The 230,686-nt window shown below is 40.1% G+C and carries 127 protein-coding genes and 2 pseudogenes (2 of these 129 only partly in view); 85 read left to right on the forward strand and 44 right to left on the reverse strand.

What is annotated here, in order from left to right; translation table 11 throughout:
• The 12 genes from GGR21_RS00385 to GGR21_RS00440 all read left to right on the forward strand — a co-directional run.
• A protein-coding gene (locus GGR21_RS00385) for a glycoside hydrolase family 97 protein (RefSeq protein ID WP_183305166.1) crosses the window boundary here: on the forward strand, window positions 1-1,334 show its 3' portion. 667 nt of this gene lie to the left of the window's left edge; the window shows 1,334 of its 2,001 coding nt (coding positions 668-2,001); its start codon lies beyond the left edge, outside the window; it ends in the stop codon at window positions 1,332-1,334.
• A 2-nt stretch (window positions 1,335-1,336) separates the two neighbouring features.
• Complete coding sequence (locus tag GGR21_RS00390) at window positions 1,337-3,271, forward strand: glycoside hydrolase family 127 protein (RefSeq protein WP_183305167.1); 1,935 nt, start codon at window positions 1,337-1,339, stop codon at window positions 3,269-3,271.
• Window positions 3,272-3,274: 3 nt separating this feature from the next.
• Window positions 3,275-4,678 carry a glycosyl hydrolase family 28 protein gene (locus tag GGR21_RS00395; protein ID WP_183305168.1) on the forward strand — a complete coding sequence of 468 codons (1,404 nt, stop codon included), beginning with the start codon at window positions 3,275-3,277 and terminating at the stop codon, window positions 4,676-4,678.
• Window positions 4,679-4,691: 13 nt separating this feature from the next.
• Window positions 4,692-7,430 (forward strand): hypothetical protein, encoded by a 2,739-nt coding sequence (locus GGR21_RS00400; RefSeq protein ID WP_183305169.1) that lies wholly within the window; start codon window positions 4,692-4,694, stop codon window positions 7,428-7,430.
• Window positions 7,427-9,091: a glycoside hydrolase family 43 protein gene (locus GGR21_RS00405; protein WP_183305170.1), complete on the forward strand. Its 1,665-nt coding sequence runs from the start codon at window positions 7,427-7,429 to the stop codon at window positions 9,089-9,091. The genes GGR21_RS00400 and GGR21_RS00405 overlap by 4 nt, the downstream gene beginning before the upstream one ends.
• A 20-nt stretch (window positions 9,092-9,111) precedes the next feature.
• On the forward strand, window positions 9,112-10,320 hold the full coding sequence (locus GGR21_RS00410) for a glycoside hydrolase family 88 protein (protein WP_183305171.1): 1,209 nt from the start codon (window positions 9,112-9,114) through the stop codon (window positions 10,318-10,320).
• A gap of 668 nt (window positions 10,321-10,988) precedes the next feature.
• The gene (locus GGR21_RS00415) at window positions 10,989-12,386 is read left to right on the forward strand and encodes an RtcB family protein (RefSeq protein WP_183305172.1); all 1,398 of its coding nucleotides are present in this window, start codon (window positions 10,989-10,991) and stop codon (window positions 12,384-12,386) included.
• 4 nt (window positions 12,387-12,390) lie between these two features.
• Window positions 12,391-12,765 carry a VOC family protein gene (locus GGR21_RS00420; RefSeq protein ID WP_183305173.1) on the forward strand — a complete coding sequence of 125 codons (375 nt, stop codon included), beginning with the start codon at window positions 12,391-12,393 and terminating at the stop codon, window positions 12,763-12,765.
• 10 nt (window positions 12,766-12,775) lie between these two features.
• Entirely contained in the window at window positions 12,776-13,369 is a 594-nt protein-coding gene (locus GGR21_RS00425) for a hypothetical protein (RefSeq protein ID WP_183305174.1), read from the forward strand.
• A gap of 15 nt (window positions 13,370-13,384) precedes the next feature.
• Window positions 13,385-15,418, forward strand: a complete 2,034-nt coding sequence (locus GGR21_RS00430; protein ID WP_183305175.1) for a hypothetical protein — start codon at window positions 13,385-13,387, stop codon at window positions 15,416-15,418.
• 2 nt (window positions 15,419-15,420) lie between these two features.
• Entirely contained in the window at window positions 15,421-15,963 is a 543-nt protein-coding gene (locus tag GGR21_RS00435) for an RNA 2'-phosphotransferase (RefSeq protein ID WP_183305176.1), read from the forward strand.
• A 233-nt stretch (window positions 15,964-16,196) separates the two neighbouring features.
• Window positions 16,197-16,982, forward strand: a complete 786-nt coding sequence (locus GGR21_RS00440; RefSeq protein WP_183305177.1) for a TatD family hydrolase — start codon at window positions 16,197-16,199, stop codon at window positions 16,980-16,982.
• 155 nt (window positions 16,983-17,137) lie between these two features.
• Here GGR21_RS00440 and GGR21_RS00445 read toward each other — a convergent pair whose 3' ends face one another.
• The gene (locus tag GGR21_RS00445) at window positions 17,138-21,196 is read right to left on the reverse strand and encodes a hybrid sensor histidine kinase/response regulator transcription factor (RefSeq protein ID WP_183305178.1); all 4,059 of its coding nucleotides are present in this window, start codon (window positions 21,194-21,196) and stop codon (window positions 17,138-17,140) included.
• 372 nt (window positions 21,197-21,568) lie between these two features.
• Here GGR21_RS00445 and GGR21_RS00450 point away from each other — a divergent pair, with 372 nt between their 5' ends.
• The 13 genes from GGR21_RS00450 (at window position 21,569) to GGR21_RS00510 (ending at window position 47,922) form a co-directional block, all read left to right on the forward strand.
• The gene (locus GGR21_RS00450) at window positions 21,569-23,695 is read left to right on the forward strand and encodes a polysaccharide lyase 8 family protein (protein WP_183305179.1); all 2,127 of its coding nucleotides are present in this window, start codon (window positions 21,569-21,571) and stop codon (window positions 23,693-23,695) included.
• Between the two features lie 323 nt (window positions 23,696-24,018).
• On the forward strand, window positions 24,019-25,257 hold the full coding sequence (locus GGR21_RS00455) for a glycoside hydrolase family protein (protein WP_246347946.1): 1,239 nt from the start codon (window positions 24,019-24,021) through the stop codon (window positions 25,255-25,257).
• 58 nt (window positions 25,258-25,315) lie between these two features.
• The gene (locus GGR21_RS00460; protein WP_183305180.1) at window positions 25,316-28,729 is read left to right on the forward strand and encodes a glycoside hydrolase family 2 TIM barrel-domain containing protein; all 3,414 of its coding nucleotides are present in this window, start codon (window positions 25,316-25,318) and stop codon (window positions 28,727-28,729) included.
• A gap of 93 nt (window positions 28,730-28,822) precedes the next feature.
• Complete coding sequence (locus tag GGR21_RS00465; protein WP_221232865.1) at window positions 28,823-32,221, forward strand: SusC/RagA family TonB-linked outer membrane protein; 3,399 nt, start codon at window positions 28,823-28,825, stop codon at window positions 32,219-32,221.
• 11 nt (window positions 32,222-32,232) lie between these two features.
• Window positions 32,233-34,140, forward strand: coding sequence for a RagB/SusD family nutrient uptake outer membrane protein (locus GGR21_RS00470; RefSeq protein WP_183305182.1), 1,908 nt, complete (start codon window positions 32,233-32,235; stop codon window positions 34,138-34,140).
• Between the two features lie 18 nt (window positions 34,141-34,158).
• Window positions 34,159-35,568 carry a BACON domain-containing protein gene (locus tag GGR21_RS00475; protein ID WP_183305183.1) on the forward strand — a complete coding sequence of 470 codons (1,410 nt, stop codon included), beginning with the start codon at window positions 34,159-34,161 and terminating at the stop codon, window positions 35,566-35,568.
• Between the two features lie 55 nt (window positions 35,569-35,623).
• Window positions 35,624-36,553: a glycoside hydrolase family 16 protein gene (locus GGR21_RS00480; protein ID WP_183305184.1), complete on the forward strand. Its 930-nt coding sequence runs from the start codon at window positions 35,624-35,626 to the stop codon at window positions 36,551-36,553.
• A gap of 366 nt (window positions 36,554-36,919) precedes the next feature.
• Window positions 36,920-38,239 carry an MATE family efflux transporter gene (locus tag GGR21_RS00485; protein ID WP_183305185.1) on the forward strand — a complete coding sequence of 440 codons (1,320 nt, stop codon included), beginning with the start codon at window positions 36,920-36,922 and terminating at the stop codon, window positions 38,237-38,239.
• Between the two features lie 414 nt (window positions 38,240-38,653).
• Window positions 38,654-41,632, forward strand: a complete 2,979-nt coding sequence (locus tag GGR21_RS00490; RefSeq protein ID WP_183305186.1) for a BACON domain-containing protein — start codon at window positions 38,654-38,656, stop codon at window positions 41,630-41,632.
• A 68-nt stretch (window positions 41,633-41,700) separates the two neighbouring features.
• On the forward strand, window positions 41,701-42,885 hold the full coding sequence (locus tag GGR21_RS00495; protein ID WP_183305187.1) for a DNA/RNA non-specific endonuclease: 1,185 nt from the start codon (window positions 41,701-41,703) through the stop codon (window positions 42,883-42,885).
• A 15-nt stretch (window positions 42,886-42,900) separates the two neighbouring features.
• Window positions 42,901-43,932 carry an endonuclease/exonuclease/phosphatase family protein gene (locus GGR21_RS00500; protein WP_183305188.1) on the forward strand — a complete coding sequence of 344 codons (1,032 nt, stop codon included), beginning with the start codon at window positions 42,901-42,903 and terminating at the stop codon, window positions 43,930-43,932.
• A 50-nt stretch (window positions 43,933-43,982) separates the two neighbouring features.
• A complete protein-coding gene (locus GGR21_RS00505; protein ID WP_183305189.1) occupies window positions 43,983-46,793 on the forward strand; it encodes a TonB-dependent receptor domain-containing protein in 2,811 nt (936 codons plus the stop codon).
• Window positions 46,794-46,815: 22 nt separating this feature from the next.
• Window positions 46,816-47,922 (forward strand): DUF5689 domain-containing protein, encoded by a 1,107-nt coding sequence (locus GGR21_RS00510; RefSeq protein WP_183305190.1) that lies wholly within the window; start codon window positions 46,816-46,818, stop codon window positions 47,920-47,922.
• 167 nt (window positions 47,923-48,089) lie between these two features.
• Here the strand turns inward: GGR21_RS00510 and GGR21_RS00515 are convergent, their stop codons facing one another.
• Complete coding sequence (locus tag GGR21_RS00515; protein ID WP_183305191.1) at window positions 48,090-49,718, reverse strand: glycoside hydrolase family 43 protein; 1,629 nt, start codon at window positions 49,716-49,718, stop codon at window positions 48,090-48,092.
• A gap of 532 nt (window positions 49,719-50,250) precedes the next feature.
• Here GGR21_RS00515 and GGR21_RS00520 point away from each other — a divergent pair.
• The 25 genes from GGR21_RS00520 to GGR21_RS00640 all read left to right on the forward strand — a co-directional run bounded on the left by GGR21_RS00520 (window position 50,251) and on the right by GGR21_RS00640 (window position 103,723).
• On the forward strand, window positions 50,251-54,627 hold the full coding sequence (locus GGR21_RS00520; RefSeq protein ID WP_183305192.1) for a hybrid sensor histidine kinase/response regulator transcription factor: 4,377 nt from the start codon (window positions 50,251-50,253) through the stop codon (window positions 54,625-54,627).
• Window positions 54,628-54,862: 235 nt separating this feature from the next.
• A complete protein-coding gene (locus GGR21_RS00525; RefSeq protein ID WP_394353449.1) occupies window positions 54,863-56,461 on the forward strand; it encodes a glycoside hydrolase family 28 protein in 1,599 nt (532 codons plus the stop codon).
• A gap of 26 nt (window positions 56,462-56,487) precedes the next feature.
• Window positions 56,488-59,091 (forward strand): xylan 1,4-beta-xylosidase, encoded by a 2,604-nt coding sequence (gene xyl3A, locus GGR21_RS00530; protein WP_183305193.1) that lies wholly within the window; start codon window positions 56,488-56,490, stop codon window positions 59,089-59,091.
• 322 nt (window positions 59,092-59,413) lie between these two features.
• On the forward strand, window positions 59,414-60,292 hold the full coding sequence (locus GGR21_RS00535) for a hypothetical protein (protein WP_183305194.1): 879 nt from the start codon (window positions 59,414-59,416) through the stop codon (window positions 60,290-60,292).
• 15 nt (window positions 60,293-60,307) lie between these two features.
• On the forward strand, window positions 60,308-62,125 hold the full coding sequence (locus GGR21_RS00540; RefSeq protein WP_183305195.1) for a DUF5123 domain-containing protein: 1,818 nt from the start codon (window positions 60,308-60,310) through the stop codon (window positions 62,123-62,125).
• 63 nt (window positions 62,126-62,188) lie between these two features.
• The gene (locus tag GGR21_RS00545) at window positions 62,189-64,534 is read left to right on the forward strand and encodes a BACON domain-containing protein (protein WP_183305196.1); all 2,346 of its coding nucleotides are present in this window, start codon (window positions 62,189-62,191) and stop codon (window positions 64,532-64,534) included.
• Between the two features lie 59 nt (window positions 64,535-64,593).
• A complete protein-coding gene (locus tag GGR21_RS00550; RefSeq protein ID WP_183305197.1) occupies window positions 64,594-67,809 on the forward strand; it encodes a SusC/RagA family TonB-linked outer membrane protein in 3,216 nt (1,071 codons plus the stop codon).
• A 23-nt stretch (window positions 67,810-67,832) separates the two neighbouring features.
• On the forward strand, window positions 67,833-69,728 hold the full coding sequence (locus GGR21_RS00555) for a RagB/SusD family nutrient uptake outer membrane protein (protein ID WP_183305198.1): 1,896 nt from the start codon (window positions 67,833-67,835) through the stop codon (window positions 69,726-69,728).
• Between the two features lie 23 nt (window positions 69,729-69,751).
• Complete coding sequence (locus GGR21_RS00560; protein ID WP_183305199.1) at window positions 69,752-71,386, forward strand: DUF5123 domain-containing protein; 1,635 nt, start codon at window positions 69,752-69,754, stop codon at window positions 71,384-71,386.
• A 191-nt stretch (window positions 71,387-71,577) separates the two neighbouring features.
• A complete protein-coding gene (locus GGR21_RS00565; RefSeq protein ID WP_183305200.1) occupies window positions 71,578-72,543 on the forward strand; it encodes a pectinesterase family protein in 966 nt (321 codons plus the stop codon).
• Between the two features lie 19 nt (window positions 72,544-72,562).
• On the forward strand, window positions 72,563-74,113 hold the full coding sequence (locus GGR21_RS00570; protein ID WP_183305201.1) for a glycoside hydrolase family 28 protein: 1,551 nt from the start codon (window positions 72,563-72,565) through the stop codon (window positions 74,111-74,113).
• 1 nt (window position 74,114) lies between these two features.
• Window positions 74,115-75,287 carry a glycoside hydrolase family 88/105 protein gene (locus GGR21_RS00575; RefSeq protein WP_183305202.1) on the forward strand — a complete coding sequence of 391 codons (1,173 nt, stop codon included), beginning with the start codon at window positions 74,115-74,117 and terminating at the stop codon, window positions 75,285-75,287.
• Between the two features lie 6 nt (window positions 75,288-75,293).
• Window positions 75,294-76,766 carry a pectate lyase family protein gene (locus tag GGR21_RS00580; protein ID WP_246347947.1) on the forward strand — a complete coding sequence of 491 codons (1,473 nt, stop codon included), beginning with the start codon at window positions 75,294-75,296 and terminating at the stop codon, window positions 76,764-76,766.
• A 139-nt stretch (window positions 76,767-76,905) separates the two neighbouring features.
• Entirely contained in the window at window positions 76,906-78,492 is a 1,587-nt protein-coding gene (locus GGR21_RS00585; RefSeq protein WP_183305203.1) for a M60 family metallopeptidase, read from the forward strand.
• Window positions 78,493-78,820: 328 nt separating this feature from the next.
• Entirely contained in the window at window positions 78,821-80,944 is a 2,124-nt protein-coding gene (locus GGR21_RS00590; RefSeq protein WP_183305204.1) for a discoidin domain-containing protein, read from the forward strand.
• 202 nt (window positions 80,945-81,146) lie between these two features.
• On the forward strand, window positions 81,147-85,205 hold the full coding sequence (locus tag GGR21_RS00595) for a hybrid sensor histidine kinase/response regulator transcription factor (protein ID WP_183305205.1): 4,059 nt from the start codon (window positions 81,147-81,149) through the stop codon (window positions 85,203-85,205).
• Between the two features lie 125 nt (window positions 85,206-85,330).
• Window positions 85,331-86,476: a glycoside hydrolase family 88/105 protein gene (locus GGR21_RS00600; RefSeq protein WP_183305206.1), complete on the forward strand. Its 1,146-nt coding sequence runs from the start codon at window positions 85,331-85,333 to the stop codon at window positions 86,474-86,476.
• A gap of 20 nt (window positions 86,477-86,496) precedes the next feature.
• A complete protein-coding gene (locus GGR21_RS00605) occupies window positions 86,497-88,656 on the forward strand; it encodes a glycoside hydrolase family 2 protein (RefSeq protein WP_183305207.1) in 2,160 nt (719 codons plus the stop codon).
• A gap of 20 nt (window positions 88,657-88,676) precedes the next feature.
• On the forward strand, window positions 88,677-90,206 hold the full coding sequence (locus GGR21_RS00610) for an alpha-L-fucosidase (RefSeq protein ID WP_183305208.1): 1,530 nt from the start codon (window positions 88,677-88,679) through the stop codon (window positions 90,204-90,206).
• A 25-nt stretch (window positions 90,207-90,231) separates the two neighbouring features.
• On the forward strand, window positions 90,232-91,647 hold the full coding sequence (locus tag GGR21_RS00615) for a Gfo/Idh/MocA family protein (protein ID WP_183305136.1): 1,416 nt from the start codon (window positions 90,232-90,234) through the stop codon (window positions 91,645-91,647).
• A gap of 788 nt (window positions 91,648-92,435) precedes the next feature.
• Window positions 92,436-95,309: a SusC/RagA family TonB-linked outer membrane protein gene (locus GGR21_RS00620; RefSeq protein WP_183305209.1), complete on the forward strand. Its 2,874-nt coding sequence runs from the start codon at window positions 92,436-92,438 to the stop codon at window positions 95,307-95,309.
• A 12-nt stretch (window positions 95,310-95,321) separates the two neighbouring features.
• Entirely contained in the window at window positions 95,322-97,112 is a 1,791-nt protein-coding gene (locus GGR21_RS00625) for a RagB/SusD family nutrient uptake outer membrane protein (protein ID WP_183305210.1), read from the forward strand.
• 26 nt (window positions 97,113-97,138) lie between these two features.
• Complete coding sequence (locus GGR21_RS00630) at window positions 97,139-100,360, forward strand: SusC/RagA family TonB-linked outer membrane protein (RefSeq protein ID WP_183305211.1); 3,222 nt, start codon at window positions 97,139-97,141, stop codon at window positions 100,358-100,360.
• A gap of 12 nt (window positions 100,361-100,372) precedes the next feature.
• Window positions 100,373-102,223 carry a RagB/SusD family nutrient uptake outer membrane protein gene (locus tag GGR21_RS00635; protein ID WP_183305212.1) on the forward strand — a complete coding sequence of 617 codons (1,851 nt, stop codon included), beginning with the start codon at window positions 100,373-100,375 and terminating at the stop codon, window positions 102,221-102,223.
• 39 nt (window positions 102,224-102,262) lie between these two features.
• Window positions 102,263-103,723, forward strand: a complete 1,461-nt coding sequence (locus tag GGR21_RS00640; protein WP_183305213.1) for a discoidin domain-containing protein — start codon at window positions 102,263-102,265, stop codon at window positions 103,721-103,723.
• 186 nt (window positions 103,724-103,909) lie between these two features.
• Here GGR21_RS00640 and GGR21_RS00645 read toward each other — a convergent pair whose 3' ends face one another.
• The 10 genes from GGR21_RS00645 to GGR21_RS00690 form a co-directional block, all read right to left on the reverse strand.
• Window positions 103,910-104,599, reverse strand: coding sequence for a DNA alkylation repair protein (locus tag GGR21_RS00645; protein WP_183305214.1), 690 nt, complete (start codon window positions 104,597-104,599; stop codon window positions 103,910-103,912).
• Between the two features lie 21 nt (window positions 104,600-104,620).
• Window positions 104,621-105,223, reverse strand: a complete 603-nt coding sequence (locus tag GGR21_RS00650) for a flavodoxin (protein ID WP_183305215.1) — start codon at window positions 105,221-105,223, stop codon at window positions 104,621-104,623.
• A gap of 364 nt (window positions 105,224-105,587) precedes the next feature.
• Entirely contained in the window at window positions 105,588-106,652 is a 1,065-nt protein-coding gene (locus GGR21_RS00655; protein WP_183305216.1) for an NAD(P)-dependent alcohol dehydrogenase, read from the reverse strand.
• A 19-nt stretch (window positions 106,653-106,671) separates the two neighbouring features.
• Window positions 106,672-108,561, reverse strand: a complete 1,890-nt coding sequence (locus tag GGR21_RS00660) for a TonB-dependent receptor plug domain-containing protein (RefSeq protein ID WP_183305217.1) — start codon at window positions 108,559-108,561, stop codon at window positions 106,672-106,674.
• 84 nt (window positions 108,562-108,645) lie between these two features.
• Window positions 108,646-110,037 (reverse strand): aldo/keto reductase, encoded by a 1,392-nt coding sequence (locus GGR21_RS00665; RefSeq protein ID WP_183305218.1) that lies wholly within the window; start codon window positions 110,035-110,037, stop codon window positions 108,646-108,648.
• A gap of 14 nt (window positions 110,038-110,051) precedes the next feature.
• Window positions 110,052-111,563 (reverse strand): 4Fe-4S binding protein, encoded by a 1,512-nt coding sequence (locus tag GGR21_RS00670; protein WP_183305219.1) that lies wholly within the window; start codon window positions 111,561-111,563, stop codon window positions 110,052-110,054.
• A 343-nt stretch (window positions 111,564-111,906) separates the two neighbouring features.
• Complete coding sequence (locus GGR21_RS00675; protein ID WP_183305220.1) at window positions 111,907-113,655, reverse strand: SusE domain-containing protein; 1,749 nt, start codon at window positions 113,653-113,655, stop codon at window positions 111,907-111,909.
• A gap of 24 nt (window positions 113,656-113,679) precedes the next feature.
• On the reverse strand, window positions 113,680-115,575 hold the full coding sequence (locus GGR21_RS00680) for a RagB/SusD family nutrient uptake outer membrane protein (RefSeq protein WP_183305221.1): 1,896 nt from the start codon (window positions 115,573-115,575) through the stop codon (window positions 113,680-113,682).
• Window positions 115,576-115,593: 18 nt separating this feature from the next.
• Entirely contained in the window at window positions 115,594-118,689 is a 3,096-nt protein-coding gene (locus tag GGR21_RS00685; RefSeq protein ID WP_183305222.1) for a SusC/RagA family TonB-linked outer membrane protein, read from the reverse strand.
• A gap of 55 nt (window positions 118,690-118,744) precedes the next feature.
• Window positions 118,745-119,758, reverse strand: coding sequence for a family 43 glycosylhydrolase (locus tag GGR21_RS00690; protein ID WP_183305223.1), 1,014 nt, complete (start codon window positions 119,756-119,758; stop codon window positions 118,745-118,747).
• Window positions 119,759-120,196: 438 nt separating this feature from the next.
• On the opposite strand from GGR21_RS00690, the gene GGR21_RS00695 reads away from it, so the two are divergent.
• From GGR21_RS00695 to xylE, 8 genes are all read left to right on the forward strand, one after another.
• Window positions 120,197-124,180, forward strand: a complete 3,984-nt coding sequence (locus GGR21_RS00695; protein ID WP_221232866.1) for a two-component regulator propeller domain-containing protein — start codon at window positions 120,197-120,199, stop codon at window positions 124,178-124,180.
• A 310-nt stretch (window positions 124,181-124,490) separates the two neighbouring features.
• Window positions 124,491-125,591 carry a glycoside hydrolase family 43 protein gene (locus GGR21_RS00700; protein ID WP_183305225.1) on the forward strand — a complete coding sequence of 367 codons (1,101 nt, stop codon included), beginning with the start codon at window positions 124,491-124,493 and terminating at the stop codon, window positions 125,589-125,591.
• Window positions 125,592-125,931: 340 nt separating this feature from the next.
• Complete coding sequence (locus GGR21_RS00705; RefSeq protein WP_183305226.1) at window positions 125,932-129,996, forward strand: TIM-barrel domain-containing protein; 4,065 nt, start codon at window positions 125,932-125,934, stop codon at window positions 129,994-129,996.
• A 34-nt stretch (window positions 129,997-130,030) separates the two neighbouring features.
• Entirely contained in the window at window positions 130,031-130,888 is an 858-nt protein-coding gene (locus GGR21_RS00710; protein ID WP_183305227.1) for a porin family protein, read from the forward strand.
• A gap of 561 nt (window positions 130,889-131,449) precedes the next feature.
• Complete coding sequence (locus GGR21_RS00715; RefSeq protein WP_183305228.1) at window positions 131,450-132,157, forward strand: NUDIX hydrolase; 708 nt, start codon at window positions 131,450-131,452, stop codon at window positions 132,155-132,157.
• Window positions 132,158-132,161: 4 nt separating this feature from the next.
• Window positions 132,162-133,640 (forward strand): xylulokinase, encoded by a 1,479-nt coding sequence (locus tag GGR21_RS00720; RefSeq protein ID WP_183305229.1) that lies wholly within the window; start codon window positions 132,162-132,164, stop codon window positions 133,638-133,640.
• A 516-nt stretch (window positions 133,641-134,156) separates the two neighbouring features.
• Window positions 134,157-135,485 (forward strand): xylose isomerase, encoded by a 1,329-nt coding sequence (gene xylA, locus GGR21_RS00725; RefSeq protein WP_183305230.1) that lies wholly within the window; start codon window positions 134,157-134,159, stop codon window positions 135,483-135,485.
• Window positions 135,486-135,569: 84 nt separating this feature from the next.
• Window positions 135,570-137,126 (forward strand): D-xylose transporter XylE, encoded by a 1,557-nt coding sequence (gene xylE / locus GGR21_RS00730; protein WP_183305231.1) that lies wholly within the window; start codon window positions 135,570-135,572, stop codon window positions 137,124-137,126.
• A gap of 109 nt (window positions 137,127-137,235) precedes the next feature.
• Here xylE and GGR21_RS00735 read toward each other — a convergent pair whose 3' ends face one another.
• From GGR21_RS00735 to GGR21_RS00750, 4 genes are all read right to left on the reverse strand, one after another.
• A complete protein-coding gene (locus GGR21_RS00735; protein WP_183305232.1) occupies window positions 137,236-138,828 on the reverse strand; it encodes a glycoside hydrolase family 43 protein in 1,593 nt (530 codons plus the stop codon).
• An 85-nt stretch (window positions 138,829-138,913) separates the two neighbouring features.
• Entirely contained in the window at window positions 138,914-141,115 is a 2,202-nt protein-coding gene (locus tag GGR21_RS00740; protein WP_183305233.1) for a beta-glucosidase family protein, read from the reverse strand.
• Between the two features lie 10 nt (window positions 141,116-141,125).
• The gene (locus GGR21_RS00745; RefSeq protein WP_183305234.1) at window positions 141,126-143,486 is read right to left on the reverse strand and encodes a glycoside hydrolase family 95 protein; all 2,361 of its coding nucleotides are present in this window, start codon (window positions 143,484-143,486) and stop codon (window positions 141,126-141,128) included.
• Between the two features lie 96 nt (window positions 143,487-143,582).
• The gene (locus GGR21_RS00750) at window positions 143,583-147,701 is read right to left on the reverse strand and encodes a hybrid sensor histidine kinase/response regulator (protein ID WP_183305235.1); all 4,119 of its coding nucleotides are present in this window, start codon (window positions 147,699-147,701) and stop codon (window positions 143,583-143,585) included.
• 203 nt (window positions 147,702-147,904) lie between these two features.
• Here GGR21_RS00750 and GGR21_RS00755 point away from each other — a divergent pair, with 203 nt between their 5' ends.
• The 7 genes from GGR21_RS00755 (at window position 147,905) to GGR21_RS00780 (ending at window position 161,894) form a co-directional block, all read left to right on the forward strand.
• A complete protein-coding gene (locus GGR21_RS00755) occupies window positions 147,905-150,736 on the forward strand; it encodes a TIM-barrel domain-containing protein (protein ID WP_183305236.1) in 2,832 nt (943 codons plus the stop codon).
• A 60-nt stretch (window positions 150,737-150,796) separates the two neighbouring features.
• Entirely contained in the window at window positions 150,797-153,994 is a 3,198-nt protein-coding gene (locus GGR21_RS00760) for a SusC/RagA family TonB-linked outer membrane protein (protein ID WP_183305237.1), read from the forward strand.
• A gap of 20 nt (window positions 153,995-154,014) precedes the next feature.
• Window positions 154,015-155,637 (forward strand): RagB/SusD family nutrient uptake outer membrane protein, encoded by a 1,623-nt coding sequence (locus GGR21_RS00765; RefSeq protein WP_183305238.1) that lies wholly within the window; start codon window positions 154,015-154,017, stop codon window positions 155,635-155,637.
• An 18-nt stretch (window positions 155,638-155,655) separates the two neighbouring features.
• Window positions 155,656-157,509 carry a hypothetical protein gene (locus GGR21_RS00770; RefSeq protein ID WP_183305239.1) on the forward strand — a complete coding sequence of 618 codons (1,854 nt, stop codon included), beginning with the start codon at window positions 155,656-155,658 and terminating at the stop codon, window positions 157,507-157,509.
• 62 nt (window positions 157,510-157,571) lie between these two features.
• A complete protein-coding gene (locus GGR21_RS20845) occupies window positions 157,572-158,042 on the forward strand; it encodes a BACON domain-containing protein (RefSeq protein WP_246347948.1) in 471 nt (156 codons plus the stop codon).
• A 30-nt stretch (window positions 158,043-158,072) separates the two neighbouring features.
• Window positions 158,073-159,275 carry a cellulase family glycosylhydrolase gene (locus tag GGR21_RS00775; protein WP_317169856.1) on the forward strand — a complete coding sequence of 401 codons (1,203 nt, stop codon included), beginning with the start codon at window positions 158,073-158,075 and terminating at the stop codon, window positions 159,273-159,275.
• A 120-nt stretch (window positions 159,276-159,395) separates the two neighbouring features.
• The gene (locus tag GGR21_RS00780) at window positions 159,396-161,894 is read left to right on the forward strand and encodes a sugar-binding domain-containing protein (RefSeq protein ID WP_183305240.1); all 2,499 of its coding nucleotides are present in this window, start codon (window positions 159,396-159,398) and stop codon (window positions 161,892-161,894) included.
• A gap of 168 nt (window positions 161,895-162,062) precedes the next feature.
• Here GGR21_RS00780 and GGR21_RS00785 read toward each other — a convergent pair whose 3' ends face one another.
• From GGR21_RS00785 to GGR21_RS00870, 18 genes and pseudogenes are all read right to left on the reverse strand, one after another.
• Entirely contained in the window at window positions 162,063-163,286 is a 1,224-nt protein-coding gene (locus tag GGR21_RS00785) for a DUF5009 domain-containing protein (protein WP_183305241.1), read from the reverse strand.
• Between the two features lie 41 nt (window positions 163,287-163,327).
• Window positions 163,328-164,146 (reverse strand): ThuA domain-containing protein, encoded by an 819-nt coding sequence (locus GGR21_RS00790; protein WP_183305242.1) that lies wholly within the window; start codon window positions 164,144-164,146, stop codon window positions 163,328-163,330.
• Between the two features lie 236 nt (window positions 164,147-164,382).
• A pseudogene (locus GGR21_RS00795) lies at window positions 164,383-165,069 on the reverse strand (ThuA domain-containing protein); the annotation flags it as partial.
• 281 nt (window positions 165,070-165,350) lie between these two features.
• On the reverse strand, window positions 165,351-165,770 hold the full coding sequence (locus GGR21_RS00800) for a hypothetical protein (RefSeq protein WP_183305244.1): 420 nt from the start codon (window positions 165,768-165,770) through the stop codon (window positions 165,351-165,353).
• Window positions 165,771-165,936: 166 nt separating this feature from the next.
• Entirely contained in the window at window positions 165,937-168,384 is a 2,448-nt protein-coding gene (locus GGR21_RS00805) for a glycoside hydrolase family 9 protein (protein ID WP_183305245.1), read from the reverse strand.
• 41 nt (window positions 168,385-168,425) lie between these two features.
• Window positions 168,426-169,454 carry a glycoside hydrolase family 18 protein gene (locus GGR21_RS00810; RefSeq protein WP_183305246.1) on the reverse strand — a complete coding sequence of 343 codons (1,029 nt, stop codon included), beginning with the start codon at window positions 169,452-169,454 and terminating at the stop codon, window positions 168,426-168,428.
• Window positions 169,455-169,472: 18 nt separating this feature from the next.
• The gene (locus GGR21_RS00815) at window positions 169,473-170,792 is read right to left on the reverse strand and encodes an MFS transporter (protein WP_183305247.1); all 1,320 of its coding nucleotides are present in this window, start codon (window positions 170,790-170,792) and stop codon (window positions 169,473-169,475) included.
• 12 nt (window positions 170,793-170,804) lie between these two features.
• Window positions 170,805-171,539, reverse strand: a complete 735-nt coding sequence (locus GGR21_RS00820; protein WP_183305248.1) for a 6-phosphogluconolactonase — start codon at window positions 171,537-171,539, stop codon at window positions 170,805-170,807.
• 7 nt (window positions 171,540-171,546) lie between these two features.
• On the reverse strand, window positions 171,547-172,539 hold the full coding sequence (locus GGR21_RS00825; RefSeq protein ID WP_183305249.1) for an ROK family protein: 993 nt from the start codon (window positions 172,537-172,539) through the stop codon (window positions 171,547-171,549).
• A gap of 33 nt (window positions 172,540-172,572) precedes the next feature.
• A complete protein-coding gene (locus tag GGR21_RS00830; RefSeq protein ID WP_221232867.1) occupies window positions 172,573-174,786 on the reverse strand; it encodes a glycoside hydrolase family 3 C-terminal domain-containing protein in 2,214 nt (737 codons plus the stop codon).
• 21 nt (window positions 174,787-174,807) lie between these two features.
• Window positions 174,808-176,055 (reverse strand): glycoside hydrolase family 5 protein, encoded by a 1,248-nt coding sequence (locus GGR21_RS00835; RefSeq protein ID WP_183305250.1) that lies wholly within the window; start codon window positions 176,053-176,055, stop codon window positions 174,808-174,810.
• Window positions 176,056-176,070: 15 nt separating this feature from the next.
• Entirely contained in the window at window positions 176,071-178,395 is a 2,325-nt protein-coding gene (locus tag GGR21_RS00840) for an alginate lyase family protein (RefSeq protein WP_183305251.1), read from the reverse strand.
• 20 nt (window positions 178,396-178,415) lie between these two features.
• Window positions 178,416-181,049: a glycoside hydrolase family 2 TIM barrel-domain containing protein gene (locus GGR21_RS00845; protein ID WP_246347950.1), complete on the reverse strand. Its 2,634-nt coding sequence runs from the start codon at window positions 181,047-181,049 to the stop codon at window positions 178,416-178,418.
• A gap of 102 nt (window positions 181,050-181,151) precedes the next feature.
• The gene (locus GGR21_RS00850; RefSeq protein WP_183305252.1) at window positions 181,152-183,113 is read right to left on the reverse strand and encodes a RagB/SusD family nutrient uptake outer membrane protein; all 1,962 of its coding nucleotides are present in this window, start codon (window positions 183,111-183,113) and stop codon (window positions 181,152-181,154) included.
• A gap of 12 nt (window positions 183,114-183,125) precedes the next feature.
• Window positions 183,126-186,386, reverse strand: a complete 3,261-nt coding sequence (locus GGR21_RS00855) for a SusC/RagA family TonB-linked outer membrane protein (RefSeq protein ID WP_246347951.1) — start codon at window positions 186,384-186,386, stop codon at window positions 183,126-183,128.
• Window positions 186,387-186,424: 38 nt separating this feature from the next.
• Window positions 186,425-187,747: a DUF5125 domain-containing protein gene (locus tag GGR21_RS00860; RefSeq protein ID WP_262890035.1), complete on the reverse strand. Its 1,323-nt coding sequence runs from the start codon at window positions 187,745-187,747 to the stop codon at window positions 186,425-186,427.
• Between the two features lie 41 nt (window positions 187,748-187,788).
• Window positions 187,789-189,240 (reverse strand): glycoside hydrolase family 30 protein, encoded by a 1,452-nt coding sequence (locus tag GGR21_RS00865; protein ID WP_183305465.1) that lies wholly within the window; start codon window positions 189,238-189,240, stop codon window positions 187,789-187,791.
• 402 nt (window positions 189,241-189,642) lie between these two features.
• Window positions 189,643-191,298 carry a DUF6377 domain-containing protein gene (locus tag GGR21_RS00870; RefSeq protein ID WP_183305254.1) on the reverse strand — a complete coding sequence of 552 codons (1,656 nt, stop codon included), beginning with the start codon at window positions 191,296-191,298 and terminating at the stop codon, window positions 189,643-189,645.
• Window positions 191,299-191,600: 302 nt separating this feature from the next.
• Between GGR21_RS00870 and GGR21_RS00875 the strand changes: the two are divergent.
• The 15 genes and pseudogenes from GGR21_RS00875 to GGR21_RS00945 form a co-directional block, all read left to right on the forward strand.
• A pseudogene (locus GGR21_RS00875) lies at window positions 191,601-191,876 on the forward strand (AraC family transcriptional regulator); the annotation flags it as partial.
• 5 nt (window positions 191,877-191,881) lie between these two features.
• Window positions 191,882-192,763: a RagB/SusD family nutrient uptake outer membrane protein gene (locus GGR21_RS00880; protein WP_246347952.1), complete on the forward strand. Its 882-nt coding sequence runs from the start codon at window positions 191,882-191,884 to the stop codon at window positions 192,761-192,763.
• Between the two features lie 20 nt (window positions 192,764-192,783).
• The gene (locus tag GGR21_RS00885) at window positions 192,784-194,058 is read left to right on the forward strand and encodes a glycan-binding surface protein (RefSeq protein WP_183305255.1); all 1,275 of its coding nucleotides are present in this window, start codon (window positions 192,784-192,786) and stop codon (window positions 194,056-194,058) included.
• A 17-nt stretch (window positions 194,059-194,075) separates the two neighbouring features.
• A complete protein-coding gene (locus GGR21_RS00890) occupies window positions 194,076-196,040 on the forward strand; it encodes an IPT/TIG domain-containing protein (RefSeq protein ID WP_183305256.1) in 1,965 nt (654 codons plus the stop codon).
• Between the two features lie 74 nt (window positions 196,041-196,114).
• A complete protein-coding gene (locus GGR21_RS00895) occupies window positions 196,115-197,785 on the forward strand; it encodes a glycosyl hydrolase (protein ID WP_183305257.1) in 1,671 nt (556 codons plus the stop codon).
• Between the two features lie 39 nt (window positions 197,786-197,824).
• Window positions 197,825-198,841 (forward strand): glycoside hydrolase family 5 protein, encoded by a 1,017-nt coding sequence (locus GGR21_RS00900; RefSeq protein ID WP_183305258.1) that lies wholly within the window; start codon window positions 197,825-197,827, stop codon window positions 198,839-198,841.
• On the forward strand, window positions 198,838-200,610 hold the full coding sequence (locus GGR21_RS00905; RefSeq protein ID WP_183305259.1) for an acetylxylan esterase: 1,773 nt from the start codon (window positions 198,838-198,840) through the stop codon (window positions 200,608-200,610). The genes GGR21_RS00900 and GGR21_RS00905 overlap by 4 nt, the downstream gene beginning before the upstream one ends.
• 25 nt (window positions 200,611-200,635) lie before the next feature.
• The gene (locus GGR21_RS00910; RefSeq protein WP_183305260.1) at window positions 200,636-203,506 is read left to right on the forward strand and encodes a sugar-binding domain-containing protein; all 2,871 of its coding nucleotides are present in this window, start codon (window positions 200,636-200,638) and stop codon (window positions 203,504-203,506) included.
• A 12-nt stretch (window positions 203,507-203,518) separates the two neighbouring features.
• On the forward strand, window positions 203,519-204,817 hold the full coding sequence (locus GGR21_RS00915) for a glycoside hydrolase 5 family protein (protein WP_183305261.1): 1,299 nt from the start codon (window positions 203,519-203,521) through the stop codon (window positions 204,815-204,817).
• A 32-nt stretch (window positions 204,818-204,849) separates the two neighbouring features.
• Entirely contained in the window at window positions 204,850-206,019 is a 1,170-nt protein-coding gene (locus GGR21_RS00920; protein WP_183305262.1) for a glycoside hydrolase family 130 protein, read from the forward strand.
• A 75-nt stretch (window positions 206,020-206,094) separates the two neighbouring features.
• Window positions 206,095-207,522, forward strand: a complete 1,428-nt coding sequence (locus GGR21_RS00925; RefSeq protein WP_183305263.1) for an MFS transporter — start codon at window positions 206,095-206,097, stop codon at window positions 207,520-207,522.
• A 105-nt stretch (window positions 207,523-207,627) separates the two neighbouring features.
• Window positions 207,628-208,794 (forward strand): AGE family epimerase/isomerase, encoded by a 1,167-nt coding sequence (locus tag GGR21_RS00930; protein WP_183305264.1) that lies wholly within the window; start codon window positions 207,628-207,630, stop codon window positions 208,792-208,794.
• 276 nt (window positions 208,795-209,070) lie between these two features.
• Window positions 209,071-211,389, forward strand: coding sequence for a glycoside hydrolase family 3 N-terminal domain-containing protein (locus tag GGR21_RS00935; protein ID WP_183305265.1), 2,319 nt, complete (start codon window positions 209,071-209,073; stop codon window positions 211,387-211,389).
• A gap of 3 nt (window positions 211,390-211,392) precedes the next feature.
• Entirely contained in the window at window positions 211,393-212,505 is a 1,113-nt protein-coding gene (locus tag GGR21_RS00940; RefSeq protein WP_317169853.1) for a glycoside hydrolase family 26 protein, read from the forward strand.
• A 1-nt stretch (window position 212,506) separates the two neighbouring features.
• Window positions 212,507-213,631, forward strand: a complete 1,125-nt coding sequence (locus GGR21_RS00945; protein ID WP_183305266.1) for a glycoside hydrolase family 26 protein — start codon at window positions 212,507-212,509, stop codon at window positions 213,629-213,631.
• 77 nt (window positions 213,632-213,708) lie between these two features.
• Here the strand turns inward: GGR21_RS00945 and tatC are convergent, their stop codons facing one another.
• The 10 genes from tatC to GGR21_RS00995 all read right to left on the reverse strand — a co-directional run bounded on the left by tatC (window position 213,709) and on the right by GGR21_RS00995 (window position 224,101).
• Complete coding sequence (tatC, locus tag GGR21_RS00950) at window positions 213,709-214,554, reverse strand: twin-arginine translocase subunit TatC (protein ID WP_183305267.1); 846 nt, start codon at window positions 214,552-214,554, stop codon at window positions 213,709-213,711.
• A 14-nt stretch (window positions 214,555-214,568) separates the two neighbouring features.
• Window positions 214,569-214,769 carry a twin-arginine translocase TatA/TatE family subunit gene (gene tatA / locus GGR21_RS00955; RefSeq protein ID WP_183305268.1) on the reverse strand — a complete coding sequence of 67 codons (201 nt, stop codon included), beginning with the start codon at window positions 214,767-214,769 and terminating at the stop codon, window positions 214,569-214,571.
• Between the two features lie 700 nt (window positions 214,770-215,469).
• Window positions 215,470-216,432 (reverse strand): FAD:protein FMN transferase, encoded by a 963-nt coding sequence (locus GGR21_RS00960; RefSeq protein ID WP_183305269.1) that lies wholly within the window; start codon window positions 216,430-216,432, stop codon window positions 215,470-215,472.
• Window positions 216,429-217,091: a hypothetical protein gene (locus GGR21_RS00965; RefSeq protein WP_183305270.1), complete on the reverse strand. Its 663-nt coding sequence runs from the start codon at window positions 217,089-217,091 to the stop codon at window positions 216,429-216,431. Before GGR21_RS00965 ends, GGR21_RS00960 begins: the two co-directional genes overlap by 4 nt.
• 15 nt (window positions 217,092-217,106) lie before the next feature.
• Complete coding sequence (locus GGR21_RS00970; protein ID WP_183305271.1) at window positions 217,107-217,991, reverse strand: sugar phosphate isomerase/epimerase family protein; 885 nt, start codon at window positions 217,989-217,991, stop codon at window positions 217,107-217,109.
• An 88-nt stretch (window positions 217,992-218,079) separates the two neighbouring features.
• Entirely contained in the window at window positions 218,080-218,952 is an 873-nt protein-coding gene (locus GGR21_RS00975) for a 3-keto-disaccharide hydrolase (RefSeq protein ID WP_183305272.1), read from the reverse strand.
• A gap of 27 nt (window positions 218,953-218,979) precedes the next feature.
• Window positions 218,980-220,461 carry a Gfo/Idh/MocA family protein gene (locus GGR21_RS00980; RefSeq protein ID WP_183305273.1) on the reverse strand — a complete coding sequence of 494 codons (1,482 nt, stop codon included), beginning with the start codon at window positions 220,459-220,461 and terminating at the stop codon, window positions 218,980-218,982.
• Window positions 220,462-220,513: 52 nt separating this feature from the next.
• Window positions 220,514-222,196, reverse strand: coding sequence for a Gfo/Idh/MocA family protein (locus GGR21_RS00985; protein WP_183305274.1), 1,683 nt, complete (start codon window positions 222,194-222,196; stop codon window positions 220,514-220,516).
• 14 nt (window positions 222,197-222,210) lie between these two features.
• Complete coding sequence (locus GGR21_RS00990) at window positions 222,211-222,699, reverse strand: DoxX family membrane protein (protein WP_183305275.1); 489 nt, start codon at window positions 222,697-222,699, stop codon at window positions 222,211-222,213.
• Between the two features lie 376 nt (window positions 222,700-223,075).
• Entirely contained in the window at window positions 223,076-224,101 is a 1,026-nt protein-coding gene (locus GGR21_RS00995) for a Gfo/Idh/MocA family protein (RefSeq protein WP_246347953.1), read from the reverse strand.
• 109 nt (window positions 224,102-224,210) lie between these two features.
• Here GGR21_RS00995 and GGR21_RS01000 point away from each other — a divergent pair, with 109 nt between their 5' ends.
• The 5 genes from GGR21_RS01000 to GGR21_RS01020 all read left to right on the forward strand — a co-directional run.
• Window positions 224,211-225,812, forward strand: coding sequence for a DUF6377 domain-containing protein (locus tag GGR21_RS01000; protein ID WP_183305276.1), 1,602 nt, complete (start codon window positions 224,211-224,213; stop codon window positions 225,810-225,812).
• Between the two features lie 338 nt (window positions 225,813-226,150).
• Window positions 226,151-226,672: an RNA polymerase sigma-70 factor gene (locus GGR21_RS01005; protein ID WP_183305468.1), complete on the forward strand. Its 522-nt coding sequence runs from the start codon at window positions 226,151-226,153 to the stop codon at window positions 226,670-226,672.
• A 78-nt stretch (window positions 226,673-226,750) separates the two neighbouring features.
• On the forward strand, window positions 226,751-226,978 hold the full coding sequence (locus tag GGR21_RS01010) for an anti-sigma factor (protein ID WP_183305277.1): 228 nt from the start codon (window positions 226,751-226,753) through the stop codon (window positions 226,976-226,978).
• A gap of 72 nt (window positions 226,979-227,050) precedes the next feature.
• Window positions 227,051-228,439, forward strand: coding sequence for an SGNH/GDSL hydrolase family protein (locus GGR21_RS01015; RefSeq protein ID WP_183305278.1), 1,389 nt, complete (start codon window positions 227,051-227,053; stop codon window positions 228,437-228,439).
• A 19-nt stretch (window positions 228,440-228,458) separates the two neighbouring features.
• On the forward strand, window positions 228,459-230,686 hold the 5' portion of the coding sequence (locus GGR21_RS01020) for a glycoside hydrolase family 38 C-terminal domain-containing protein (RefSeq protein ID WP_183305469.1). Its footprint extends 325 nt past the window's final position; only the first 2,228 of its 2,553 coding nucleotides appear in the window; the start codon lies at window positions 228,459-228,461; its stop codon lies off the right edge, out of view.

Raw genomic sequence — 230,686 nt, forward strand, 5'->3', positions numbered from 1 at the left:
AGTGTGAGCGTCCATTAACAATGAAACTGCAAAATGGGCTTACTGTAGCCCTTGCCGAAGCTGGGATGATTGACTATGCCCGTATGAAATTCCGTTTGAGTGATAAAAAAGCTAATACATTGCAAGCTTCATTATATAGTTCAGTTGATATAATTACTCCGTACAATACTCCTTGGCGTGTAATCATGGCGGCTGAAAAGGCAATTGATTTAATTGCAAACAATGATATAATATTAAACCTTAATCCTGAAAACAAGATAAAAGATACTTCATGGATTAAGCCGGGGAAAGTCATTCGTGTCGCTAAAATGACTCAGGAAGATGCTAAAAAATGTGTCGACTTTGCTGCCGAACGCGGACTTCAATATATTCATATAGATGCCGGTTGGTATGGCCCTGAAATAAGTATGAGTTCGGATGCTACAAAGGTGGCAGAGAACAGGGATTTTGATATTCCTGCATTGACTGCATATGCAGCATCAAAAGGAATCGGGCTGATGGTATATGTAAATCAGCGCGCACTTGTTCAGCAATTGGATGAAATATTACCGCTCTATAAAAAATGGGGAATAAAAGGTATAAAATTTGGTTTTGTTCAGATCGGTAACCAGCATTGGAGTACATGGCTTCACGATGCCGTAAAGAAATGTGCGGAATATGAGATGTTGGTCGATATCCATGACGAGTACCGTCCGACAGGTTTCAGCCGTACTTATCCTAACCTGATGACACAGGAAGGTATTCGGGGCAATGAAGAATTTCCGGATGCTACAAGTAATACGATATTGCCGTTTACACGTTTTCTTGCAGGTGCAGGAGATTATACAATTTGTTACTATGATAACAGGATAAAAACAACGCATGCACATCAATTGGCTATGGCGGCAGTATATTACAGCCCGTTGCAGTTCATGTACTGGTACGATCAGCCATCGGCATATACAGGAGAACCTGAAATAGAATTTTTCGATAAGGTAAAAACAGTATGGGATGACACGAAAGTTATAGCAGGAGATATAGGGGAGTCTGTAACGATTGCCCGTCGCAGTGCTCAGGATTGGTTTTTAGGCACCATAGGTAATAATGATGCACACAGTATTGTGACTCCCCTGTCTTTTCTGGATGCAGGAAAGAAATATGTAGCTAATATCTATACTGATGATGATAAAATAGAAACTAAAACCAAAGTAAGGATAACCCGGCTGATAGTAGATAATGCAACCAACCTGCAATTCCAACTGAAAGCAAGCGGCGGGTGTGCTATCCATTTCACTCCTGCGACAAGAGAGGATTTGAAGAAGTATAAAGCATATAAGACAAATCAGATACTATAAGCATGAAAATAATTTATATAACATTGTTATCCCTTTTTTGCTGTTCTACATTAACTGCTCAATCCGTCTATCCCGGTCAGCATAAAGGAAAGATCAAACAGCCACTGAACGGCGAGGTCAAAGCCTATAGTTTCGACCTGAAAGACGTTCGCCTACTTGATTCTCCTTTTCGTCAAAATATGGAACGCGAATCCAAATGGATATTATCACTCGGTGTAGACAGGCTTCTTCACAGTTTCCGCAATACGGCAGGGGCTTATGCCGGACGCGAAGGCGGTTATATGACTGTAAAAAAACTAGGAGGATGGGAATCTCTCGACTGCGAACTTCGCGGACACTCCACAGGACACATATTATCCGGATTAGCCTACCTCTTTGCCTCTACCGGAGATGAAAGGTATAAAATAAAGTCAGACAGTATTGTGAAAGGACTGGCAGAAGTACAAGAAGTCCTGATAGAAAATGGGCAGAAAGGGTATATAAGTGCTTACCCTGAAAACCTTATCAATCGTAATATAGCAGGAAAAAGCGTTTGGGCGCCGTGGTATACACTGCATAAAGTTTATGCAGGGCTTATCGACCAGTATCTTTATTGTGACAACAAAGATGCACTCGAAATTATGCAAAAAGCCGCTTCATGGGCATATCAGAAACTAATGCCGCTTAGTGAAGAACAACATACAATAATGCTCCGCAACGAATTTGGAGGCATTAATGAGGCTTTCTATAATCTGTATGCAATAACCGGAAATTCAGAACATAAAAAATTAGCCGAATTCTTTTATCATGCTGCTGTTATCGATCCATTAGCAGAACATAAAGCCGACCTTTATTTCAAACATGCCAATACATTCATACCAAAAGTAATAGGTGAAGCCCGAAATTACGAACTGCATAGTAGCGAACGGTCTAAAGACATAGCTAACTTTTTCTGGAATACAGTTATAGACCATCAAACTTATTGCACAGGAGGAAACAGCCATAAAGAAAAGTTCATTCACTCCGACAGCATTTCCAAAAACCTGACGGGCTATACACAGGAAACATGCAATACAAACAATATGCTAAAACTTACTCGACATTTGTTCTGCTGGGATGCTGATCCGAAATATGCAGATTATTATGAAAGGGCATTATATAATCATATTCTCGGTCAACAAGACCCTCAGTCGGGAATGGTCGCTTACTTCCTGCCATTGCTTCCCGGAGCGCATAAGGTATACAGCACACCTGAAAACTCTTTCTGGTGCTGTGTCGGTACAGGTTTTGAAAATCATGCAAAATATGGAGAAGCTATTTACTACCACGACAACAATGGATTGTATGTAAACCTCTTTATTCCATCAGAACTGACCTGGAACGAAAAAGGTGTAAAAGTAAAACAGGAAACAGATTTTCCTGAAAATGGAAATGTAAGGCTTACTATATCAACAGATAAGAATATCAAAATGCCAGTTTACCTACGCTATCCCGAGTGGGCAAAGAATGTGGCGGTAAAAGTCAACGGGAAGAAAATAAACATAAAACAAACCCAATCGAGTTATATCTCAATTGACAGAACTTGGAAGGATGGGGATCAAATAGAGGTAAATTATCCAATGAATCTGTATCTGGCAGAAACTAACGACAACCCTGATAAAGCTGCTGTGATGTACGGGCCTCTTGTCCTTGCAGGCACAATGGGTACGGAAGGAATGAAAGCCCCTGCGCCATTCTCAAATCCTATGTTGTATAATGATTACTATACTTACGACTATAATGTTCCTGTAAGTATAAAAACAGAATTAAGTCTTAATAAAAAGAATCTGGAACAATATATCAAACCGCTTGCAGGGAGTCCTTTAGCCTTTTCTGTAGAAAAAGAAAATGTTCGTTTAGAACCTATCTATAAGATTCATCACCAGCGTTATGTAGTTTATTGGGATTTATTAAAATAAAATATGAAAAAGACATCATCATTTGTACTATTACTCTTAATTATATTTGTAAACAACCACGTTTGCACGCAGATTGTTACTCATTCTGTACCAAAAGAATTGTATTACGGAATGCATAACGACGATTATACCGTGCAGGTGCGTGTGCCCGGAGACCGTGAGTGGACAGACCTGTATGAGTACAATGTAAAAGTGGATATGGATACGAAATCCAATGCATCGATGGTTTATTTTGACTTTAACGGTGTTGTTGAGGTCAAAGTGCAAAAGAATAACGGAGATATTAATAAAGCCGTCATTCGTCCGCTATCGAAAGGTGTAATACCACAAATAAATGATAATGTCATAATTTTTACACTTGACACCCCTCAAAACCTGTCGGTAGAATTTAATGGAGACCGTCTCAGTAATCTGCATATTTTCACAAACCCCCTTGAAACAAATAAGCCTAAAGAAGATGCGGAAGGAGTCATGTATTTTAAGGCTGGATTACATACACCGGCCGAAGAAGATAAAGGGGTTTTCAAAATACCATCGAATACCACTCTATATATGGAAAGTGGTGCAGTGCTGAAAGGAAAACTACTCTGTGAGAATGTAGAAAACGTGCAGATATGTGGACGAGGTTTTCTTCTGGAACCTACACAAGGGATTGCTATCAACTTCTCCAAAAACGTGGAAGTTCATGATATAATAGCTATCAATCCTCGCCACTATTCGATTGCAGGCGGACAATCATCGGGAATAACTATTCGTAATTTCAGATCGTTTAGCAATCAGGGATGGAGCGACGGTATCGATATGATGTGTTGTCGGGATGTATTGATCGATAATGTTTTTATGCGTAATAGCGATGATTGTATAGCCTTGTATAATCACAGATGGGATTTTTATGGGGGGAGCAGTAACATTACATTACAGAATTCCACCTTATGGGCAGATATAGCCCACCCTATAAATATGGGAGGTCATGGAGATCCTGACAATGATCCCGGCGAGGTTATGGAGAATATAACGATCCGCAATGTGGATATTTTAGAGCATGATGAAGACGATCCTCCTTATCAGGGTTGTATTTCTATCGATGCCGGCGATCGTAATCTGGTACGAAATATATTGTGTGAAGACATCAGGGTGGAAAATATACAGGAAGGACGGTTGTTGTATATAAAAGTCCGTTTCAATGAGAAATATGACAAACAACCCGGACGGGGAATAGAAAACGTTACATTCCGCAATATATCCTACAATGGTACGAATGAAAGCTTATGTGTACTTGAAGGATTAACTAAAGATCAGATAATAAAAGATGTGACATTTGAGAATGTAACTATAAATGGAAAGAAGATTACTAATCTGGATTATTTCCGTCACAATGAGTTTATCAGGAATATTCGCTTTAAATAAAAAAAACGAAAAAATGAAATATCTAATTCTAGTCATTTTCATCTTATTTGTTTATCCGGGTTTATCGGCACAGCAAATACCATTACCTGAGAATCTGCCTCAGTCTCATCCCCGCTTGATGACTACACCGGACTATAAGACTGTTTTACAAAAGCAGCTAAAAGAAGAAGCATGGGCAAAAGAGGTAATGCAAGGGATTTTAGACAGGATAAATCCCTATGTAGAGAAAACACAAAAAGAACCCGACTGGCTTTATTCACGACTGATGATGTACTGGAAAAGCCATGCTACACAGGTATATATCAATGGTGGAGCTTATTCCCATGCCGAGGGCAAAGCGCCTGTTCCTACTGTCCGTTTCGGTAGCACACGTGGGATAAGTTCATCTTTCAGCCGGCCAAAGATAGAAGATGTCATTCCTTATATGGACGATACCAAAGGTGTCTATTTTCGTAATACATCAAAAGAGGGTAATCCATTGGAATGGGTTGATCAATCGAATGTATCGGGTGGAAGTATCGAAAGCGTTAATGAAGAAATTATGCGAATCGGTAAGGATGCGGCTTTTATATATTGGATTACTGATGATGAAAAATACGCCAAATTTGCTTTCGATCTGTTTGATACCTATATGACAGGTATGTTCTATCGCACAGAACCCATCGATCTGGGTAACGGTCATGCCAATACTTTAGCAGGACTTTCCACATTCGAAGTAATACAGGAACGTATTCTCAATGAACTAGCTTATCTCTATGATTTTATTCATCCTTATGTAAAAACAAAACATAGTGATAAGATGGGCATGTATGACTCTACATTAAAAAAATGGATAGACCTGAGTATAAAAAATGGCGTACCCCATAACAATTGGAACCTTCATAAATCAAAGTTTATACTTAAAGTGGCAATGGTTTTAGAAGATAATAAGAACTATACAGACGGCAAAGGACGCGAATATTATATCGACTATATATTGAATAAGACATCCGCCCGTCAATGGTCACTGACCGACTTTATGAAATACGGCTACGACTACAATACAGGCATATGGAACGAATGTCCCGGATATGCACAGGGAGTAACCAAAGACCTGACTAATTTTATCCGTGATTATGATAATACTTTCAATCAGAATTTATTACCATATATGCCTGTAATGGAAAAAGCGGTGGAAATGCTTCCTCAATACTTGTTCCCCAATAAGCAGATAACAGCCTTTGGTGATACATATTATGGAGGTATTAATACAGAAGCGATGAGCGATATGGTCCGTATGGCACAAAAGCATGGCAATAAGGATAAAGAGGTATTGTTTACCAGAATGTACAAGTTGTTTGAGCCAAATGCAGAACAACAAAACACCGGTGCACAGAAGCTAGCCCCACAGGTTGCATCGTTCTTTACCAGCAAGCCGCTTGTGTTGGATAAGAATATAGAAAAAGGCAAACCTGGTGATTATATCACACAAACATTTTATGCTCCGAATGTAAGCTGGTTTGTACAACGTAATAAATACGATGACAAGCAAAACGGTATGATGATATCGCAATATGCCTCCTATGGCAACCATGCCCATAGTAACGGCGTAGCGATGGAACTATACGGTAAAGGTTATATACTAGGTGCAGAATCGGGCATTGGCTCATCTTATTTCGAAAAACCCTATCTGGAATATTACTCGCAATTCCCTGCCCATAATACGGTAATGGTAGACGGTATCTCGAAATATCCGGAAATGCTAAGTAATCATCCATTTGATTTACTTAGCTGTTATCCCGAATCGAACCAAAAGGAAGGTTATTATCCTGATATAACATATTCGGATGTCTATTTCTTAGAACCCGAAAGCCGCAGCGATCAGAACCGTTTGTTAAGCATTATCAGCACAGGTGAAACGACAGGCTATTATGTGGATATTTTCCGTTCGAAGAAACAACGCAGTGGAGATAAGTTTCACGACTATTTCTACCATAATTTAGGACAGGAACTTTTTATCCAAAATATGAAAGGTGAAAATCTTAATTTGCAGCCTAGTGATGAAATGGCTTTTGCCGGAGGACATCTGTTTGCCCTCGACTATATGTGGGATAAGAAGTCTGCAAAAACAAACGAGGACTATCAGGCAATTTGGAAAATGAGCTTTCCTGATGGTAATAATATTTATATGAACCTATGGATGAAAGGACAGGAAGGGCGCGAGGTATTTTCCATTAAAGCTCCACCATGCAAAGCTTTTCGCAATAATAATGATTTTCCGTATGAGGTAAATAAATCGCCTTATCTGACTATTGCTGCCCGTCAACATGGCGAGGCATGGAACCATCAGTTTGTTTCCATATTCGAACCAACTACGGAAAAAGAAGGAAAATCTATCCAGTCGATAGAATCGTTTGATGTCGCTGGTGTTTCTCCTGACTTTGTAGGATTAATAGTAAAAAGTAAATCAGGAAGGACGGATTATATATTCTCTTCAATAAAGGATGAGGATGTGTCTTACAACAACATGGCTGCTAATGGAACTTATGCCGTGATAAGTGAGAATAATAAGGATTTTACGCTATTCTTGGGTAATGGCACACTTATTCAGGGGAAAGGCTTTACCATCGAAGCGAATGAAAAATCAAATGTAATACTCGAATATAAAAATGGAGAATACTATTTCACGTGTAACAAACCTGTCACTATAATAAGAGCGGGAGGAAAGGAAATCAAAAAGGATAAGACAACATATCAAAAGATCAAGCTATGAGAGAACTGACCATCATATTGGGGTTGATTATCAGCCTTACTACTCACGCTCAATATAAATCACAGGTTTGGGTTTCCGACCAAGGCGATGGGACATATAAAAATCCGGTTCTTTATGCCGACTATTCCGATCCGGATATAATACGCGTGGGTGATGACTATTATATGACTGCGTCCAGTTTCAACTGTGTACCAGGATTACCTATCCTTCACTCAAAGGATTTGGTTAACTGGAAAATAGTCAACTATGCCCTGCACGATTTATATCTTGGAGGAGTAGAACCACAAAATTTCTTTGACAAAGCACAACATGGCAAAGGCGTCTGGGCTCCCTGTATCCGCTATCATAAAGGTGAATATATAATTTATTGGGGCGATCCCGATTTCGGTATTTACGTAGTCAAGACAAAAGATATACTGGGCAAATGGGATAAACCAATCCTTGTACTTCCGGGTAAAGGCAGGATAGACCCGAGTCCACTATTCGATGATGATGGAAAAGTGTACCTGACTCATGCGTGGGCGGGCAGTCGTGCCAATATGAACAGTGTAATGACTCTTTGCGAACTGAATGGAGACGGCACAAAAACGATAAGTGGAGAAAGCCTTATTTATGACGGGCTGTTACAGGGAAATCATACAACCGAAGGCGGTAAGTTCTATAAGAAAGATGGTTATTATTATCTGCTGGCTCCAGCCGGAGGAGTGGAAATGGGCTGGCAAATAGCTCTTCGCTCAAAAAATGTATATGGCCCATATGAAATGAAGAAAGTGCTACATCAAGGAAGTACTAATATCAACGGACCACATCAGGGAGGGTTGGTTGAAACACAAACGGGCGAATGGTGGTTTATGCATTTTCAGGATAAGGGAGCATATGGACGTATTATCCATCTGCAACCAGTTACATGGAAAGACGGCTGGCCTGTAATGGGTATTAATGATAAAGGTTACTGCGGTGAGCCTGTACTAACATATAAGAAGCCGAATGTAGGAAAAACCTATCCGATAGAAACTCCACAGGAGAGCGATGAGTTTAATAGCCCGAAACTAAGCTTACAATGGTCGTGGCATGCTAATCCCAAACAGACATGGGGCTATGCTTCCAATCTCGGATATTACCGGATGTATGGCCAATATTATCCTGAAAACTATACTAACTTCTGGGATATACCGAACCTGTTGATGCAGAAACCGACTGCACCTGAACTTACAGCCACAATGAAAGTAACGGCAGTATTACAGAATGAGGGAGACAAAGCCGGATTGATAATGATGGGATGGGATTATTCCTATATAGCACTAGTAAAAGCAACAACAGGCTATGAAGTGGAACAGATTGTCTGTAAGGATGTCGAACAGAAAACACCCGAAAAAGAAATAGCCAGAGTTCCTCTGAAAAACCTGAAAACAGAGATAAAATATAATTACCAGACTAAACTTGAAAATACAGAATTCTATTTCCGCGTACAGGTAAGAGACGGAGCAATATGCACTTTCTCATATAGTACGGACGGAAAGAAGTATCAAAACATAGGTGAACAATTTACTGCACGTCAGGGCAAATGGATAGGAGCTAAAACAGGTATGTTTATTATGAATAAAACACCAAACACGCAGCGTTCCTGGATAGATGTAGACTGGTTCAGAGTTGAAAAATGAAAAAATAAAATATAAGATATATGAAATTAAGAAATGTCATTTTAGGGATCAGTTCTTCAATATTACTGTTATCCTGTTCTCAGAACGATACATCAAACAATTTTGATGTTGATAAAAACCTAACCTATTGTAATACACAAATAGAAAGGACGTTATCCGAAATATCCGGTAAGCAGATGATGCCGCGTAATATTATGGATAGCCTTACTCAATGGAAGCTTGTACCAATTGAGATTAGTGAATGGACAGTCGGGTTCTGGCCAGGTATACTCTGGTATAATTACGAGAACACAGGAAATACGGCAGATGCAGATGTGGCCACATATTACACCGATTTGCTGGAACCTTTGACCAAGCTTCCCGTTTATGACCATGATCTCGGATTCCAGATATTTTGCAGTTATGGGAATGCTTATCGTCTGACCGGAAACGAAAAATATAAACAGATTATTCTTAATGCAGCTGATACACTTGCGATCCTGTTCAATCCAAAGGTGGGAACAATATTGTCATGGCCTCGTGAAGTAGAACCCAATAATTGGCCACACAATACCATTATGGATAACATGATCAATCTGGAAATGTTGTATTGGGCAGCCAAAAACGGAGGCAGCAAGAGGCTTTACGATATTGCTACAAAACACGCCGAAACAACGATGAAATATAATTTCCGTGAGGATGGAGGAAATTACCATGTGGCTGTTTATGATACTATCTCAGGGAATTTTATTAAGGGTGTAACTCATCAGGGTTATGCTGATAGCACATTATGGGCAAGGGGACAAGCCTGGGCTATATACGGCTACGCAATGGTATATCGTGAAACACAGGATAAGAAATTCCTGCGCTTTGCAGAAAAAGTGACTGACTTATATCTAAGCCGTCTTCCAAAAGACGAATTTGTACCATATTGGGATTTCGACGCTCCTAATATACCGAATGAACCGCGGGATGCTTCAGCGGCGGCTATAGTCGCTTCGGGATTACTTGAGTTATCACAACTGGAAGATGATTCACAAAAAGCAAAAGAATATAAAGATGCAGCAGTAAATATGCTTATAGAGCTTTCTTCTGACAAATTCCAAAGCAGAGAATCAAAACCTTCATTCCTTCTACATTCGGTAGGACATTGGCCAAACAAATCAGAGGTGGATGCTGCCATTAATTATGCAGACTATTATTATATTGAGGCTTTAATAAGATATAAAAAGTTGATAGAGGAGGTTTAATAAGTAGTCCTCCGGTCAGACGATAAGCATTCCCATAACTGCAAATTAGCTGTATATTTGACATGCTACAGGAATATTCATATTCTAGGATAACTGTGTTTTCTTATTATTTACAATAACAGATAGTATATCCGGTTTGCAGGAATAAATTTTAGCTAATTCTAATTGAGCATTTGTATAATACTGATATAAGATTAAATTATTATCTTTTTATTCTAAAAATTTGTTAATATAAAAATACTTCATATATTTGCATCCGTAAAAATGAATGTTTTGAGTAGCGAGCGTGGAAGCCAAGTTTATTTGGATTATGCCGAGTCACGAAAAACATCTAATTAAAAGAATACTAACCCTTAAAAGTTTAGAGAAAGGGTATAATTATGTTGGTCAAAAAATAGAACACAAAAACACTAAGAAACTAATTTGGTTTATCGGGATGGTGAACCGGGCAATATTTGAATATATCTATCACAATTTATGGCTGCAAAGTTGATAGTTATTGGTTAGTTTCAAGCTCATCATTAAATTTTATTATTAATTGCTGATATATCGGCTTGCAGGGATCATTATATCCGTTTAGCTGCACTGTATCGCAATCAAAGAATATCTGGTCTTAAATAAGATTAGTTTAATACCTCTGTATATTCTTATATACCAATCAAACCATTATGGGCATAAAACCAAAAGAATTAAGTAAACTGGGATATACCGACAATATAGCTCGCAGTCTGGCATTAAATATAATAAGCAAGTACTGTAAGCACAATACAAAAGAAGTAATTAAAACAACTCTGACCGATTTGTTGGATAACCCTGAAAAATATAAAGGAGACGGGATATGGGGTAAACTGGCAGAACATTTCGCCCCAACTATCATTGACAAGCAATTTTCAGTTTATGACCTGTCAGATACACCTTTATCATACAAAACTTACGGTGGTAAGTTTATCGAAAGCCTGGCAAAGCAACAAATGGAACTGGCTATGCGTCTGCCTGTGACTGTTGGCGGAGCTTTGATGCCGGACGCACATGCAGGTTACGGACTACCTATCGGGGGTGTACTGGCTGTAGAAAATGCAGTAATCCCTTATGCTGTGGGAGTAGATATCGGTTGTAGAATGAGCCTGACAATATTCGATGCGAAGGCCGATTATCTGAAGCGCTATCCGCATCAGATAAAAGAAGCGCTAAAAGAATTTACGCATTTCGGTATGGATGGATGTTTAGGCTTTCCTCAAGAGCATGAGATACTGGACAGGAAAGAATTTCAGCTGACACCATTACTCAGGATGCTGCATGGAAAAGTTGTTCGTCAATTAGGTTCTTCCGGAGGGGGAAATCATTTTGTGGAATTCGGCGAAATTGAATTGATTGAAAACAATATCCTGAACCTTCCGTCAGGAAATTACATGGCGTTACTTTCCCATTCAGGTTCACGGGGAATGGGCGCGGCTATTGCAAGGCATTATAGTGATATAGCCCGTGAAGTATGCAAATTGCCAAGAGAGGCACAGCACTTTGCATGGCTTGGGCTTGATACCGATGCCGGACAGGAATACTGGATGAGTATGAATCTTGCAGGTGATTTTGCGCAGGCCTGCCACGAGCGGATTCATATCAATCTGTCGAAAGCACTTGGACTGAAAGTAATAGCTAATGTGAATAACCATCACAACTTTGCATGGCGGGAAGAAATTGCCCCTGGCAGGTATGCTATTGTGCATCGCAAAGGTGCTACTCCGGCAGGCAAAGGCATTGCGGGGTTTATTCCGGGTAGTATGGCAACAGCCGGTTATCTGGTGTGTGGAAAAGGAAATGCCGATTCTCTCAATTCTGCTTCACATGGTGCCGGCAGGGCAATGTCGCGTCAAAAGGCAAAAGAGCAGTTTACACAGTCGGCGTTGAAGAAATTGCTTTCGCAACAACAGGTAACGCTGATAGGTGGCAGTGTGGAGGAGATGCCATTGGCTTACAAAGATATTGATCGTATAATGCCGGCACAGGAATCATTGGTAGAAATTCACGGCAGGTTTATGCCGCGGATAGTGAGGATGAATAAGGAATAACGATATGTGTAAAATTAGATTAGATAACGATCCACCGCTGGCTACAGAACATTGGGGCTGGAAATATCACCATATGGGAATACCGACGGCAGAGGAGAGGGAAGGTGAGAAATATATTTCTCATCTGAAATTTTATGTATCGGGATTTTCGACAAGTCCTTTCGGTGTAGAATGGATGCGCTTTGACGATGATTCGCCTATACATCCATTGGTAAAATCAGTTCCACATATCGCTTTTGAGGTGGAAGACCTGGATTATGAATTATCCAGACATGAATTTAAGATTATTACAGCCCTGAATCCGCCATCGGAAGGTGTACGGGTGGCAATGATCGAGCACAATGGGGCTCCGATAGAATTAATAGAATTTAAAATTTAAACTTACGATTATGTTTGCAAGACGAACAGCAACTAAAATAAAAGATGGGAGAGTAAGCAATAAAAACAGGAATACAAAAACTCCCAACTACTGGAATACAAGGCAGAATGAGCTTCAAATAGACATTCAGAAACCGGGAAAAGGATATAAACATTTTTTGAAAAAAAGAGATATAAAACAGTTTTGGGAACTTCTGCCGGATAAAGATAAAATAGAAATTGAGTTGGATGCAATAGTTTTGGCAGAAGGCAATACTATATGTGATGGTTGGTATCAAAACGGGGTTATCTGTATATGTGCATGGGAAAAAGAGATGACTAGAGAAATGGGATATAAATATTTTGAAGACCATAAAGACCTATTCGACAGATTAGGAATAAAATATACCCTTAAAAAAAACTATGTGATCTGCGACTTTAGTGAGAATCAGATTAAAGCATTTCAGTTGCTAAGGGTAATGACCCATGAAATAGGACATCATATCGACAGGATAAGAACGCGAAGCAGGAGAAATTGCCCTCAAGGGGAAATCTTTGCCTTTAAGTTGGAAAAAGCATATGAAAAGAAACTTTGGAACAAGTATTTCGAATACTTTCCATTCTAATTGAAAATATAAATAATGGAACAAATAAAAACAGAACAATATAAAAGACATTTGTCCGGAAAGAAAGAGATATTAAATAATGCGATCGCCCAATTGAAAAAAGAGTTCATAGGTATCGACAGCGTTATCGATCAGATAGCGAATACCCTTACTTCATGGTTCTTTTTTCCGGAAATGCAGGACCGGCCTGTTATTATTAACCTTTGGGGACTGACAGGCATAGGAAAAACGTCGGTCATCAAACGTTTGGCAGAACTGATCGGTTTTACCGAATATTACTTCCGCTTCGACCTTGGAGAATGCACCGCACGCTATTTTGATATTCAGGATTCGTTTAAAGATATTTATAATAATTGCGACGGTACGCCTTTTATTGTCGGCTTGGATGAATTTCAGTTGGCAAGGACAATAAATGAGGATCAGGAAGAAATAGACCGTGCTTCGATACGTGCGGTATGGGATCTGCTCGATTGCGGTAAATTCGATATTGTTGACTTCGAATACTGTATGGACTGGTTCAATAAATATATCAAGAAACTCGATCTGGCTCTATACAAAGGTGTTACCGTTAAGAGCGGTTTGGTTACTGATAACGACAGTATATATTGGGAAACTGTAAACCCAAATAATAAACCCGAAGGAAAGAAAAGTAGGAAAGCTCCGTTTGTATCGGATAGCGATCTTGATACCATATTCGATATGGTCGATCATTTATTTCTGGTAAAAAGTGAGTTGCGGGAGAAACTAAATAAGATGGACGGGGATCAGACGGTAGACTACCTGATATATCTCTATAAAGCATCGTTGAAGCCAAAGACAGTAGACTGTACCAAATCGTTGATATTTGTTATGGGAAATCTGGATGAAGTATATACAATGAGCCACGATTTCAACCCCGATATGAATGCGAATGAATTTCACCGCCAATCGGCAGAAATAACCGTGACCGAAGTGAAACAGGCTTTGCAGAACCGTTTCCGTAGCGAACAGATAGCCCGTTTGGGAAATAACCATATTATCTATCCGGCTTTCGATGAGAAGTCATTTTACGGTATTATCCGTCTGGAACTGGATAAAGTGAAAAAGAAAGTCGCCGGTACTTATGGCTTAAATATGTTGTTCGATGAAAAGGTAGAGCGGTTGATATATGAAGAAGGGGTATATCCTACACAGGGAACCCGCCCTCTGTTTACCACTGTTCATCAGATTGTGAATACCCGCTTGGGAAAGATACTGAATGAAATCTACCTGAACGGATATGAAGCCGATTCGCTTCGGTTTACGATAAACGAAAAGGCATCGGATAAGGATAATACAGCATTACAGATTGATTTTCTGAAAAAAGAGGTTGTTATTCATCATATTATCGACCAACAACCATTGGTATTGGGAAAACTCCGTCAGGAAAAACAGAATGATGAACAGGCTATTGTTGCTGTCCACGAAAGCGGTCATGCGATCCTGTCATCCATATTGATGAAGACGATCCCGGATGTTGTATTTTCGGTGACTGCTGATAGCAATAGTGACGGTTTTGTTCTTTCCCGTCCGGAATGGAATTATATCTCCAAAAAGGAGATTATTAACCGTCTGGCAGTATTACTTGGAGGATTTGTGGCTGAGCGTATCATCTTCGGGGAAGAAAATGTAACTATCGGATCGAGTTCCGATCTGGGTAAGGCTACCCGTTTGGCTACTTATGTGCTGTATGTATGCGGAATGGGGGATACAAGGGCTTGTTTCGGTAATGAAAATATGAGTAATACTCCATCTGTAATTTTCGACAACAGTAGTGAAACCGTAAATAAAGATGCGAAGGAATTACTTGCAAAAGCTGAGCAATTAGCTGAACAAACTTTAAAAGAACAAGAAAAATTATTAATCAAAATGGCCGATTATTTAAGTGATAAGCGTACCTTGACAAAGGAACAGGTGAAAGAATTCGTCAGGCAATATGCCGTTGATTTCAATATAAGTGAAATTATTGGAGATGCCGAACATCTGTTTTATCGCGGTCACTTGAAAAAACTGGCAGAAAAGTATAACTAAAAATGACAGAACAAGATAAAAAGCGGATCGGTAAATTCCTGAGCCTTGTGCTCAGGCACGATCCCGATAAAATAGGGTTAGAACTTGACGAAAACGGGTGGACTAACGTAAAAGAACTTATTGAGAAATGTAAAAAGCACCGTTATCATTTTTCGATGGAGGATCTTATTGAGATTGTTGAAACCAATGACAAACAACGATATTCGTTTAATGAGAAGCGGAATAAGATCAGGGCTAACCAAGGACATTCGATCCATATAGATCTGGCTTTATTGCCTGTTGAACCGCCTGAGTTTCTATATCATGGAACGGCAACCCGTTTCCTCTCCTCGATTATGGAACAAGGCATTGTAAAAGGTAGCCGTCAGCATGTCCATCTGAGTAGGGATAAGGAAACAGCGACAAAAGTGGGTTCAAGGCACGGAAAGCCTGCGATTCTGACTATTATGTCGGGTAAGATGTATCAGGCTGGAATCCTGTTTTATCAATCGGATAACGGTGTGTGGCTGACTGATTTTGTAGATGTGAAATACATTTCGGAATAAAACTTGAATAAGTTTATCTATACTATTTTAATGTGCCGATTAGCAAATATGCCGATATGCCAATGAATTAACTTGAAATGAGAAAATTTGAGAATAAAAATAAAGATAGTAAAATCTGTTACCTTTATTACTTTTTAGTTAAAATGGATATAACAAGAGAAAGCCAGATTTTTCATTTTTCATTCTTCATTTTTCGTTACATTCATTACTTTTTAGTTAAAATATAAAGAACAATGAAAATAATCGATATAGGTATTAATCTGATGCACCGGTCATTCAATGAAGACCGTGAGCGGGTTGTACAATCTGCAATTGAAGCAGGAGTAAGTCCGTTGATAATAACGGGAACCAGTGAACGGAGTAGTGTGTATGCCGCAAAATATGCATCACAATATCCGGGTAAATTATATAGTACGGCTGGGGTACACCCCCATGATGCAAAATCGTGCACGTCAGAAACGATTAAGAATCTGGAAAAACTGACTAAGCAGGATTGTGTTGTTGCTATCGGTGAATGCGGGTTGGATTATAACCGCGATTTTTCGCCTCGCGATGTGCAGCGCCAATATTTTGAAGCACAAATAGAACTGGCGTGTAAAACCGGGCTGCCTCTGTTTTTACATGAAAGAGATGCTTTTGAGGATTTTTACAAGATACTTGAAAAGTACAGGAGTGATATCCCAAATATGGTCGTACACTGTTTTACAGGACGGAAAGAAGAGTTACTGGCATATCTTGAACTGGGATGTTATATCGGTATAACAGGGTGGATATGTGACGAACGCAGGGGTAAACATCTGATAGATTTGGTAAAGCTGATCCCGCAAGATAAGCTTATGATAGAAACTGATGCTCCATTCCTTACTCCGCGTAATCTGGCTGAAAAGCCAAAAAATGGACGGAATGAACCTAAATTTCTGGAACATATTCTGGACGAACTGGCTTATCATCTGGATGAGGATGTACAAGATTTGGCTGATAAGACATATCGAAACACAAAGAGCTTCTTTAATATATAGTTAGTCACAATGCATTTAAAGTTTGAAATCATTTGTTTAATTGACAGTGGATAAGTTCCCTATTTTAGAAATTCTGGCGGAATATTTCTGTTGGATGAGAAACTCATATATTTATAAACGAAACAATTACAATTATGCTATCACAAAAATATAGCCTACTCTGTTTTGTTCTTATCTCCATCTCTACGCCAATGCATAGGAGATACACCAAAGAAAGTCCTAAAACATTTACTGAAGTACTTGGCAGATGAGAATCCTAATTGAACTGAAATGTCAGATACATTCAGGTGCGGAGAATTAACCAACAAGTGCTGTGCTTCGTTCAGCTTAATATTCAGGGCGAATTCATTCGGGGTTAAGCCTGTTATATCTTTAATTCTTGTATACAGTCTATTTCTGCCAAGACCTAATTCCGATGCCAGTATATCCATATTAAACTCGGGGGTATCGAAGTTCTCTTTCACAATAGCCGTTGCCTTGTCGATTAGACTTTGGTCGTGTTCTGATAGGACATTGAATGTAACAACAGAGTTTTCTTGTCTGGCCAAACTTTGGTACAACAACTTGCGGTTTACAACAAGACTGTTGCAGCGCGAAATCAGGATATCCATATTGAATGGCTTGGTTACGTAAGCATCAGCGCCATACATATATCCTTCGATAGTTTGCGCTATCGAATCTTGTGCCGTCAGCAATATTACGGGGATATGCGAGATATTCATATTGTTCTTTATCTTATAGCACATTTCTTTTCCAGACATCTCGGGCATCATAACATCACTCAGTACAATGTCGGGCTGCAATTCCTGCACCATATTCAATCCTATCCTGCCATTAACAGCCTCATATACTGTATATCTTTCCGAGAAAGACTCTGCCAGCATTGCCCTTAATTCTTCATTGTCTTCTACTATCAAAATAGAGTTCTTCGATTTATCTTCATTATTTTCAGCAGCAGATGTATTTATAGTGTTCTGTGTTAGAACTATCTCGGAGCCTTTGCTCTTCCCGATACTTGTATCTATCTCTTCCTGAAGTAGAAAATCGTCTAAAACATCTGCACTAAAATGAGCTTTTCCCAATTGTAGCATTACCTCAAAAATGCTGCCTTCATTAATTGTGCTTCTTACTTGTATGTCACCATGGTGGCTCTTTACAATTTCTTTAGCGAGGGCTAGTCCAATGCCCGATCCTAAGCTAAAGCCAGAGGAGCGATATTCGACCTGATAAAAACGATCAAATATTTTGGATATAGATTCAGCGGGTATACCAATCCCATTATCTTCGATCTGGATAATGACACTATTGGACTGTAGTACGATTCGTATAATAATTTTTTCCCCCGAGGAAGTATATTTGAATGCATTAGACAATAGGTTATACACAACCTTTTGCATCTGATCTGGGTCAATATACACTATTATATCTTCATCCAGAGGTTCATAAAGATAGACTATATTGTGTTTTAATGCATATTCTTTAAAAAAGTCATAAATGTTATTCAGATAATCAACAAGTTTAACCGGCCGGATTTTCAACTTGGAAAAACCTTGTTCTTGTTTCCTGAAATCGATCAACTCAGTAATGAGGTTGCGCATATGGCCGGCATTTCTATAGACACTCGATATTTTATTATGTAGCTCTGTGTTTATCTTTTCATTTTGGAGAATGATATCTAACTGGCCTAAAATCAAAGTCAAAGGTGTTCTTAGTTCATGAGATACATTGGTAAAGAAGCGCAGTTTAGTCTGATTTAATATTTCATTCTGTTCTTTCTCTCTGCGTTCCATCTCTAATGCCATGCTTAACTTCGATCTCCAGAGGAAGAAACGTATGATGCCAACCAAAAGCAAGACAAACAATACAAAATACAATAGATATGCGATTGTGCTTTTATAAAATGGAGGGTCTATTATTATAGTAATTTCACAAGAAGGTCTGCCATTCTGGCTTCCGTCCTGACTTATTTCTTTCAGTAGTAGCTTGTAGTTTCCTACAGGTATGTTCGTATATGTTATTATATTAGAACTGGTCTTGTTCCAGTTTTCGTCAAAGCCGACAAGCTTATATTCGTAATCTTGAACGGTTGTCATCAAATAGTTTGATGTGGCAAACTTTATCATAACATTATTCTGATTATGTTTAAGACGAATTTCCTTGCTTGCAGATAATGTTCGATTTAGTATTTGAGTTTCATCGTTAGGTGTTATTTGTTTATTATTGACGAATAGTTTATCGAAATAAAGGTTGTATCTTTTCGTATCCAAGTCACTCATTTGAGATTCAAATATAGAGACCAGCCCATTTACCCCTCCAATAAATATTTCATCGTTGTGCGTAACATAAGCGCTGGAACCATGGAAGAAATTAGTCAGTGGAAAATTAGACGATGATTGGAACACTACCTTTTCTGTGTTCTTGGCATCAAAAATCGAAACTCCGGCATTGCTTAATATAATTAAATTCCCTGATGGAGCTTCTGCAATGTGGTAGCAGAAATTACTCATCAGCCCGTTTTGTTCCTGTGTATAGTTTTTAAAATTATCAGTTTCGGGCTGATACTTGAATAATCCGGAGCCTGATGTGCCAAAATAAAGTTGATGATCACCCGTTTCTAAAACTGTTGACACCCGGAATTTTCCTAATGAATATGGATCAGCAGGGTCGTTCCTGTAATCCTGGATTTTCTTAGTTCGCAGGTTTATGCATCGCATACCATCTAATAAAGATAACCACATTCGCTCTTGGCTATCGATGTAGAATGAATAGACAAAACTCTGTTTCAAGGCTCTTTCTATAATACTGTCTGTACTGAAATCGTACACTTTGTCATCATTGAGGTCAAGCCTGCTAATGCCTGTTGCTGTCAGCAAAATAAGGTTGTTATTGTAATATTGCATATCCCTTATAATGTTATCAGGTATCGAGTATTTATCCAGGTTGTTATGAGTTTTGACTTTATAGGTTTTGGTCTTCAGGTCAAAAATGCGAAGTCCCCCATTGTGTACACCTATATAGAGTTGTTGCTTGTCTTCTCTATACCATATCGATTTAAGATTATATCCTAGAGCCGATATTTGTTTGTTATTTTCATGAAAGAAGTGAGAAAACTGCCTGGTTTTTAGATCCAAGCAATTCAACCCTCCTCCCTCTGTACATATCCATAAATTGCCATATCCATCCTCCGTCATTTTGCCTACAAACGGATAACTCAGATGGGTTTTACTAAGAGGATTAGATGTATAGAGGCGAAATGTATTAATCGAGGGATTAAAATAATTGACCCCTCCGAAATAGGTGCCAACCCATATTGTACCTTGTGTGTCTTCATAAAGTGAAAATATGGAAGTGTGGCTGATGCTATGGGGGATATTGTCTACATGAACATAGCTTTCCCAACGTTGGGTAGCAGTATCAAAACTATTTAGCCCATAAAAAGTACCTATCCATATTTTGCCGGCACTATCTTCCAGTATAGTACGGATCTGATTGTTTGATATAGAGTTTTGATCTGTTTTATGCTCAAAATGTGATATAATCTTCTCATCTTTATTCAGCAGGTATACTCCATTGTTTGAACTCCCAACCCATATATTATCTTTCTTGTCTTTGTATAAAGTATATATGCTAATATCTCTCAGCACAGGCCGTTCGTTTGTCACATTACTTTGAGGGATTATGGTCAGCCCTTTGTCAGAACCTATCCATAAATCATTGTTTTCCGAAACCAGAAAAGAGGAAACCTTACCTATTGTAGCTCCTATAAGACAATATTCTTTTATTTCATTATTGTCATACTGAAATATTCCCGAATTTCCGGCAAACCAAAGGACGCCGTTTTGATAGGAGATAGCCCTTACATCCCCCTCTTTTATCAGATGGAATTTTTCTTCTTTTATGTCATAACGTATAAGGTCAAAATCCGCCTTTATGTATATACTACCTTTGTTATCTCCACAAATTGCGTAAATATTATTTTGAGTAAGGCCAGCTTCATTCTTTAACGAACTGAACGCTTCGGTTTCCTTTCCGTTGTATCTGCAAATACCCTCAGCAGTTCCAAACCACATTGCTCCTGTTTCATCCTGATAAATAGACATTACATTTATTTGAGACAATCCATCCTTGCTCCCAAGGTGATTGAAATATATTCCATTAGCTTGGGCGACTAAAGAGCATGTCAAAAAAACGAAAGAAATTATTTGCCGCATCATGTCATTGAGCATATCCTAATATTAGTAAAGGCCAGGGTTTATTATTTTATTAAAAAAATAAATTGTCCAGTCTGGTATAAATCGATGTATCTGATTGTCTGCTAAAATCTAATAGCAAGATTAATTTTACTGCAAATTACATAATAATTCTAAATATAACTTGTGAAAGGTAGAAAATTAATAATGATATATCCATTCTAGTACAAAACTACCCCATAACAAAAACAAAAAGAGGAAAAGTATCTCTTTACAATGTGTACTTTTAGATAACTTTTTTAACATCATATTATTTTGTGAAACATGAAAACCTTTACCTCCATCACTAAATACCTTTATTATTATACTTCTTGTTGGCAATCAATAGTGATTTTCATGTTTTTGTTACTTTGCTTCTTCTCTATTGAGGCTAAATCAATCAATAATATTGAACTGATTATAGAAAGAATTCAAGCTACCCAGAAGGTTGTAAATATTGAGTCTGTGGAACGGGAAACAAAAGACTGCATGGCGCAACTACAAGACGATGGGGCACTTCTCTCTGTGAATTACAAGGATAGACATCAGACAAACTGGAAACCTTTGGAACATCTGGATGAATTGAAGAGCATTGTGCTGGCTTATACCGTGGATGGCAGTAAATACTTTGGAGATGCAAAGGTCTATAAAGCAATTGAAAAAATGCTTCAATACTGGTACGATACAGCTCCTACAAGCACAAACTGGTATATGCAACAAATTGCGGTTCCTCAACGTATGGGCATTATACTGATTCTCATGCGGTCGGGAGTACAGGCCCTGCCTGCCCGGTTAGAGAACCAGTTAATTGAACGCATGGAAAAAACAGGAGGAAGGCCCGATCAGTCAGGCTCACTTGGAACAGCGGCCAACAAACTGGATATAGCTACCCATTGGATATATAGAGGCTGTTTATTAAATGATGATACTATCTTATCTTTTGGGGTACAACAAGCATTCGCCCCTTTGGTGCTGACAACAGACGAAGGATTGCAGCATGATTTTTCATACCAGCAACACGGAACACAATTATATATAGGAGGGTATGGTGATGTTCTTGCCGGTGGTATTGCCAATCTGGCTTTATATATGGCAGGTACACCTTATGCATTGTCCGAAGAGAAGTTAGAACTCCTTAGTGACTTTGTTCGCAAATCTTATATTCCTGTTACAAGAGGGCAATATTTTTTGTACAATGTAATAGGACGAGGGCTGAGCCGGAAAAATGCATTGAATAATATTTCTTCGGCTGCCTTGATGCAACAAATGATGATCCTTGATCCTGCTAACAAACAGTATTATGAAGATGCAGTATTCAGGTTAAAGGGAGAAAGAAGTCCGGGCTATGGTATCTTGGCAGAGAATGCTCATTTTTGGCGTTCCGATTATACTCTCCATCAGCGACCGGCATATACGTTCGATGTAAGGCTGGCTTCAATATATACATCCAGAAGCGAGAATGGGAATGGCGAAAACATGAAAGGATACTTCCTGACCGATGGTGCCACCAGCCTGACATTGCAAGGAGATGAGTATAATAATATTTTTCCTGTGTGGGATTGGGCCAGGATACCCGGAGTAACAAATCCTATTGTCGAAGATATTCCACAGCCTAGGGCTTGGCAGACTCCGGGAACAAGTAAATTTGCGGGAGGTGTATCCAATGGCAAATATGGAGTCTCGGCCTATTTTCTGGACGATAAAAACTTTGGAGTAAACACATCTGCTAAAAAAGCATGGTTCTTTTTTGATGAGGAGATCGTTTGTCTTGGCGCAGGTATCACCTCAACGTCTCCTCAATCTATAAATACAACAGTAAATCAGTGTTTACTCAAGAGTGATGTTGTTGCATGTATTGATGGGCATGAGATTAAGGTAGACGGAGTTTTACAGTCACAGAACAACTTGTCATGGGTGTTACACGATGGAATTTGGTACTATTTCCCCGAAAAAGGAAATATATTTATTAGCAATCAGATACAAAAAGGTACATGGAAATCTATAAACACATCTTTATCGGACGACACGGTACAAAAAGAGGTGTTTAAATTATGGTTCGATCATGGATCTTCCCCCAAAAACGAAAAATATTCTTACATCATTGTGCCCAATAAAGGGACTATCGCTGAACCGAAGAAATACACTCCGGATGATGTCGTAATATTATCTAATACTGATTCTATTCAAGCGGTAGCCCATCGCAAATTAAATATTTACGGGATTGTTTTCTACAAAGCAAGTACGTTTTCGGACGACAAATATTCAATAACGACGGATAAGCCGTGTACTATTCTTCTTGATTATAATTCTGAGCCAAAGACAAGAATTTATCTGGCAGATCCGTCACGTATCGAGTCGAATATTAGGGTAAAACTAGAAATACTATCTTCAGGCTATTCGCAAGAAATAGAATGTAAATTACCTGTTGTTCCCGATCCTTATGCGGGAGCATCTGCTCTGTACACCATTCACGAATTGCCATAACAGAGTGAACTTTTGCCGATAGGAAAAGGGTTAATTAGGAAAATATAAACAAAATTCCCCCATTTAAAGTATAAAAATGTCCTGTCTCATGTGGGTGTTTAATCTACATTTGTAATGATAATTTAATGATTTAAACAAAAAGAAGTAATATCGGAAAATCTTGAATAACCCTAAACCCAATAAAATGAATTTCTCTAAAATATGCTTCTTGTGACCTAATATATTAGCTGCATGATTGGATATCTACCTACAATATATGTTATAAGAAAATTAAGACAGAGAAAAGAAATCTATAATAAGGAACCATAAATTTAATCTTGAAGATGAATAAATTGAAATGTATCTGTATTTCTATATTAGTTGGTATTATGTCCATATCTTGTGAGAAGAAGGGCAATGAAAAAGAAGCATTTATAAGCGACAATATAAATTTTTCTGTTCTCCAAACAACTTTGATGTTGAAAAACCTGGGAGAACCTACAGGGAAGAATTATCCGCGAACAATGGATGATGAAGGCAAATTAGTGACAACTCAGATGAAAGACTGGACACCAGGCTTCTTTCCTGGTTCGCTTTGGTATCTTTATGAACTGACAGGTGATACCCTGTGGCGTCGTCATGCTGAAGAATGGACACATAGTCTGGAACCTCTCAAAACATTTACAGGACATCATGATTTGGGTTTTATGATGTATTGCAGCTATGGCAATGCAAATCGATTGGCTCCTAAACCAGAATATAGAGACATTTTGATTCAAAGTTCAAAATCTTTATCATCACGTTTCAGTGAAAATACAAAAGCCATTAAATCATGGAATTACCGTAAAGCCTGGAACGATACCGTCGAGTGGTTTTATCCTGTTATCATAGACAATATGATGAATTTGGAGATGTTGTTTAACGGAACTAGATTGTCAGGAAATGAAAGGTTCAAGGATGTTGCGATTGCACATGCTAATACAACGCTCAAAAATCACTTTAGAGAAGACTATAGTAGCTATCATGTTGTTGACTACGATACAATAACAGGAGTCGTGAAGGATCAGGCAACTTGCCAGGGGTATAGTGATAATTCTACATGGGCACGAGGACAGGCTTGGGCAATATATGGATATACAATGATGTATCGCGAAACAAAAGATAAAACTTATCTGGATGCAGCTATAAAAATGACAGACTGGTATCTGGCCCACCTTCCGGAAGATCTTATTCCTCTTTGGGATTTTAATGTCAATACTGAAGGTTATATGGCTGAAGGTAAATCGTATGCAGTAGAATTTAAGGGGGAGAACCTAAAAGATGCATCAGCGGCTGCAATTACATGTTCTGCCCTATTTGAGCTGGGGGAAATTACTCAAGACAAAAAATATTTGGATAGCGCAGTCAAAATGCTTCACACTTTGGCCTCTCCTGAATATAGAGCAGAACTTGGCACTAACGCCAACTTTCTTTTGAAGCATAGTGTGGGGAGCATTCCCCATATCAATGAAATAGACAAACCACTTGTATATGCCGACTATTATTTCTTAGAAGCATTAGTCAGATATAGAAATATGAAATGAATGCGTTTCATGTGACTATTGAAGCCGGAAATTATTAACAGATAGAATAGTAATTATTATGAAAAAACTACTTATTGGCTGCTTATTGTTTTTGACAGGTATAAATCTGGCAGCACAAGATAAGTTACCTTACTGGAAAGATATCAATGTATATTCTGTCAATAAAGAAGCTCCACGCTCGGCATTTATGTCATACAGTAATAAGGCACAGGCTTTGACAGGGGTGTATGAAAACAGTAATTATTATCAATTGCTAAATGGTAATTGGAAGTTTTATTTTGTCGATAGCTACATACAATTGCCCGATAATATTACGGACCCTAATATCAGCACCGATTTATGGCATGACATCAAAGTGCCGGGTAATTGGGAAATCCAAGGTTTTGGAATACCTATATATACCAATCATGGATATGAATTTAAACCACGCAATCCAACCCCTCCACTTTTGCCTGAGGAGAATCCGGTGGGTATCTATCGCCGCAATATAGAGATCCCTTCAGATTGGACAGGCAGGGATATCTATCTTCATCTTGGAGGAGTTAAGTCGGGAGTATATGTATATGTTAATGGACAAGAAGTTGGTTATAGCGAAGATTCAAAGAATCCGGCGGAGTTTAATATCAATAAATACATAAAGGCAGGAAAGAATATCCTCACGCTCAAAGTATTCAGATGGACTACAGGCTCCTATCTTGAATGTCAGGACTTCCTGCGTATAAGTGGTATAGAACGCGATGTCTATCTGTGGGCGCAACCTAAAGTGGCACTGAAAGACTTTTGGGTAATATCTACATTAGATGATAGTTACAAAAACGGGATTTTCAAACTGGCATTGGATATCGAAAACCATGAGAAAGTAACTAAAAGCACAAGTGTATCGTATGAATTATTGGACGCAAAAGGACACATTGTAATTACTGGATCAGATAATATCGAGATAGAAGCTGATGGAAGGCATACCGTAAAATTTGCCGCCACATTAGAGAATGTCGCTACTTGGACTTCTGAGAATCCGAGCCTTTTCAAATTGGTGATGACAATAACCAGCGATACCGGTCAGGAAATAATTCCATTCAATGTCGGTTTCCGCAAAATAGAAATTAAAGAAAGCGAATTTGAAAAAGGGGATGGAGAAAAACTCAGACTATTTTATGTCAATGGGCAGCCTATCAAAATAAAAGGAGTAAATGTACATGAAGTGAGCCAGATTGGAGGACATTATGTAACACCGGAAGAAATGCGTCGCGATTTTGAACTAATGAAATTACACAATATAAACTCTGTCCGTTTGTCTCATTATCCGCAAGATAGAAAATTCTACGAAATGTGTGACGAGTTTGGTTTTTATGTATATGACGAAGCAAATATCGAATCGCATGGCATGTATTATACCCGGTATCTGGACGATGTACGTAAAGGCTCTGATGGACACAAAGATGGTACTAAGCTAGGTACTTTAGGGCATAATCCGGACTGGCTCGATAACCATTTGTACAGGATCAATAATATGTTTCAACGCAATAAGAATTACCCGTCACTAACCATCTGGTCGTTAGGAAACGAGGCGGGTAATGGCTACAACTTCTACACAGCCTATATGGTGTTGAAAGATTTAGATAAGGATTTGATGAATCGGCCTGTCAACTATGAACGTGCCCTTTGGGAGTGGAACACAGATATGTTTGTACCTCAGTATCCGAGTGCTGCATGGCTCGAAGAGATAGGAGCCAAAGGAGCAGACCGCCCGATTGTGCTTTCCGAATATGCTCATGCAATGGGCAATTCTACCGGAGACCTGCATGGACAATGGCAGGCTATTTACAAATATCCTCAATTACAGGGCGGTTATATCTGGGAATGGAAAGATCATGGAGTTTTGATGAAAGATGAAAAAACAGGCAGGCCTTATTGGGGTTATGGTGGAGATTGGGGTGTAGACCAGCCTTCAGACGGGAATTTTATGTGCGATGGATTGCTCCGTAGCGATCAGGTACCACAACCGGGACTTACTGAGGTAAAATATAATTATCAGGACATTGGATTTGAAGCGGTAGATCTGGGACAAGGATTGTTTAAGGTTATAAATAGGTTCTACTTCACCAATTTATCTGACTATCTGGTAAAGTATAAGATTTATAATAATGGAAAACTATTGAAGGAGGCTGTATTGAATCTGAATACAGCTCCGCAAACTTCTTCCGAAATCGAAATACCTTATTCATCCTTCAAGCATATTGCACCCGGAGAGTATTTTGTAAACTTTGAGGCATTTACCAAGCATGCAACGCAACTTGTTTCTGAGGGATATATGCTGGCTCATGACCAATTTCAACTACCATTGACACAGGAGGAAAAGGCATATGATAGAACCTTTAACAACCCGGGTTTGGAGTATACTGAGGATGGGGATAATGTACGCATACATTCTTCGAAAGTAAACTTCGTGTTCGATAAGAAACAAGGTATAGTCACCTCTTATAAAGTTGATGGCACAGAATATTTTAATGATGGATTTGGTATACAGCCTAACTTTTGGAGAGGTCCTACTGATAATGACTATGGAAACGGAGCACCGATGCGTTTGCAAACATGGAAGCAGGCAAGCAAGAACTTTAATGTTATCAATGTAGAGCGAATGCCGACCTCCGACTATACCGTAGCCATGCAGGTTGATTACTTACTACCGACGGGAAATCACTATCTATTACAATATTCGTTAGACCGATCGGGAACTCTTCATGTTTCTGCAAAATTTACAGCGCTTGAAATAGAAGCTGACGATGTAGCTAAAACTCTGGAGGCCGAAACTGCAACTCATTCGCCACAGGCTATTGCTGATTTGCAGGCAAAAGCTAAAAATAAGATTCTCGAAATACCTCGTGTCGGCGTCCGGTTTAGGCTCCCTGTGGAGATGGATAATATTAAATACTTTGGCCGAGGGCCGGAGGAAAACTATATAGACCGCAACAAAGGAACGCTTGTCGGGCTATATAGCGCAAAGGTGGAAGAGCTTTATTTCGGTTATGCACGTCCACAAGAAAACGGGCATCATACCGATTCCCGTTGGTTTACTGCAACGACAAATAAAGGCAAAGGCTTGCTAGTGAAAGCCACAGAAACAATCGGGTTCAACGCATTAAGAAATACAGTTGAAGATTTTGATGCTCAGGAAGCAGATGCGCCCTATCAGTGGTACAACTTTACACCGGAAGAAATAGCGAACCGTGATGACGCTAAAGCTGAAAATAGACGCCCTAAACAGACACACATAAGTGACATTGAACCTCGCGATTTTGTGGAAGTTTGTGTAGACATGAAGCAACAAGGTGTTGGTGGATATGACAGCTGGGGCTCCAGACCAATACCGGCTGCTACGATCTATTCGAATGTAGACTATGACTGGTCGTTCACCCTTGTTCCAATTAATAGTACCAGAGATGCGGAGAGTAAGATATTATTAAAATATTAAGATGAAAAGATGATATTGAAAAATAGTCAGTTTTGAAGAAAACGGCACTAAGACCTTTTATATTAATAACAACTTAATAAAAATGAAAAACAAATGAGATTTAAAATGAAAAACAAGTGGCTTTTATGGTGGAAACCATTATGCCTGATACTTCTTTTGGTCACAATATTACCATTAAGAGTAGATGCAAAAGAAGATATAGAACAACAATCTGATATAACAGTCAGAGGAATTGTATCTAGTGAAAGCGGAGAGACTCTCGTTGGAGTCAGTGTAGCTGTCAAAGGAACTACTATTGGTACATTTACAGGGGTTGATGGAGATTATATGATTAAAATTCCTTCACAAGGAGGAACGCTTGTCTTTTCTTACATAGGCTTCACTACTAAAGAAGTAAAAGTGACTAGTGAGACAATCCTGAATGTGACACTAACTGAGGAGTCAGAACTTTTGTCCGAAGTTGTAGTAGTCGGTTATGGAGTGCAAAAGAAAGTAAATCTTACAGGATCAGTTTCAGCAGTTGGTTCCGAAAGACTTACGAATAGAGCTAATGCAAGTTTGTCAACTTCTTTGTCCGGTTTATCTACAGGTTTGAGTGTATCGCAAGCTAGTGGTAATCCGGGATCGGAGGATGTTAGTTTTACAATTCGTGGTGCGGGATCTTTTAATAACAGTAGCCCGATGGTAATAATAGACGGAGCTCAGGCTTCGATGAGTGATATTAATCCGGACGATGTGGAAAATATATCTATTTTGAAAGACGGGGCATCAGCAGCAATCTATGGCGCCCGGGCAGCAAATGGAGTTATATTGATTACTACGAAAAAAGGAACAAAAGAAACAGCGCCTAAAATAACATATAGTAACTTATTTGCTTCTCAAAAACCGGTGACAAGCTTAAAGCTTATGTCTGACATGCCTTCATGGATGGAATGGCATAATACGGCACAGCGCAATAATGATGTAAATGCCAGTGTATGGTATAGCGACTATCTGATAGACACATGGAGAGCTGCAAACTCTAATCCGTACGGGGTTGACAACGGATATGGCATACCAAACTGGATGGCTTATCCAAATACAGACTGGTCTGAAGAAATGTTCAAATCGAGCTTTTTCCAAAGGCACAGCCTGTCTGTCTCGGGAGGTTCCGAAAACAGCACTTATTTAGTGTCGGTAGGGTATCAGGACAATCCCGGAACTCTTACAAACACCAGTCAGGAAAGATTCAACGTTCGCGTCAATACAGAATCTACAATTGCTAAGATTCTGAAATTCGGGACTCAAACGTATTTAACCAAAACCAAAAAAGATCCGGGGAATGCATCCATGTCCTTCTTGCTGCAAGCATATCCGGGCATGATTCCTGAATACAATGGATACTATGGGGCAGGCGAAGACCCTACTCAGTACGACAGGCAGAATGTACTGAGGAATGTTGCTGCGGCAGGAGGTAAGAATGAGAATACCACTATCAATACTACTTGGTATCTAAAAGGTGATATTTGGAACGGTATTAGCGGAGAGGTGAAATTTAATTATCAGGAAATAACTGAAGATTCGGAAGGCTATAATAAAAACCTGCCTATGTACAGCTTCCGTTTGGGAACCGAAAACCCGGTGAATGTAATGAACACATTGGATAATACTCCTATAACAAGGAGCCATGCAAAAACGTCGAGCTACTTGTTAAACTTCTTCTTATACTACGATAAGAAAATTGGAGATCATAATATAAACGCGTTATTGGGATACGAACAAATGTTTTGGGAAAAATCCGGCTTCAGAGGTCGGAGCGAAGGCATGATAGACTGGAATATAACCGATCTTCCTGCTTCAGCAGGAGAAAACGATCAATTCTATGCCAGTCCCGCAAAAGGTGATTATGCTATGATTTCATATTTCGGGCGGGTAAATTACAATTATAAAGGCAGATACCTATTCGAAGCCAATCTTCGCGCCGATGCTTCATCGAGGTATGCACCGGGACACAGATGGGGTTACTTTCCTTCATTCTCGGCCGGATGGCGTATTTCGGATGAAGAATTCTTCGCCCCATTGAAAGAAAGCATCAACGACCTGAAAATTAGAGGTTCGTGGGGAAAACTGGGAAATATAATATCTGACTATTATCCTTGGCAAGCGCTTTATGGTGAAACGAATGGAGTTCTCGGCGGGGCAATTTCAAACGGTTTGGCTCAGAGCCAGCCATCCAATTATAACCTTACCTGGGAAAAAGTATCCACTTTCGACCTTGGGTTCGATGTTTTTGTACTCAACAACAGGATGAACCTATCAATGGACTACTACGAACGGCATTCTACAGACATTCTGGACAAGCCTGCAATGTCTTTGACACTGGGCGTTATACCGAATAATCAATGGCTCAACACTTCCGATATGGTCAATAAAGGGATAGAAGTATCAATAGGTTGGAATGATAGAATAAAAGATTTCAAATACGGCGCTATGCTAAATGTGTCATACAATACCAATAAAATAACCCAATTTAGGGGGGCTTTAGATTACGGGGCTGTTGGTGGACAGTACGACATCTGGGGACGTCCTGTGTATGGATACACTAACCTGGGAGATGCATCAACCGTGAATGGCAATACGAGAAGAGTAGAAGGACATATGATAGACGAATACTATATGAATGTCCCATACCAAGGGTCCGGTAGTTATTACACCTCTAATGGACAAGTAGATCCGAAAGGAGGGCCAAAAGATGGGATGATCAGGACAAAGGCCGATTTGGAATGGGTAAAGAGCATGATTGCCGCCGGATATGATTTTGGGTATCAGGTCGGATCTCCTACAGTAGATGCTAACGGGAATGTAACCGGTGGGTCTGGAGGTACATTGTGGTATGGAGATCAAATTATGGCCGACCTGAATGGAGACGGCATATACGGAGATAGCAACGATCAAAAATTCACAGGCAAATCGGCTACCCCGAAGTGGAACCTGGGAGCAGTTTTCACGGCTGAGTGGAAAGGATTCGATTTCAGTATGTCATGGGAAGCCAGACTGGGATCATATGGTTATGTGGACAGCAAAGGTGTGAACGGAAATATTTCATTGTCATACGATGCTATTCCTGCAGACGCGGCATCTGTATACTATACATATGATGCCTACCAGTCTGTTTACAACTACGATAACTATGATCCTGCGACAGACCCTAATGCGAATATAAATGGGAAGTATCCACGTCTGTTGGCTGCAAGTAGCAAATCTCCGGCAAACACACTTTATTTGCAAAATACGTCATTCCTGAAACTCAGAACGTTGCAAATAGGATATACACTTCCCAAAAAATGGATTAAATCGGCCCGGTTGAGTAATGTCAGGATTTTTGCAACAGGAGAAAACCTGTTAACAATCAAAAGTAAAAACTTCAGAGGGGTTGATCCGGAACTGGGAAGCAGCGTAATCGTATATCCTTTGTCAAGAATGTTCTCAGGGGGAGTAAATATTACATTTTAAATAATACACTTATGAAAAAATATATATATTCAGTAATAATTATAATTTGCATATCACTTTTTTCTTGCACCGATATTCTGGATAGGAATTCGTCCGGGGAAATTGACTCCGGCTCTATATGGTCTTCCGAGAATCTGGCCGCGCAAGGAGTTAATGGAATGTATCAGGCTTTACGTATGCCTGTGTGGTCCGGTAGTTTTGTCGGGGCAACTACCAATCTGGGATATTATGCATGGGAAGCATTTGGGATGACAGGACAAACAAATAAATCGGCATACGGTTTATTTAGTGACGGAAATGCCGGAAATACGCAGTTTTCATCCGTTTGGAAATGGTGCTTTACAGGTATCAACAGAGCGAATGATGCCATCAATGGATTACCGGATACACCTATGGATGAAGCGAAAAAAGAACAATGGATAGCTGAAGCTAAAACACTCAGGGCTTTTTTCTATATGCGGTTGACAGAACTTTATGGCAGAGGCATCGGAGTGCCTATTTACGATGAGGTGGTTACTGGTAGTACTTCTACTAAAGGACAAAGTTCCGAAAGTGAGGCTTGGGATTTCATTATCCAGAGCTTAACAGATGCTATCAACTCCCCGAATTTTCCGGATAATACGATCGGAAGTAGCGGAAGGGTCTCTAAAGGTACGGCGTATGCTCTCAGAGGAAAAGCTTACCTTATGCGTAGCATGAGCCTGAATGAAAACCATTACGCTGCCGCGGTAGCTGATTTCGAGGATGTGGAAGCTATGGGCTATGGGCTATTCGGCGACTATGCCGGGATTTTTAAGGAAAGCAATGAAGGCAATAATGAAATGTTACTGGTAGTTCAGAATATTGCCACGCAGGTTTGGGCTGACGCAAGTGGTATAGAACCTATGTATGGCTCATCTGTCCAAAAATATTGTGCGCCATATCAAGCCGGCTCCAAAGACTCCAGAGGATGTTGGAATGATATTCAGATTACACCTGCTGCTGTAGATAATTTTGAGGTTTTAGTAGATGCCAATACAGTAAAAACATTCAATTGGAATGACTTTATTCCCGGATATAATGAAACCGGCTACGCAGACAGGATGGTTTATTTCTTACGTAATACTCAAAATAGCGCAGGTGTGGATATTCATGCTAATATAACGAGAGAGGTTAACTTAAAATTGAGTGGCATTTCCGCAGCAAATATATCTAAATATCTACCTTCGGGAAACGAAGATCGGATAAGTGCTGCATATGCCAATAGAGATCCAAGATTGGAAGCAAGTATTATAACTCCATACAGTTCATTTATAGGTGTCAATAGCAGTTCAAGTGCAGTCGGTGAATATATTTACAGATGGCCGGCGCTAGGGGCAATATATTTTGATGGAGCCAATGCGGAAAGTTCTTTAGTGTCAGGTATGAAAAGTACTCTTACATCAAATAATACCGCTGTATTAGTGTATATGTTCCGCAAATTTGTATCTGAGGGTGTAGAACTAGAGTATAGAAACACTAGCCCTGTCGACGAACCTATATTACGCTATGCTGATGTATTACTGATGAAGGCTGAAGCATTGGTAGAACTAAATGATTTGTCGGGAGCGAAAGCCGCGGTAGAACGAATAAGAAATAGAGTGGGAATGCCTACAATGGCTCAGTCTTTTGCAAGCCAGACTATTGCCCGCGATTATGTGAGAGACGAAAGAAGACGTGAATTTGTAGGAGAAGGGGTTAACTTCTTTGACGAAATGCGTTGGGAAACATTGAAGGAAACGAAATTTGAGTATGCCTCGAAATCTGCTTTGCAAGTTACAGGAGCCAGTGCACCTGGTCCGACTTATGTTTGGAGAGATTCATGGTATACATGGCCTGTGCCAAAAGATGAAGTGGAAATGAATTCGAACTTAAAAAGAACACCAGGCTGGACATATTAATACTCTAAATTTTTTATTATGAAAACAAATAAATATTCAATCATATTAATTCTGATCTTAGGGTCGCTATTTAGTTGCAATAGTTACGATGATCCAACACTTGATCAAAATGAATTTATCGGTAACCCGGTATTTGAAGTGTCAGAGGAGAAATTAGATCTGGATCTAAATGCTACGACAACTCAAATAGATGTAACTACCAATACAGTATGGTGGACAATACAATCCAGCCAGAGTTGGGTGACGGTAACTTCTGATACATTATATGGAAATGCAAATGTCAAAATTGAAATTTTGGAGAATACTACAGCAGATACCAGAGTTGCAGACCTGACACTGAAATCAGGGACTAACGGTCCTGAAAAAACAATAGTTGTGACACAAAAAGGACTTCCTTCTCATATTGATATATCTACTTCCAATATAACAACAACAGGATACGGAGGTACTTATGAAGTGGACATTACAAGTAATGCAACATGGACTGTGAATGTGAATAAACTGGCAGAGCCAAATACCGATTGGATTACGGTATCGCCTATGTCGGGACAAGGAGACGGCAAAATAGTGATAACAATTATCAAAAATGTTAGCAATGTCGATAATCTGAATGCCATTGTAACTGTTAGTGTTGCCGATGAAATGAAGGAAATATCAGTAGAGCAAAATGGCAGTGCTTCGTGCGATGCTCCGGACAACACAACAACACTTTACTTCAACGAGTTCTTCCCTTGCGAAGATGCTCCTGTGGGATCTACCTGGACACTGACAGACCCTCGTGATGACAAAGAATATAGAGTACGTTTGATGGCCGACGGTAATATCTGGATGATAGACGACCTTAGATTCTCGGGTGATACAGGTGCACAAAAAGCTAATCTGGAATCGGTTACCGGATTTGATGGTAACGGTCACGCAACCTTAGGAAACTATTTCCCTAACTACTATGGCGACGTAACCAATATGAGACAATACTCTTATATACCGGCAGAAAGAGGCTATTTCTACGGATGGCAAACTGTTATTCAATCAGCATACGCCCGTAATGCCGGAGGTTACTCAACCAACCTGGTTCTTGAACCGGAATACCAGGGTATCGCTCCTGATGGATGGCAGGTGCCATCCATCGGACAGTTTGAAGAGTTGTATGCCAAAATAGGATTCAGTGGTTTTATGAACGACTGGGAAGCTGTCCTCGGCGGTAATATGAACTATGGCCAGAGTGCTGCTGCTAACTGGGGTGTAAACAGCTATGGTTCATACTGGACTATTACACAAAAAGTCAGGGATATAGGTGCTCCTGCAAGTGCAGATAACAATACAATTCTTGTATGGAGGGTCAACTCAGGAAGTTCCGATTGTGCTACGGCCGAATCGCCACGAAATTATGGTAATATTGTACGTTTATTAAAAAAGAAAAGTAATTAATAGGGTAAATAGGAGGGTACCTCCCCTCCTATTTACTTAATATAGAAGGAAAAATATGAAAAAAATAATTATTGTTTTGCCGGTAGTTTTTATACTAATGTGCTCTTGCAGTAGCGATGAACACGATAGTACACAACCTACGCCATGGCCTAAAGATCCGAATGAACAAGAGAATGGGGATAAATCCGGAATTGATAAAACATACGCAATAGGTCAGCAGCTTGAAAATGCTCAGATTCAACTAGTTTGGGCTGATGAATTTGATGCTGATGAGTTGAACCTCGACTATTGGACCTATGAGAGAGGTTATGTGAGGAACAGCGAAGTGCAATATTACACTGTTGGCAGAAAAGAGAATTGTAAGTTAGAGAACGGAATGCTTGTACTCACCGGACGAAAAGAAGAAGCTTCGTTTGAAGATCAGGATGGATCTCATAATGATTCATACACTTCGGCCAGTATTATCACCAACACAAAAAAATCATGGAAATATGGACGTTTCGAAATACGTGCCAAAGTGCCGGGTGGAACAACTGGTATATGGCCGGCATTCTGGGCTAAAGGAGATAGCCAGAATTCGGGAGCATCATGGCCTAGTTGCGGAGAGATCGATATCATGGAATATGCGGTAAAAAGTCCGTATGAGATGATCAATAATGTGATATGGGGAGAATCGTCCTCGGCATCGAAAAGCAGTACAAAGAAAGTGCCATCTAATGCGAAATACTCAGACGCATTCCACATATATTCTCTCAATTGGAGTTCTACCCAAATTACATTTGCTATTGATAATAAGGTTACACATGTGGTCGAGATGTCTGATATTTCGCCAAATCCTTTTCATCAGCCTTTCTCAATCTTATTAAACTTAGCACTGGGTACTCCTACCGACTCCAGCCTGGGAGGGAAGTTTGATGAATCGAACTTACCGGTACAATTTTTTGTTGAATATGTTAGAATATATCAAACTTCTACTGAAGACTAATCCATAGAGTAAAATGTTCTACTTAAGGGGGGTATTCTAAAGATACCCCTTTTATTATTAATAAATTGGCCTACCTAAATATATATAAGGTTTCAATTTTAATATACAGGTTATTTTTAATAAGTATCCTTTGTCCCAATTTTCTGTAAAATCTATATCTTTGCATTCGTAATTCAATTTATTGTCTCATTTATGAAGTGGCAACTCTGTATATAGCTATTCAGCTTCGGGTTTGTCGGGGAATATCTCTCCGGCATTAAATTATTATGCCCGTGTTCCTCACAGAGTTTAATTAATAAAAAATATTAATGATTGTTTGCAGTACCTTGAATGGTACTGTAGAGACATGCCGTTTTATAAAAACAAATGAATTATACATATAAACAAATATGGCTCATCAATTTGCCCATAATGGTGAGTCTGCTCATGGAGCAGTTAATAAATTTAACGGATTCCATTTTCTTGGGGCACGTCAGTCAAATAGATTTAGGGGCTTCCGCATTAGCTACAATGTATTATACAGCTATTTATATGCTCGGGTTTGGTTTTAGCCTTGGGACTCAAGTTGTTATTGCAAGGAGGAATGGAGAGGGACGATATACCGAAGCCGGCCGGGTGTTCTATCAGGCTATAATTTTTTTATCTGTTTTTGCCGTTGCCGTTTTTGTATTGTCCAAACTGTTTTCTCCTTCATTACTACGTATGTTGATTTCATCGGATAATGTTTATCAGGCTACTGTACGATATATGGAGTGGCGGGATTACAGTTTCTTGTTTGCTTTCCCTTTGTTGGCGATCCGTGCTTTTTTTATCGGAACTACAAATACCAAAGTTCTCACCTCCACCTCCATTGTAATGATAGTCTGCAACATTGTATTCAACTATCTGCTGATTTTTGGAAAAGCAGGGTTTCCCCGTTTGGAAATCAGTGGGGCTGCTATATCTTCTTCCCTTACAGGGCTGCTCGGATTACTGTTCCTTATTATTTATATGTGGAAACATGTAGACAAAAAACAATACGGGATACATGCTGTATTTGATCCGAGATTATCACTACATCTGTTAAGTATATCCGTTTGGACAATGGTAAGGCAATTTTTTTGTATTGCCCCGTGGTTCCTGTTCTTTGTGGCGATTGAACATTTAGGTGAATGTGAACTGGCGGCTGCAAACGTGGTGCGAAGTATTTCTATGCTCTTTTTTGTGATTGTCAATTCATTTGCAACCACCACAATTTCATTGGTTAGTAATCTTATCGGTGCAAAGAAACCGGAACAGGTTATGCCAACCTGCCGTTGCGTTATTGCGCTGGATTATTTAATAGGCGTTCCGCTTATCTTGTTGGCTTTCCTTTTTTCAGATACTCTTTTGGGGCTGTTTACGAATGATGCAGAGATTATCAGGACAGCATTTTATCCATATTGTGTAATGCTCTCTACTTTTATTTTTTCTGTACCCGCCTATACTTGCTGTAATACGGTTATCGGTACAGGTAATACAAAGATAGCATTCCTGTTTCAGATGATAAATATAGTTGTCTATTTGCTTTATCTGTTTATATTATCACGTTCGTCAAACATTCCGCTAGCAGTGTATTGGACTGCCGAGCAGTTATATGTTCTCGTGTTATTGATGCTATCCCTGGCCTATCTTAAACGGAATAAATGGCAGAATAGGATTTTATAGTTCTGTGAGATATATCCTTAGCAGGAGTAATATGTGATTTTTCAGATACTTTGTATCTGAAGTTTAAATATTGTTAATGTAGTATAATTAGGTTACGGACTCTTTACATAATAGTTATTTTTTTGATAATAATAATTTCATTTTTTGTCGCATAAGACATATTTACATATAATCATTTAACTATTAATGATTTGGCTTTATTTCTTGGATTTGGTATATTATCTTTAACTGATATTTAATATAAATTCTATTGATTAGTTTTAAGGTTTGTTGTATCTTTATTTAATTAAAAGTAATAAATGCGAATATTCGAAAAGCAAATATTTTGTCTTTATTGTAAATCTATTGCAAATATTAACGTATCAAACAACAAAAATATCAAATTGTATCAATAATTATCTAAAACATTTTAAAATGAGAAAGAGTATTTTTGCAAAGTTGTCGATGGCATTTGCCCTCGCTCTTCTTATTGGCTTTGTAGGCTGTAATCGTGAAGATATAGACTATGAACAGCCTGTACTTGAAATAAATAAAACTCAGTTAGAATTTGATGAATTGGGAGTTGCAGTAGACAATAACGATTCTTTTACAATTCAAACAAATCGGGAGTGGTCTATCAGTGTTCCTGATGCAGCAAGCGAATGGGTCCGGATTTCCAAGTCGGAAGGAGAAGGTTCACAAACAATTAGTGTTACAGTACTATCAAATGCAGGAGAACCTCGTTCGGCAAAATTAAAGGTTTCTTCAAGTATCAACTATGAATATATAGACATTATACAGAGTGGAGCTTTAGCTGCTACACCTATATATAATGAAAAAGTAGGAGATAGTGTCGAAAAGACTAATGATTCGTGGCCGTACGCAGATCAGTTTACAGGTTGGTCGCGTGGAGGATCACTCGATCAAAGTGCTGTAACCTATGGCGGTTCTGGTGCCAATGTGAGTAACAGTGGCGCAGCATTCCAGCCAGCCGATGGGTCAGCTATTACAGGAGCTCCGTATGTAGGACTTAATTATAGCGGAGGCAATCAAAGAACATTTACTATAAGCAAAATAAATGTATCAGAATCATCTAATCTAAGATTGAAGTTTGCTTCTCTTTTCCAGAGTGATTATTCCGGAGGTGCTCAGTTTGGAGAGATAAATGATCAATCATTCCAGGTTAGTGGAAGTCTTGATGGTAGCGCATGGACAGAATTAACTTATAGTGTGAGCAAAGATCCGGCAGGTGGTAGCTGGTATATACTAACATCTGAATTTAAAGTACCGGAAGGTGCAACAGAATTATATTTGAAGTTTGATGCAACACCTCAGAGTAATCAGGGATATCGTATCGATGATATTAAACTAACAAGAGAGGGAACCGGTCAGACTGAAATAGGAGGAGGTGTAATACCTCCAACAGGAGCCATCCTTTCGGAAAATGTAGGAGATACCGAAGTCGCTGCAAACACACAGGTAGATGCTTTTACCGGATGGTTGAAGAGTGGTAGTGGAGCTTCGGGTGTAACATATGCCGGCTCAGCGAAAACTGATGTTCGTAAATCTGTCGTATCTTCAGGATATACAGGTGCTACAGGTGGTAACAATATATTCTTTGGTAGTGAAGATAATGGTACATTCGAGATCAAGGATATAGATGTTACAGGAAAGACGCAGTTAACATTCAGCTTTGGAATCAGTTGGCAAGCAAACTATCCTGATTTTTCAGCGGTAGACAATAATACGATCAAACTATCGGCTAGTATCGATGGTACTAATTATACGACGCTGACTTTCAGTAATGCTGCCACAGCAGGATGGGTATTAGCTACATCAGAATTTAAAGTTCCAAGCGGAACAACAAAACTTTATATCAAATTTGCCGATCCTGCAGCTAAGAGTCAGATACGTTTAGATGACTTTACTCTTGAAGAAGGAGGCTCTGGTACAACAGTAATTGGAGGAGGAACTACTCCGGCAGGAGCCATCCTTTCCGATAATATGGGAGATACCGAAGTTGCTGCAAACACACAGGTAGATGCTTTTACCGGATGGTTGAAGAGCGGTAGTGGCGCTTCAGGAGTAACATATACAGGTTCTGCCAAAACCGACGTTCGTAAATCTGTCGCATCTTCAGGATATACAGGCGCTTCAGGAGGTAACAATATATTCTTTGGTAGTGAAGACAATGGTACATTCGAGATAAAAAATATAGATGTCACAGGAAAGACACAGTTGTCATTCAGTTTTGGAATCAGCTGGCAGTCAGCCTATCCGGATTTTTCGTCAATAGATAATAATACAATCAAACTATCGGCCAGTATAGACGGAACTAGTTATACAGATCTTACATTCAGCAATGCTGCCACTGCAGGATGGGTATTAGCTACATCAGAATTTAAGATACCAAGCGGAACAACAAAACTTTATATCAAATTTGCCGATCCGGCTGCCAAGAGCCAGGTGCGTCTGGATGACTTCACTCTTGCAGAAGGAGGAAGCGGCCAGACTGAAATCGGTAGTGGCGGATCAACACCACAGCTTACATTCGGTAATCCGGCTTTTTCAGGTACAATGACCGCCGGAACAGCTCTGTCCGGAGCTAAAATAACAATACCTTATAGTAATGCCAAAGCGGAGTCGTTTACCGTAAACGTTGCTATTTCCGGTACAGGTGCAGCTGGTATAGATGCGGTGACTGCTAAGAATGTCGTATTAGGAACCGGTTCAGGGAATGTAGAGCTTGATATAGCAGGAACTCCTACTACCGCTGGAGATGTAGTCTTTACTATTACAGGCCTAACGGGATTAGCTACCACAACTGTTAATGCAACAGTTCAGTCGGGAGGATCATCAGGAGGAGATTTCTCCGCTTTATGGGATATGACGGGTATTCCGGCATGGGGAGACTCTCCGATGAATGCTACAGATGTAACAGGTAGTGGAGTCACAGTAGGAGGATTGACTAAAGAAGGCTTTACGATATCCGGGACTCCAGGCAATAATAACTGGGGTGGAGTAGACTTTAGTGCAAATGCAGAAGGTATTTCACTATCGGCACCTGAAAAGTATGCATATTTCACAGTTACTTCAACCTCATCGTTCTCTATCAGTTCGCTGGAGGCAACAATCAGACTAACAAAGACAGGCCCTACTAAAACATCTGTTCAATATAGTATCGATGGTGGTGCTTATGCACAAGCCGGTGCGATAGAGCTTGAAAGACCCACTGCGACAAAGACGTTCCCTAAGGAAACTGTTGATTTGAGCGGAGTTTCAGCTTTACAGAATATCTCATCCGGAAAAACTGTGACTATACGTTTGGTACCGGTTGCAACAGAAGGTACAACAACGGGTAACTGGTATTTGACTGGTGCGGAAGCATTATCAATAAATGGAAGTACCAATTAATTAAGATCACGTTAATAGTTTAATTATCTCCATCATCAGTTTTGGTGATGGAGAATAATCTACAAAATATGTTAGATATAAGAAAAAACTTTAAATATATAGTATACCTGATCTGTTTTGGTATATTCACTTTTACGAGTTGTTCTGATGACGATTCTGATACATCCTCTATAGGTATTGTATTAGATAAAACAATCGTTGATGCATCGGCCGGAGAACAGTTTATAGAAATAAAGGCTTCCGCGGACTGGACTTTATCTATCGATTTCCCTCCGGGAACAGGACAATGGTGTATGATAAACAATTCTAAGACACAAGGTACAGGTAATACATTTGTTGTTCTTAAAACTTATGCGAACCTCGATCCTGAAGAACGTACAGCAACGATTATACTCGAATCCGGTTCTGAAAGGATATATCAGGATATAACGCAAAAAGGAAAAAGTTCGACCGATCCTGATCCCGATCCGGAACCTACACCGCAAGGTAACTGGCTCGAGTTGCCGGAGATAATATCTCAGGATGGGCAAAAAGCCATTACACACTATACAAGTATGACAGAAGGTAGTGTAAATAAGACTGTACGCAACTATAGTATGCTCTTCGATACAAAAGAAAAAATAGCATACTGGGTAGCTTATCCATTACATAGTTCTTACATAGGATCTGCTGATCGTACTGACGACTGGGCTTTTGACCCGGTATTGGCTCAGGCAGAGCAAGGTAATTTCATCAAGGGTTTTGTAAGTCTGGGGTACAGTGATTTTGACAGAGGCCATCAAATACCATCGGCAGATAGAACTCATACAAGGGCTGCTAATCAGCAAACTTTCTATTACACCAATATAACGCCTCAAAACTCAACCTTAAATCAAGGTGTTTGGGCTAATTTGGAAACTCAATGCCGTAGTTGGATGTCTAAGTATGATACATTGTATGTTGTAACGGGTGCATTGCTGAAAACCGTAGGCAATAATGAAACAGTAACCTATTTGAAAGACCATAGTAATAATCAGATTGCAAAACCAAACTACTATTACAAAGTATTACTGGGGAAAAAAGGCAGTACATACAAATCGGTCGGTTTCTGGTTCGAAAATAAATCTTACGTGAGCAATAAAGATTTTATAAATTATGCCAAGAATGTGCGCGAGATAGAGACTCTTTCTGGATTCAACTTCTTCTCTAATTTACCACAAAGTACACAGGATGAGGTTGAGACTGCATACAAAGCTCAGGATTGGGGATTATAACCAAATATAAAGATTATGAAGAAGAATTTTATAATATTTGTTTTTGCGCTGATCCTTACATGGGGTAATTCTCAAGCTCAGGATAAACATCTGGTCATGTTCTATAATGTCGAAAATTTATTTGACACCATACCATCGCCAGGTGTATCTGATAGAGAATTTACTCCCGGAGGCACCAAAAACTGGAATAGCTTCAAGTACTGGAAGAAGATAGCCAATATAGAAGATGTATTGTACAAAATAGCTTATCAGGAGCGTACATTTCCGGCTATTATAGGTCTGTCCGAAATAGAAAACAGGAATGTACTGGAAGATATCGTATCTGCGTCTAAACTGGCGAAGGTTAATTACCAGATTGCTCATTACGATTCACCTGATGACCGTGGAGTTGATGTCGCTTTATTGTACAGACCTGATGTTTTCAAATATGAAGGAAGTTATCCTATAAAGACAGTAGTTCCGGGATTACCTGATTTTAGAACCCGCGATATCCTGTCTGTATGGGGCACTATCGAAAATGAACCATTTTGCTTCTTCGTATGCCATCTACCATCCCGGTTAGGAGGGCAAGCCGCATCCGAATTTAAGCGCATTGCAGGGGCTCAGATTATAAAAAATGCAGTTGATTCTATTCGTCTCGAAAGGCCTGATACCCGGTTTGTTATCATGGGAGATATGAATGATGAACCTACAGACAAAAGCCTTAGTCAGGCTTTGGGTGCAAAGGGTGATCCTTCAAAATTAAACTCAGGAGATTTGTTTAATCCGTTTGTAGCTATGTTCAAAGATGGTTTAGGCACATTAGCTTATCAGGATGCATGGAGTTTATTCGATAATATGATTGTAAGCGAAAATCTTATAAATGCACCACAAGATGGTCTCTCTCTGTTGAAAAAGAAGAAATATTACGGATATATCTTCAATAAGTCTTTCCTGACAGAACAACGGGGGCAATACAAAGGATATCCGTTCAGGACATTCAACGGAGATAATTTTGTGAATGGCTATAGCGATCACTTTCCGGTTTATATTCTACTCTCAAAATAAGCAGATGAAGGTAGGATATCTTTTAAATTAGAATAAAAAAGTATATAAATATGAAAAAGCAATTCTTACTGTTATTTGTATTGATACTGTTGCCGGTCGTTGCTTTTTCCCAGAATGGAAGCATTACGGGGAAAGTGATAGATCGCTTAAGCAGGCAACCGATTCAGGGTGCGCAGATAACACTGCAAACAACAAATCCGCAGACGGTGAAAACCGATGCTCAGGGAGTCTTTAATTTTTATTCAGTTGAGTATGGCCATTATAATGTAGATATATCTATGTTGGACTATCTGCCGATACAACTGATGATAGATGTGAGAAAAGTTGAACAAGATATGGGAACGATCTCACTTTCTACAATGTTTGTTGAGAACAGAAATATAGACGACTTCACCATTGATGAATTAGATACGGAGTTCGAGGATGAGCAGTCTATGCCTAGTATATTGTCAGCCTCAAAAGATGTATTTGACAATGTAGCCGGATTTAAATTCAGTTCTATGCGATTCCGCACACGTGGTTATGATTCGGAAACAGCTGGAGTTTACCTTAATGGTATTTATTTCAATGATGCATTGACAGGATACAATCCATGGTCATTGTGGTCGGGCCTGAATGATGCTACCCGTACACAGGAAGTTACCTCCGGATCAAAAATTGCAGACTATGGTGTTGGTGGGATAAATGGTTCGACGAATATTTATGCTACTGCATCTAAGATACGTAAAGGTGGCCGGGTAAGCTTTGTAAATTCAAGTGGACAATATCGTTACCGTGTGATGGCTACTTATGGATCGGGCTTGCTGGACAATGGGTGGGCATATGCAGTTTCGGTATCTACCAGACAAGGAGGTAATAGTTGGACAAAAGGCACATATTACGATAACTGGGGATACTTTGTTTCGTTAGAAAAGTATTTTGCCAATCACCATAATTTAGCGTTAACGGTTCTGGGAACACCAGGCGAAAGAGCTATTCAGGGTGCTTCCACTCAGGAAGTGTATGATTTGGTAGGCAGCAACACATATAATCCAAACTGGGGATATCAGGATGGAAAGAAACGTAATGCACGGGTCAGAGACAATCATGAGCCTATTATTACGCTTAACTACAATTATGAACCGAATGCCAAATTTAATTTGGCTTCAGCCTTTTCTTTCCGTTTTGGAAAGAATGGATATTCTGCTTTAGACTGGCATGGAGGACAAGATCCTCGTCCGGATTATTATCGTAACCTGCCAAGCTACTTCTTACGTCCGGGAAGCTATTATGATCCGTATAAAGCAGCACTTGCCGCCGAAGGCTGGAAATCAGACTGGAATATTCGTCAGATAAATTGGGATAAAATGTATCATTCCAATAGAAACAGCTACTTCGGGAATGATGGAACGCAATATTATAATGGAGTAGATCCTAACGGGAAACGCCGTTCGGAGATAGTATTACAGGACCGCCGCACCGATCAGCGTGATTTCAGAGCAACAATAAGCTTCAAACAGGCTCTGACAAACAATAGTACGCTGAGAGGAGGGCTTAATCTGAACATAAATCGTACAGAGTATTTTACTACAATAAAGGATTTATTAGGCGGGGACTATTATCTGGACATAGATAAATATGTAGAACGTGATCAGGGTGATGTGGCTGCAATCCACAGCAATATGAATACACCTTACCGTCTGGTGGAAAAAGGTGATAAATATGGTTATGACTATTACGGACATGTACAAAGTCAAAATACATGGTTAACGTATAAATTAGCGGTTGCTGGTTTTGAAATAGATCTGGGAGGCGAAACAGGATTTACCCGTATGTGGAGGGAAGGTCTTTACAAAAAAGGACTATTCCCTGATAACTCGGAAGGAAATTCTGAGAAAAAAGGATTCTGGACTTATACTGCTAAAGCCGGGCTCAATTACAGGATATCAGGCTCACAAATGGTATATGCTAATTTTGTCAGGAAGCAGGATGCACCTCAATTCAAGAATGCTTTTGTATCGCCACGTACAAGGAATGAGTATGTTTCAAATCTTAGTACAGAGAAGACAACAAGCGTTGACTTGAATTATGAATTGCGTTTGCCTTCTGTAAAAATGCGTTTGAGTGGTTTTTATACCGATATCAGGGATAAAATGAATGTCATTAATTTTTACGATGATTTGAGCGGTAGTTTCACAAACTTCTCGATGAGCGGGATAGATGAATTATATACAGGTATGGAGTTCGGTATATCGGTGCCAATTACTCAAAGTCTTACAGCAACAGGAGTGTTCAGCTATGGATATTATAAATATAATTCTAACCCATATGTTACTCAGACACGCGATAATAGTGCAGAGGTCATATTGAAAGACGAACGCGTTCGTTGGAAAGATATGAAAATAGCCGGTACACCGCAAACTGCGGCAAGTATTGGCCTGAACTACCGTGGGCCGAACAATATATATGCCAGTATAGACGGAAACTTTTTTGATGCCATGTATTTGAGCATGAATCCAATGTATCGTACAGATAAAGCGATGCAAGGTCTTGAAGATGATCCCGAAGGTACTTTAAACTGGATGTCTAAAGAAGACAAAATACAGGAAATGGCTCATCAGGAAAGATTTGGCCGGGCTTTTGTATTCAATGCCAGCGTAGGTAAATCATGGAGACTTCCTCATGGTTTATTCTTGGGAGCTAATCTCGATGTTCGTAATATTTTCAACCGGAAATCGATTAAAACCGGAGGTTATGAACAAATGCGATTCAGTAAGATGAGTGATAACGGGGAGTATAATACACATTATAGCCGTTTCGATTCGAAATACTATTATATGTATGGTACCACCTATTACCTGAATGTTTATTTACGTTTCTAAAATTAATAAAGATTGTAGAATTATGAAAAGGATAATATATATATTAATCTTATCACTAATATCTGTCGCATTTATCAGTTGCCATGATTATGACGAACCGGGACCGGAAAAACTATATACCGACTCTGACTTTAGTGATTACAACATTATATCAATAAAAGAGCTGAAAAGCATGTATGCAGCTTCTCACGGTAACACAATAGGACAGGGCGTCGAACTGATGGACAAGAGCCTGATGATTAAAGGAAGAGTCACAAGCAGTGATGAATCAGGTAATATATACCGTGTACTATATATACAGGACGAGACCGGAGGTATTGAAATAAAGATAGGAACCACTTCTAATTATACTGAATATCTTGTAGGCCAAACTATTTATGTGAGCTTGTATCGTTTAACTTTAGGGGACTATCGCTATAACCTGAGCATTGGAATTCCGGGAACTGCCGACAGCGATTATCCAAATGGTTATCTGGATACCAAACTGGCCATCAACCAGCATATATTCAAAGGAGAGATACCTGAAGAACCGGTAAATCCCATTGTCGTTACTTCTCCAGACCAATTAAACGATGATATGCTCGGTATGTTGGTTCGGTTCGAAGGTGTACAAAGCAAATGGGGAAGTGTTACAATTGTAGACGAAGGTTCAGGTAGTTCGTCTACTGATAAGTATCCGTCTTTTCTGGAAAGTAAACAAGAATTAGGACAAGAAACAGTATATACTTCCTATGCCTTTGTAGACGTTATAGAAGAATGGAAGAAATATATTGGAGATATGGCTGTTTGGGAAGCTAATGGAAAGCCAGCGGGATCTCAACCACAAGAACCTGCTTCTCCGCGACCTGAGACATTGGAATACCCGACCTACGCATTCAAGAATTTTTCTGAAAATGTCAGTTATTATGGCTCTGCAATGTTCCAGTTTGGAGAATCGAGTACAAAAGCAACTCACAATCTGATTTTACGTTCCAGTGGTTATTCACATTTTGCACTTAAGCCGATTCCGGCAGATGGTAAAAAGGCTGACATAACAGCTATATATACAAAATACAGTTCAAGAACTGGATCTTATATCAAATATCAGCTAGTAATCAATGATTTAAGCGATGTCGAAATAGCGAACTAAGTTTAAACCAGAAAGAGAAGATATATTATAAGGCCTTATTGAAAATAAAGCCGGACTTTTTAGGGGTCCGGCTTTGTTTTTTGAGACAGTGTCCGTAATTATGTCTCATATAAAGTATCATTCTCAGCATGCCCATCCTATGACCTCGGACAATTCTTGTTGCTTTATTATTTATCTACCTTAAACCAATCGATATCCACTCTTCCGCCGTCATTTTTCGTAATAGGACGGCTACAGAACATTCCGATCTTCGCTCCTATCCATTTGCCTTCTTTAGCCTTAAATGTTGTACCGAGACTTGTGTATTTTTTATTATCGGTACTATAACTGAAATCACAGGTTGCATCAGGAGATACTTTTACACGCAGGTATAGTGTCCCCTCCTTTATTGGCACAGATGCGTTTACCTTCTCTGCTCCGCCTTTGTCTGCCTTCAGGCATTCATTTTGTGATAAAACCAGTCCGTCCTTTGTGTTTTCGAGGGAAAGTAATCCATAATCCAAGCCCATGACAACCAGGCCTGTGCGCTCTCCCTCTATGCCCGGATTAGGAATAAATGTCAATTTCATTGTTGCTGTAAACGATGGGGCAGGTGTTTTCTGAAGGAGTAAATTTGGAACATCCCAAAGGTTCTTGTAATCTTCAGATACAGGAACGGAATACAGGCTTAAGCATCCTTTCTCCTGATTGGTAAAATACCACCACGACATAGGGTTAGAATGCCATTGCCACTGCAATCCCAGTTCATTGGTATTAAATTCATCGCTTTCTGCCGGAGTAGCAACCGGATAGGTTTTCCCTATATTCGGTTTTTTATATGTCAAAACAGGATCGCCGCAACCATCACCATCTTTATCTTCACCGATAACAGGCCAGTCATTCTTCCATACCATCGGTTGCAGGTGTACAAGGCGGCCAAAGGTTCCCACATCCTGAAAATGTATAAACCAGTCTTCTCCTGTTTGGGTGTCTATCCATGCTCCCTGATGAGGGCCATTGATGATGGTATTACCCTGAGCCATCACTATTTTTCGTTCGTATGGGCCAAATACATCCTTCGAGCGCATCGCCAGTTGCCATCCTGTGGCAACGCCACCTGCCGGTGCAAAGATGTAATAGTAACCATTCCGTTTATAAAATTTAGGCCCTTCGATAGTTGGATCGAGGTCGTGTCCGTCGTATATTATTTTTGATTCTCCTACCGCCTTTTTCCCGTCAGGAGTCAGGCGGGTGACTGCCAGCAGACTCTTTATCTCTGCACGGCTTCCGGCATACGCATGGGCAAGATATACATCGCCATTATCATCGAAGAACGGACAGGCGTCGATCAGTCCTTTTCCTTCTTTCACTAAAACAAGTGGCTCCCATTCCCCCGCAGGATCTTTAGTTTTAGTCATAAAAATACCTATATCGGGATCGCCATAATAGATGTAAAACTCTCCTTTATGATGCCGTATGGCCGGAGCCCAGACATTCCCTCCGTGATTGACACTACTTTCTCCAAACACTGCATTCTTTGGCATCTTATCGATGGCATGTCCTATAATTGTCCAGTTCACAAGGTCTTTCGAATGAAGAATGGGAAGACCGGGAATACAATTGAAACTGGATGCTGTCATATAGTAATCGTCTCCTACCCGACAAGCATCGGGGTCGGAATAATCGGCATATAACACAGGATTTTTGTAAGTTCCGTTACCCTGGTCAGCTACCCATACCTTAGATACATAATTTTCCTGACCAACCAGATCACTAAAGAAAAGTACCAGAAATAAAGTAAAAAGTGTTTTTCTCATTATTATTATATCATTGATTAGTTATACAAATTACTAACTATAATTGTTAAAAGTTGACAAAGTTGACACATATTTTAATTTTTATATTCTTGTCATCCTGAGGTACGAAAGATCTCCTCTAGATGCTTCGCTTCGCTCCAGCATGACAGAGAGTAAAACCTGACACATCTTACATATTTTATTATTTTCCAAGTTGTTCATTTTTCAAATTTTCATTGGCACAGCGGCATATTATTACATTCGCTCATTGTTTTCCCTATTGATAAAGATATTAAAGAAAAATTCAGATCTGATCTTTGATTTTGATTACATATTACAATATTAAAATATGATAATCGCATATTACCGTGGTTTTTTGGTTTTTCTTTGATGTTAAATTGGAATTTCGACATCAGGGTTTGTAGTTAATGTGCTTATTGTTAGATGTATGTCTTTTAAAATCTCATTTAACTTCTTTATAACTCTTATCTGGTTCTTTTATTTACCAATAAAGAAAATTATATTTGTTATATCTTCTTCAGCTATATAAACTATGAAAACATACAGTACTATACTTCTTATTCTCCTCTTATTTCCCTTTCCCGTATTCGGGCAACCGAAATCGCATATCGATCATTATAATCTGGAAGAAGGATTACCTCAACGTTCTATAATGAGTATAATGCAGGATAAAAAGGGATTTATCTGGCTTGCTACATGGGATGGACTATGTAAATTCGATGGTTACAATTTCACCGGTTATAAAACCACGGTGAACGACTCTGTCATAATGGGGAATAACCGTATCCACCGCATAGTAGAGGATGCGTATGGTTATATATGGCTGAATGCATATAGTCATGAAGTCTTTAAATTCGATCCCAAGACAGAAAAATATATAGCTACCTATAATGCAGGAAAAATACCTTTCAAAGCTTCAAAGATAATACCCATGCCTTCGGGTAAAGTATGGCTTATCTCGGAAACAATGGGAACGATTTGCGTTCCCGACTCAATTAGTCCTCCCATTCAGTTCTCTCTTGAAGAAAAGAACCTGCCGGATAATAAGGTTAATGCTGTTTTTGAGGATAGCAACAACTTTTCATGGATATTGACGGACAATGGATTGCTAAAGATACCACCATCAGTCAATCCGGAAGGAGAATATGAGGTCTTTTTCCCTGGTGGGAAAAAATCTGATAAAGTGAAGCCCTTTTTCTCAGCTATGGAGACTGCTTCGGAAATATGGTTCGGGGCAGGCAATGGTGAAATATGGTGTTATAACAAGAATGATAAAACATTTAATCTGTTCGAAACAGGAGTTGATTCTGATATTATTTCCATAAAAAAGATATATGAGAAGCTATTCATTATATTAACATCAAAGGATGGATTTTTAGTAAGTGACATAAACCGGACATATTTAAAGAGATTTGATAAATCAAATCTTAAAGAATTACCTACCAATGAAATGCTATCCTGTTTTATCGACAGTAACAATAATATATGGCTCGAAACAAATTCGAAAGGCATAGCAAAATTCAATCTGATAGACAATAAGCTAAAGTATTATTTACCCAATGATTATGGTAACAACCGCATCCTTTTCCCTTCGTTTTTCATTGTCGAAGATAAAATAGGGCATATATGGGTGCATCCGCATGGCGGTTTTTCTTTTTATGATGAGAAATCGGATAGGCTGGTACCTTTTTATAATAATCCTCATTCACCGGAATGGAAATTCTCGGATATACTTCATCACGCCTTTTTAGATAAGCAAGGCAATTTATGGTTAAGCACGCGTAGCGGAGGACTTGAGAAAGTCGTTTTCGATAATTCATTGTTTAAGTTGAACGACTTCTATTCCAATAAGCTTTCCATTACCGGGCTCGAAGTCAGGGCTATTCTCGAAGATTCCGGTAATAATATATGGCTGGGTAACTTGAATGGTATAATATCGATATACGATCCGAAACGTAATCTCAAAGGATATTTATCAAGGAGCGGTTCCATATCAAAATCAGGAGATCTGCTTAAAACGATGGCCTACACTTTTTTGCAGGATACAAAAGGAAATGTCTGGATTGGAACAAAAGGTGACGGGGTATTTTTATTAAGGCCGAAAGACAGTACCAGAACATCATTTTTTATAGAGCAGTATAAACACGATCCTGCCGATATTTTTAGTTTGAGCAACGACATTGTGTACTCGATCCATGAAGACAGGCAGGGGCGGATATGGATAGGTTCGTATGGCGGAGGCATAAACCTGTTCGACCATCAGAATAAGAAGTTTATCAATGCAAATAATAATTTCAAAAATTATCCTGTCGAGACAGGAGCCCAGATAAGAACAGTACAAAGCCATGACGGAAAAATATATATAGGCTCAACACTGGGACTGATTGTCCTTTCTATCGATGACGAGGATAATAGTATATCAAGCTACAAAAGATATTCGAAAACCTACAAAATTGAGGATGGTATAAGGGCCAATGATATACACAACATACTTGTGACCAAAGAAAACAATATATATATCGCAACATTCGGAGGTGGCATGTCTAAAATCACAGAGTGGGATCGCAATGGCTTTCCTTCTAAATTTAAAACGTATGATACCCAAAATGGATTACACTCTGATATCGTATTATCGATAACCGAAGATAATAAGAACTGTTTATGGATAAACAGCGAAGGCAGCCTGTCGCGGTTCAATCCCGAAGACGAATCATTTCAACTGTTCAATGATGTCAGCCGGACAATCAGTAATCAGTATTTTATGGAAACATTGCCCTTGTTGACCAACGACGGAGAGCTAATTTATGGTTGCGCACATGGAACATTATCTTTCTTTCCTGACAAAATAACACAGAACACTTACTCTCCATATCTGGCTTTGATTAAGTTTAAGGTCTCAAACAACGATTACCCATTAAAGACCAAAATAGACGATGTCAACGAAGTTATATTAACTCATAAGGAGAATATATTCAGTCTGGAATTTGCAGCATTGGATTACTCCAATCCCAATGGTATTTCTTATGCATATATGCTTGAGGGATTTGATACCGAATGGATTAATTGCCAGTCGCAAAGGGTTGCAAACTATACGAATATTCCGCCGGGTGAGTATATTTTCAAAGTGAGGTCGACAAATAGTAACGGAACGTGGGTCGGCAATGAGCGCCATCTTTCAATAATAATAACTCCTTCGTTCTGGCAGACAAAATGGGCATACCTGTTGTATATTATTTCTTTCATTACTGTTCTGTATATTATCCTCAGATCGATATTTATTTTCTACCGTATGAGAGATAAAGTTTTGCTGGAACATGAGCAAACCGAAATGAAGACGCGTTTCTTTACAGATATATCGCATGAGATCCGTACACCTCTCACTATGATTGTGTCGCCAATAGAAAACATTCTGGATAATCCGAAGACTCACCCCGACATAAAACCACAGCTTCAGTTGATATTAAGGAATGCCAGCAGAATGCTCAATATGGTAAACCAGATACTCGATTTCAGGAAGATACAAAAACAAAAGTTACAGGTAAAAGAAATTTCTGTCGGACAACATATTGACAGTCTATGTAATACATTGTTCAAGATAGCCGAGAATCAGAATATCGAGATAGAATTTAATAATGCGATTGGCAATCAAAAGATGTGGGCCGATCCGGACAGTATCGATAAACTGGTTTCAAACCTGATCTCCAATTCTATAAAATATACGGATAAAGGAAGTAAAATAGAAGTAAACCTTTTCTGGAAAGACAAGGATATCGCCATACAGGTGAAAGACGAGGGACGTGGCATGAGTAAAGAGGTTTTGAATAAACTGTTTACCCGTTTTGCTTCATACAATAATGATAAAAGCAAACCCAGTACGGGTATCGGATTGTCGATAGTAAAGGAAATTACAGACAAGCATCATGCGAAAATAATAGTTGATAGCAATGTAGATGAGGGATCTTGTTTTACATGCTTGTTCCAGACAGGATTGGAGCATTTTTCGAAGGATGAGAATGTGGAGATCATTCACGAAGAAACCAGTATAAGTGACGAAGTGAAGGTTTCCGGGCAGGTTTATAATGAAAAAATTATACCTTCTGAGGAACACGTGCAGGAGAAAAACCGTTTATCGGTTCTGGTTGTTGAGGATGACCACGAATTGAGAGGCTTTATTAAATCTGTCTTGTTGGATTACTATGATGTCCATGAAGCACAGGATGGCAAAGAAGGATATGATAATACAGTAAAATATATGCCCGATTTTATACTGAGCGACATAATGATGCCTAAAATAGATGGAATGGAGTTCCTCCAGAAAGTAAGGGAAAATCAGGAGACCAGTCATATACCATTCATCCTGTTAACCGCCAAAACCAATATCGATGACCAATTGGAGGGCATAACATCGGGGGCTAACGATTATATAACAAAACCGTTCAGTGTTAAGCTGTTGATAGCCAAGATAAATAACATTATTAAGCAGAGGAAGTTATATGCGGCCTATGTGGGAAATGACCATTCCGGCGAAATACAAGGAGAGGAGCAAAAGCTGGTAGAGCAGAGCAAAATAACAGAACAGGATGAACTGTTTATCCGCAGGCTGAAAGATGATATATATAATAATCTGGACAACAGTGATTTCACGATAGATAGTTTGGTGGCCAATACGAATCTGAGCCGCAGAGTCTTTTTTAATAAAGTGAAAAGCCTGACAGGACAGGCTCCGGTAGAGTTTGTCAGAGAAATAAGAATAAGCCATGCCGCGCAGTTATTGAAAACACAACAGTACAGAATAAAGGAAGTAACCTATATGGTTGGATTTTCCGATATCCGGTATTTTACACAGTGCTTTAAAGATATGTTCGGGATGACGCCCAGCCAGTATAAAGACCAGTTTAAAGAAAGCTGATGTATTAATAATATACTGTAGTGTAAAAACATTGTGCTCTTTGTGGTTGGCCGTTTTCTTACCACAAAGAGCACAATGATAAATAAGAAGATTATGTGTTGATAATCAGTGTCCTTCCATGATGATGCCAATTTGACTACAAATAAATGCCAAAAAAACAACACAGGTATTTATGCCGATAGTATAATATTGCAGCATAGCAAAAAATACTATTAATCGCTTTTATTTATAAAAAATGGCAACTGTATTAAAGAAAAACACTCACAATCTATTCTGCGTAATGATATTATTGACAATAAGCATTCAGTCTCTTAATTGCACAAATAGAAATTCAGATAACAAATACAATCATTTATATAAAGATCTCCCTTTTGAAATGCAGATACTTGAAAAGCCTTCCTTCCCTGATAATAAAGTATATATTACAGAATATGGAGGAGTTTCCGACGGAAAGACCTTAAATACCGCTGCATTTGAAAGTGCGATGCAAAGCTTGTCGAAAAAGGGTGGCGGCACATTAATTGTCCCTTCCGGTATCTGGTTTACCGGGCCAATTGTCTTCCGGTCGAATATAAATTTACATCTGGAAAAAGGAGCATTGATATTGTTTTCTCCCGATTTCGATCTTTATCCTCTTGTAAAAACGGTTTATGAAGGGAGTGAAACCCGGCGGTGTCAGTCACCGGTTTCAGCAAAGGATATTGAGAATATTGCTATAACCGGAGAGGGGGTGATAAATGGTTCGGGAGACGCATGGCGTCCATTAAAAAAAATGAAAGTTACGGAAAGTCATTGGAAGGCTGTTGTAAGATCCGGCGGCGTATTAAAGGATCAGAATATGTGGTTTCCGTCAGAAAAGGCGCTGAAAGGAGATGGCATGGATAAGGCATCCTTAACAGAAGAAGAATGGCTGTCGATAAAAGATTTTTTGCGTCCGGTGATGGTTAGCTTTATCAATTGTAAAAACATTCTGCTGGAAGGAGTCCTTTTCGAAAACTCGCCCAGTTGGAACATACATCCTTTAATGTGCGAAAACCTGATTATGGATAATGTGAATGTAAGAAATCCTTCCTATGCGCAGAATGGCGACGGAGTAGACATCGAATCATGCAAAGATGTGATCGTTGTAAACTGTTCTTTCGATGTGGGCGATGACGCCATATGTATAAAATCGGGAAAAGATGAAGAAGGCCGTAAGCGTGGACGTCCTACCGAAAATGTAATAATCGAAAATTGCAGGGTATTCAAAGGACATGGGGGATTTGTTGTCGGCAGTGAAATGTCCGGTGGAGTAAAAAACATATCCGTCTCGAATTGCCAGTTTATGGGAACGAACATCGGATTGCGTTTCAAAAGTGCGCGTGGCCGGGGTGGGGTAGTAGAAAATATCTATGTAAAGAATATTAATATGTTCGACATCATATACGAACCGCTATCTTTCGACTTGTATTACTTTACCAAAAGAAAAGAAGATGAGATACCTCTTGTCAATGAGACTACGCCTGTATTCAGAAACATTTATATAGACGGCATTATTTCACGGAACTCAAATAAAGCAATGCTTTTTAACGGCCTTCCCGAAATGAATATTTCCAATATCAATATAGAAAACACAGTTATCACCGCCAAGCTGGGTGCCGAACTTTCCGATGCTGATAAAGTCAGTTTCAGGAATGTAGAGATTTACCCTGAAACGGGCCCTGCTTTAATTTTAAACAATGTAAAGAATATGAATGTAGAAGGATTTAAGCATCCTGATAAAATAGAACGGACAGTAATGATAAACGGAGACAGGTCTGACAACATAAACATACCTGGATATCTGTCGAAATAACCATATAAATAAAGAAATACCAAACCATGAAAAAAATAGCGATAACGACTCTGATTCTTTTAATTTCCTCTGTTGCATGTATAAATTCTATTGCGCAGGAAGCTTATAAGAATCAGCAATTAAGCTTCGATGAGCGTGTGGAGGATTTACTGAGTCGGTTGACATTAGAAGAAAAAGTGCTTTTGATGCAGGATGCGTCGAGGCCGATAGAAAGGTTGGGCATCAAACCGTATAACTGGTGGAACGAAGCTCTGCACGGTGTCGCCCGTGCCGGACTGGCTACGGTTTTTCCTCAGCCGATAGGTATGGCTGCGACATTTGATGACAAAGCAGTTCTGGAAGTATTCGACGCCGTGTCGGACGAAGGACGGGCCAAACATAATTATTTTTCATCACAAGGTGATTTCGGAAGGTATCAGGGTTTAACGATGTGGACTCCTACTATAAATATTTTCCGTGATCCACGATGGGGAAGAGGTATCGAAACTTATGGAGAAGATCCATATCTGACCAGTCTGATGGGAATTGCCGCTGTCAGAGGACTTCAGGGGGTGTCCGGTGAAAAGTATGATAAGCTACATGCGTGCGCCAAGCATTTTGCAGTACACTCAGGGCCAGAATGGAACAGGCATTCTTTCAATGCAAAAAATATCAATCCGCGCGATTTGTGGGAAACATATCTTCCCGCTTTCGAAGCATTGGTAAAGGAAGCCGGAGTAAAAGAAGTGATGTGTGCTTACAACCGCTTCGAAGACGAACCTTGTTGTGGAAGCAACAGATTGCTAAATCGGATATTGCGTGAAAAATGGGGTTTCTCTGGGATTGTAGTGGCAGATTGTGGTGCTATTCGCGATTTTTACGGGGAAAATGCTCATGGCACCCACCCCGATGCGGCAACAGCTTCGGCCGCAGCTGTGCTGAGCGGGACAGATCTCGATTGCGGATCAAGTTACAAGGCATTGGTAGAGAGTGCAAGGAAAGGATATATAAAAGAAGAAGATATAGATGTTTCTGTAAGGAGGTTACTTAAAGCCCGTTTTCAGTTAGGAGAAATGGATAGGAATGAAGATGTTTCATGGTCTAAGATTCCATATTCGGTAGTGGCTTCTGAGAAGCATGACGCAATTGCATTGGATATAGCCAGAAAGTCGATGACACTTCTCCTCAACAAAAATGGTGTTCTACCATTGAAGCAGGGAGGATTGACAGTCGCCGTGATGGGGCCGAACGCAAATGATTCGGTAATGCAGTGGGGAAATTACAATGGGACTCCGGCCCGGACAATTACAATATTAGAAGGCATACGTGCTGCTTTAGGGGTAAATGATAAACTGATATACGAACAGGGGTGTGCTTTAGTCGAAAACACATTGATGGAAAGTGCATTCAATCAATGCCGCTCGGAAAATGGGCAGGGCTTTAGTGCAAAATACTGGAATAATATGGACAGGAGCGGACAACCCGATGTTACAACACAAATATCCACTCCTTTCAATTTCTGTACATTAGGAGCTACAGTGTTTGCATCAGGGGTTAACCTGACTGACTTCTCAGCCTCTTACAATACGACATTTACTCCCGAAAAATCAGGAGAAGTTGTTTTTGACTTTTATGTGAATGGTACTGTCAATTTATTGATAGATAAAAAAGAAGTAAAAGGTACCCGGGCAAATCACGGAAGCCGTAAGATGGGACATTCCATGAAGGTGGAGGCCGGAAAGCCATACGATATACAGATAGATTTTGATTATAACAGAGGTGACGCCCAGTTGAATTTCGATTTTGGTTATAAGGAAGAAATAAATATTGATAAGTCTGTGGCAAAAGTAAAAGATGCCGGGGTAGTGATCTTTGTCGGGGGTATTTCTCCTTTACTGGAAGGGGAAGAAATGGGAGTGAATTTACCCGGATTTAAAAAAGGTGATCGCACAGATATCGAATTGCCTGCCATACAACGTGAGTTTATCAGAGCATTGCATGAAGCAGGTAAAAAAGTAGTCTTCGTTAATTGCTCGGGTTCTCCTATCGGTATGGAGCCGGAAATAGAAAATTGCGAAGCTATTCTGCAGGCATGGTATCCGGGACAATCGGGAGGTAAAGCCGTAGCGGATGTCCTTTTTGGTAATTATAATCCGGCAGGGCGTTTGCCAGTTACATTCTATCGTAATGTTGATCAGCTCCCCGATTTTGAAAATTATGACATGAAAGGACGTACTTACCGCTATATGGCTGAGACTCCACTTTTCCCATTCGGATATGGTTTAAGCTATACAAGCTTTCAGTATGGTAAACCCGCATTAAATAAAAATAAGGTAAAAGCCGGTGAAAAAGTAAAACTGACTATCCCTGTAACAAACAAGGGGAAAATCGACGGAGAGGAAGTAGTGCAGGTTTATCTGAGAAAGAAAAATGACATATCCGGCCCTATTAAAACATTGCGTGCCTTTGAACGTGTTTTCATCCCTTCGGGAAAAACCAAAACTGTGGTTTTTGAACTTACCGGCAAACAATTTGAGTGGTGGAATGAAAATAATCAGGCAGTAGAAATATCAGCAGGAGATTTCGATATTTTAGTAGGAGGTAGTTCCGGAGATGAAGATCTTGTTAAGATGAATGTAAAACTGCAATAAAAAGAATGATGTCTGTTAGGTATAAATAGGGGGTGATGGGCAATTTATTTATTGTTAAATGTTTACATATTTATGGCTGAGATTATTTCTTCCAATTTACCCCCTGAAAAATGCCGAAAAACCACTATATGAATTTGTGAATAACCTTTAATATTGCATAACAGATATTATAGAAATTAACCTGAATCGATAAAAATGAAACACAATGAATGCACTGAACAAACTCCATTATTGAACAAATCACATTTATTCTTCGGTAAGAAGTATTGAGTAAAAACGAAAAAAAAAAAATAACTAACCCTAAATTAAAAGCTAATGCATTATGAAACATTTAATTAGTTTATTGTTTCTGTCAGCCTTGATTCTAATATCTTCCTGCTCTGGTCAGGATGATAATGAATGGGATTATAACGGGCAACAGGATACTCAACCAACTAAAAAATCGATGAGTATAGGCTTTAGTCAAGCCAGTCTCTTAACATTTGCGGAGAATAACATCACCGAATTGGGAATTTATGTGTACCTGAATGATTCATTGGTATATGGGAAAAATCTTCCTGTAAATAATGGAGAATTGCAGATAGAGGTACCTCTGGGCGAAAATCTCAAAACTTTTGCTGTGGCCAATGCAGGAGAGGTTCTCGATGCAGATAGCCTTACGAAAGTTGCCGTGTATCAGGATGAGAATTGCCAGAAAGAAATCTTTATGTCGGAAATCAAATCTTTTGTATCGGATAAATCGGTTAATGAAGTAACATTGGAACTGAAACGAATGGTAGGACAGGCTCTTTTGCAACCGACTGAAACTTCGGCGGAACTTTCAGCCATAACAGCCTTCGATGCATTGGATGTGGTATTCAATAACGTGGTTATCGGATATAAGCCGGGCACAGGAGAGTATATTACAGGCAATGCGACAGTAAATACCAGGCTGGCGGATGGGTATAAAGCATCGGTATATTCTTATCCTTCGCCCGCTGATATTCTTGGAAATATAGAGGTTATTTATTTGAAAGAGAATAATGAAGTAACCCGCACTTTGCGTCCGTTGGATGTATCTCTCGCTTATGTAGCATCGAAGCGTATTGTGGTTAACATGCCGATTCTGGATAGCGATTATCTGGAAAATCCTCTTCCAACCACACGTTTGAAGAGTGTGAATACCTCTCGTGGAATAAGTGTTCAGGAATATCAATTTTAACTTTTATTGAATCTTATGAAAAGAAACATACTATATACAATAACAGGTCTGTTTATTTTATTCCTTTCTTTTGCCTGTTCCGAGGACTATAAATATGAGACCTCTGTCGTCCGGCAATTCGATTTGACCCTGAATGGTAAAGCATGGAGTTTAAATCCCGGAATATCGACCAAGCCATTTTTTATATATAAGGCAAATGAAGGCGATTTTGTAGCCAATTACAGTAGCCATTATCGTTTTTCTCTTGAAAATGGGGGCTACCGCTTTGTTGCAACCCCGGCTCCTGCAACGCTAATACCGGATTCGGTCATTGCTACTAATCTCAATAATCTTGTAATAAAACAGTTTCCAAATGCCGACCAAAAAGTAGAAATTTCGGCGGCAGTGCAATATAATTCTCCTTTCGATGAGATACTGAAACTCGATATGATTAGCCGGACAGGGACTTTGCGCCTGAGGGCTACCGACACCAAAGCCGATAAGAGTTATACGACAGTGCGTGCTGTAGTTACAGTCCAGAGGTCGGGTTATAATGTTATAGATGAAACTTATATAGAATCTCCGGTAGATATAACCCGTTCGAAGGCGACGGCTACCGGTGGTGTGAATTATACAGATGATTTCATTATTTTCAAAACGAAGGATGCGCAGAATGGAGTTGATGTCCGTTTCGAAATGCTGGATAATAACGGGAATATTGTACATAGCCGCGAGCTTGGCGGATCGGTGCAGGTATGGGGCGATACCATCACATTGGTAGAATTCCAGCTCAACGACACGGATAATCCTGTTATTCAGGATTACAAGGTTACTATTCTGGCAGAAGACTGGACAGATGAAGAACTCAACCCTGCACCTCCGTTTATCGTGCCCGATGGATATACCTATGTAGCTCCTACCGATGATATACAGGCCATATATAATGAAATGGCTGGCGATGCATCTATAACCGAAATCAAACTTTATCTGAAAGCGGATGCTACATATAACCTCGGACGGATAACAGTATCAAAAAGCCTTTCGATTCTGGGACAGATACCGAAAGAAGGAGAAGCAAAGGCTATATTGAACTTTGGCATAAATAATATAGAGGGAAATATGGACTATATCAATATCGAAGGTTTAGATGTACAGGCAGCCGAGAGCTATCTTTTCAATCTGAATTCGACTTCTGCTTTCTATGTTAAAGATATTATACTTCGTGGTTGTTATATCGATAATATTGTAAGGAATATTTTCCGTGGACAGGCATCAACTGCCGATCTTCAGTTTATAGATAATTTCATTATTGATGACGTGAGGATGCTTAACCTTGCCACTGAGCAAAATTATTCTACTATAAGTATGGCTAACGGTAATCCTATCCGCAATATTGTGATAAATAATACTACGATGCACGTATTAGGAACTGGTTTACGGAACTCGTATATAGGAGGAACACGAGGGCAGACCGAATCAATGACTGTAACAATTACTAACAGCACCTTTATTCGCGAAGGTAATGCCAATATAACAATATTTGACTTACGTGCCGATGGTGGTGCGCCGACTATCACAGTCACTTGCCGGAATAATCTGTTCTCGGGGATCTCGGTTGCCGGACAAGGACGTTGGATGTACCTATCTGGTAATACAGTCAAAGACATTACCAATAATTATTACACAAGTGATTTTGTAATGAGCAACTGGGGTGTGGATACATCGGAACTGCCTATAGTTACTGTCGCAAAAGATGCCCTCTTTAATAACGTTGCTACAGGTGACCTCACTATCAAGGATAAAACCTCAGCAGTATATACAAACAGAATTGGCGACCCTCGCTGGTTAGATTAACAGCTATTCATTTACGAAGGATGGGGAATAGAATATCCTCATCCTTATAAAAACCGAATAAAAATGAAGAAAATTCTTATTATAATAATATCAGGAATCTTATTCTTTAGCTGTTCCGATGACGATGCTGCAAGTAACGCCGAATCGGCAAAAGAATTTGCGTTGTCCAAAGAAACCGTAAATCTGGCTAATATAGAGGGTTCCGGAACAATATCAGTAACCTCCGGCGGATCCTGGACTGCCACGGTAGAAAGCGGTGCCGACTGGATAAACCTTTCCCCTTCTTCGGGAAATGGGGACAGTCCCATTCGCATTATGGTAACTGAGAATATAGACGGTGATACCCGCAAAGGGAAAATCAAGGTGTCGCAAAGCCTGAATGGTTCTACTACATCTAAGGAGCTGGAAGTAAATCAACTGGGAGCCAATCCTGACATTCTGATAGAATATTCTAAGGATATCCTGCCTTTCCAGGGAGGAGAGATTTTAGTCAGTATTACTTCCAATACCGAGTGGGAAGTATCCATTGATGAAGAATATGACTGGATTACAGTTGAGGATAAAGAGAAAGTAAAAGCTGCGTTTGTGACCGAAGAATGTAAACTTATAATAGCGCCTAACTCCGATGTGAAGAGGACAGGGAAAGCAGTTATACGTTCGAAAGAAGGGTATGTTATAAACCGGACTATTGAAATAGTTCAGGAAGAATCCGTTGCATTCTTGAGTCTTGAACAAGATGAGTTTATTGTTCCGTTCCGTTGCGAAACCCTGGCTATACCTGTTGATCTGGGAGAATTTGCCACGAAATACAGTATCACGACTGATGAAGACTGGATAACGTGGGATGAAGAAGCTTCTACTTCCACTCAAATTGTATTGAAGTTGAAAGATAATGATCAATCCGATTTTCCAAGGACAGCCGATGTAAAAATAACAAATGTCACCCTTTCCGAAACAGTGACATTGTTCCAGTACGGCAAACCGAATCCTCGTATCGGAGATGATATAAGTGTCTCGGCTCTTGCCTTTCCGGGAGCAGAAGGGGGAGGCCGGTTTACTACAGGTGGACGTGGAGGAATAGTTTACCATGTGACTAACCTGAAAGACTATGCAAAAGGAGAAACTTCTATTCCGGGAAGCCTGAGATACGGCCTCGATATAACAGAGCCAAGAATTATAGTATTCGACGTTTCGGGAACTATCGAACTGAAAAGAAAACTGGGAATTGTAGAGCCGAATGTGAGTATTGTGGGACAAACAGCTCCGGGGGATGGTATAACACTGAAAAACTATCAGCTCGAAATCGGTTCCAATATCGATAATGTATCAATACGTTTCATCCGTTGTCGCACAGGAGATGACAAAGATGACCATGAGGATGACGGGATCAGTGGAAGGTGGTTCAAACAAGGGATAGTAGACCATGTAAGTTCCAGTTGGTGTGTCGACGAATGTGTTTCTTTCTACGGAGTAAAAGATTTCACTGTGCAATGGACTATCGGTTCCGAAAGCCTGAACGAATCGCAACACGAAAAAGGTGCCCATGGCTATGGCGGCATGTTTAGCGGAGATAATGCCTCTTGCCACCATATATTACTGGCTCATCACGGAAGCCGTGTTCCCCGCATCTCGGATCTGTCTGCCGATGGCCCTTCGCTGGCTAATGATTATCAGGGCTATTTCGACGTAAGGAATAATGTTTATTACAATTGGAGTGGTAGCGGGCAAGGCGCGTACGGCGGAGCTTACGCAAAATTTAATCTGGTAAACAGTTATTATAAGGCCGGACCTGCAACAAACAGTAAAACTGCGAGAATCTTATCAAGTGACCCTAGTGCAAGAATCTTCGCAGAAGGTAATTATGCGACAGCCGATCCTAATGTGGTTAATGATAACTGGACTACGGGAATATGGAATGAATTTTTTCATTCGGTGAGCGTAACAGAAGAAGAAAAACAAGCTATGAAAATGAATGAGCCATTCCCATTCGATAGAGTTACCACTCATACGCCGGAAGATGCATATCTGCGTGTCGTCGAATATGTGGGAGCGTCACTTCGCCGCGATGCGGTAGACAAACGTATTATCGATGAGTTAAAGGCCGGAACGGCTACATACACCGGATCTATTTCGACAAGCCCTAAACCGGGTATTATCGATAAAGTATCCGACACCGAAGGGTATCCGGTACTTAAATCACTACCGGCTCTGGCCGATACCGATGGAGACGGCATACCCGATATCTGGGAAGATGCTTACGGGCTGGATAAGAATAACGCAAGCGATGCCAATACATACAGCCTCGACAACTTGGGACGCTATTCCAATCTGGAAATATATTTCCATAATCTGGTTCAACATATTGTGTATCATCAGAATCTGGGAGGTACTCCTCTGGAAAAGAAATAAGAAATACGTATAAGTTTTATTCTATAAAATAATCTTAAATCATAAGCTAATATATGACAATGAATAGATTTATAATAAGCTTTTTTGCAATGCTGCTCTTTTCAATAGCCTCTTTTGCACAAATTACCGTAACTGGTACAGTAACAGATAGCTATGGGCCGTTGCAGGGTGCAACTGTTTCCTTGCAGGGGACTACAGTGGGGAGTATGGCCGATGAGAAGGGGAACTTTTCAATTAAAGTACCCAATGCACAAACGGCAGTGTTATTATTCCGGTTTATAGGGATGAACGAGATTGTAGAGCCCTTGCATGGGCGTACATCGGGAATCAACGTTAAAATGATCGAACAGGCCAACCAGATGGAAGATATCGTTGTGGTAGGTTATGGAACTCAAAAAAGGGTAAATATTACCGGTTCGGTAGCGTCTGTGTCGGGCGATGTTCTGGTTAAGACTCCCGCAAATTCTGTTGCTGAGGCCATGGTAGGGAAATTGCCGGGCGTTCAGATCACATCAGTAGATGGTTCGCCTGACGCTGATATAATGATCCGGGTTCGCGGCGGCGGGTCTATAACTCAGGATAATTCGCCTTTAATTCTGGTGGATGGTTTTGAAGTTGCTAACTTGAATGATATTCCGCCCAGCGATATCGAATCTATCGATGTTCTTAAAGATGCTTCCACAAAATCTATCTATGGAGCACGTGGAGCCAATGGGGTTATACTTGTTACTACCAAGCAGCCTACAGAAGGAAGGGTGACTGTAAATGTAAATTCTTACTGGCAGATAAAAACACTGGCAAACAGGCTTGATGTTATGGATCCGTACGAATTCGTTCTGATGCAGTATGAATATGAGCGGCAGCGTTCTTCAAATCCAACCGGATTTTATAATAAATACGGTCAGGCATACGAACTTTACAAGTATCAGGGCATAGAAGGCGTTGACTGGCAGGATGAGATCTTCGGATCGAATCCGGTCGCACGGTTTACTGATATAAATATAAACGGAGGAACTCAAAGGACGAAATATAAATTATCCCTGGCAAATCAGGATCAGCCGGGAGTATTGGTTGGTAGCGGACTAAAGCAAACCAATATAAATTTTACCCTGAACACTAAACTCACCGACCGTCTGACATTGGAATACCGAACTCGTTTTACAAACAAAGCTGTGGATGGAGACGGTACAGACGGAGTTAATTTGCTGGATGCCCTTCGTACAGCACCTACCGAAGGACTCGACGATTTTATGACCCTGCCCGAGGATAACTCCTATTTTGATCCTGATGAATATACTCAGGTGACCAGAATGAATCCGAAAGAAAAAGCGGAGAATAATTACCGGAAACGTATCAGGAGGACATTCAATACGAGCGCGGCATTGACATGGAATGTATGGGATAAACTATCTTTCAGAACAGAGTTTGTTTATAATTATGGCTTCAACGAGAATAAGCGGTTCTGGGGTAAGGATGAAAAAACAGCACTCGACAATAAAGGGTTGCCTGTTATCCGCTGGGAATCGGGAAACAGTAGAGGATGGCAGTTTACCAACAGGCTGAATTATGACTTCAAGGTGGATATGCATAGTTTCGACCTGATGGTCGGACAAGAGATAAATCAGAGTGAAAGTAAAAATAAATCATTCTCGGTACGGTATTTCCCGGATGATATTACTGCTTCCAAGGCATTTGACAATATCAGTCTGGGTAAAGTATACAATGGTACTTCCACAGCAGGATCTCCGGAAAAATTATCTTCTTTCTTTGGCCGTCTCTTCTATGGCTACAATGACAGGTACCTGGCTACATTTACGATGCGTGCCGACGGTTCTTCAAAGTTTGCTAAAGGCAACCAGTGGGGAATATTCCCGGCAGGATCTCTTGCCTGGCGCATCTCACAGGAAGAATTTATGGCCAATGTTAAGGCCGTGTCCAATCTGAAGTTGCGTCTGGATTATGGTATATCGGGAAATAACCGCATCGAAAGTGACCTTTTTGCAAAATATTATACAGTAAACGGAAACAACCGTCCGGTGGGCTGGGGTGATAGCGACGAGGAGAATCATTATTTTTATAGTTCTTACCATAAAACTTTATATAACCCCGATCTGAAATGGGAAACAACTATTGGGCGGGGTATTGGTGTCGATTTCGGATTTTTCAGGGAGAAAATAAACGGTACAATCGATGTTTATTGGAATACGGTGAAAGACCTTCTTGTTCCTTCAGAGATACCCGGACATTCGGGATATACAAGCATGATGAAGAATATCGGACAGACCTCCAACAAAGGTATAGACTTAGCCCTGAATGCATGGGTAGTGGAAACCAAAGACTTCACTCTGAATCTTAACTTTAATATAGGTTATAACAAAAATAAGATTGACAAACTGGCCGATGGTGAGCAGGAATGGATTCTTTCATCGGGATGGGCGGGTACCCAGTTATTGAATACTGACGACTACAGAGCATACGTAGGTGGCAGAAGAGGGCTTATATACGGCTTTGTCAACGATGGTTTCTATACAATGGACGATTTCGAGTCTTTCGATTCAGGTACCCGTACATGGACACTGAAAGACGGGGTTGCCAATTCAAAAAATCTGTCGGGTGATCCCCGTCCCGGAAATGCCAAGTTCAAGAAACTTACGCCGGTAGATCCGAATGATCCGAATACTTACGTAATCGGGGATAACGACCGTCAGGTAATAGGTGATACAAATCCTGATTTTTCAGGTGGTTTCGGACTAAACGCGACATACAAAGGTTTCGACCTGACATTGTTCTTCAACTATATGTACGGATTCGATGTGTACAATGCCAATAAGATCATGATGACATCATGGTACCAGAATACCAGTAACAACCTGAGTATGGATGTCTCGATGAACAACCGCTGGCGGAATTTCGATAATATGGGGAATGAGATCCGTTATAATCCTGAAGCACTTGCTAAGTTCAATGAGAATGCGACCATGTGGAACCCGACTTCCATAGGCCGGCCGATAGCTATGTCTTATGCGATTGAGGATGGTTCGTTCCTTCGCCTGAATACAGCTTCGATAGGATACACTCTTCCTGCCGCTCTTACACGCAAAGCAGGAGTGACCCGTGCCCGGATTTATGCAACTGGATATAACTTGTTTACAATCACAAGCTATTCTGGATATGATCCGGAAGTAAATATCGAAACGGGGTTAACTCCGAATATCGATAACAATGCTTATCCGAGAAGCCGTTCCTATACTTTTGGAGTGCAACTTACATTTTAATTAATGACTAAAACGAAATAACAATGAATAAAAAATCATTATATGCCATTTTTGCAAGCCTGATCATTTTATTCTCCTCGTGTGACGATTATCTGGAAGTTACACCTCCGACAGGATTCACCGGTGAATATATATTTTCCTCCGAAGCTGAAATTAAGGCGGCAATAACAGGTGTTTATTCCATAATGCTGAATGACGATGCATACGGGAACAGACTGGCCTATGTGTATAATCCGAATACTGATGTGGAAATGTCAGGTATTACCACAAGTGCAGTAAGTGTAAACGGGGGAGACTTTGCCTGTTACGAACCTAAGCCGTACTGGACTACGCTGAACGGAACATGGAATACTATGTATTCGATTATTAACCAGGCAAATGATATAATCGAAGGAATCGAAACCAGCGATTTGTATACACAGGCGGATAAGACGAAAACCTCGGAAATTACCCAGCTGTATGGCGAGGTGAAAACCTTGCGGGCAATGTTGTATCTCGATCTTATCCGTATATGGGGAGATGTCGTATTCCGTACAAAACCCTCAACCTCAGATGAGAACTTTTTTGTCGGAGTTACCGACCGTAACGAAATTCTGGAATATCTTATCGGTGATCTGAAATCTGTAGAACCGGCCATGTCTTATGCTGCCGATCTAGATTATGGAGTAGAAAGGGCATCCCGTGAATTCTGCCAGGGATTGATAGGATTGCTGGCGATGAACCGTGGAGGATGGATGTTAAGACCAGATACCAGTGATCCTGCCGGCATTGGATATATGGAACGCGGAGAGAATCATGAACACTATTATGATATTGCTATTGAATATCTTGGAAAGGTGATTGATGAAGGAAAGCATGACCTGAATATGAGTTTCGAAGAACTGTGGTATGAGCAGTGTAACTGGAATACTCCATCAAATGACGATATATTGTTTTCGATTCCTCTGATGAAAAATTCATCCGGCCAGTTTGGTTATTATATCGGAGTTCCGATAACGGCCGGAACTCATCCTTACGGAAGCGCTTCGGGTAACCTTAACTTATCTGGAATCTATTTGTACTCGTTCGATAAAGACGACCTGCGTCGCGATGTTACCTGTGCTCCTTATCGTTACAGTGATAAACTGAATCAGGAAATTCGTCTCGATATTGCTACACTGCCTACCGGCAAATGGTCGAAACTAAAGATGAACACTCCGTTAGGAGCTACCAGTACAGCCGGCACAGGGATCAATTTCACATGGATGCGTTTTGCCGATGTACTTTTACTGTATGCCGAAGCAGTCAATGAGCGTTTCGGGCCTCGCGATGATGCGAAAGATTGTTTGAAACGGGTAAGGAACAGGGCCTTTGATCCGTCTGTACAGGGCGAAAAGGTAGAAGCTTATGTAGATCGTTTAGGTACAAAGGACGATTTCTTCAAGGCCCTAATGAACGAACGTAAATGGGAATTCGGCGGCGAAGGCATCCGTAAGTTTGATTTGGCACGTTGGAATAAATTCAGTGAAGTGATTTATAATCTTTACCATGATCTGATCACATGGGGAAAAGTAGCTAATGGGGCACACGACCCTGTTATTACAGAAGTAGCCGAAAGCGTTTATTATAAATCAGTGACAGATCCGCAGAATCCTGACAGGACGATTCTGGATATTGTAGGCATTGATGAATTTGTTCACGCCCGCCCTTCAGGTTATACCGAACATGAATTTGCGAAAAAATGGTATGCGCTTGATAACCAGACAGAAAGTTATGAGCCAATTACGACGATACGCTGGAGTTTCAGGGGCTTTATTAATTACAATAATGCATCTGTGGTTAAACCGACAGACCCATTGAGATATTTATGCCCCTATCCAACTAAAGTGATAACTGACCATCGGGGGAAGATACAGAATTATTATGGTTTCAATTATTAAGACGAATATAAAAAGAGACGAAAATGAAACAAATAAATATATTACTTACGATACTATATGTATGTTTTTCGGGTTTGTTTTTCAGTGCCTGCGAAGATGACAAATACCGTGAAGAACTGGATTTGTTCCAACCGAGATTCGTTTTAGATGAACCTAAAGTTGAAGGGAACTCGATAGCCTTGGTCTGGTACAAAGTGAACGATGCTACATCCTATACTGTTGAATTGCATCTGGATAATTTTTACAACAGTCTGTTTGCGGCATACAATACAACAGATCCTCAACTGTTTATTGATGATATACCTTATGCTACCCGCTATTATATTCGCCTAAAATCGGTAGCTTCGGATAGTCTTCATAATTCGCATTGGACTTATACCAATGCTCTCACAGAGTCTCGTCCTGCTTTTGCCAATCTTTTAGAGAGAGTTGCCAAAGCTGACATTATGGAAACAAGTGTGACTATACGGTGGCAAATCGATCCTGAAAATCCGGTAGACAGTATTGGTGTAGTACCTGCTATGGGAGCAGATACAATACCAAGTGTCACCCGCTTCCTTACTTCAGAGGAAATCGGTCAGGGTTATGCCGAAATAGACGGATTGGAGAGAAATACACTCTATAATGTTAATATATACGATACAAGTAAACCCCGTAAATACGACAAACCTTATAATACGGTTAACTTCCGTACGGCCGGGCCGTCTGCCGAAACTATAATTATCAGCCGTGATGACGATTTGTCGGCGATATTGTCAGCGGCAAACAATAACACTGATGTTCCTGAAGGGACTGAATATTACCTTCCTGCCGGCTCATACTTTAAAGTATCACCATTTACTATCAAAAAAGGATTTAAACTGACCGGAAGTACAGATGGCGAGAGAGTGCAGATAGAACTTACTGGTAGCTGGAATACCGAATCGGATGTATATATCTCAAGTCTGGAATTTGAAAATATCGAATTTTTCCAGACTATCGATGCCGGATACTTCTTTAACAGTGGTAATGCATGGAATATGGAGCAGGTCATATTCTTTAATTGTACATTCAAACATTTCAAACGTGGATTCTGGCGTCATCAGGGAAGTGATAAGCTGAAACGTATCGGACGTCTCGAAATGGAAAATTGTATGCTCGACGAGTGTGGTGGCCACACAGGACCTTATGGTACATTCTCTATTAATTCAGGTGGTGCGGATAATATCGAAAATGCAATATTCACAAATTGTACATTTATGAGAGACCACTATCAGACTGACGATGTGACCCGTAATATGCGGCATCTGTTCGATTACGGTTCCTCGGCTTATCCTATCAATCTGGAATACAGGAATATTACGATTTACGATTATGCATATAATCAGCGGCTGATCAATATTGCAGCAGCAGAGAATTCTACTCTTGTATTTGAAAAAGTATTGGTTGCAGCTGCCTGTGGAAACATATATTCCTTAGCAGCAAAAACAACGACCAGCTTTGCTGACAATTATGTCACCGCCGATTATCTGGTAGGCCCCGCTTCTATAAATGCGACAGAGTTGGGCATAAGTGCCAATAACTTGTTTGTTAATCCTACAGCTGGCGATCTTACAATAAAAGATGCTAATTCGCCTATCGTGACCAACCGCGTAGGTGACACGCGCTGGTTACCATAAAAAGCGAGCATAGTTTTTTAGAGTACATTTTATAATTTAGTTTTGAGGCCGGTTCTTATGATCATAAGAACCGGCCTTGTATTTAGAACCGGCTAATTCCAATTTATCCCCTAATAAATACCAAAATACCACTGTTCGGATATCTGATTTTATGATTACTTTGTAGTAAATCACGCTATAATACCAATGCCATGTTTTTAAAAACTTTTTACCTTTCCTTTTTCTTTATTTTAATTTCTTTGTCCATATCCGGACAGGATTCTCCGGAATACGATATCGTGGTTGACCGCAATGGCAGAGGTCACTTCCGTAATATACAACAGGCTATCGATTCGGTTCGGGCTTTTAATCCGGAAAAGACAGTCACTGTTTTTATCCACGCAGGAGTGTATAAGGAAAAACTGGTCTTGCCGACTCACGTCTGTAATCTGAAGTTGATAGGGGAAAATATGGAAAAGACTATTATAACTTTCGACGATCATGCCAACATAAACAAGATGGGTACTTTCCGTACCTATACTTTCCTTTTGCAGGGAAATGATATAACGGTAGAGAATCTGACAATAGAGAACTCTTCGCTCCAGTTGGGACAAGCTGTAGCCCTGCATATCGAAGGTGACAGAATCGTGTTTCGTAAATGCCGCATGCTCGGGCATCAGGATACAGTGTTTACCGGAAGAGAAGCATCCCGCATGTATTTCGAGGATTGTTATATTGAGGGGACGACCGATTTTATCTTCGGCCCATCAACTTGTTGGTTCGAAAGATGTGAAATCCATTGTAAAAGGAATTCATATATTACGGCAGCGAGTACACCTGAATACATCGAGTTCGGCTATATTTTCAATAATTGCAAAGTGACATTTGCCGATGGAATTAATAAAATGTATCTTGGACGTCCATGGAGAGCTTATGCGATGGTTCTGTTTATGAATACAGAGTTACCGGAAGGCATCAGACCTGAAGGCTGGCACAACTGGGGACGTGAAGAAAATGAAAAAACAGCCCGTTATATGGAGTATAACAATAGGGGAGGAGGTGCTGAAGCCGGTAAGCGCGTGAAATGGGCAAAGATGCTGACAGTAAAAGATGCCGGAAAATACACGCTGGAAAATGTGATGAAAGGAAGTGATAACTGGAATCCGCTAAATAAATAAAACAGAGATAAAAACGACTATGAAACGACTATTCGCTTTGTTAATACTATTGGTTTCTTTCCTTTTTGTGCAGGGAAAAGTATATAATATGCAATCGTTAGGTGCAGATGTTACAGGAAAGAAGCCTTGTACCGATTTAATAAACAATACAATAAAACAGGCAGCGAAAGAGGGTGGAGGTGTCATCTATTTTCCGGCAGGGCAGTATCTTACCGCTGCCATACACATGAAAAGCAATATTACAATCGAAATAGAATCAGGTGCTGTACTTAGATTCTCTACGAATTTCGAGGATTACCTGCCTTTTGTCCGGATGCGTTGGGAAGGGGTGTTTATGAACAGCCTTTCGCCTCTGTTTTATGCTGTGAATGCCGAAAATATAGCGATCAAAGGACGGGGTGTTATAGATGGGCAGGGGCATGCATGGTGGGCAGAATCGAGACGTGTCATCGATGAAATAAGAGAGAATGGGAAGACATTGAGTACGAATAAACTCCAGCAGATGTGGCTCGATACAAACAAAGATATAAAGGTTTCGCCGTATTATGAAAAAACGCTGGAACGGAAGTTCTTCCGTCCGCCATTTGTCCAGTTTCTTGAGTGTAAGAATATTCTCATCGAAGGCATTACAATCATCAATTCCCCTTTCTGGACTATTAATCCCGAAGGTTGTGACGATCTGGTGATTCATGGAGTGACAATCAATAATCCGTCGGGTAATCCTAAAGGACATAATACCGATGGAATCAATCCATCTTCGTGTAGGAATGTACGGATTTCCGATTGCTTTATCAGTGTGGGTGACGATTGCATAACGATTAAGTCGGGACGTGACGAAGATGGGCGTAACTATGGGCGTCCTTGTGAAAATCTGGTGATAACCAATTGTATAATGTTGGCGGGACATGGCGGTGTTGTTATTGGCAGCGAAATGTCGGGCAGTGTGAAGAAAGTAGCTATATCCAATTGTGTTTTCAATGGGACTGATGCCGGGATACGCCTTAAAGCTTCGCGGGGGCGTGGAGGAATTGTGGAGGAAATAAGGGTCGACAATATAATAATGAATGACATACAGCGTGATGCTTTTATCTTCGATTTATTCTACGATAAGGGGACTGAAACAGAGCCGGTAAGTGAACGTACGCCAATATTCCGGAATATACATATCAGTAATGTAACGGGGAGCAATATAAAGAAAATAGGTTACATCACAGGTATTGAGGAGATGCCTGTGGATGAGATTTCATTCTCAAACATAAATATGTCGGCCATAGAAGGGTTTACGGCGAAAACAGCGTCGAATATCCGTTTCCATAATGTAGATTTTTCATCGGAAAAAGGTAGTCCTTTCACCTTTAAAAACGGAGAAAATATCGTTCTGGATAATGTTCGTTCGAAATCACCTTTACCCGGTCAGCCGGTTGTAGAGCTTGAGAATGTGGAAAATGTACTTATCAATAACTGTTTCCAGATCACAAATGCAGATATTTTCTATACGGTGAAAAGCAGTAATGTCATATGGGGTAATAATTTTATGCAGAATGTAAAAACAGTAAAAGTTGATAAATAAGATGAGAAAGGCGATTTTGTATATATTTTCGGTTGCAGCCTTGTTATTCTTTTCTGTTTCGGTCTATAGCCAGAAGAATTATATAAAAATGGCGGATTCGGAAATGAAACGCAATCCTGAGGCCTGGATGATAGATTTTTCTAAAACACCAAAATGGAATTACTGTCATGGACTGGAAATGATGTCGATCCTTCAGGTCTGGGAAAAAACAGGCGATAATAAATATTATGACTATGTATACGAATATGTAGATAAAATGATTGATAATGAAGGTGATATACAATCATATTCGGCTGAGGAATATAATATTGACCGCATAAATACAGGGAAAATATTATTCCCTATTTATAACAAAGCCGGGGAAGAGCGTTTTGCAAAGGCCATCCGTCTCCTTCGTGGTCAGATGATTAAGCATCCACGGACTTCGAACGGTAGTTTTTGGCATAAGCGAGTATATCCGCATCAGGTATGGCTCGACGGGCTCTATATGGCCTGTCCTTTTCTTGCCGGGTATGCTGTGCAATTTGACGAACCGGGCTTATTCGATGATATTGCATTGCAGATAACAGATGTCCACAAACATATGTATGACTCCCAAACAGGATTATACTATCATGGATGGGACGAAAGCCGTGAGCAAAAGTGGGCTGATCCGGAAACCGGATTGTCCCCTAACTTCTGGTCGAGAAGTATCGGCTGGTATATGATGGCTATGGCAGATGCTCTCGATTTTATTCCTGAGAATCATCCTCAACGCGGGGAAATAATAACAATATTCCGGAACTTATCCGAATCATTGGAAAAATTCCGGAATAAGGAAACCGGAATGTGGTACCAGGTAACTGATCAGGTAGGAATAGAAGGCAACTATCTTGAGTCTACAGGTTCTATTATGTTTATATACTCATGGATTAAAGGAGCTCAAAAAGGTTATCTGGATAAAAGCTACCTAAAAAAGGGAAAGGATGCTTATAAGCAATACGTCAAAGCTTTTGTCAAAAAAGAAGATGATGGTTTTCTGTCTGTAACCAATTGCTGTGCTGTAGCCGGCTTAGGAGGCAATAAGAATTACAGGGATGGAAGTTTTGAATACTATATATCTGAGCCTGTCAGAAATAATGACCCCAAGGCAGTGAGTCCGTTCATTATGACAAGTATTTTATTAGACCAATAAAAAGCGATGAAAAGGATAATTTTGTTATTGATTTTCTCATGCGTTCTGTTAACGGTAGAAAGCCAGATACAGGTGCCTGCGTTTCCCGGGGCAGGAGGTGGAGGAATGTACACCAGCGGTGGACGGGGCGGTACAGTCTATTATGTAAATACCTTAGAGGATAATACTGAGGGTAACCGACAAACAAAAGAGGGCTCCTTACGATGGTGTCTTATACAGAAAGAGAAAAGAACTATATTGTTTAAGGTCAGCGGGACTATCAGGCTTAATAAATCTTTACGAATAGTGAACGGAGATCTTACTATAGCCGGACAATCGGCCCTTGGCGACGGTATCTGTATTGCAGACTATCCGGTAACTATATCTGCCGACAATGTGGTAATTCGGTATATACGCTTCCGTATGGGAGATGAAAAGGTTACACCAGAGGAGGCTGATGGGGCAGACGCTTTTAATGGACGTAAGAACAATGGCGTTATTATAGATCATTGTTCAATAAGCTGGAGTACAGATGAATGTTCGTCTTTTTATGATAACAGAAACTTTACCATGCAATGGTGTATAATCTCGGAGAGCCTGCGTCTGTCGGGCCATTCTAAAGGACCCCATGGATATGGAGCTATTTGGGGTGGTGTGAATGCTACATTCCACCATAATCTGCTGGCGCATCACGACAGTCGCACTCCCCGTCTTGGCCCGGGTACAAAACATGCCGGTACAGACACGACAGATATACGCAATAATGTCTTTTACAACTGGAATGGAAATGGTTGCTATGGAGGGGAGGCTATGCATGTAAATATAATTAATAATTATTATAAGCCTGGTCCGGCAACTGGTGACCGCATTAAAAACCGTATAACGGCAATCAATACAAATAAGGGAACAAAGGGTTTTGAAAGAATAAAAGATATATGGGGCAAGTACTATATATCGGGGAATATATTACCACATAATGAAGAAATAACCCGTAATAATTGGCTGGGAGTCAATGTAAGTGATAATAAAAATAGTGCTGAACTTAGATTGAATGAACCACTGAATGTTGGAAAGATTATTACACACGACGCTCACACAGCCTATAAAAAAGTATTAATGTATGCAGGCTGTTCGAAAGTGCGAGATCTAATAGATAAGCGTATAGTCGATGAAACAATGAATGGTACAGCCCGGTTCATCGGTCGTAGTAAATATAACGGAGAAGGCGGGCAATGGAAAAGCCTAAATTATCCCCGAAAAGGAATAATAGATTCCCAGTCGGACCTAAATCCTGATCCGGATAATAAAAACTGGTCGGCATGGCCCGAATTATTGAGTGAAGCATCTTTGCCGGATAGCGACCGTGATGGGATACCAGACGGCTGGCTCGATAATAATTATCCGGGGAAAAAAGCCATTGATGTTCATGAACAAGGGTATACCTATCTTGAGGTTTACCTCAATAGCCTGGTTGAGGAAATAACTACAGGACAAAAATAAATCGTAGAATAAGAAAATCTGAGACTTGCCTCTTTATTATACAAACAAAACAAGTAAAACTAAAATTAAATAGAGCAAAATCAATAGTCCCTTTTTATCTAAGTTTGTTAGCTCAAATATCGAAATAACCCAGCTAAACATGAAAAAGCGTAAAAGGAGCTATTGTATTAATCTGTTTTTTCAATTAATAATTATTGGATCGGTATTTCCATCATTGTATAGTCATGCCAAAGGAGATAAGTTCGATCCTCTAACTATTTTTACAGATCCGTCCTGTTCGGAATTAAAAGCAGGTATTACGGCCAAAAATATTGCGAAAATATCTGATGTCTTATACAAAGATATTGCTACAAGGTTGAGTACAGGAAGATACGAAGATAAAGAATTCCGGATACAATCATACAGGCCTTACCAAACTCCTAAGATTTCTGCTGCCAGAACAAAAACAATGCATACGTGGGGAGTATTGGATAATGTAACAGGAATATACGTGGAAAACCCTGAAGATGAACTCTGCATCCTGGTAGGAGAAACACACGGACAAGAGGTAAAACTCAGGGTACAGGACTATTCAAAAGGATGGGAAACAAATACTGTAACTCTGAAAACGGGAATGAATAAAGTGAAACCGGGCTCAGGACTTTGTTATATTATGATTTTCCAGGACGAATATATTCCTTTGAATCCGGAAACTGATGTTGAAAAAAGAGAGATACAGTCTAAAAATGTGAAAATCCATTTTGCCACAGGAAAGGTAAATGGTTATTATGACATTGCGAAGAATAAAGGAGAAGATTCCGGATGTCTTTTAAGTAAAGCAAAATATCCATACTTTGATGTGAAAGGGAAATATAGTCAACTGGCATGGTATACCGAAGATTTTCAGGAAGCAGGAACGAATCTATCTAAAACTATTGAAAGACTCGATCAGCTGGTTGGTTTGGAGATAGACTTTTCAGGGCTTTTCAAATATGGAAAATCTTTTAGTACAAGGATGTTCTTTATGCCTTCAACCAATGGAGGAGGAAACCCTAATGCCACAGTAGAGAGAGTTATTTTCCCCAGGGTATATAAAAATTTCTTCGCCAATCCCGATAGTGATACATTCATGAAGCGTATATGGGGGCTTGCTCATGAAGTAGGGCATTGTAGCCAATCCAACCCGGGAATGAGATGGGGTGGAATGGGGGAAGTAGGGAATAATATATTCTCTATGTACGTGAAAACGCAACTTTACGGATATGAGAAAAGCAATATGCTGGCAGAAGGATATTATGAAAAAGCAAAAGCTCTTATAATAGATAAGAATCTGGCGCATGCAGATATGAGCATTATTACCAGACACTTCGAAAGACTTGTTCCGTTCTGGCAGTTGCATCTCTATACAGCGGAGGTAAAAGGATATAAAGATCTTTATAGAGACCTGTATGAGCATTATAGAACGACTCTGAATGTAGGTACGACTTTTGAGAACAGTGGTGCTCTGCAACTGGATTTTGTTCGCAATGTTTGTCATTTGTCGAAAACAAACCTGATAGATTTTTTTAGAAAATGGGGATTTCTTACTCCTGTTAATGTTGTGATAAATGATTATGGAAAAAGGACATTGAAGATAACTCAACAAGAAATAGATGCATTGGTGGTTGAAATAGAATCAAAGAATTATGAAAAGCCGGTGAAAGATATTACCAGTATACGAGATGATAATTTCTTCCAGTTCAGATAAAATGATTATATAATTAATGAGAAGTAGTAACAGATATTATGGTTTTTAAGGTAAAACACTACTTTCCTGGCAGTTTCAATGTCACTCTTGGAACTGTCAGTTTTTAATATGATTCTGTCCTTGAATAAAGATTTTCAAGTAATCATGTAATAAGTCAATCAGTTATCACTTGTACATTATTATATTAAACTTTCGAACGAATGTCATTTAGAGCAAGATAATAAACAATTTCAGCAAGCTGATTTTTAGAAATCTTACTTTATTTGTGTGTTAAAAAGTGTCAACCTTGACTATACTATTTTATAATATAAATTAAAGACTTTTATCTATGAAATTGAAAAACAAGCCAACTTTACTTTTTATAGTAGGCATCTTATTATGTGGATTCTTTTCGTGTAGTGATGACAGTATGTCGCTACCGGAACAAAAAATCAATGTTGCCCGGGTGACAGATGTCATATTGACCCAAGCGGTGAATGGCGGAGAGTCTCTGGAACTGAATGACGTAAATGCGGAAATAAATTTCGTTTCACAACTCACATTTGACAACAAACTTAATTTATGGTCTAATCCTACATTGGAACAGACTTTTGCCGGCGCATTTGATATTGAGAAAGAAAATGTAACTATTGTTAATGACAAAGACGTTAAGATAACCTCGGCTGATATCACCGTGGATGAGAACAATAGGCTGAAAATAGCCTTTACCAAAGTCGATAATTCTTATAGTTACATGGAGTCATCTACAATCACAATCTCTGTGAAGGCCGGACTCAAAACAGACTTAACGGATGATGATTTAGGTGTGCTTGCCAGTACCGGATATAACGGACAGGCTACGTTTTATGGAGAAAAAGCCGATCAGAATATTAAGTCTAATTTTGTCTCGGTAACTTCTAAAATACAACTTTCGGAACCATATACAATAAAAGGTGACCTGAACAATGATAAATATAAATATCAACTCAATGTTATTTACTTCATTCCAAGTGACATAAAGGCAAATCCGAATTTCCAGAGACGTATCAGCACAATTTTGCTTAAACACCAATTGTTTGTAATGAAATGGATGAAGTATTGGGGATATGAAGAAAAAAGCTTTGGTTTGCCGCTCGACGAGAACGGCATGGTGAAAGTTGTTGTCGTAAACGGAAAAGAAAAAAAAGCAGATTATCCTTACGACTCGAGTATAAGTGTACCTAAAATGAAGGCCGAAGTAGAACAGCATTATACAGATAATAATCTCACCTGGTATAGTGAACATACGCTTATTGTAACAGCAACCAATGGCGATGTTTCTGAAACTCCTTTCTACGGATCGGGGAAATGGTGTTATGCTACAGATTATGAAGGTATGGCTTACGAATTATATAATATAGATCCTATCACGGGAGAAGCAATAAATCCGACACCTCTCACAACAAATCTGATAGGAGGATTATTGCATGAACTTGGACATGGACTGAACGCTCCGCATGTAGGACCTACCCTTTCACAAAAGAATGATTCGCAGTTCGGTATATCTTTGATGGGATCGGGTAACACAACGTATGGTAAAAAACCAACGTTTATGCATCATACGACTGCGGCCATAATGAATAACTGCCAGCTATCGGCTACTACTGACAAGACATATTATGAAACAACTACCGGGGCAGTAATACTTGAAGACCCGATTATAGATGGAAATAATGTTACCGTGAAAGGTTCTTTCACCGCATCGCGTACTGTAACAGACGTAATCGTGCGTTTCTATAACTCAACCGAAACATTTTTGGGAGGATCATCAGGTTACACCAGTGTGGCCTGGGTAGCAAAACCGGACGGGAACAAATTCGAAATTACAGTACCTATCAGTGAACTGAGTGTAAATACTTTCAAATATAAAGTAGGCGCAACTATTCTGATGGATAATGGTACTACGGCAAGTGTGAGTCTGGCTAGTATCTACAGGCAGGAAAACAATACCCTTGTATGCGAAACTGTAAAGAATGACGGTACATGGGCAGTAATTACTTCGCATTCTATTCCTGTTGACGATGTTGCAAACAATTTTGCAGCTGGTCTGGTAGACGGAATTAGTACTACTTATATGGCATTGGTAAAACCAGGTAAGACTTATGGCGGAGTAACCGTAGCAGCAACAGAAAGTGTATGGTTTACTGTAAACTTCAAAAAGCAAACTGAGTTTAATACGATAACAGTCGTCAACAGAAACTTTAATGTTATCCTGAATCCAAAAACCGTATCGTTTTACGGAAGTAATACAAATAATGGTACTGACTGGGTGGTAATAAAGAAAGATGTCGATCTTCCTGATAATAAAACGAATACTATTATATTGGATACGCCGGCAAACTACCAGTACCTGAAAATGACATACGACAAATGGGATACTAGTGGTGGAAGTACAATGCAGATTACTGAACTGGAATTACTAAATACGAAATAGAAAGAGTTAAGAGGATTAATTTAATATTTTGACCGGTCCTGAGTAAGCGTTATAAGTTTATTCAGGACTAGTTAATTGTAAGAACCGGAAAAATATATTATTTTTAATATATCATTCCATCGGAATTAGTAAAAACTGTACAGTACTTAGTTTGTTTTATTGGGGAGTTCAATATTTCCTTTTTTAGAAAGAATCAATATTTATGCGTTTTATAATAGCTCTGTTTCTGGGATTTATGTCTATCCTATCGGCTAATTCTCAAATTGATTATAAATTTCGGACCCTTTCTCCCGGGGGAGGGTTCTATTATGATGGAGTCAGCCGTATCGAACAAGATAAGGAAGGGTTTATTTGGGTGCTTATGGCAAACGAATTATATCGTTTCGATGGCTATCAATATAAACGATATCATAGTTATTTCAAAGAAATGGAAGACTCTGTCAGATGGTCATTTGTAAATATGGCATCTGACTCGAAAGGAAATTTTTATGTAAATACAAATAACGGACTTTTTATCTACGATGGCATTCAGGATAAATTTGATAAGATATTTAACCCTGTTGATCATGTAAGGGTCGATGGAAGGGATAGTGTCTGGATAAAGGTCGATAACCGGTGGAGTCTACTCGATACAAAGAGCGGAAATCTCACCACACCCTTGTATGACGGGGAGTCGCTATCTATGATTGGTAATATTTTCTGTACACATGGTGATGATCTTTACTTATTCTCAAATTATAGCCGTATTTACCGTTTCAATTATATAAAAAAAGAATTCCATCTTTGTTCCAATATGCCATATGCCGATGGTGTTATTTCATATGCAAGAGCATATAAAGGCAAGCTTTGGGTACTGAAGCATAAGTATGGACTATTTAAAATAGATTTATCCACATTCGCAATAGAAGAACGCTTCGACCTTTTTAACGGTGATAATGCTACACAGGTGAGAACTTTCTTTATAGATAAGAATGGTTGTATATGGGTAGGCTCGTTGTCAGGATTAGATATATTTGATCCGGACAAGAAGATGTGGACACAGTTTACTCATTCAGAAACAGATTTTTTTAGCTTGCCCAATAATTCTGTATGGGCAATAAATGAAGACAGGCAAAAAAATATTTGGATAGGAACATATTCGGGATTACTTTCTTATGTAAACCTTGATGAAAAAAAGGCATTTAAGACATATACTCCCCGGAAGAATCAACTGAGCCATATACCTGTAAGCGCATTTGCCGAAGATGATAATTTCATATGGGTGGGAACCGAAGGTGGGGGTATAAATCAAATAAGTAAGACTACAGGTGAATTTTCATATTATAAAAGTACATTGGGAAGTAAAAAGATAACTTTTGATAATATAAAATCCATGGTGGTCGACAAAGATAAAAACCTTTGGATAGCAATGTATACCGGAGGGCTTGATTGTTACAATACAAAAACAAATCAGGTAAGAAACTTTAGATCTCGGAAAGACAGTAATTCTTTGTTGAATAACAATATCCGTAAGATTATAAAAGACGGGGATTTGGGGTTGTGGATTATATATCAACAACAAAAGACAATAATATCCTTCTATTCATTCAAAGACAATTTATTCTATCATTATGATATCGATGGTGAAAATGAGACTCGGTATCTATTTGATATTCTCCGTTCAGGAGAAGACCAACTGTGGACGATCACAAATAAAAAGCTTTATCGGATGAACACAAGAGATCATTCGGTAGATGTTATGCAGCAGAAAGATTCTACTTTCATGGACTTTAATACATTCTGCCTCGATGATTCAGGCAACATATGGATAGGTACTATCGGAAACGGCTTGGTAAGATATAATCCCAGTAAATCTGAATTTACTCTCTTTTCCGAAATATTGAAATACAATATATATTCAATATTCAATATTTGTTACGATGACGAGGGTAATCTTTGGATGGGAACAGATAATGGACTGATAAGATATAATATAAAGAAAGATCATTATTCAAAGTATGATAAGGGTGATGGTGTCCAAGGGCAGGTATATTATCCTCTGGCAGCGATGAAAGGTCTGAATGGAGACTTGTATTTTGGAGGCACCAATGGCTTTACAATTGTGAATCCTAAAAATATTCCTCACAATACTTACAAACCGAAAGTTATAATTTCTGAACTTTTGATAGACCATAAACCATCAAAATTAAATTTTATTCCTAACGATTCTTTAGGTTTAAAAAATGAACTTGTTCTTAATTATTCTCAGGCTAATTTCGGATTCAGATTTTCTTCAGATAACTACCTGATTCCGGAAAAAAATCACTACAAATACAGGCTCAGAGGATATGATGATCGCTGGATAGAAGTGAATGCTTCCAATCGTGTGGCACTTTATTCCAAAGTGCCGGCAGGAACTTATTATTTTGAGGTTTTGGCAGCTAATAACGATGGGGTCTGGAGCGATCATCCCACAATAATAAAAATTATTCGTAAGCCTGCACTATGGCTCAGTTGGCCTGCTTATATCTTGTATACCATAATTATTTGTGGTATAATATTTATGATCCTCCGTTACTATTATGAGAAGAAAAAGTTAAAGAACCAATTGTATCTTGAAAATCTGGAAAAAGAGAAAAAAGAACAAATACATCAGGCTCAATTAAGATTTTTCACTAATATATCTCACGATTTCAGAACCCCATTATCTCTTATCTTGGCGGCCTTGGGCCGGTTGAGGCAAGAAGGATTAAAAGAATATTATTATAGAATATTGAACAGTAATGCCCAGCGGCTATTGAATCTGATAAATGAGTTGATGGATTTCAGAACCGTTGAAAATGGTAAGATGAAGCTGGCTATAGAAGCTTTTAATGTAAATGAATATGTCGAGAAATTGGCATTGGATTTTACCGATTATGCCAAACAGCATAATATTACATTCAATATAATTAAGGACAAAGGAATGCCTCGGGAAGTTTATGCAGATAAACATCTTATAGAAAAAATCGTTATGAACTTGTTAAATAATGCTTTCAAATATACAAAAGAAGGAGGAACGATTTCAATAGAAATATTATCAAACTCTGATGTGTTTTCATCTCGATATGAGAATCAATATACGGTAAAGAACGAAGAACTGTTGGTTTCTCCTTTTTCAATTGTCGTCAGAGATTCAGGGGTAGGGATATCCAAAGAATCTATTTCTAATGTGTTTGAGCGTTTCTATAAAGTAAATACTGTAAATACAGACTCTCATTTGGGAACAGGCATTGGCCTGGCTTTGGTGAAAAGTATAGTTCTGCTTCATAAAGGTACAATCTCTATATATAGCGAACGGGACAAAGGTACTGATATGGAGGTGAGGTTGCCGCTGGATAAATCTGTTTATGAAGATTCTGAATTCTTAGTGAAAGTAGACGATATAGAATCCATTGATACAAATCCGATAGAGGATAATGATTTAGAGGAAGAGGGAGGATTAGTTGAGGAAGAAACAGTCCTGCTTAGAGATAAGAAGCGGGTTTTACTTGCTGAAGATAATAATGATTTAAGAATTTTACTGGCTGGAGCTTTATCCGATAATTATGAAGTTATTGAGGCTGCAGATGGTCTAATCGCGGAGGAATTTATTAATGAGATGGAGATTGATCTCATAATAAGTGACATAATGATGCCGTTCAAGGATGGGGTAACATTATGTAGAGAAGTTAAAAATGATATTAAAACCTCTCATATCCCATTTATTCTTCTTACCGCAAAAAATAGTGTAGAAAGTAAAATAGAAGGAGCCGGCTCGGGAGCCGATATTTATCTGGAAAAACCAATAGATATCAGTTTTCTGATACTATCTGTACAAAATATATTCAAACATCAGCAACAGTTGAAAGAATATTATGCTAAAAACTATTTTGTTGATAGTGCTGAATTATCTACAAATGAACATGATAACAAATTCTTGAAAAAATTTGTTGAAATTATAGAAGCAAATATAGATCAGTCGGAGATGGATGTGAATTATATTGCATCTCAGTTATTGATGAGCAGGAGTAAATTGTATACTAAGATTAAATCGTTAACCGACAAGTCTATTGTGGAATTCATTTTGAGTCACCGGATGAGAAAAGCCGCCCGAATGATAATAGAAGAAGATTTGACTATGCGTGAAATAATGGCTCATGTCGGGATTGAGAGTCAATCTTATTTTACAAATGCTTTTAAGAAAGAGTTTGGAGAAACCCCGACAGCTTTTGCTGCGAAGCATAGGAAAAAGAATAAATGATAGAGTTTGATGCTGTTTTTCTGCCGTATAAACGGAAATGGCAAAATAAATAACAATTTGAGCAAGACTAAATAAGCCTGTGAAGATAACTTTGTTTCCGGTATTTTACTTTGCAGAAGATAATTATGGCTGGAAAAACACGCATTGTCGTCTTAATTTTACAATTAATCTTTTTACTTAATTCATGTGGTAATTCACAAGGGTCTTATTCTGTGGTTACAGAGAAGGAGATAGTCTCTGTAGCTAGAAAAGTCATATCGTGGCAACAAAAGAATTTTACATATAAGCAAGAAGGAAATCTTCACGATTATGGAATAGATGCATGGACAAATGCTGTCTTGTATTTAGGTATGGAAGAATGGGCAAAAACAGTAGACGACGAATCCCTTTATACCTGGTTATATTCTATCGGGGAGAAAAATAATTGGCAAATACCTGCCAATTTTAAGGATTCCCCTAAATATCAGTTATATCATGCTGATGAATTGTGCATAGGTCAATTTTATCTTAATATGTATCAAAAATATGGAGATAAAAAGATGCTCGATTCTGTAAAAGAACGTATCGATTGGATTATAAATAATCCTCCGGACACAAGTATGGTTTATAAAAATAAACAAACATGGTCATGGTGTGATGCCTTGTTCATGGCTCCTCCTGTCTATTTAAGATTATATTCTATAACTAACGATTCAAAATACCTCGAATTTATGGATGAACATTTCAGAGCTGCGTATAATCATTTGTATGACAGTGATGAAGGGTTATTCTTCCGTGATGATAGTTATTTCGATAAGAAAGAAAATAATGGAGAAAAGGTATTCTGGGGTCGTGGCAATGGTTGGGTTGCTGCTGGATTGGCGAATATTTTGAGATTATTACCCGCCACATCAGAATACAGACCGTTCTATGAGAAATTATATATAGAATTATGTTCAAAACTGGCTGGTATGCAAAATAGCGACGGCTTTTGGCATGCCAGCCTTCTCGATCCGGAGAGCTATCCTTCTCCAGAAACCAGCGCAACAGCTTTGATAACGTATGCTTTAGTATATGGTGTCAACGAATCATTGCTCGATAAGGAACGCTATTTACCTGTGGCAATGAAATCATGGGATGCGTTGAATTCCATAGTCAACAGAAAAGGAAAACTTGGCTGGGTACAACCTATTGGTGCCGATCCTAAAAAAGTAACAAAAGATATGACTGCTGTTTATGGGGTGGGAGCGTTCTTGCTGACTGCCACTGAAGTATATAAACTGCAAAAATAAAACTCTGAATATATAGAGCCATGAAAAAAATAATACTGAACCTTTTCCTTCTGAATTTTATAATCGTACTGTCTGTTACAGGTCGCGATGTAATATCTTTCAATGATGGATGGAGTTTCAAGAAGGGACCATTTACTAAAAGCGCTACTTTATTAACTGATGACCAGGTAGGGGGTCAATGGCAGGAAGTGACGATCCCACACACATGGAATGCTAAAGATATGCAAACAGATTTGGCTAATATGTCATGGATTCGCAATCCTCAGGAGCGTTTCTATACAGGAGAGGCCATGTATAAGAAAACATATACACCGGATAGTGCCTTAATAGACAAAAGGATTTTTCTTCGTTTCGAAGGTGTGGGTTCTGTCGCAAGCGTTTATGTAAATAATCAATATGCAGGGAAACATCTGGGTGCCTATTCTGCATTTGCTATCGAGATAAGCTCTCTTCTGAAGTATGGGGAAGAAAATGAAATTATAGTTTTAGCCGATAACACTCCCCGTCCCGATGTAATCCCCGTTAATAATGTACTCTTTGGTGTCTATGGCGGTATCTATCGGGATATAAACCTGATTGTTACAGAAAAAGTAAATATTGCTGTGGATGATTATGCATCGGCAGGTATATTTATATCACAGAAGGAGGTAAATTCTAAATCGGCAAACGTAACGATAAAAACCAAAATAGATAACAAAACTTTCAGGAAGCAGCACATTAATCTTGTCACTACCATCTTCGAAATGGATGGAAAAACCGTCAAGGCCAAAATGGAATCACTGGTAACATTGCCTACTCAGGGAAGACAATTCCTTGAACAAGATTTTTTAATTAAAAAACCACATTTGTGGCAAGGACTGGAAGATCCGTATTTATATAAAGTCGTTACTCAGATTGTCGATGACGGTCAAATCCTTGACCAAATTATGCAGCCTTTAGGACTTCGTCACTTCGAACTGAAAACAGGAGAGGGGATGTTTCTCAACGGGAAAAAGGTCCCGATGTATGGGACATGTCGCCATCAGGATTGGTGGGAATTAGGAAGCGCATTAAAAAAAGAACACCATGATAAGGATCTGGAAATCATAAAAGAAATGGGTGCCACGACAATTCGACTTGCTCACTATCAGCAAGCCGAATATATTTATGCCAAATGCGATAGTATAGGGTTTATTGTATGGGCCGAAATACCTTTTGTAAATAGTGTAAGTACACTGGAAACAGAAAATGCAAAGCAACAGTTAACAGAACTTATCCGTCAGAATTATAACCATCCATCCATATATGTATGGGGATTGCATAACGAAGTATATAAGCCTTTTCAGCAAACAATACCTTTGACTACGACGTTGCACGATCTGGCAAAAACGGAGGATCCGTACAGGTATACAATATCTGTTAGCGGGTACAATGCCATAGATGCTACAGCCAATAATAATGCCGACATACAGGGAATTAACCATTATTTTGGTTGGTATGGCGGTAAAATAGGGGACATAAAGGACTGGGCCGAAAAAATAGAGAAAGAGTTCCCGGATCATAATGTAATGTTTTCGGAATATGGTGGCGAGGCAAATATTTACCAGCAAAAAGAAGATGTTGGTGAAATCGGGGATTGCTGTGGATTCGACAAAAAATATTATGAGACTTTTGGGACTAAGTTCCATGAGATACAGTGGGGAATAATTTCTCAGCATCCATATATTCTGGCTTCTTATATTTGGAATACTTTCGACTTTGGCACTCCCCTCTCTTCTCAAGGAGGTATACACTCCCGCAATATGAAAGGTCTGGTAACATTCGACCGTAAAACTAAAAAAGATCCTTTTTACTGGTATAAAGCAAATTGGAGTAAAGAGCCGGTACTGTATCTTACTCAACGCAGAGCCGATCAGCGGGAAAATGAAAACACATCAGTAACCGTATATTCTAATACAGGTACTCCCCGCTTATATATAAATAATACGGAAGTTACCGATTTCAGTAAGGGTACTACCCCTGTTCACTACATTTTCAATGTTGTGAAACTTAAAGAAGGGGAAAATATCATCGAAGTCAAAGCTAATGATAACGGACAAGAATTATCGGATAAAATCATTTGGTATTATTCTCCTGAAAACAAGAAGAGTGCCAGTTCTGAACAACCTAAAGAAAGAACAGAAGAACATATCGGACTATAAATAAATTACATATCTAAAGAATGAAGAAAACGATCTTATTATCTATCATCTTTTGTTTTATCTTTTCAATATCAATTTTTGGACAGGAAAAAAAGGTAAAAGAAGATATCCCATTAAAACATGGAGCACATCGCATAGGTAAACGTACAGATGCCTATATGCAGCATTGGCGCGAATATGGACTGGGGCAATTTATCCATTGGGGAGTATATGCTATACCAGGAGGACAGTGGAATGGAAAAACAACCCAATATGCAGCCGAGTGGTTTCGTACTTCTGGATTGATTTCCAAAGAAGAATATGATAACCTCTATAAAGAATTTAACCCTACTGGTTTCGATGCGAAGCAATGGGCTAAAATGGCGAAGCAAATGGGTGCCCGATATATGATCTTTACAACGAAGCATCATGACGGGTTTTGTATGTGGCCAAGTAAATATACGGACTATACCATTGCCAACACTCCATATAAGAAAGATATAGTGAAGGAACTTGTCGATGCATATACTGAAGAAGGTATCGATGTTTATTTGTACTTTTCAATTATAGACTGGAGTCATCCGGGATATGTCTCTGGTGGAAATATCAATTCTGCTGATATAAAGAAAATGTATCAGGAAGGTAAAAATCATAATCCTTTTAAAACGGAAAGGCAAGCTGGACTTTATGAAGAATTTAAAACTTTTACCCGCAACCAGTTATTTGAATTGTTAGATGATTATCCGCAGATAAAAGGGCTTTGGTTCGATGGTTCCTGGGATGTAGCCTGGGTAAAAAACGCCGGTTGGGTCGATACATTAGGACTTGAGCTAAGAGAAAAACATCCCGGGCTTATAATAGGAAGCCGTTTCCGCTCCGATGAATTCGGTAACAGACACGAAGACGCAAATGGTTATTTAATAGATGATTATGATCAACGTTATGAACGGAATCTTCCAAAAGACCTGAAAGAAACGAAAGGTTTTGACTGGGACTGTGTGATGACAATCCCTGAAAATCAGTGGGGTTACCATCGTGATTGGACGCTGACATATATTAAAACTCCTTACGACCTGATAGGGATGATAGTCCAGGCAAACTCATTGGATGGCAATTTTGTAATCAATTTTGGCCCTGATGGAAAAGGAAACTTCCGTCCGGAAGAAATCAGTATTGCAAAGGAAGTAGGGAAATGGATGTCGGTGAATAATGAAGCTATATATGGCACCCATCATTCCATACTGGAAAAACAGGATTGGGGCTATTCAACGCAGAAGGATAGTTATATATATCTGACAGTACTTAACAAGCCAATGAATAACTTACTGAAAGTAAAAGTACCGAGAAGTAAGACAAAAGATATGATCTATGTTATAGAAAATGCTCAATATCTATCGACGAAGAAAGTTGCTAAAATTCAAGACGGAGGAAGAGATAAATTTGGATCGGTTTTTTATGACATAGTGATACCGAAGGATATTCAGAAACTTAACGAACCTTTTGTGATAAAAATTAAATTGAAAGAGGTCAACAAAGGAGAAAAAGATGCTTACCAGCAAGCGATAACCTGATTAATAAACAAATACAACAATAACAATGAGAAACAATTTATTTTTACTCAGCCTCTTCATGCTGCTTAGTTTAGGGATCTCCTCACAGGGGATTATTAAAACCCCTGTTCCGTCGCGTCCTTCAGGACAAACCGATGTTTTAGAACTGCGATGCGACCCTCTTCCTACCGTCCGTGTCGGTTTTATCGGGTTAGGTATGCGTGGCAAAGGCGCCGTAAACAGATTTATGGCCATAGAAGGCGTTGACATAAAAGCCCTCTGCGACCTGGAACAATACAATCTGGATGGGATGCAGGAATCGATAGCCCAACAAAACCGTCCCGAAGCAGAAGAATATACCGGGCAGGACGGATGGAGGAAATTATGTGAGAGAAAAGATTTAGACCTCATATATATCTGCACCGACTGGCTGACCCATACTCCTATGGCTGTTTATGCAATGGAACAGGGAAAACATGTTGCCGTAGAAGTCCCTGCCGCCACGACACTTGATGAGTGCTGGCTGCTGGTCAATACAGCAGAAAGAACACGCCGCCATTGTATGATGCTAGAAAACTGCTGTTACGATAAATTCGAGCTGGCCACCCTGAATATGGCCCAACAAGGCATTTTCGGAGAAATCGTCCATGTAGAAGGCGCATATATTCATGATCTCCGTTCCTTAAATTTTAATTCCCGTACATCCCGAAAAGAATCGTATGAACCGGGAATCGGCCAGACCAAACAGAAAAGTCCTGGACTGACAGGCTACTGGGACTTCTGGCGAAAGAAATACAATATAGAACATACGGGCAATGTCTACCCGACCCACGGATTAGGTCCTGTTTGCCAGATACTGAACATACATCGCGGCGACAAGATGGACTATCTTGTATCAGTCTCATCCAACCAGTTTGGGATGAGCGAATACGCAGAAAATCGTTTTGGCAAAGACTCCCCGGAAGCACAACAAGATTATAAGATGGGCGATATGAATGTAACTCTCATCAAAACACGAAAAGGCAAAACCATGATGATCCAGCACGATGTGACCAGTCCGCGTCCATACAGCCGCATCCATATGGTTAGCGGTACACAGGGCTTTGCCCAGAAATGGCCATCAACCCAGATTGCGTTAAACAGTCACAGCGCCTTGCCGAAAGCAAAAATGGACTCAGTCCTACATGTTTATGAACATCCGTTTTATAAAGAAGCGGGCGAACAGGCAAAGAAACTGGGCGCTATCGCCCATGGTGGTATGGACTATATAATGGATTACCGTTTGGTGTATTGCCTGCGAAACGGGCTGCCTTTAGACCAGGATGTCTACGATGCAGCAGAATGGTCTTGTCTAGTACCCTTGACAGAGTTATCAGTGAATAACAATGGATCCCCTGTCGAAATCCCTGACTTTACACGGGGTGCATGGGATAAAATCAAAGGTCTCAAATTCGCAAAGTAAATATAGTAAAAGCTCTTTAGATATATAATTCTATGTTTGAGATGTTTATGTGTATCTTTCTAATGGTGCTTTATGGAATTAGAGCAAAAGAAATGTTTAAAACAGTAAGATAAATGATTTGTGTAATCATATTTTTGTGAATAAATATTAACCGAATTAAATCAAATTAAAGAGTAAAGCTTAATTATCTGTTTTTAACTATGCGGTAATTTTAAATTATAAAAATATCTTCCAATTGACAAATCTCAATCCGATACTATGCATATAATAACAAAAAATAGGACAGGTTTAAAAACCATTTTCTCTACTGAAAATTTGGTTGTTAACCATATTTTGTTAGAGAGAGAGAGAGAGAGAGAGAGAGAGAGAGAGAGAGAGAGAGAGAGAGAGAGAGAGAGAGAAGATAAGAATTTTTTTAATAAGAATAACTCTCACATATATTATATTTATAGCATACCATGTTTAGAGTGATCATTTTGATTGCTCTAAACATGGTATGTTTTATTAGTAAAGAGTAATAATTTGTTTATGTATTAACCTAATAACTTTTTAGTGCTATGAGAATTTTAAAAATAGAGAATTCATTTTGTTTTTGTGTATGCTGATTCCTGTCAATATTTATTGTAATACTGGATTGGAATTAACCCTTATTGACAATTAAAGGCAAAGGGTTTATTCTAATTCCGGAATTATTGATGGGTAGCCGAAACCCGAAACCGATTGCAAATGTATTTTTGAAAATAATATCAATTTATAGAAAATAGTTAACAGTTAAATTCTAATAAACTATGACAAGTAATGTAAAAGAAAAATTCCTGAAATTTGGAAAAATTCTGTTTTCTCTTTACATTTTCTGTTCAGCGATTTCGATATCTGCACAGGAAAAAACGGAGAATGTTGAATTAGAAAATGGAAAAGTCGACGTGTTGCTAATGGGTGCACAAGACTCTACAACTGTGTTACAATCGATTTCGACTGTAAAAAGCGAACGTTTGTTACACCGTCCGGTTTTTCAGATGGAACAGTTTCTCGATGGGACTCTTCCCGGTTTGTATGTAAACCAGAGTAACGGTTACCCAACTGAAAGTCTCGGTTTGCAAATGAGAAAGAGAAGTCTGTTGATAGTCGTTGATGGAGTTCCCCGGTCAGATGCCAATTTATCACCTAACCAGATAGAGTCTGTCTCATTGATAAAGGATGGATTAGGTTTGGCAGCCTGGGGTATGTCCTCCGGTGATGGAGTCTTATATATTAAGACAAAGAGAGGTACTGCCAATAAAATGAAAATCGAATTTACGGCACAATTAGCTCTAACTGAGCAAATCTATCGGCCTGAGATTCTGGATGCCTATTCTTATGCCGATTTATTAAATAAAGCTCTCATCAATGATGGCTCTACTCCTATATATTCCCAACGTGATTTGGATTTATACAGAACGGGAGCAAGTCCTTATACACATCCCAATAATGATTGGTATTCTATCTTGATGAGGGATAGAGCCCCTATCCAGCAGTACAATTTGAACCTGTCGGGAGGAAATGAGAATGCACGGTATTTTGTCGACTTAAATGTGTTCGATCAGCAAGGATTCCTGAAACAGGATAAATCTTTGAACTCCTATAACACACAAGAAAGTTTTAAAAAATATTCATTACGTACTAATGTGGATGTAAATCTGACACGCAATACGCTTTTCTCAGTAAACCTATTTGGGCAATTGTTTAGAGAGAATACTCCGGGAACACTTATGATGAGCGGTATTTATAATGGAATACATACCACTCCGGCCAATGCATACCCGATTTTTAACCCTCCAGCCGATTTGAGTGGAAAAGGAATAATGGAACAGTCTTATGGAGGAAATACCAGCTATCCTGACAATTTATACGCACAAAGCCTGGCAACGGGGTATGTTCTATATCCTAAAACCGACCTGAACTTCGATCTTTCACTGGAACACCATTTTACTGGCGATCTTAAAGGCTTATATGTAAAAGGATTGTATTCTTATAATTCTTCTTATCGTGAAACAAGAAACAGTACAAAAGGGTATGATGTATGGCAATATACCTATACTGATGAGACAAAGGAGCCGAACGATCCGTCTAACTATACCAAAATAGTTACAGGAGATTCTCCTTCAAGAGGTTCTTCATATAATCGCCAGAATCGCTTGCAGTATATTGAACTTCACTCCGGCTATGATTTTAATATAGGCTTGAATAATATAAAAACAAGGCTGACTTACTGGAATAACCAGTTTGTCATAACAAGTACTGCTATCCCTATGTACAAACAAGGATTCAATTTCCATTCAAATTATGATTTCGACAAGAAGTACATGGCGGAGATCAGTCTTTCCACTAATAGTCTGAACTATCTGAAAAAAGGCCATCAATGGGGATTTTTTCCGGCAGCAGGATTGGGTTGGAATATCGCCAGTGAGGATTTCTTTAAGGTTGATGCCATTAATACGTTGAAGCTACGTGCTACTGTAGGATTGAACGGTAACGATGGCACAGGTTCATTCTTTAGAAGTGCAAGCGGAAATCTAACCTCGTATTACTACACTTACATACCTACCTATACAAGTGGAGGGGATGTAATATTAGGTCAAAGTTCAACATCCTACTCTACCCTGGTCGAAAGCGGACTTGCATATACTTCTCAATGGGAAAAAAGCTTGCGCTTTGCTGTGGGGATCGATCTGGAAGCTTTCGATAAATCATTGAAAGTTGGGATGGAATACTTCAATAACCGTCATTTCAATATTCTTTCAGTAAACATGTCGAAAAGCTATAGCGGACTATTGGGGATATCCCCTGCCGCAGAAAACTTTGCGGCTTACCGTCAACAAGGATTTGAGCTTGATATCACTTATCAGAAGCAATTCAATGATTTTTCTCTTGTTGTTAATCCTCACATGACACTGTATAAAGAAACCACATTGAAAAACGGAGAACCTGAATACCCAGAATCTTATATGCAATTTGTGGGAAGAAGTCGTCACCAGACTCATGGATATATTGCAGAAGGAATTTTCCAGTCTCAGGAAGAGATCGATCAGTATATGACACAGTACTATCTGGATGGCTATACTCCTCAACCCGGCGACATCAGATACAAGGACCTGAACGGCGATTATAAAATAGATGGTTTGGATATTGACGAAATATATTCCAATGCTCCACGTATCGAATACGGGGTTTATCTAAATGCTGGATGGAGAGGACTTAACCTGAGCATGCAATGGTCAGGGTTAGGTAATGTTCAGGCCCAGATAGGAACAATGCCTTTTGAACGTAATAGTAACAATGGATATGGCAATGCTTTCAAAGAAAATCTTGACTATTGGACTCCCGAAAACCCAAATGCAAGTTATCCACGGCTTACAGCTGCAAGTAATTCATATAACACCCGCAGTTCTACATTTTGGGTGAAAAACACCAGTTACCTGCGTTTGAAAAACATCGAGTTATCTTACGATCTGCCTCAAAGTTGGATGAATACTCTGCGGTTATCGGGTGTGAAAGTGTTTGTTAATGCCTACAACCTTGTGACTATTACACCTTTGAAATACAGGGATCCGGAAATACTAAGTTATGGTAGTGCTGCACCTAATACCAAGGCTTATAATGTTGGTCTGAATATTCAATTTTAATCTCTTTAGAATATGAAAAAATATATATATTTATTACTTCTCTGTTTCCCTGTTCTGTTTTTGGCATCCTGTAACTCCTTTGAGTCAGAGCCTCTGAACTATAATTCAGAAGACAGGGTGTTGAATCCGGGCGATTCTACAGACAACAGTTCTATAAAGCAGTTATTTTATGCATCTTATTTAAACTTACCGACTTTGCATAACCGTCTAGGCAACTCTTATCTTGATGCTGCTACCGACGATGCTTTGCCTACAGCTACTAATACTACTTTAGATTATTTCCGTAATAACCTTGTTTCGGCCAGTAACCTTCCTGACGGAACAGCATGGGCCAGCGGTTATCAGGGTATTCGGCGTGTAAACCTGTTTTTGAGCAAGGTGGGTATATTTCCTCCTTCAGCACAGGTTCCGGCAGATTATATTAAACAGATGAAGGCAGAAGCACGCTTATTGCGTAGTTATTATTATTTCGAGATGCTAAAACGTTGGGGCGGTGTTCCATTTCTTGGTGACAGAGTTTTGACTGCCGATGATGATCTTAATATTCCTCGTGCCAGTATTCAGGAAATTGCTGATTATATTACCAATGAAATAAGCCCTGATGTAGCCGGATCTTGTTACGACGATTTACATCCTGCTCAATCTGTTGCAAATGATGATGATCCAGACAATCAGGGAAATATGATCGGGCATGTGAATCAGGGTGTAGCGTTAGCTCTTCTTTCGCGGTTGCACTTATATCTTGCCAGTGATTTATATAATGAAGGCCAGAGTGGCAGTACGATAAGTAAATGGCAGACAGCAGCAAGTTGGGCAAAACGTTTAATTGATTTAGGTGTCTATGATCTTTATGTCAACACATCGGCTCCGTTTCGTCAGTTTGCGATGGAGTCAAGTGATTTTCCCAACAAGGAGATGATTATGGTTAAGCTGGCGGGCAGTCCTACCGTAGGGCTGGATCAATACAATGGTCCGACAGGTTATTCTTATACTACAGCTTCGGGATTGGTTAACACCTATGGATATACCAGCCCCAGCCAAAATTTGGTGAATGCGTTCCTGACATTGGATGGAAAATCTATTTATAAAGATTATGATCCTCAACAAGGATATGATCCTTCATCAGGATATGATGAACAAGCTCCTTATACTAATCGCGATCCACGACTTAAACGTTACATTTTCACTAACGGCGATACATGGTTGAAAACTACAGTGGAAACATTTGACGGTGGAGCAAACCGTGGAGCCCAACAAAATTTGAATTATACACGTACCGGCTATTACTTGAAAAAATTTCTGGGTAATGGAGAAGATGTAGTAAATTATACGGCATATTACCGCCATTACCAGATCATGCGTTATGCAGAAATTCTACTGAATTATTCTGAAGCTATGAACGAGTCAGAACCGACGAACGATACCGAAATTGTGTACGGGTTAATAGAATTACGTAAGCGCGCAGGGATCAAGGCCGGAGACGATGGACGTTATGGTTTACCTGCAATCGGGACATACAATCAGGAACTAATGAGGAATATTATCCGTAACGAGCGGCGTATAGAGCTTTGCTTCGAAGAACATCGTTTCTGGGATATTCGCCGTTGGAAAATCGCTGAAGATGTGATGAACAAACCAGTGAAAGGAGTAAGAATTACTAAAGAAGAAGATGGAACATTTACTTATTCTTATGAGGACGCAGCTTCTTCTTCTTTCCTTCCGCACATGTACTGGTATCCGATACCGAGAGTTGAGCTGTGGGGGAATAATGCTCTGGAACAAAATCCTGGCTGGTCATATTAAAAACACTATAAAAAACACTCAGATATATGAAACATATATTAATAAGCATATTATTACTCATGCCTATTTGCCTATCGGCTCAATTTACAGTCAAGGGTGTGATTGTTGACGAAACTGGCGAGACTCTGCCCGGAGTTAGTGTCGTAGAGGTGGGTAAACCTACCAATGGGGTCATTTCTGGGCCTGATGGAGATTTTGTTTTGAAAGTAGCTTCTGAAAAATCCAAAATCACAATAAGTTATTTGGGTTTTATTTCAAAGACTTTGGATGTTTCCGCAAATATGGAAATTTCCATGGAAGAAAATGAAAACATGCTGAAGGAAGTAGAAATTGTAAGACAAGGTTTTGGTACTAAATCCAGAATTTCGAATATAGCAGCCATTAGCCAAATCAATGCTGCACAAATCAGGCAGTTGCCATCCTCCTCCATTCAGAATGCTTTGGCAGGACGAATACCGGGATTGTTCCAACTACAAGGGAGTGGCCAGCCCGGTGAAGATGCGGCCAACTTGTATATTCGTGGGCAAGGCTCTTTCAATAGTGATGTATCACATGATCCTTTGGTCCTTATCGACGATATTGAATCGGATATCTCTACACTTTCACGTATTTCAGCAAACGATATTGAGGACATTTCTATTCTGAAAGATGCGGCAAGTACAGCTATTTTTGGGATCAAAGGAGCAGATGGGGTTATTCTGGTAACTACCCGTCGCGGGAAATTAGGAAAACCAAGGGTCACATTTCGTATGGACTTTGGTCTGCAACGACCTACCTATAAAAATAAATTTCTGAACTCTTATGATGCATTGACCTTATTGAAGGAATTACATACAAATGATCAAAACACTACGGATCTTAACAATGAAAAATATTTCAGTGATGAAGCTCTGGAGCACTACCGGTTACAGGATATGCCTTATGTGTATCCCGATGTGGATTGGTATAACTTGTTGTATAAGAAAAATTCGCTTCAACAACAATACACAGCAGATGTTCAGGGAGGTGTTGATAAAGTAAAGTATTTTGTATCTTTTTCTTATCTGGATCAAAGAGGGTTGTTCAAGAATATGCCGAAGCAGGAAGACTTCAATAACGACTATTACCAACATCGTTATAATCTCCGTGCCAATTTTGATATTCAGGTAACCAAAGAGCTTACCGCGAAAATCAATGCTAATGCTATCCTCACCGAGATCAACGAACCTAATATGCCGGCTACTTCAAGAGGAATGACTGATGTTAATATCTTCAACCGGATCATTGGTGCTGGTATTGCCCCTTATTCATATCCTGCATATCAGGCTGATGGTAGTTTCGGAGGTTATACCGGAACTTACATCAATCCGTTGGCTCAGTTGACTTATGGCGGTTACAAGAGGCAGATGAGAAACAATTTGAATGGAAACATCACTTTAGAATATGACCTTAATAAAATTACTCAGGGTCTGAAAGCCCGAGGGGTGATGGGATTAACCAACACTTGGGGTTGGCGTAGAGATTTGACACGTAGTGAGGTACTTGACTATTACTACGAACCTGCTACCAACGCATTAGCTCCGGTCGTCACCAACCAATATATCTTAGCACCATTGTCTGTCAGTGCCGTAACTGCCGATTATAAACCGGTAACACAAATGAATACCCGTTTTGATCTTTCTTATGACCGGAAATTCGGACCTCATAGCATCAATGCCCTGGCTCTTGCCAACTGGTATTCGAACAGGGATGGAGCAGGTGCTCCTCGCAACTCTGTGAATGTTACAGGGCGTGTTGGATATAATTTCGATTCCCGCTATATGGTCGAAGTCAGTGCTGCTTATAATGGTTCAGATGCTTTTGCCAAAGGACATCGCTACGATTTGTTTCCGGCAATTTCGGCGGGTTGGAACCTGGCGCAAGAACCCTACCTGAAATCAATTGCTGAAGCCGCTCATATAGAAATGTTCAAACTGAGAGGATCTTACGGTCAAACCGGTTCGGATAAGATGAAACAGGCCTTTGCCTATAAAGATATTTATGATGTTGTGATGAATTATCACTTCGGAGAATCGAGTTCTACTGCTGCGAACAAAATAGGTGCGATCGCCATGTCATATTTTGCAAATCCTTTGATGAGTTGGGAAACGGAAAAAAAGACGAATATTGGTATCGATCTTCAAATGCTTAATGGACGTTTATCCTTAACTGCTGATTATTTCTATAATAAGCGTACAGGTATTTTGGCAGAACGCGAAGATATTGTCTATTATGCCGGATACTATAATATCTTCTCAGGTGCAGACGGTACTGCTGTGAAAGCTAATCAGGTTATGAAGATCTTACCTTATATGAACATAGGGAGTACTGAGAATTCAGGTTGGGACGGAGAACTGTCATGGAGAGATAAGATAGGCAAAGTCGATTATTTCCTTAGAGGAACTTTCTCCTATGCCAAAAATAAAATTCTGGATATGGGTGAGGCTGCCACTCCTTACACGTTGAGCATGAGAACCGGACGTCCTATCGGTACCATTTTCGGTTACGTAGCCGATGGCTTTTATACTTCTTATGAAGATATCGCCAATAGTCCTTATGATGTAAGGAAAGGTGAAGAATCACTGGCTCCCGGCGATATTAAGTTTAAGGATATAAGTGGTCCTAACGGTGCTCCTGACGGTTTGATAAATGAATATGACCGTGTTGCCATCGGTAAGGATGTGCCCGATCTTACTTACGGTATTTCTTTTGGATTCAATTATAAGAACTTTGACTTCTCAACTTTATTCCAAGGCGCTACCGGTGCTTCGGTGAGTGTAGAGGAAATGTTGCGTCTGGCTTCAGGTACAGTTAATCCGGCTGTGGGTGATAAAAATGGTAAACCTATGCCTATCCATCAGGGGCGATGGAGAAACTACGACGATGATGGAAATTTGGTTACCGATGCCGCTATATTGGCAGAGATGAATAAAAACGCTACTTATCCCCGTCTGACAAGAGAAAATGGGGTGAACAAAGAAATGTCGACTTTCTGGCTTCGTTCGGCTGATTATATTCGTTGGAAAAACATCGAAGTAGGTTACACGTTACCGAGTGTTTGGATGAACCGTCTCGGAGTAAGCAGTGTCCGTTTCTACTTTACCGCTCAAAATCTATATACATGGTCGAACCTGAAAGATTACCAGATCGACCCGGAAAGTACAAAAACCGGCATCACCACTTATCCTCAACAGCAGGTGTATAATTTCGGATGTCAGATCAACTTTTAATACTACTATAATATGAAAAAAATAAAATATTTATCCTTTATATTGTCGGTTGTCATTATTATGCTGGCTACCGGCTGTACAGAAACTTCCGAAGGTTTTTTGGACGATAAGTCAGAGGGAATAACTATCGAACAGATATTTGGAGATAGTCTGATGACAAAACAGTATCTTGCCACTGTTTATTGGCAAATACCTTCTGTACTTTATGCTCCTCGCAAAGCGAGCTGGTTTTTAACAGATTATGAAGATTACAGTTCGGCTACCGATGATGGAAAAGAAGTGTCTAATAATCGCACGCGTTTCTGCCCGGCCTTTATGAAAGCGGATTTCACACAAAATGGTATTAACGCGGGGTTCGATCATTTTCTGAATCTCTGGACCTCGATGTATAGTAATATCCGTATATGCAATCAGGTACTTGAAAGTATACATCAGGCTCCATTAACACCTGAAACGATAGAGGGTATGAGATTGGAGGCACGTTTCCTGCGCGCGTTCTATTATTTCCATCTGTTGAGAAATTTTGGAGGTATTCCGTTGGTAGGAGATAATATGTTAAGCCCGTTTGAAAACTATGATTTGCCACGCTCAACCTACGAAGAGACAGTAGACTACATCGCATCGGAGTTTGAATACCTTGCCGAACACCTGCCGGAAGTGCAAAATGTACAAGAATACGGACGTCCTACCAAAGGGGCTGCTTTAGGTATGTTGGTAAAATTGTATCATTATGCAGCCAGCCCTTTGGCCAACGGAGACAATATAGGATCGGGAGAGAACCGTCTACTGGTAGGGTACGACAATTTCCAGATGAGCCGTTGGCAAAAAGCGAAAGAAGCCGTTGATAACTTCAATAGTTATAATGATGCAAAGAATTATTATGGGTTAATTGAAGAGGCAGATGGCAAAGGATTTTATACCGCTACTACTACACGTTCTTCAAAGGAAAGAATATGGTTCTGGCTGGTTGATGGTATCGGTGGTAATGTGTGGCCTCATGGTTCACTGTTACCTAAATCCCGTTCGGGTGATCCCAAAATCGTGCCTTATCATGAGTTGACAGAGGCTTTCCCTACAATAGATGGTGTGGATGTTCGTGATAAAAATAGTCAGAATAAATATTATACATCTCCGGGACGGTATAATGAAGATAATAAAATGTATGATCCGGATGAACCTTACTCAAATCGCGATCCGCGTTTTTACTACACATTCTTGTATAATGGAAGCATGTGGAAACGTTTGAAAGATGGAGTTAAAGAACCTGTTTATACATATCGGGGAGCTCAGAACGATGGAATTTTCGGTTCAGGATCACCAACAGGTTATTATTACGTAAAAATATGTAAAACAGATGTTATCGGCAATCAATCTGATAGTGAGGTAAGAGGTAACGGAATGGCATTTTTACGTTATGCAGACATTTTATTAATGGATGCGGAAATTATGACGGAAATCGGTGTGGACAAGTATAGAAGTGATATTGAGGATTGTCTGTTCAAAATTCGTAAGCGTGCGGGTATAACAGCAGGAAATGATGGCCGCTATGGTGTTCCGGCACATATGGATCAGGATGATATGCTAGATTTTATTATTAACGAACGCCGTATCGAATTTGTGATAGAAGGTGGAAACCGTTTCTGGGATTTGCAAAGGCGCAAATTGTTCGCAGCTTTAAACAACGAGTGGTCTCATGCGGCAGTATGGGAAAAAATAGGTGAAGACAATGGAGAGACTTACTTTACATGGTCTATACAACCGATCGAACAGCATTATTTCCAGAATAAAATGTACTATCTACCTATACCTTTGAAAGAATATGGGTCAGCTAAAGGCAGGTTGCTTCAAAATCCTGGATGGTAGTTTAGAATTTAAAGTTATGCATTATATAATTATAGATATATGAAAAAGAATATAATAGGCTTAATCTCCTTGTTGTGTTTCGTGTTGGTTTTCATGTTTTCTTCCTGCGAGGAAGAATATTATAAAATCAATAACGACTTCTATAAGGATAGAAAAGTAGCAGTCCTAAATCCGATGGAAGGTAATACTTTGCGCATTGAGCAATACAATACCGACCAGATTATGTTGGAAGATCCCAGCGATTCTACTATTGTTTATGATAATCGTGGGTTTAGATTTAATGTAGAAGACGAGAGTATAGTATCCATTGCAGAAGATGGGACTGTTACGCCGATCTCGATAGGGATTACGAAAGTTGATGTCACTTCCCGTGCAGACGCTAATGTATCAACATCTTTCTCTTTGGAAATTTATAAAGATTATCATGCGGTTGAACGCATCATGATAACATCGGCCGCAAGGAAATTATTGATAGAAAAAGGGTATGAACTGGATATTGCACCCTCTATTTTTGTGTTTCCGGGTCATGCCGATAACAAACAGCTCCATTTTTCGTTGGATGAAGCATCGAAAGTGTATGCAAGTATCACCGATGAAGGTGTTATTACGGGTATTATGGCAGGCCCTATTAACATTCACATTGTATCAGATGATAATCCGAGTGTAACGGCCGATCTTCAGCTGAACGTTGTAGATGAGATCGTAGTAACCGAGATCGTTTTGCATAAGAGCCTGAACAATGCAACTGTTTATGTTGGCGAGAAATTCCCGTTAGATTTGATCATCTCGACATTACCGACCAATGTTCGCGAAGAAAACAGGAAACTAACCTATACTATAACCAGTGGTGCCGGTGTAATATCGATAGATAGCGATAATATACTTACTGCAGAATCTGCAGGAACGGCCGAAGTGAAAATTGAAAGTAAATATGGTGTTATTAACCAGTTTACAATCAACGTGGAAGCTGCAAATAAGGATCATACACGCCTGTTCTGGGGAGTAACTACTAATATAGAATACTCTAGTGGACTAGGTTATGTAGTCGATGGTACTACCGGTAAGCCAGAAGATATGTTTGATGGAAAAACAAATACTTTCTTATCTCTGATGAAACCAGGGAAACCGGCCATGAACGGAAACTCGGCCCCGAGTGATCATATCAATGCATTCATAGTGGATATGTTATTACCAGCCAAATTTAAATCTTTCTATTGGAGTCACCGTTCAGCGAACTTATACACTTATCTGAGAGTCTGGGCAGTTACAGTTGAAGGTAGCAATGACGGCGAAAACTGGACTACTATTCAATCAGGAATTCAACTTCCTGATACATACGGTGCAGCAAATGTAGCAGTTGATAAACGTTATGATATTGCTCTGAACAGTGAATACGAATATCGTTATGTGAAAGTGAAACTGACGAACTGGGCCGACAACTCAGGTGGCACCGCGTCAGGTAGTACTATGCAAATGAGTGAATTCGGATTAACGAAGTAATGATCTAATACCTCACGCATAGCCGTGAAGAATAGAGGCCTGTTAAGCTTTCAATAGCTTAACAGGCCTTGCTAATATTCTATGGACTTTTGGGTAAATACGTTAAATACAACATTATATAGAAACCGGGTATATATAAAAGTTATTCTCTGATCAGCTGTTTTATTAATTATAGGATAGTTTTATCTATTTTGTTTTTAGGCTGTTCAGTAATTCTTTCCTCTCCGGCGTTATCCGGTAACTTTCGCGTGCCTTTTGGATAGCTTTGTTATGCACAAATTTTGAGAACATTCCCTGTTCCAGCGTCACAAGAGTTTTATCGTAAAATTTGATAAGGCCCACACTTATAGCCCATGCAATAGCCATGTCTACATAATACTGTCCCTGAGGTATTTCTGATAACTGCTTCAACGTTGTGTCGATATATGTTTTGCTCATGAAATAATCCATCAGAAGTATAGCAAAAGTACGTTTGGTAAACTCTCCTTCATGGGTTTTGAGGGGTAGGAAATGAGCTAGTACCTCACCAGGATATTTTTGAAAGACTTTTAAGGAAGAAATAATTGTATCTACATGAGCCCAGTTATCAAACTTTAAAATCAGAGGGTCTAAATAGTGAAATATCATTTCTAATGAAGGCTTCTTTAGTTGCCCTAAAACCAACCCATAGAGCAGGATATGTTCGTATGTAGTATATTCTGCATTTTTGAGATAAGCCTCAACATTTGGATCGGTCGATATCTCTTTTGCTAATTTCTTTAATGCCGGCATACGGATGCCGAGTATCTCATAATTAGTCGGGATAAGTTTTTCATTAAATGCTTTGTAGTCACTCTCTGTAAATATATGGAACTTTTGGTTGATCTCGGTATTCATATAACTGATGTATAATGTTATTTATTCGGAAGTCTTTTTTAGCCAGTCCTCGATTGCCTTGTCCGATGAATTGACGTTTCCGCCACGGATAGCCAGTCCTTGTTTTATATTTGCATCGGGACAAAGTTTTTTAATATCGCGTATGCTGGTGCCCAATGCACTTCCTTCGTGCGTACAGAATGGTATAATAGTTTTACCTTTGAAGTCATAAGATTCGAGAAAAGTAAATAACACCATAGGCATAGTTCCCCACCAGTTTGGATAGCCCAGATAAATAACATCATACTGGTTCATATTTTCTACTTTTCCCCTGATTGCCGGACGGGCATTGTCGTTTTGTTCCTTTTTTGCCACTTCGGTTGTTTCGGTGTAATCTACAGGGTAAGATTTTACTGTTTCGATGCGGAATATATCGCTTCCGGTCAGTGCCTGTATTTTGTTAGCTACTACTTCAGTGTTTCCTGTTTTAAGATCTACTATTTCTCCGTTCAGGTAATTATTTCCCCTGCGCGAATAGTATACGACAAGACTTTTCTTTTTGTCCGTATTTGCGGTTTGAGCTTGTATATCTGCTGATAAAATATTCATGGTTATAATGGCTAATAAAAAGAATTTAAGTTTCATATTGGTAATGATTTATAATTTGTAAATCAATAGTTCATATTGTTAAAAGTTGACAAAGTTGACACATATTTCAGTTTTTCATTTGCCTATAGTTGTCAGCTTGTAGCCATTGGTTTTCTTGTTATCCCGAGGAGCGAAGTATCTCCTTCCAAATGCTTCGCTTTGCTTGAGCATGATAAGTCGCAAAACCTGACAATCCTTACACATTTTACGTTTTTCATTTTTTGCTTTACTATTGGCATATTACCATTGTTTATCCTATTGATAAAGATATTCAAGGAAAATGCAGATTCAACTACTAATTCGCATAATTTACATAAAATCAGAAGTTAAAGGAGTAAATGAATTTCGAAATAAGCAGGTTTTATTTATTGTTCCTCAATGAGTTCATGTCAATTACAAAACGATATTTGACATCGCTTTTCAGCATTCTTTCGTAAGCAGTATTAATGTCCTGCATATTAATGATCTCTATATCCGAAACAATGTTATTTTTACCACAGAAGTCAAGTAACTCCTGAGTTTCTGCTATTCCTCCGATAACTGATCCGGCTACCGACTTCCGCCCCATAATCATAGGTACAGTATTCAGCATTGGATCGAGATTCCCTAAATATCCGACTAAAACCAATGTCCCATTGTAATTTAATGTTGCCACATACGGATTTACATCATGTACATAAGGTACGGTATCTATTATCAGGTCGAACTTGCCTTGCACCGATTTCATTTGCTCTTCATCGGTGGATATAATTACATGGTTTGCTCCCAAAGCAAATGCATCCTGTGTTTTTCCCGGGGTTCTTGAAAATAATGTGACTTCGGCGCCTAAACCTTTAGCCAGTTTTATAGCCATGTGCCCTAAACCACCTAAGCCCACAACAGCTACTTTACTGTCCTTGCCTGCATTCCAGTGTCTTAGAGGCGACCATGTAGTGATTCCGGCACAAAGTAATGGAGCCACAGCCGCCAGGTCCAGGTTTTCAGGAACTTTCAACCCAAAATGTTCATCGACAATTACTCTTTCCGAATAACCGCCATATGTTACTCCTCCCAGATGTTTATCATGAGAATTGTATGTCCCGGTGTATCCGTTCCGGCAAAATTGTTCCAAATCATGTTTACAGCTATCGCATTCTCCGCACGAATCGACCAGGCAACCTACTGCCGCAATATCTCCGACTTTGAATTTTGTTACTTCGCTTCCTATACTGGTGATTCTTCCCACAATTTCATGCCCCGGAACTACAGGATAAATCGTTCCTCCCCAGTCGTTGCGGGCTGTATGAAGGTCGGAATGGCAAACTCCGCAATAAAGAATTTCTATTTCAATATCTTTAGGTGTCACTTCGCGACGTTGGATATGCATTTCTTTTAACTGTGCATCTGCAGCTTCGGTGCCAAATGCTTTTGTATTTATTGTTTTCATCTTTTGTGATTTTAAAGAGTTAGAAATTCAAATTAATTCCACCTGTAACCGTTGCCTTAGGCATCGGATAACCGGCGTTTATTTCGTATCGCTGCGCCAACAGATTTTCCCCTTTGATGAACAAAGAGGCTATAGAGTGAATTTTATAGCTGCCTCTCAGATTCCATAATACGAAATTCTCTCTTGTCATTGGTTCTGAATCTACATCGGTGTACAGTCCGTTAATATATTGTATTCCGGTAGAAATATTCCATCTGTTCCGGGTATAATCTACCCCTGCAAATAACTTGTGTTCAGGGGCTCCTATAACTTTGTGCACCATACGCAACCAGCTGTAATTCGCTGACAGATTCCATACACGATTGATCCTGTAGTTTGCGTTGGTTTCGATACCCCAGTTTTCTATTTTATCGATATTGGTATTCTGAAAACGTCCATCTACCATGATTGATTCTATAATATTGTCTCCGTTGATATAAAAGACATTGACTCCATATGAAAGGGAATTATTTAATAAGCGCTGCGAATAGGATAATTCGTAATTCATTGTCTTTTCAGGCTTCAGATCCGGGTTCTGCGGCGGAAACATATACATTTCCCGTATAGTCGGATTACGGAATCCTTTGCTTATCATTGCCCTTAATTCGGAAGAACGTGGCAATTGTAAGGCGATTCCTCCTTGTGGCACCCAGACTGTGCCTGTGTGTGAATGATGATCGAGACGCAGCCCTGCATCAAATGTCAGTATCTTATTTATATTTTGCCGGATGCTTACATATCCGGCTACTTCATTTAGTGATTTATCAACCAGTTTTGTCCGGTCACCATTATCAAATTTGTTCCAGGCATCGCCACCAAAGTGCTGGAAATCAAGTCCTGCTGTAATACGGTTGCCTGTGAACAGGCTGATACTCTGGTACCAGTTGATACCCATCATCAGGTCTTTCGAGTTGAAGCGATAGTCCAGAGGGGAAGTTCCGGGTGTATAACCGTCGTTTATTTTATGCCGTCCCCAGTTATAAAAAAACTTGAAAGCACCTGAAGTTTTTTCATATTCGTTCTCTATCGAGAGCGAAGTCATTCCACGTGTGATATGCGAGTCATTGTCTAACAGAGGGGATGTTATACTTCCGGGATTGGACGCATTGAAATGTGAGATATTTACATCGGCAAAGGCTTTCCATGTACTGCTGAAATCGTATCCGAACTTTGTATATCCGCTAAACTGTTCGAATCCCATATCTTCACGATGCCCGTCTGTCCGGTTGTAAGATGCGGTTATCACATGATTGAATTTTCCGTTCCGGTAGCGGTTCATGGCTTCTGTCTGCAATGTGTTGTATGAACCATATCCCAGGCGGATGTTTGTTTGTCTGCCGTCAGCTTTCTTTTCATCAGTGACAATATTGATGACTCCTCCCATCGCGTTCGACCCGTATAGTACAGATGCAGGGCCACGAAGTACTTCAACTTTATCAGCCAACATCGATTGATAGGAGTCGGCCAGAGGATGCCCCATCAATCCCATATACTGAGGATGCCCGTCTATAAGCATTAATACCCCGGTAGTTACACCTCCTCCTACACCTCTTATCTTCATACCGCCAGACCCTCCTTTAGATACACCATATCCTAAGATACCCCGGGAAGTGATAAATAGGCCGGGCACCTGTTCGGCAATGACAGGAAGCAATGAAGGCTGATAGCTGTTGCGGATCTGCGAATTGTTGACAACGGATATGGTCATGGGTAAATGGCGTATATCCGTTTGATTACGGGTACCTGTAACTACAACCTCGCCAAGGGTTAGGTTGCGGTTTATCGATGCTGTGTCCGCCGTGTTTTGTGCAGATAATAGTGCCGGCAGTAAAATCAGAGTAATTGATGTAAGTGTCTTTATTAATTTCATATATTTGAATTTGACAGGTCTTTATTAGTTATGTGATTTTTTTTTTGATTGCCAAGATAATATTTTCTATAATTTCTACATTATTTAAAATTCAATTTCCTGTTTCAAATTTTCTGCATATTTATCAACACGGCGCATTTCGGTAGGTATATCGATGTTTTGCGGACAATGAGGTTTACATATTCCACAGCTTATACAATGGTCAGCCTGCCTGAGTTTAGGCACACTACGGTCGTATCCGACAAGGAAAGCTTTCCGGGCTTTCTTATAGTTATCATCTTTCGAGCTTTTCAGTATATTGCTTGCGCTTACACAACGGTTGTAATGGGCAAATACCCTTGGAATATCCAAGCCATAAGGACAAGGCATACAATACTGGCATTCGGTACATTGCACATAATCTGAACTCAGCATCACTTCCGTTACCTGTTCAAGGGCTTTATATTCTTCTTCATTGAGCGGCTCAAGGGGTGAATACGAACGGATGTTCTCTTGCAAATGTTCCATATATACCATACCACTTAATACTGTGAGTACTCTTTCAGGAGTGCCTGCATAGCGGAAAGCCCATTTGGCGGCGGTATCCTGAGGATGGATTTGCTGCATGATATCCAGGGCTTGCGAAGGAACTCTTGATAAACGACCTCCTAGTAATGGCTCCATAATGACAGCCGGTACGTTTTTCTTTGTAAGTTCTGCGAGCAGATATTCAGCATTGGTATTCCAGCCCGAAGCATGTTTCCAGTCTATATAATTAAGTTGTATCTGGGCAAAATCCCATTGTACATCCATTGCCAGCAAATAGTCAAATACTTCAATATCGCCATGATATGAAAAGCCCAGGTTGCGGATACGTCCGGCTTTACGTTCCCTGAACAGGAAATCGAGTAGTTTATTATCGAGAAAACGTTTTCTGAAATCTGCCATCCCTCCCAGTCCGATACCATGGAGGAGGTAATAGTCGAGATAATCGACCTGTAAATCCTTCATCGATTTGTGATACATTCCCACAGACCCTTCAAGTGTCCGCAATTCGGGAACGTCACGGTGTGTAGACATCTTGGTGGCAATGAAGAACTTATCGCGCGGATGCCGTTTCAGTGCAATTCCTGTTGCTGTTTCAGACCACCCCCTCACATATACGGGTGCCGTATCGAAGTAGTTTACTCCATGTGCTATGGCATAATCGACCAATTCATTTACCGCGTCCTGATCTACTTCTTCCTCTCCTTTGGTATTAGTGCGTAAAGGCCAGCGCATACATCCGTAACCAAGCAGTGAAACTTTATCGCCGGTATGAGGATTCGTGCGGTAAGTCATCTTGTCAGTTGGGACTTCTCCCAACGAACCACCCCCGGCCGACACCGAATTCTTTGGTTTACATCCATATATAACCGCCGCAGAAGCAACTGTTCCTGTACCCATTATTTTCAGAAAATTCCTGCGGTTTATCTTATTTCTATCTTTCTTTTCCATATTATTTCCGATTGTTAAACTGCATGATGCCTTAAATTTCCTTCCACATATATAGCGCTGAACGGGCGGGCAGGGCAGAGGTATTCACAAGCTCCGCAACCGATACACAATTCTTTATTGATTGCCGGAATTTTCATCGAATCCTGATATTGGGGATCGCGATTAATTAATGTGATGGCTCCGGTCGGACAATGATGTTCGCAATTGGTGCACTGGATTTCATCTGTGTTTACAATGCAGTTATCTTTTATCCATACTGCCTGTCCGATCGATATGGCTGATTTTCCGGCGCGGTCTATCTTCCTGATCGCTCCTGTAGGACATACCTCCGAACATTTGGTACACTCAGGACGGCAATAGCCTTTTTCGAAGGACATTTCCGGCTGCATAAAGTTTTCCAGCTTTTCTGACGGGCGCAATATATTGTTCGGGCAAACCGATATGCATAACTGGCAGGCCGTACATTTCGAACTCATATTCTTAATTCCCTGTGCACCCGGAGGAACGACCGGTGTATTCCGGGCGGGTATCTTTTTATCTTCAATCTCTGCTAATCCGCCATCGGCTACATTTTGTTGTGCTTTCAGGGTCGCAGAGAGGAGAAACAGTGAGGACACAGAGAAAAAATCGCGAAGGGATTTATCTGGTTTAACGGTAGCTGCGTCTGTTCCAGCAGTTGGTAACTCTGTTGCGTTTTTCGTTTCTGTTTTTTTGCGAAGTGTATATACTATTGCATTCTTATTACATTTCTCTACACAATTCATACAGGTCACACAACGGCTATAATCTATCTTACGTTCCTTTGTACTGATACAGGATGCTTTGCAATTGCGGGCGCATAATCCGCATCCGTTGCATTTATCGGAAACGAATGCCGGACGGAAAAGGGAATACTTTGACAAGAAACCTAAAAATGTTCCTACCGGACAAATTGTATTACAATACGTACGGCCATTCTGCCAAGCAAGGATGCTGATAACAACAAGAGAGACAGCAGCGATAGAGAATGTAAGAGTACTTTTTATCCATACATCTGTTGAATAGAAAGTATAACTATCCATGCGTTCGGCAAAATAAGCCAGAATATTATTGCCCCATTGATAAACCGGTGCAAACAGATTAGATATAATCCGTCCGAATGCGCTGTATGGCTCAAGTATTGTAAACACAGAAGTTATACCCAACACTAATGACAGGATGAATATTCCCATTATACTATACCGCAGCCACGATTTGGCAGGAGAAAAGGTAAAGCGGTTTTTCTTACGTTTTCCGGCTATCCATGAGATCCCGTCCTGAAAAATACCCAAAGGGCAGATCACTGAACAGTAGATCCGTCCGAATAGCAGGGTTAATAGTAGTAAAGCAATTATTATTCCAATGTTCAGTGCGAGAATGGCGGGTATAAATTGTATTTTCGCCATCCAGCCAAACCAGCCGTGTATTGTCCCGGTAAAGTCGAGAAATAGCAGTGAGGTGAACACTACAAAAACAGCCGCAAGTATTATTCTTATTTTTCTAAGCATAATGTTCTATGTATATCTTACTTTAATACTAAGGAAGTCGATACAAAAATATAATGAAATATGATGCGAAGGTTTGTTGTATGGTTCAATTTAATTTGCTGTACAGTTCAATTAACAATTGAAAGGGAGTTAAGGCTCTATTTTTCTTCTATTAACTATCTGTCTGATTTATCATTGTAAAAGGTTATAAATAAATTAAGGTTGACAAGTCTGAACCTGTCAACCTTAATTACATTCTTAAAATACCTTATTCTAAATCCTAATTACCATATTTTTATAAAATGGGTGAATTAATCCCGTAGCACATTCTGTTTTAATAAATGTACTACGGATTAAAAAAGAACTATTGCTTCACTAAATCAATTTGCATCGTGTGCAGATTCATTTCCAAAGTATAAGTGCCAGATGCCGTACCCTCCGGTAACATCCATTTTCTATCTCCGGAACTGTCTGTTGTTACAGATTGTTTTGTTGGATCAAAAGGGTTGGCGTAAGATTCTGTCGCAAACAAGCTCGCTCCCCAGCTTCCGTTACCTACAAATTTGAAAGCATTATTATCATTGGTTCCACCTTGGGTGTATGTAAAGGTTCCTGTATAGCTTATAACCTCAGGTCTGTTTATCAGGTCTTTTTGTGTCAATGAACAATCCCTTACAGCAATACCAGAATCCCAACCAGAAGAAACAACACCTCCGACAACAGCGACTACTCCTGTAGAAGACTCATACACATCAAGGAAAATCATTGACATGTCTTCCATATTTACAGTCATTACATAAGTTGCTGTAGTATTGGCCTTAAACATCTCAGACCCTTCTCCTCTATATACTAATTCGGTATTGTCAGCTCCTTTCACATATGCAGGCCATTTGCTATTTTGACTTGTGACGAACCGGAACTCGGTGCCGGCATCGAGCTTCACTTTACCGTAGAATACATTTCTGCCAGCCTGAACTTTATCCAGTTGTTTCACACTCTCTATTCCATTTAACGAGGTTATCAGATAAAGGTTATCGGCCGGAGCGACTACCTGTTTGTTAATGGTCAGGTCGTTAAGATTAATAACCATCTTGTAGAGGTTGGTCTGAGTGATTTCAAACATTGTGGCTGCACTCTCGTCTTTGAATTCTAATTTGGTATCATCAGCACCTTTTACATATGCAGGCCATAATGTCTCTGCTTCTCGTACAAATCTGAATTTGGTTCCAGCCTCGAATCGTTTTTCTAAATGATAAATATCAGTTCCAACCTCATATTCATACAGTTTCACAACATTTTCTACCCCATCCTTAGATGTGACTATGTGAAGAGTATTTATAAAGAATGTCGTAATTGTTATCTCCAGATTATTGAGATTCACTGTTATGTCATATTCACCATATCTGGTAGTATTAAATGGATTTCCTTCTCCTGTTTCGGAATATACCAGTGTGTTTTCACCAGAGCCTTTCATGTACGCAGGAACCCCTTGTTCCGAACTTCTGACGAACCAGAAATTACCAACATCCAAATTTCCTTTCCACTTAAAGATGCCTGCATCGGTCTTCGTCATTTCTATATTTCGTTTTAGTCCTCCTGTTTCGATAGTTAGATACAGTATATCGGAAGGGCTATAACCTACGACATTGAATTCGGCTTTGGATATCTCCGGCTTCATGTATTTCGGAGAAGATTCGACAACAGCCAATACCTCTGCTACTACAGTAACCTCATCGCCCGGAGTTACTCCCCATGAATATATTATGTTGTTTAATTCACGGACTGTCATCGAAATTGATCTGACACCTTCATCGATTTTTATCAATTCACTTTCAAGTAATTCGCCATCTACACTTTTCATTTCGCCATGATATAATCTGAAATAATAGGTCAGTTTTGTATTATTTCCCCGGTCTGCGGCATCTTTCCAGCTAAAGCTAATGGCTTCCTGAGTTTCGTCTACCCTCTGCAATTTAACGTTTTCGGACGAAGGTGCCAGATGCATTTGATCCGGTGGTGTCTCAAGTGTATAATATTCCGCATCTTCGTTACAGCTTCCCATTAATAATACAAACATTAATGGCAGGAGTGTTTGTTTTATGATTTTATTCATAGTTTTAAATTTAAATGTTTGGTATTATTTCCAGAATGGAGATTGTCGCAAATTCTGATTGTTATCCATTGTTGAAATATAAATCGGAAACCAATAGTATTTTTTATCCCATACACGAGTCTGGAATACCGTAAGTTTATAAAATTCACCATCAGTTGCCCCGCTTTTATTCATTCCATAACAGTCTCCGGTCATTTCCGGCAGGTCTTCTGCTATTTTCCAGCGACGGATATCGTCCCAACGGGTACCTTCGGCACAAAGCTCTACACGGCGTTCCATCCTGATAAGGTTGCGAACGGCTTCCTGATTATCGTTTACCCGTATATATTGAGGATCGGTAGAAGATACAGCGTCGAATGTATATTGGCGTACACCTGCACGTTCACGTATCATGTTCAGATACTTCAATGCATCCAGGCGGGCATCTGTTGTATTGTATGCTTCATTTATAGCCTCGCTGTAATCCAGATAAGAGGCTGCCAGACGATATAAGAATGGCTGACGCCATTTCCAGCTTCCGGTTTTAGGGTTATCTGTAGGGCAGACTTTCTTGCGGGCCAGGTAGCCGTTTTGAGGAGCATCGTGTGTGCCGCCATTATCTTTTCCGCTTTTAAAGAAATCATATTTACGATTTGCGATAGGATACCACGCCCCATTATAGCTTACAGCTGTATAAAAGCGAGGCTCCCGTTTGCAATACATATTATAAGTTCCCGCACTGGTTATTTCTCCGGCTTTTCCTGTGCCTCCTGTCCAGGCTGTGGTGCGTACTTCTTTTTCGGTTGAAAATCCTGTTTCAACATATCCACTTTCAGAATCGTTGATCGGAAGCCCATTTTCAGAGAAAAATGCATCGACCAGCCCTTGATATACTCCTAAACCACCACCACCATTAAATTCGAGGGTTACGATTTTGTTTGTATAGAATTTGAAGTTGTTATAATCATCCTTTTTGGTATATGGAAATAGGATTTCTTTATTTCCTTCATAGTATCCTGTCCACCACATACTTTCTAATGAAGTGAATGGATCTATTGTGCCATCGGTATTGTTAACAGTAAATAGTTTATGACCCGCTTTTTCAGCTTCGTCCAATAGTAATTTGGAAGCCTCGGCTGCTTTTACCCATTTATCCTGTTGGTATGTTGTGTTGAACAACTCTTCCCCTTTGTCATTCAGATGGTCTACATACCACTCGTTGCCATTCACAAGAGGACTTGCTGCAAACAACAACATTTTAGCACGTATAGTCAGACACATAATCGATGTTACCCGGCCGTATTTTCCTACATCCTGATAAGTTGCAGGCAATTGTTTCGAAGCTTCCAGCATTTCGTTATCCAGATAGGCTACAATTTCATCAAATGGTGTTTGACCTATCATCAGGTCTTCCAGATTAAAGTCGGTGGGTGTGATATAATCAGGTTGGAATGGAACAGGCCCGTAAGTGGATGCCAGTAGCCAATAGTAATATGCGGCCAGAAAACGACATTCAGCTTTCATTAGATCAACCTCTTTCTGAGATAAATCAGATTCAGGCAGAGGATGTACCTTATTTATAAAAATATACGCCTGACGGATAAATTGTGGCATTCTGTGCCAGTATCCTCCATCCCATGTCGTATTTGGGGTCCACTGTCCGAATATTTTAGGGATATTTTTCCATTCCCATTGTTGCCAGTCTTTCGACGGAGTAAGGTCATCTCCAAATATCTCCCAACCATGAGAGTTTAACCATTCACTGCCCGGATTAGGTATTCCCGAATAAACTCCGGCAAGCCAGCCTTCCACTTTTGTCTTATTCTCAAACACCATATCAATATCTAATTCAGTATCCGGTTCTTTATCAAGAAAATCGGAACAAGAAGTGATAAGTAAGATGCTAATGAAGCTAGCGATTATATATTTAATTAATTTCATTGTTATTAATTTATTGGTTTAAAAATTGATATCGATACCAAACATAACAGAGCGCATACCCGGATATTTTAATCCATCGGATGTATTCAGTTCCGGGTCCCACATTTTAAATTTCGAGAAATAAAAGAGATCATTACCACTAACATATACACGGACGCTTTTCAGGCTGGCTTTGCTTACAATGCTTTTTGGCAAAGAATAGCCAAGCTCTATTACTTTACAACGCAGGAAGCTCATATCCTTTTTCCACCAGGTAGAGGCCCTGTAATTATGTTGATTCGGATCTTCAGAAAGACGAGGCCAGAATACATCCTGAGAAGGATTCTCCTCTGTCCAGCGGTCGTTGTAGTTATCATAAACATTTCCTAATACAGCTTTTCCACTACCCGGCATAAAGTATGTCGAACCTCCGATAATACGGTGTGTATCGCCCACTCCCTGGAAGAAAAAGCTCATGTCCCAATTTTTATAGTTGATATTACCTCCAAACCCGTAAACAATCCGGGGGTCTACAGTACCACCGATATAGCCTTCATCTTCATCTGTTACCAATCCATCTCCATTACGGTCTACATATTTAATATCTCCGGGGCGAACTGTTGTATTGCCTACCGAATGTGGAGGAATACCCTCTTTAAGATTCCCATTCTCGTCAAAATCATCCGCAGTGAATAACCGTTCGGCTTGCAGTCCCCATAATGTGTTCATGGATAGTCCTGTTATACTACGATGGGTTCCTTTTACCGATTGTGCTTCATCGTATTCTTCAATTGTATTTTTTGCATATGTGAATGTAGAGCGGAAACCAACCTGCCAGTCTTTATTTATCCTTTTGTTATAAGTCAAAGAAAATTCAACACCTTTATTATCTACCTTTCCGTAATTGGCCCATGGGTTGTTGATAAACCCTGTCTGGCTAGGGATTACACTACGTCGCATAAAAATATTTTTGCGTTTCTCTTTGAAAAGATCCATGTGAAATTCTAATTCATTCCATAATCCTAATTCAAATCCTGCATTATATTTCAATGCGGTTTCCCATGTCAGGTCTGTTACACCGATCTCTCCTTCTGTGATCTTGTCGCGGCCGTTCTGACTTGTGTCTCCCCAGTGGTAGCCATTTTCGCTTGTAGAGATAGTTGTCATATAAGCAAACCGGCGTCCACCAATATTATCATTACCTGCTTTACCGATTGATCCTCTGAGTTTTAATTTGGTTAAATTTTTGAAATTATCTCTCAAAAATGGTTCTTCGGACATCAACCATCCAATAGCTGCGGAAGGGAAGAATCCAAAGCGTTTTCCTTTTTCGAAATTCTCCGATCCGTTGTATCCGAAATTAAATTCAGCGATGTAACGGCTGTCATACATATATGAGAGCCGACCGGCAATACCTTGTTTGCGGTAAGGCTGAAAACTACCATCATCATAACTTTGATGATTGTACAGGAATAAGGCATCTATATCATGTACCTTATTAAATACACGATTATAAGTGGCATTTGCCTCAAAATACACATTATTATTTCCATACCCTCCTTCATTTGAATGACCTAATGACTCGTCCCCATAACTAAGAACATCGTGTATCAGGTTGCCTTCAATATCTCTTCCTGTTGCAACATTATAATATGAAGGAGTCATCGATCTGGTCATCCTTCCCGAACTGTAAGAGTCAAATGAGAATGTCACTTTGGCTTTAAGTCCTTGAGTAATCATTTTCAGATTCTGTTCCAAAGCGAATAAAGACTGTATTTGTGATGTCGAAGTGGTATAATATCCTCTTTGGGTAGCCATAGCCCAAGGATTCTGCCGATTTGCTACAACCGGTATAGTGCCATCCGAATATCGTGCCGGATGAACAAACGGCGCAGTTGTAAAAGCAGCGGCGAATGTATCATCGGTACTGGAGTTTTGACCTCTGCGTTGCTGGAGATATCCTCCTATGTTCATGCGCAAGGTAGTGGTTTTCGTTATGTCTATATCTACGTTTGCACGCATGTTATATCTGTTCAATTTTATTCCAGTATCATATGGCAGCGTATTGTCGGTTTCCATAATACCTTTTTCTCCGAAATAAGCTCCTACAAGTGAATAACGCAGGAAATCGGAGCCTCCGCTTACTGTCAGGTTAGCACGTGTGGCGTAAGCATAGTCTTTTGTTATTTCGTCCAGCCAGTTCACATCCGGATATAAATCACGGTCGTAGCCATAGCGGGTTCTGTTGATTTGCTCCTGAGAGTAAGCCAGCTGGCTTTTATCTTCTTTCAGCAGGTTCAATAATTCCATGTGGTCGGCGGCTCCGATAAATTTAGGGAGTTTTGTCGGTTCGGATATAGACTGCTCTACTCTGATATTAACCGTTGGAGCGCCTATTTTTCCTCGTTTGGTATTGATGACAATTACACCATTTGCCCCACGAACTCCGTACATAGCGCTGGCTGATGCGTCTTTCAATACTGAAAATGATTCGATTTCGGCCGGATCGATATTGTTCAAATCCCGTTCGATTCCGTCAATCAGTATTAATGGATTTTGAGTTCCCGAAAAACTGGCAATACCCCTGATCCAGAAATTTGAGTTGTCGTATCCCGGTTCTCCCGAACGTTTTACCGCAATAACCCCGGCAATTTGTCCTGCCAGATTGTTTGATACGGAACGGGTGGAACCTACCTGAAGATTTTCAGGGTTAATCGTTTCGATCGATCCGATAACCGACATTTTTTTCTGATTACCATAACCGGTTACCACAACTTCTTCGAGGCTGTTAATGTCTTCCTGCAATATAATATTAAAGTTAATGTTTGAACCTACTTCAATTTCCTGTGGCTTAAAACCAATGTAAGAAACCTCAATTATAGTCTGTTTATTAGGAACATCCATGTAAAAATGCCCGTCGATGTCAGTAATGGTTCCATTCACAGCGTTTCCTTTTTCTTTTACGCTCACCCCTATGAGAGGATTTTTTTCATTATCAACGATGGTTCCACTGATGCGGATCTTCTTTTCCTGAGCGGTTATCCCCTGCCCGGATGCCTGATTTTCATGTGCGCCATATATGTTTATACAACTACATAAAATCCAACATAGAAATAATGTCTTTTTAAAATTCATAATATAATTTTAAGGATTAATAATCAACAAATAAAATTATGTGAACGGGCCTTTTTTATTCGAAGTAAGGCCTGTCGGCAGATAGGGAAGGAGTGCCATCGCTTATTACAGGCCATCCGTCAACCCATTTCACCTGATCAAGGAGCAAAATCCTTCCACTAGGATTATCCACATCGATGCCATGGTAAAGTATCCAGTCGTTTCCTGCATCGTCTTTAACTATTTCGGAACAGTGACCGTTACCAACGAAACGTTCGTTCTTGTCAACCACAACCTCGTAGCCATTTTGCATCATGTCTTTTCCTGATTTATTTACATATGGGCCGAATAGCGAACTGGAACGCCCTACGACTAATTTATATGTACTGTTTACTCCCTCACAGCATGAGCCGATGGAAGCAAACATATAGTAGTATTCGTCTTTTTTATGTATATAAACAGCTTCGAACGCAGTGCCGGCAACCTGTTGTTTTTCTGCACCGTATTTCATGTTCAAACCGTCGTCCGTCAGTTCTATAGCATAGATTCCAAAGAAGCTACCCCAGAATAAATATTTCTTGCCGTCTTCTTCTATATAAAAAGGGTCGATAGAATTGTGCACATCGATTTCATTGCTGCGGAAAAGTTTTCCCTGATCATTGAAAGGACCTCCGGGCCTTGCTGCCGTGGCGATACCAATACCGCAAGTATTACCACCTCCCCAGACGGACATGGAATAATACAGTACATACTGGTCGTTTATATAATTGATATCGGGAGCCCACAATCCTCCTGACGACTCAAATGTCGGACGGGTGTCATCTGTAAAGGCTGTTCCAACAAATGTCCACGATACAAGGTCTTTCGATCTGCAAATAGGAGTGTTTCTTGTGTCTTCCGTTGCGTATAAGTAAAAATATCCATCCCGTCCTTTTATGATTGTTGGGTCGGGCATACTACTTGGATATACCGGATTGGTATAAGTGGTTTCTTTTGGAGTATCAATAACTCCATCCGGGTTATCCTTATCTTCGCTACAACTACATATTATTGATAGTGTAAAAAATAAGGTTAAAAACATTTTCTTCATGGTTCTCATATTTTATTATTAGTATTAGAAAAATATTAAATTTCAGTTAGCACTTTCTTCTCGGTAATAGGAGTGAGGTTTCCAGACCTGCCAGTTATGTCCTGCTCTAGTGAAATTGTGAGACAAATATAGTTTTATGCATATATAAGTAGTGGTTACGTTTCTGTCAGTTTTGTGTAAAATTCTTCCAAAGCGTTATTGTTGGAAGAAATTTATTCGTTTTTGCTTGAATTTAACAAAACACTCTTATTACTTTGAGGATAAATACAATTTGTCTATATCTCTATGGCCTCTTTTCTTTAATGTATCTGATAGAAAAATTGAGTATAAGCAGTAAAAATTTACTAATATTATGGTCATAGCTGTGAAAACTTTTATATGAATACCATGTTTTGTTATCTTATGAAAAATCGTTGTTGTTTTATTATTATTTTATCTGTGATTACCTTTTTTCTTGGTACCTCTCCTGTGTCAGCGAAAAAGTATCCATACTTTAATCATTTGGGAGTAGAAGACGGTCTGGCCCAAAATACTGTATATTGTATACTTCAGGATAACCGGGGATTTATGTGGTTTGGCACTAAAGACGGCCTTTCCCGGTATGATGGATATGAGTTCAGAAATTACAGGAATGATAAAAACGACCCGCAGAGTATAGGGAATAATTGTATTCGTTCTCTTTTTCAGGATTTCAATGGCGAAATATGGGTTGGAACAGATGCCGGTGCGTATATTTATCATCCCGACAAAGATTGTTTCGAATATCTTGATGCTATGACGAAGGATAGTATAAAGATACAAAAGGAAGTGAATGATATTAAGCAGGATCAGAATGGAGTGTATTGGTTTGCTGTCGATTGGCAAGGCGTGTTCTCTTATAATCCGGTAAATAAAGAGCTTGTATTTTATGAACTAAATGCTATTGTAAATGCCTGGTGTATATATATTGATAAAGAAAATAAGGTGTGGATTGGTACCCATGGTGGAGGATTGAATTATTTTAATGCAGAAAAACAACAATTTGAGAAAGTTAATTATTTATTCGACAACCAGGTAGGCGATAATGAGGATGATATATACCGGATATTTCAGGACGACTACAACGATCTTTTGATAACGACCGCTAACAGCGGGGTAAAAAGACTAAATCTGGTTACTAATAAGATCCAGCCGTTTTTACCTTTGCAATCATACTCTTCTTTATTTGTCAGAGATGTTATACGAAAATCTGACAACGAAATCTGGTTTGCAACAGGAGGTGGAATTTGTGTATACGATGTTCTAAAGAAAGAAGTTGAGTTCTTACAACATAACCGATCAAATCCATATACAATATCTGATAACGCCACCTATTCTATTTATAAGGACCGGGAAGGTGGAATCTGGGTAGGAACGTATTTTGGAGGAATTAATTATTATCCTTATCAATATACACCGTTTAATAAATACTATCCGGTAGAAAACAGGAATGAAGCAAGTACATTGATCGGGAAAAGAATACGGGAATTTCAGGCGACAAATGACGGACGTGTATGGATAGGAACAGAAGACGGAGGTCTGAGTTTGTTCGATCCGCAATCAGATACATTCGAACACTATCTTGCAAACGGAAAGCCAGGAAACGTGTCCTATAATAATATACATGGTTTGCTTATAGATGATAACCAATTGTGGATCGGGACATACAATCATGGACTCGATATAATGGATCTTATTACACAAAAGGTAGTAAAACATTACGCAAAAACTGACAAAGAGAATTCAATCTGCGATAATAGTATTTTTTCCATCTATAAGGATCATTCGGGACGTGTTTGGATTGGTACACTTTATGGATTATGTTATTACAACGCCGAAAGTGATAATTTTACACGGGTCTCATCATTAGGAAATATTTTTGTCAGCGATATTCTTCAGACTAAAGACGGTATGGTCTGGGTTGGTGCATTGGGGGGAGGATTATACAGATTCAATCCTAATGACAACAAGTGGACTGTATTTAAGAATGACCCTAAAAATCCGGCAAGTCTCTCTCACAATAAAATAATCTCGTTGTTCGAAGATAGCAAGATGACATTGTGGATTACTACTGAAGGGGGTGGACTCTGTAAATATAACCCGAAAGAAGAAAATTTCGCATCATTTACCACCAACGAAGGGCTTCCTAATAATGTTGTATATAAGGTGGTTGAAGATAATCATTCGAATCTTTGGTTCACAACAAATCAGGGGATTGTATGTATGAATATGAATGATTATTCGATCAAGCAATATACAAAGAGCGATGGATTACTTAGCAATCAGTTTAATTATAAGTCAGGAGTTAAGGATATTAATGGCCATATATATTTTGGGGGATTAGAAGGCTTCGTTTCGTTCGATCCGGCTTCATTTGTGTCCAACAGCCATGCACCGTCTGTCTACATTGTTCAGTTCGAACTATTTAATACTATAGTTAAACCGGGAGAGAAAAATTCACCATTGAAAAAAGCCATAGAGTCTACAGAAAAAATAGAGTTGAAGTATAATCAGTCAACATTCAGCTTTAGTTTTGCAGCCCTTAGTTATGTAGCTCCCGAGAAGAACCGGTATGCATATATGCTCGAAGGATTTGACGAGGACTGGATTTACCTGGAGAAAGCACAAAAAGTAGGATATTCAAATGTCCCTCCTGGTAAATACACAATGAAGGTAAAGGCCTCTAATAATAATGGAGTATGGAGTGATAAAATAACCTCTATCGAAATAGATATTCTTCCTCCATTCTATAAAACAGTGTGGGCGTATATTATTTATTTCATTATCATTGTTTCTATTATTGCTTTGTTAACTGTTAGTTATCGTAATAAGATACGTAAAAAAAATAAACGCCGGCAGGAAGTTTTTGAGAATGAAAAATCAAGAGAAATTTACGATGCTAAAATAGCATTTTTCACAAACATCACTCACGAAATCCGGACACCATTGAGTCTGATAAAAGGACCGTTGGAATACATTATTAAAGAAAAGGTGAGCAACACTGAAAGAAGTGAATACCTGAAAGTAATAGAGCGGAACACAAACCGATTATTAGACCTTAGTAACCAATTACTGGATTTTAGAAAAACAGAACAAAAAGGGTTCCGTCTGAATTTTACATCAACGGATATCTCTTTGTTGATCAATGAGATCTATATGCGGTTTAATGCCTCTGCTATCAGACGTAATATAAAATTCGAAATAGACTTGCCGTCCGAAAGTTTTCAAGCCGATGTTGATAAAGAGGCTTTTACAAAAATCCTGAGTAATCTGTTTAACAATGCAGTAAAATACGCGAAATCCGAAATTTATCTGACGGTGAAGAAAGATACCGATTCATTTCATATTATAATCAGAAATGATGGGAACAAGATTAAAGGACATTTGCAGGATAAAATATTTGAACCTTTCTATCAGCAGATAGAAGAAGGTGATACAAAACATATACCAACAGGTACCGGACTGGGATTGCCTTTAGCCCGTTCCTTGGCAGAACTGCACGATGGTAGCCTCAGGTATATACATTCTGACGATCAATTCAACTATTTTCAACTGACCTTACCGATTGTTCAATCGATCAGAGTCAATCTTGAGCATAATATAGGGAAGCCTGTTCAGGAAGAATTGCTTATTTTGAATGATGAGCCTACTAATTTGTCGAAATATTCTCTTCTTATAGTTGAGGATGATGAAGATCTCAGATTATTTTTATGCAATCAGCTTAAGGGTCATTATAATATATTTAAAGCAACGAATGGAGCAGAAGCGTTAGAGATACTCAACGCCCAGCATATCAATGCAATTATCACGGATATAGCTATGCCGGTAATGGATGGATTACAGCTCTGTAAAGAAATAAAATCAAATATAGATTACAGCCATATACCGATCATCCTGTTAACGGCGAGGACAACATTACAGTCCAAAATAGAAGGCTTAGATGCAGGGGCTGATGCCTATGTCGAAAAACCATTCTCAATGGAGCATATGTTGGCACAATTATCGAATCTTCTTTCCAACCGCAATAAACTCAAAGAAGCTTTTATCCATTCACCACTGGTTAAAATAAAGAGCATTGCGCCTACAAAAGCAGATGAAACTTTTCTGAAAGAAGTAACCGAAGTCATCCACAAAAATATTTCTGATACTCAATTCAATGTTGATGCTTTGGCCAGTGCGCTGAACATGAGCCGGTCGAGCCTGCACCGGAAAATTAAAGGCATATCGGAACTTACCCCGAATGACTTTATTTTGTTGGTGAAGCTGAAAAAGGCGGCTGAATACATCAAGGAAGGATATCGGGTGAGTGAAGTTTGCTTCATCGTAGGATTTAATTCTCCGTCATATTTTTCGAAAGTATTTAAGAAGCAATTTGGAGTATCTCCTACAGAATGGATGCAATAAATTGACTGTAAAGATAAACTGAGAATTTCTCATCAGATTTTATTAAAAAGAGATAAAAAGACCTTAGAAAAGGAGTGTAAATCGCCCAAAGCAATGCTTTGGTAGAATTTTACATAATATTGACAGAAACGTTGCCATTGCTTCTGTATATATAAGATTATGTTTGCTTTCCAATTTTTCCCGGAACATAATCAAGCGTAAGAATCGATTTTAGTTGCTATTCTCATTTTTTTACGTTGGTTTACGGACACAATTCAGAATTTTAATATAAAAGCGTATTTGGCCTTGAGAGTCATAAAGTCTAAATGATATGAGAAAAATACTATTGTATAGTTTACTTGTTACACTGTTTTTATCCTGTAGTTCAGATCAAAAAACTACAATTCAGTTATCCAATCCGTTACCTATTCCCTTTGGCGATCCGTTTCTTTTATATGGCTCTGATGAGACTTACTATATGTATGGTACATCAGAGAATCTTAACGGATTTAAAGCCTATTCGTCAAAAGACCTGAATAATTGGGAAGACAGAGGTGTTATTTATGACAACAACCAGCCGGATGCATGGGGCAAAGATTGTTTTTGGGCACCCGAGGTTTATGAGCGGAACGGAAAATTCTACTTATGGTATAGTGCTAACTGGAAGCATAATCCGGAAAATAAATATGAAACTTTTCGTATTGGTGTGGCTGTTGCTGACAGTCCGGTTGGGCCGTTTAAGAATCTTTACGACCATCCTGTATTCGATCCCGGTTACCCCATTATTGATGTTAACTTATATTTCGATGATGAAGCAGATAAAGTATATCTGTACTACTCAAGATGCTGCTATGAAAATCCGGTCGAAAGTGAGATCTCTGAGTGGGCAAAAGCGAAAGGCTGGTTCGACGAGGTTGAAGAAAGCTGGATATACGGCGTGGAGATCAAGCCTGATTTTTCGGGTGTAATCGGAGAACCTCAATTGCTGCTTCGTCCACCGGTAAAGATGGATGACGCCCAGGCTGAATGGGAAAGCCGCTCTGTGACAAGTCACGAAGTAAACCGGAGGTGGACCGAAGGATCATTCCTTTTCAAGGAAAATGACACATATTATATGATGTATTCTGCAAATTTTTTTGGAGGACAAAATTATGCAGTGGGCTATGCCACATCGAAACATCCGCTGGGTCCTTTTCAAAAGGCGGCAAACAATCCTGTGTTGCAAAAGAATACAGCCGAAGGTGGAAATGTAACCGGAACAGGGCATAATATGGTACTTACTTTACCCGATAATCAAAGGTTGTGTGTGTATCATGCCAGAACTAATGGCAGTGGAGATCAACGGGTAGTTTTTATCGATAAATTAAATATTGATAAAGATGGAAAACTAACTGTAGATGGCCCTACAACCAGAGGTATATCTAAATATTAAACGCGGAAGTCAGAAAGAATATATAAACATAACAATGGAGGGTACAGAATTAAAAAACTGTACCCTTGTTATTTTACTATGGCAGATCAATAAGGGTGTTTTTTATGAAATAAGTAAAAAGAAAGAGGGCTTCCCTTTTTACAATAAAGCTTTGGAAGAATTTTACACAAAACTGACAGAAACGTAGCTGCTGTATATATCGCCATAAAACTATATTTGTCAATCAGCTTTTAGGAAATACCCGGCTATCGGAAATTTGCGTTTTGCATATAATCTCTGATCTTATTAACTAATAATATTCATGAAAAAAATCGAAATACTAGACTAAAAACCAACAAATATGAATCTAAACCTTAAGAAAATTGCGACTTCCTTATTTCTTTTTCTGATGTTGACCCATCAGGTTTATGGAAATGAGAATCCTGTGGCTGACCCACAGGCAATTGTGATTTCGGGAAATATGCGCTTTACAGTCCTTACCCCGGAAATGATACGAATAGAATGGAGCGACTCAAAACAATTTGAGGATAGGGCATCTTTTATCGCCGTCAACAGAAACCTGCCTGTGCCGAATTATACTACAGAGACCAAAAACGGGTATCTGTATATAAAAACCGACAAGCTGGAATTAGTTTATAAAATAGGGACTAATCCTGTTACGAACCCAGCCGGTTCTGATAACTTGAAAATCTCATTTGATCTGAATGGAAGTTCAACATATTGGTACCCTGGTAAAGAAGATCCGTTTAACCTTAAAGGCACATCCCGCACACTTGACCATTCGAGTGGAGACAACCTGAGAGGCGATATGGAAGATGGGCTCCTTTCGCGTTCGGGATGGACGTTAATAGATGAGTCAAAACCAAATGGAGATACCAGTAAGAGCCTCTTATTCGAAAATCAGGGTGGCGATTTTGACTGGGTTGCTGCACGCAGAGAAGGAAATACTATTGACTGGTATTTTATGGCTTATGGTCATGATTATAAAAAAGCTCTGCTTGATTATACAAAAATAAGTGGTAAAGTGCCGATGCCGCCGCTTTATTCATTAGGATATTGGTATTCCAAGTATGAAAAATATTCGGAACAGGATTTTAAGGATATAGTGAACGAAATACATCAGCACGACATTCCTCTCGACGTTATGGTATTTGATATGGACTGGCATAAAGAGGGCTGGACCGGATGGAGCTGGAACAGGGACCTGATTCCCGATCCTCAGGGGCTGATAGAATGGATGCATCAAAAGAATTTGAAAATCACCTTAAATCTGCATCCGGCAGATGGCATCGGTACACACGAGGATAATTTCGAGGCTTTAGCGAATGATTTAGGGCTTCCAACAAATAAAACTATTGCATGGAATATCGAAAATGAAAAATTCTATAAGGCTTTCTTTAAGAATATCATGCGTCCCCACGAGAATATCGGTGTCGATTTCTGGTGGCTCGACTGGCAGCAATGGATGATAGCTCCCGAAATGAAGGATCTGGGCAATACATTCTGGTTGAATCATGTATATTATAATGACATGAAAATAAACAGGACAGATCGCAGACCTATGATTTTTCATCGTTGGGGTGGGCTGGGAAGTCATCGTTATCCTATTGGTTTCTCAGGAGACTCCTGGGCTACATTCCCAACTTTGGCTTTTCAGGTGTATTATAATTCAACGGCTTCTAATGTAGCTTATGGCTATTGGGGGCACGATCTTGGCGGACATAATCAATCTGGAGCAAATAATCCCGAACTTTATCTTCGATGGATACAGTTTGGAGTATTCTCTCCTATAACAAGGACACATGCGACAAATTCCTCCAATATAGAAAGGCGCATCTGGAAGTTCCCGAATTTTGAACATATGCGGGATGCCCTCAAGTTACGCTATGCGATGATCCCTTATATATATACATACTCAAGGCAGGCTTATGATACAGGTCTTTCCCTTTGTCGTCCTCTTTATTACGATTCGCCGGAGAATAGTGAAGCTTATAAGCAAGAATCCAGCTATATGTTCGGAGACGAGATATTTGTGACTCCGATTGTAGCCGCCGCAGAATCTAAAATTAGCACATCTACAAAACAGTTTTGGTTGCCTGAAGGAAAATGGCTGGAAGCAGAGACCGGGTCGGTAATGGAAGGTAATCAGACATACATAAGGAGTTTTTCTCAAAGCGAGATTCCTTATTACTATAAAGAAGGTGCGGTTATCCCTATGTATCCCGATATCAAACATCTGAAGGAAAGGCCTGACAAGCTTATTGTCCAGTTTGTGCCTGGTGCTTCGGGATCGTTCTCTTACTATGAAGATGAAGGTGATAGTGAAAGCTATAAAGATGGCAAATATACCACAACAAAAATAACGCAGGAAACGAATTCCAGTCAGGGAAAATATACGATCTATCCTCGTGAAGGCTCTTTTGATGGGATGCCGTCGACGAGAAATTACGAACTCATATTGCTGTCTAAACTTCCGGCAAAACAAGTGGTGGTTGATGGTAAAACATATCCTTATTCGTTGGAAAATAAGCAAGAGCACTGGAGCTATGATAGTAAATCATTGGCGATAGTAATCAATACTCCGTCTGTGAATCTCAATACTAAGATGGAAGTAGTGGTAACGTATGATGACAATCAGGAGGCTTCCGAAGAGTTGCTTTCCGGTAAAGCAGGACAAATGGACAGGATAATCCAATGCCATGATTCGTTAAAGACTAAGATAGGAGCTAAAATGCCTGCTCTGTTCACCAAAATGGTAGAGACAAGAAACAGAATAGCCGCAAATCCACAAACAGTACTGGATGAACTGCAGGACTTTGATACACATTTGGAAGAGTCCTTAGATCTTCTTATAGAAGCTAATAGCTCGGTGGAGAAAGAGTCGGCAGAATGGAAAAACTTTATATTATCAGGCAGGAATACCGGGCAGACTAATCTGGGGGAATCCGAGAAGAATACCGTGCCAGGTTATAACCGTGATGGTTCCAATTTGTGGATAACAGGTTCTGCAATACCTGGTGGTGTAGCGATATTGACAGAAGACCCTACTCAGGTTGCAGGATATTTCCGCTATCATGGTAAACTTCAGACAGGAGAATTCAGAATAATGAATACGCAGACAATCGGGGCTAACACTAAATTTTATGTTCCCACTATAGAGGATGCGAATGCCGTAGGAACCTTTTCTATTCAAACTACTACTAACGCAAATGCTGAGGGCTGGAATGTAACTATCCCTGATGATTATTACAAAATAAAGGTAGATGCGGTGGCAAACACGCTGAGTAGTGAAATCTTTATGGCCAGAGAAGACTTGTTCATCGTTGGAGGGGCTACAGAGATTGGTTGGGATTCCGGATTATCCCTGCGTTTGAAGAAAGATATTCATAATCCGAATTTATTCGTGTTTTCGGGTATGCTGGAAATAGCAACATCTGGTGATGACAAAAACATGTTCAAATTATTGGGACAGAATAACTGGGATCCTGTTTCTTTCCATCCTAAAACGCAAGGAGAGTCTCTGTTGGGTTCTAAGTATATTTTCGAAAATCTGTCCGGAGATTATAAGTGGACTATTGACCAAACGAAGCAAGGTAGCTATGTGATCAAAGTAGACCTGCTGGAAGAAACAATCAGCGCCGAACATACCAATTTGGTAGCATTGTATATCAATGGAGAGCAATGGAAAGACCTGAATGAAGTTTATTCTTTGGATTGCAGCAATTCGGATATTCCTTTGGATATAGAGATAGTCCCATTATCGGAAGCTACTGTCAATATAGGGACTTCGATTGAATTTGAAGCTGCTAAGCCCGGCTTGAATACGTTGGATTTTGTTATTACCTCACCGAATGGTGAAGATAAAACGTCGTATCAACTAAAGGTGCTAAAACCATTTGCCTTCGATGACCTGGTAACTCAGATGTGGAATAACACCCTTACAGTAAATAACAATCCTGAAAAAAACGGAGGTTATAAGTTTGTTAGCTTTGAATGGTATGAAGACGGAAGAAAAGTGGGTCAGAATAAACAGTATTATTCAGCAGGAAAATCTTCTGCCGATCTGCTGAATAAGGATGCTTTTTATATGGTTAAACTGGTGGATGATAAAGGATATGAATATCAGACCTGTCCGGGAAAAATAACGTTTGAAACGCTGAGCCAGTTCTTGGTATACCCTAATCCGCTGAAGGTAGGAGAAACCTTGAATATTGAAACGGGGCTGGAAGACTTACATCTTGTAAATAAAGTGGAGCTGAAAGTCTATGATTTAAGCGGAAATATTGTCCATAACGGAAAAGTAACAGGAAGCACGGCGAGTGTAAAGTTTGGGTCTCCGGGTACTTATCTGGTACAATTGGCTATCGATGAGGATGTTCGCACAGCGAGACTCCTTGTAAAATAAACAGGCCGGACTTACCATATAAAAACACAGAAGAATGAAAAAGATAATTTTATTAATACTGACAGCCGCTATTGTAGTTTTAGCTGTTGCGCAGGACAAGCAGGAAATCTCTGTTTATCTGGGAGCCGGATCATCTTCCCTTAATTATGATCTTGATCAGCCTGGTGACAGAAGTTCGCAATTTGGCCCTTTGTTCGGGATCGGGTATACGTATAAGTTGAATTCTACGTGGGGGCTTGTTTCAGGCTTGGAAATGGCAATCTATAAGTCGGAATTTAGTTCGGACGAGTTGAAAGACCAGTATATGACACAAGATAACTATGGGAATAATTTTGAATGGAGACTAGCATTGCATAATCTGAAAGATAGCCAGAAGGGCACTTATCTGAATGTTCCGGTCATGGTGCAATTTACTCCCTCCGGCATAGACAAACTCTATGTTAATCTCGGGATCAAAGTAGGTATTCCTTTAAGTGGAAAATATGAATCGGAATATACCAAATTGGTTACATCGGGCTATTATCCTGAAACCGGAGCTGAATATACGGATATTGATTTCCGTGGCTTTGGCGAATTTGATGGGATGTCATCGAAGGGCGATCTCGATCTTGGAGTTGCATTTATGCTGGCGGCAGAATGTGGTATGAAGTGGAGTCTGTCCAATTCTATGAATTTATATATTGGAGGATATGTGGATTACGGACTAAATAATATTGTTAAGGAAAATGGCGGCGACAATATCATACCATATGAAAAAGATAATCCTACTACTTTCAGATATAACAGTCTGATGAATAGTAAATATTCAAATGAAGAAAGCAGCAGCCCATTTATAGATAAAGTAGTTCCTCTTGCTTTTGGGCTGAAAGTTAAACTTGGTTTTTCCTTATAAATAAGATTAGATACAAGCGGTTAAAATAAGGTAATAGGGTTTTGTTTGTATCATAGGCTGGCAGTGAAAATTGCCAGTCTATTCTAAATGAATTTTGTACAGATAAAAACATAAAAATTAAAGAGCTGGAATAAAGTACATTAAATAATTAATGAGCGGGGTTGGGGCTGTACAAATGCAATTTTTAAAACACTTAACACTTCTGATATCTTTTTAGAAGTCCCAAAAGCCTAGGCTATTAAATAAGTTATTTGATGAAATGAAAAGGTGTGTCAAAAATAGAATGGCATACCTTTTTCTATGATGGTTCTTAAACAAACCTTATTGTAAAATTAACATATTTTCCATTTAACATATCGGATTTTCGAAAGTAGCCCTGAATCTCGTTTTCTTATTGTTTAATGTACAATAATATAAAATACTTATTGTATTATATACAAAATATAATTCGTTGTATTTCAATTATTTAACTTTATAATATTTTCAATAAGTAAATATTATATAGTAAAAATAATTATATTCGCATATTGAAAATGCATAAGATATACCTTGAACAATGTCATGAAAAAGAATTTCATCCATACTTATGTCTCTATTGATTGCGTTGTATTCGGGTTCGACGACGAACATTTGAATATTCTGCTGGTTCGGCGTAACGATGAAAAGGTAAACGATCTGAAGCTTCCCGGTAGTCTGATATATGACAGGGAGGATGTTGACGATGCGGCCCATCGGGTATTGTTCGAGTTGACAGGTATAAAACAAATGCCACTGAGGCAATTCCGGTGTTTTGCTTCTCCCGACAGGGCAAAACCGGATGATATAAGGTGGATGGATACAGAGTACCAGCCTAATATAGACAGGTTGATAACAGTGGCATATCTGGTTTTATGTAAGATAGACCGTAAACTCAATAATATATCTAAATACAAGCAGACCGCTTGGTGCCCGGTGAATAAAATCCCTCAATTGCCATTCGACCATAATGAAATCGTAAAAGTATCTCTGGAAGAGATCAGGCGTTGGATAGAGCACGATTCTGCCATTGTGTTCGAGTTATTACCGACAAAATTTACGATCAGCCAGCTACACCGCCTTTATGAAGCGATATATAATAAAAAGATAGATATCCGGAACTTTCATAAAAAGGTGTTGGCGATGCCTCATGTAGTGGCTTTGGAAGAGAAGCAGAAGAATGTTTCGCACAGGGCTGCCCGACTCTACAAATTCGATAGAAAAACATATAATAAATTCAGAACAAATTTATAATACTATGTATTTACTTGGTTATGATATAGGTAGTTCTTCAGTTAAAGCATGTTTGGTGAATGCCGAAACAGGGAAGATTGTTGCCTCTGATTTCTTCCCGAAGGAAGAAATGAAAATAACAGCCGTGAAATCGGGTTGGGCAGAACAAGATCCTGCCGACTGGTGGGCTAATCTGAAGCTTGCACATCAATCGGTGATGCAGATAGCCGGAGCAAAAGGAGAAGATATCAGGGCAATCGGCATTACCTGGCAAATGCATGGATTGGTGATCGTCGATAAGGACAAAAATGTGCTTCGTCCGTCTATTATATGGTGCGACAGCCGTGCCGTGCCTTATGGTGAAAAGGCATTCCAAAGTATTGGAGAAGAGAGATGCCTGAGTCATCTTCTTAACTCACCGGGCAATTTTACGGCATCGAAACTGGCTTGGGTGAAGGAAAACGAACCACACATCTATGAAAAGATTGATAAACTGATGCTTCCGGGAGATTATATCGGTATGAAGCTGACCGGGGATATTGTAGTCACTATAGAAGGTATGTCAGAAGGTATATTCTGGGATTTTAAGACAAATACTTTATCTGAAGATGTCCTTAATTACTATGGCATCCCTAAAAGTTTCTTTCCTCAGATAAAACCGATTTTTGGAGTACAGGGCTATGTCTCTTCCGAAGCAGCGAAGGAATTGGGCCTTAAAGAAGGCACTCCTGTTTCATACCGTGCCGGCGATCAGCCGAATAATGCGTTGTCACTAAATGTATTCGAACCGGGAGAGATAGCTTCTACTGCCGGAACATCTGGAGTTGTTTATGGCGTATTAGACCAGTTAAACTATGATAAACTATCCCGTGTAAATACTTTTGCTCATGTGAATTATACAAAAGAACTGACAAGGCTTGGTGTATTACTTTGTATAAACGGGACAGGAATCCTTAACTCATGGCTCAAACGTAATCTGGCTTTGGAGGGATTGTCTTACAATGATATGAATAACTTGGCGGCACAATCGCCGATAGGATCGAAGGGAATAAGTATCATTCCATTTGGCAACGGGGCAGAGCGTGTGCTGGAAAATAAGGATGTAAACTGTTCGATACATGGTATCAATTTCAATATACACGATAAGAAAGATATATTACGTGCCGCTCAGGAAGGAATTGTATTCTCATACGAATATGGTATGGAGATAATGCGCGAAATGGGAATGAATATCCGCACAGTAAAAGCCGGGTATGCCAACATGTTCCTGAGTCCGGTTTTCGCACAGACTTTGGCAAGCGTAAGTGATGTGACAATCGAGTTGTATAACACCGATGGTGCGGCAGGTGCAGCTAAAGGTGCGGGCATCGGCATAGGATTGTACTCTACTCCACAACAGGCTTTTGCTTCTCTTGAAAAACTCGGTGTTATTGAGCCTGAAATGGATAAGAGACAACAATACCGGGAGGCTTATGAGAATTGGAAAAGTTTAATCAATAAATAATCCTGTCACAGAAATTTAAAAGAATTATCTATACCAATGAGTAGCTAGTAGAAGCGATCTTTGAAAACATTAAATAGAATTTATATTCAATAAGGTTATATATGGTTTATTCCCTGTGATTTAATAGCCTCCTGCTTTAGCTGGAGGATAATGGTCTAATCGGATAAAGGCTTTAGCCAAAATGTTTTGACTAAAGTCGTTTTCTATCTGTATCATTATCCACGACTTAAAAGTCGTGGCAACTAAAACGCCTAAAAACATGCATCTTACTCTTTTATTGAATATAAACTCTAATAGTTACAGGTATTTTTTGTTAACTGTAAAGTTTGTCAGATTTTGATAGGGGTATCTCTTATGGGTGCCAGTTTGGACAAAATACGGGCGGATACAAGGCGCCGTCTCGACGAAGGAAAAATGACAATAAGAGAAATGCTGCAAAAGTGTAACTTTTGTCACTTTTTAACAAAATAAGAATTCATTATCAATAATTTATATCATATTAAATAGAATAACATTATGGAAATTTTGAAAGGAACAAAAGAATTCTTTCCGGGAATAGGAAAGATCAAATTTGAAGGAAAAGAAAGTAAAAACCCTTTGGCTTATCGTTTTTACGATGAAAATAAAGTGGTTATGGGTAAAACAATGAAAGACTGGATGCGTTTTGCTATGGCTTACTGGCATACACTGTGTGCTAACGGCGGTGATCCGTTTGGCGGACCTACAATCCATCATCCATGGAATATTGGTAACGATGCTATCAGCCAGGCTAAATATAAAATGGATGCAGCGTTTGAGTTCATGACAAAAACAGGTATCAACTTCTACTGTTTCCATGATGTGGATCTGGTGGATGCGGGCAGTAACTGGACTGAATATGAAAAGAATCTGCAGGCGATAGTGGAGTATGCTAAAGAAAAACAAGCTGCTTCAGGCATCAAGCTTCTTTGGGGCACAGCCAATGTATTCGGACACGAGCGCTATATGAACGGAGCATCAACAAATCCTGACTTTAATGTTGTGGCTTGTGCCGGAACCCAGGTGAAAAATGCTATCGATGCAACTATTGCCCTTGGTGGTTCAAACTATGTATTCTGGGGTGGCCGTGAAGGTTATATGAGCTTGCTGAACACCGACATGAAACGCGAAAAAGATCATCTGGCACAATTCCTGACAATGGCTCGCGACTATGCCCGCAAACAAGGGTTTACCGGTACATTCTTAGTCGAACCTAAACCAATGGAGCCAACTAAGCATCAGTATGATTATGATACGGAAACTGTTATCGGATTCCTTCGCAATTATGGATTAGACAAGGATTTCAAAGTAAATATAGAAGTTAACCATGCTACTTTGGCGGGACATACATTCGAGCATGAACTTCAGGCTGCTGTAGATGCAGGAATGCTGGGCAGTATCGATGCTAACCGTGGAGACTATCAGAACGGTTGGGATACTGATCAGTTCCCTCTCGATATTTATGATTTTGCACAGGCATGGTTGGTAATGCTGCCTGCCGGAGGACTGGGTAACGGAGGTGTAAACTTCGATGCTAAGATCCGTCGTAATTCTACCGATATGGATGACCTTTTCATTGCCCATATATCGGGTATGGACGTGTTTGCCCGCGGTTTATTGGTAGCGGCCGATATTCTTGAAAACTCTGATTACAAGAAACTTCGTCAGACCCGTTATTCTTCATTCGATGGCGGTGAAGGTAAGGCATTCGAAGATGGAAAACTTACTCTTGAAGATTTACGCACAATTGCACACAAAGTGGGTGAACCTAAGCAAATAAGTGGAAAACAAGAGCTTTACGAAGCGATTGTAAATATGTATATCTAAATAGATACAAGCTGACGAGATACAAGTGAACAAGCAAAACTTGTATCTCGTATCTTGTCTACTCGTTAACTAACTAAAGAACCAATGAAAAACGAAGTAAGTAAATCGTACACTTTAAAACTAACGCTTATTGCGACCCTTGGAGGATTGCTCTTTGGATATGATACGGCCGTTATATCGGGAACCGTGGAGTCTCTGAGGCATTTCTTTATTGAACCGATGGGCTTGCCGCTGAATGAGGCTAATGCGATGGAAGGTTTTGTGATAAGCAGTGCATTGATAGGTTGTATATTCGGTGCTGCAATGGCAGGTTGGGTAAGCCAGACTTTTGGACGCAAAAAAGCATTGTTTGCAGCTGCTGTCCTGTTCTTATTCGCTGCTGTCGGTTCTGCTTGGCCCGAAATAGGGTTCCGCATGCCTGCCGAGGGTGATCATTCTTTTGTATATCACTTTGTGTTTTACCGGATAATCGGAGGAATCGGCGTAGGTATAGCTTCCATGGTGTCGCCTATGTACATTGCTGAAATTGCTCCACCTGATAAACGGGGCAGTCTGGTCGGATTGAACCAGTTTGCCATTATATTTGGTATGCTTGTCGTGTATTTTGTAAATTACTTTATTGCCAAGCAAGGCGACACACAATGGTTACATGCAACAGGCTGGAGATGGATGTTTGCTTCACTGGCTATTCCGTCGGTTATATTCTTCCTGTTATTGTTCATTGCACCAGAAACGCCAAGATGGCTTGTTATGAAAGGGCGTATCGCTCAGGCAGAAGCTATTCTTACCAAGCTTGTGGGCAGTACAATGGCCAAACAAGAGATAGTTGAAATACAGCAAAGTTTTGGAAAAGAAGAAAAAGTATCGTTGAAGCCTTATTACCGCTTTATGATGACCTGGCTGATACTGTTTGTGGTCGGAATTATATCGCTTTCGCTTGCCGGAGTTTCCAGTGCGTTGGAGATATCCATGATAGCAAGTTTCATTATAGCATTGTATGTTCCTATCAAGTCTTACGGTTTCCTTATTATTATGACAGGGGTATTGCTTTCGGCATTCCAACAGTTTGTCGGCATCAATGTCGTGTTGTATTATGCACCCGAAATATTCAAAAGCATGGGTTCGGGAACCGATTCGGCATTATTGCAGACAATTATTGTCGGTATCATCAACTTGTCGTTTACCGTATTGGCGATTATGACTGTCGATAAGTTCGGGCGTAAACCTTTACTGATTACGGGTGCATTGGTTATGGCTGTATCTATGCTGGGACTCGGCACCTCATTCTCTCAGGGATTGCCTGGGGGGCTGAAGCTGGTATTTATGCTTACATACACAGCCGGATTTGCCATGTCATGGGGACCTGTTTGCTGGGTTATGTTGGCGGAAATATTCCCTAACTCGGTACGTTCCAGTGTGATGTCTATAGCCGTGGCGGCTCAGTGGGTGTCTAACTTCCTTATATCATGGACATTCCCTATTATGGACAAAAACGATACACTCGTCAGTACCTTTAACCACGGTTTCTCTTATTGGGTATACGGGGTATTAGCAATCTTTGCTGCTTTATTCGTTTGGAAACGCTTACCGGAGACCAAGGGAAAGACTTTGGAAGATATGGAGAAGGTTTGGAAGAAGTAATATATCTCGGAAGATATGAAATAGGTATAATATTCTGAATAATAGCTTTTTATACTATATTGTTAAAAGAGGCTACCCATCCGGGTAGCCTCTCATTATATTTACCAAACTATTCTTTAACTTGATAATCAAACCAATCGAACCAGGCTTTCGCTTTACTCGGTTTCCCGTTCGAAGATGTGTACATTCCTATCATCACACCGGTAAAACCTCCGGCTACTTCTGTTGCCAGATAGCGGGTATCCAGTCTGCCGAGTTCCTGATAATCTTTATTGGTGGCATCAGAATAGGAAAATATGTATTGGGAAGGATTGCCTTCAATCTTCAGGCTTATCTTATTGCTCCTTATCTTTTGCTCAGCAGCGATATACGATAACGAGCCAAGCGTTACCCTCAATTGGGCAGAATACCCGTTTTTCACTTTCCGGATAAGGAAATCGTAATGGTGTGAGTTGTTCTGGATGAGCGTCAAACCGGCTTCTTCATTCTCAGATGATGAATCAAACACCATCAGGGTTGCTGCTTCAAAATCATGTTCGGTTTGCCTGCGGCTGACAAAGGAAACAGCATCGAGATCATTCAGGGTAGAGGGGGATGTACTTATTCGTAACCAGCCTTTCCGTTCCGACAATGAGTAGTTCTCCCTGACCGGGTTTCTGAGATATTGCCAATCGAAACCTAGCTTATCCTCATTAAATTCCGTCCTTTCCGGTGCTTTTGGAAATGGGTGAAGAGGCAGGGTAGGCACATCCATATTCAGGGAAACTGTTCCGTTACCGTTTACCTGTGGCCAGCCTCCTTTTGGCCAATCGACAGGAGCCAGGAATGTTTCACGCCCTAATATATGATAATAGGCCCATTTGTGTGTGACACGGAATCCTAAAAAGACCATCCACCAGGAACCGTCTTTCGCTTGTATGAGATCGGCGTGTCCGACACCCTGTATCGGGTTGCTCTGGCCTATGCGGTTGGCATGTGTAAGTATCGGATTTAGCGGGCACGATTCATAAGGGCCATAAATGTTCTTACTGCGACCGATGGTTGCACTGTGCATATACTCTGTACCACCTTCTCCTAATAGAAGATAATAAAAGCCATCCTTTTTATAAATATGGGGAGCTTCGGGGAAACGCCCGCCTATACCGCCCCAGACAAGGTATTCGGGGCCGATCACCTTTCCGGTTTTAATGTCTATTTCCGTCACACGGATTCCTTCATCACCTTGTGTTACGAAATAGGTTTTACCGTCTTCGTCCCAGAAAATATCCGGGTCGATACTTTTGATGTCTACCCATATCGGTTCGCTCCATGGTCCGGCCGGATCGGTTGCTGTGCAGTAGAAATTTCCGCCATGAGACACATTTGTAGTGATTACATAAAACAGTCCGTCATGATAGCGTATCGAAGGCGCATATATTCCACCCGACGCGGTAACTTTCTGTAATGGGAGTTGAGAATCCCTTGTCAGACAATGACCTATTTGCTGCCAGTTGATAAGGTCTTTACTGTGATAGATCGGTAGTCCGGGGAAGTATTCGAATGAGGAGGTAACAAGATAGAAGTCGTCACCTACCCGGCATACACTAGGATCGGGATTGAATCCTCTGATGATGGGATTTTTATATCCGCTTTGCGGGAATGCCTGTATTGAGAAAGCTGTTAACAGGCAGGTTAATACAACTGACTTAAAGAAGTTCTTCATGGTTTGCTGTTTAAATTGGAAATGCCATTCTGAGCAGTGATGAGAATCCACTGGCTCAGAACGGCAGGAAAATGTGTTTAAATAACTATTTTACACTTATCGTTACCGAGCTTTTTATATCTGTTGATGAGGCAGCACAATGCAGTGTGAACTTATCCGATTCCACTATCCAGGCATGAGCTTTGTCATCGAAGTAAGCGAGGTCTTTTACCGGAACTGCAATTTCTACAGTCTGGCTCTCCCCTGCTTTAAGGAATACTTTTCGAAATCCTTTCAGTTCTTTTGCCGGACGATCCAGAGACGGTTTATTTTGAGAAGCGTATACCTGTACAGACTCAGCTCCGTCAACTTTCCCTTTGTTAGTAAGGGTAAAGGCTATTTTGATAACATCATCTTTTCCGTATTCCTTTTTATCTGCTGAAGCTTTACCATATTCAAATGTTGTATATGACAAGCCATAGCCGAATGGGAACAAGGCCGGAATCTTTTTCGTATCATGCCAGCGGTAACCCACAAGGATATCTTCTTTGTATATTTGCTTGCCATCTTGTCCCGGATAAGAGATTGCTCCGAACGAGATCGCCCCGTTATCTTCCGGCCTTTTCTGAATACTGAATGGCAGTTTGCCCGATGGGTTTACTTCGCCCGAGATAACATTTGCCGTTGCACTTCCTGCCTCAGAACCAAGATACCATGACTGCATCAGTGCAGGCACCTTATCGAGCCAGGGCATATTCACGCCATTGCCACTAATGATTATGACGCCCATATTCTTATTTATCGTCAGAATATCATCTATCAATTCATTTTGCCCGAAAGGCAGGTCGTATGTGATGCGGTCTGCGCCTTCACAGTCTTGTTGGTAATTCTTGTTCAATCCTCCGAAGAATAATACCACATCTGCATCTTTAACCAGTTCCAATGCTTCTTTCTTCAGTGAATCGGCATCGTATGGCGATGGAACGAACTGGTCATAAACAGTAGGGCCCGAACCATATCCCATTGTATAGAATACTTTATCTTCACCATATTTATTAATAAGGCCTTCGAGAGGAGAGACTTCTTTTTTTACTTTCAGCTCGGAAGAACCTCCGCCGACGGTGAGCGGGCGTGTCGCGTTTTCACCGATCACCACTATTTTGTTATACCTGTTTGTTGCGATAGGGAAGAAGTCGTTCGTATTTTTCAATAAAACGATTCCTTCTTCAGCTATTCTGCGGCTTACCCCGGCGTGTTCGGGTGTGGCAAAACTACCGAACGGACGGTTTCTGTTCATATTGGTTCTGAATGTAAGACGAAGTACACGGCGCACTTTGTCATCAAGGGTAGACATTGGCAACTCGCCGCTTTGCAGCATTTTCAGGTATGGCTGCGACAGATAGTAATTGTCATAGGCGAAGCTTTCGCCCCATGTCAGGCCATTTGTCCATGTTCCCATCTCTACGTCGAGACCATAAAGTGCTGCTTCGCGGGTATCGTGCGCACTACCCCAGTCGGTAACAACAATGCCGTCATAACCCCATTCGCCTTTCAGTATCTGATTTATGAGGCGCTCGTGATGACTACAATATTGTCCTCTGTATTTATTGTATGAGCCCATGATAGTCCATGCACCGCCTTCCTCTACTCCGGCTTTGAAGGCTGGTAAATAGATTTCGTAAAGGGCACGGTCACTTACTTCCACATCGATAGTATTGCGGTCGAGTTCCTGATTATTCAGGGCGAAATGTTTTAGACATGCCGATACTCCGTTTTGCTGTACACCTTTAATATATGGGACTACCATCTTTGATGCAAGGTAAGGATCTTCACCCATATATTCGAAATTACGTCCGTTCATAGGCGTACGGTATATATTTACGCCAGGTCCCAGAATAATGTCTTTCTTCCTGAAACGGGCTTCTTCTCCGACTGCATTACCATAAATAAATGACATCTCGGGATTGAAGGTGGCTGCAAGACAGGTCAAAGCGGGGAAAGCCGTGCATGAATCATTTGTCCATCCTGCATGATTCCATGTATCCCAGTCTATTTCCATGCGAACTCCATGAGGTCCGTCACTCATCCAGATTTCCGGAATACCCAGCCGGGGTACACCTGGAGTGCTGAACTTAGACTGTGCATGTATCATCGCAATCTTTTCTTCGAGAGTCATCCGGGATAGAGCATCCTCTATACGGCTTTCTACCGGTTTGGTATCGTCCAGGTAGACCGGAACCTGTTTGGATTGAACATTTGTTTGCATAAGAAATAAACTGAATAGTCCGCAAATGAATAGTTTCTTCATGTTTTAAATATTAACTGGATATTGTGATTTTCACTTTGTTGCCTTTTTTCATAGGCAGATGGAGTCTGTCGTTTATAGTCTTATAACCGTTTATCCCTGATATGTGCAGATTCCCTTCAGGACTTTTCAGGATGAAATCATTATCAGCTTTGGCTTCTATTTCGATATTGGTTATCTTGTTGTCTTTCCATTCAAAGCTTATTTCTGCACCACCACGGGCTTTCATTCCCCTGACTTTCCCATCTTTCCATCCGGCAGGGATAGAAGGCAGTAGCTCTATATATCCTTCATGACTTTGCAGAAGCATTTCTCCTATTCCGGCCGATCCCCCGAAGTTACCGTCTATTTGCATAGGAGGATGCGCACTGAATAGATTTGGGTATGTGCCCCGGCTTTTTCCCGCGGGCTTCAGTAAGTCCCCGATAAGTTTGAATGCTCTTTCTCCATCTTTCAATCTTGCCCAGAAGTTGATTTTCCAAGCCATCGACCAGCCTGTAGATTCGTCTCCACGTCTGTTTAATGTGGTTATAGCAGCTTCCATTAAATGAGGTGTTTTCTCGTATGTCATTTCATAGCCCGGATGTAAGCCATATAGTTGCGAAACATGGCGGTGATGTATTTCGGCTTCGTCGTAATCCTCGAGCCATTCCATTATTTGTCCGTGCTTTCCTATAGAGGTAGGAGCAAGTCTTTCTCTTTTTTCTAAGAGTATTTTTGCCCAATCCTTATCGATATTCAGAATATCGGACGCAGTAGCGATATTTGTAAATAGTTCGCGAATTATCTGGTTATCCATTGTAGAACCTGCACATATACACACCTTCTCTCCGGATGGCATTATGTATGTGTTTTCAGGAGAGGTCGTCGGAGCAGTTACCAGATAACCATTGTTTGGATCTTCAATAAGCATGTCCTCGAAAAACTGCGCCGCACCTTTCATTGTTGGGTATACCAAACGAAGGTATTCCTTATCCTGTGTGTATAAATAATGTTCCCACAAATGCTGGCAAAGCCATGCTCCCGCAGTATTGGTCGCACCCCACGACGGAGACTCGGATGGGGAAGTGAAACCCCAGACATTGCCGAGTATATGCGTTACCCATCCCCGGCTGTTGTAATAGATACGGGCGGTTTTTTCTCCGGGCTTTACCAGCGATCCGGTGTATTCTATCAGTGGCTTGTGTAATTCGGATAGATTGAACATCTCTGCACCCCACAGATTCATCTGTAAGTTAATGTTCAGGTGATAATCGCCATTCCACGGGGTGTGTATCTGATGTGCCCATAATCCTTGCAGATTGGGAGGCAATCCCCCTTCACGGGTAGAAGAAATCAGAAGATAGCGTCCGTATTGCGCATAGAGGGCAACGAGATCATAATCGCTTTTGTCGGTAACAAAGGCTTCAAGACGTTTGTCTATTGGCAAATTGGAGTTTTGGTTTTTGGCTAATGTGATATCTACACGGTTAAAAAGCTTTTGATACTCCTTTATGTGTTTTTGCTTTAGTTTATCATAGTTGTTTTCCGCTTTATTTAACAAATCTGAAACCAACCTTTCATGATCTGTTCCTTTATAATCAGTTGCCATTGAAATAAATAATGTTACCTCATTCGCATCTCTGATCCTTATTTCCTTATCTGTTGTGAATAGTGAACCATCTTTATGAACTACCTTTACCATCCCTATGTATTTCATTCCTTGTTCACCTGTTCCGGCTTCGGATTGCCCGAATATATACAGGATATTCCCACTTGCGTAAGTCTCATAGTTGCTTTCGCGGTGCAACGAAATATTCATACCCAAAGATTTGTATATACCAGATGTGTATTTAACAACGCCAATATCATCTGCGAAAGACGTAAAATATTCTCTGGTATAGGGAATCCCTCCTTTCTTGAATGTATTAACCGACATGGCATTATTCATATCCAGTCTTCTGATATATTCCGATACAGCAGCAGTGGAATCGGGATAAATAAAGTCCACATACAGGTTCCCCAGATTTTCGAAGCGACCGTATTCCACACCGGCACTTCCTTTTCCTAGGCAGGTGAACGTTTTGTACATCAGGTCTTGTGCTTCTTTATTCTTCTTTTCGAACAGGAGCTTTCTTATTTCCCCCAGATACTTATGGGCTTCGGGATTATCCGTATCCTGTTTATTTCCTGCCCATAGGGAAATTTCGTTAAGAACAATTCGCTCCCGTTCTACTCCGCCATAAGGCATCATTCCGATACGTCCGTTTCCAAGAGGCACAGATTCTTCCCATATCGTTGCCGGACGGTCAAAGTAATATTGCCATTGGTTTTGCTTATCCTGAGCAGTCAGATTAAGAGCTAATAAAGATAAAGCGATCAGAAGTTTTTTCATGGTATGAAATATTAGAACTGCAATACAAAAATATTGCATTGCGGTTTTGATTACTATTATTGATGTTTCCTAAATAGGGTTAATATGTTTACTGTATCACTTTGATACGTTCTTTTTGTACTCATTGGGCGTCACACCGAACTCTTCTTTAAAGTATTTTCGGAAATATTTAGGATCGTTGAAGCCTACTTGGAAAGCGATCTCATTAACAAACATCTGGCTTTTTTCCAATAAGTCGGCGGCACGTTTCAACCGAATGAACCGGATAAACTCGGAAGGCGTTTTATCGGTCAAAGCAAGTGTTTTCTTATAAAAGTAGACACGGCTCATTCCCATTTCTTTGCACAGATCCTCGACCAAAAAATCAGGATTTCCTATATTTTCTTCAACTATGGCTATTGCCTTCTGTACAAATTTCTCATCCATCGAAGTAATCTCTATATCGCTGGGTGATATATCTATCTTCTTCTTGAAGTTACTGTGCAGCATCTTTTGTTTTTCGATGATCTTGGCAATTTTCAGTTTCAGCATATCTATATTGAATGGCTTGGATATATAATCATCTGCTCCGGCCTCTATACCCGAATATTTATTCTCTTCCGACGATTTTGCTGTGAGTAATATGATCGGTATATGTGATGTGCGCATATCTCCTTTAACATTACGGCAAAATTCGTAGCCATCCATTTTAGGCATCATCACATCACAGAGAATTATATCGGGTAGCTGGTCGAGTACAGTTTTATAACCTTCTTCTCCGTCATTGGCGGTTACAATGCGGTAATCGTCAGTAAATAGTTCTGAAATGAAATCGCAGAAATCCTCATTATCATCAACAATAAGTAATAAAGGTAGATTTGCGTGCTGGGTTGATCTTTTGTCGTTTTTTCCTTCTTCGGTCTGAGTTGATGCTTCAGTGTCACCCGAGTGAATAACGGCCTGATTTCTTAGCTCTTGGAATGTGGAATTCTGTATCGGTAACAGGATGGTAAATACAGAACCCTTTCCGGCGTTGCTTTCTGCAAGAATTTCTCCTCCATGAAGTTTTACGTATTCACTGGCCAGATGAAGGCCTACTCCTGTCCCCGGCTGACTGTTTTTATCAGCGTTTTCGATGCGGAAAAATCTTTCGAATATCTTGTCAAGATACTCGGGATCTATACCTATGCCCGTGTCTGTGACTTTCAGGGTCATTAACTTTGCCGGGGTATTATCACTATTCTGCATTTGTTCGGATATACCGATACTGACATCTATATGTCCGTCCTCGGTATATTTGAATGCATTGGAGATAAGATTGGAGATGATCTTGTTCATCTTCTCTTTATCAAACTCCATTTGTAATTCCTGCAGGTATGTAGTGAATGTCAGCCTGATAGACTTTTCGGCTGCCAGAGAAGAGAATGACTGGCAAATTTCTTTCGTAAACTCTACAATATCACCACGTGATATATTCAAAGCCATCTTATTCAGATCGAATTTTCTGAAGTCGAGTATTTCATTTACCATATTCAACAAGTTCTGTGCATTCCTATGCATAATATCGAGAGTTGACTTGTTGTCTTGATAAACAGGTGATTTTATCAGTTTTTCCAGTGGACTGAGAATAAGAGTTAGAGGGGTTTTAAATTCATGGCTTATATTAGTGAAGAATTTGAATTTGAGTTCATCCACTTCATGTAGCTTGTTTGCCTCCAGTATTTTTTGTGCCTGTTCGTATTCTTCTTTCTGTTTATTAAGCTTATATGTTAAAAACCATCTAATCAATGCGGTTGCAATAATTATGTAAATGATATATGCCCACCATGAGAACCAGAATGGTGGTTCTACGTTGATTTTTAATATAATTGGCTGATCGGCCCATGTGTTGTCGTCATTGCTTGCATATACAATGAGCTTGTATGTTCCCGAGTTAAGATTGGAATAAGAAGCTGCGCCTATACCGTTGGTAATTTCTGTCCATTTATTGTCCAGACCTTCAAGCATATATTTATATCTGTTCTTTTCGGGATGTATAAGGTTGAGTGCTGAGAACAATACGGTAAAATTAGTCTCTCCATATTGTAATGTTATCTCGTCCAGATCGCTGATAGATTTTGATATGATTATGCGTCCGTTATACTCTTTATTCGGGCTGATTACCTGATTTGTGATCAATAGATCTGTAAAACGTGGTTTTGGCAAAATTCTGTTGAAGTAGATTTCTTTCGGATTGAATGAGACATAACCGCCAGTACTTCCTACATATATGTAGCCGTCCTTGTCCTTGAAAATGGCATTAGGGTTACATACCGAACTAGGTAAACCATCATTCACATTGAAAAATGTTATGCGGTATTCTAATGTATTACCAGTGCTGCTGCAATAGATACATGCCAGTCCGTTGCGTGTTCCTGCCCACACGTGGCCGTCGTTGTCTTCCACCAGTGATACTACATCATCACTCGGCAAACCGTCCGAAGACGTTATATACATAAATCGCCGGGTAAAAGGATTATATATATTAATTCCTTTATCGGTTGCTATCCATAACAATCCCCTGGAATCCATAATTTGGTAACTGATAGTTATTGTACTTAATGAGTCGATATAATGTTCTTCAGGGAAATAAGCGGTAATATCCTTGTTATTATGGTCTATATAGTTTATTCCCCTGTCGGAACTCAGGTATATGTTTTTCAACGGATCGGCAAAAACAGATAGTATATAATCTGAGTGCAATTTACTGTTCTCTGTATTGTAGCGGGTAAATGTTTCTCTGTCGGAGTCCAGTTTATTCAGGCCTCCGCCAAGTGTGGCTATCCACAGATTATTGTCATTATCTTCGGTCAGACCATATACACTTTTGCTGGCAAGCGAGTTAGAATTGTTTTCGTCTATCTGGTACCGTTTGAATTCTTTTCCGTCGTATGCATTCATGCCTCCGAGGAATGTTCCTATCCACAGTGTCTGAGAGTGATCTTCGAATATGGATGTTATGATGTCTGCAGATATACTTTTGGAATTTTTGGGATCGTTTTTGAAGCGTTTTATTTCCTCTGTTTTGGAGTTGTATTTTATTAGCCCTTTACCATTTGTTCCTATCCATAGATTGTCGGTTTTATCTTTGTAAAGACTGTTACAGTCGAAAATCTCAGCATTATGATTGAATGTATAGAATAACGGCGATTTCTTAAACTTAAACATATTAGGGTGGTAATAAGATAGCCCTTTTTTGTATGTTCCTACCCACACCGTGCCATCTTCTTCGCAAAATATACTAATAATGGAGTTCTGACTAATGGAATTTTCATTATAGATATTGTTTTCTACGACTTCGATAGAATTCTTTTTCTTGTCGAAGATATTTATGCCGCCGTGATCTGTACCTATCCATATCTGTCCGTTAGAGTCTTGTCCGACACATCTTACAAAATTGTTTGATAAGGCTACTTTTGTGTTGGTATCCAGTAATTTCCATTGATTCTGTTTCAGATTCAGATAGGCTGTCCCTTTATCGTTAATACTGGGGAATATCCATACATCATTATCGTTGTCGATAAAGATAGATTTACGGATGGTGGAATTTTGAAGATTTTCTTTAAAGAATGTATTCCTGATATCTACCATTCCTGTTTCAGTGTTGATACGCTCCAATACTCCGTTTTTGTGGAGAACCCAAACAAAATGATCCTTGATCTTGACGTGGGCTATTTCCGACAGGTCGAGATCATTGTTATTCTCTGATTGTTTATAGATAGTGATGTCCTTTGATTGGTTATTGTATTTATAAATACCTTTGCTGGCATAAGCAACAAAGAGGTTCTTGTCTTTGTCTATCTCTATGATAATTGGAGCCGGGGGTAATCCCATCGAAATGAGGACAGAATCGATATTATTGATAAAAGATTCGCTTTGCCAGTCATATAGCATATACGTAGAGGCCTGTACCCACAAATTCCCATTGACATCTTCAGCAATACCTATTATCCTGTCGTGCATAGGACTGCGCTCATTATTCTTGATGTGCTTATAAGTTTTGAAATTTGCACCGTCGTAACGACTCAAGCCCATATTTGTCCCTATCCAAAGAAATCCCCTGCTGTCTCTGAACAAACATTCGACCTGATTGCTGGATAATCCGTTGCTGTTATTCAGGTGCGAGAATTCAAAGTGCTGAGACTGAATAGTTATGATTGAACATAAGAAGATAAGGAGTAGAATTTGCCTTTTCATGGGATTTTACGGTTCGTTCATGTAAATTTACACAAATTATATTATTTATTAGTATTTGTTACCATTTTGAACCCTGTTTGGAAACATTTCACCCCCTCCTCAAATCTTTGAATACTTTTATTAGGAACATTTAAGCAAGCCTGCCTGTAGATCATTACATAATTTTGTATCAGAGAAAATCTAAACATTATTAGTATAATACCATGAAGAAGAAAAATCTCGTATTGGCAGGATTTTTATCGGCGTTCATTTTTGTGGGTTGCCAAACCGCCCCCTACAAAAAGACGAATGACGGAGTGATCATAAGCCTTGCGCAGGAAAATATGCAATCTGCGAAAAAAGTACGGTTGCAAGTAATAACCGACGATATTATCCGGGTATCAGCTACCCCCGCCGATAAACTGGCTGAGGATAAAAGCCTTGTAACAGTTTTTGATCAGACTAAGACAGACGGCTGGGAAATAATAGAGCAGGAAGGCAATATCACTGTGAAAACCGCTACCACTATAGCTAAAGTTTCTCTTACTACCGGAGAAGTTATTTTTACTGACCTTGAAGGGAATGTATTGTTGGCAGAGAATAAAGGAGGAGGAAAATATTTTTCCAATATCGAAGTAGATGGCAAGAAATCTTATTCCTTACAACAAATATTTGAATCTCCTGCCGATGAAGCTTTTTATGGACTTGGACAGCATCAGGCAGATGAGTTCAATTATAAAGGGAAAAACGAGGAACTTTTTCAATACAATACCAAAGTCTCGGTTCCTTTTATATTGTCAAGTAAAAATTACGGAATTCTTTGGGATAATTATTCCCTGACCCGTTTTGGTGACGAACGTCCTTATGCGGATATCGATCAATTTAAGTTATATGACAAAAACGGTAAAGAAGGAGGATTGACGGCCACCTATATGGTAAATGCCGATCCGAAGAATGTGTTTGTAGAAAGAACAGAATCTGTGATAGATTATGAAAATCTTGAGACCGTGAAGAAATTCCCTCAGGATTTTCCTTTCTACAACTCGCGCATCACCTGGGAGGGAGAACTCGAAGCGAAAGAAGATGGAAAATATCACTTCATTCTATACTATGCGGGTTATACGACTGTATATATGGACGAAAACGTGATTGTCCCTGAACGCTGGCGCACAGCATGGAATCCCAATAGCTACAAATATACGGTGGATATGAAAGCCGGAGAACGCCGTAAGATCAAACTCGACTGGAAACCGGATGGTGGTATTTCTTATATAGGACTAAAAGCTCTTAGCCCTAAAACAGCAGAAGAGCAGAATAAACTGGCCTTATGGTCGGAAATGGGTGACCAGATAGATTATTACTTCATTCGTGGCAACAATATGGATGATGTGATAAAAGGTTATCGGACGATTACGGGTAAATCACAGATTATGCCTAAGTGGGCAATGGGATTCTGGCAAAGTCGCGAGCGTTATAAGACTCAGGATGAATTGCTTGATGTTGTAAGAGAATATCGCAGACGGAATATTCCATTGGATAATATTGTACAGGACTGGTCTTATTGGCCCGAAAACGCATGGGGCAGTCACGATTTCGATTCGGTACGATTTCCCGATCCGAAAGGGATGATAGATAGTGTTCATGCGCTGGATGCACGTATTATGATCTCTGTATGGCCTAAGTTTTACTATACAACAGACAATTATAAAGCATTTGAAGAAAAAGGATGGATGTATGACCGTGCTGTAAAGGACAGTATCCGTGACTGGATTGCTAATGGATATATAGCCGGATTCTATGATGCTTACAGCGAAGGTGCCCGTAAATTATTCTGGGATCAGATGAACGAAAAGCTTTATTCCAAGGGGATCGATGCCTGGTGGATGGATGCTTCTGAGCCGGATATTCTGTCGAATGCAAGTATACAGTATCGTAAAGAGCTGATGGGTACTACTGCTCTTGGGCCTTCTACCGAATATTTTAATGCTTACGCTCTTGTTAATGCAGAAGCTATTTATAACGGACAACGTTCCGTTAATCCTGACGACCGCGTGTTTCTGCTCACCCGCTCCGGATTTGCCGGATTGCAGCGCTATTCTACTGCAACATGGAGTGGCGATATTGGTACACGTTGGGAAGATATGAAAGCGCAGATCTCAGCCGGACTGAATTTTGCCATGTCGGGCATACCTTATTGGACAATGGATATAGGTGGATTCTGTGTAGAGAAACGCTATGAGTTGGCAAAAGAAGGCTCGGAAGATTTGAAAGAATGGCGTGAATTGAACACACGCTGGTTCCAGTTCGGGGCATTCTGTCCGTTGTTCCGCAGTCATGGACAGTATCCTACCCGTGAAATATATAATATATCTCCGGAAGGACATCCTGCATATAACAGTATGGTGTATTATACTAAACTTCGTTACCGGATGATGCCATATATTTATTCATTGGCCGGGATGACTTATTTCAATGACTATACAATTATGCGTGCCTTGGTTATGGATTTCACGGCAGACCGGAATACACATTATATAAGCGATCAGTATATGTTTGGCCCCTCTCTGATGGTTTGCCCTGTTTATACATATAAATCTACAAGCCGCGACATCTATTTCCCCGCCGGAGCAAACTGGTATGACTATGAAACAAATAAACATATCGTTGGCGGACAAACCCTTTCTGTTGCAGCTCCGTACGAGCGTATACCTTTATATGTAAAAGAAGGAGCGATCATTCCTTTCGGAAAAGATATCCAAACTACAAAAGAAGTTCAGGATGACCTGACTATAAAGGTTTATATGGGAGCTAACGGTGATTTTACTCTTTACGAAGATGAGGGTGTGAACTATAATTACGAGAAGAACGCTTACAGCACAATCAGACTGGCTTATGATGATGCTTCCCAAACCCTTGCTATTGAAGAACGTAAAGGTGAATATGCAGGTATGGCCAAAGAACGGGCATTCAATGTCGAATGGATTTCAAAGGATAAAAAAGCTGTGACATCAGATATTAAATATAACGGAAGTAAAGTGACTGTAAAAATACCATAAATACTACATGAGAAATTTGGAATTATTATCAATTAATTTAAACTGTTAAATGCTATTACTATGTATGTAAAATCTAGACCATTAACAAAGCAAGTAAATTGCTTACGGAGGATATGTCTGGTACTTATTGTTAGTCTGTTCTCTGCTGCAGGGCTATATGCTCAGTCGGCCCGTGAGATTTCAGGTACGGTATCGGATGTTTTGGGCGAACCGCTAACAGGGGCGTCAGTAATAGAGAAAGGGACTACCAATGGAACGATGACAGATATCGATGGTAAGTTTACCTTGAACGTAAAGGAAAACGCAACAATAGAAATTTCATTTATCGGGTTCAAGTCACAATCGTTGCCGGTAAAAGATAAAAGTATATTCAATATTGTACTTGAAGACGAAGCAAATCTTCTTGATGAAGTTGTAGCTATCGGATATGGTGTCCAGAAAAAGAAACTGAACACAGGAGCTACAATACAGGTAAAAGGCGATGACCTGGCTAAAATGAACACTCTGAATCCCTTGCAGGCGCTTCAGGGACAAACTCCGGGTGTGCAGATTTCTACCACATCGGGACAACCGGGATCAGACATGAAAGTTATTATACGCGGAGTAGGGACTTTAGGTGATGGCGCGCCTCTTTATATCATCGATGGAGTAGAAGGTGATATTAGTGCTATTAATGCTGCCGATATACAATCTATCGATGTGCTTAAAGATGCTGCCTCGGCAGCTATCTATGGTGCTCAGGCCGCGAACGGGGTTGTTCTGGTAACGACAAAACAAGGATCGAAAGGCCGTGGACAGGTTTCATTCGATGCATATTATGGTATACAGAATGTGGCTCGTAAAGCGAAAATGCTGAATGCAGATCAATACAAGACCATAATGACAGAACAGGCGTGGAATTCGGGTACAGCTATTCCCGATTTTGCCACAATGAGCGGGCTTGCCGATACAGATTGGGTTGGGCAGATGTTTAAAGATGATGCAAAAACCGAAAGCTATACACTGGGAGTAAACGGAGGATCGGAAACGTCAGTATACCTGCTTTCTCTTAATTATACATCACAGGAAGGTATAGCCGGAGGTAAAGATGTCTCAAACTATGAACGTTATGGATTTCGCATCAATACCGAACATAAATTATATAACAATGTATTAAGGGTCGGACAGCATTTAAACTTTAATTATATAAAAAACAGAGGCATAAGTGTTGGTAACCAATACAATAATACCCTGCGCGGGGCATTTGCCACATCTCCGTTGTCACCTGTATATAATGAAGACGGAGGGTATAACGATACTACCAATTCTTCATGGTACGCTAACGACGGAAACCCTTACGGGAAAATGATGACTACTTCTAATAACGAAAACGATGCACAACGTCTGACTGCGGATGTTTATGCTGAATTAGAGCCATTAGAGAATCTGAAATTTAAAACAATATTCGGTATAAACTATTATGCTTCGGAATATCGTAGTTTAAGCCCATTATACAGTTTCTCAGCTGTAGATTATAATAATGATCATACTACTACTACACAGAGTATGAGTAAAGGGCATACTTTAACATGGACTAACACTGCCGGATACGATTTCAAGGTAGCTGACGACCATTCATTCAATGCTCTCATTGGTATGGAGGCCATCCGTTATCAGGGAACCACGATGTCTGCATCCAACTGGAATCTGTTATCCCAATTCAACGATTTTTCACATGCCTATCTTGATAATACAATAGGACAGGCGCATTTAGATAGTGATGGTAATATTGTGGAAACAAGGACAGTAAGTGGTAAGCCGGAATATATCTATCGTAGGGCTTCATATTTCGGACGTATAGGATACAACTATCTTGAGAAATATATGTTCAATGCTACACTTCGCATCGACGGATCTTCCAAATTCGCACGGGGGCATCGCTGGGGATATTTTCCTTCATTTTCTGCTGGATGGGTTATTACCAATGAAGACTTCATGAAAAATATAACAGACAGCAGAGTACTTGATTTCCTGAAAATCCGTTTGAGCTGGGGACAGGTTGGAAACCAGGATATAGGAGACCAGCAGTTTGTTTCTCCTATCAATACTTCAAACAGTTATAGCGCTGATGAGCCTGCCGCATATTATAACTTCGGGACAGGAAAAGTCAATGTGCCTGGTGCATATTCAACCCGTTTGGCAAATACTGAAGTGAAATGGGAAACATCAGAGCAGTTCAATGTGGGATTCGATGCTTATTTCCTTAAGAACAGATTGGGTGTAAACGCAGACTTTTATACTAAAACATCAAAAGACTGGCTGGTACAGATTCCGATACTCGCTACAGTAGGAACAGGAGCCCCCTATGTTAATGGAGGGGATGTAAAAAATACCGGTGTGGAATTGGCTTTCACATGGAGGGATAATATAGGGCAATTCAATTACAATGTAGGAGTTAATGGTGCTTATAACAAGAACAAGATTGGTAATATTCCAACAGAAGGAGGAATAATAAACGGATTGTCTAATATGTTGTATGTGAATGCCGGAGAGTTCTATCGTGCCCAAAATGGACATGCCATTGGTTATTTCTGGGGATATAAAACTGCAGGTATCTTCCAGAACGAACAAGAGATTGCTGATTGGAAAGCGGCCGGGAATGGAACGCTTCAGACAAACCCTCAACCGGGAGATGTGAAATTCCTCGACCTTTACCATTATGATGAAAATGGAAATATTGTTCCTGGGGCGGATGGCAAAGTTGATACGGCCGATAAAGTGGATCTTGGTAATGGTACTCCTGATTTTACTTTCGGAATCAATATCGGATTCGAGTATAAAGGGTTCGATTTCAGCCTTAATGCCAATGGTGTTATGGGAAATAAGATAGTACAATCGTACAGAGACCACAACAACCCGAAGGCGAATTATACAACAGCTATTCTTGACCGTTGGACAGGAGAAGGCACTTCGAACAGGATACCACGTGTGACAGAGACAAACGTTAACTGGGAGTTTTCAGACTTATACCTTCAGGATGGGGATTTTCTCCGCATAAGTAATATCACAGTCGGTTATGATTTCTCTAAGCTGATCCAATGGAAGTATTTGAGTCAGTGCCGTTTGTATGCATCGGTACAAAATGCATTTACATTTACTAAATATGACGGAATGGATCCCGAAGTCGGATATGGAGTGGAAAGTTGGGTTTCCGGAGTTGATCTGGGTTTTTACCCTCGTCCACGTACATTCTTATTTGGTGTAAATCTTAAATTCTAATAATAAAAGAATAAATGACTATGAATAAGTTTAAACGAAATATATTAGTTGTTTTAGGGGTTAGTCTGGGTATGTTTTCATGTATGGATGGTTTCCTCGATTCAGAATCAAAAACCAATCTTACCGACGATAACTTCTATAAAACAATAGCAGATGCCGAAATGGCACTGGTGGGATGTTACGATGGATTTCAACGTACATCGTCCAATGGAAATCTTTCTTTCTATGTTATTTCCGAAGTATTATCCGATAATTGTTTTGGCGGAACAGGCTCTTCCGACAGCCGTGCATATCAGGCTATTGACCGTTTCGACAGGTCTCAGTCTCCGTCAGAGAATGATTTATTTAACGGTACATGGAGTGATTATTATGCAGGTATCTTCCGTTGCAATAGACTATTGCAGAGTTTCGCTGACATAGACTTTGGCAGCTATACAGATACACGCAACCGCATCGAGGGAGAAACACGTTTCCTGCGTGCTCTCATGTATTTCGATATGGTACGTTTGTTTGAGCGTATACCGTTGCTGACAGCTCCTACAAGTGACAATATTCCGCAATCAGACCCTACGGAAGTATACAACCTGATAGTGGAAGATCTGAAATTTGCAGCGGAGAATATTCCGGAAAACGCTTATCCTAAAGCAAATGCGAGCGAAAATGACGGGCGTGTAACCAGTTATGCGGCAAAGGCTCTATTGGCCCGTGTATATTTGTTCTATACAGGCTACTATGGAAAAGATGGCCTCGGTGTAACTAAAGCGGAAGTTCTACAAGGACTTGAAGACGTGATCAATAGTAAAGAATACGACCTTGTAAAAGAATTTCATACTTTATGGCCGGCTGCCAGTTATGTGCCCGATGCAAAAAATAATACGCTTGATAAATCAGCATTTGCAGGAGTGGGTAATGTGGAGACTGTATTTGCTCAGAAGTTTAATAATACATCCGATTATAATGGGATGTCGGATGGCAATCGCTGGCTGGTGATGATGGGGCTGCGCAATACTAACTGGTCTCCTTACGGACAGGGATGGGGTGCATGTACGGTCAACCCGAAACTGGTCTCAGCATTTTTGCCGGCAGATACACGTAAAGTGGCATCTGTTATTGATATAGAAGGCGAGGGAATAGCCGATTCGTTCGATTTCGCCACACAGCGTGAATATACCGGATATACAGTAAAAAAATACACTCCGACAGCTTTGCCTGATGGTACGTCTGACACAGGTGGTTCGAATGATTTCCAGATATCACAGGATCAGGATTTTGTTGTGATCCGTTATGCAGATGTATTGCTTATGGCAGCAGAACTAGGCTCCTCCAATGCCCAGACTTATTTCGACAAGGTGCGTTCACGTGCGGGCCTGGGTTCTAAATCTACTACTGCTGCCAATATATTGGAAGAACGTAAGTTCGAGTTTGCTTTCGAAGGGTTACGTTATTGGGACTTACTCCGTCAGGGGATCGATGTAGCTGCATCTACTATTGCCCAGACGCAGAAGGTACTATCGAGTAATGCTGATGATGAAGTTGTTATTAGTGAAACTAATATCAAAAATACCAGAGGTTTTATGCAAATACCAAATACTCAGATAAATCTTTCGAAAGGGGTACTAACTCAGAATGATGGTTGGAAATAATCTTAAAACTACTATATTATGAAAAAAATATCGAAAATATTTGCATTGTTTGTATTCATCACTATGATGTTTGCGTCTTGCACTCCCGATAGTTATGAGTTGGGAGCTATAGATGTGAAGGCAGAGGATTTGGTAGAAGGAATTGCTTATAAAATAGAGCATGACGCATCGAATCCGAATATTGTGTACCTGACCAGTCTGATGGAAAGTAAATACACTCCTGTATGGAGTCATCCTCAGGGACGTAGCGTGAAGAGCAAGGTGAAACTGGAAATCGCTTTTCCCGGAACATACGAGGTTAAGTTTGGGGTGATGACCCGTGGAGGATTGGTATATGGAGAGCCTGTATCATTCGAGATTGATGATTTCTACGCAGGATTTGTTAGTGATGCCCTGTGGACAATGCTTTCGGGTGGAGTGGATAATGAAAAAACATGGTATCTCGATCTGGATGCTGATGGGGTGAGCCGCTATTTCACGGGGCCATTGTATTTCTATGGGACAGATGATAGCTGGGAGACTGTAACAAATGGAGTTACTCTTCCTGAAGGAAGCGATTCGTGGAGTTGGCAAGCCGATTGGCCGGGGAATAAATGGATGATGGATGCTGCCAATTTTGGAACAATGACGTTCAATCTGAAAGGTGGTGCCAATGTAACTGTAGAACATTTGACGATTCCATCCAGAGGTACTGAAACCGGTACTTATATGCTGAGCGTTGAAGAACATACAATGCGTATTGTTGATGCTTCTCCGCTGCACGATACAAACCGTGACGGGCAGGTTATCGACTGGGGTGATATTAAGATATTATCACTCACCGAAAATACAATGCAATTAGGTGTATTGCGTGATGCAGCCTTATCCGGAGAAGGAGCTTGTTTGTTAGTTTACAATTATATCAGCAAAGATTATTACGACAATTGGGAACCGGGTGAGCCTGAGCCTCCTTATACCGGCAACGCGAATGATGACCTTACTTCTACCTTTACGAAAAAATGGAAGATGTCGGTCGAAACTCCGTATAACTGGACAGAGCTTGACGGAACATTCCTCAATAACTGGAGTTCTGCGGCTGATTATGCTTCGGCGGGTTACGACTACAATCAGGCTATGATCAAAAATATCTCACTGTCGATGACAAAAACAGGTGAAGATACAGGCAATTATATCTTTACAGATGGAAACGCAGCAGAAATAAAAGGGTCGTATGAGACCGATGAAAAAAACAATATCATCTTCGATCAGGATATCAGTTTTGTTATATCCGGTTCGCAGAAATTATCGACTACTACTAAGGATAAAGCTTTGCGTATTATCCGCTCCGAAACGAACGAATCGGGCGAATTGTCAGGTTTGTGGTTCGGAAAACGCGACGAGACTAAGGAGGAATATATGGTCTATCATTTCGAACTGGTTACTTCCGGATCGGGGGAGGGAAATGAAGGTACGGAAGTATCCTTTGACGCATCCAAAATATTATATGGCGATTTGGAAGGAAAAGGTAATCTGAGGATTGAAATATATAATGAGTATGGTGCAGGTACAGCTTCAAATCCACCATTGGATAAAGATAATTTTTCTTTTGCAGGTAGTGTTTCGGTTACGTTCACTCTCACTGGTGCTACCAATGCTGGAGCAACCGGAAGTTATGATGCGTCTATCTATTTTGCTGATGCTGATTGGAATCCGCAAGGTAACGGGGCAGTAGTAAATGTTAATGGAGATGGGACTTATACTGTACAATTTAATTCAGCTGGTACAACTGCAGAGGGGATTATGGTATTTGTAGTCGATATAGTAGGCATGGCAGCAGATATTACGGATATGAGTAGTGTTAAGGCTACGGTAGATAAGATTGTAGTCAAATAATTTACATTCATCCGGGCAATTATCTGTTTGTATTGCCCGGATGATGAAATAAAAAGATATTTATGGAAAAAATAATAAAACTGTTATTACTTGGATTTTGTCTGTTGACGACAGCTTATGCCTGTTCTAATGATGATGACGCACCAGAACCCGAATTAATAGTATCTGCCGAAAGTATTCTTTTCAAGAAAGAGGGTGGCGATAAAGTGATGCATATAAAAACCAATCATCAATGGACTGTTTCCAGTTCCGAGACATGGTGTACTGTTACACCGTCTTCGGGTGACGGAACAGGTACTATCAAGCTGACTGTGAATGCGACAGAAAATACCTCCAATGATGAACGTTCGGCTGTACTCACAGTTAATGCCGGAGGTATAACAAAGCAGGTTGTAGTGACGCAGGCTTTGACAAACAAACTGGTGATAACAAAAAAAGAGTATGAAGCAAAAGTAGAAGGGGAAACAATTACTGTAAATTACCAGGCGACAGGTGATGTGGCTGTAAAAATAAACGGTGACTGGATTACCTAGTCATCTACAAAGGCCCTGTCAGATGAGTCAATTTCCTTTATTGTTGCTGCTAACAATAGTTTGTTTGCCCGTGAAGGAACTATAACATTTACTCTGGATGATCTGTCAGAAATTGTGACAGTTTCGCAATTGGCTTCAACACTTAATATTGCAGCAGACAAGACTGGTATGGACAGTGACGCTCCTGCCCTTGCTGCAAAAATGGGAATCGGATGGAATCTTGGAAATTCACTAGAGGCAACCAGTGGAACATCTGCCAGCGAAACCATGTGGGGTAATCCTAAAACAACCCAGACTCTGATAGATGGGGTGAAAGCCGCAGGATTCAATACAGTGCGCATACCTTGTGCATGGTCTGCTTATATAGAGGATGAAGCGACCTATAGGATAAAAGATTCGTGGCTTGCTCGCGTAAGCGAAGTCGTCGATTACTGTTTAAATAATGATATGTATGCTATTATCAATATACACTGGGATGGTGGCTGGCTTGAAGAAAACCCTACTTATGACAAACAGGCAGAAGCGAACAAAAAGCAAAAAGCCCTTTGGGAGCAGATAGCGGTTTACTTCCGCGACTATGACGAGCATCTGCTCTTTGCCGGAACAAATGAGGTGCATGCGAATTATAATGAACCCTCATCAGAGAATGTTGAAGTGCAATTATCATATAACCAAACTTTTATAGATGCAGTTCGCTCTACAGGAGGGAAAAACGCTTGGCGCAATCTTATTGTTCAGTCGTACAATACAAATATAGACTATGCTGTGAAATACCTGGAAATGCCAGTAGACCCTACTTCGGAACGTATGATGGCTGAGATACATTATTATGACCCTTACGAGTTTTGTATACAGGAAGCGAATACTGTTTTTCTTTGGGGTAAGGATTTCACGGGTATGACGGGAGTTGCTACATGGGGTTTGGAAGACTGGGCTGATACCCAGTTCAATAAAATGAAGACGAATTTTACGGACAAAGGTATACCTGTCATAATGGGTGAATATGCTGCGACATTGAGAACTTCGCTTAGTACTGCCGATTATGCCAATCATGTCAAGGCTCGTAACTATTATCTGAATTATATAACAAAATCGGCTATAGAAAACGGTATAGTTCCTGTTTACTGGGATAATGGCCCTACGGGAGACAATGCTTCAGGGCTGTTTAACCGGACTACAGGAGAGAAGGTGCATACCGATGCGATAGAGGCAATCATCAGCGCAGGTAAATAATAGATATTAAGGTTATCAAATGAATGAAGGCCGGAAATATGCCGCCGGTCTTCATTTCCCAAAGCGGTGTGTTATGGTTTTATCTGACGCTGATCGGTAGTTAATTAATCTGATTTTATTATGAAAATAATATATTTACTCATTACAAGTATCGTTTTATTCTCCTGCTCTTCGTATAAGGAAGCCAGGCATAACGAAGATTTTACCCTGGATTGGAAATTCTATCTGGGAGACGATTCGTTAGCTTCGGACTCACAATATGATGCTTCCGGTTGGCGGACTCTCGATTTGCCTCACGATTGGAGTATAGAGGCTGATTTTTCGGCAGACAATCCGGCAACACCGGGAGGAGGAGCTTTGCCTGGGGGAATTGGCTGGTACCGGAAAGAATTCGTAGTAGACAAAGCATGGGAAAATAAGAATATCTTTATTGATTTTGATGGTATCTACTGGAATAGTAAGGTCTGGATAAACGGACACTTGCTGGGTGAAAGGCCTAGCGGGTATGTCTCTTTCCGTTACGATCTTACTCCTTATATTAAGATTGGTGAGAAAAATACAATTGCTGTACGGGTTGATAATTCAGAGCAGCCTAATTCCCGCTGGTATTCAGGATCGGGTATTTACCGCAATGTATGGCTGGTAGTCACTAATTCTTTGTATGTAGATCATTGGGGTACTTATGTGACTACACCTCTTGTTTCTGCCGAAAAAGCAGAAGTGAAGATAGAGACGAGTGTGCGGAATACATCAAATAAGCCACAACAGTTCGAATTACACTCTATTATTATCGATAGACAAGGAAACGATGTGCTGAAGACAAGCAAACCTCTGACTGTTAGTTCCGATACCATTATCAGAGCCGAGCAGATATTAAATATGGTAAATCCGAACTTGTGGTCGGTAAAAACTCCATACATGTATAAAGTCCTGACTCGTATAGAACAGAATGGTAAAGTGATAGATGAATATGAAACACCGCTGGGTATTCGTTATTTTTCTTTCGATGCCGATAAAGGTTTTTTTCTGAACGGAGAGCATATAAAGATAAAAGGAGTATGTCATCATCACGATTTGGGGTGTCTTGGCACAGCCTTAAATGTACGGGCTTTGGAACGCCAGTTGGTTATGCTAAAAGAAATGGGATGCAATAGTATCCGTATGTCACATAATCCGCCTGCACCCGAACTTTTGCATATGTGCGATACAATGGGCTTTATAGTTATGGACGAAGCTTTCGATATGTGGCGTAAAAGAAAATCACCATACGATTATTCACAATACTTTGCCGAATGGCACGAGCGTGACCTGACAGACCTTGTCTTGCGTGACCGCAATCATCCGTCTGTTTTTATGTGGAGCGTAGGCAATGAAGTATTGGAGCAATGGTCGCACATAGATGCCGATACACTCGACCTACAACAGGCAAATCTGGTATTAAACTTTGCTAATACCATGGATAAAAAGGATGAGGATTCAGAGGAATTGCATATCAATTCATTATTGGCGGTTAAGCTGGTTGACATTGTTAAGAAACTAGATTCTACGCGTCCCGTTACAACGGGAAATAATGAAACGAAGCCAGGCAATCATATTTTCCGTTCCGGAGCAATGGATATTATAGGATTCAACTATCATGTAAATGACTGGTCAGATTTTCAGGAGAAATATCCCGGACAAAAATTTATTGTTACAGAATCAACTTCAGCTCTGATGTCGCGTGGTTATTATACAATGCCATCCGATAGCATCAGTATCTGGCCCGATAGCTGGGATAAGCCTTTGACCAAAGATGTCCAGCAATGTTCTTCTTATGACAATTGCCATGTGCCTTGGGGGAGTACACATGAAGTTACCTGGAATCTGGTGAAGAAACATGACTATATTTCGGGTATGTATCTTTGGACGGGTTTCGATTATCTGGGCGAACCTACACCTTTCTGGTGGCCGTCGCGCAGTTCTTACTTCGGGGCGATAGATCTTGCAGGATTCACTAAGGATGTATACTATATGTATCAAAGCGAATGGACTGATAAGGATGTGTTACATATCTTTCCTCACTGGAACTGGGAGGAAGGGCAGGATGTAGATGTCTGGGCATATTATAACAACGCCGATGAGGTAGAACTTTTCCTCAATGGAAAGTCCTTAGGCCGTAAGTCCAAGCCCGAAGATACGTTTCACGTATGGTGGCGTGTTTCTTATAAGGAAGGAATATTGAAAGCAGTTTCATATAAAAAAGGGAAAGAGGTGTTAACCAGAGAGATCAGGACAACAGGCGAACCTGTATCTATACGCCTTACTGCTGACAGGCAGGAGATAAAAGCTGATGGCAGGGATTTATCCTTTGTTACGGTAGAGGCTCTCGATGCAGAAGGAAATGCTGTCCCTGTAGCCGATGATCTTATTCGCTTTACGATAGAAGGGAATGGTTTTATTGCCGGAACGGATAATGGGGATGCTACCGACCCTGTTTCGCTAAAGAAGCCATACCGTAACTTATTTAGCGGGAAAGCACTAGTTGTAGTTCAATCCGGTAAAAATACAGGAGGTATAGTATTAAAAGCGACTTCTGACAATCTTAAAGAGGCAACTATTGTTATAAAAACCAAGAAATAGAAACAGGAGCGGAAACCTTTTTGTTCCTGTTTTTTGCTATTCGTAAATTACTGCAAACTCCAATGGCAAGCTCGTAGAGAAAGAAGTACACATAGACATCAGTATAGGCCGAGAGCAGGGTTGTCCTTTTTTAATTAGGACATTTCCACTTTCTTATGGTATAACTATTTATATTTTAAGTTTTACTCCGACCTTATTCAATAGGGCAGTAACCCCAATAGTAAGAAATGAAAACACTATACATTTCACTATACCTACTGGGTATGTTGTAACCGTATCGGGCAGATGAAAACTAGTCAGATAGAATATAGAATAAAGAATATACGGGATCAGGTAACAGGTAAGTGTAGCTGTTCCTGCAGGCTTGATAATGTTGAACCAGGAAGCTTTCCCTTTTTCCACAAGCCAGTATAAAAGCACATAAGTAGTTATAGAAATGGCTATGCAGTAAAATACCCATGGCGGAGTTTCCTGTACTTTAGATATTATCCAGAACTTATGGGAAATAAATCCTGCTGCAAATAGTATAACTATGGCTGCCCCTGCCATGATTAATTTCTTCTTGTTTCCTGTATTGATATATTTCACACCGATTACAGATAGAATAATTCCTCCCATTGTTAACGCAGGTAATGCACCATTGCCCAAATGCAGAATACTCACCATTTGATCGAGGAAATTACCTTGCCGCAGGCTTAATATGGCAGTTCCATCTATCATCTTTGATTTGAGAATACACCAGATGATAAGGATCAGCCAGACAGGAATCAGATATTTCAGTCGATCCCGGGTAAACAAATAGGTGAAAGCGCAAACCAGGTATGTCCATCCTATCAATCCTAAAATACCCCACCAGCGTGATTTGAATACTCCTCCCTCCCCATCACGGAATACAACAGCCAAATAGAGAAGGATAAGGATTCCTGCAATTTTCAGAACTGTGAACAGATATGATAGTTGCTTCTTTTCAGTTTTTGGATATACATTCCAGATAAGGAAGAATGCGGCAACCATCAGTATCCTGTAAGTAGCTATATTTAACCCTGTTACTTCTGATACTCCTGATTCGGAATTGACAATGAATACACCCATCAGCAACAACGCCAACGAGCGCGTAAGAACATGGGCAACCGTGCTAACTCCCGATAATCCTTTGCTAAATCGCCTTTCTATGGCGTAAGGAATAGACATACCTACGACAAAAAGAAAGCAGGGGAAGACCACATCGGCCAGCCCAAGCATATCCTGATCGTATTCGGCATGTCCCAGCCAGTCGGGCTCTCCTTTTATACTCCACAGGTCGTTGACAAAAATCATAAGTAGCATTGTCAGGGCTCTCAGGATATCTATAGCCACGTTTCTCTGTGTAAATCCGGTGTTTACTTCGTTCATATTTATTTAGTATTAGATTTAGTAAAAATAATCCTTTTTTCTTATTTCCTGAATGGATCTCCTTTTGTGTTTTGGCTTACTACCCATCTGAATGCATTCACAAACAGAAGCTTTTGTGTGGCATCAGTAAATTCGTCATCGCCATGTCCCATATTCAGGTAGATCATACGGTATTTTTTGTTTGTCCAAACGATAGGAAAATCTCCGAAGTTAACCACATCCTTGATCCCCAGAGGATAATTGTCGGGAGAGATTGACAATAAAACTTCCACATCTTTATTCTCCCTCGGGCTGGGATTCCATTGATACCATTCGCTTTCGGGTGCAATGAATGATGAAGGCAGATTTTTTGTTACAGGATGTGTTGTATTATCCATAACTAATTTTACGGGCTGAGGCGGCCAGTTGTTGCAATAAAAGATACCTCCGCCCAGGAATTCTACCAGCCAGGGCCAGTTCGTGTTTTTATCGTTGTAGGCAGCCGCATGGAAGCCAACCCAGCCGCCCCCGTTTTTCATGTATTTTTCGAAAGCTTCACGCTGGTCTTTTGCCTGTGGGGTTGCATTCAGCATCACCACCACATCGTATTCTTTTAGTTTTTCGTAAGGGTATTGCGAAAAGTCTGCTGTGATATCCAGATTAAAGCCCCTGCCATAGTTCAGCCTTTTGAAGAATTCAACCCCCTGTTCGGCAAACTTCACATGCGCTTCTTCTGCATGCGTTGTGTAATAAACCAATGCCTTGAATCGTGGTTCTTTAGCATAATTGGCCGGATAGCCCGTATTGTCCTGAGCATTAAGTAATGATATTGAAAAGAAAAATAGTAATGAAAATATAAAATGTAATTTATTGTTAGTCATTGTTATATGTATTTTATTTATAGGTTGTTAAATATGTTTTTAACTAAAAAGTAATGAATGTAATGAAAAATGAAGAATCTGGATTTCTCATGTTATATCCATTTTAACTAAAAGGTAACAAAAGTAATAGATTCCACTATCTTTATTTTTATTTTCAAATTTTCTCATTAGCATATCGGCATATTATCATATTAGCTTTTTATCCTATAGATAAAGATTCCTGGAATAAATAAAAGCTATTTCCCTGTCTCTGCAGCCCAAAGGATCGCATTCGAAAACATCTTCACAAAATCCTTTGAATCGAATAATGTTTTGGCATGTCCCATCAGGAAATATACATTGTGTGCTTTCATTTTCTGGTTTGTCCATACGGCAGGATGATCACCCATTTTTATATCCGAATCGGGAGTATATGTCGACTCGTCCACACTGGCCAGTACATGTACATTTGGCCTTGGGTTTTTATCGAATGTATACCATTCGTCATCAGGAATACTAAACGATTTATTCACGCCTTTCATCACAGGATGATCCATGTCTTCCACATTTACGGTTGCAGTAGCAAGGGCAGCGATATAGTTTTTGAATTTGATACTACCCATAAAGCCGGAAAACCATTGCCACATGGGATATCCGTCAAATTCGCCAAGCAAAGTTGCATGATGGAATCCTACCCATCCGCCTTTTCCTTCTTCTATGTATTTAATAAAAGCCGATTCCGCATCATTTGTCCATGTATAGGGAGGGTAGTCTAATTGAATAATTACCTTATACTGTGACAGGAACTCTTCATTTATCTGTTTTGTATTGTTTATTTCGGTGTATTCAAAATTGTTCTCTTTCGAGAATGTATCGAGCCATTTCAAAGCCGCATCGGTAAAACCGCCATGTTGTCCACCACGCTCAGTTAAAACTAATATTTTAAGTGGCTCGTTTTGTTCCTGGCTTTGTTGACTTTGCGAGCCTTTGGTGTTACAACTGATCAGTGTCAGAGCGAAAAGGATAATTAAGTAATAAATCTTTTTCATATATTCGGATTTTAGATATTATTCAATTTTGTAATTTACAGTCTACTAACTACTGCTTACTCTCTACTAATCTTCAATATTTCGCTATCAATGTCAACCACTTCCCGGCCGAAGTGATCCCCTGCTGGTGCGGATATCTCGTCCGCACCAGCAGGGGGGTACTCAGGAACGGGCTCTTATTCTACCCGTTCCCATATTTCATCGATTTCTTCCGGCCCGAAAGTTCCTGTACAATGCATCTTTCCATCTTCAAATTGTACCTTATATACAGCCTTTTCGCCTATACAGTCTCTCATGTTCGGACTTCTGTATTGCACCTCTTCGGTATACGTTTCGCCATCAAAAGAACAGGTTCCCCCCAGCGAAAGTACAATTACATTATCGTAGGTATGTGTCCATACAAAATGTCCTTCCGTGATGATCTTAACCTTTGCCTGATTGCCCGCAATACCTACCGCCGGATATACAAGCTTCCATACTCCAACAGTCGGATTTGGTTTCTTTGATTGGGCCTGAACGCTCGAAGCGGACAACGCAGTAACAAAAAGCAAAGCCATTATACAGATAAATGCAGAAAAGATAGTATTCTTCTTCATTGTCAAATCCCTTATTCGTGTCGGGCGCAACTTTTAAAATACTTAAAATATACTTGATTTATTTTGGATATTTATCAGCTAATTAATTTCTTCAAAGAGCTACAAGCTAATGGCTAATAGCTTACTACATAGATAAAGTTTCCGATTTCCGATTCATATCGATATATTAATATTCTGCTGTCAATGTCAGCCATTTCCCGGCTGAAGTTATCCATACTTCTTTATATGTAGCATTATTAGTCGGTGGCCAGTAAGGAATATCCTCATTTCCCAGACTACGTATGCCGACAGGCATTTCACCTGCCATCTCGCCCGAAGAAAAGGTGTCCATCTGCGGATAGTTATATCCTTCGCCGTATATCATCGATTGCCCGAATGGATTTTTGCCTACTACCCAATACAATTGCTCTTTGCCAATACGAAGCAGTTCTTCATCTTTCAGAAAATTACCACAAATGGCAGCTGCTTTTCCCATCGAAAGGAGAACTGCGTTATTCCCGTTGAAGATGCCGAATCCTACCGGGAAACGCCGCAGATAATGCTCCTTATCCAATTGTACGCCGTTTTTCAACTGTTTTGCGAATTCTCCGGCTTCATTTCCGCTGGTAAACAGATGCGAATGCTGGAAGCTAACTTCATCTTTCGGTTCATCGATATGGTAAACACCGCTGGCTATCATTCCGTAAGGTGCTGTATATTTGACAAGGCTTTTCAGGTAATCGCCATACAGGCGGATCGATTCTTCCCATTTTTTATAATCAGGGTGGTTTGGTTGTGTTTCGCAAAGGATTGTCATTGCCTGCATATAGACCTGCTCACGCGATTGGTGGTTATAGTGGACAATAACTTTCTTCGTTTTGTCACGATAGAAGAATCCTTTTATCTTGTCGTTGTCTCCTACTGGTTCTTTGCGTTGACAGTTGAGCGTGTAATTGATAAATTCAGTTGCCTTTTCTGCATAATACGGGTCTTTTGTTAGTTTATATAGCATACTGGCTGCCCACGATACAGTCGCCATATATTGGCTTTCCGATGTATTATAGCTATGTTCGTAGAAATGCAGGAAGCCACCGTAACCGTCTTTTTCGTATTTTCCCAGAGCGAACCTGAAGTCCTCTTTGGCTACCTTTGTAAGGTATTCCTGTAACATCGGGTCTCTGCCAATAGTAAGAGCTGCATAGGCTTCATATCCTGCATATAGGAAATTATCGAAAGAAATATTTTGTACCCTTACACTGGAAATATCATCCAGCGTGCCGAAAACACCATCCTGCCAGATAAGTAACCCCATACTGCTTGCCCGGTAGCCGTCTCCATAACGGTTGCGCAGGATAAATTCCAAGCCCCATTCTGCTTCTTCAAGCATGCGGGCAGCCAACAGCTCATTCTTGTTTTTCTGGGTATTATATGATTCCAGCAGGGCAAAAGTCACATCACTTGTTTGCAGGGTTTGTTGGGAGAGATCACCTGCATCGTGCCACCCTCCGGCATACGAGATCATTTTTCCGTCGTGCTTCGAGCAAAGGTCTAGATGGCAGGTCCCATGTTTGCCGGGTACAGGATAGCCACAGCGCTGACAGAATATGAAATTTAACACCCGCCAAAGGGAATTTTCCCATATTCTTTTTCCTATCTGAAAAGGAGGGGTAGTATAGTCTCCTACTTTCAGACTATACATTCCGGATTGATTAAAATCTGAAAAATCCAGGACATCGAATTCGCCTGTTGACGTTTTTTGCTTTTTTATTTTGCCATTGAAAGCAGTTTTATTGTTTTGCGTGTCTATAAGTTCAAAAGTATTATTGTGCTTCTCAATATTAATAATAGCAGTTTTTTTATCTCCTGACAGATAACCGCTTGTAGAGTAGATTATTTTATTCTTTCCCGGCACCCATCCACTGATTGTTTCGGGATTTTCTATCTGTTGCAGTTCTATATTTTTGATAAAATAACTGCAATTGTCACCTGTAGTTCTGTCTTTCCCCTTTATACTGACACTAAAACCTATTCTTTTTACTTTATCTCTCTGATATTCACTTAGATCAAGAAAGCAGGTATTGTCAGAATAATTAGTAAGATTGATCAGATGAGAACCCGACTGCCGATTGAGGCCTTCCTTTAAAGTTGTATTAGCATTCTCAAAATTGACATTTAAATTAACAACCCGGGCGCCCTCGCAGGCCGGATATATATTGAAAACGATACGGTTGTATTTTTCCCAGTTCTCGCTATCCAGATCGAAATAAAAGTTTACATGTCCATAGGTCGCATAGTCTGGATCGGATTCGGAGCCTTTAGCCTTGTGTCCGGTGTAAGTAGAATAAGTGAATCCGGCTATCTTATCTCCCGTTGTTGTTTCTGTATTTATTATTTTGCCTGAACCGGATATTTTCCAGTTTATTTTATCTAAATTCAGTTTTTGAAAATATAAGACATTCTTTTTTAATTCCCCTGCTTCGTACGACTTTGATGTATCTATAAGTAGCGGGCTGTGGATTATCCCTGTACGGATAATATCTTTTTCCAGTTCTTTATCGGTTGCGAATCCTTGTTGTCCGGATACAGACAAAACGATAAAAAAAAGAAAGATAATAATAACAATATATTTTCTCATATCTGCTTTTTATAAAAGTCCCCCTTGGGGGATTTAGGGGGCTACCTATTCAACCCATTGTACACCGCCTTGCGTAAAGTCCCCTCGTCATCGTCACCTGCATAATCCCAGTACATCGCGCCCAGCATACCGTTATCCTTAATATACTCACTTTTGATAGCTATGGAACGGGGATCGTCATACCCGCAAACAAATTCTATAGAGTCGCTACTCAGGTACGGGGCTTTTGCCACATCATCCCAATTCCTTTCGAAATGGGTGAGAGTAATAATATTTTTATAATTACTGAAATTGCCTACTTCTTTTCTTCCCCGTCCGTAGAAAGGTATACCCATTACGAGTTTATTTATTGGTATGCCTGCTTCCACATGAGCTTTTACTGCTTCGTCAACCGAAGTGCCCCCGGTGTATTTCGAACGGTAAAGTCCAGAGTGATGGTGTGGAGGATTTCCCATGTCGTAAGACATGATATTTACAAAATCGATATAGGGATCGATTCCTTTGAAATCGATGTATCTGGCATTAGCAGCCGTTGCAAGGGTCAATAGCTTATCTTTTCCTATTTCTTCGCGGATATCTTTCATCATAAAGGTGAAGTTTGCCTTGTCGGCGGGTGAAGCAGAGATGCCTGCCATGTTTGATGTCGGGTATTCCCAATCGATATCGATACCGTCGAGCCCGAATTCGTCGACTACCCGTTTGCAGTCTTTGGCAAACGAACGGCGGTTATTCTCATCTGCCGCCATCTCGCTGAAACGTCCGCTTCCCCATCCTCCAATGGAAAGAATGATTGTTAATGATGGTTTTTGCTTTTTAAGTTCGACCAGTTGGCTTAGCCGGTTTTCATTATCTATGCGTACACCATCGAATGTATTGGTCACATGGGCAAAGGCGTAATTTATATGTGTTATATAATCAGGATCGGGCATTATCCGGCTCCATGATGTAACATAGGCCACTACTATTTTCTCTTCTTTTTTGCTTGTTGTGCCCTCTGCCGTTTTGTTGGATTTACAAGAGAAAAGTAGTCCGGTAATAATAAGTAAGATTATTGTTTTAAGATAATTCATGATGTCGTTTTTTTGTTTTTATTCTGCTGTTTGTTTGATCCTTGAACCGATTAAAGCATAATACAACATAAATAATTCTCCGAATATAACTATCAACCATGTCCAGCGCCATCCGCCGAGGGCGTCGGCCAGTATGCCCTGCAGAAGAGGCAGGATAGCCCCACCGACTACTCCTATCATAAATACACCGGAAGCCACCGAAGTATATTTTCCCAGTTTGGCGATGGAAAGGGTAAAGATAGCCCCCCACATAATAGAGTGGAAAAGCCCTACGACGACCAACAGCCAGGGGTTATTTATTATGATTGCCAATATCGTTAGTGTCGTTGCAGAAATTGTTGTGGTAGTAAGCTGCATTCGTGGAGGAACCTTACTCAAAGAACTTCCCACAAGCCTGCCGATAAGCATACCGCCCCAATAGAGGGTAGCCATAAGCGCAGGAATGGCAAAATTGGTTCCGAAAATGGTAAGGGAATTATTTCCAAAGAAAGAAAACGGTCCGTTCAGGCTTTCCTGTTCTATTGCATAAAGGTTTATATTTGCACCGATAGAGACTTCAACACCTACATAAAAGAAAATAGCGACTACTCCCAATGTGAGGTGGCTGAACGACCATATGCTTTTTTCGAGTTTTTCGCCTGCCTCAGCTTTTGTCCCTTCTACATCGGGTAAAGATAGTTTAGTAATAATAAATGTAACGATCAGCATTATCCCGCTTAAAGCGAGAAAAGGAATCATCAGTTGGCTGACCTGTACCTCTTCCATTGTCAGTCCGCCGAATACTATTCCTGTTACAAAGAAGGGTGCGATTGTAGTCCCGATTGAGTTAGATGAGCCGCCTATGGCAAGCCGTTGAATGGGTTGTGTGCCTCTTACCGTGCAGGCAACAAGATACGGGTTGATCACCACTTGCAGAATAGTCGCTGATGCTCCTACAACGAACGAGCCAAGCAGGAATATGAAAAATCCTACAGGAACAGATGCCGATGCAATCTGTATTTTGGCTTCAGGAAACCAGACTGTGAACCATGAGGAAAGAAAGAAAATGAGCAGTCCCACGATCATGACAAGCAATCCTCTGACTAATGTGCCTTTGTAGCCGTATTTTGTAACCCATGCCGAACCGATACCACCAGTCAGAGGATATGCCAGAAACCATGAAAATGTTATGAGTGTCGCAAATGTATTTTTCAGATCAACTGCTCCTTCAAGAAATGCAGCTTTAAGAGGGCCTTGGAATTGACCGTTTGCGGTGGTGAGGAAACCTACTACAAAAAACAGGAATACCAGTGTTATAAATGGGCCTATGTAATTTATTTGTTTTTCATGTATTGTCATCTCGGTATGTTCTTAAGTTATATATTTTGCTGCTGCTTTATCGAGCAGGAATTCACAATTGGGATGTAGTTGTAGTATGGACGCTGGAATATCTGTTGTAACAGGGCCATAAAGCATCTCTTTTACAATATCAGCTTTTGCTTCACCCTTTGCAACCAGAAGTATTTTGCAGGAATGCATAATGTTTTTGAGTCCTAAGGTTATCCCTCCCAGTTTTTTCCCAACCGGAGTATTCGTTTCTTTTCTGATACGGGTTTCAAGTTCTTTGTCCATTGCCGATACCCATGTTTCCTGCCCGAATGGAGTTCCCGGTTGATTGAATCCCAGATGCCCGTTGGTGCCCAGTCCCAATATTTGTAAATCTATATCTCCTCTTCTCTCGAGTTCGGACTGAAAAATTTCACATTCCTTTTCAAAATCACCGGATAGAGTAGGGGGGATGATAAAGTTTTCGTCTTTTATTTCTAATGGATCTACAATTTCGTTTTTCAGCATTGTATAACAGGCTCCGGCATAATCGCGAGGAATGTTTATTACTTCATCCAGGCCGAATATCGTAACTTTTGATGTATCAAAAGGGCCTGTTTTATATATATCACCTGCTATAAAATGCATGTTTTTTGTGGTTCGCCCTGTAGATAGTCCGATTACAGCTTTAGGATTCACCAGCATTTCCCTGATGATTTGCCACGCCGCTATACGGTCAAATTCTACTTCGTTTTCGGCTATTGTTATTTTTAATGCCATAAAGTTGTCATTTTATAAATGCATGATCCATCAGTACTTTCTCTATTGTCTGATATCCTTCCATAGCAACTGTAGCTGCGCCTAATAGTCCTGCTAAATTGGGATCGAGCTGAGTTAATAAAACTCCATTGGAGACAAAGCGCATAGTTGTTTTATTCAGTTTATCGAGTATTTTAGGAAAAAGAAAACCGTCGGAAACAATGCCTCCACCGAGCACTACTGTGTCAGGGTCTGTCACCCTTACCAGGTTCATAATAAGGTTTGCAATACCTGTAATTGCATTTTCCACGAGTTGAACACAAAGTGGATCGTTTTGCTGGCTTAGAAAGAATATTTCTTTTACATCTACTTTAATATCCTCATTGCTGGGAATATACAGCTTTGTTTTATATTCTTTACTTAATAACCGGGCAGAACAGTCAAATCCTAATCCGGCAGAAATAAGTTCAACGCAGTCTTCCCGCCCGCATCCGCATTTAACTCCGGCTTTCACTCCTACATTTGTATGGCCTACCTCGCCTGCATTAAAATGACTTCCTCTGATAAGCTGCCCGTTCACAACAAATCCGGCAGCAATACCCGAGCCTGCATTGATGTATATGAAATTGTCTGACAAACGGCCATAGCCCCATCTTTTTACGGCTCTGGTAGCGCTTTTCACATCATTATCGATGAAACACGGCATTTCGAATGTTCTCGAAAGATCTTCTGCAAGAGGAATTTCCTGCGACCGTTTAGGATCGATTTGCAGCCAAATTCCGTTTCCATTGTCTACGCGCCCCATTAATCCGGCACCCATGCTTACCGGGCGTGCAGATGTAGCCCATCCTATAGTGGAGATGTAATCTTCCAGAGATCTCTTTATAATAGAAAAGGCCGACAGCTGATCCATATATCCGGTTTCATACCTCTTGGAATTAAGTATTTCACCTTTTTTGTTAACTTCACCTATTAGTAGTTTTGTTGCACCCAGATCGAGCGCCAGATATGTTTCATTCATAATAATCCTTATTTTAAGCTCATCTCTTTCTCCTTATTCAAGAGTAAATCTGACCTTATCTTTGATGTCTGTCGCTGAGGCCGCAATTATTGCCTCGAACTCTCCATTTTCAGCTTTCCATTCATGTTTCTTGTCATCGAAGAAACTGAGCGCTGTTTTGTCTACAGTAAATGTTACTGTTTTCATTTCCCCAGTTTTCAGAAATACCTTTTCAAATCCTTTCAACTCTTTTATGGGCCTTGGCAAAGATGATTTAAGGTCAGAGATGTATAACTGAACGATCTCGGCTCCGTCACGCTTACCTGTATTCTTAACAGTCACCGAGAACGATATCTTTCCGTCTGCCGTCATTCCTTTCCTGTCTGCCGTAACCTTTCCATATTCGAATGTCGTATAACTCAAGCCATGGCCAAATGCGAACAGTGGTTTAACATTCTCTTTGTCCGTCCATCTGTAGCCGACAAATATACTTTCATTGTAAGTCACCTCTTTATCCACTCCCGGATACTGCCCCAGTTGATGCGCCCCGTTATCCGATAGCTTTACCGGAAAAGTAAATGGCAGTTTTCCCGAAGGATTGGTATCCCCGGTTAAGATAGCCGCCAATGCCGTACCCGATTCCGTACCATTATACCATGATTGCACAATTGCCGGTACCTCATTTGCCCAAGGCATGGCCACCGCATTACCCGATATATTAACCACTACCATATTTTTGTTAGCCTTCAACAGTTCAGTAATCACTTTATCCTGATTGTATGGTAACTCCAGATGCTTACGGTCGTTCCCTTCCGCATCCTGAAAATTGCTCTTATTCAAACCACCGATAAATATCACCATATCTACCCCTTTGGCCATCGCAACCGCTTCGGCGATCAGTTCGTCCGCAGAACGCGGATCATTCAGATCTCTTTTTAATACTACTCCGTTGTATTTGCTTGTAGGATCTCCCACATAACCACGTGCATAAGAGATTTCTGCTGATGCGCCAACACGTTCAACTATCCCGTCCAGCGGCGCTACTTCATATTTAGCCTTCAGTGAAGAACTGCCACCCCCGACTGTCATCGGCTTGATCGCATTTTCCCCTACCACCAGTATTTTTTTAGTTTTTGAAAAGTCGATAGGTAAGAGACCGTTTTTATTCTGTAACAAAACGATTCCTTCCTCGGCTATCTTTCGTCCTGCCGCTGCATGCTCCGGTGTGCCGAATGACCCCCATGGGCGGTTTCTGTCCATTGTTGTACGAAAAGCCAGACGCAGGATATTACGTACTTTTTTGTCTACTTCCTCCACCTTTACTTCTCCCGACCGTAATAGTCTTAGGAACGGATTAGCCAGGTAATAATTATCGTACGCATTGCTGGTCCCTTCACTAAGGCCGTCAGTCCACGAACCAAACTCCATGTCGAGCCCGTTATATATCGCCTGCATGGTATTGTTGACACCACCCCAGTCAGAAACTACTACTCCATCGAATCCCCACTCACCACGGAGAATGTCATTCAGTAGATACTGATTATGGCAAGCCCATTGTCCTTTATAGCGATTGTAGGCTCCCATGATCGCCCATGCATTTCCTTCCTGTACCGCAGCCTTAAAAGCCGGCAGGTATATTTCATATAGAGCCCTGTCATCCAGGTTTACATTCACTGTATGGCGATCTATTTCCTGATTGTTAAGCGCATAATGCTTCACGCAAGCAGCGACCCCGTTAGCCTGTACTCCTTGAATATAAGGTACTACCATTTTAGAGGCTAGAAACGGATCTTCACCCATATACTCGAAGTTGCGGCCGTTGAGTGGTGTCCGGTAAATATTCACTCCCGGGCCTAACAAAATATTTTTGTTACGGTAACGCGCCTCTTCTCCAATGCTTTTTCCATAGAGCAGGGACATATCTTTATTCCATGTAGCAGCCAGTGCTGTCAATGCCGGGAAAGCGATACACGAATCGTTTGTCCATCCTGCCTGTTCCCATTCGTCCCAAAGTACTTCAGGACGGATTCCATGGGGGCCGTCGGTCGCCCAATTCTCAGGGATCCCGAGTCGTGGCACTCCTGCCGAACTGAACTTGGACTGCGCATGGCACATGGCCACTTTTTCTTCGAGTGTCATACGGGATAATGCATCCTCCACTCTTTCTTCTATCGGACGAGTTTCGTCCAAGTAGACAGGAATTGTGTTTTGTGCAAATAGTGAAATGCAGGATATACTGATCAGTAATAAACTTTTTATTTTTTTCATGATGTTTTGTATTTTGTCACATCATTCGGCTTTCAGCCCTAATGCACTGATGTAACCTTTTTGTATTATGTTGTTCTTGAATTTTGAATTTTCTATAAAGTCGAGCATGGCTTTCCATGCTTCCTCCTGATTGGGGCGAGCTTCGCGTATTTCTTTGTATGTACTGCGTGGAGCTTCTGAAAAAGCTTTCACCTTATCCCAGCCTTCCGGTTCTTCTATACCTACAAATGAAGAATTGTGGATTTTCTTGTACGGCCAGAATGTCCACCCGATATTATTATCTTCCATTGTTTTGCAGAATGTAGCCATCCATTCATCGGTATTGTGTCCTATTTCTCCCATATACATCGGCAGGTTCACGCTATCGCGGAAATTGATAAAACCTTTGATGGCTTCAGGAGTAGGGTCTCCGCCGTAACGGTGGCAGGTATACATAATTTTGTCATCGAATTTAGAATCTTTAAACGGTTTGAAATTCCCGTTCCATTGTGCACCTCCCAATAGTATGATGTGATTTTTATTTACTTCACGAATCGCGGCGGTTCCCATTTTATACAAGTCTTCCAGTTTGCCGTTCAGTTCTTCCATGTTCTCAAAATAAGGAGCAATAGGTTCATTAAACAATTCGAAGCCTAGTATTGTTGGTTCGTTTTTATAATAATCGGCAATCTTTTTCCATATATCGCAATATAATTTCTGGCTGGCTTCGCTGTCGAATAGCCATGGGTAACCGTAGCTGTCGTCTATATTGTCACCGGTTTGTCCGCCGGGAGCATCATGCATATCGAGGATCAGGTAAAGACCTTCCTGCTTGCACCAGCTGATGAGTGTGTCAATACGTGCGAAACCATCCTGATTGGCCGTCAGTCCCATATAATCTTCATCGGTAAAAAGTTTGTAATGAAACGGAAGGCGTACTGTATTGCTCCCCGTTTGTTTAATGAAGTGCAGGTCTTCGCGGGTGATATAATTATCTTTGAATAGTGTCCAGAATTCGGTGGCACGATCCGGGCCTACTAGCTGAGAGAACATTTCATTTATAAAACGTGCCGAATTGGCCTTGCTGAATCCGAACATATAACCTTCGGGGTTGAGCCAGTTACCCAGATTGGTTCCTTTTATAAATAATTTCTCACCATCGGGGGTTGTCAGGTTATGCCCGTCAATACGTATAAATGCTTCGGGAGCAAGTTGTGGCTCACTCTTTGTTTGCTGGCAAGCTGAGAATAGGAGCAGCGCCATTCCGATTATGTAAAATGTTTTTTTCATAATGTTATATAGTTTTTATTTATCTAAATTATTTCGTTTCAACAATGCTTCCAGAAAATAATAATCGGCGTAACTGATCGGTACATCTATTTCATCTCCCCCGGGATGATGGCCTGTTGAATGTAACAAAAGAAAGCCTTTATGTGTCTTCACTTCCGCTTTGTAATTATTGATAAGATTTGATAGAATTGTATCGGCCAGCCCGATATATTTTTCTTTGTTTTTGTCAGAATACGCTGCTAACTCATATAGTGCTGAAGCAGTGATGCATGCCGCCGAAGCATCACGTGGAGCGTTTGGAATAGCAGGGTCATTAAAATCCCAGTAAGGAATAAGGTCTTTGGGTAAGTTAGGGTGTGAGAATATAAATCCGGCGACTTTTTCGGCCAGATCCAGATAATCTGCTTTTTTCGTATATCTGTATGACATTGTGAATCCATATAACGCCCATGCCTGACCGCGCGCCCATGCTGTGTGATCGGCATATCCCTGATGGGTTTGTTTTAGACGGGTATTCCCTGAGATGGTATCGTAATCTACTACATGGTAGGACGAATAATCTTCACGAAAATGATTCTTCAAAGTAGTCATTGCGTGAGCATCGGCTATTTTGTAGAAAGAAGAGTCTCCGGTCATTTTAGACGCTTCGAAAAGAAGTTCAAGATTCATCATATTATCTATAATAACAGGGTATTGCCATGTTTGCCTGTTGAAATCCCATGAACGGATGGAACCTATCTTTTCATTGAACCGTAAAGATAATGTTTTTGCAGCCTGGATGACTACCTCTTTATATTCTTTATTACCTGTAAATTTATAGCCATTGCCAAACGAATTGAATATTTTGAATCCTACGTCATGAGAGGTTTTATCGAATTTTTCACTTTCTATAAGCAGGGAATGCTTAATTGCTTTTTCCTTCCATTTTTCATCTTTTGTGTACTCATACATAAACCACAATGAACCCGGAAAGAAACCTGAGCACCAATCACGCGGATTGACAAGGCGCAGGCTGCCGTCTTTGTTTACAGAACGGGGATTAACAACATTTTTTCTTTTCGTTTTTGTCAATGATTCATCGATACATGTGAATGCATAATCAAACTGTTTGCCAGCAAAAGAAAGCGATTCGGCTATAGGATCGACTGTACCATATAAAAGGCAGTTTCTGTCTGAAGAGTCCTGCTTATTGTATTTCTTATAAATATCCAGATACTGAGTTTGGGACGGATCAAGGTCAAGGATGCGGTATAAATCATTGCAAACATCCTGCTGTTTGGCTTCCCACCCACTTATTTGTTTGTAAGGCCATTCGGAAACATCTTTGCCCAGAAATGAAACAAGGTAGTCCATCGCTTTATAGAAGCTTCGTCCGTCGGGAGACTCTAATGTATATAATTCTTTTCCGAATTTCTTTGCAGTAGCAAAGAAGTCTATCATGTGGCTAAGATTGTATTCAGAATAATGGTAAGCCAGTGTACGCCATAGTTCATGGGGTTGTTTACCGTCAGGCTCTATTTGTTTGAACATAATATTTACGGGGAAAGTATCCATTATCTTTTTTGCTTCGTCGGTCTTTTCCGAAAACAACAAATAAGTCACTAACTGGGAGTTGTATGCCGTGGCGTGATTGTTCTTCATTTCATGTTCTTTCTTCCCTTGCGGACTGGTTTGAAGCCATTTGGCAAATTCGCCGAACCACTTTTGTAATCCTGTCTTATCCTGTGAAGTATAGCTTTTAGAGCCACCCAATAGCTGTATGCTGCTCAACATGCTAACAAAGGAGTAAGAGTCGATCAGCCCTTCGGGGCGGCCTTTCGAACCGTCTTTTCCCGGAATGAATTGAGAATAATTGAGATTAGGATTCATTTTGGTTTTCTCATTCAGAAACCAGGTACGAATCAACTCGGTTGCTTTTGCCGCATAACGTTCTTCGTCGCTGTAGAAGTAGGCAAGCGCCAGTGTATTTACTGCACTGCACATTGTCCCTAACGGATTCCTATCGTACTCATTGAGTTCCGGGTTTGACTGTCCATCCTTGAATACATAAGGCATTCCATCCTTCTTTTCAGGATTAGGCCACCAGTAGCGGCTCAAACTCACATAATCGTGCTTGCTGCCACTGGGGGCGACTGCTTTTTTGTAAGTAACAGAATATGTGCCTCCCGATAAGCTGCGGTCGGCCTGCCTTATCAGTGCTTTATAAGCATTTGAGTAAGCAAGGGTGTTTTTGCCAGCTTTTACTGTTTCCATTTTATCTCTGTTCCAGAGCCATTGGGCCTGTGTGCTCAGAGCGAAGCTAACTGTCAGGACGAGGAGTATATATAACTTTTTCATCATTTATTTTTATCAGTTAATTATTATAGCTTTCTCAGTTTTATCCCGTTGATAAATGCCTTTCCCGAACGGGCTTTGATCTCAACTGATATACTTTTTTCGCATTGTATTTTTACAATATATTTTTTTCGGATACCATGGAAGTTCCCGACTGTATTGTTCAGATTTATAGCCGGATCGACAGTCATTGTATTAATGATGACATCGAAAATGTTATCCGAATTATTGTTTTGTGTATCAGAACCTAATGCATGGGCTATGCTTGTGCCTGAATGGAATATATCGGCAAACAGCAACTCTATTTCGTATTCCCCTTTAGGTACATCGAAACGATACATTTTGGAGGATGTTCGCAAAGTCTGGAACAAAGGATTTTCATCGGTTCCCGTTATTTGTGCCTGAGTCGATTGTACCTCGCCTCCTACATATCCCCAGCTTCCGTTTGTATATTCCCTGTCGGGCAGCCATGTAAGATTGCTTTCGGGCGAAGTGTAAAAGGCATCACTTCCACAATTTATGGCCAGTTCTTTGTTATAGAAATTCTCATTGGTCAGTTTATCGGGAATGGCAGTAAATGTTATTTCTATTCCGGTTTCTATGGTGTGACCATTATATTCCCCTTTTGCTGAAAAATGGTGCTCTCCGTCAGTAAAAGGAATGTCCCATATTGCTTTGTGATTTTTGATTTTCTTTTTACCGAGCGATATTCCATTCATAAATAATTCAACTTCCGGTAGGTTGGAGTATATTTTCAATGGCTGAATCACAGGCCCTCCGTCGATGGAAACATCTGTCCGGTTTTTCCAGTCATGCGATGCTATGTGTAATACCGGAATATCTTTCCTATAACTGGCTTTGAATAAATAGTACACATCTTTAGGTGTGCGATCGGCATATACCAATCCTTTATTGTTGATCCTTGGCATGGATTCGTCCCGTTGAGCTGAACCAAAATCGATAAAATTCCAGTAAGTCGCACCGCAAATATAAGGCTTACGGGCAATAACCGACAAATAGTGTTCGGCGTATTCTTGCTGATATTCTATACTGAAATCGAATCTTTTTGGCTTCAGTGAATGTATGCGTTTATCCGATCCTGCTCCGTATTCACTGATAATCTTTGGCTTGCCGGGATGTTGCTTTTGCTGGTTTTCGATAAACTGATCGAACTGTTGCATATTATCAGAATACCAACCCTGATATAAGTTCCATCCCACTATGTCTACAATATTGCCAAATCCGGCTTTATTGTATGAATCACTTCCATGAAATGCCATCACGCTGTAACGGCGGCTATCTTCTTCTTTTAATACTTTTTCGAGGCGTTTGGCCAGATCGATTTCCCTGCTTATGAGTTCGTCCAATTCTTTGCCTTTATGCTTACGTTGGGTAACGAGCAGTATTTCGTTCATATATCCCCACATGATAACTGATGGATGATTGTAATGCTGGCGGATCATTTCACGGAGATTTGTTTCGCAATTATCGCCGAAAGAAGTTTCTTCAGGAATAATATCTATAATAGGGATCTCTTCCCAGACCAGCAATCCCAGCTTGTCGCATTGCTCTATAATGGCTTTATCTTGTGGATAGTGGGAGATGCGTACGAAATTTGCACCCATCTCTTTTATCAGTTGCATATCTCTACGGTGAGCTTCGTCGCTGAGGGCATTGCCTATTGGCATTTGATCCTGATGGCGACAAATCCCGTTTAGTTTATAGGGTTTTCCATTGAGGAAGAATCCTTTCTCTCCGTCAAAACGAAACCATCTGAATCCTAGTGGAGAAGTAACTTCATCTAATATTTCCCCCGATATTTCATCGGAGATTGTTGTTTCTACTGTGTATAAATATGGTGTTTCGGGTGACCATAATAAAGGATTATTTATTGCGGCGTCCTGTTGAATTTCCTTTTTTTGATGTGCTTCGAGCAATAATTTTTTCTCCAGCGTTTTTATAATATTTCTGTGAGGATCTCTCACAGTATGGATTATCTTTATCTTAGCCTTTTTCCGTGAATCATTAGCTATACTGCTTCTGATAGAATAGAACGCTGATTTTTCGGAAACATTATCTGTATGTATAAATATCCCATCCGAACCAGAATCTGATAAGTCTATGTGTTGATCCGGCGTAGTTATTAACCATATGTCGCGGTATATTCCCCCGAAGATGGTAAAGTCTCCCGAGATGGGAGGAACATCTGTTATTGAGTTGTCAACCTTTACGGTGATTGTGTTTTCCTTATCGAATGTGCAATATGTGGTTATATTGAAAGTGAAGGAAGTATATCCTCCCTTGTGTTCTCCTGCCAGTTGCCCGTTAATGTAAACGGATGCTACCTGGTTTACTCCTTCGAAGCGAAGGTATATTTGCCTCTCTTTATCCCTGTCGGATAGGGTGAATGTTTTATGATACCATGCAATACCCCTGTAATAATCTTTTTGAATATAAGCGTCGGTATTCCATGTATGGGGAATGGATATTTTCTGCCATTCGTCTTTGTTGAAAGATTTATTTTGATCAATGTCTTTTTTAATGAAATGCCAATTATTGTTGAACGATTGCATCTGGTGTTGTGCATACATAGCCAAACAGCAAAATTGAGCTGTTAGTATGAGAATAAATAATTTATGGTATTTCTGTCTCAGGTTCATTCTATTTTTCCCTTTTCATATAAGATAAGGATGCAGGGTCTTTATTGAAGACCCTGCCTTTCCCTATCAAGATCTAATTGATATACTGTTTAGTGAATCAGCCTATTCTGATTCTGTCGGCGGTTCAAGAACCTGGCTCCATAATGGGTTCTGCACTAACAGCCGACTCTTGCTTATTTCATTCTGAGGAACCGGATACCAGTACATTTCTTTTTTCCAGGTACGGTTTTCTATCTGTACACGGGTGAAATAAGATGTTGAGCTGCCGATAGGCTGATCGGCATATCCTCTCATATTCATTCCCGTGAAAAGAGTAATATCACCTTCCATTTCGCGGTTAGCTTCTGTTGGGTCGCATATCATCCATCTGCGCATATCGAACCAGCGTTGTCCTTCGGCCATGAGTTCGACACGGCGTTCGCGGTAAATTGCTTTGCGTTGCTTTTGTTGGTCGCCGATGATACCTGTTTTTTTCCCTTCACTTTGTAATTCCCCGTAGCCCATTATTCCTGCACGTTCTCTTACTCTGTCGACATACTCGATAATGCGCGAATCAGATGGATCTATTTCGTTGAGCACTTCTGCATAATAAAGATAGAAGTCGGCTAGACGAAGAAGGATTGAAGGACGGGCAAAACTTTTCAGATCACCACTGGCATTACTCCAAAGAACCTGCCTGTTTTTCAACTTATAAAGTAAGTAGCCTCCTCTAGGACTGTTATCATTCGATCCGTCAGATGGCTGACCCCAGGCGAAGCCTACCTGATAATTGGCATTATTGTTTGGTTGTTTGTGCCAGCTTTTACCCTGATAGGTTACCGCAGCATAGAAGCGCGCTTCTCTGTTCGCATACATATTGAAAATGTTAGTGTCGGTACGTTTGCTTGTATTGCAAGGGTTAACGATGCTAGTAAAGCCGTCTTCTCTATAACCTGAACCTTTATCGTTAATTTCGAGCCCATTGTTCATAAAGAATGCATCTACAGTTTCTTGTGAGACCCCAATATTTCCGTAGCAGGAATAAATATCGCGTGGAGTAGAGCGTTTCTCTGCGTTATGTTCTGCACTGTAATCATTTACTCCTGTCGCCCAAAGAATTTCATCGTTGTAAGCCTGATAAAGTTCATATACAGACAGGTCAGCGTCGATACTTCCGTTTGAATTCAATTTTACATATAATTTATGACCTTGTGCTTCTGCGAATGTCAAAAATTCTTCCAGTCTTTGTTTTGCGATATTCCATTTATTAGGATCTTTATCAGGAAACAAACGTGTTCCGTCAAAGTTAGTTATAGTAAGTGCTTCAGGGAAACCACCGTTAAATAAAGGAGATGCCGCATATACCCATAACTTTGCGCGAAGTGCCATTGCTGCTACTTTTGTAGGGCGAACAACTTCTGTGAGGTTATAAGTTCCTTCTTTCCAGATTGAATTCGGTATATCCGGAGATTCGATAACTTCTACCAGAAGATCATCGATATGCTTAATTACATCGTCCAACGGAGCACGGGCATAATCTATATTTTGATCTTCAGGATCAGCCAGGCCGGTGACAATAGGTATGGGGCCGTATAGTTCAAACAGTGAGAAATAAGCATAAGCGATGAGGAATTTGGCTTCCATTTTCATTTTTCTTACATCTTCTTCGCGCAAAGATGTGGATTCGTTAGGATTCCCTATAGGTTTTGCCCTTTCAATAAAGATCATTGCCTGACGGATATACTGATATTGTGTTGCCCAACGGTGAAGACCGGCACTGGATGGATTGTATCCTTGCACAAGCAAATTTTTTGCAGGACCGTTGTTTTGCATTATTTCTCCGGCGATTCCCGACCATGGATTTTTCATTCCACTGTTTGAGCTAGACCCGTTTTCGGAGTATTCACATATAGCGTTAAATATGTTACCATGCCACCGCTTGGTGTAGCTTGCATTTTCGAAAACTTTGTCGACGGTAAGATTATCGGAAAGCTCACCCGAAACATCCAGGTAATCGCTACAAGATGTGAGAGCGATAGTACCTGCTGCTACTATGGATAAAAATATTTTATTTATTGTTTTCATATATCGTATTATTTAAAATGTAACATCTAAACCTATTGTCCAGCTCGAACTCATCGGATATTTAGCTCCCGAACGCGCGTCTCTTAGTTCCGGATCCCAGAATTTTATGCTGTCCCATGTATACAGGTTTTGTCCTTGTACATAGAGCCGTATTCCATCCAGTTTTACTTTCTGTACAAGTTTCTTGCTGAATGTATAACCAAATTCTACATTTTTCAGGCGTAGGAAACTAGCGTTGCGATGCCACCAAGTACTCCATTCCTGGTTGTGAGAATAAGATGTCGAGTGTATTCTCGGGAAAAGAACATCCTGATTGTATGGATCTTCGAATCTCCAGCGGTCTAGTCCTTCTGTGCGCACCGATTGTTGCTCAAGCCCTCTCAGGAAAGGGACGAAGTTTTCGGCTTTGTTCAATAGGTTGGCAGACACGTTTCCTGTTCCCTGGAAGAATACACCTACGTTAAATCCTTTCCATTCCGCATTTAATCCGAATCCGTAAACTATTCCCGGAGAAGATGACGGATAGAAGCCATTGTCGTAAGTGCGGTCGTATGTATCGATAACGCCGTCCCCATTCAGGTCTTTGTATTTAATATCACCAGGAGCAACTACTGCACCCGGAACAGGCAGGCCTTCTTTCAGTTTATAGGTTTGTTTCTTTGTATGAGGATCGGTAGTGATATTGAAATCATCCGGAGTATACAAACCTTCGGCAATATATAAAAGCGGTTGTCCTATACTCTGTCCTGTGTACTGTTGGTATTTATAAACCTGAGGAATTTCGTCATACTCGGTTACCTTATTTTTAGTATAAGTAAAGTTTCCTCTGGCAGATAAAGACACGTCTCCTATTTCGTGACGTATAACTATATTGGCATCTATGCCCTGGTTTTCGGTTTTACCGAAATTTTGCATAGGACTTACGCGAAGTCCGGATGCAGACGGGATAGTTTGACGACGAATCAGGATAGAACTACGTTCGTTATGGAAATAGTCAAAGCCCATATCCACTTTTCCTCTGAAAAGTCCTACCTCCATCCCGAGATTGAATTTATCTTCGATTTCCCATTGTAAAAGAGGGGTTGCGTAATCACTCTCAACAATGCCACTTCCCGGATTGTTGGTGCCACCTCCGCCAGAACCTTGAGTAATACCCAGCGGATAGCCGGATGCACCTTCATTTACTTTTTCGCGATAAGGGAAACGTATATCGGTATTGTCTATTCTCACCTGATCATTTCCGGTTCTACCATATGATACCCTGAATCGGAGTTTGCTTAGAGTATTTTCTATATTTTTCATGAAGTTTTCCTGGCTCACGGTCCATGCAGCACCTACTGCCGGAAAAAATCCCCAACGATGCCCTTTTGCAAAATTTTCACTTCCCGTCATCCCGAAACTGGCTTCCAAAAAGTATTTACTGTCGAATCCGTATGTACCACGGGCAACAACACTTTGCTTGCGATAAGGCAGCATTTCTATCCCGTTGCTGCGACTCTGATATTGTGTTTCTTTCTGGTTATACAGTATTAGCCCTGTTACGGCATGTTTTTGTGCAAACGTACGGTTATAATTTAAAGATGTTTCCAGATATATTCTTTTCTCTCCCGAACTGGATGAAGACGTAGGGTTTGCCAGAGCTGATCCTGCCTTTATCTGTTTTAGGATCAGATTTCCATCGGCATCCCGTCCTTCAGCATAGTATGATTCTGCTTCTTTGGCTCTGTCTATGCGACCCTGAGTAAATGAATCGAAACTCATTGAACCTTTCCATGATAATCCATCGGTAATGAAGTCTAGCTTTTGTTCGAGGCCTACTCTTGTTTGTACAGTTACTTCCCAGTTTTTTGTGTAACCTACGTTATTCAACAGGTTATAAGGATTAGCCCGTTCGGCATTAGCATCGGTATTGAGTGGATGGTCGGAAAATGTACCATCAGAATAAACCATTGGAATCAGATGCGTAGGGAATATGGTGAATGCGCTAAATAAGCGGTCGGCTGTGCTTCTCGGTGCATTTTGTTGGACATAGAATCCACTCATGTCGACCGTCATTTTTGTCGTTTTGGTTATATCCATATCGATATTAGATCTTAGGTTATAACGCTCGTATTTGAGATTAGCATCATAGTTTTCTATCGGATTCCCTTTGTATATACCGTCTTCATTATAATATGCGCCAGAAACAAAGAATTTTACTTTATCGCCTCCACCTCTGAAGTTGATAGTATAGCGGCTTGTATAAGTATGATCTCTCAACAGATCCATCCAGTTTGTATTCGGATAAAGGTCGGTATCTACACCTGTGCGGTATTTTTCCAGTACATCATCAGAGAATGGTGCTACCCAGCCAGCCAGTGGATTTCCCGCATCGTTCCATATTGCTTCGTTGTATAAATTGAGTGATCTGTATGAATCCAGAATTTCGGGCAGACGGATCGGGGTTTTCATGGCATGCTCCATATTAAAACTTATAGCTGTTTTCTGAGCCTTACCACGTTTAGTTGTAACCAAAACAACACCATTCGCACCTTCGGCACCATATACTGCAGTTGCAGCTGCATCTTTCAGTACGGTAAATGTTTCTATCTCGTCAACAGGGATGTTGCTGAAACTTCCTCTGGGAACACCGTCTACTACGATCAGCGGACTTGTACCTCCGGCAAAGGAACTTACGCCACGAATCCAGAAGTTAGAGTCGTCATAGCCCGGTTCGCCCGATGGCTGGATGGCTATTACCCCTGCTATCTGTCCGGCGATACTGTTAGCTAGGCTACGTCCGGTTACGGCAAGTTCTTTTGACGTGACTGTGTTTATCGCAGAAACTACACTTTCTTTTTTCTGTTGCCCGTAACCTACGATGACTACATCTTCCAGGTCTACTGATGATTCTACCATACGGATATTTATCGAGGTTTCTCCTTTTTTTACCTGGCGGGTTTCGGTGTTGAATCCGATATATTTGAATTCGAGAGTTTGTCCTTCAGCAGCCCTGATACTATAACGTCCGTCAACGTCCGTCATAACTCCGGTCGTAGTTCCTTTTACTGTTACTGTAACGCCGATCAAGGGGTTTCCGTCTCCTTCTGTAACCAATCCTGATATAGTGATCGCGGATTGTGTTATTTCATTGGTTACTGCTACATCATTCTTATCGGCTATAGCGTATACACTATTCGCAGTGCAGAATAATGACACGATTACCAGTAACATCGCTTTTTGCATAGGTACATGTCTGTGCCTTATAGCGGTTATTTTTTCTGATATTTTCATATATAATTTAAAATTATAATTGTTAGATATTGGTTAACTTATTCTTCAGTAACTGTGATTGTTACAGGTAAGCTGGACGCATTTATGGTAAATACGTATACTTTTCCTGTTACAAGAGTTTTGCCTGATTTCAGCCTGATGTTGCCATCTGTTGCCGGAGCTTCGAAAATGTCGCTGACAATGCTGATCCTGTCTTTCGTGAACTCGTTGCCCCAACCTCTCTGATAGAAGAATTTAAAATTAACGCCGCCAGATGAAGGTCTTAATGTGGTTCCGGCAATAAATTTAATTTGGAATGTTTTGTTTCCTAGAGGAGCTGTTGCGATTCCTTTGTCAGCATTCCAGTTGATAGAATTACGTGCGTAAGAAGGATTTCCTACGTAGCCGTCACCTATTATCCAGATAGTTCCTTCTCCTGTAGTAGAATTGAAAACGGCAAGCGCATCACCTATCATCGGTTCTATTCTGAAATATTTAAGATTGGCGTCGGCTGTGATCCGGTATTTACCATCTTTGGCGCGGAAAGTGAAAGAACCATCATTGTTTGTATCCAAGAATGTAGGGTCTATCCACCAGTCGTTCAGGTCGGGATATCCGCCGATTACAATTGTTTGGTTTTGAGTGAATTCTTGTTCCAGAATACTTAATCCATTTGATGGATCGGGGAATAAATGCCTGGCAAAGGATGGTGGAACAAACGGCCTTCCTTCATATGTGAGGGTATTGAACGAAATACCATATTCGCCTACCTCGTCGCTGAGGAAAGGGATAGAGTCTGTCTGGTTTTCTTTTATTATCCTGTTTTCTTTTACCCATCCGAAACTTATTTCATTGCCTCTTTCGCCATACGCAGGAGCAACAATAAGCGCAGGCGTATACTGCGATGGAAAAACTTCGCTGGCGACATAAAGATGCTCTCCCGTCGAACTAGGTTTCATCTGATATTCTCCTGCTTCAGTCTTTAATATCAGGTATGGGAATTGAGGACGGGAAAGGTTTATACTGGTACTTGATATAGCAAAATCAAAATCCTTATTCTTAACAACAAACTTCAGTTCGGCTGTTCCGTCAGGAATATTTCCCAGGAATGGAATAAATAGTTTACCGGAATATGTTCCCGGATTATTTACCGGAATAAAAGTCTCAGATACAAGAATATCACTGTAATAAAGTATAGCCTGGATTTTGTTTAATGGATCATTCCCATCGACAGTGACCGAAAAAGGAATGCTATCTCCGAAATAAGCAGAAGCCGCTACATCGAAAGACACTAAATTCGGTATTTTATCCTTATCGTCATCGCAAGCTGCGAAACAGAAAAGGATTGCAAGCATTAGAATAAAAAATGTGCATTTTTTCATAATAAATTTTGGCCTTTAATTGTTAGATAATTTAAATAGTTTTATTTTGCCCACCTGTAAGAGACCACAGATTTTGCCGGGACTTCGAATACGAAATGTTTTTTATTATCAGATATGGTTATTTTTTTACTGCTGCTGTTTTTGTTAAGTAATACCATTGCATAGGTGCCGTCGGTATTTTCGAATGCCGAATATATAAATCCGTCCTCGAAGAATCCCTTTGTGCCGATGCGGACGGCTCCGGGTTTTACGACCGATGACATATGTCCTATGATGTAATAATGGGAATTCCGTGTTATTGTTCTGAAATCGGACAGGCTGATGTCTACTGCTCCGTAACATGTTTTACAACCTCCGTCACGCCATGGTCCCCGCGATGTGTCGAGCATAAGGTTCCATACAATAACGGCTTTGCACCAATTGTTGACAGTACCCAACGCCACATTCTCCATATCAGCCATCAGGCGTGAGTTCAGGTCTTGTCCGTTATTCCATGTGCCAATAGAGGTTTCTGTAAAAATGAGTTCTTTATCGGGTTGCCCGTTGTGGATATTGATAAGTTCGCTACGGTTTCCGCCATAGTCATGGTAAGCGGCTCCTGTTAAGTATTTTGCCGCATCCGTGTCCTGATATATTTTGAGAGGATAGCTTTTTTGACTTGCAATGTTATCATAGTTATAGTTATGGTCGAAAGCATAGACCTTAGGATGTAACCCGGATTTCTCCAACTGGGGGCCTAGTGCTGTTTTAATAAAATCTCTTTGTTCTTCCCAACCCATGTATAAAGAGGCTGAATTCTTTCTGTTCAAGGGCTCATTTTGAATGGTGATAGCCGTGATAGGTATTCCCTCTTTTTCAAAAGCCTTAATCCATTTTACAAAATAAGTGGCATAATCCTGATAGTATTTAGGGTTAAGTTGCCCGCTTGTCCATGAGTTGTAAGGTTGCAGGTCGCTCAGATTATTTACTTTCATCCAACGGGGGCAAGTCCAGGGCGAACCTAGTATTTTAATTGAAGGATTAATTTTTAGAATATCTTTCAATATTGGGATAACATAATCCTTTTCTTCGCTTTGAAGGGCAAAATTTTCGATGCCCTCTTCATCGCAACAGGTATATTCGCTGAGTGAGAAGTCGGAGCAACCGATAGAGATACGGATGTAGCTGTAGCCCAAGCCGTCCTTCGGATCGAAAGTCTCTTTTAGAAATTTATATCTGTCTTCTTTGTCCATCCTTAGCAGGTTGAAGCATGTGGAGCCTGTTACCGCAGCTCCGAAACCATCCATTTCCTGAAATTTTTCGGAAGGATCGATCGTAATAGTAGATGGCGACATATTGCTTTTATCGCTGAAACTAACCCCTGTCCGGTGAAGATCCATAGACCGGTTTGTGGTTGTCACAATGATGCTTACATCTTTATTATCCGGAGTTTCTCCTGGTTCTTCTTTCTTTATATCTTCATCTGGAGAGTTGCTGCTGCATCCCCATCCCATAAAAGAAATATTACAAAGAAGTAACAGAAGGAAAGCTCTTTTTAGCTGATGAACCAGTTGACTTATGAAAATCGGTTCGGTAGATGTTGATGGTTTGTTTTTTTGTCTAATCATATGTATTCGATTTACGGTGTTTTATGAAATGTTCAGGTTTAGATATTTTTCAATGCAAACATATTTAGATTGGAAATGCAAAAATTTGATAAAACTAAAAAAGTGAAATGTTAAATTTCATAATTTGCTGATAAACATATTGTTGACATGCTGTCTGGAGGTTGAATAAGTGGAAAAAACACAAATAATTAAAGTTATTTTTATCACATGAAAACAACTTTTAATGAAAAATCCCGGCATTTTAACTTGTCGGGATCGTAATATATTGAGAGTGGAACTTAACGGTTTTTATTTATGGAATGTACTAATCTTTTTTACAGTCCATTCAAAATCTTCTCTTGATATTTTTGCTTTGTTTTTGATCTTCGCTCGGTAATTATATATTGTGTTGACCGAATAACCAAGAAAGTTAGCAATTTTGGTACTGTCGTCAATGCCAAGCCGCATGAGGGCATATATGCGAAGCTCGGTATTCAGGACTTCTCCTTTTTTCAATATGATTCTCTCATCATCTTGTAATAAAGAATTGAATTTATCTACAAAGTCGGGGAATAGATGCATAAACATATTGTCGAAGTTTGTGAAAAATTCTTTGAGTTCTTCCTCCTTCAACTGATTATTTTTGGTGATCTTGAATAGGTTTTCTATTTCTTTATTCTGAATTTTTTTATTTACCATTTTCCGGTATTCATCCATTTTTTCTATATATTTCGAACATTGATCGAGAAAATATCCGATATATTCTTCTTTTATATAATTAGCCTCAGTTACCTCAATGTTTATATTTTTGAGGTTATTATTCATATTATGTAATTTCTGATTGAGGGCATTTAGCTCCGTATTTGCTTCTTTAAGCCGTTTGCTGATTAAAATACCTTTCCTCATTTGTTTGTATACATAACATACCGATATGATCAGCAATATGGATAAGACACTGGTAATAATAAGGGAAATGCGGAGCTTTTTTCTCTGTTCGTTACTCTTCGCCTGATAGGCTTTGTCTATGATAGACTGGATATTAATTATCTCTGAACTTCTGATACGTGTGTTATAATCGTTGATGTTATCGAGGGAGAAGCGCACATACATATAGGCTCTGTTTACATCTCCTTCCTGCATCAGCATATTTGCCAGGCTGGGTATAGACGCATTGTCTTTTATAGCTGACTGTATATCTGATATAGCAGATAAAATAAGATATTTTTTTTCCTGCTCTTTATCCTCTTTTTTTCTGTATAGTAACGACCTGTGAAAGGTGATTAAGGCATAACCGGGCGTTCCCATTTTAATATGTTGCAGCCGTTGATCGTTTATTTTCAGGGCTTCGTCTATTTTACCCTGTTCACGTATTGTATTCTCACGTAATCTGAGAGATATTTCTGAATTCGAATCGGCCAGGCTGATTATAGAATCCCTGTAGGTGTTGTTTTTTTGCCAGTATCGCCATCTGTCACGGCTGTTTTGGGTGTATAGCCCCATTCCGGAATATATGCTCCGGTAAGCTGAATAATATTCTATTAATTGGGCTTTATCCAGAAACTCTCTTTTCACGTTATCGATTATGTCTATAGCTTCCTTATACATACCCAGAGCCGAAAAAATATCTGCGGTAGCAATGGATGTTTCATTTATTTTATGAGGTTCGTTCAAAGAATATGCTATATCCATATTATAATTGAGGTAGCGTATGGCTGAATCTGAAATAAAGGATTTGTATTCGTTGTAGATCGCAGAATTTAAAGAATACATTTTATCTATAGAATTTGCAGATCTTATTTTTTCAGATTTAAGTTCTTCTATTCTGGCTTCTTTTAATTCTACATATAAAGCACAATTCTTTATTTTATTGTCAAGTTCCTGAAATAGAGAATCCAATTCATTTTTTGAGTATAGGTTTTTAGAAAAAATGAAGATAACGACGAAGAAAAACAGTTTTTTTCCCATATTAAACTCTGTATAAATACAATTTTATAGTGGAAGTTAGGTTTTTGATTTTAATAGTAGTATAGAAAATAGCTTACTTAAACAAGTGTTTTTATAATACCAGTTTTATGAAGCTAAGATACAAAAATATAATATATGTCATAATGCTTAAATATAATTTAATAAGAGATGCACTCTTGATTTAGTTGTCTCTCTCGATTATAAGTATCCGAGATTTTTAATATATTTATGCTCACTATACAAAACCACGGCCATATATAAAGTGTTCTTTATATAGTTTGGCGCCATTTTAAATAAAATTTATGAAAGATTCAATATTAAGAGAAGTAACACCTCTGTCAAAAAGAGATTGTTTTATGATATTTTCGCGGGTAAAACAACATTTTACCTTTCCTATACATGTACATGCCGAATATGAATTGAATTTTATAGAAAACGGAGCCGGTTCCAAACGCGTAGCAGGAGATAGTATCGAAGAAATCGGAGAACTGGAACTGACACTGATAACAGGTTCCAGCCTGGAGCATGGATGGCTCGATCATAAGTGCACTTCGAAAGAAATAAAGGAAATAACGATTCATCTTTGTTATTTGCCATACAATGCACAAATGACGGATACGGATATGGTAATCCGAGAAATGTTTCTCTTTCAAGAAACGCATTGATCACTCTGGGTTCTTCATGGGGAGCAGGGAAAGGCCCTACGCTTAGCTTGCAGGAAACATTTGACCCGAGAGACGCACGCCGTTATTATACTTACATGAGAAATGGAGACTCGTATAGTAATCTGGGTGGTGGTGGCTATACTTACCGCAATTTTTCGGAAGATGAATCTACTGAAGCTGCCAATGAAATGCTGGCTCACGTCAGGAAATATGTAATCGGGGCGAATGCCGATTGCGATGGTTTGGCAGGAGCCACTAACCAGGATGCAGGGAATAACCTTTATCTGCTCCGTTTGACTGATGTATATCTTTGCTATGTTGAGGCTTGCATTGCTTCCGGTTCTTCTACGTCTGATGCCCTGGCTATAGATGTGTTTAAACAGGTGCGTACTCGTGCCGGACTTTCTTATGATGCTACATCAATCACTTATGATGACCTTATCAAAGAACGCCGTGTAGAGTTTGCACTTGAAAGTGTCAACTTCTTTGATGTCAAGAGAATGAGCTATCGCGATATGAGCAAAGCCCTATCTTATCTGAATGGCATGAAGCGTGAACGTCAGTATGTTTCTAATGCAAGTTATACATGGCAGGAGCGTAATGCCAGCGGTGCGTATCATGGAGGATTTACCCCAATTAATCCTAGTGCCGATCCTTCAGGAAAGGGTACTATTTTCTTCATCAATGAAGATGCCGCATCTATTACAATTACAGAAAAGAATCTAGTGTTACCGGTTCCGGCCGAGACTATAACAAAAACTCCTTCTATAACTCAGGAGCCTGTCGATTATCCATTTTAACCTTTTAGTTCAGATCGATTATGAAAAAATATATATTTAATGTAATTGTCGCACTGTCAGCACTTATTGCATTTAACTCGTGCTCTGATGACGATAACGGAGGATCGGGAAAAGGAACTCCGGTGGTAAGATATGTGCGGCCATGCGATGCCTCAGTTTCGGACTCATTGTTGACCGGAGCATATCTGGGTAATCAGATTGCCATTATAGGAGAAAATCTGGGAAGTGTTAATAAAATATACTTTAACGACCAGAAAGCGAAACTGAACCCGAATTTTGTGACAGACAATGCTATTATAGTGACTATTCCTTCAGGTATTCCGGGAGAGAAGGAAGATTTGATAAAGTTATATACGAATAATGACTCTTGCTATTATTCATTCGAAACATTAGTTCCTGCTCCATCTCCGCGGACAATGACTTGCGAATATGTAGAGGATGGAGATATTGCCTATATTCAGGGACTTTACTTTATTCATGAAGATGCAAATCCTTTAACGGTCACTTTTGCCGGAGGACTGAATGCTGAAATTATAAGTTATGATCTAAATAATATAGAGGTTCGTGTTCCCGCAGGTGCACAGAGTGGTCCTATAGAAGTGACTTCTGTATATGGAACAAGTAAAAGTTATTTCGACTTCCGTGATCAACGCAATATTGTTCTCGATTTTAATAATGGCAATTATCCGGACTATGACTATTTCTTTGGCTGGCATGGAGGAAAAGGAGTTACCTCTGATAATGGAATAAATGGGAATTATTTGATTTTCTCCGGAGATCTTGGTGGAGACGGATCAAGTACAGATGCTGATTTCTGTTTCGATCGCTGGACATATACACCGGACGATCCTGACTTCTTCGATGCCAGTGCGTTAAGCAAATATGCAGTGAAGTTTGAGGCTAAAGTAATAGGAGACTGGTCGGCATGTGCATTCCAGGTTATTTTCACAGGAGTTGACGAGGTTTGGCTGAACTGGCAAAATAATGGTAACTGGCCTGACTATGCAGGTACTCATGGTGGCAATGAAACATGGAAACGGGATAGTACCTATCCTCGCGGATTGTGGACGCCTTGGGCGGAGACAGGTTCGTTCACTACAGATGGCTGGATTACTGTGACAATGCCATTGAGCGACTTTAAATACGGTATAAACGGAGAGTCGATTAGCAGCCCTAAACCTGCCGGACATTATTCAGGAATTACTCTGTTTGTTGGAGCCGGAGGTGCTGAGGGGACAGACTGTTCTCCGACGATCTATGTTGATAATGTACGTGTAGTAGAAGCTGAAAGATAATCTTAAAAACTGAAAAAATGAATTTCACGAATATATATAACAGACTAATATTAATGATGCTGGCAGTACTTGTTGTCTCATTCACAGCTTGTTCCAACGATGATGACGATAATGCGGGTTCGGTGTTACTCGAGGCTTATGGCCCGAGTCCCGCCCTGCGTGGCAGCCAGCTTACCTTTATCGGTAAAAATCTGGATAAAGTAACAAAAGTTATCTTACCTGATGATATAGAGATAACCGAAATAGAAGTAATAAGCAGTGAAAAAATCAAGGTGACCATTCCTCAGAATGCAGCTGAAGGTTATGTAAAACTGATTACACCGAATGGAGAACTGACCTCAAAAACTCTACTTACATATACCGAACCTATTTCTATTTCGAGTATAGCCCCGTCTCCGGTAAAGGCAGGACAGACACTGACTATCGAAGGTGACTATTTGAACCTTATACAAAAAGTGATCTTTGCAAAGGATGTTGAAGTAACTTACAAAGACTTCCTTACTTGGGAACGTGGGAAAATAGAAGTGACTGTACCGGATAAGGCTCAGACGGGAACTATTATTCTTGCCGATACTGCAGCTATTCCTATCGAACTGGAATCGGAAATAGAACTACAGATTGTTCTTCCTTCTGTAGAGCAAATAGTTGACTTAACTAATAAGAAACCCGGAGGCTTAATCGAGTTTACAGGCAGCGATCTCGATCTGGTTAAATATGTGATATTACCGGATGGCGCAGCCGGAGACACTGTCGACTTTAAAGTGGAAAACAATAAACTGTCATTCACCATTACAGCTGGTGTTACCGATGGTGTTGTAGTGATGGTTCCGGCATCAGGGGTACATGTTTCCATCGCCAATATTGGTATGGCCATACCTACGGAATTGGTTGCGACTCCTTCAACAAATATCAGAACCGGAACAGTGATCACTATAACCGGGGTGAATATGGACTTGGTGACAAATGTAACTTTCCCGGGTGTAGAGGATTCGGTAGATCCATCTTCGCAAAGTGGAACAGAAATAAAAGTGACTGTTCCTGAAGGTACAATCAGTGGAAATCTCACATTGAATACTGCCAGTGGAAATTCTGCAACAATAGCCGTTACAACATTGAAACCGGCAGTAACATCATACAGTCCGTCTTCGGTTCCCGCAGGAGAGAGTGTAACATTGAACGGTACAAATCTTGATCTGGTGGCAAAAGTAACATTTGGAGGTAATAAAACAGTGGAAGTGACTCCTGCATCAGCAACGAGCTTAGTTGTAGCTGTTCCGGTTGATGCAGAAAGTGGAGCTCTTACCCTTACTATGAAGAATGGTGAGACTATAACAAGTCCGTCGTTGACAGTAACTAAGCCGGAATTTTGTTATATCCCTGTACTTCCGGGAGATGATGAGGAAATTAAATCAGGAACGATATTGACCATTAGTGTTGAAAACGGAGATAAACTGACAGGGGTTCAGGTAAATGGAACTAATGTACAGTATATACTTCAGGGAAATACGCTTAGTATATCTGTTCCAAGCAGTGCAAGTGGTAATACCAACTTTAAGCTTATTTCTTCGAATGGAGACGTGACATATTCAATTTATGTGATCAATTCGGCTGTAGTGGAAACAATTATATTCCAGGGGCCTTTGGCTATTACCTGGAGTGATGGAGGTAGAGCGATACTTTCAATCTCTGATTTTGAAAATCTTAGGGCGGGCGCTATTCTTAAGCTTTATTTTACCCAAAATGATAATTGGGGACAATTACAGTTTAATTATGGTAACTGGGTTAATATGCCATTCGATGAAATAGGAGGGGTCTATCTGACCACAGACGTTCTGGGGGATAAATCTATAAAAGAATATGAGCTGAGGCTGACGCAAGAAGGGCTGGATAATATAAGAGATAAAACAAGCGAAGGCTATGGTATAATTATTCAGGGTTCAGATTTCACGATTGATAAGATCTCTATTATAACAGGGCGATAATACTGATAAAGCCTGTCCGGTATGAAATAGTTACCGGACAAGCTCTTAACTGACAATACATATAAATAAAGATTATGAAAAAAACACTATATACATTTTTCTGCCTGATTATAGGAGCATTGTTATTAACAACGCCTTCGTGTAATGATGTTGACGATCCTGTTATCGGTGATCCCGGGATACCAGAATTTGTGAGTAGTAATCCGGCTGATGGTACTACAAATATTGATTTAGGAAAAGAAAATCCTAATGGTGATATGACAATAGTCCTGACTTATGATCAGAATATATTCTTCCCTTCTGCCGGGCTTGAAAAGATTACCATAAACAATGGAGCATCTGTAACAAGCGTTTCGGGTAAATTACTAAAGCTTACAATAGAAATTACCGGATTGCAAAAAGGTGAAACCTACCAATTGACAGTACCAGAAGGAGTGGTTGTTGGTCCTACTTACACCGGGGCACCAGAGGTTACGATCGGTTTCTCTGTAAAAGGCGATCCTGTGATAACAACTTCTCTTTGCAATCCGAATGCGACAGCTCAGGCTGTTAAACTATATGAATATCTCAGAGGCATCTATAAAGAAAAGGTGCTTTCGGGGACAATGGCCAATGTAAACTGGAATGTCGAAAATGCGGATGCGGTATTTAATCTTACCGGAAAATATCCTGCAATGAATACCTTCGACTATGTTCATCTGCCGTTTTCTCCGGCTAACTGGATCGATTACAGTGATATTACTCCTGTGAAGAACTGGAGTGATGCCGGAGGTATTGTATCCCTTATGTGGCATTGGAATGTTCCTGTGTCGGCAAGACCATGGGAAGGCGAAACAGCAATGCCTGGCGACTGGTCGGGAAGTGTGCAGTTGACAGATGCTGCTGCCGTACAAAGTTTTGCTGTGGCCAAGGAGGGCGATATTGTACGTGTTACAATTAAAGATGTAGCTGCCGGAGCGCAAGGTTCAATAAAAGGGAGCGATTGGGCACAAATAGCTACCGGATATGAATATTTCGATATTAGCGGAAGTTCTTATGAGATGACTATTACGAGCGATATCCTGACTAAACTGCAAGCATCCGGATTGATCATAGGTGGACACGATTATACGGTGACAGGTATATATATCATTCCTGCTAACTCGCAAAGTGATTATGCATTCTATAAGGAGCAGACCTATTTCGATGCGGCTAAAGCTACAACCGAGGGTACATTCGAAAATGAAGTATTCACAGCCGATCTGGCAAAAGTAGCAACTTCACTGAAGCAATTACAGAGCGAAGGAATCCCTGTTATCTGGCGTCCGTTCCACGAGGCAGCCGGAGGTTGGTTCTGGTGGGGTAAGGATGCAGAATCCTGTAAGAAACTATGGATCGCTATGTTCGATTATCTCAAGACAGAAGGTGTAAATAACCTGATCTGGGTATGGACAAGTGAAGATAGTGACGATGACTGGTATCCGGGAGATGCCTATGTGGATATTATCGGCCGCGACTTGTATGACAAAGATGCTGCCGCTTGTAAATCTGCATATGAAACTGAATTTGACCGTTACGGACATAAGATTATAGCATTAACAGAGAACGGATCGGTAGGACTTATATCTGAACAGTGGGCTGCCGGAGCACGCTGGGCATGGTTTATGCCATGGTACGGTGCAGAACATGCTACTGATGAATGGTGGCAGGATGCGATGAATCAGACTTATGTGATTACACGCGATCAGTTAGAAAGTTTTAAGTAAAAATTTTTATAAGAAGAGAAGTAATTAAATAATACGGTTATGAACAATAAAATATTGAATATAAACAGCAACTTATTGATAATATTGTTACTTCTCTTCTTCACATCCTATGTGAATTGTTCGGAAAGTAATTCTCAAACAGAAGAAGAACAACTAAAAGGATTTGTCGGCCAGCATGGATTTCTGTCTGTGAAAGGTGTTTCCTTAGTTGATCAGCAAGGCGATGCTCTGATGTTGAGAGGTGTAAGTCTGGGTTGGCACAACTGGTGGTCGGAGTTTTACAATAAGGAAACAGTCGCCTGGCTGAAAACTGATTGGAATGCAAACCTGATCCGTGCGGCTATAGGAGTCGACCCTGACGGAGCATATATAGATAATCCGCAAAAAGCGATGCAATGCCTGTATACCGTGGTAGATGCCGCTATTGAGAATGATATGTATGTCATTATAGACTGGCACAGCCATACAATCAAAAAAGAGGAAGCGATAGCATTTTTTATTCAGGTCGCAACTAAATATAAGGATTACCCGAATATTATTTACGAGATATTTAATGAACCCGAAGAACAATCATGGGCTGATGTAAAAGCTTATTCGGAAGAACTGATAAAAACAATCCGCCAGATCGATAAAAAGAATATCATTCTGGTAGGTTGTCCACATTGGGATCAGGATATACATCTGGTTGCCGACGATCCTATTCAGGGATATGAGAATATAATGTATACTGTTCATTTCTATGCCGCTACACATAAGCAGTATCTGCGTGACAGGACCGATTATGCGCTGAAAAAAGGAATACCTGTCTTTATCTCTGAGTGCGCATCGATGGAAGCAACCGGTAATGGCCCTATCGATCATACATCGTGGCAGGAATGGCTCGATTGGATGGAAGCGAACAAAATCAGTTGGGTTACATGGTCTGTATCGAGTAAGGATGAGACCTGTTCGATGGTCAAAGACGCTTCATCTCCGCTAACGGGATGGACGGACAATGACCTGAAGCCATGGGGGCGAATCGTAAAAAGAACATTAAAAGAATACAACGGTAGATGAATGCTTTAAGACAATGTTTGGTTATCATTTTGGAGATACTTTTTCTATCTTCCTGCCAGAATGAAATAAAGGAAGATCTGTCTCCTGTAGTGAGTGAGTCTTATTCCGATGTATGGAAATTCCATGCGGGTGAGGGGACAGACAGTCTTTGGATGAATGCGGATTATAACGATGCATTCTGGCAGGAAGTTGTATCATCCCGATTGCTTAAAGATCAGAATATTTCCCTTGAAAATGGCTTTGGGTGGTATCGTAAAACAATCCAGCTAGGCGATAGCTTACGGAATGCAATAGAAAGATCAGGAGCAGCAATCCTGCATCTTGGCCGTTTTGCCGCTTGCGATGAGGTGTATGTGAACGGAACTTTGGTAGGCAAAACAGGCCGTTTCCCTCATGATTATATGGGTTATTTCGATAACGAACGTAATTACCTTGTTTATGAGAAAGACCTGAATCTGCCCGGAGACAACCTGATCGCAATAAAATTCCATGACGGATGGAGCGCTGCCGGAGGTTTTTTAGACAGCGCCAAGTTAACCGTTTCATCAGCAAATACAAATGATAAGTTGAAGCTGGATGCCATTGTAGCCGATTCCTATTATATTTTCATGGGTGAAAATCCTATCAAGATCACTGTTGATTTACAAAATAATAACCGTTGGGATCTTGACGGACAATTATTTGTGACGTTAACCACCGACGATTTTCAACCTGTTACAACAGATTCTATAAACATTAAATTAGAAGCGAATAAAATTTATAGTAAAGACTTTACTTATACAAATCCTGCACCCGGATTCTACAGATATACAATTCAATTCAAACGGAATGGGGAAACGGTTTGTGAAAAGAAATTCAATGTCGGTTACGAACCTGAAAAAATCCAATCCCCGATAGATGCAAAAGCTGATTTTAAGGAATTCTGGGATAATAATCTGAAAGAACTGGCAAAGATCGTACCCGGCTATAAACTTACTCCGATTCTAGAAGCTTCGAAAGTCGATTATGATATGTATCTGGTTGAGATGAAGTCATTCGGCAACGAAACTATAAAAGGATATTATGCCAAACCTAAACGGGAAGGGAAACACCCTGTAATTGTAGAATATATGGGTTACGGATCACAACCGTATTACCCGAATCAATGGTGGGATGGATTTGCATATTTCGTTCTATCCATTCGTGGGCAAGCACTGAATCAACCAACAAATAAATACGGAACATGGATAACTTACGGTTTGGACAATAAGGATAATTATTATTACCGTGGTGCATTCCTTGATGTAGTGAGGGCTTTGGATTTTGTTTCTTCCCGTCCCGAGATCGATGCTGAAAGAATTGCTGTTCGTGGAGGTAGCCAGGGAGGAGCCTTGTCTTTTGTGGCTGCTGCTTTAGATAAGCGGGTAAAAGTAGCCGCACCAAATATTCCATTCCTTTCGGATTATCCCGATTATTTTAAAATCGCGCACTGGCCAAAGAGTGATTTCGATAATTATATACAAAATCATCCTGAAGCGAAATGGGACGATTTATATAATCTGCTAACTTATTTCGATATCAAAAATCTGGCCCAATGGATAGAATGTCCTTTGATTATGGGCATTGGTGTACAGGATGAAGTTTGTCCGCCACATATCAACTTTGCAGCATATAATCAGGTGAAATCTGAAAAAAGTTGGATGGCATTTCCTGAATTCGGGCATAGTGTAGGAAAGGAATTCAATGATGCAGCTATGGCATTATTCAGGAAAAAACTAAATATAAAATAAATATCATTATCAGATCATAAAAATTATGAGAACGGGTTATATTATATTCTTAATTGCAACCATAATCACATATTCCTCTTGTCAAAAAACGGAGAAATATGAGCGTTCCCGTATTGATCTGCAAGGTGAATGGTCATTCCAACTGGATTCACTCAATAAAGGACTGGAAGAAAACTGGCAGATAACTGATTTTACAGAGTCGGTAACTTTACCCTGCACAACCGACACCAATAAAAAGGGTGTATTAAATACCAAAACAGATGAAACCACCCATCTTTCACGTATCTATTCTTATGTTGGTAAAGCGTGGTATAAAAGACAAGTTGATATTCCTCAATTATGGGATGGAAAGAATATTTCCCTGACTTTAGAACGTACAAAGCCTACAATGGTATGGGTAGACGGAAAACCAGTAGGAACGAATGATAATATCTCTACATCTCAGATTTATGATTTAACTTCTTTCCTTTCTACAGGTAGCCACAGCATTACCGTTATGGTGGATAACGGTGAATCTGTACCACCGCAGATAATAATCAGTTCCCATGCCTATACCGAATCAACCCAGACAAATTGGAATGGGATTATCGGTGAAATTTATCTTGAGGCGGCTAATTCATTGCACCTGAAAGATATTCAGATTTATCCTGATGCGGAAAAGAAAACTGTTTTGGTGAAGTTTAAACTATCTAAGCAGAATATAGAAAATGTAAGAGTAAGACTGGATGCTGAAGCATGGAATACAGATAAGAAACATAAAGTAAACGCTGTAACCCATGATCTGGATTTATCAAAAAATGAATTTGAAATTGAATATCCTTTAGGTGAAGATGCCTTGCTATGGAGTGAATTTAATCCGGCATTATATAAACTGTATGTAAGCCTTGAAGGAACAGAGATATATGACTCCCAGACGGTCAGTTTCGGTCTGCGAGACTTTAAAACAAAAGGAACACAATTTGCGATCAATGATCATATAACATTTTTAAGAGGCAAGCACGACGCCTGTGTATTTCCCCTCACCGCCCATGTAGCGATGGATGTAGATACTTGGAGAAAATATTTCCAAACAGCAAAAGAGTATGGAATAAACCATTACCGCTTCCATTCATGGTGTCCGCCAAAGGCTTGTTTCGAAGCTGCTGATATAGAAGGAATATATCTGCAACCGGAGTTGTCATTCTGGGGAACATTAAATAAAGATGATGAACGCCTGATCTCTTATCTGACTAAAGAAGGAATCAATATACAGAATGAATATGGCAACCATGCTTCATTTGTGATGTTCGCTCTGGGAAATGAGCTATCCGGAGATCAGGAAGCGATGAATACATTGGTAGATACTTTTCGGAAAATAGATAACAGACATCTCTATGCTTTTGGTTCGAACAATTTTTTGGGGTATAACGGACAACTCCCGGAAGAGGATTTCTTAGTAACCTGTCGTATTGGCGGAGAATGGGGAGTCAATCCTTTCAACACGCATGTAAGAGGCTCTTTTTCATTTGCCGATGCGCCCGATGGTGGATATATAAATCATACTTACCCAAATTCTGTCATGGACTTTTCGGAAGCGATAACAAAGAGCACGGTTCCGGTCATCAGCCACGAATCGGGACAATTTCAGGTTTATCCTGATTATAACGAAATAAAGAAATACACAGGTGTCTTACAACCCCGCAATTTTGAAGTATTCAAAAAAAGGCTTGCCGATGCCGGAATGGCCGATCAGGCTGATGATTTTTTCAAGGCTTCGGGAAAATGGGCTGTTCAATTGTATAAAGCAGATATTGAAATGGATTTAAGAACTGCCGGATTCGGAGGTTTTCAATTACTAGATCTGCAAGATTATCCGGGACAGGGCTCTGCTTTTGTCGGCATCCTCGATGCGTTTATGGATAGCAAGGGATTGGTTACTCCCGAGGAATGGAGACAATTCTGTTCTCCGGTTGTGCCCTTATTTGTAACAGAAAAATTCTGCTGGACAAATAACGAAACACTGAAAGGGGATATCAGGATCGCCAATTATTCAGAAAACGGATTGGCAGGAAAGGATTTGAATTGGACGTTAAGCGATGGTAAAGGACAACCGATAGATGAAGGTAATATCAAAATAGAATCTAACCAGATAGGATTACTAGACGTAGGGCAAATACAAATATCCCTTTCATCCGTATCGAAAGCGCAAAAAGTGATCCTGTCATTGGAAATACAAGGAATAGAAGCAAAAAATACCTATCCTTTATGGATTTATCCCGAAAATGTTTCAATAGATATTCTTGCGGGAATTACAGTAACTGATAAACTGGATGATTCTACAATCAGTAGACTAAAAAAAGGAGAAAGTGTCCTTTGGTTTCCCAATAAAGAAAAATATAAACAGTCCACAGTCGGCGGATTATTCCAGACCGATTACTGGAACTACCGTATGTTCAAGACTATTAGTGAGAATGCTAAAAAGCCAGTTTCACCGGGAACATTAGGTATATTGACAAATCCGGAGCATCCGCTATTCAAGGATTTTCCTACTGATATGCATACAAGTTGGCAATGGTTCCCGATCATTAAACAGAGCTATCCGTTGATACTGGATAAAACGCCGTCTACATATCGTCCTATTGTGCAGGTGATCGACAATGTGGAAAGAAATCATAAACTGGGACTCATTTTCGAATTCCAGATGGATAATGGTAAACTATTGGTTTGTATGTCGGATTTAGGTTCGGTGATAGATAAACCTGAAGCTAAACAGATGTATCATAGTATGATCAATTACATGAGTTCGAATGATTTCAAGCCTCAGTCTAAGATTAGCATAGAATCTCTAAAAGACCTGTTTAATCCTGTTACAACGACAAACAAAATAGAAATACTGGAAAATATCTCATATAAATAAAAATATAGAACGATGATGAAGAAAATAGTATTCATTACTGTAATCACTGCTCTTATGGCATTCATATCCTGCTCTCAGAAGAAAACTGACATAACTGATACAACCCCTTTTGTAGAACAGAAGAACGGGCAGCTTTTCATTGGCGAAAAACCGTATTATTTCATCGGTACAAACTTCTGGTATGGAGCGATCCTCGGTTCAGAAGGACAGGGTGGAAACCGTGAACGTCTGCACAAGGAGCTGGATTTTATGCAGGCAAACGGTATAAACAATCTGCGTATACTGGTTGGAGCCGATGGTGTTGCCGGGCAAGCCGTAAAAGTGATGCCTACACTGCAACAAGCCCCGGGAGTATACAACGATACTATTTTCGATGGATTGGATTACCTGTTGGTAGAGATGGGAAAACGTAATATGCATGCTGTACTTTATCTTAACAACAGTTGGGAATGGAGTGGTGGATATGGGCAATATCTCGAATGGGCAGGAAAAGGCAATGTTCCTGAAAAAGGAGTGCATGACTGGCCTGTATTTGTAGAGCATGTCGCAAAATATGCCGATTGTGATAGTTGCCATGCCATGTTCAATGAGCATGTGAAATATGTTTTGAGCCGAACAAACCGGTATACCAACAAAAAATATACGGAAGATACTGTTATCATGGCTTGGCAGGTAGGTAATGAGCCGCGTGCTTTTAGCGAAGAAGGCAAAGCCGGTTTCGCCAGATGGATAAAAGAATCGACCGCTTTGATCCGTTCTCTTGATCCTAATCATCTCATTTCCATCGGATCGGAAGGAGTATGGGGCACAGAAATGGATTCTGTCTTATTCGAACAAATGCATGCTGATCCGAATGTAGATTATCTGACTATGCATATCTGGCCAAAAAACTGGAGTTGGATAGATGTCAACGATATCCCCGGATCGGTAAAAACAGGCATAGAAAAAACGAACGAATATATGCAACAGCATATTGCCATTGCAAAGAGATTGAACAAACCTGTTGTAATGGAAGAATTCGGCTTCCCTCGCGACAATCACAAATATACACTGGATGATCCTGTAACGGCGCGCGATAAATATTATGCCAATGTGTTTGGGCAGATTGTAGCAGCATCAAAGGACAACGGAGTTCTGGCCGGATGCAATTTTTGGGCATGGGGAGGATTCGGCCGCCCGGCTCATGAATTCTGGCAGCCGTGGGATGATTATGTGGGTGATCCATCGCAGGAAGAGCAGGGGCTAAACTCCGTCTTCGATACCGATTCCACGATTAAAGTAATTAAAGAATACGCAGATCAACTAAAATAAAGATATAATAATACTATTTAAACAATAACCTAATGAACGCACTATTCTACAAACGTCTGGAGGCTGTAACTGCGGCATCCGAGACCTTGATCACGCGCAAAAACGAACCGATATTGCCCGGTAACGGCATATTTGAACGATATAAATATCCGGTATTAACAGCAGCCCATGCCCCTGTATTCTGGCGATACGATATGTCTCCCGAGACCAATCCGTATTTTATGGAACGTTTCGGCATCAACGGGACGTTCAATGCCGGTGCAATGAAGTGGAACGGCAAATACCTGATGGCCGTTCGGGTGGAGGGAAACGACCGCAAATCGTTCTTTGCCATAGCGGAAAGCCCTAACGGTATTGATAATTTCAGGTTCTGGGATTTTCCAATCGTTATGCCAGAGACGGACGATCCCGATACAAATGTATACGATATGCGCCTTACTGCCCATGAAGACGGATGGATCTACGGGGTATTCTGTACAGAACGAAAAGATCCGGATGCAAAACCGGGAGATCTTTCTTCGGCCGTGGCAGCAGCAGGGATTGCCCGTACAAAGGATCTGGTGAAATGGGAACGTCTGCCCGACCTGAAAACAAAGAGCCAGCAACGCAATGTGGTTCTTCACCCTGAATTTGTAAATGGAAAGTATGCCCTTTACACTCGTCCACAAGATGGGTTTATCGATGCCGGAAGCGGTGGCGGAATCGGTTGGGCATTGATAGATGATATAACCAATGCCGAGATAAAAGAAGAAAAGATTATCAATTCCCGCTATTATCATACGATTAAAGAATTGAAGAACGGTGAAGGACCTCATCCGATAAAAACCCCGAAAGGCTGGCTACATCTCGCTCATGGAGTTCGTGCCTGTGCTGCAGGATTAAGATATGTTTTGTATATTTACCTCACCGATCTGGAACAGCCTGATAAACTGATCGCTGAACCGGCAGGTCATATTCTTGCGCCTCTTGGCGAAGAGCGTGTGGGAGATGTATCGAATGTACTATTCACAAACGGATGGATTGTAGACGATGACGGAACGGTCTATCTCTATTACGCATCATGCGATACCCGTATGCATGTCGCAGTGTCCTCGATAGACCGCCTGTTGGATTACTGCCTGAACACGGCGCCTGACGGCTATCGTTCGGCAACATCTGTGGAGACTTTGACTGCGATTATTAAAAAGAATTTAGAAAAATAACGGCCCCTTTCACCTCCCTCAGGGGAGGAGTAGCCCCTCCTCCCGAGGGGTTGGGGAGGCCCATAACAAACAACCATGAATACACCTAAAGTATCATTAAAAGAAAAAGTAGGATATGGATTCGGCGATATGGCCTCCTCCATGTTTTGGAAAATATTCGGGATGTACTCCCTTTTCTTCTATACCGACGTATTTGGTATAACAGCAGCCGCAGCTGGAACCATGTTCCTTGTGGCACGCATTTGGGATTCGTTTTTCGATCTCTTTGTCGGAATTATGGCAGACCGGACTAAAACCCGGTGGGGGCGTTACCGTCCTTATCTTTTGTGGTTTGCGATACCATTCTCTGTGATGGGCGTTATTACATTCTTTGTGCCCGATTTCGGCTATACGGGGAAACTGGTGTATGCTTATATCACTTATTCTTTGATGATGATTGTGTATTCATTGATCAATGTGCCTTATGCTTCGTTGCTGGGTGTGATGTCACCTAATCCGCAGGAAAGAAATATACTATCTTCCTATCGTATGTCTTTTGCATTTATCGGTAGCTTTATCACCTTTATGCTTCTGCAACCATTGGTTGATACTTATGGAAATGCTTTCGGATCAGATACTATCGATAAAGCAATAGAGACCGCCGAAACATCGATCAGCACCTCGCCTATCGGCTGGACTTTGGGTGTGGCTACAATCGGGGTGTTGTGTACAATACTGTTTTTCCTGTGCTTTAAGTGGACGCGGGAACGGGTAGAGCCCGTAAATGAAGAGCAGGACACATCTGTAAAGAATGACCTGAAAATACTTTTCCGTAATGCTCCGTGGTGGATTCTTGTAGCTACAGGCCTGGCGGCATTACTGTTTAATGCAGTGCGTGACGGTGTAGCCATCTATTACTTCCGCGATTATGTGCAGGTTGCCTATAAAATGCCGTTTACAGGATGGGATATGACAACTATCTATTTCCTTGTGGGACAGGCGGCAAATCTTGCCGGGGTAATACTTGCACCTACATTATCAGCCAGATACGGAAAACGCAGGACATATATGATTGCTATGGCCGCTGCGGCAGTATTGAGTGTTATATTCTTCTTTATCCCTAATCAATTAGGCTGGATATTGCTATTGCAAACGCTGATATCTTTCTTTGCGGGATATGTGCTTCCGCTTTTGTGGAGTATGTTCGCCGATATAGTGGATTATCAGGAACTGAAGACAAACCGCCGTACTTCCGGACTGATATTCTCATCATCTTCCATGTCACAGAAACTGGGGTGGGCATTGGGAGCCGCATTGACAGGTTGGATATTGTTCCTGTTTAAATATAGTCCCGACATTGCGCAGCAAAGCGTTGAAACCATTTTCGGTGAACGCCTGATGATCAGTCTTATTCCTGCGGGTTGTTGTATCCTTGCATTTATCGGGATGATGTTCTATCCGCTGACAGAAAAGAAAGTGAGAGAAGTAACGGCCGAACTGGAAAAAAGAAGGGCGGAAAAGTAGGCCCTCTGTAATCCCCCGGAGGGGGAAATTGAGAACTAAAAAATTTATTAAGAAATAATTCCTTGTTAAATAGCCTCCCCTTGGGGAGGTTGGAGGGGCTAATTTATGAATGGATTTAAAAAAGAACTGACTCAGAATATACTCCCTTTCTGGATCGATAAAATGCAGGATGCCGAATATGGGGGATTCTATGGCCGTATCGATGGAAATGACCGGCTTCATAAAAATGCGAATAAAGGCTCGGTATTGAACGCCCGCATATTGTGGACATTTTCGGCCGCTTACCGTATTCTGAAAGATGAAGAATATCTTGATGTTGCTACCAGAGCCTATGATTATATAAAACAGTATTTTCTGGATAAGAAATTCGGAGGCGTATATTGGGAACTCGATTATAAAGGGAATCCTGCGAATACTAAGAAGCAGGTTTATGCGCAGGGATTTGCCCTGTATGGCTTTTCGGAATATTACCGTGCGACGGGAAATCAGGAAGCTCTGGATTTAGCCATAGAATTATTCCATTTGATCGAGAAATATAAGGACAAAAAATATGGTGGTTATTTCGAGGCTTTTACCCGTGAATGGCAACCTATCGAAGATATGCGCCTTAGTGAAAAGGATGCGAACGAAAAGAAGTCGATGAATACACATTTGCATATTCTCGAACCATATACCAATCTTCTCAGGGTATGGGATAATGAAGAACTGAAGAAAGCACAGCGGGAGTTAATTCTTATTTTCTCCGACAAAATATTAAACAATAACACTTTCCATCAGGAATTATTCTTTGGCGAAGATTGGGCAGTCAGATCATCGGCTATTTCTTACGGGCACGATATAGAAGCTTCATGGTTATTGTATGAGGCTGCCGAGGTATTAGGAGATAAAGATTTGCTGGATAAGATAAGGCAACTTTCCCTGAAAATAGCAGATGCGGCATCGGAAGGACTGGTTGCTGACGGTAGTATGATCTATGAAAAAGATAGAGATCATACTGATAGAGAACGCCATTGGTGGGTGCAGGCCGAAGCTGTTGTTGGCTATATGTATGCCTGTAAAAATTCACGGGAAATCAGTTACAAAGAAAAGGCAGCAAGAATATGGCATTACATACAAAATCAGATTACTGATAAGCATAACGGCGAATGGATATGGAGCCGTCTGGAAGATGGGAAGGTTAATCAAAAAGACGATAAAGCCGGATTCTGGAAATGTCCTTACCACAATAGTCGTATATGTTTGGAAATGATAGAGCATTTCGGTATGGAGTGACTATCTTTTTCGGATAACTTTATCTATATATGAAGGGTAGCCAGGGTAGTTAAAGGAGTCAGATAGTAAGTGGAGGACGTTCTTTGACATGGATAAAGTTGACAAGTAAACGAGATACAAGCAAACAAGTTTCCTCATTTTTGGGGATTTAAACTAAAAATTGTGTCAGGAATGTCAGATTTTAGTTAAAAAGAAAGATAGAAAAAATAGTGCAAAAGTGTAACTTTTGTAACTTTTTGCAAGATAAATCGCATTATATCAATTAGATAAAAATAAATGAAAAAAGGTATTTTAATAATGACAACAACAATAGCGATGGCTGGAGGATTATCTGCCCAGAACAAAACAGACCTAGAAAGCAAGGCAAAAGAGATTGCCGGAAAGATGACTTTAGCCGAGAAGGTGGGACAAATGGCGCAGATCAGCATTGATGCGGTTTGTGAGGGAGAAGATACGCCACCCTCAAGCACAATGAAATTAGATATGGATAAACTTCGTGATGCTGTGGTCAACTACCATATCGGTTCTATCCTCAATTCGCCGAATGTACGTGCACGTTCTACCGAATGGTGGAATAAGGCTGTGGAGCAAATGCAGGAAGTCGCGATGAAAGAAACACGTATTAAAGTACCTATCGTATACGGATTGGATCAGATACATGGCGCAACCTATACTGCAGGCTCCACTATGTTTCCACAGGAAATAGCACTTGCCGCTACATGGAATCCGGCTCATGCACGTAAGATGGGAGAGATAACCGCCTATGAAACCCGGGCAAGTAATGTTCCCTGGAATTTTTCTCCTGTACTTGATCTCGGGCAAGACCCACGCTGGGCACGGCAATATGAGGGATTTGGAGAAGATCCGTATATCGGTTCTGTCTTCGGTGTAGAACTGATCAAAGGTTATGAGGGTGACAACAACAATATCGCTGATCCTGCTAAGGTGGGTGCGTGTATGAAGCATTTTCTCGGATATTCCGTTCCTGTAAGCGGAAAAGACCGTACACCGGCATTTATTCCTGAAAATGTGCTTTTAGAATATCACGTTCCGGCATTTCAGGCTGCGGTAGACGCAGGAGTTGCCTCTGTGATGATAAATTCAGGTTCTATTAATGGTGAACCTGTGCATGGCAGTTTTAAGCTGCTGACAACGCTTTTGAAAGAGAAAATGGGATTTAAAGGGATGGTCGTTACCGACTGGCAGGACATTGAAAATCTGTATACCCGTGAACGTTCGGCCAATAGCCATAAAGATGCCATTAAACAGGCAATCAATGCAGGTATAGATATGTCGATGATCCCTTACGATTATGAGCGCTTCTGCGGCATGTTGACCGAACTGGTGAATGAGGGCGAGGTACCGATGTCACGGATAGATGATGCCGTAACTAAGATAATAGAATTCAAACTGAAACTGGGACTATTTGAAACACCGAATACGTATGCTAAAGATTACCCGGAATTCAATTCAAGAGAATTCCAACAGGCATCATATGACGCTGCGGCAGATGCGATAACCCTGCTTAAGAATGAAGATAATATCCTCCCTTTGAAGAAAGGTGCAAAGATATTGGTGACAGGGCCGAATGCTGTTAGCCGTCGTGCGTTGAATGGAGGATGGACATATTCATGGCAGGGAGAAAAAGTCAATGAGTTCTTATCAACAAATACCTTGCTTACTGCTATCGAACAAACATTTGGTAAAGAGAATATAAGCTATGTTCCGGGTGTTAGTTATACAGATTCCATAGAGTATCGTACCGAATACAAAGACCGTTTTGAAGAAGCTGTTTCAGCAGCGAAGAATGCAGATTATGTGATTCTATGTCTGGGTGAAAATTCATATTGTGAAAAACCGGGTGATCTGGATGATATCTATCTGAACGAATTGCAGACCGAACTGGCGCAGGAAATTCTGAAACAAGGTAAAAAAGTAATACTTGTCCTTAGTGAGGGACGTCCCCGTGTTATTTCAAAGATTGCAGGTAAAGTGAATGCAATAGTGCAGACCTATCTGCCGGGAGCATACGGAGCTGATGCTTTGGCTGATGTTCTTATAGGAAAGGTCAATCCATCGGGTAAATTACCTTATACTTATCCGGCATTCCCTAATTCCATCGCTCCGTATTATCATAAGTATTCGGAAGAGCAGAAAGCAAATGCCGGTGCTTATAACTATGAAGGTGATTTCAATCCGGAGTTTCATTTTGGCTTTGGTTTAAGCTATACGACTTTTGCTTATTCGAATGTGAAAATTGATAAGACATCTCTGTCAAAAGATTCGAAAGAAAGTATAACAATAACAATAGATGTGACTAATACCGGAACTGTGGAGGGAAAGGAAGCTGTACAACTATATTCAAGTGACCTGTATGCTTCTATCATTCCCGATATGATACGCTTGCGCCGTTTCGAGAAGGTTTCTTTAAAACCGGGAGAAACGAAGACGGTGTCATTTAATCTAAATCTGAATGATCTTTCGTTTATCAATCTTCAGAATGAGAGAGTTGTGGAATCCGGCGATTTTGAATTGAAAGTAGGCACATCTTCAGCAGATATTAAAGAGAAAGTATTATTTACAGTAACTGATTAAAAAGTGAAAAGGTACTTAGCCATAGTCGTCCTTATGATTATCCCGTTCTTATGTAAATCGCAAAGTTTTGAACTGATAGATAAAGACGCATCTCCAAAGACAAAAGCCTTATTCCGCAACCTGAAAAGGATTCAAGATGAAGGAAAAGTTTTGTTTGGTCATCAGGAAGCGACGACTTACGGGCGGACATGGCGTGGAGATAAAGACCGCAGCGATGTAAAGGATATAACAGGGAGTCATCCGGCTGTTATCGGTCTCGATTTCGCTGATGTGACAGTAACAAATACCGAACAGTTCCTGAAGGAAAAGGCAAAGCTTATAAAGTCGGTAGTAGATACCTATAATCGTGGTGGCATATCCACTTTCGCATGGCATCAGAAGAATCCGGCAAATGGGGGAAGTTTTTATTGGGAGAAGAACCCGGTAAAAATTGTATCTGATATCCTCTCTGGTGGTAAATTACATGATACCTATAAATTCTATCTGAAGACTGTGGCTGATGTTGCGGATGCTTTCCGAACTGAAAATGGAGAACTGATCCCTATTATCTTCCGTCCTTATCATGAATATGACGGTGACTGGTTCTGGTGGGGAAAAGGTCATTGTACAAAAGAAGAGTTTATAGAATTATGGCGTTTTACAGTCGATTATCTGAAAGATGAATTAGGCGTCCACAATTTTATCAATGCCTTTTCGCCCGATTGCAGGTTCGATACTGAAGAAGAATTCCTCGATTATTACCCCGGAGATAAGTATGTGGATATGCTGGGCATGGATAATTATTGGAATTTCCGTCCCGACGGCAATAACAATCCTGCTTTGGCTGAAAAGAAACTGCGGATAGTCTCAGATGTCGCCAAAAGAAAGGGAAAACTCGCAGCGTTTACAGAAACGGGATTAGAGGGTGTGACACAAGCCGATTGGTTTACATCTGCTTTATTGCCAATACTGAAGAAAGTGAATGTCTGTTACGTGCTTGTCTGGCGCAATGCCTATGATAATCCGTCACACCATTATGCGCCCGATAAAGGTCATCCGGCAGAAATGGATTTTAAAGAATTCACCGGTTCGGGAATCATTTTATTAGAAAAAGACTTACCTAATATGTATGAATAATATGAAAAGATGTTTAGTTGTTTTTATAGCTGGTTTGATGCTTATATCGTGTAACCAAAAGAAAGAAATTATGTACGAACATATACCGGTTGATAAGGATGTAACAACAGAGACCGTAGAACTGTATAACCGTCTCTTCAAATTGATGGACAAAGGTATAATGGTCGGCCATCAGGATGCTTTGGCCTATGGGCATAGCTGGTATAAAGAGAGTGGCCGTTCGGATGTGAAAGATGTAGCCGGTGACTATCCTGCTGTTGTAGGCTGGGAACTCGGCCATGTGGAAATAGGGGCTGAGTTTAACCTCGATTCAGTCTATTTCTCCGATATGAAGCAATATATAAAAGAGACCTATAAGCGAGGGGGGATAACAACTGCCAGTTGGCATGGTGATAATATTGTTACCGGTAATACTTCGTGGGATTGCGCGCAGGATTCTGTCGTAAGGACAATCTTACCTAATGGCTCTAACCATGAGAAATACCTTACCAGGCTCAATCGTGTCGGAGACTTCTTTCTCGACCTGAAAGACGAACAGGGTAACTTGATACCTGTTGTGTTCCGTATGTATCATGAGCATACCGGAGCCTGGTTCTGGTGGGGAAGTGAGCAATGTACACCGGAAGAATACAAGCAACTCTGGACGATGACTGTGGATCATCTGCGCAATAAGAAGAATGTTCATAATCTGCTGTATGCCTATTCTCCATCTGAGACAAAGGATGAAACCGAGTTCCTAGAACGGTATCCCGGAGATGAATATGTAGATATCGTAGGATACGATTGCTATGCCACGGGGAGCGATTCGGTTGCAGTGGCTAATTATAAAGCAGCCATGGATCGTAACTTGAAAATTGTAACCACTTATGCGCAAAGATCGGGTAAACTGCCTGTTGTCGGAGAAACAGGAATGGAGTCGATACCATATCCACAATACTTCACCGATGCCGTCTATTCTGTTATCAATCAATATAGGATCGGTTGGGTGTTGTTCTGGCGTAATGCATGGGAGCCGGATAAGCCGAATCATTATTACGCTCCGTTCAATGGGCATTCGTCCGCACCTGATTTCAAAGAGTTTGCCGCTAAACCGGATATATTGATGAATAAAGATATTCTGGATTAATATTAGAAAGTTACTAAATAAATAGCACTGTAACTATCCTTGTTGCAGTGTTATTTATATATGGCTTTAATGATTTTCTATTCTTTGATCTGTGTTTGTCCTGTCGCCTCTTCTTCTTCGTCATCCTCTTCTTTAGGAGCTGGTTTCACAAAGAATGCACTTAGCTCGTATAAGCAGTAGAGCGGGATAAATACCACAGATAATGTGAATGGATCGCCCGATGGTGTTATAAATGCAGACAATACAAGTAATGCTACCACTGCATGCCTTCTGAATTTCTTGAAGAATGACTTGTTTAGTAGTCCCAGCTGAGACAGCAACCACGATAGCAAAGGTAACTCGAAAACAATGCCCATAATGAAAACAAGCATCAGGAAGTTATCCATATATGAATCCAGGGATATCTGATTTACGATGGTATCGCTAAGCTGATAAGTGGCTAAAAACCGGAATGTGATTGGGAATACCAGCGAGTAGCCGACTGTACATCCGATGAAAAACATGATAGTTCCGAACAGAAATACCCATCTTATACTCTTCTTCTCACTATCATATAAGGCAGGACTGATAAATCTCCATATCTCAAATACCAGATAGGGAAAAGTAAGTATAAGTGCCAACCAGAATGATGTGGTCATATGTCTGAAGAACTGCGAAGTAAGGTTGATATTAATTATATCAACATGAAAAGTATCATCACAAAAGTTCGGTAAGAAAGGGATGGCAGAGGTAGCCGCACATAGATATTCGTATAAAAAGAAATTGGCATGTGTAGGCCCCATTATAATGCTGTCATAGATATACGGCATTGCAATGAATCCCAAAATCATAAAAATAAATAATGCCCCGACAGACCTCATTATAGTCCACCGTAAATCCTCTAAATGATCCCAGAAGGTCATTCCCTGATTACTCTCTTCCATAGGAAAGTGTTATCTCAATCTTTTTTAGTAGTGTCGTTTGTTCCTTCTATGTCGTCTTCTATTCCTTTAACGCCTTCTTTAAAGTTTTTAATTCCTTTTCCAAGGCCTTTCATCAGTTCAGGAATCTTACGGCCGCCAAAAAGCAACAGTACAACAATGGCTATGATGATGATTTCACCTGTTCCCATATTCCCTAAAAATAATAATGTATCCATGAGTTTTTTTGATTGTTATTTTTTGTAAGATATTAAAATAATAAGGTCTCGTTCTTTTCAGAATTCAAAATAACATAATAATATCGAAATACAGTCTTAATTTAATATTTATTTCTTTTTTTATCTAAATAATAAGCCCTTTTAAGACAAATGCTATGAATCGGCAATAAATTCTGCCGCTATATCTGCCATTGGAAGGGTATCAAAATATTTTCAATTTTAAAAAAGTTGACGCATATTTTAATTTTTAATTAATACGGATTTCTTATAATTTTTCTCTTTAATTAAAAACTGACAAACAACGTTCGGCAGAGCAAAGCGGAGCCAATTAACAATCGACGAAGCGAAGGCGAGTCAAACCTGACAAATTTTGAGCCTTTAGTTGTTAGCTCATAGCTATTCGCTTTTTGGATAAAAAGTTACAATCAACGATCGCCGAAGCGAAGGCGAGGCAAATGTTACACTTTTGCGGCTTTTTTAATCAAAACCTGACACTTTTTTTAGCTGTTGGCTTTTTTGCTAAAATCTGACATTCCTGACACAATTTTTAGTTTAAATCCCCAAAAACGAGGAAACTTGTTTGCTTGTATCTCGTTTACTTGTCAACTTTATCCATGTCAAAGATCGTTTCTACTATCTACCGACTACTGTCTGGCAACGATTTTAAATTATAGATAAAGTTATCCAAATCTCATTAATATCATACCGCTATCACATGTTTCTGGATATCCGGAGTACAATAGACCTTATATTCTCCTTCTTCGTCGCATATAAAGACCGCATCCAATTCAGGAAAGTTGTTTATCCATTCCAATGCTTTTTCGGTACCCACAACCAGAAATGCTGTGGCAAAAGCATCGGCTGTAATGCAATCATTTGCTATTACTGTTGCCGATAGCAGATTGTTTTTTACCGGATAGCCACTGACAGGATCGATGGTATGTACCACTTTCTGCCCATTTTCTATATAAAACTGGCGGTAGTTGCCCGATGTGGCAATTCCTTTATCTGTTATCTGTAATATCAGTTGCAGGTCTTGTCCGGGAATAGGATTATCTTCTCCGGGACGGTCTACGCCTATTCGCCAGTTTTCACCTTCAGTATTTAGCCCTTTTAGCCTTATTTCTCCTCCAATTTCTACAAGATAATTTTCACATGTATGATCCTCAAGAAATGACGCAACCAAATCGGCAGAATAGCCTTTTGCTATGGCATTGGCATTCAGTATAACATTCGGGTCGGATTTTACTATTCTGTTGTTTTCGAGGGTAAGCTTGTCCATCCCGATGGATTTCTTCAATTCTTTTATCCGGTTTTCGTCCGGTATATTTTTCCCTTTCGAGCTGAATCCCCATACTTTGAACAGGGGTTCGGCCGATATGTCGAATGTGCCGTTTGTCAGTAAGCTTATTTCTTTTGCTCTGGTGAATACGGCCTTAAAATACCGGTCGACTTCAATATCCTCATTCCGGTTAATGCGTGAAATAATGGAATCATCATCATAAACAGATAAGGATTTCTCGAAATCTGCCAACAATTGTTCTACATCGGGCTGGAAATCGCGGTCAGCCTTGTCCTGATAGATTATACTGTAACTCGTTCCTTCTGCCACACCTTGTATGTGGTAGTAGAAAGTTCCGTCATCAGCCATTATTGCTTTCATCCTATTGAATCGATTTGAAGAGATTCAACATGAATGATACCTTTAGGCCGGAATGAAATATTCTTGTATGATTTAAATTTGTAAATTCCTCCGACCTTAACAGCAACCACCAACATATTTCCATGGCTTATGGAACCGATCCATTTGGGCGTTTTGTTATGTATAAGCAGTTGTTCCTGCTTATCTTCTTTCACAATCTCTACTATCATTTTGTTGGAAGTATTAGTAGGAACACTGTCTAATTTCACTGACCTTATATTCTTTCTTTGTAATAGAGGAGTCCCGACTGTCATATTTTTTGTTACTGTGGAAATACGGTCGCTTACATAAGATTGGGTATGCTGATTGTGGGATTCGAAGGTAGTACAGGAATAATGTACATACCCTATCGCGTTGCTGGGGGCTGAAATAGACTCATAATATATAATTGTATCGCTATTCGAGTCTATTAATTTGCTTAGAGCTTCCAGCCGGTAGGGATTGGTTACTGCCAATTCTCCTTTCTTATCTAGACTTGTGAAATAGTTCAAAAGTTGTTGTTGTGGTGTGTTATTAACAGGCATTATTTTATACATACTTTCCGGCTGAGTGCTTTTACTGCTTCCACAACCGGAAAGTATAAATATGATACAGATAATTAAAAATACACCATTTTTCATTATCTGCTAATTTTTTTAGTTGCTATAACTTGTTTTTACCAACGGGCATTTTTGCAGATATTCTAAACTTTTCTGCACACTTTCTGCCGGAGTAAAGTTATATTGCTCAACTTCTACTACGAGATGCTTTACTCCTGCTGCATCTGTATTGTTAAAGATAGCGTCGAAACCGACCATTCCACTTTGACCTAATTCCTTATTGTCTTTGATATGCAGTATTTCGAAACGGTTTTTGTATTTGTTAAAATAGTCAACCGGACTATTTTGTCCTCTTACAACCCAATAAACGTCCATTTCAAAGAATACATATTCAGGGTTGGTGTTTTCGATCATGTAATCATAAAATACTTTATCCTCTATTTTATTAAACTCGAAAGAATGGTTATGATAACCGAATTTCATTCCGGCTTCTTTACATTTTTTTCCTACTTCATTGTAGTATTCACAGTATGTTTGCAGGTCGGCCAGTGTTTTTGGAGTAGGCATTGACGGAGTCACTATATACTGCATTCCTGCAGCCTTATGAGCCTTGATGGCTTCGTCCCACCATTGCATGTTTTCAGTAAAGTCTTTTTTTGCAAGGGCTTCATCTGAAAGAGATTTACCTGTGTGAGAAGAAAGAACTTTCATTCCGGCTGCTTCTATATCCGCTTTAAATTCTTCCGGAGTTTTACCATAGAATTTACCACTGTCGTAGTTTGCCGCTTCTACAGCAGTGTAACCCATTTCACCAGCTTTCTTGATAGTGCCGGCATAATCGGTTTTTATATCGTCCCGAAGTGAATATAGTTGTAGTGCTATATCTTTCTTCTGTCCATCTGGAGTATATTTTACTTCCACTTTCGAATTACATGATGCTAAAACTAAACAAAAAACTGAAAATATTAATACTTTTTTCATTGTTGTGTTTTTTCATAAAATCAAATCCATGTAGGGGAGATCCCCTTCCATGGATTCGAAAAAGTTACTATTTACCGTTGTTTTGAGATTAGTCCATTACTTTTACTCTGATGTTGCGGAACCAAACATCATCGCCATGGTCTTGGAGGCCGATATATCCTTCACGGTTCGGGCCACCCAGGTTATTCAGCAATTCGAAAGCCAAAGGCCATTTTTCTTCGCTGAATTTGCTCTTTTGCAACAATTCTGTCCATTGCGGAGTCCACAAATGATATTCAACTACAGTCTCACCATTTTGTTTGTGGAAAACAGTTCCTTTAGAAACAATAATTTCTGCAGTGTTCCATTCTCCAAATGGTTTAGAGTTCTGTGGTTTTGCAGGAATCATATCATATAAGGAAGCTGATTTTCTGTTACCATCAACTCCGGCCAATGCATCCACATGGTTTTCATTGTCCAATACCTGGTATTCAGGAGAAGAAATGTAAATTGGTTCAGTTCTTTCATTTCCGTCTTTATCAGTAGAAGTTACTTCCTGAGCAAGATAGAAAATACCTGAATTGCTGCCTTTGGCAACTTTCCATTCCAGGGATAGTGCGAAGTTTTTGAACTTATGGGCAAATATGATATCTCCACCATCAGCTTCCTGAGCTTCGCCTCCGCCTGTACCGCTGAATTTTATAGCGCCCTCGTCAATAGTCCATTTTCCTGGCACCTTGTCTTTTCCATAACCTCGCCAGCCTGTAAAATCTTTGCCGTTAAAGATCACAATATAGCCATCTTTATCAACCTGGAATTTCAGACTGTCTGTTTCCTCTGCTTTTAGTGAAGGAGAGTAACTTAGTGAAACTTCTTTAGTCTCAGCTTCGGTGTTGCCACCATCAGTTTTCTTTGCGCCGCCACAAGCGATAAATGTTCCTGCAATCATAAAGCAGCTTAAACTGTAAATTAATCTTTTCATTTTCTCTATTTTTAATTTATATAATTATTATCTGGGCATGTCAGGTAATTTCCATCCGTCGCGATATGTATGTTTGATCAGCTCCTGAGCAAATGCCAGTGCATTTACAGGTTCTGTCATTGTCTTGTCGAAAGTAGGATGGCCGTCCTTTATCTGGAATCCGTCTTTGATCACCGTACGGATAGTAGCATCGGCAGGTATGTTTGTAAATTGCATATTTACACCATCCCAGTGCAATTCCTGATTAAGAGCTTGTAATCTGATAGCAAGTACTCCCATCACTACCATTTCATTGAATGGTCCTGCTTCGCTGAATGGCGATGCAGTTTCTACACGGTTCGATGCGTTTTCTTTACAAGCACGTACCCAGTCCATGTAGTGGTCATCGTTAGGAATTTCTCTCAGTACTTTCGGCGCATTTGGTGTACGTCCCGATAATAACCAAGGATCTTTTCCATAGCAACCACAGATCAATGTGTCTTTTGTTCCGTGGAAGATTACTCCACCTCCCGCATCGTTCATGTCTTTTCCCTGAGGGAATCCTTCGGGACGCATAGGTTTCAATCCTCCGTCATACCATATAACTTCTACCTCAGGCATAGCTACTTTTGGCATATTGTCGCGGGCAGGGAATATCAGTTTCACTGTTTGTGCGTTAGGTGCACAGTCTGTTAACAAAAGAGTAGAACTTCCCTGTACTTTTGTAGGGTAACCCAGTTTAAGGCCTTTGAATACAGGGTGGAGAATATGACAAGCCATATCGCCAAGTGCTCCTGTACCGAAATCCCACCAGCCACGCCAGTTCCAAGGAGTATAGATAGGGTTGTAGTCACGGAACTTTGCAGGCCCGATAAATAAGTCCCAGTTCAGTGTTTTCGCAACCTTCTCTGCTTTTTCTGGTCTAGGCAGTCCCTGTGGCCAGATAGGTCGGTCGGTAAATGCTTCTACTTTTGTAATTTCTCCGATTTCACCGTTCCATATCCATTCGCATACTTTGCGAACACCAACACCTGACGAACCCTGGTTGCCCATCTGGGTAGCTACCTGATGTTTTGCGGCTAATTTGGTAAGCAAACGGGATTCATATACTGTATGAGTCAATGGTTTTTCTACGTATACGTGTTTTCCCAGAGTCATGGCATCAGCGGCTATGATGGCATGTGTATGGTCGGCTGTTGCTACCATTACAGCATCGGCCGATTGGCCCAGTTTATCATACATTTCACGGTAGTCGTAAAATGTTTGAGCTCCCGGATATGCTTTAAAGACATGGTCGCTGTATTTCCAGTCCACGTCACAAAGCCCGATTATGTTTTGACTTGCCAGCCCTTTCAGTACGCCCGCTCCACGTCCGCCAACACCAACACCTAGTATGTTGAGTTTATCGCTTGGAGCCATTCCTGCGTGGCCGAAGCTTTTTCCCAGTACAGAACTAGGAATGATAGTAAGCCCTACTGCTGCTTTCGCTCCTGTTGAGAGAAATTTTCTTCTCGAAATGTCTGATGCCATAAATTTTTGTTTTTTTAGGTTAATAATTATCTAGATTTATCGGTTATATATTTTAACTGAGTTCTCCTCTTACTATTTCTTCTTTGTCTTTATCCCAATACATTGTGCGTCCTTCCAGATAAGCGCGTGTTCCCATGTGGGCTGTAATAGCCTCTTCGAAAGCTGCGTCTATGCCGCACGACGTTTTCTTGTTCTTGTCGCGGATACATTCAAGCCACTCCCTTATATGTAAGAACGTAGTATCGTAGCGTTTGCCACCAAGATAAGAATATAGCAATCCACGCTGGGCAAAATAGAGTTCGGTAGCTGATGTTACGGCGTCTACCTGACTTTTGCCCGGTACGTATGTGTAAAATGGTACATCCGCTTTGATAATTCCTTTTTCTATTTTCTCCTTGTATCTTGTAGACGCACTGTCAACCTTGACTGTAAGCGTGTCACCTACTTCCATTGAAGCGTCATGTCCCATAATTACTTTTCCTCTGTGCCTGTTGCTGGCAAGGGTTGCACTATAGAGCATGGTCATATTTTTGTCAGGGAATTCGAATGTGGTTTGCAGTACATCTGGTACGGTACGTCCGTCTTTGAAGAAGTAGACACCACCCGATGATGTAGCCGAATGTGGAATGCCGACCCCCATCAACTGGTTGATAGCATCATATTCATGAGTTAACAAGTCTCCGCTTAGTCCTGTACTGTAATCCCACCAGCAACGCCAACGGAAGAACCGTTCGAGACTGAACTGATCACGGGTTTCAGGTCCTACATACTTTGCCAGGTTATATTTAGTCATATAATCCATATATTCCTTCACTCTTTCCGGGTCTCCTTCAAACTGTTTCCAGTCTATAGTCTGAGGGTTTGCAGTAGGATCTATATTATATACCCATGCGCCGTTGGGGTCATTCCTGTTTGTGCATACTTCTATTAGTGTAACAGGGCCAAGCAATCCTTTATCAAGAATTTCTTTTGCCTTGTGGTAGCTGTCTACCTGACGTCCCTGATGTCCCAATTGGAATACGATTCCTGTTTGATTAATCACCTCTCTTACCATATAGGTTTCTGGTACGGTCCACGAAAGAGGTTTTTCTACGTAAACGTGTTTCCCTGCTTTTGCCGCATCCATTGCCATGGTACTGTGCCAATGGTCAGGAGTTGCAATGATTACTGCATCTATATCGTCAGCAGCCAGCATTTCCTTATAGTTTCGGTATCTTTTCGGTGCAGTTCCGGGTTTGCCATCCAGCCCCTCGCGAGTTGTATTTGCTCCGGCTGCGATTCCATCCTCTGCAAAAGTGTCGAATATATCACATACTCCGGTCAATACAACGTTAAGGTCTTCCTGTTCCCTGAATAGTTGGTAACGGGTGTCTTTTTTATCTTTCTTTGAAGCATCTATTAAATCTTGCAATGACTGAGGCGTCGCAAATCCGGCAGCTCTCAATAGTTGTTTGCCTCTGATTCCACAGCCGATAATTCCAAGGCGGATTTGTTGTCCGTCAGCTTTCAGATCGGCTATCGTAGGGGTTTCTTTGCTAAGACTGAATACATCGCTGACGTCGTGCATGGTTTTGTCATGCTTCTGTTTCTTGTATACGCCATAAGCCAATGCACCTAATACAGGTACTGTGGCTAAGGCTTTTATAGCATCCCTTCTGCCTTGCGATTGGGGTAGCGGGCTTTTTCCTTCATTGTTATTGTTATCCTGAGGTGTTGCTTTATCTTGGGGTGTCATAGTCTTATATTAGCTTATTTACGGTTTATTTTCTTGAAAATGAATCGGTCCAGACCAATTATTCTGGAAGTAGGAAAGTAGATTAATACCATCATTGCTCCTATTTCGATCAGATTTTTGTCTACCCATAAATACGATCCTTCTGTAGGCATCATATATTCGGCACCGATAAATGGCGGATGAGATAAGCAGTAAAAAACAAGCAGGATGATACCTCCAATTGAGGAAATCTTAGAAAAGCAGCCAAGTATAAGCCCAAGTCCGATTAAGATTAGTCCATAAACATTTAGAAAATTTGCGACAGACAATAAGGCCGGATTATCTGCTAAAGCATAGAAAAGGTCGGCAAAAACACCTTGCGAATCCATCAGATAGTGATAAGATGTCCAACTGGAATTAAAGAATTTCACAAGGCCTTCATATAAGAAGTGCCAGCCTATTAAAAGTCTTAAGACGACTAACCATAAGGTTTGGGCGCGCGAGTACGAAATTTGTTCCTTCATGAATAATGTTGAAAAAGATTTAATTTAGTTAAAATATAATTATAAGTTTGACGTATGTTTTGTCTGGTATCGTGTATGATTTCTTATCTCTATAAAAATATACACAGAATATATTTATAGCAGTTAATAAAAACCGCTCATAAAAATCTCTCTACCAACTATTTCGCTTATAGTTGGTAACTATACAAATTCATGGGATTGTAGCTGAACAAATGCGGGAATAAAGCTAGGAATATTTTGAGTGAAGAACTATTTAATATTGTTAAAAAAAGTTGGGTTTTCTAATTGGGTGTTTATTAAACAGTCTTTTGTATTTCAAAATAACATGAAAGACAGTGGTATATAATAAAACAATAATATCGGGGAACCGAAAGCCTTATTTTTTGTCAGCAGGATAAACTATCCCCAACTGTTTTCTGATTTCATCGATTATTTCAATTGTGATAAGGGAATTGTACAGACTGTTAATTTCCGATTGGCTTTTATCTGCCTGAATCAGACCGATAAATTCCGCAATCTCGTAGTAATATTCATGCAGAGGGCTTTGACTGCTGATTACGACTTCTTCACCATTCATATATTTAATAGAGACACCACTAATAATATTTATACGGTCAGATACAATTGTTCCTTCTTCTCCCTGTATCTCGGTCGGTAAAGACGAGTTCGCAATTTTTGAATATAGTACAGTGGCATTCATGCCGTCATATTCAAAATTTATAGCTCCCTGTCCATCCACACCTGTTGATAATTTCAGACCTGTGGCGTTAATGGATTTTGGTTTTCCAAACAAGACAACCATAGGATATATAGTATATATGCCGATATCCATAACTGCACCATTCGATAGTTCGGGTTTGAACGCATTCTGGATGATTCCTTTTTTCAGATCGTCATATCGTGAAGAATATTGGCAATAGCAGGAGAAATAGCGTCGGATGGTGCCGATTTTTTCAAGATTATCTCTTATCGCCAAAAAGTTAGGTGTTAATGTCGGTTTCATCGCTTCCATCAATACGACATTATTCTTTTCTGCTGTGGTTATCATTTCCCTGATCTCGTTTGCATTTGATGCGAGTGGTTTCTCGCATAAAACATGCTTCCCGTGATTCATGAACAAAATACTTTGTGGTGCATGCAGGGAATTTGGCGAGGCAATATATACAGCATCTATCAGTTCACTCGATGCCATAGCTTCAAGAGATGTAAAGGTATGGGGAATGTTATGTTTTGCCGCGAAATAATCGGCCTGTTTCTGAGTACGGGAATAAACTGCCGTCAACTTGAAGCGGGGTTCCTGTTTGGCGGCTTCCAGTATTTTTTCAGTGATCGAGTTGGTTCCAATTATTCCAAACCGGATCTCATTCTTCTTTTCCAACATAGCATTCATCAGTATATCCATTTTTTTAGATTTGTAAAAATAAGAAATATATTTTTTCTTATGATTATATTGTGTAGTTTTGTATGAAACTAATCTCTGTTAATCTTTTTGCTATATCCAAACTTGTGTAATGAAAAAGGCATTGTTCCTCATATTTTGTTTATATATATCAATAGTTATATATCCCAAAAATGAAATGGACTCTTTACTGAAAGTGTTGGATAAAACCATATCCGAGCGGCCTGTTTATGCTGCCGAAAAGGTATCAAGGATTGACGAACTGAAGTCGAAACTGGTAAAAAATCTCCCCTTAGAAGATGAATTTAATATAAATGAAAGTATTATTTCAGAATACGAATCGTTTATATGTGATTCTGCTATTACTTATATCAATAAGAATATACTTATCTCAGAAAAATTAAATAACCGGGAGCTTATATCTCAAAGCAGGCTGCGCTATTCGTTTGTTCTGTCTATATGCGGACTGTTTACTCAGGCCCAGGAAATATTGAGTACAATAAATCTGAATGATCTTCCGACGCACCTTAAGTTCATATATTGCTGGACTTACATACGGTATTACGAAAATCTTATAAAATATACAGACGATTCTAAATATGGAAGTAAGTATCTCGAGGAAAAGATGCTTTATCGTGATACTATCATGTCATTCCTTAATAAGGATTCGGAGATGTATATCAAGGAAAACGCATTCAAGCTTCAGGATGAAGGGAAATATCAGGAATCTTGCCAGATACTGATGGATATTTTTTCGAAAGAAGAACCTTATACACACAGTTATGCTATGTCGGCAATGAGTCTGGCTATCATATACGGATATATGAAAGATGATACACAAGTAGAAAAATATCTGGCTTTGGCTGCAATAACAGATACCCGCCTGGCAGTGAAAGAGAATGAAGCCCTTCTGGCATTGGCTATCAACCTATATGATAAAGGTGATGTAAACCGGGCATATACCTATATAAGGGCAGCGCTGGACGATGCCAACTTCTATAACTCACGTTTCCGTAATACGGTAATAGCACGGGTACAACCTATCATTGAAGATACATACCTGCAACGAATCGAACAGCAGAAGCAGAATCTCCGGCTCTATTCCATACTCACCAGCTTCTTTGTCATTGTACTTGCCATCGCATTGTATTTTATATACAGGCAGATAAAGATAGTGTCCCGTGCCAGGAAAAATCTTAAAGTTGTGAATGGACAATTAGCTACTGTAAATCAGAAACTGGACGAAGCCAATCTAATAAAAGAGAAATATATCGGGTATTTTATGAATCAATGTGGAGTATACATTGATAAGCTGGATGACTACAGAAAAAATGTGAACAGAAAAATAAAAGCGGGCCAGGTAGATGACCTGTATAAACTGACATCTTCAACCCGGAGCCTTGAGAAAGATGTGGAGGAATTATACATCACTTTCGATAAGGCTTTTTTTAAGATATATCCTGATTTTGTGAAAGGATTCAATAGCCTGTTAAGAGAAAATGAACGTTATAAGCTGGAAAAAGAGCAGCTTAACACAGAGCTTCGCATTTTTGCACTCATTCGTTTAGGTATTACTGATGTGAATCAGATAGCAGTATTTTTACGTTATTCTATCCAGACAATCTACAATTACAAAAGCAAAGTAAAAGGAAAGGCTATCATTGATAGTGAAAAATTTGAAGAAGAAGTGAAAAAAATAGGTACTTTCTCCTAAAAAATCGATTCTATGTCCTTTACCAAAACAAGATTTGTTATGTTGTATAATATTGTAATTTTCAACATCTTATCCCTGTTTTGTTATTAAAATCATTTACCAAAACGCTTACTTCCTGTTATAATTAGGTATTTCCTGCTTCTATATTTGCGTATAGGATTTCCGGAGCTATTTTAAATGGTAGCTGTAAAAATGGGATTCTTTATTTGACCTTAGTTTTATACCAAGAAATACCTGATACTGCTATGTTATATAATAAGATTATCCATAAAAATACATTGTTAGATATCTATGAGAGTACAGTAGATGATCAGAGGATAAATACGGAGCCTTCTCCTGTGTCGTTTTCAGAAATATATATTTCTTATTATTCAAAGCTATTAAGGTTTGCCAGAGAATATGTAGTCGTAAATGAAGATGCAGAGAACATAATTCAGGATGTATTTGTAAAACTATGGGAAAGACAGGACAGCTTGCACCTGATAGATAATATAAACGCTTATCTTTTCAGGTTGGTACGCAATAAATGTCTCGATTACCTGAGGCATAAATTATCTACGGAAAAATGCAATAAATCTGTTCAGAATACTTTTGAAATGGAACTGAATCTGAAAATTCAATCTTTAGACAGATTTGATGAGACATTTGTTTCGGAGAAGAATATGGAAAAGATTGTTTCAGATGCTATAGACAGTCTTCCGAACAAGTGCCGCGAAATATTTTTATCGAGCCGTATCGAAGGATTGAAATACAGGGAAATTTCCGAGCGATTTAATATTTCGGTCAATACAGTTGAAAATCAAATGAGTATAGCTTTGAAAAAATTGAGGATCAAGCTAAAAGATCATCTGTCTGTTTAAATCTTTTTTATATAATAAGTTCCTTTAGGGGTATTTTGTTCATCGATCGTTCATAGTAAAAGTAAAAGAACAGAATGGATGAACGCTTATTTGAACAAATATTTCAATGATGAATTAGCAATGGAAGAGGCAGACATTTTCTTTTCTTCATTAGTTCGCGATCAGGCTTTGAAAGAGGAATTTGTCGAATGTCATAATTTATTGGGAATAGTTGATTTATTACCCCAAAAAAAGGATACGGAAGAAGCTCAGGAAAGTTTATTTAGTTTCATTGAATACATGGAGAATAAAGATTGTTCGAAGTAATGATACTGAGCTCTCATTTGTTAAATAGTGCTGTGAATTTTTAATATCATATAAAAATATATCTATACGAAGATGAAAAATGTAATCATAAGTTTTGTTGTATTACTCTCATTGACTTTTTCTCTCCATGCTCAGCAAATATCCCCTTTCAAAGATGGGGACAGGGCTGTCTTTCTGGGAAATAGTATCACTGACGGAGGTCATTATCACTCCTACATTTGGCTTTATTATATGACTCGTTTTCCTGATATGCGGTTGACAGTATTGAATGCCGGCATCGGTGGTGATCAGGCCAGCGATATGGTAAGACGTCTCGATGGGGATGTCTTTAGCAAAAGGCCTACTGTTCTTATTACGACTTTCGGAATGAATGATTCGGGTTATTTCGAATATAATGGAGACCAACCCGAGAAATTTGCCGATGAAAAAGTAAAAGCATCCTATGAAGCTTATAAACAAATGGAAGCCCGTTTTAAAGAACTGGCCAATACAAAGATCATATTGATGGGAAGTTCTCCTTATGATGAAACTGCGGTTATTGAGGGAAATACTCCGTTCAAAAATAAAAATAAAGCAATGCTCCGTATTGTTGATTTCCAACGTGAATCGGCTAATGTAAACGGATGGCAATTCTTTGATCTGAACCAGCCGATGACAGCGATCAATGAAAAATTCCAGCAAAATGACCCGGCATTTACTCTCTGCGGGAACGATCGGATTCATCCGGATAACGATGGGCATATGATCATGGCTTATCTGATACTTAAAGCACAGGGATTCGCAGGAAAAGAGGTAGCTGATATCAATATAGACGCATCAAAAGCTTCTTTAGTATCTTCATCAAACTGTGAAATTTCAGATATAAAGAAAACTCCTACTGGCATAACTTTCGATTATCTGGCCAATGCATTGCCTTATCCGATGGATACCATTGCCCGGGGATGGATGCAAAAGAAAAGTCAGGCCGAAGCTGCAAAAATAGTTCCTTTCATCGAAGAAATGAACAAAGAAATGCTAATGGTTAAAGGGCTGAAGGGAAATTATAGATTACAAATCGATGGTGAAGAAATAGGTATTTGGACAGGAGCCGATTTTGCGAATGGTATTAATCTGGCTACTTTGAATAATACTCCGCAGTATCAGCAAGCTCTCCGGGTAATGTTTCTCAATGAAGAACGCTGGGAAATAGAGCGCCGTTTTCGTGACTATGCATGGGTAGAGTTCAATTTCTTCCTGCCAAAAGGCATCACCGGAGATGTCAGTACGAGGAAGGCTATTAAAGTATTGGATGAGAATAAAGATAGAAACGGATGGTTGAATGCCAAACGGGATCTTTGGAGTAAAACCATGTATCCGGAAATAAGAAAAGCATGGCAGGATCAGATGGATTTGTTACTTGCCGCTATCTACGATATCAATACACCTGTAAAGAGGAAAGTAACCCTGATCAGAGTAAAATAACAGGTCAGAAACAATTATGATAAAGAAGGCTGTCATAGCTATATTAGCTGTTCTTATGTTCTGTAATACTGTGTTCTCACAGCAGCAGGCCTATTTTGTAGATGGCTATCATGGGGGCATCTACGGGCATTATCCAATGTGGGTAACTCAGTTCATGGTGGACAAGTTCAATCAGTATCCCGAATGGCGGATAGGTCTTGAAATAGAGCCTGAAACCTGGGATACAGTGAGGCTTAGAGAGCCGGTCGCTTATAATAACTTCAAAAGTATTGTGACCGATAAGCGTATCGAGTTTACCAATCCTGCTTATGCACAGCCTTATTGCTATAATATTTCGGGTGAAAGCCTGATCCGTCAGTTTGAATATGGAATTAAGAAGATACATCAGCATTTTCCTGATGTTACATATACTACCTATTCGGCCGAAGAGCCTTGTTTTACAAGTGCCTTGCCTCAGATATTAAGATTGTTTGGTTTTAAATATGCAGTACTCAAATGCCCCGACACCTGTTGGGGTGGGTATACTGCAGCTTACGGGGGCGAGTTGGTGAACTGGATCGGCCCTGATGGCACATCTATGCTTACTGTTCCACGTTATGCCTGTGAAGAACTTGAAGATAATTCTACATGGCAGACCAAAGCGTGGAATAATTCCGATTCTTACCTTAAATCTTGTTTCGACTATGGTATAAAAAATCCGGTAGGTATGTGTTATCAGGATGCCGGATGGAAAAACGGACCGTGGATCGGCCATGGAAAGAATATTAAGAACAATTCGATATATGTTACATGGAAAGATTATATCGAAAATATTTCTGTGGGTAAGACTAATGATGATTACCATTTTTCGCAGGAAGAAATGCGGGTAAATCTCATGTGGGGTAGTCAGGTGTTACAAAAGATTGCTCAGGAAGTACGTGTTTCGGAAAACAGGATAGTCATGGCGGAGAAAATTGCTGCCATGGCAAATATCGATAACGGATATATATTCTCACAGGATAGGATAGATAATGCATGGCGTACACTCATGATGGCACAGCATCACGATTCGTGGATTGTGCCCTACAATGGACTCAAAAGAGGGCGTAGCTGGGCTGATGAGATAGCATTATGGACGGGTAATACAAATGAAATTTCTGGGAATATAATTGAAAATGCTATCCATTCATATATAACAAAGAATGGTTCTAATCCTGACAATGTTAGCTATATAAGAGTATATAATACGCTGGGTGTGAAACGGACAGAATTAGTAAAGATAAATGTGCCCTTGTCCGGAATAGGAAAAGAAGTTGTCATATATAATTCGAAAGGTAAATTATTACCTTCATTTTTCGAGCAGATTGGAGATTCGCTCTGCATATCATTTCAGGCAGAGGTTCCGTCTTTGGGATATGCAACATTTCGTATCGTGGAACAGCAACCTGCGATTACCAGAAGCACACCTGTTATCTTTGACAATAAAGGGAATTGTATTTTAGAGAATGGCTTTTATAAAATTATTATTGATTCCTCGAGAGGAGGAGTGATCAAAAGCCTTATTTCGAAAAAGGAAAAGGATAAAGAGTATGTAGATCAAGCCAGTAAATTTGGTCTGGGAGAACTCCGGGGATATTTCTACGAAGAAAACCGTTTTTATTCAACCACTGGTTCTCCGGCTAAAATAACTGTATTGGAAGACAATTCTTTTTATAAAAAAGTGAAGATTGAAGGAGAAATTGCATCTCATCCTTTCACACAAATCATTACTTTGACAAACGGGCAAAAGCGTATAGATTTCGATCTGACTGTAAACTGGAAAAACAATGTTGGTATTGGAGAATATAAGCAGGGACGAAACTGGCGCGATAATCGCAGGGCTTTTACAGACGGCAGGTTTAAGTTGAATGTAATGTTTCCTGTTGGTCTATCCTCTGCCAAGCTATATAAAAATGCACCATTTGATGTATGTGAAAGTAAGTATGGAAACACATTTTTCAGCACATGGGACAGCATCAAGCATAATATTATTCTAAACTGGGTTGACCTAGTGCAGAAAGACGGAAAATGTGGATTTGCTGTATTATCTGATCATACTACGTCTTATTCTTACGGAGAGGATTTCCCTCTTAGCCTGACAGCGCAGTATTCAGGCGTTGGCCTATGGGGTGTTGATTATAAGATTACACGACCATTAAAGATGAAATATGCCATTATTCCTCATACAGCAAACTGGGATCAGGCGGCCATATCCACAGAAAGCAATAA

The sequence above is a fragment of the Dysgonomonas hofstadii genome (assembly GCF_014196915.1).
GTDB classification, from domain to species: domain Bacteria; phylum Bacteroidota; class Bacteroidia; order Bacteroidales; family Dysgonomonadaceae; genus Dysgonomonas; species Dysgonomonas hofstadii.

Coding starts and splice junctions, on each gene's coding strand:
- GGR21_RS00390 (WP_183305167.1), top strand. CDS start 1,337: ATGAAAATAATTTATATAACATTGTTATCCCTTTTTTGCTGTTCTACA.
- GGR21_RS00395 (WP_183305168.1), top strand. CDS start 3,275: ATGAAAAAGACATCATCATTTGTACTATTACTCTTAATTATATTTGTA.
- GGR21_RS00400 (WP_183305169.1), top strand. CDS start 4,692: ATGAAATATCTAATTCTAGTCATTTTCATCTTATTTGTTTATCCGGGT.
- GGR21_RS00405 (WP_183305170.1), top strand. CDS start 7,427: ATGAGAGAACTGACCATCATATTGGGGTTGATTATCAGCCTTACTACT.
- GGR21_RS00410 (WP_183305171.1), top strand. CDS start 9,112: ATGAAATTAAGAAATGTCATTTTAGGGATCAGTTCTTCAATATTACTG.
- GGR21_RS00415 (WP_183305172.1), top strand. CDS start 10,989: ATGGGCATAAAACCAAAAGAATTAAGTAAACTGGGATATACCGACAAT.
- GGR21_RS00420 (WP_183305173.1), top strand. CDS start 12,391: ATGTGTAAAATTAGATTAGATAACGATCCACCGCTGGCTACAGAACAT.
- GGR21_RS00425 (WP_183305174.1), top strand. CDS start 12,776: ATGTTTGCAAGACGAACAGCAACTAAAATAAAAGATGGGAGAGTAAGC.
- GGR21_RS00430 (WP_183305175.1), top strand. CDS start 13,385: ATGGAACAAATAAAAACAGAACAATATAAAAGACATTTGTCCGGAAAG.
- GGR21_RS00435 (WP_183305176.1), top strand. CDS start 15,421: ATGACAGAACAAGATAAAAAGCGGATCGGTAAATTCCTGAGCCTTGTG.
- GGR21_RS00440 (WP_183305177.1), top strand. CDS start 16,197: ATGAAAATAATCGATATAGGTATTAATCTGATGCACCGGTCATTCAAT.
- GGR21_RS00445 (WP_183305178.1), bottom strand. CDS start 21,196: ATGATGCGGCAAATAATTTCTTTCGTTTTTTTGACATGCTCTTTAGTC.
- GGR21_RS00450 (WP_183305179.1), top strand. CDS start 21,569: ATGTTTTTGTTACTTTGCTTCTTCTCTATTGAGGCTAAATCAATCAAT.
- GGR21_RS00455 (WP_246347946.1), top strand. CDS start 24,019: ATGAATAAATTGAAATGTATCTGTATTTCTATATTAGTTGGTATTATG.
- GGR21_RS00460 (WP_183305180.1), top strand. CDS start 25,316: ATGAAAAAACTACTTATTGGCTGCTTATTGTTTTTGACAGGTATAAAT.
- GGR21_RS00465 (WP_221232865.1), top strand. CDS start 28,823: ATGAGATTTAAAATGAAAAACAAGTGGCTTTTATGGTGGAAACCATTA.
- GGR21_RS00470 (WP_183305182.1), top strand. CDS start 32,233: ATGAAAAAATATATATATTCAGTAATAATTATAATTTGCATATCACTT.
- GGR21_RS00475 (WP_183305183.1), top strand. CDS start 34,159: ATGAAAACAAATAAATATTCAATCATATTAATTCTGATCTTAGGGTCG.
- GGR21_RS00480 (WP_183305184.1), top strand. CDS start 35,624: ATGAAAAAAATAATTATTGTTTTGCCGGTAGTTTTTATACTAATGTGC.
- GGR21_RS00485 (WP_183305185.1), top strand. CDS start 36,920: ATGAATTATACATATAAACAAATATGGCTCATCAATTTGCCCATAATG.
- GGR21_RS00490 (WP_183305186.1), top strand. CDS start 38,654: ATGAGAAAGAGTATTTTTGCAAAGTTGTCGATGGCATTTGCCCTCGCT.
- GGR21_RS00495 (WP_183305187.1), top strand. CDS start 41,701: ATGTTAGATATAAGAAAAAACTTTAAATATATAGTATACCTGATCTGT.
- GGR21_RS00500 (WP_183305188.1), top strand. CDS start 42,901: ATGAAGAAGAATTTTATAATATTTGTTTTTGCGCTGATCCTTACATGG.
- GGR21_RS00505 (WP_183305189.1), top strand. CDS start 43,983: ATGAAAAAGCAATTCTTACTGTTATTTGTATTGATACTGTTGCCGGTC.
- GGR21_RS00510 (WP_183305190.1), top strand. CDS start 46,816: ATGAAAAGGATAATATATATATTAATCTTATCACTAATATCTGTCGCA.
- GGR21_RS00515 (WP_183305191.1), bottom strand. CDS start 49,718: ATGAGAAAAACACTTTTTACTTTATTTCTGGTACTTTTCTTTAGTGAT.
- GGR21_RS00520 (WP_183305192.1), top strand. CDS start 50,251: ATGAAAACATACAGTACTATACTTCTTATTCTCCTCTTATTTCCCTTT.
- GGR21_RS00525 (WP_394353449.1), top strand. CDS start 54,863: ATGGCAACTGTATTAAAGAAAAACACTCACAATCTATTCTGCGTAATG.
- xyl3A (WP_183305193.1), top strand. CDS start 56,488: ATGAAAAAAATAGCGATAACGACTCTGATTCTTTTAATTTCCTCTGTT.
- GGR21_RS00535 (WP_183305194.1), top strand. CDS start 59,414: ATGAAACATTTAATTAGTTTATTGTTTCTGTCAGCCTTGATTCTAATA.
- GGR21_RS00540 (WP_183305195.1), top strand. CDS start 60,308: ATGAAAAGAAACATACTATATACAATAACAGGTCTGTTTATTTTATTC.
- GGR21_RS00545 (WP_183305196.1), top strand. CDS start 62,189: ATGAAGAAAATTCTTATTATAATAATATCAGGAATCTTATTCTTTAGC.
- GGR21_RS00550 (WP_183305197.1), top strand. CDS start 64,594: ATGAATAGATTTATAATAAGCTTTTTTGCAATGCTGCTCTTTTCAATA.
- GGR21_RS00555 (WP_183305198.1), top strand. CDS start 67,833: ATGAATAAAAAATCATTATATGCCATTTTTGCAAGCCTGATCATTTTA.
- GGR21_RS00560 (WP_183305199.1), top strand. CDS start 69,752: ATGAAACAAATAAATATATTACTTACGATACTATATGTATGTTTTTCG.
- GGR21_RS00565 (WP_183305200.1), top strand. CDS start 71,578: ATGTTTTTAAAAACTTTTTACCTTTCCTTTTTCTTTATTTTAATTTCT.
- GGR21_RS00570 (WP_183305201.1), top strand. CDS start 72,563: ATGAAACGACTATTCGCTTTGTTAATACTATTGGTTTCTTTCCTTTTT.
- GGR21_RS00575 (WP_183305202.1), top strand. CDS start 74,115: ATGAGAAAGGCGATTTTGTATATATTTTCGGTTGCAGCCTTGTTATTC.
- GGR21_RS00580 (WP_246347947.1), top strand. CDS start 75,294: ATGAAAAGGATAATTTTGTTATTGATTTTCTCATGCGTTCTGTTAACG.
- GGR21_RS00585 (WP_183305203.1), top strand. CDS start 76,906: ATGAAAAAGCGTAAAAGGAGCTATTGTATTAATCTGTTTTTTCAATTA.
- GGR21_RS00590 (WP_183305204.1), top strand. CDS start 78,821: ATGAAATTGAAAAACAAGCCAACTTTACTTTTTATAGTAGGCATCTTA.
- GGR21_RS00595 (WP_183305205.1), top strand. CDS start 81,147: ATGCGTTTTATAATAGCTCTGTTTCTGGGATTTATGTCTATCCTATCG.
- GGR21_RS00600 (WP_183305206.1), top strand. CDS start 85,331: ATGGCTGGAAAAACACGCATTGTCGTCTTAATTTTACAATTAATCTTT.
- GGR21_RS00605 (WP_183305207.1), top strand. CDS start 86,497: ATGAAAAAAATAATACTGAACCTTTTCCTTCTGAATTTTATAATCGTA.
- GGR21_RS00610 (WP_183305208.1), top strand. CDS start 88,677: ATGAAGAAAACGATCTTATTATCTATCATCTTTTGTTTTATCTTTTCA.
- GGR21_RS00615 (WP_183305136.1), top strand. CDS start 90,232: ATGAGAAACAATTTATTTTTACTCAGCCTCTTCATGCTGCTTAGTTTA.
- GGR21_RS00620 (WP_183305209.1), top strand. CDS start 92,436: ATGACAAGTAATGTAAAAGAAAAATTCCTGAAATTTGGAAAAATTCTG.
- GGR21_RS00625 (WP_183305210.1), top strand. CDS start 95,322: ATGAAAAAATATATATATTTATTACTTCTCTGTTTCCCTGTTCTGTTT.
- GGR21_RS00630 (WP_183305211.1), top strand. CDS start 97,139: ATGAAACATATATTAATAAGCATATTATTACTCATGCCTATTTGCCTA.
- GGR21_RS00635 (WP_183305212.1), top strand. CDS start 100,373: ATGAAAAAAATAAAATATTTATCCTTTATATTGTCGGTTGTCATTATT.
- GGR21_RS00640 (WP_183305213.1), top strand. CDS start 102,263: ATGAAAAAGAATATAATAGGCTTAATCTCCTTGTTGTGTTTCGTGTTG.
- GGR21_RS00645 (WP_183305214.1), bottom strand. CDS start 104,599: ATGAATACCGAGATCAACCAAAAGTTCCATATATTTACAGAGAGTGAC.
- GGR21_RS00650 (WP_183305215.1), bottom strand. CDS start 105,223: ATGAAACTTAAATTCTTTTTATTAGCCATTATAACCATGAATATTTTA.
- GGR21_RS00655 (WP_183305216.1), bottom strand. CDS start 106,652: ATGAAAACAATAAATACAAAAGCATTTGGCACCGAAGCTGCAGATGCA.
- GGR21_RS00660 (WP_183305217.1), bottom strand. CDS start 108,561: ATGAAATTAATAAAGACACTTACATCAATTACTCTGATTTTACTGCCG.
- GGR21_RS00665 (WP_183305218.1), bottom strand. CDS start 110,037: ATGGAAAAGAAAGATAGAAATAAGATAAACCGCAGGAATTTTCTGAAA.
- GGR21_RS00670 (WP_183305219.1), bottom strand. CDS start 111,563: ATGCTTAGAAAAATAAGAATAATACTTGCGGCTGTTTTTGTAGTGTTC.
- GGR21_RS00675 (WP_183305220.1), bottom strand. CDS start 113,655: ATGAATAAAATCATAAAACAAACACTCCTGCCATTAATGTTTGTATTA.
- GGR21_RS00680 (WP_183305221.1), bottom strand. CDS start 115,575: ATGAAATTAATTAAATATATAATCGCTAGCTTCATTAGCATCTTACTT.
- GGR21_RS00685 (WP_183305222.1), bottom strand. CDS start 118,689: ATGAATTTTAAAAAGACATTATTTCTATGTTGGATTTTATGTAGTTGT.
- GGR21_RS00690 (WP_183305223.1), bottom strand. CDS start 119,758: ATGAAGAAAATGTTTTTAACCTTATTTTTTACACTATCAATAATATGT.
- GGR21_RS00700 (WP_183305225.1), top strand. CDS start 124,491: ATGAGAAAAATACTATTGTATAGTTTACTTGTTACACTGTTTTTATCC.
- GGR21_RS00705 (WP_183305226.1), top strand. CDS start 125,932: ATGAATCTAAACCTTAAGAAAATTGCGACTTCCTTATTTCTTTTTCTG.
- GGR21_RS00710 (WP_183305227.1), top strand. CDS start 130,031: ATGAAAAAGATAATTTTATTAATACTGACAGCCGCTATTGTAGTTTTA.
- GGR21_RS00715 (WP_183305228.1), top strand. CDS start 131,450: ATGAAAAAGAATTTCATCCATACTTATGTCTCTATTGATTGCGTTGTA.
- GGR21_RS00720 (WP_183305229.1), top strand. CDS start 132,162: ATGTATTTACTTGGTTATGATATAGGTAGTTCTTCAGTTAAAGCATGT.
- xylA (WP_183305230.1), top strand. CDS start 134,157: ATGGAAATTTTGAAAGGAACAAAAGAATTCTTTCCGGGAATAGGAAAG.
- xylE (WP_183305231.1), top strand. CDS start 135,570: ATGAAAAACGAAGTAAGTAAATCGTACACTTTAAAACTAACGCTTATT.
- GGR21_RS00735 (WP_183305232.1), bottom strand. CDS start 138,828: ATGAAGAACTTCTTTAAGTCAGTTGTATTAACCTGCCTGTTAACAGCT.
- GGR21_RS00740 (WP_183305233.1), bottom strand. CDS start 141,115: ATGAAGAAACTATTCATTTGCGGACTATTCAGTTTATTTCTTATGCAA.
- GGR21_RS00745 (WP_183305234.1), bottom strand. CDS start 143,486: ATGAAAAAACTTCTGATCGCTTTATCTTTATTAGCTCTTAATCTGACT.
- GGR21_RS00750 (WP_183305235.1), bottom strand. CDS start 147,701: ATGAAAAGGCAAATTCTACTCCTTATCTTCTTATGTTCAATCATAACT.
- GGR21_RS00755 (WP_183305236.1), top strand. CDS start 147,905: ATGAAGAAGAAAAATCTCGTATTGGCAGGATTTTTATCGGCGTTCATT.
- GGR21_RS00760 (WP_183305237.1), top strand. CDS start 150,797: ATGTATGTAAAATCTAGACCATTAACAAAGCAAGTAAATTGCTTACGG.
- GGR21_RS00765 (WP_183305238.1), top strand. CDS start 154,015: ATGAATAAGTTTAAACGAAATATATTAGTTGTTTTAGGGGTTAGTCTG.
- GGR21_RS00770 (WP_183305239.1), top strand. CDS start 155,656: ATGAAAAAAATATCGAAAATATTTGCATTGTTTGTATTCATCACTATG.
- GGR21_RS20845 (WP_246347948.1), top strand. CDS start 157,572: ATGGAAAAAATAATAAAACTGTTATTACTTGGATTTTGTCTGTTGACG.
- GGR21_RS00780 (WP_183305240.1), top strand. CDS start 159,396: ATGAAAATAATATATTTACTCATTACAAGTATCGTTTTATTCTCCTGC.
- GGR21_RS00785 (WP_183305241.1), bottom strand. CDS start 163,286: ATGAACGAAGTAAACACCGGATTTACACAGAGAAACGTGGCTATAGAT.
- GGR21_RS00790 (WP_183305242.1), bottom strand. CDS start 164,146: ATGACTAACAATAAATTACATTTTATATTTTCATTACTATTTTTCTTT.
- GGR21_RS00800 (WP_183305244.1), bottom strand. CDS start 165,770: ATGAAGAAGAATACTATCTTTTCTGCATTTATCTGTATAATGGCTTTG.
- GGR21_RS00805 (WP_183305245.1), bottom strand. CDS start 168,384: ATGAGAAAATATATTGTTATTATTATCTTTCTTTTTTTTATCGTTTTG.
- GGR21_RS00810 (WP_183305246.1), bottom strand. CDS start 169,454: ATGAATTATCTTAAAACAATAATCTTACTTATTATTACCGGACTACTT.
- GGR21_RS00815 (WP_183305247.1), bottom strand. CDS start 170,792: ATGACAATACATGAAAAACAAATAAATTACATAGGCCCATTTATAACA.
- GGR21_RS00820 (WP_183305248.1), bottom strand. CDS start 171,539: ATGGCATTAAAAATAACAATAGCCGAAAACGAAGTAGAATTTGACCGT.
- GGR21_RS00825 (WP_183305249.1), bottom strand. CDS start 172,539: ATGAATGAAACATATCTGGCGCTCGATCTGGGTGCAACAAAACTACTA.
- GGR21_RS00830 (WP_221232867.1), bottom strand. CDS start 174,786: ATGAAAAAAATAAAAAGTTTATTACTGATCAGTATATCCTGCATTTCA.
- GGR21_RS00835 (WP_183305250.1), bottom strand. CDS start 176,055: ATGAAAAAAACATTTTACATAATCGGAATGGCGCTGCTCCTATTCTCA.
- GGR21_RS00840 (WP_183305251.1), bottom strand. CDS start 178,395: ATGATGAAAAAGTTATATATACTCCTCGTCCTGACAGTTAGCTTCGCT.
- GGR21_RS00845 (WP_246347950.1), bottom strand. CDS start 181,049: ATGAACCTGAGACAGAAATACCATAAATTATTTATTCTCATACTAACA.
- GGR21_RS00850 (WP_183305252.1), bottom strand. CDS start 183,113: ATGAAAACAATAAATAAAATATTTTTATCCATAGTAGCAGCAGGTACT.
- GGR21_RS00855 (WP_246347951.1), bottom strand. CDS start 186,386: ATGAAAATATCAGAAAAAATAACCGCTATAAGGCACAGACATGTACCT.
- GGR21_RS00860 (WP_262890035.1), bottom strand. CDS start 187,747: ATGAAAAAATGCACATTTTTTATTCTAATGCTTGCAATCCTTTTCTGT.
- GGR21_RS00865 (WP_183305465.1), bottom strand. CDS start 189,240: ATGGGATGGGGATGCAGCAGCAACTCTCCAGATGAAGATATAAAGAAA.
- GGR21_RS00870 (WP_183305254.1), bottom strand. CDS start 191,298: ATGGGAAAAAAACTGTTTTTCTTCGTCGTTATCTTCATTTTTTCTAAA.
- GGR21_RS00885 (WP_183305255.1), top strand. CDS start 192,784: ATGAAAAAATATATATTTAATGTAATTGTCGCACTGTCAGCACTTATT.
- GGR21_RS00890 (WP_183305256.1), top strand. CDS start 194,076: ATGAATTTCACGAATATATATAACAGACTAATATTAATGATGCTGGCA.
- GGR21_RS00895 (WP_183305257.1), top strand. CDS start 196,115: ATGAAAAAAACACTATATACATTTTTCTGCCTGATTATAGGAGCATTG.
- GGR21_RS00900 (WP_183305258.1), top strand. CDS start 197,825: ATGAACAATAAAATATTGAATATAAACAGCAACTTATTGATAATATTG.
- GGR21_RS00905 (WP_183305259.1), top strand. CDS start 198,838: ATGAATGCTTTAAGACAATGTTTGGTTATCATTTTGGAGATACTTTTT.
- GGR21_RS00910 (WP_183305260.1), top strand. CDS start 200,636: ATGAGAACGGGTTATATTATATTCTTAATTGCAACCATAATCACATAT.
- GGR21_RS00915 (WP_183305261.1), top strand. CDS start 203,519: ATGATGAAGAAAATAGTATTCATTACTGTAATCACTGCTCTTATGGCA.
- GGR21_RS00920 (WP_183305262.1), top strand. CDS start 204,850: ATGAACGCACTATTCTACAAACGTCTGGAGGCTGTAACTGCGGCATCC.
- GGR21_RS00925 (WP_183305263.1), top strand. CDS start 206,095: ATGAATACACCTAAAGTATCATTAAAAGAAAAAGTAGGATATGGATTC.
- GGR21_RS00930 (WP_183305264.1), top strand. CDS start 207,628: ATGAATGGATTTAAAAAAGAACTGACTCAGAATATACTCCCTTTCTGG.
- GGR21_RS00935 (WP_183305265.1), top strand. CDS start 209,071: ATGAAAAAAGGTATTTTAATAATGACAACAACAATAGCGATGGCTGGA.
- GGR21_RS00945 (WP_183305266.1), top strand. CDS start 212,507: ATGAAAAGATGTTTAGTTGTTTTTATAGCTGGTTTGATGCTTATATCG.
- tatC (WP_183305267.1), bottom strand. CDS start 214,554: ATGGAAGAGAGTAATCAGGGAATGACCTTCTGGGATCATTTAGAGGAT.
- tatA (WP_183305268.1), bottom strand. CDS start 214,769: ATGGATACATTATTATTTTTAGGGAATATGGGAACAGGTGAAATCATC.
- GGR21_RS00960 (WP_183305269.1), bottom strand. CDS start 216,432: ATGAAAGCAATAATGGCTGATGACGGAACTTTCTACTACCACATACAA.
- GGR21_RS00965 (WP_183305270.1), bottom strand. CDS start 217,091: ATGAAAAATGGTGTATTTTTAATTATCTGTATCATATTTATACTTTCC.
- GGR21_RS00970 (WP_183305271.1), bottom strand. CDS start 217,991: ATGAAAAAAGTATTAATATTTTCAGTTTTTTGTTTAGTTTTAGCATCA.
- GGR21_RS00975 (WP_183305272.1), bottom strand. CDS start 218,952: ATGAAAAGATTAATTTACAGTTTAAGCTGCTTTATGATTGCAGGAACA.
- GGR21_RS00980 (WP_183305273.1), bottom strand. CDS start 220,461: ATGGCATCAGACATTTCGAGAAGAAAATTTCTCTCAACAGGAGCGAAA.
- GGR21_RS00985 (WP_183305274.1), bottom strand. CDS start 222,196: ATGACACCCCAAGATAAAGCAACACCTCAGGATAACAATAACAATGAA.
- GGR21_RS00990 (WP_183305275.1), bottom strand. CDS start 222,699: ATGAAGGAACAAATTTCGTACTCGCGCGCCCAAACCTTATGGTTAGTC.
- GGR21_RS00995 (WP_246347953.1), bottom strand. CDS start 224,101: ATGGATATACTGATGAATGCTATGTTGGAAAAGAAGAATGAGATCCGG.
- GGR21_RS01000 (WP_183305276.1), top strand. CDS start 224,211: ATGAAAAAGGCATTGTTCCTCATATTTTGTTTATATATATCAATAGTT.
- GGR21_RS01010 (WP_183305277.1), top strand. CDS start 226,751: ATGAACGCTTATTTGAACAAATATTTCAATGATGAATTAGCAATGGAA.
- GGR21_RS01015 (WP_183305278.1), top strand. CDS start 227,051: ATGAAAAATGTAATCATAAGTTTTGTTGTATTACTCTCATTGACTTTT.